We start from the raw sequence: 225,446 nt of genomic DNA, 5'->3' as shown, positions 1-225,446 counted from the left end.
GCTGCCGTGACACGGGCTCAGGCGGCACGTCCCGCGTCCGCGCTCTACCTGGGCGTGGACGCGGGCAACAGCAAGACCGCGGCCCTGGTGTCCACCGCCTCCGGCGAGGTGGTGGGCGCCGGGCGTTCGGGCTGTGGCGACATCTACGGGGCACCGACCCCCGAGCTCGCCGTGTCCGAGGTGCTGGCGGCGGTGCGGGCTGCCCTGGCCCAGGCCGGGGCGGAGATCCGGGACGTCGGGAGCGCGGCCTTCCGGCTGGCCGGGGTCGACTGGCCCGAGGACCAGGGCTACTGGGACACGGCCCTGACGCGCCATTGTCCCGGCGCGCTGAACGGGCGCAGCATCCTCAACGACGGCTATGCCGCCATCCGGTGCGGCGATGCCCGCGGCATCGGCATCTCGGTGACCGGCGGGACGTCGGGGGCGATCGCCGCCCGCGGCCCCGGCGGTGAGCTGTGGGACATGGGCTGGTGGGGCCAGTACGGAATGGGCGCCACCGGTCTGGCGAACGAGGCGTTCCGGGCGGTGTTCCTGGCCGAGTTGGGGCTCGGCCGGCCGACCGCCCTGACCGAGGCCCTGCTCACGCACTACGGCAAGTCCACCGTGACGGCGCTGAACCACTGGCTGACGCGCCGTGAGGGACGCGCCTCGGGCCGCGAGCGGAACAGCTGTGCGCGGGCGGTCGCGGCGGTGGCCGCGGCGGGTGATCCGGCGGCCGTGGAGATCGTCCGCGCCCAAGGACGCCATCTGGCCCAGTACGCCGGGGTGGCCGCACGGCGGACCGGGCTGGCGCGGGCGGGAGGGCCGGTGAGCGTCGTCCTGTCGGGCTCGGTGCTGATGGCGGAGGGCTCTCCCGTCGCCGACGCGCTGTTCGCGGAGCTGCCCGCGCACGTACCCGGAGCGGTGCTGCACCGCGGCTCCCTGCCACCGGTGGCCGGCGCGCTGCTGGACGCCCTGGCCGACGGCGGGGTGGCGTTGGCGGACCCGGTGGTGGCCGACGCCGTGCTGGAGAAGGTGACGGGGAGCCTGCCGCCCCGGGAATTCCTGGCCACGTGAGACGCGGCGCCCCGGCGTTCGTCGCCGGCGCGGCGTCAGCGTCAGGGGCGCACCGGGCGGAACAGGTCGGCCTGGAAGCGGTAGGCATCGCTGCGGTAGACCATCCGGCCGGTCAGCACCAGCGAGCCGTCGTCGGTGTAGGTCAGCTCCTCGCCGATCAGCACCGGGTCGCCCGGCTCGATGTCCAGCAGTTCGGCGGTGGCCTGGTCGGCCGCCGCCGCGTGGACCGTGTAGGAGCTGCGGGCGATCCGCAGCCCGCAGTCCTGCTCCAGGGTCTCGTACAGGGAACGGTCGGTGAGGTCGATCTCGGCCAATCGGGGTGCGAGAGCGAGGACCACCACGCTGGAGTCCACGCACACCGGCACACCGTCCATACGGCGCAGCCGACGCAGTTCGAGGACCTGGGAGGCGGGGGCGACGGAGAGTTGCTCGGCCTCTTCGAAGGTGGCCGGGCGGGTACGTCGGCGCAGCACCTCGGACTGCGGGCGCAGCCCGCGGGCGCGCGCCATCTCGGAGAAGCTCTGCAGGGTGCTCGGCGGTTCGCCGACGACGTTACGGCGGACGAACCAGCCGCGCTGCGAGGAGCGTTCCAGCTTGTTCTCCTCGGCGAGCCGGCCCAGCGCCAGGCGCAGGGTGGAGCGGCTGACTCCGAGGTCCGCGGCGAGGTCCCGCTCCCCCGGCAACCGGCTTCCCGCTGCATAGACCCCGCGGCGCAACGCCTCGCTGAGTCGGCGGTAGGTCTGCGCGACGGCGGCCCCCGCCTTGGTGTCCTCCACGCTCGTCATGCCCTTACGTTACCAAGACTGGTCTGCCGAGCGGAACAAACAAACCAGGTTCCCGCATCTGGACTAAGTGGTCTGCTGCGTTTTAGGCTCGCCCGCATCCGGGCTTTCGGGACATCCCATCGAGGACAGGAGACACCGTGGTCTCGCACCGCAGAACTCGACGGATCGCCGGCGTACTGGCGCCATTGGCGGCAGTCGGCCTGCTCGCCGGCTGTATGCCGGGCACCAATGGAAGCGGTGCGAACAACTCCGCCAGACCAGGCGCGGTCGCCACCGATCCGGCCGCGATGGGCAAGGTCACGTTGCACGTACTGGACTACTTCACCGGCGATCCTGACAACGCCTGGATGAAGGACGTCGTCAAGGCATTCGAGAAGAAGTACCCCAACATCACCATCCAGCGGAGCTCGCTGCCCTGGGGCGATGTGATGGCCGCCCTGCCGCTCAAGCTGAAGTCCGCCAACCCCCCGGACATCGTCCCGGCCAACAACGGCTGGCAGTCGCTGGGAACCCTCGTTCGCGGCGGGCTGGTGCTCAACCTGGACAACTACGCCAAAGCCTACGGATGGAAGCAGGCTTTCCCGCGGTCCATCCTGAGCGAGCACGAGTTCACCCCCGACGGCAAGCAGATGGGCACCGGCTCGCTGTTCGGCGCCCCGGTCGCCCGCGCCTCACTGCTCGAGGTCTACTACAACCGGGCCCTGCTCAAGAAGATCGGCGCCAAGGTCCCGCACAGCTACGCAGAATTCCAGGCCACTCTCGCCAAGGCCAAGGCGAGCGGCATCGCCCCCATCACACTGGGCAACGCGGACCGGAACGGGATCACCCAGCCGCTCTTCTCGCTGATGAACGCCCTGGGCGCGCGGAACAAGATCTCCGACTTCGTCTACTCGCACGGCAAGGTGGACGTCGCCCAGACCGGCCTCCCGCAGGCGGTCTCCACCTTCAAGCAGTGGTCCGACAAGGGCTACCTGGTCAAGAACTACGCCGGGACCCCCTCGGACCGTGCCGCCCAGTCCTTCGTCAATGGAAAGGGCCTGTTCCACTTCAACTACTCGGGCTCGTTGCCGTTCAAGCCAGGACAGTCCAAGGGCTTCGGTTCGTTCGTTCTGCCCCGTGCGGACGGCGGCAAGCCGGTAGCCACGGCCTCCTCCGCGACCAACTTCTCCATCGCCTCGAAGTCCAAGCACGCCGACGCGGCCGCGGCCTTCCTCCAGTTCGCGGCCAGTGAGCAGGCGGCCGAACTCGCCGTACGGCACGGGACGATGCCACTGCTGCACCCGGACGTGAAGGCCCCCGCCGGGGACCCGCTGTTCGCCGACGACGTGGCCATCGCCCGGCAGGTCACGACGGACGACAGGTCCGTGCCCTATCTGGACTGGACCACGCCGACGCTGTTCGACACCCTCAACACCGCCATGCAGAACACTCTGGCCGGAAAGTCCACACCGAAGGCGGCGGTCAGCGCCGTCGACGACGATGCCACCGCCTTTGTGAAGGGCCTGGCGAGGTAACCATGGCCACACTCGACGAAAGCCGCATCTCCGAGGCCGTGGCCGCGCACCCTGGCGCGGGCGCGGACACCGAAGCCGTCCGTCCCCCGCGGCGCCCGAGCCGCGCCCGGTGGTCCCCGCGCCGACGCCGCCGCTGGCTGGGGCTGGTGTACCTCGCCCCCGCGCTGCTGATCTACGCTTGCGTGGTGCTGGTGCCGGCCGGACAGGGGGTACGGCTGTCCTTCTACCACTGGGATGGCGTCACGGCAGCCACCTGGGCGGGGCTGGAGAACTACACCGGCTTCTTCTCCGACCCGACGCTGCGTCAGGCGGTCGGCCACACTCTGTTCTTCATCGTCTTCTTCTCCTTCCTGCCGGTCACCCTGGGAATGACGAGTGCGGCACTCACCGCACGCAAGGACATGCGCGGTGCCGGGGCCTACCGCTGGATCATCTTCCTTCCCCAGGTGCTCACCCCGGCCGTCGTCGCGGTGGTGTGGAAGCAGATCTACGCCCCGGACGGTCCCCTCAACTCCGTGCTCACCGCCTTCGGCCTGGGCGGGCTGACCCGTGGCTGGCTGGGCGACTTCACCTGGGCGCTGCCCGCCCTCGGCCTGGCCGGAACCTGGGGGGCGTTCGGCCTGTGCATGGTGCTGTTCGCCGCCGGAGCGCAGAACATCCCGAACGAGCTCTACGACGCCGCCCGCATGGACGGGGCGGGTCCGATACGGGAGTTCTTCACGGTGACCCTGCCGGGCCTGCGCGGACAGCTCGCCGTGGCGCTGACCCTCACACTGCTCGGCGCGATCAGGGTGTTCGACATCGTCTGGCTCACCACCAAGGGCGGCCCGGGAACATCCACCATCACCCCCAGCGTGGTGCTCTACAAGAGAGCCTTCAGCAATCCGGACGTCGGCGCGGCCTGTGCCATCGGCGTGGTGCTGGCGGTAGTCGCGCTGATCGTGTCGCTGACCGTGGTCAAGCTCTCCGAAAGTGACGACTGATGATCTCCACGCGGGAAAAGGTTTTCAACTACGCCTTTCTGACCCTGCTCGCCGCCGCGGTGCTCTTCCCCGTGGCCTGGACCCTGGGTGTCGCGGTGAGCCCCGAAATCTCCGGGACACTGGACCTCGGCCATATGCGGTGGTCCAATTTCACCGAAGCCTGGCAGCAGGCCGGCCTCACTCAATATCTGAAGTCCAGCCTGATCATCACCGGTACGGCGGTGGCCGTCTCGACCGTGCTGGCCATCCTCAGCGGCTACGCCTTCGGAGTGCTGGGGGTGGTGGGGGAAAAGCTGCTCTTTCCGCTGACGCTCTTCGGGATCATGATCCCCCTGGAGGCGATCGTCGTTCCGCTGTACTACGACTTCCAGTGGCAGGGACTGACCGACACCTACCAGGGCATCATCCTCGCCCATGTGGGCACGGGAGTGAGCTTCGGCGCGTTCTGGATGCGCGCGGCCTTCCGCACGGTGCCGTTCAGCATCGGCGAGTCGGCGCAGGTGGACGGCGCCGGCACCTGGAGCGCGCTGTGGCGGATCTACCTGCCGATCGCCCGGCCCGCGGTCGTCACCTTTGTGCTGCTCAACTTCATGTGGACCTGGAACGACTACTTCCTCTCCCTGATCCTGGTCTCCGATCCGGCTCACCAGCCGATGACGCTTGGCCTGGGTGCCTTCTCCGGCCGCTATCTGGTGCACATCAACCTGCTCGCCGCGGCGGCGGTGCTGATCTCCGTTCCGGTCGTGGGCCTGTACGTCTTCTGCCAGCGGCAATTCATCCGCGGCATGCTCTCCGGAGCGGTCAAGGGCTGAGACACCAGCCCGTTTTATGAAACACATGAAACGCAGAGGAATTCTCCTCTCTACCGCGAATGGTTGCTTGATGAACGGCTTTCAACGAGGAGGTGCCCTCGTGGCACAGGCGGAGCGGGCCCGCGAGGCGGTCGTCGAGGCGGCCCTCGCCAGGCTCGATCTGAGCGCGAAGGCCCGTCTCCTGGCCGGGCAGGACAGGTGGTCCCTGCCCGCGCTCCCCGAGATCGGTCTTACGTCCCTGGTCATGTCCGACGGCCCGATCGGTGTGCGCGGTGTGCGCTGGACCGCCGACGACCCGTCGATCGCCCTGCCGTCCCCGACCGCGCTCGCCGCGACCTGGGACCGGGACCTGGCCCACCGCGCGGGCACCCTGCTCGCCCAGGAGGCCCGCCGCAAGGGCGTGCACGTCCTGCTCGCCCCCACCGTCAACCTGCACCGCTCCCCGCTCGGCGGCCGTCACTTCGAGGCGTACAGCGAGGACCCGTACCTGACCGGTGTCATCGGCGCCGGCTATGTGAACGGCGTCCAGTCCGGTGGCGTGGGCACCACGGTCAAGCACTTCGTCGCCAACGACGCCGAGACCGACCGCTTCACCGTGAACAACCTGATCTCCGAACGCGCCCTGCGCGAACTCTACCTGGCTCCCTTCGAGTTCATCGTCGGGAACGCCCGCCCCTGGGGCGTCATGACCGCCTACAACGCGGTCAACGGCACGACCATGACCGAGCACCGCCACCTGGTGAACGAGGTCCTGCGCGCGGAGTGGGGCTTCGACGGCTTCAACGTCTCGGACTGGACGGCCGCCCGGTCGACGAAGGGCGCCATCGAGGGCGGCCTCGACGTGGCCATGCCCGGCCCGACGACGGTCTACGGCGACGCCCTCGCCCAGGCGGTGCTGGACGGCCGGGTCGAGGAGGCCACGGTCGACGACGCCGTACGCAATGTGCTGCGGCTGGCCGCCCGCGTCGGCATCCTGGAGGGCGCCGACCCCGTCGTCACCGACCTGCCGGACCGCATTGACGGCGAGGACCTGGCACGGGAGATCGCCCGCCGCTCCTTCGTCCTGCTCCGCAACGAGCGCGAAGCCCTGCCGCTGAAGCCCGGAACGGTGGCGCTGATCGGCGCCGCCGCCCGCGACGCCCGCGTCCTCGGCGGCGGCTCCGCCACCGTCTTCCCCTCCCGGGTCGTCTCCCCGCTCGACGGCCTCACCGCCGCTCTCCCCGAGGGCACCCTCGGCTACGCCGTCGGCGCCGACCCCAGTACCGAACTCGCCATCGCCCGCCGGGACTTCGAGCTCAGCGCCGTGTGCCGGGACCTCGACGGCACCGTCATCGGCACCTGCCGCGTCCCCGACGGGCAGATCCACTGGTCCGGTGTGGACCTCCCCGAGGGCGTCACCATCCAGCGCCTCCACACCATCGAGCTCACCGGCAGCTTCACCCCGCGCGAGACCGGTCGGCACACCTTCGGGATCAAGGGCATCGGCGCATACCGGCTCGGCATCGACGGCACGACGTACTACGACGACGTCCAGCGCCTCGACAACGGCGACCCCTTCGCGGGGATCTTCGACGCCCCGGTGGTCCGCGCCGAGGCCGAACTCACCGCCGGCGAACCCGTCGAGGTCTCCCTCGTCCACCACGTCACGGTGTCCGAGGACGAGGCCCTCATGAAGGACATCACCTTCGCCCTCGCCCACCAGGGGCCGCGGCGCGACCCCGATGAGCTGATCGCCGAGGCCGTCGAGGCCGCCCGCGCCGCCGACACCGCCGTGGTCGTCGTCGCCACCACCGAGCGGGTCGAGTCGGAGGGCTTCGACCGCACCGATCTGCGTCTCCCCGGCCGCCAGGACGACCTGGTCCGCGCCGTGGCCGCCGCCAACCCCCGCACCGTCGTGGTCGTCAACTCCGGCTCCCCCGTGGAGCTTCCGTGGCGGGAGGAGGTCGCCGCCGTGCTGCTGAGCTGGTTCCCCGGCCAGGAGGCCGGCGCGGCCCTCGCCGAGGTGCTCACCGGCGCCCGGGAACCCGGCGGCCGGCTCCCCACCACCTGGGGCTCCCTCGACGATGCCCCGGTCACCCAAGTGGCCCCGGAGGGCGGCGAACTCCCCTACTCCGAGGGCGTGTTCATCGGCTACCGCGCCTGGGAGAAGGAGGGCCGCAGCCCGGCCTACGCCTTCGGACACGGGCTCGGCTACACCGACTGGACCTACGAGTCCGTCACATCCGACGGCACCACGGCGACCGTCCGTCTCCGCAACTCCGGCGAGCGCGCGGGCCGCGAGGTCGTCCAGGTCTACCTCTCCCCCAGCGAGCCGGACGCCGAGCGCCCCGCCCGCTGGCTGGCCGGTTTCGCCGGTGTCGATGCCGGGCCCGGCGAGAGCGTCGAGGTCACCATCGGCCTCCCGCGGCGCGCCTTCGAAATATGGGACGAGAAGACCGGCACGTGGTCTCTGGTGCACGGTTCGTACGAGATCGAGGTGGGCCGCTCGATCGCGGACCGCCGCCTGGCGACGACGATCGACGTCTGACCCGGGACACCCCCCCCATACGTGCCCCGGTCCGGGACCTGACCCCCGGGCCGGGGCACCCGCACAGGACGGCGGGGGCCGCCGCACCGCGTCTGTCACCGACCGGCGGGGCCCGGGTCCAGATGCCCCCCGGCACAGCTCGATGAACCGGTCCACCGGTGCGTCCCCCGCCTGCGGCCGCCATGCCACCACCAGCGTGGTGGTCGGGACGGGCTCGACGAACCGTCGCACGCGCACCCCGCACCGGCCGGTGGCGCACCGCCGCCCGCTGCAGCCGGCGGGAACAGCCGTGGAACCTGCGCCCTTCCGTCGGCACCCCGCTTGTGCGACCAACTCACGCATCACATCCGAGGCTGTTCAGCGGACCTTCACTTGGTGGCGCGGGGGGACTCACCGGCGGTACTGAGGCTTGCGGCACGACCGGCGGTGTCCCGCCGCCCAGAAACCGTAAGGACCATCCTCATGTCACGCCCCCTGCGCCCTTCCGCGCTCGCCGCCGCCACCCTGCTGCCGCTGGTGCTGACCGCCTGCGGCAGCAGCGCCGCCGGTGACACCTCCTCCGGCAGAGCGAACCCCGACACGCTGACGATGGCGATCATTCCCTCCGAGGACGCGGGCTCGACGGCCCAGCACTACAAGCCACTCGTCAAGCTGATCGAAGACGAGACCGGCAAGAAGGTCGTGCTGCAGAAGGCGACGAACTACGCCGCCGTGATCGAGGCCCAGCGCGCGCACAAGGCCCAGATCGCGGTCTACGGCCCGCTGTCGTATGTGGTCGCCAAGAAGAGCGGTGTGGGTGTGGAGCCGATCGCCCGTCAGCTCCTCACCAAGGGCGGCACCCCCGGCTACTGGTCGTACGGCATCACCCGCGGCGGGAACAGGGACATCAAGAGTCTGTCCGACTTCAAGGGCCACAAGGTGTGCTTCGTCGACGAGAACTCCACGTCCGGCTATCTGTACCCGCGCGCGGGGCTGAAGAAGGCCGGGCTGAAGGACGGCTCGTACACCAAGGTGATGGCGGGCGGCCACGACGCCTCCGCGCTCTCGGTGGCCCACGGGGACTGCGACGCTGGCTTCGCGGACAACACGATGGTCGACCAGTTGCTGATCCAGAAGGGCAAGCTGAAGAAGGGCGACCTGAAGGTGGTGTGGAAGTCGCCGCTCATCCCCAGCTCCCCGGTCGGGGTCTCCACCGACCTCAGCGGCAAACTACGCAGGCAGCTCGCCGACGTCTTCACCAAGAAGGCCAACGCCGACTATCTGAAGTCCAAGGGCTACTGCGAGGGCGACGGCTGCTTCATCTACGGCTACTGGGGTTACGTCCCGGCCAAGGACTCCGACTACAGAAGCGTTCGCGATGTGTGCGCCACCACCGGGGACCCGCAGTGCGAGGCCGGCTCGTGACGGCCCTCGACACCCGGGCCGAGACCCCGGCCGGGGCGGACCATGTCCAGCCGGTGATCCGGCTCACCGGCCTCACCAAGCGGTTCGGCGGCGGCCCCGACGTCCGGACCGCCCTCGACCAGGTCTCCTTCGACGTCACGGGCGGCGAGGTGGTCGCGCTCCTGGGCCTGTCCGGCTCCGGGAAGTCCACCCTCCTCGCCCAGCTCAACGGGTTGCAGCGGCCCACCTCCGGCACCGGAACCGTGCTCGGCACCGACCTGGCCGGCACCGGGGACGCCGGACTGCGGGAGCTGCGCCGCCGTATCGGGTTCGTCTTCCAGCAGTTCCATCTGGTGGGCCGGCTCACGGTCCTGGAGAACGTCTGCACCGGGGCGCTCGGTTCGCTGCGCGGCCCCCGGCTCGGCCTGTTCACCTACCCGCGCGCCGTCCGCGAGCGGGCCCTGGACGGGCTGGAGCGGGTCGGCCTCGCCGAACACGCCTTCCAGCGGGCCGACACCCTCTCCGGCGGCCAGCAGCAGCGCGTCGCCGTGGCCAGATCCCTGATGCAGCGTCCCGAGCTGCTGCTCGCGGACGAGCCCGTGGCCTCGCTCGACCCCGAGTCCTCCGCCCAGATCATGCGGCTGCTCAGGGACGTCGCCGACCAGGGCCGCCTCACCGTCCTGTGCAGCCTGCACCAGGTGGATCTGGCCCTCTCCTGGGCCGACCGGGTCATCGGCCTGCGCCGGGGCCGGGTGGTGATGGACCTCACCACACGGGACATCGACCGCGCCGAAGTGATGCGGCTGTACACCGAAGTCGGCGCGGACCCGGCGGCTCTCCCCGCGACGGTCGCGCCACGCACGGGAACGGGGTGAGGCGTGTCCGCCGTTGACCAGCGCCCCCCGCTCACCCCCACCGCCGAGTCCGGCGCGACCACCGTGCGGCGGACCCTGGCCCGCCCGAGTGTCCCGGGAGTGGCGGCCGGGCTCGCTCTGCTGATCTGCCTGGCCGGTGGCGTCTGGGCCGTCACCGGTCTGCGCCTGAACATCGCCACCCTCGTCGACAGCGCGGGCAACGCCGTCGATTTCTCCAGCCGTATGCTGCCGCTGGACTTCCCACCCGCGCCGGAACTGCTCGGCCTGCTCTGGCAGACCCTGGCCGTCGTCATCGCGGGCACGGCCCTCTCGGTCGTGCTGAGCGTGCCGGTGGCTCTCCTCGCCGCCCGCAACACCACGCTCAACGCGCCCTGCCGGGTGGTGGCGCGCGCGGTCGTCGTGCTGTGCCGCGCCGTGCCCGACGTCGTCTTCGCCATCGCCGCCTTCCGGGTGTTCGGCCTGGGCGGCATGACCGGCGTCGTGGCCCTCGGCATGCACTCCGTCGGCATGGTCGGAAAGCTCACCGCGGACGCCGTCGAGCAGATCGACGAGGGCCCGCGCACCGCGCTCAGGGCGGCGGGCGCCGGCCGGCTCCAGCAGATCACCGGTGCCGTCCTCCCCCAGGTGCTGCCCTCGCTGGTGGCCACCGCCCTGCACCGCCTCGACATCAACCTGCGCGTTTCGGTGGTGCTCGGTTTCGTCGGCGTCGGCGGCATCGGCTACAGCCTCGCCACCGCCGTCAACCGGCTCGACTACCAGCGGGCCATGGCGCTCGCGCTGGTGGTGCTGCTGATGTGTTGCGCGTTCGAGTCGGTCTCCGGCGCCGTCCGGCGCACCCTGCTGCCGGAGGTGACCACCACCTCCCGCCGCCCGCGGTGGCGCGGCTCCACGGCGCGGAACACCGTGGTGAAGGCACCACCGGCGGCTGTGTCCCCCGCGCCCGGACACCCCCCGTCCCACACCACCGTCCCGGGCGGCGACGGCACGGCCGCCGTCCGCCCGCGGACCAGCCCACCGTGGAACGGGCCACGAGTGCGCCGTACGGTCTGGCTGGTCCTGGCCCTGGCACTCGTCGTGGCCTCCGCCGTGCGGTCCGGTGTCTCCTGGCAGGCCCTGTCCCGTGCCGCCGACTCCCTCCTGCCCACCCTCGGCGACTTCCTGCCGCCCGGCACCGGCGGAACCGGCGGCACCCTCCTGGACGATCTGTGGGTCACGTTGCGGATCTCACTCGCCGGCACGCTGATGGGCCTGGTGCCCGCGATACTGCTGGGCGTGCTGGCGGCGCGGAACGTGGTGGGGTCGCCGCGGGTGGCACGGTTCTTCAGGACCGTGATCCTGTGTGTGCGGGGCATTCCGGAACTCATCCTGGCCATCGTCCTCGTCGTGGTCACCGGCCTCGGCCCGGTGGCCGGGGCGCTGGCACTCGGCGTCGGGTCCATCGGGCTGCTCGGCAAGCTGGTGGCCGACTCCCTGGAGGAGGTGGAGCCGGGCCCCGTCCGGGCCCTGCTGGCCACCGGCGCCCGGCGGCGCCAGGTCTTCTTCGGCGCGATCCTGCCGCGTGCCTGGCCCGCCGTGCTCGGCCATGTGCTGTACCAGCTCGATGTCAACATCCGCTCGGCCACACTGCTCGGCATCGTGGGCGCGGGTGGCATCGGCTACGACCTGCTCAACGCCACCCGGGTCCTGGAGTTCGGTGTGGTGACCACCGTGGTGCTGATGGTCCTCGCTGTCGTGCTGCTGGTGGAGGGCCTCGCGGTGTGGGTGCGGAAGGTGTACGCCTGACGCGACGCGTGGAGGCCGGTGGAGGCACGTGCCGACCCGGACGGCCCGCTCTGTCCCGGACAGAGCGGGCCGTCGTCGTTCCCCGGCCCGCCTCCCCTCCCGGGCCGCGCCACCCACCCGGCGCCGCCGGAACGCGGCCGGAAAGGCGCAACAAGTGTTCCCTTTGTTCACTCGCGCGCCGGGGACCGATGAGGTGCGGACACTTGTACGGACAACTACGGGTTCCAGAGTCGAAGCCGTGGCCAAGAAGAACAGGTACGCAGAGATAGCCGAGGTACTCGCGGCCGAGATCGCCGACCAGCCGGCCGGCACCCGCGTCTCCAGCGAGCACGAGATCGCCGCACGTTTCGGCGTCAGCCGTGCCGCGGCCCGCGCCGCCCTCCAGGAGCTGGAGGGCCGCCTGCTGGTGCGGCGGGTCCGCGGCGCGGGCACGTTCGTCAACCGGCCCATCGACTACCTGCTGTCGCGGCGCCAGCCGCCGTCGGGAAGCCGAACCGTCGAGGAGGCGGGCGCCGTGCATCGCCGCGTGGTGCGGGATGTCCGCCGCGTCGGCCTCAGCTTGGACCACGCCGACCGGCTGCGGCGCGGCGAGGGCAGCCCCGCCCACCTGCTCGTCTCGCAGACCTACCTCAACGGCCTGGTCAGCAGTTGGACCCAGGCATGGATCCCGGTGGACCTGCTGCCCGATCTCGGCTCAGCGGTGCGAGCCGTGGAGTCCCTCGATGTGATTCTGCGGCAGATGTGCGGTGTTGTACCGGTACGCGCCTGGTGCCGGGTCAGCAGCGTGCTGCCCCCGCCCGAGGTGGCGGCAGGGCTGGAGGCCGAGCGCAACCGGCCGGTCTGGTTGCTGGAGAGCCTGAGCCGGGACTCCGGCACCAGAGCTCCCCTGATGTGCAGCGAGTCCTGGTCCCGCCCCGACGGCCTGCGCCTCGTGGTCGAACTCGACGACCTCGACTGACCGCCCGGGCTGGAGGCCGTCGGCCCCGCCACCCCTCTACGGCCGCCCACCGCGAGCGAAGCCTCGCACGCGCGGCAACCCCCGCAAGAACATAAGGAGAACACGCGTGTCTTCGACACCGACTCGTGAACGGCGCTGTGAACTGCTCGCGGCCGCCGCGCACGAGGAGATCGTCCCGCTCGCCGAACGGCTCCTGGCCGACGGCACCCTTCCCGAACCGACTGTCCTGAAGTCCCCGGAGACCGGCATGGTGGTCCTCCAGGTGCGCGAGCCCATCGAGGAGACCCGTTTCTACCTCGGTGAAGTGCTGGTCACCGAGTGTTCCGTCGATGTCGCCGGCGTGCCCGGCTGGTGCATGCGGCCGGGCGACGACCGGGTCGCCGCCCTCGCCGGGGCGCTCCTGGACGCCCTCGCCGCGGGCGGCGGCCCCGCCACCGCGGAGATCGACGCCCTGTGCGCGGCCGTGGCCGAGCGCCACGCCTCCCAGGACGCCGCGGAGTGGGCCGACGTCACCGCCACCACCGTCGTCTTCGAGGAGCTGACGTGATCGGCCGCCCGGCCGGCACCGCCCTGGCCCCCGCCCGCCGCGCGCCCTCCGGCGCCCCCGACGCGAAGCGCGTCCGCGCCCTGCGCCGCACGTCCCGGCAGTCCCAGCGCGACTTCACCGCGCTGCTCGACGTCCTGGCCCGGCCCGGCCGCATCCGCCGGCTCACCGTCCCCGACGCGGCGCCGACCGCCGCCGTCGCCGCCTGTGGACTGATCGACGTCGAGGTCCCGGTGCACGTTCTGACCGGTCCCGACCCGGACTCCGCGGCCTGGGCGGACGCGGTGTACGCCGCGACCGGCGCGCCGCGCGCGGAGCTGCCCGACGCCCGTACCGTGATCGCGCTGCGCCCGCTCACCCCCGAGGACATCGCCGGCCTGAACCGTGGCACCCCGCTCGACCCGGAGACCGGGGCCCGGGTCTTCGCCCAGGTGGACGCGGTCGGCGGAGAGGGCCCCCACCACACGGAACTCCTCCTGACGGGACCGGGTGTCGCGGACGGCACCGAGCGGCGCCTGGCGGTGCGCGGGCTGGCCACGGACACGGTGGCGGCGCTCGCGACGGCCAACGCGGAATTTCCCCGCGGCGTCGACCTCTTCCTCGCCGCCTCCGACGGCTCCGTGGCCGGGCTGCCCCGCACCACCCGGGTGCGGCGTCCGGAGGAGGGCTGACATGGGCTACGCCGGAGTACGCGGCGGCCAGGAGGCCATCGCCGCCGCCGAACGCCTCGTCCGCCGGGACCGGTTCGGCGGATCCAGCCGATGGCTGGAGCTGGGCCAGATCACCGGACGGCTGGGACCGGCCGTGGACCGGGTGATGGGCGAGGCGGGACTGTGGGCTCCGGAACGCGCGGCGCGCGCGATCCGGCAGTCACGCGGCGACCTGCTGGAGGCCGCGCAACTGCTGCGTGCCCACCGGTCCACCCTGCCCCGGCTGGCCTATGGCTCGCCCGTCCCCGCCGCCGCGCTGCGCCCGGTACGCCGGATCGCCCCGGCCCACCGCAATCCACCGGGCGGCCAGGTCCTCGGCGCCACCGACGACTACACGCCCCGCATCCTCGACCTCACCGACGAGGACACGGCCCGCGCCACGGCGCCGCCACCGCGCAGGCCCGCCACCGCCGGCGCACCCGTCACCGCACCGGGCCCGAACGTGCCGCCCGCCGGACTCCCGCCCGCCGGGCTGCTGACCGACCGCCGTGACCCCACCGACCCCGATCCCTTCGACATCACCCGGGCACCCGCCCGCCCCGGCACCCCGCGCTCGGCCCGGCTGACCTCGATGGCCCGTGCCGAGACCGGCTCGCTGACCCACCTGTGGTACACGGTCACCCGCGCCCCCGGCCACGAACAGCCGGAGATCCCCCTCGAACTGCGCCGCGGCCACCTGCCGCTGCGCGTCGTGCACCCCTTCACCGGCTCCCCGGTGACCGTCGCGGGTGTCCGGGTGACCGAGGCGCGCACGGTCCGTTCCGACGCCCGGTCCCGCCCGGACGGCAGCCGCTTCGACATCGGCTACGGGCTCTGCCTCGGCGACAACGAGGCCAAGGCGCTCGCCATGGCGGGACTGGACCTGCTGGTGCACCGCGACGGGATCACCGACCGACTGGAGCAGAAAGTGCTGATCGCCCTGGACGGCCCCGAGGCATCAGGCTTCCTCGAACACCTCAAACTCCCGCACTACGTGGACTTCCGCTCGACCCTCGACCGGATCCGCGCGGTACGTGCGGCGGCCGCGGGAGAGCGCCGGTGAACACGACCGCGTCCGCCGCCACCTCCGTACCCGACGTCGAGGGCCCGGCGTGGCTGGACCTGGACCAGCTCACCGAACGCCTCGACCTCGCCGTGGACCGGGCGATGGGCGAGGGCGGCCTGTGGGCTCCCGAACTCGCGGCCCGTGCCGTGCGTCAGGCGGAGGGCGACCCGGTGGAGGCCGCGCACCTGCTGCGGGCCCACCGCGCCGCGCTGCCGCGCCTGGCGGTGTCAGAACCGGTGCACACCTCCGAACTGAGGGTGGTGCGCCGGATCAGCTCCGCCTTCCGCAACCCGCCCGGCGGCCAGGTCCTCGGCCGCACCCTGGACTACGCCGGCCGCCTGCTCGACCTGCTCCCCGAGGACCAGGGCCGGGCCCGCACCGCCGACGAGTCCCCGGCTCCGGCCGGTGACGGCCACGCCCACCACGACCACGACCACGACGACGGCCACCGCCACGGCCACGGCCACCCGCACGACGCACCCGGCCCGGGGCGTGAGCCCGGCCCTGCCCTCTCCGGCCCCGCGACCCCGGAGCGCACTCCCGGCCACGTCCTCGGCGTCTTCCGTGAGATGGGCCTGGTCGCCCCGCTCCCCGAGAACCCCGGCGACCCCGACCCGTACGACATCACCCGGCGCCCGGTCCGGCCCGGCGCCCCGCGGTCGGCGTGGTTGCAGACCATGGCGCGCGCCGACACCGGTTCGCTGCTGCACCTGTGGTACGGCTCCGACTGGCGCCCGGAGGATCACGAGGTCCCCGGCGAACTGCGCCACGGTGCCCTGCCCGTCCGGGTGACACACCCGCACACCGGCCGCCCGGTCGCGGTCGCGGAGGTACGGGTCAGCGAGGTCCAGACCTTCCACAGCCTGCCCCGCGCCGGTGAACTGCCCGAGTACCTCGACGTCGGCTACGGCATGTGCTTCGGCCACAACGAACGCAAGGCCATCGCCATGGCCGGGTTCGACCTGCTGCTGACCCACCACGAGAGCGCCACCGACCTCCAGCACGACGTCCTGCTCACCCTCGACGGCCTGGACTCCACCGGCTATGTGCAGCACCTCAAACTGCCGCACCACGTGGAGTACCGCTCGGTGCTGGAACGCGCCGAGGCCGCCCGCCAGGACGCCAACCCATCCGGAGACACCGCATGACCACCCTGCCCCTGACTCCACCCCGCACCGGCGCCTCCCGCACCGGAGCCCTTGCCGGGCCCGACCCCCGCCCCGGCGTCTTCGACGAACTGTCCAGGCGCGAACTCCGCCGCGCCATCCTCAGCGGCATCGCCATCCCCGGCTACCAGGTCCCCTACGGTTCACGGGAGATGCCCGTCGCCCGCGGCTGGGGCTCCGGTGGCCTCCAGGCCACCCTCTCCCTGGTGGGCGAGGACTCCCGGCTGAAGGTCATCGACCAGGGCGAGGACGCCGGCGTCAACGCCTCCAACCTGCGCCGTCTGATCACCGAGCAGACGGGCTGCGCGGAGGAGACCGACACCCGCGCCGCCGACATCATCCAGTCGCGGCACCGCATCCCCGAACAGCCCCTCACCGACGGACAGGTGCTCGTCCTCCAGGTGCCCGGAGCGGAGCCGCTGGCCGGCATCGTGCGCGAGATGGACGAACAGCGCCGCATGCACGCCGAGGCCGACTACGCCAAGATGTGGGTCCGGCTCTATGAGGACATCGTCCACAACGGCCTGATCACGGCGGCGGCCGGCTACCCCGTGCTCGTCGAGGGCCGGTATGTGATGACGCCGAGTCCGATCCCGCGCTGGGACGTGCCCAAGATGCACCACTCCGAGGCGATCACCGTCCTCTCGGCCGGCCGTGAGAAGCGGTTGTTCGCCGTCCCCCCGCACACCCGGGTCGAACCCCTCACCTTCGACGACCGGCCCTACGAGGTCGAGTACACCCCCGGGGCCGCCTGCACGTTCTGCGGCTCCGACGACACCTACCTCGCCCAGGAACCGGGCGAGGACGGCAGGTTCAGCGCCTGGGTGTGCTCGGACACCGACTTCTGCCTCCGGCGCCGTACGGGCGACGCCCCCGCCGACGTCGCCGGGCGGCCGGCCGACCTGGCCCGCGCGGTACTGCGGGGCACCACCCGAGAACAGGAAAAGACCGCATGAGCACGCACACCCCACAGTCGCGCCCCTGGGCCCTGAAGGTGACCGGCCTCGGCCGCGTCTACGGCGACCCGTCACCCGCGTCTCTGACCGGCACCGGACCGGAGTACGGCACCGCCGTGTCGCCCGCCACCGGTGCGGTCGTGGCGGCCTGGGACGTCTCCTTCGAGGTGGCACCCGGCGAAGCCCTGGGCATCATCGGCGAGTCCGGCTCCGGCAAGTCCACCGTCATGCGCTGCGTCGCCGGCGACGAGACGGCCACCGCCGGCGCCATCGCCCTGCGCTCCGTCGCCGACGGCACCGTCAACCTGTGCGACCTTCTGCCGTCGGCCCGGCGCCGGCTCCGCCTGAAGGACATCGCCGCCGTCTACCAGGACCCGGCCGCCGGTCTCAACCTCGACGTGACGGCCGGCGGCAACATCGCCGACCCGCTCACCGCCACCGGCTGGCGCGCCTACGGCGACATCCGGCGGCGCGCGGCCGAACTCCTGGACCGGGTAGAGGTCCCGCTCAGCCGCATGGACGACCTGGTCCGCACCTTCTCCGGCGGCATGCGCCAGCGGGTGCAGATCGCCAAGGCGCTCGCCAACGACCCGCCGGTGCTGCTCCTGGACGAGCCGACCACCGGGCTCGACGCCTCCGTCGCCGCGGGCGTGCTCGACCTGCTGCGCGGGCTGCTGGAGGAGACCGGGGTGGCCGCCGTCGTGGTCTCCCACGACTTCGGTGTCATCGACATGCTCACCCGCAGGGTGCTGGTGATGAAGCACGGCCGGGTGGTCGAGTCCGGCCTCACCGATCAGCTCCTGGAAGACCCCCAGCACCCCTACAGCCAGCAACTCGTCGCGGCGGCCCGAGGATGACCACAGTGACCCAGCCCCAGACCCTTGAGGCCCCCGCGGCGGCGAACGTCCCCGGCGACACCGTCCTGTCGGTGCGCGGACTGCGCAAGGACTTCACCCTGCACACCATCGACGGCCGGACCGTCGACGCCCTGCACGGCGTCGACCTCGATGTCCGGCCCGGCGAGCACGTCGCCCTGGCCGGCACCTCGGGCGCCGGCAAGTCCACCCTGCTGCGCTGCGTGTACCGCACCTACCTGACCGGCTCCGGCCACATCTGGTTCCGTACCGCGGACGACACACTCCTCGACGTGGCCGCGTTGCCCGACGCCGAGGCCGCCGATCTGCGCGGCCAGGAGGTCGGGTACGTCTCGCAGTTCCTGCGCCCCCAGCCGCGCCGCCCGGTCCTCTCCATCGTCGCCTCGGCCGGTGTCGCACGCGGCATGGACCGGGCCGACGCCCAGGAGGCCGCCGCCGCCGCACTGCGCCAGGTGGCCATCGCCGAACACCTGTGGGACATGCACGCCACCGTCCTGTCCGGCGGCCAGAAGCAGCGCGTGAACATCGCCGCCGGCACCATCGCGCCGCCCCGGTTGCTGCTGCTCGACGAGCCCGTCTCCGCCCTCGACCCGGTCAACCGCGCCGCGGTCCTGGATCTCATCGCCCGCTTGGAGGAGACCGGTACCGCCGTCCTGTCCGTCTTCCACGACCTCGACGCCATCGAGCGCCTCGCCACCCGCGTGGTGGTGCTCGGCGGCGGCCGGGTGCTGGCCACCGGCGCCCCCGGGGACATCCTGCACGACCCGAACCTGCCGCTGGAGGTGGCCCGATGAGCCGCTGTGTGTTCGCTCACGCCCGGGCCGTACTCCCCGGCAGCACCCTCGACGACGCCCTCGTCGTGGTGGACGACGGCCGGATCACCGACGTCGCCCCCGTCATCCCGGGTGCGGTCCCGGCCGGAGCCATCGACCTCGGCGGCGCCCTGCTGCTGCCGGGCCTCATCGACACCCACAGCGACGCGCTGGAGAAGGAGCAACGCCCCCGACCCACCGTGGAGTTCGAGCCGGGCTTCGCCGTTCTGAGCTTCGAGGGACGGGTCCGGGCCGCAGGCGTCACCACGATGCACCACGCGGTCAGCTACCAGACCAACACCGAGAAGGACCGCACCATCGAGCGCTCACTGGCGCTCGCCACCGCCGTACGGGAACGGGCCGCGGCCGGCGTCGGCCTGGTCGACCACCGGCTGCTGCACCGCCTCGACGCCCGCGACGCCGACGCGCTGGACGCCCTCAAGGACGCCCTCGCCGGGCAGCCGCACACCGCCGGTGTGCCGCCGCTGGTCTCCTACGAGGACCACACCCCCGGCCAGGGCCAGTACCGGAACCTGGAGGCGTACCGGACGGTGATCCAGCAGCAGGAGCATCTGTCCGCCGAGGAGGCCGACCGGTTCATCCGCCACCGCATCGACGAGCGCGCCGATGGCCTCCCACAGCGCACCCGCACCCTCGCCCACCTCGGCCAGGAGGCGCGCTCGGGGCGGATCCGGCTGCTCGCCCACGACGTGGAGAGCGCGGAAGAGCTCGCCGGGGTACGGGCCGCGGGCGCCACCGTCGCCGAGTTCCCCACCACCCGCGGGGCGGCCCGCGCCGCACAGGACGCCGGGATGCCGGTCGTCGCCGGTGCCCCCAACGTGCTGCGCGGCGGGTCGCACAGCGGCAACGTCGGCGCCGAGGCCCTGATCACCGAAGGACTGGTGGACAACCTGTCCAGTGACTACATGCCCACCACCCTGCTGGCGGCCGCGCTGCGCCTGGCGGAGCGCGGGGTGGTGCCGCTGCACACCGCGGTGGCACTCATCACCTCGGGCGCCGCGCGCACCGCGGGGCTCGCCGACCGGGGAGCCCTCGTCCCGGGGCTGCGCGCCGACCTGGTCGTCGTCAGCGCCGAGGGCGGCCGGCCCACCGTACGGATGTCCCTGCTCGCCGAGGAGTCCAGGGACGGCGACGGCGCTCCGGTCTCCGTGGCCCGACTGCTGAAGCCCGCGGGACGGTGACCATGACCACGACCGAACCCAGCGCCCACCCGGCGCTGACCGTCGCCGCCCAAGCCGCGCTCGACGCCTACCGCGGCGCACGGGCCGCCCACGACCGGGCCGCGCTGGCCGAGACGGTGGCCACCGGCGCCGACGGCACCCCCACCATGCGCATCGACCGCCTCGTCGAGGACGCCGTGATCGACGCGCTGCGCCCGCACCGGGTCAACGTGCTCTCCGAGGAGAGCGGCTGGATCGACAACGGCAGTGCGGTGTCCCTGGTCATCGATCCCCTCGACGGCTCGGCCAACGGCGCCGCCGGCGTCCCGCTCACCGCGTTCGCCGCGACCGTGGCCATCGACGGGGAATTCACCGAGGCGTACACGGTCTGGCTCGACACCGGCCGAAGCTGGTGGGCCCACCGCGACCGGCCGGTGCCGTACCGCACCTCGGGACGTACCGCGCTGTCCGGCGCCGCGCTGTCCTTGCTGCGCCCGCATACCGGCGAGCCCGGTCCGGCCGCCGCGTGGTGGGCCGCCGCCTCCCGGGCCGCTCGGGTCCGCGTCCTGTCCACCACCTGTCTGGAGGCGGCCCTGGTCGCCGAGGGCGCCACCGATGCCTTCGCCGACGCCTGCTCCGACACCCACCGTCTCGTGGACCTCACCGCGGCGGCCGTCATGGTGCCGCGCGCCGGCGGAGCGGTGCTCGATGTCCGGGGACGCCCCCTCGTCCTCGACACCGACCTGACCCGCCGCTGGTCCGGTGTCGTCGCCGCCACCCCCGATCTGGCCGCCGAACTGGCCGAGGTGCTGGCCCAGTCGGCCGACGCGGCGACGTCCTCGCACTGAGGGCCATCGCGCCCCGCTCACCGGGCCGCGGGCATCCGGGGAGCGGGGCGCGCCGACGGCCTCCAGGCACCGAAGCGGGCCGGGACCGGCGTTCATCCCTCTTCCCGTACCCGGTGATCTCGGTCCGCGGGGGTTTCCGCCCGGACGGCGATCACGACGTTGCCGCCCCGGCGGAGGGTGTTGTAGATGGGGCAGCTATCGGTGAAGAGTCCGGCCAGGGTCTCGGCCTCCTCCTGGGTGACTCCGTTCAGACGCAGGTCGAGGCGGATGCAGGCGTACCGGGTGGGGTCCTGCGGGTCCCGTTCGTAAGCGACGTGGGCCTGCGCGCCGGTCAGGCCGGATGCGCGCTCCTGGGCGTGGTCTTGGATGTTGCTCAGGGAGCAGGAGGCCAGGGACGACAGCAGCAGTTCTCCGGCCTGGACGGCCTCGGCCGGTCCGGTCCGGGCGTCGGAGACGAAGTGGTTGCTTCTGGCGGTCACCAGGAAACGGCCCTGAGTGTCCGTGGCCCGGCCGATGATGCTCACGGTGTCGCCTGCGGTCGGCATCGCTCTTCTTCTCCTCGTGTTCCTTTTGGCCATCGGGGACGGACGGGCGGCACGACGGGGTCTCGCACCCGGGCCGGTGGATGCTCAGGCACCGTAGCGGCGGTCGCGCCATGCTCCGGCCCCGGGGCGTTCCAGTCCCAGGTTGTCGCGCAGCGTCCGGCCCTCGTACTCGGTGCGGAGCACGCCGCGCCGCTGGAGTTCGGGAACCACCTGACGGACGAAGTCCTCGAACGCACCCGGCGTGTGGACGGCGCCCACGGTGAATCCGTCGCAGGCGCCCTCGGCGTACCACCGCTCCATGCCATCGGCCACTTCGGCGGCCGTGCCGACGAAGGCTCCCTCGGTGCGGCCGCCGTACCGCTTGCCCAACTCGCGCAGGGTCAGTCCGTCGCGGCGGGTCATCTCCACGACCTCCTTGTAGTGGCCCTGGACACCGGGTACGTCCACGTCGGGCAGCGGCTCGTCGAGCGGGAGGCCGGAGAGGTCGACGTCCAGGTGGTAGGCGAGGGTGGACAGGCCGGCCAGCGGCGGCACCAGGTCGGCCAGGTGCCGCTCGGCCTCGTGTGCCGCCTCGGTGGTGGCGCCTATGACGGGATTGGCCATGGGGAGAATCTTGACGTCCTCAGCACGGCGGCCGTGCCGCACGGCGCGGCCCTTGATGTCCTGGTAGAACTCGCGGGCCGACTCGAGCGAGGCGTGGCTGCAGAAGATGACATCCGACCAACGGGCCGCGAAATCACGCCCCTTGGGGGAAGCGCCGGCCTGGATGATCACCGGATAGCCCTGAGGCGGCCGGGAGACGTTGAGAGGACCACGGACACTGAACCACTCGCCCTCGTGGTCGATACGATGTACCCGCTCGGGGTCGGCGAAGAGGGGGGCGGTCGGGTCCACCACGAGGGCGTCGTCCTCCCAGCTGTCCCAGAGCTTGCAGGCCACCTCGAGGAACTCGTCGGCCCGCTCGTAGCGCTTGTCGCGGTCGATGTGCCGGTCGTTGCCGAAGTTGCGGGCTTCGGAGTCCTGGAAGGAGGTGACCACGTTCCACGCCGCGCGGCCGTCGCTGAGGTGGTCGGTCGTGGCGAACGAACGCGCCACCGGGAAGGGCTCCAGATAGCTGGTGGAGACCGTGGCGGCCACACCGAGGTGGCGGGTGACGGCCGCGACCGAGGCGAGGATGGGCGTCGGATCCAGGCGGAGCGAGCCGAGCGAGCCGTAGCGCAGCTGGCTGTCCATGCTGTTGCCGAGGCGGTCGGGTACGGACAGGATGTCCGCGAAGAACATCAGGTCGAACCGGCCCTGTTCGAGCACCCGGCCGATGTGCTGGTAGTAGGAGGCGGACAGCCAATGCGGTTCGGAGCCCGGGTAGCGCCAACCGCCGGGTCGGCCGGGCCCCGCGGTCACGAAGGCGGCGAGGTGCATCTGGTTCCGGGAGGTGCTCATCGAAGGTCTTTCTGCCAGGGGATGTGGGCGCCGTGGGGTACCGGGTCACTTCGCGAGTTCGGCGGCGACCGTCTTTCTGATCGAGTCGAAGCGGGAGTCCCGGAGGAATCCGGCCACGTCGATCTTCGATGGGTAGACGCCCAGGGCATGGAAGTTGTCCGCGAGGTCCTGGGTGCTTTCGATCGCCTTGCTGTCCACGGCCGCCAGGTCGCCGGCGTTGGAGTCGGACAGCAGTTTCTTCCGGGTCAGCTCCAGATAGACCTCGCGCTCCAGGCCCGCGGAACCGAATCCGCCGACGCCGTCGAAGAATTCCACGCTCTTCTCCGGGGAGCCGTTGATGCGGCGTTGGGTGTCGCGGACGACGCGCACGGTCTTCGCCACGGCCTCGGGGTATTCCTTCGCGAACGACTCACTCGCCACGTAGAAGCTGTAGTCGTAGGTCTTGACGTTCGGCAGGCTGCGGGCCCGGTGCCGGGCCTTGGCCAGGCCGATGGCGGGCTGCCAGTTGATCCAGGCGTCCACCTTGCCATTGGCGAAGGCCGATTCCGCGTCGGCGGCGGGCAGGTTGACGTACTCGACGTCGTCCAGCCTCAGTCCGGCGGTCGCCAGGTACTTGATCAGGCTGTAGGTGCCGGTCGTGCCCTTCTGGTCGGCCACCCGCTTGCCCTCGAGATCCGCCGCACCGCGAATGGACGAACCCCGCGGCACGAGGATCTCGACCTCTGTGGCGGGCAGCGGGTAGGCAGCGAGGGGGACGATGGGGACATCACCGCCGACCGCGTAGGCCACGGCGGTGGCGGTGGCGAACGAGAAGTCGACGCTGCCCGCCTTGAACGCTTCCATGACGGGCAGGGAGGCGGTGAACCCCGACGGCCAGGCGACGGCCGTGCCGCCCAGTTCCTTGCCGATGTCCACGCCGTTCATCCGGTGGCGCAGCGCCGCGGGTATGCCGGTCTTCCCGTTTCCGATGACCGCGAAGCGGAGCTTTTCGGGCACCCCGTCGGCGAGCTGCCGGGTCTTCGGTGCGGAACTGCCACCACCGCAGGCGGCGAGGGCGGGCGCGAGTGCGGTGATGCCGCCGAGGGCGAGGAGACGACGGCGTGAGAATCCGGCGGGCGGAGAAGCGGAGGAGCCGGAAGGGATGGTGCGGTGTCTGGTCACGTTGAGTCCTTCGCGTTCCACGAGGGAAGCATGGGTACGGACGGTCAGATGGACGTCGGGCGGGTTCCGGCCTTCTCCCAGGCGGCGCCCACGGTGGCGGAAGCGGGTTCGAGCAGGTCCTGGAGGATGTCCTCCTTCCAGGCCACGAGACGGGGGTGACCGCGCCTGCCCCCGCGCGGAAGGTCGATCCGCAGATCGCGTCCGACCGAGCCGCCCGCCAGGACCAGAACACGATCGGAGAGCACGAGCGCCTCCTCCACGTCATGGGTGACCAGGAGCACGGTGCGGGGCTGATCCAGCCAGAGGCGTTCCACGAGTTGCTGCATGGCGATCCGGGTGATGGCGTCCAGGGCGCCGAACGGCTCGTCGAGCAACAGCAGTTCGGGCTGGTGCAGAAGGGCCCGGGCCAGGGCGACACGCTGTTTCTGCCCGCCGGACAATTCGGCCGGCCAGGCACCGCCGCGACCGGCCAGCCCCACGGCCTCCAGCAGGGCACGGGCTTCTTCCCTGCGGCCGCCCACGCCCAGCAGGACATTGTCCTCGACGCTGCGCCAGGGCAGCAGCCGGTCCTCCTGGAACATCATGCGCGCCGTGGCAGGCTCCGGTCCGGTTGCGCGGAGCTCGACGCTTCCCGCGCTCGGCCGCTCCAGCCCCGCGACGATCCGCAGCAGGGTGCTCTTGCCCGCGCCGCTGGTCCCGAGGAAGGAGACGAACGAGCCGGGCTCGACCTCGAGGTCGAGGTTCTCCAGGACCCACCGGTCGCCGTACCGCATGCCCACGGCGTCGAGGAGAAGCCGGGCACCGGCTGGGGAGCGCGTCACCGGGACGGACGACGGTAGTTGGGGTGCCATCGGAGGACCCTTCGTTCGATGAGCCTGGTGAGGAGGTCGGCGAGCAGACCGGCCAGCGCGTACAGCACGATGGCGAGCACGATCTGGTCGGTGCGCAGCATTTGACGGGCGTCCTGGGCGAGGTAGCCGATTCCGTCGTCGGCCGAGATGGTCTCGGCGATCACGAGGGTCATCCAGGCGACGCCCAGGGAGTAGCGGATGCCGGCCAGAATGGTGGGCATCGCGCCGGGAACGGCGATGTCACGTACCAGGGACCAGCGTCCCAGGCCGTAGGAACGGCCGAGTTGGAGCAGTTTGGGGTCCACCCCTCGAATGCCGGTGACGGTGTTCAGGTAAATGGGGAAGAAGGTGCCCAGTGCCACCAGCAGGATCTTGGGCTCCTCTCCGATGCCGAACCAGGCGATCATCAGCGGTACCAGGGCCAGGTGCGGGATGGTGCGGACCATCTGCAGGGAGCGGTCCAGGAGCAGCTCGGCCAGTTTCGACATCCCCACCACGAACCCGAGGACGAGTCCGGTGGCCGCACCGAGGGCGAAGCCCTGCGCGATGCGGCGCAGGCTGGTGAGGATGTACCGCTGCAGCTCGCCGGTGGCGGCGAGGTCGGCACCGGCCCGCAGGACCGCCTCCGGGGCGGGAAGGACCGACGGGGACAGCACCCCGGTCTGGGCGGTCACCTGCCACACCACCAGGGCCAGCAGCGGAATGGCCCACGGGGCGGCCGCCCGGCCGAGGGTCGGCAGCAGGCGGCCGATCCGGCGGGTGGCGGGTGGTCCGGTCGGGCGTGGAGCGGTGGCGCGGCCCGTCTCCTGGCCGGTGGCGTCGGTCGGCCAGGAGGGTGGTTCCCCGTCCTTGGTGAGCAGCGGCTGCTCGGGCATGGGTCTCCCTTTCAGGAGTGGTTGATCGGGCCTCACGACTGCCCGTGGCTGTGACCCGCGCACGGGCCGCGCCCTGTGCACGGCAGAGGAGAACCCCGCGGCGTGCTCGGAGCAACGGCGTCATGGACCGATTGCCGGGCCGGGCCGATTACCGGGTTGGGGCCGTGGGATGACGCGGCGCGAGGAGGAGGCGGTCACGCGCGGCCGTGCGGCCGGAGCGCGACGCTAGGAGGAGATGACGATCAGCGACAGCCCGCGCTGGAGACGCGCATGAGATCGATGTGCCGACGACACGTCAGCTCGCCCGCCCGCGGAAGCAGGGCCGCGACGGCCAGGCGGACCGAACCCCGCCTCGACTGCGCATCGCGGTACATGCGGAACTCCCCGTGGACGTGGGTCACCGGCCGATCGGCCGTGTGCTCTGACGCCGTGAGCGTCGAGGGAGACGATAGACCACGACTGAATCCAAGTGCAAGCAAGTGTATACAGATGAACTCAGTGGCAGACTGCGAGCAGGGCGGGCCACCGGGCACTCGCCTGCAGGGGCTGGAACACCCGCCCGCAGGCGCTGGAACGACCGTGGTCACGGGCGGACCGCCGTTCGGGGAGACCATTCGCCGCACGAGAGGACGAGGGAAGAGGACGTGGCCACTTCACAGGACGACGGGCACGCGGGCAGCCACTACACCCGCATCCGGCAGAGCATCGTCAGCGGGCAGGCAGGACCCGGAACCGTCCTGATCCCCACGACCCTCAGCACGCGGTACAACGTCTCGCGCACCCCCGTGCGGGAAGCTCTGATCAGGCTCGAACAGGACGGTCTGGTCGAGCGGGCGACCCGCGGCTACGTCGTCCGCACGCGCACGCCGGAGGAGATCCTGGAGATCTGCGAGGCGCGCATCGCCCTGGAGTCGTCGGCCGCGCAGTCCGCCGCCATCCGCCGGACCGAACTGGACCTCGCCCGGCTCGTCCACGTCCACGAGAGCACCGCGGCCACCAAGGACCCCGCCGAGCTACGGGAACTCAATCATCTGTGGCACGTGGCACTGCGTGAGGCCGGGCACAACACCACCATCGCCGAACTGATGGACCGCCTGGACGCCCAACTGAAGGTGTACGACGCGCACACCGCCCCGGCCACCGACCTCCCCGACAACCTCAGCCTGATCCTCGAGGAACACGCCGGAATCCTGGACGCGGTGCGGCGCCGTGACGCGGGCGCGGCCCGCGACCGCATGATCGCCCACCAGAGCCGCACTCGGGACCTGCGCATCGGCGCCTTGGCCCGGTCGGGGAGGACGGCACCCTAGCCCCTTGCCGCTTCTCCCCCACCCCCACACCGACCGCCTTCCTTATGGGGCTCGCGCATATGCCCTCCCCCGTCCCCCATGCCTAACGTGTGCACCTGGCCGAGCAGTCCACGGTACGGAGCAGAGCTGATGGAGACCATCGACGGCCGCCAGTTCGCCAACCGCCACGACCTCATGGAGCACACCGGCTACACCCGGAATCCACTGTCCAGGATGTGGCGGGATCGCGAGGAGAACGGCCACCCGACCCCGCGCCTGATCAACGGCGTCATGCACTGGGACCTGAGGGTATGGAGCGCGTGGTTCGCCGAGCACAACCGGCAGCGGCGCGACGACACCGCTCGCCGCCGGGCCGCCGGACGCCCGCGAAGTGAACCGTATCCGGGCGACGTTACGCGCGAACCAGACCCGGAATACCGAAGGATGAACTATCCAGGAAATCCATGAGCAGTGGGATGGATATTCCGGACCATGCTAGTGTCCTGTCCGCACCGACAGCCGAACTGGCGCCCCTCTCCGGACGACAACCCCGGCAAGCGCGACCCCGACCGTGCGAAGGACCCGCCCAAAGGCATGACCGCCGAACTCTCCCCGCCCCTGAACGAGGGTCGCTTCCCCTTCCAGGCCGTCCCGGGCTCGAAGTCCGTCACCGCCCGCGCGCTGTTCCTGGCGGCCGCGGCACGAGGCACCACGGTGCTGCACAGACCCCTGGTTTCGGATGACTCGATGGGGTTCGCCGAAGGACTCACCGCGCTCGGCTACCGGCTGGAGCGCGAGCCGGACCGGTGGACGGTCGAGGGCCGCGTGCGGGGACCGGCAGTTGAAGAGGCGTCGGTCTTCTGCCGCGACGGCGCCACCACCGCGCGGTTCCTTCCGGTGCTGGCCGCCGCCGGCCACGGCGTCTTCCACTTCGACGCGTCCGCCCAGATGCGCCGCCGCCCTCTCGGCCCGCTCGCCCGGGCCCTGCGCGACCTCGGCGTCACCCTCGTCCACCGGGAGCGGGAGGGCCACCACCCGTTGACCGTCCATGCCGACGGGATCAGGGGAGGGCACATCACCCTGGACGCCGGACTGTCCTCCCAGTTCCTCACCGCGCTGCTGCTGGTCGGTCCGCTCACCGAGCAAGGGCTCACCATCACCGTGAGCGACCTGGTCTCCGCACCGTACGTGGACATCACCATGGCGATGATGGAGCGCTTCGGGGTGCGTGCGCACCGCGACGGGGACACCTTCACGGTGCCCGCTCAGCCCTACCTGGCCACCGGCTGCACGATCGAGCCGGACGCCTCCACCGCCAGCTACTTCCTGGCGGCGGCCGCGCTCACCGGGCGCCGTGTCACCGTCCCCGGGCTCGGCTCGGGCAGCCTGCAGGGCGACCTGCGCTTCGCCCAGGTGCTCTCCCGGATGGGAGCACACGTCACGCTGGCCGAGGACCACGTGACCGTCGCCGGTGCCGACGGCGGACGGCTGACCGGCCTCACCGTGAACATGCGCGACATCTCCGACACCATGCCCACGCTGGCCGCCATCGCGCCGTTCGCCGACGGCCCGGTCCGCATCGAGGACGTCTACAACACCCGGATCAAGGAGTGCGACCGGCTCGATGCCTGTGCCGAGAACCTGCGCGCCCTCGGGGTCCCGGTCCTGGTCGGGCGGGACTGGATCGAGATCCACCCCTCGCGGCCCCGCCCGGCACACATCGCCTGCCGCGGCGACCACCGCATCGCCATGGCCTTCAGCATCACCGGCCTGCGCACTCCTGGCATCACGCTGGACGATCCCGGCTGCGTGAAGAAGACCTTTCCCGGCTTCCACCACGCGCTGAACGGCCTTCGCGCCGCCTGGCTGTCGTGAGGTCCGCGTCAACCGGGCAACACTTTCCACCTCCGCGTTTCCGCTTTCCACGCAGATGGAAACCAACCCTGCGCATCGCATGGTTGGTGCCCCGACGACACCGTCACACGCGACCGGCCGGACACCAACGCCAACAGCCATCACCTGACGGCCACGATATCCTCTGGCCCGATTGTCAGTGGCTGCCGCTAGCGTTCCGCACATCGTCGTACTCGGTCGGGATTCCTCCGGCTGAACTGTGCTTCCTACTGGCGGAATCGATGCGGAGGGCTGGGGATTCGTGGGTTGGGTGTCGGCGGGTGACGGGTATGAAGTCGCCCTTGTGGAGGGACGGGTGGCGGCGCGAGCCACTTCGGGCCGGGCGGCGGGGCGGCAGTTGAGCACGCTGCCGCGCGCGTTGAAGGACCACCCGGAGGTGGACCGGCTGCGGCGATTAGCGGAGTGGCTGGATCGGCACGCGGCGGCGTGCGTCGCGCAGGTGGATGCCTGGATGGTGTCGTCACTGCCCGTGCCCACCGGTCTGCTGGCGAAGGTGTGGCCGGACGAGGCGTGGCAGGTCGCGCTGCGCGACCTGGTGGTCGTCGGCGACGACCCGGACGAGGTGGGTTTCCTACGGGGCGCCACCGACCCCGGTGAGCTGCGGATCGTGAACCTGGACGGCGAGACGGTCCCCCTCTCCCCGCGCACGGTCACGCTGCCGCACCCGGTGCTGCTGCCGGATCTCGACGACATCCGGGAGTTCGCGGCGGAGCTGGGCATCGTCCAGCGCGTCGAGCAGTTGCACCGGGCGACCTGGCTCCGGCCGGACCAGCAGGACGCCAAGGCGGCCCAGGTACGGGACTTCTCCGGGGGCTCGTACAGCTCCCGTTCCGCCCTCGCCGCGCGCGCCGCGTCACTGGGCTACCGCGTCTCCGGCGGCTACGCCACGGCCCGCGTCCGGGACGGCGGGCGCACCGTCGAGGCCGCCGTGTGGCTCGGGGAGCCGCACTCGGACAAGAGGGTGGAGACCGGCAACCTCGGCTGGCAGGGCCAGGACGGCCGCACGCTGCCGTTGCGGGAGGTGGGCCCGGTGGCCTGGTCGGAGGGGATGCGGATGGCGGCGGGGCTGTACGCGGGGCGGGACACCGAGGAGGGCAAGGACGCATGAGCGGGGAGACTGAGGTGTCGTACGACGAGCTGCTGACGGCGGGCGGGGTGCTGCCGCCGGACACCGAGGGGGCCGGGGAGCGGGCGGTGCCGCTGACCGCGCGGACGTACCGTCACCCGGAGCTGGACGACCGGGTGGTGGTGCGGCTGATCTCCGGGGAGCCGGACGCGGCGGAGGATCTGGCCGCCGGGTTCCTCGGTCTGGAGCAGGACGGGGAGCCGGCGGTGGTGGGCCTCGGGCTGCACCGGTCGCCGGGGTTCCCCGAGTGGGAGCTGGTGCACCACGCACTGGGCGTCGTACCGGATCTGGAGCGGGCGGCCCAGCAGGCGACGTCCAAGCCGAGGGCGGCCATGGGCGTGTATCGGGAGGTGGGCGCGCGGCTGGCGGCGTCGGTGCCGTACCTCCTGCCGACGTTCTACGAGCAGGCCGGGCGGGTGTTCCTCGCGGTGGGGAACGCCACGTGCGCGGCTGAGTTGTTCACCCGCGCCCGGAACGCCGAGGCGGAGCACGGACTGACCGTCGACGAGGAGCGGCTCGACGAGGTGTCCCTGGAGTTCGCGCTGGCCGACGCGCTCCCGGTGAAGGAGCTGTCGGCGTACGCGAAGAAGCTGGCCGCGCGGGTGCCGGCCGAGGAGGCGCTGCGCCGCTTCACCAAGCTGTGTCTGCGCCGGACCGCGGGCGGGGTGCCGCCGTCGGAGCGGATGAGGGGCGACCTGCGGAAGCTGGCCCGGGCCGCCGGCCTGGACGCGAACCGGGTCGAGCAGGACTGTCTGGCCGAGCTGCTGGTCCTGCCGGCCACGCTGCGCGCGGCGGCCGGCTGGTGGAAGAGCCACCTGGGGGCCCTGGTGGCGCTGGCCGAGCGCGAGCCGGCGATGCGGGGCACCCTGCTGGACACGTTCCCCTCGCACCCCGACGAGGAATTGCCCGCGATGTGGCTGGGCATGCTGGAGGCATCCGGTGCCACGGCCGGGCTGTGGGACGCGTCCCTGCCCGAGGAGCAGCGGCCGCACGACGGTACGGCGGGCTGGCTGGAGCGGTTCCTGGAGTTCCGGTGGCGGGGGTGGAACGCTCATGACTCCAGGCGGATGCCCGAGCTGTACCCGCTGGTGGAGCGAGCCGCGGACGTGCTGCGGGCCGAACTCACCTCATCCGGACGTGAGTTCACGAGCTCGGCCGACCTCGACCTGACGGACCTGCTGCTGTCCCTGGACGTGCCGGTCGCCCCGGAGCAGTACGCCGCGCTGGGCGTGGAGTCGTGGACGGTGGGCGAGGGGCAGCGCGACCTGCTGTCGCTGGGCGCCGACGACCGTTTCTACCCGCCGTTCCGGCTGGCCGCGGGCCATCTCGGCAACAACGAGCCGGGGCGGCGGACGATCCGGGTGCTGTTGGCGTCGCCGGGCGGGCGTCCGATGCTGGCGCGGTGGGTGCGCGAGGTCATGCGGCAGTTCAGCACTGTCGGCCTGCCGGAACTGTCCGACATCCACCGCCAGTTGCTGGACCGGGTGGGGTGGCTGCCTGCCGAGGCGCTGGCCCTCGCCGAGGACGAGGTCCGCGCGGCCGGCGCCACGGACATCGCGACGGTGCTGTCGCGCACGCTGCGCGCCGGTCTCTTCGACGAACTGTGCTGGCCCGCCTGGGAGGACGCGATCGCCGCCCTCGGCGGCGACGTGATCGTCGCCGATGCCTGGCCGCATCTGATCGTGGCGGGCGCCGCCCAGGCCCGGGTGATCGGTGCCGAGGGCACCCTCCTCACCCACGACCTGCGCATCCCCGCGGACGACATCTCGGGCGACCCGGGCTTCCACTACGCGGACGGCGAGCTGCTCGTCTCCTGGCAGTCCCACACCGGCGGCCTGCGCGGCTACTGGCACACCCGTGCCGACCGCGTCGAGTCCGTGGCAAGCCCGGATTTCGTCCGGGGCGCCCGGATGCGATGGCACTTGGGCGGTTTCCCGACGGCCCCGCCCGCGCCGGAGCTCGTGGTGTTCCCGGGCGACGACCGGGCCCGTGGCCTTGTCCGCGACGGCCATTGGCTCAAGATCGTGGACACGGACGGCGTCGTCACCTCGGTGGGCGCGACGGGCGACAACCCCGGTGCGTTCGCCGAGGGCACGCGGATGCTGCCGCCTGAGCAGTACTGGGCGTGCATGACCGCCCGTGACCCGGAGGGCTCCGCGGCGCTGCGCCGGATCGGCCGGGACACCTCGGCGGCCCTGCTGGCGGCCGCCGCGCAGGATGATGAGAAGGCGCTGCCCGAGGCGATCGTTGAGCTCCTGCCGGTCAGGCACGACGCGCTCGTCGCGGGGATCGCCGGAGTGGTGCGGCACGCCGTCGGGCGGCAGGCCGACCTCGACGCGGCCGCCACCAGGCTCACCCGCGCGCTCGACGGCGTTCCGGCGGAGGTGGAGGGTCCCGTCGGACCGGCGGACCCCGTGCTGATCGACGCGATGAGCGGTCTCATCAGCATGAGGAGCTCTTGGCCGGACCGTCGCGGGGACGCCCACACCGTCTTCCGTACGCTGCGGATGATGGCCCGCGCCACCGGGGCCTTGGGTGACGCCGTACCGGAGGAGCCGGCCGCGCGTCTGCACCTCGACGGGCGGGAGCTGCCGAGCGGGGCACCGGATCTGGACACGCTGGTCGACCGGGTTCCGGCCCTGGCGTTCCGGGCGGCGGCCGGGACCACCTCCGAGGAGCACCGGGCGGCGCTCGGCGCGCTGCTCGCCGAGCTGGACGCGATGGGGCTGGTGCCGGGCGAAGGGTCCGAACGCTGGCGCTGGGTGGACTTCCTGGTGCCGGCCGCCCTGCTGCGCACCCCGACGGGCGACCAGCGCGAGGGCAGTTGGAAGGGGCTCCTGGCCCTGGGCGGCGGTGCGTTCGTCGCCCTCGGGATCGGCCACTCGCCGGAGGACGACCTCCACTCGTTCACCGGTTTCTTCCACGACCCGACGGGGCGGTTCGAGACGCCGGAGCCCTACACGCTCCGTTCGTCCTCGCCGGTGGGCGGGGAGGGTGCGGCGGGCCGGATCGGCGCGTTCCTCACGGAGCTGGCCGCGCGCGGTCCCGCGCCCTGGTTCCCGGAGGCCGCCGAGGAGTTCGCCCGCCTCACCGGCGTCACCGAGACGATGGCCCGGCTGATCGTGGCCGGTCTGCCGAACATCGGCCGGTACGAGCGGGCCTTCCTGTCGACGGAGACGCGCAGTGCCATTGGAGTGAAGGCAGCCCCGGCGGCCATCGCCAAGGGCCAGCTGCTCGACATCGACGTGACAGTCCGCGCGGCGGTGGTGGGCGCGCTGCTGCCCGCCGACCCGGCCCGGCTGTGGACCGAGGGACCGGACGTGGCCGCCGCGGCCGAGGTCTGGAACAGCGAGGTCGGCAAGGGGTTGGCCGTCCCCGAGGAGGTGCGCCGCGACGCGATCCGGCTTCTCGACAGCCCATGGCCGGTCGAGGAGGCCCTGCCCGCGGTGCTGAATCCCGCCGGTGAGCCCCGGCTCACCCGGGACCTGGAGTTCGCCGTCAGCGAGCACGAGATCCGGCCCGTCGGCGACGACTCGGCCGGGTTCGCCACGCCGACGCTGGTCGGCGCGATCGGGCTCACCGCCTGGCTCGCCCACCGGCTGCCTGCCGGCGACCCGCTGCGGGCCGCGCTCCCGGCCGCGCTGACCGCCGTACGCGAACGGCTGGCCCACCCCGGTCTGGTGCTCGACCTCGGGCACTTCAGGCTCGACGAATTCCGGACGAGGGTAGGCGCTCCGACCGAGGTCGGCCAGGGCTTCGAGCGGTACGGCGCCGTCATCCTGCCCACCCACTGGTACGACTACGCGGGGCCGGGTCTGAAGGTCGCGCTGCTCGACGCGGCGGGCCAGGACCCGTACCTGCCCCTGCTGCGCTGCCGCGAGCGTTCCGACGAGCCGGATGCGCAGGCGGCGCTGCGCCTGGCCCGCGACCCCGCGTACGCGGCCCTCCTCGCCGATCCGGGCGACCCCGTGGCGGGCGGGCGCGGGACGGACGGCACGTGGTGGCCGCAGGACCCGAGCCGTTCGGTGCCCGAGCTGGTGACCGAGGTGGTCCAAGCACACGGCATCGGTGAGGACGCGGCGACGCTGTATCTGATGCTGCTCGCCATGCCCGATCCGACGGACCGGATGACGGCCCGCTGGACGGGGTGGAAGTCGGCCCGGCTCAAAGCGGCCCGTGCCGAACTGGCCGCGAGGGAGCTGGTGTTCGAGGCCACCCGGACCCGGGCGGGGCGTTCGCTGTTCCTGCCGGGCGGCTGGGCCAAGACCAAGGCGCCGAGCGTCCCGCTGGAGCAGTGGAAGCTGCCGCTGTTCACCGACATGGTGCTGAAGCACTACATACTGCGGTTCGGTGTGATCGTGCCGACGGAACCGGCCGCCGAGCTCTACCGCAGGGCCTGGCAGCGGGTCCTGGACGGCGACGCGCCCCGGTTCGAAACGAGCTGAGGGTGCGGCGGGGCCGGCCTGTGAACGGGCGGGCTTCACCCCGCGCACGGGCGTCGCCACCGAGCGCACCTCGACCGCCGTTGCCATGGCCGCCACCGGGGTGGGCGGCCTCGGCGGCGGGGCCGGTCCGCCGCCTGCGAGGAGGTCCTGGTCCATATGGTCCGGGGCCGCGACGCGTCCCTGCTCGGCAGAACCTTCCCGGACAGCGTGCACCGATGGCGGTGCCTGCTCACGGGGTGGGTGCGGGGTGGGCCGTACGGGCGGCAGGCGTGACGAAGGACGCGGCCACCACGAGCAGCAGGACCAGGAACAGTGCGTTGCGGAGTCCGAACTGCTCGCCGAGATGGCCGAGTGAGGGCGGTCCCACGAGGAAGGCGACGTAGCCGAGAGTGGCGGCGAGGGAGACCCGTGCGGCGGAGTTGTCGCCGGAGTCGCCGGCCGCGGAGAGCGCGACGGGAAAGCCCAGGGACGCGCCGATGCCCCACAGGACGGCGGCTGCCGCCGCGACGGCCTGATTGTCGACCAGGATCACGAGTGCGATGCCGACGGCGCCGACGACCGCGCTGGCGCACAGGGCGGCCGCGCGTCCATAGCGGTCGACGAACCGGCCGCCCACGAAGCGGCCGACGGTCATCGATGCCGCGAAGACCGCGTACACGGCCGATCCGAGCGCGGGGTCGAAGCCATGGCCGTCGACCATGACCAGCGGCAGCCAGTCGTTCGCCGTTCCCTCCGCCATGGCAAGGGCGAGGATGATGCCACCGATGAGCAGCAGTCTCGGCTCCCTCCACACCGCGGGGCTCGCGGATGCCCGCGCGTGCGTGCCGTCGCCGTTGTCGGTCCGTCGGCCCACCCCGGCGGGAACGTATCGGGCCATCGGCACGAGTACGGCCACGACCACGACGGTGACGACGGCGAGATGCCACAGGACCGGGAACGAGACGGCGGTCAGAATCATGCCGCCGACCGCGCCGACCACCGTGCCGAAGCTGTAGAAGCCGTGCATCGCGGGGAGGGTGGAACGGCCGAGCAGCCGTTCCACCTCCGCCCCTTCGACGTTGAGGGCCACCTCGCCGCCGCCCATCCCCAGGCCGATGAGTCCGAGCCCGAGGGCCACGACCGCGTCCGCGCCCGCCGCCGCCCCCAGGCCGATGACGCCGGACCCCGCGGCGATCGTCAGCGTTCCGGCCGCGATGAGGGGCCGGGCGCCCCAGCGGGCCACCAGCGGCCCCGAGCACAGGATGCCCGCCATGGATCCGACCGAGAGCCCGAACAGGACCAGGCCCATGCGTCCGGTGGAGGCTCCGAGCAGGTCGCGCACGTCGGGGGTGCGCGTCACCCAGGACGCCATGGCCAGGCCGGGCAGGAAGAACAGCGCGAACAGGGCGGTCCGACGTCGGCCGAGGCTGACAGTCACAGGGCATGCCTCCAGGAGAGGACCGGGCACAGGAGTCTGTACGATCGTACACACTTGGCCGGAGTCGCCTTGTGACACATTGGGAGCGTGAGCGGCACACGGCGTGAGATCCCGAACGACCCCGGACGCAGGGACCGGATTCTCGATGCCGCCCTCGACGTCATCGCCGAAGGCGGCGTTCACCGGACGACCCATCGCAAGATCGCGTCACGGGCCGACGTCCCTCTGGGCTCGCTGACGTACTACTTCGACGGCTTGGACGATCTGCTGGCGCTGGCATTCGCCCGCCTCGCCGACACGATGTCCCAGCTCTACCGCCGCACCCTGCACGGCGCCGGGTCGCCGGCCGAGGCCGAGACAGCCGTGGTCGAGCTGATCTGCGGGCCGGCCTACGCCACTGACCGCGACATGACGCTCATCTTCGAGATGTACGCCTACGCCAACCACAACCCCGCGGTGGCCGCGACCACCCGCTCCTGGCTGATACGCAGCCGGGAGAGTCTCGCCCTGCACTTCGCTCCCGGAGTGGCGCGAGCCCTCGACGCCCTGATCGAGGGCTGGCCCATGCACCGCCGCTTCGACGCCGCCCCCCTCAACCGGCAGCTCGTCGCCGGAGTCGTGCACGCCGTCGTCAGCGCGGCGCCCGACCTCCCCGACGAACAGCTCTGATCTTCACAACACCGCGGCAAGCGAGTTCAGCGACGCGAGGTAGTCGGTGCCCACCGGGGTGAGGACGGCGCTGCTGACGCCCGCGTCGAACAGGTCCGTCAGTTGGGACCGTGCCTGTGGCGGCGTGCCCGCCACCGCGAGCTGACCTACCCACGCGTCCGGCAGGGACCGGGCGAACTCCTGCGGGCTGTCGCAGCGCGAGCGCAGCGAGACCAGTTCGTCGTGGAAGGGCAGCGGGGTGATGTGGGGGCGCCAGTCGGGTTCGCCGACCACGGCCAGGGCGGGGCGGACTGCCATCCGCGCGGCGGTGGGGTCGTCGTCGACTGACGCGATGTTGTAGGCGACCAGGCGGTGCGGCCGGCCGGGGGCGATATGTGTGAGGGCTTGCCGTACGTAGGCGGGTGTCACCGGTTCCGCGAGAAGGGTGCCGTCGGCCACGTCGCCGGACACGGCCAGGGACCGAGGACCCCGTACACCGGCCAGGACGGCGGGGACCCGCGTCGGGAGGGCGGCGGCGTGCAGTTGCAACCCGTCGATGCGGACGTACTGCCCGTCGTGGTGGACGAGTTGCCCACTCAGCAGACGTTTCAGGACGGTGATGTATTCGCCCAGGAGGGTAAGAGGGCTTGCGGGCCATGCGCCCACGCCGCGCATCCAGGGCGGCATGCCGTGGCCGACGGCGATGTCGATGCGGTCGGGGTGCAGCTGGGCGAGGGTGGCGATCTCCATGGCGGTGAAGGCCACGTTGCGGGCGGCGGCCGGCAGCAGCCCGACGCCGACGCGGATTCCGGTCGTGGCGGCGAGGACGGTGGCTGCCTGGGCCAGTCCTCCTCGGTAGCCGAGGTCTTCGACGACCCACAGTTCGTCAAAGCCGTGCGATTCCGCGCGTTGGGCGAAGGCGACGATGTCGCCCGCCGGGATGTCGCGGGGCATGAGGACGCCGATCGTGCCGTCCCGTGTCGTCATGGTGCTCCCTCGTCGGCGGGATTCACGTGACGTGACCGCCATAGATGTCGGTTGCGCCGGTCGGTCTCTCTGTCCTACGCCATCATGCCGTCCCGGCCACCTTCCACAACTCCCCGTCCCCACAGGCCCGCCGCACACCCGCTGCCCGGGGCAGGCGTACGGTCGGGTCATGAAGATGACCGCGGGTGAGGGGGCTGTGCTCGGCGTGGTGGGGACCGTCGTCTACCGGCCGGCGCGGCCCATGGACGACGAGGCCATCGCGGGGCTGGACGGGTCGTTCACGACGGATTCCGTGTTCGACGTGACCGTGACGCACGAGGGGTTCCGGGTCCGTGAGACACCGGTGGACCCGCCCATCCACAAAGCGTTCCCCGACGAGGAGGACGGGGGCGAAGACCGCGATCCCGAGCTGAGCCGGACGGTTGTCGCCTTCGACGGCGATGAGTTGTGTGGGTTCATCGACGCCTCCTTCGATCCGTGGAACGCGCGTCTGACCATCTGTGACCTCGAGGTCGCACCAGCATGGCGGGGCAAAGGGGTCGGGCGCACGCTCATGCGGTACGCCTTCGACTTCGCGCGGGAGCGCGGGGCGGGCCATGTGTGGCTCGAGGTCACCAACATCAACGCCCCCGCGATCCGTGCCTATCTCCGCATGGGATTCACCTTCTGCGGGCTGGACACCACGCTCTACGACGGCACTCCATCGCGTGGCGAGCAGGCGCTCTTCATGTCCAGGCGGGTGCACTGATCCAGTGAGCTGAAGCGGGACCAGCAGGCCCAGACACCGTCGGCACCACCCGCGGGCAGCGGAATCGTCGCCGTTGACCGGCGGTGATCGCCGGGCGTCCCCCGAGTGAGGCGTCAGGCGAGCCCGTTCCCGGCGACGCGTACAAGGAGCGTGTGCAGCGCCTCCCGCTCGGCGGGGGCGAGTGGGGTGAGCAGTTCGTCGGTCACCCGCAGGCCCGCCTGATCCGTGTCGCGGAGGAACGCGCGGCCGTCCTCGGTGAGGACGACGATGCGGCTGCGGCGGTCGTCGGGGGCGGGGCGGCGCTCGGCGAAGCCCAGCTTCTCCAGGTCGTCCACCAGGCCGACGATCGCGCTCGGGTCATAGCCGAGCCGGGCGCTGAGTTCTCGCTGCAACGCGCCCTCGCAGGTGGCGAGGTAGCGCAGCACGGCGTAGTGCCGCAGCCGCAGCCCCGACTCCTGGAGGAAGGTGTTGAACAGCTGACCGGAGCGCAAGCCCAGGCGGTACAGCAGATAGCCCGTGTCCGCGTGCAGCGCCCGCATCCACGGTTCGTCCGCGTCGATGGGGGGCGGGGTGTCGGTGTGCCGGCGGGCGATGGCGGGCTCCCTGGTCTCGGCCCCGGGGCGCCGGTCTCGGCTCCCCCGGAGGGGTGGGTCTCGTGTGCAGAGTCCAGCATGACGCACCCGAGGTCGACAACAACTGTTGACGACACCAATTATTGCGCTTAGCTTCGATCTCGCCGCCGCACTCCGCGCCGGACAGGCGCACCCATGCGAAGGGACCCGCTCGTGCCCACCATCGATCTGACCGGCAAAGCCGCCGTCGTCACCGGTAGCGGCCGGGGCCTCGGCCTCGCCTACGCACACGCCCTGGCCGCCCACGGCGCGTCCGTGGTCGTCAACGACATCGACGAAGCCGTGGCCGAACAGGCCGTCAAGTCCATCACCGAGGCCGGTGGCACCGCCGTGGCCGAGGTGGTCCCGGTCGGCTCCGCCGAGGCCGCCGACCGGCTGGTGAGCCGTGCCGTCGAGGAGTTCGGCCGGCTCGACGTCCTGGTCACCAATGCGGGCATCCTGCGCGACAAGGTGCTCTGGAAGATGACCGACGAGGACTTCGACGCGGTCATCACCACCCATCTGCGAGCCACCTTCACCTGCGCCCGCGCCGCCGCCGTGCGCATGCGCGAGCAGGGCGAAGGCGGCACGCTCGTCCTCGTCGGCTCACCGGCCGGGCAGCGCGGCAACTTCGGCCAGACCAACTACGCCGCCGCCAAGGCCGGAATCGCCGCCATGGCCCGCACCTGGTCCATGGAACTGTCCCGCGCGGACATCACCGTCAACGCGATCGTGCCGGTCGCCGCCACCGCGATGACCGAGACCATTCCCGCCTTCGCCCCGTACGTGGAGGCCCTGAGGACGGGGGAACCGCTGCCGGACTTCCTGCGCAAGGGGGAGGGATTCGGCACCCCGGAGGACTGCGCCGCCCTCGTCCCCTTCCTGGCCTCCGACGCCGCCCGCGGCATCACCGGCCAGTGCGTCGGCATCGGCGGCGACAAGGTGGCGCTCTGGTCGCATCCGCAGGAGATCCGGACCGCCTACGCCGACGGCGGCTGGACCTCCGAGGCCCTCGCCGACGCCTGGCCCACATCGGTCGGCGCCGAGCCGCAGACGGTGGGCATCCCCGCGCCGAGGATTCCGGGGGCGTGATGGACCTCCGGAACCTGGTCGCCATCGACGTCCACACCCATGCGGAGGTGTCCTCCAAGGGCCACTCCTCCCTGGACGACGATCTGCACGACGCCTCCTCCGCCTACTTCAAGGTCGAGGGCAAACGGAAACCCACCCTCGAGGAGACGGCCGCCTACTACCGCGAACGGCGGATGGCCGCCGTCATCTTCACGGTGGACGCCGAGTCCGCCACCGGCACCGAGCCCGTCCCGAACGAGGAGGTCGCCGAGGCCGCCGCCGCCAACGCGGACGTCCTCATCCCCTTCGCCTCCATCGACCCCTTCCGGGGGAAGGCGGGCGTGCGGCGGGCCCGGCGACTGGTCGAGGAGTACGGGGTGAAGGGCTTCAAGTTCCACCCCAGCATCCAGGGCTTCTTCCCCAACGACCGCTCGGTGGCGTACGGCCTGTACGAGGTGATCGAGGAGACCGGCACCATCGCTCTCTTCCACACCGGCCAGACCGGCATCGGCGCCGGTGTTCCCGGCGGGGGCGGCATCCGCCTGAAGTACTCCAATCCGCTCCACGTGGACGACGTGGCCGCCGACTTCCCGCATCTGAAGGTCATCCTGGCGCATCCGTCGTTCCCCTGGCAGGACGAGGCGCTGGCGGTGGCGACCCACAAGCCCGGCGTGCACATCGACCTGTCCGGCTGGTCGCCGAAGTACTTCCCGCCGCAGCTCGTGCAGTACGCCAACACGCTGCTGAAGGACAAGGTCCTGTTCGGTTCGGACTTCCCGGTGCTCACCCCGGACCGATGGCTGGCCGACTTCGACAAGCTCTCCATCAAGGACGCCGTCAAGCCGAAGATCCTCAAGGAGAACGCGGCCCGACTGCTCGGGCTGACCACACCGTAAGGGGTGTCAGATGCGCAACGAGGGACTGGGGTCATGGCCCGCACGCCGGGCCCGCAAGACCCCGCACCGCACGGCCCTGATCCACGGCGAGCGGTCGACCGACTACCGCACTCTGCACACCCGCACCACCCGCCTCGCCCACGCCCTGCGCGCCCGGGGCGTCAGGCGTGGCGACCGCATCGCCCATCTCGGCCCCAACCACCCCGCCTATCTGGAGACCCTGTTCGCCGCCGGCCTCCTCGGCGCCGTCTTCGTCCCCCTCAACACCCGGCTCACCGGCCCCGAGATCGCCTACCAGCTCGCCGACTCCGGCGCCAAGGCCCTCATCCACGGCGCCGCACACGCCGGGCTCGTCGCCGGACTGCCGGCCGGCACCAATGGACGGATCCATGTCGAGATCGGCGACGCATACGAACAGACCCTGGCAGCCGCGTCGGCCGAACCGATCGACGAACCGGTCTCCCCGGACGACGCCTGCCTCATCATGTACACCTCGGGCACGACCGGCCGTCCCAAGGGCGCGATGCTCACCCACGGCAACATCATCTGGAACGCCGTCAATGTGCTGGTCGACCACGATCTGTTCGCCGACGAGCGCGCCCTGGTGTCCGCCCCGCTGTTCCACACCGCCGGCCTGAACATGATCACCTTGCCGGTACTGCTCAAGGGCGGCACCTGCGTCCTGGTGGATGCCTTCGACCCGGGGACGACCCTCGACCTCATCGAACGGCATCGCATCACCTTCATGTTCGGAGTGCCGACGATGTTCGACCAGGTGGCCCGGCACCCCCGCTGGGCGAACGCCGATCTGTCCTCGCTCCGCATCCTCACCTGCGGCGGATCACCGGTGCCGACCCCGCTCATCGCCACCTACCAGGAGCGCGGGCTCACCTTCCTCCAGGGCTACGGCATGACCGAGGCCGCGCCCGGCACACTCTTCCTGGACGCCGAGCACGCCGCCGACAAGGCGGGCTCGGCAGGCGTACCACACTTCTTCAGCGACGTACGGGTCGTACGGCCCGACCTCACCCCGGTCGGCGTCGGCGAGACCGGCGAAGTGGTGGTGCGCGGACCACATGTGATGTCCGGCTACTGGGGGCTGCCCGAGGAGACGGAGGCCGCCTTCGCGGACGGCTGGTTCCGCAGCGGGGACGCGGCCCGGATCGACGAAGACGGCTATGTGTACATCGTCGACCGGATCAAGGACATGATCATCTCCGGCGGCGAGAACATCTATCCGGCCGAGATCGAGGACCTCCTCCTCGCCCACCCGGGCGTCGCCGAGTGCGCGGTGATCGGTGTCCCGGACGACACGTGGGGCGAGGTGCCCCGGGCGGTCGTCGTCCCGGCGGCGGGCACCGAACTCGACCCGGAGCAGGTGCTGGCATCCCTGTCCGGGCGGCTCGCCAAGTACAAGATCCCCAAGTCGGTGGTGGTCGCGGACGAACTTCCGCGCACCGCCTCAGGAAAGCTCCTCAAGTCCCGGGTGCGCGACCGCTACGGCACCCCCGCCCCCGAACAGGAAGCCGACTCATGAGCATCACCGTCAACGGCCTGGACGAACTGAAGAAGCTCGCCGGGAGCGACCTCGGCACCGGCGAGTGGATCGAGGTCACACAGGACCGCATCGACACCTTCGCCGATGCCACCGACGATCACCAGTGGATCCACACCGACCCGGAGCGAGCGGCCCAGGGCCCCTTCGGCGCGCCGATCGCGCACGGCTACCTCACGTTGTCCCTGTTCATCCCCCTCTTCACCCAACTGCTGGAGGTGCGGGGCGTGACCACCAAGGTCAACTACGGCCTGAACAAGGTGCGCTTCCCCGCACCGGTGAAGGCCGGATCCCGCATACGGCTCGCGGCCCGGCTCACCTCGGTCGAGGACGTGCCCGGCGGCGTCCAGGTCACCGTCGACGGCACGATCGAGGTGGACGGCGGCACGAAGCCCGCGGCCGTGGTGCAGAGTCTGTCCCGCTTCTACGTCTGACCCGCCGCACCGTGCGGACCGGCGAGTCCGGCAGCCGACCACCGCACTGCCGAACCCGCTTCCCGGAACCTCGGCTCAGGCGGCGAGCACCTGTGCCACCGCCACCGCGGGCAGGGGCGCCGTCGGGATGCGTACCGGCGCGACCGGGCCATGAGCGGGCCACACGCGGTATGTGGTCTTGGCCGGATCCACCAGGGGCTCACCGAGAGTGATCCGCCCCTGGGAGTACAGCCTGTCGCATACGGGGGTGGGCAGCGCGACGTAGCAGCCTCCCCTGTTCGTGACGGAGTCGTACGGCTGCCAGTAGCCGTACCGGCGTCGTCCGCTCGCGTGAACGGTGCAGAACACCGGAGTGCGGGAGTTGGACATGACGCGGAGAACACCGGCGTCGGCAGCCTCGAACGGGACCTCGGAGTGGGAGCGGGAGGGGTAGAGGACGGGGGACATCAGGGCTGCCTTTCCGAGGGGCCGGGACTCAAGATCAGCTACCCAATTAAAGCAGTGATTTGATCTCGATGGCACAACTCCCGTTCGAACGGCGGGGCTTGGGCATGTCGGCACGGATACCGGTAGCATTGCAAGACTACTTTCAATTCAAGACTACTACCGGGATCACCCGAGAGGAGAAGCCGTGCCCGACCGCGGGAACCACGTCACCTTCCAGCACGGCCAGGAGTTCCTGGCCGCGATCTCCGAGCGCTGGAACTACCAGATCCTGCGGGAGGTGTTCTTCGGTGTCGGCCGGTTCGGCGAGCTCAAGCGAGCCCTGGGCATCTCGGCGAACATCCTCACCGCGCGACTGAACAGCCTGACCGAACTGGGCCTGCTCACCAAGCGCGCCTACCGCCCGGACAAGCCGTGGTACGAGTACGAGCTCACCGACAGCGCCCGTGAACTCGTCGTCCCCGCCATCGCGGCCATCACGCGCTGGGCCGAGAGCCATGCGACCGACAGCGACCTCGCCCAGCACCCGCTGATGCACACGGTGTGCGGCAACCCGACCAATCCGTACCTCGCGTGCAGCAACTGCCATCAGCCGGTCGAGGCATCGACCCTGCGGCCGGTGCCCGCCGAGGAAGGTGGCGCCCGCTGATCACCTCAGACCTGAGGGCCCGAGGGCGACGCGCCCGAGGAGACTAGTAGCGAATTGAAACTAGTAGCGCTACGCTACTAGTCATGACAGACACTGCACACGCGACATCCGCACCCGACTGGGTCCTGAAGTTCATGGACGCCATCGACACCCTGGAGTTCGATGAGGGCTTCGCGCCGCTGACCGAGGACACCGAGATGTACTTCGGCACCGCGCACATCCACGGCGTCGAGGCCATCAAGGCGTTCTTCGTCAAGATCGACGAGCCGCTGAACATCACCCACGAGGTCCTGGAGTTCTGGACCGCGGGCGATGGCGTCCGCCTGCTGCGCGGCGAGGCGACCATGGCCAAGAAGAGCGCACCGGACCAGGTGGTGCGCGCCCCGTTCATGCACATCTTCTACCTCGATCAGGAAGAGCCGGTTCGCGTCCGGACACTCCGCATCACCGCGGGCCCGCTTCAGACCGACGCCGTGCTGTGACCCCACTCCGGGGGTCGGTCAACGATCCCCGGAGGCGCGCCCCTCGCGCCCCGCTCGCGCACATCCCCATCAAGAGTCCTCCAGGGTGTCAGCATGCTTGCTATCCACTACGCACGCTTATATTGTCTCAGCATGCTTACGGACGAGCGAATCCCCAGCTTCCGCACCGTGGAGGTCGGCTCATGACGGCTCTGTCCCTCCCGGACGCCCGCGCACTCGTCGCGGCCGCGATGACCGCCTGCGGGCATTCCGCCGGCGCCGCCGAGACCATCGCCGATCATCTGCTCGACTGCGAACTGCGCGGGCTGTCCTTCGGCGGGCTCGCCCGCGCGCTGTCCATAGCGGAGCGCATCCACACGACCGAGGCGCCGCCGCGGCCCATCCGGGTGGTCTCCGAGACGCCGGTGTCCGCCACCGTGGACGGCGGCGATCAGGTGGGCTACCTCGTCGGCATGCACGCGCTGCGGCTGGCCATGGCGAAGGCCCGCGCCCGGGGAGTCGCGGTCGTCGGCGCGCACAACACCTGGTACACCGGGATGTTCTCGTACTACCTGGAGAAGGCCGCGGCCGCCGGGCTCGCCGGGATGATCGCGGGCAGCGGTCCGGCGGTGGTGGCCCCGCACGGCGGCACCGAAGCCCGGTTCGGCACCAACCCGATCGCCTTCGGGTTCCCGGCCACCCCGACGCCGGTCATCTGGGACATCGGTACCTCCGCCGTGATGTACGGGGAGGTGCGGCTGAAGGCGCGGCTCGGAGAGAAGCTGGCGCCCGGCCAAGCCTACGACGCGGCCGGGGTCCCGACGCTCGACCCGGCCGCCGCGCTCGAGGGCGCGTTCGGCGTGTGGGGCGCGCACAAGGGCTCCGGGCTCGCCCTGGTCGTCCAGTTGCTCGGCATGATGACCGGGGCGGCCGCCGACCCGCCGGGCGTTTCGGACTGCGGCTTCTTCGTCGTGCTGGTCGATCCCGGCGTGCTCACCGACCCGGACGACTACCGACAGCGAGTCGCGGCCTTCGCGGATTCGGTCCGCGCCACCCGTCCCGTCGAGGACGGCAGCGCGGTGCGGATGCCGTTCGACCGCTCGGCGAGCCGCCGGAACGAGACGCTCCAACGCGGCGCCATCGACGTACCGGAAGCGGTGGTGGCGGCCCTGCGCAAGGAGGCCGGAGGTGCCGGAGGTGTCTGAGGACCCCGACGCCTTCACGATCGAGCCCTCCCCGTCGGGCCGGCTCCTGTGCGGCGGCTGCGCTCCGCTCGACGTCTGCCGCCTGGGCGTCGAGATCGCCGATGTGCGGGACGACGCGGTGCGTTTCGAGGTCGTCTGCCCACCGTTCTGGCACGGCGGGCCCGGCGTCGCGCACGGCGGCTGGACCGCCGCGGTGTTCGACGACGCGCTCAATGCCGTCGCGCTGCGGATCGAACCGCGGCTGGTCACGAAGTCGCTGGCGGTCCGCTACCTCCGTTCGGTCCCGGTCGGGCGGCCCGTGGACGTCCTGGCGCGGATCGAGCGGCACACCGGCAGACAGTGGGAGACCTCCGCCGAGATGACGCTCGCCGACACGGCGCTGGCCACCGCCCGGGCCGAGCTGCGGACGCGCCGACCGCACCACTTCGCCCGCCACGAGACCTGGCTCGCCCGCCGATCACCGTCCCCCAACGGACCCCCCGCAGAAAGCTGAGAACGCCATGGTCGAATTCCTCACCGGGCTGCAGCCCCTTCAGACCAGCGAAACCGACCCCGACCTCATGATCTCCAGGATCCAGGAACTGGACCGCTCGCAGGTCATCGACCGGGTCCTCCTCGGGTACTCCGCCACCTGGCCGCACAACCACGCCACCGCACCGTTCGCGCTGGCGATGTCGGAGAGGTTCTCGCCGATCGTCGCGCACCGTCCGGGCGTGATGGCGCCGGTGGCCGCCGCGCGCTACTTCGCCACCCTCGACGTACTCGCCCGGGGCAGGCTCGCCATCAACGTGGTCGTGGGCGGCTCCGACAAGGACCTGCGCCGCGAGTCGGACGACCTGCCCAAGGCCGACCGCTACCGGCGGGCGGTCGAGTACCTCGACATCATCCGCCGCGCCTGGTCCGAGACCGAGCCCTTCGACCACCACGGCGAGTACTACACGGCCGAGGCGGTGAAGCTGCGGACCAAGCCGGTGCGGGGCCAGGTGCCCATCTTCATGGGCGGCGAGAGCGCCGACGCCGTGGACTTCGGCGCCCGCCACGCCGACCTGTACATGCTGTGGGGGGAACCGCTCACCGGCACGAAGGAACGCATCGACCGGGTCACCGCGGCCGCCGAGCGCCACGGCCGTGCCATGCGGTTCTCGCTGAGCCTTCGTCTGTTCATCGGCGACACCGACGACGATGCCTGGGCCCGGGCCCGGGCCGTGGAGCGGCAGATCGCCGAGGCCGCCGGAACTCCGACCTTCCTGCGCTCGTCGTCGACCGACACCTCCGTCGGGCGGCAACGGGCTCTCGCGCTCACCGACCACGAGCTGCACGACGACTGCTTCTGGACCGGGCTGACCAAGCTCCTGGGCGGCTTCGCCAACTCCCAGGCGCTCGTCGGCACCGAGGAGCGCGTCCTGGACACCCTCGGCAGGTACCGGGAGCTCGGAGTCGACGCGTTTCTGGTGACGACCGGCGCCGAAGCGGCCTGGGACCCGTCGTTGGAGGGCTTCCTGGCCCGGGCGAAGAAGGAGCTGGCATGACGGTATCCATCGCCCGGGGCAACGGCGCCCCGGGCCTGGAGGGATTCTCCGACCTCGCCGACGGCACGGTCGGCGGGCTCATCGCCGCCCGCGCCGCACTGCACCCCGACAAGCCCGCGCTCGTCTTCGAAGACAGCGAACTGACCTACGGCGCGCTCGACGCCGCGGTCACCGACGTGGCACGCGGTCTGATGTCGGCGGGCGCCACCCCGGGCTGCTCAGTCGGGATCTTCCTGCCCAACCGGCCCGAATACCTGCTCGCCTGGCTGGGAGCGGCGCGCGCCGGGGCCGTCGAGGTCCCGATCAACATCGCCTACAAGGGCTCCTTCCTCGACCACGCGCTCCGCAGCACCGGCGTGCGGGTGCTGGTCACCGACGCGGCCCTGCTGGAACTCGTCGCCGACCTGCCGGACGTACCGCACACCCTCGAGACCGTCGTCCTGCTCGATGGCGACCGCCACCGCCGCACCCCGCCCGGGGTGACGGTACAGACCTGGAACGACCTGCTGACGGCCGGTGACCCGGCGGTGGAGCTCCCCCGCGTCGCGCCGCGGGACCCGGTCGCGATCATGCTCACGTCCGGAACGACCGGACGCAGCAAGGGAGTTGTCCACCCGCACCTGATGCCCCTGGTCGCCGCGCGCGAATGCGCGGCGCAGATGGCCACGACCGCCGATGAGCGGCTCTACACCTGTCTGCCGCTGTTCCACGGCGCCGCGCAGATCAACATATCCCTGCACGCCTTCTACGCGGGGGCGACCGTCGTCCTCGGGCGCCGGTTCAGCGCCAGCGGGTTCTGGGACGAGCTGCGCACCCACCGGGTCACCCAGTTCAACGCGCTCGGTTCCGTCCTGCCGATGCTTCTGGCGCAGCCCCCGTCCGACCGCGATCGCGACCACCGGGCGACGAAGGTGTTCGCAGCGCCCGCCCCGCCGCAAGTGCTCCATCCGTTCGAGGAGCGCTTCGGCGTCCACGTCGTCGAGGGCTACGGGCTCACCGAGATCAAGAACGTTCTCTACAACCCTCTTGGCGCCCGGAAGGTCGGCTCGCTGGGCCTGCCCACCGCATCGTCCGTTCTGGAGATCCACGACGAGTCCGGGCACCGTGCCGCGCCCGGCCGGGCCGGGGAGATCGTGTACCGGCCCCGCCTGCCGAACATCATGTTCTCCGGCTACCACCGCGATCCCGAAGCGACGCTCGCGACCATGCGGGATCTCTGGTGGCACACCGGCGACCTGGGTTACGCGGACGAGGACGGCTACTTCTACTTCATCGACCGCAAGAAGGACGCGTTGCGCCGCCGCGGTGAGAACATCTCCTCCCACGAGATCGAATCGGTGCTGCTCGCCTGTCCCGGCGTCATGGCCGCCGCCGCCATCGGCACACCGTCGGAGCTGGGCGAGGACGAGGTCCTCGTCGTCGTGCAACCCGAACCCGGCCACGAGCTGGATTTCACGAAGCTCTTCGCCCACTGCGACCGCTCGATGCCGCACTTCATGGTCCCCCGCTACTACCGCGTCGTGGACCGGCTTCCCGTCACCCCGAACGGCAAGGTGCGCAAACACCAGCTGCGTGACCAGGGCCGCGCCGGAGCCTGGGACGCACTGGCCGCCGGGCTCGCACCCACCCGCCACGCCTGAGGAACCACCATGTCCCTGACCGACGGAGTGCGCATCCGCGAGATCGCGCCCCGGTTGACCTTCCAGGACCACGCGGTCCCGACCGACGTCAAGATCGAACTCGTACGGCGCCTGATCGATGCCGGCGTCCGCGGGTTCGAGCTGTCCTCCTTCGTCCGGCCCGATCTCGTACCGGGCCTCGCCGACGCCGCGGAGGTGTTCGCCCGCGTGCCGCGGGTGCCAGGACTCAGCCTCGGCTGCTGTGTCGGCAATGCGCGCGGGCTCGCCCGCGCGGTCGACGCCGGGGCCGACACGGCGCATTTCCTGCTCTCCGCCGACGAGGATTTCGCCCGCGCCAACACCGGACGGTCCACGGCGGACTCGTTGCGCGAGCTGGAGCGCATGGCCACGTACGCCGCGAACGAAGACATCCTTCTCGGCACCTACGTCATCTTCGCCTGGGGTGGGCCGACCGGCCCCGCACGCACCGGCGAGGATCTCCAGCCGCTGGCCCGGCGGCTCCTCGACATCGGGGTCGAGCATTGGATCCTCGCGGATTCCTCCGGCTACGCGGCACCGCCCCAGATCCGCGAACTCGTCAGCGCCGCGCTCACGCACGTACCGCCCGGGAACCTGACCGTGCAGATCCACGACGGCCGCGGCATGGGCCTCGCCGCCCTGCTCCCGCTCCTCGAACTCGGCGTACGCGCCATCGACACCTCCCTCGCCGGCAGCGGCGGCCACCCGGCGATGCCCGGCGTCCAGGGCGGCGGTCTGTGCACCGAGGACGCCGTGCAGATGCTCGACCTGTGCGGTGTGGACACCGGTATCGATCTGCCCCGCCTCATCGAGACGGCGAACTGGCTCACCGGCGAGATCGGCGTGCCCGGCAAGGGGTTCGTCCGGCGCACCGGTCGTGTGCCGAGCACGGCCCGCCCCGGCGATCCGCTCGCCTTCACCTGGTGACGCCGGACGAGAGCTCGCGCCCGGTGCGCCACCGCCACGCCGACCCACGCACATCGATGTCAGCAGCACGAATCAAGGAGGACCAGTGACGCATACCCGTACGCCCACATCGTCGTCGCCGGCGCCGGGCTGACCGGCCTCTCCGCGGCGATTTCCGCCCGGGAGGCCGGCGCCCGCGTTGTGCTGCTGGAGAAGGGCGGCCGCGACCGAAGCCATGTCGGCACCTCATCCGGCCTGACGACCCGGCGCGGGCCGGGGACCTTCCCGCGGGGGCTCCTCCGCGGGTACTCCCCCGCGAGGGCTCCCCCGCGGCCACGGTCATCCGCGCGTCTACTCCTCCGGGCGGCCCATGTCCCGGAGTTCGTTCTCCACCACGAGCGCGGCCTGCCGCAGACGGCCGTCAGTGGCGACGATGTCGTCCCGCCCCAGCGTGGCGTTCAACGTGTCGCTGATCTTGAGAACCTCGTTGCTCATCTCCTCCAAGGCGGCCAAGCCTGCCTCGGTGACCTGGAGCGAGAGCGCCCGTTCGCTCTCCGGATGCGCGGCGCGGGCTACGAATCCGCGATTCTCCAGTTGTGTGACCATCCGCGTCATGGTCTGCGGCCGCGCATAGCAACGGCGTGACAGCTGAGCGAGGCTGAGATGGGGCTGATTGGCCAGGATGCGCAGGGCGGTGTAGCTGGACAGCGTCATCTTCCACGGACGCAGTCGCGTGTTCCCGATCCTGGTGACCGCCCGCTCGAACCGGAAGACCGCATCGATCATCGAGGACGCTTCGTCCATGCCGGCGGCGGCGCCGGTCGGCGAGCGACCGTCGTCGAACGGGTTGATGTAGGGGAGAGCACTGGACACCCGTACAGCATACGGCCCGCGGGCCGGAACATCAGCATGCTTGCATTAGTGCTAAGCATCCTTCTATTTTGTAAGCATGCTTACAAAGGCGAGCTCACAGCAACCGGGCCCCGACACCGCGCGTTTCCGGGCCGTCCTCGGCCATTTCCCCAGCGGCATCACCGCCATCACTTCGCGCGATGCGCGGGGCGGGCCGGTGGGCATGACCGTCGCGTCGTTCACCTCCGTCTCACTCACCCCTCCTCTCGTGGCGTTCCTGCCCGCCAAGACGTCGTCGACCTTCCCGCTCATCGCCGAGCGCGGCACCTTCTGCGTGAACGTCCTCGCCACCGGCCAGGAGCGGATCTGCCGCGCCCTGTCGGTGTCGGGAGGCGACAAGTTCGCCGAGGTGCCCTGGCGGCCCGGGCCCCACGGAGACCCGGTCATCGACGGCGTGGTCGCCTGGATCGACTGCGGGATCGAAGCCGTGCACGACGCCGGTGACCACTACATCGTCATCGGGCGGGTCAACGACCTCGACGCCGACAGCACGGCCTCACCCCTGCTGTTCTTCCGCAGCCGCTACAACCACCTCGTATCCGCGTGACCGGCGGGCGCCGCCGACAGCCTCGGGGCCCGCCCCGGTATCAAGCCCGGTGCCGAGGACGACGGAGCCGACTGCGCGGTGCCCGGTCCGGACGCCGGGACCACCGACTCCAAACTGCCCGACCCCTTCACCAGGCTGGACGGCACGCGCATCACCGCCAAGTCCGACTGGCGGTGCCGACGGGCAGAGATCAAGAAGCTGGCGGAGAGGTTGGGGGCGGACACGGTCACCATCAAAGCCTCCGGCGCCGCAGTCATCTCCTACGACCCCCTCGCCGTCGGCAGAGAGGGCACTCCACGGAACAACAAGCAAGGCGCGTTCTACAGCGTCTACGGCTCATCGAGCAGCACGGGACTGCTCATGGCCTGGGCCTGGGGTGCGAGCCGGATCATCGACGTCATCGAGCAGTCGGGCGGCGGCATTCTCAAGGTCTCGGGCAAGAAGGCGGGCAACCTGGCCGAATGGCGGAACTGGCAGACCCCGATCTTCACCGGTCAGCCCTGACGCCAGTGGCGTAGCCCGGCGGCCGGATCGGTACGCCCTCCGATCAGCGGTGCGGATGGGCGTCGTGGGTGAGGAGGGCGAGCTGGACGCGGTTGTCCAGGTCCAGTTTGGCCAGGGCGCTGGAGAGGTGGGCCTTGACCGTGCCGAGGGAGAGGTGCAGGCGGGTGCCGATGTCGGTGTTGGACAGACCTTCGGCGACCGCCTCGGCCACCTCGCGCTCGCGTTCGGTGAGCAACGCCAGCCGCTGCCGGGCGTGTTCGGCGCGGTCGCCCGGCCCGCCCGCCGCGTGCCGGATGAGGGCACGCGCGGCGGACGGCGACAGCGCGGGCTCGCCACGGGCGGCCCGCCGTACCGCTTCGACGATTTCCTCGGGCACGGCGTGTTTGACGAGGTACCCAGCGGCACCGGCGCGCATCGCCTCCAGCACCAGGCCGTGTTCGTCGAAGGTGGTCAGCACGATCACCTGGGGTGCCTGGGCACCGTGGCGGGTGAGCTCGCGGGTGGCCGCGAGGCCGTCCATGACCGGCATCCGGATGTCCATCAGGACCACGTCGGGCGCGTGTTCGCGGACGGCCGCGGCCACCTCGGCACCGTCCGCCGCCTCCCCCACGACCTCGATACCGTCCGCCCCGCGCAGCATCATCGTCAGCCCGGTCCGCACCAGGGGGTCGTCGTCGGCCAGCAGCACTCGGATCATGGCGTCACCTCGCGGGCCACGGTAGCCGGGCGCGCAGGGTGAAGGTGCCGTCGGCGGCGGTGTGGTCGAGAGTGCCGCCGTCGAGACGCACGCGTTCGGCGAGCCCGGTCAGACCCGCGCCGGTGCCCGGGACGACCCCGTCGGCGCGTGGCACGGCGGGCAGCCCGTTGCGGACCTCCACCGTGAGGCCGCCGCCGGGACCTCCGGCCAGAGTGACCCTGACGGGTGTGCCGGGCGCGTGCTTGCGGGCGTTGGTCAGGCCCTCCTGCGCCACGCGGTAGACGGTCCGGTGCATTTGCGACCGCAGGTCGCGGACGGCGTCGGCGGTCAGCTCGGTACGGAAGTCCACCGGCTGCCCCGTGGCACGGGCGTCCGCGACCAGACCGTCGATGTCCGCGATCCGTGGGAGCAGCGACACCGGGTCTCCGCCGCCCTCCGCCCGCAGCAGGTGCAGCACTTCCTGCAACTCCTCCACGGCCTGGTGCGCGGTCCCCCGGATCACCTCGGCACTCTCGGCGACCTCGGCACTGCTCAGCGCGGGACCGGCGCCGGCCTCCGCCTGCCGGGTGCGGTAGGCCAGCGCGCCCGCGTGCACCGAGAGCAGCGAGATGCGGTGCGCCAGCACGTCGTGCATCTCACGGGCGATGGCCTGGCGTTCGCCGCGGCGGGCGTCGGCGAGCCGGCGCTCGTGTTCGGCCCGGGCCCGCTCGGCGTCCGCGCGCAGCCGCTCGACGAGCAGCCTCCGGGAACGCAGGGCGTTGCCGGAGGCGAAGGCGGCCAGGAGGTAGGCCAGCGAGAAGGCGGCGTCGAACCACAGGTCGTCAGCCGCTCCCGACAGCAGCAGACCGGAGGGCACCATGCACACCACATACGCACCGAGCATCAGCAGCGCCTGCCGCCAGCGGAGGCGGAGCGCGAGGTTGGTGACGATCACCGCACCGGCAGGCAGAGCGCTGGTCGCCAGCGCCACCGCGGGCAGCCCGATCAGCGCCACGGCGAGCGGGAAACCGCGCCGCCACCACAGCGCACAGCAGGCCACGAGTCCCAGCAGCGGGTCCAGTTCCGCCGCCCATCCGGGCAGATCGCCCTGCTCCTTCACCACGCCGAGCACAACCATGCCGAGCAGGACGGCCGCGCAGAAGAGGACCGCGTCCACCGCCCGGTCGCGCCAGGTGCGCCCGGCCGGGAGGGCGGAGTCGAGGCCGTTGGTCATGCGGTGAGGGTATGCGGGCCGCGAAGGGCGGCACATCGGCCAACCGGCCAGATGTCCCCTGGCCATTGGTCTGACTCCCACCGCCTCCTCCTAGGCCATCGGCGAATGGTGCCGACCCCGATGACCCCCGCAGGCTGTTCCCATCCGGAAGACGGGAGAGAACGAGATGGGTGCAGCCCAGGTCAGCAGGGCGCGGTTGCTGCGGGTCGCGGGGGCCGTCGCCATCGGCGCGGCACTGCCCGCCGGGTACGCCGCCGCGACGGAGTGGCGCGACAGCACACGCGCCCCGGCCGATCGGAAGCGGGCGGGGGACGCCCGGCCGGGCGGGGTGCGCTATCGCGGGGTCGTCTACGAAGTGGGCGAGGGCGAGACGCCGGCGACGGCGTGGAGCGCGGCACGTACCCGGGCCGACCTGCGGACGATCCGCCGCGAGTTGCACGCCGACACGGTGAAGATCACCGGCGATGGCGTCGAACGGCTCACCCGCACCGCGGCCGAGGCGGCCGAGAACGGATTGCACGTCTGGCTGGAGCCGACCCTCGGCGATGTGCCCGCTTCGGACATCCTGGACCACCTCGCGGAGACCGGACGGTTCGCCGAACGACTGCGTCGGCAGGGCGTGCGGGTGCATCTGAACGTGGGCTGTGAGTTCCTGCTGTTCGTCCCCGGGATCGTGCCCGGCGCCACCGCGACCGAGCGGATCGAGAACCTGGTCAAGGGCGACTACGACCCGGTGAAGACCGCCCAGCGGTTGCGCCGCTTCACGGCACGGGCCGCCGCCGTCGGCCGCTCGGTCTTCCGCGGGCCCCTGTCGTACGGGGCCGCGCAGGACGAGGACGTGGACTGGGGCCTGTTCGACCTGGTGTGCATCGACTACTACGGCTGGTTCCCGAACCGCGCCGGGCACGTCAAGGAGCTGCGTACCTACCAGCGTCACGGCAAGCCGCTCGCGATCACCGAGTTCGGCTGCTGCACCTTCGAGGGCGCACCCCGACTGGGTGGCATGGCCTGGGATGTCGTCGACTACGCCAAGACGCCACCGCGGGTCAAGAAGGGGCTGGTGCGCAGCGAGCACACACAGGCGGCGTATCTGACCGATGTGCTCGACGTGTTCGAGTCGATGAATCTGTACGCGGCCATGGCCTACACCTTCGTCACGCCCGACGCCCCACATCGCCGCGAGCCGCGACTCGACTTGGACATGGCCGCCTACAGCCTGGTGAAAGTGATCCGGGACCGTCCGGCGGAGCCGGATTCTCCCTGGCGCTGGGAGCCCAAGGAATCCTTCCGGGCGCTGGCCGGCGAGTACGCCCGCCACCAGCGGCGTCCCTCACGACCGCGGCCACTGTGACACCCCGGGCGTCTCGTCGGGGCCGGTGCGGGCGGTCCCGGCAGGTGAGTGCGCACCTTCGGCACCGTACCGGCGCAGCAGCCACAGGCCGTACGCCAAGTGGAAGGCGTACACGCTCGCCTCCCACCAGTCCGGGGCCGAGCCGGGAGAGCGGATCTGGAAGAAGTCGTCGAGGCCATGGACGATCGCCATCGGCCAGATCGAGCCGATCGCGTAGCGCAGTGCGGCACAGGTGAAGCCGAAGAATCCGGCGGACAGCATCTGCCAGAGCGTGTCGTCGAGCGGGTCGCCGAAGAACAGGAAGTTCTGGATGTGGCCCGCTCCGAAGAGGACGGCGACGCCGACGGCCGCGCGGACCGGACCGAGTGGGCCGAGGGTCTGCTGGACCAGTCCCCGGCTGTACATCTCCTCGTTGATGCCGACCCACAGCAGCGACACCAGGCCGCTGATGACAACGGTCGTGCTGCCGTCGAGGCCGGCCACGGAGTACGAGCAGGCGATCAGCAGCATCGGCGCGGCCGGCCACCAGCGGCGCGGCCGGCCGAGCGTGGCCACCCCGGAGGCACGCAGCCGGCCCCACCGCCACAACACGAGCCACACCCCCGCGGCGCAGATGGCGTTGACCAGAGTGGCGCCGAGGTCCGGGTACCAGGAGGGCGCGAGTGGAGGCAGGATGACCTCGGCGAAGAGCAGCAGCACGGTGTGCCATGCGAACGTCAACTCCACCGCGCCCCACAGTGGATGACGGATGACGTGGTCTTTCCACGACTGCATCACGGGGACGAGCGTAGCCGCGGGCGCGGGAAAGAGAACGCGGAGCTTTCGGTGGTCGAGGTGATCCGGTCCTGCGCTGCTACTCCGGCTGGACTTTCGGCACTGGGTTTCCTACGCCGGGCGGGCCCGGCGGGCGCGGTAGGCACGTTGGCGGCAGGCGCCGGAGCAGTAGGTACGTGGGCGGCCGGTGGAAGCGGGGCGGGAGACGGGGTTGCCGCACTGCGGACAGGGAGTTTCGTAACGTCTCGAGGTTTCGTCGCGGCAATGGGGCTGGTTCCGGACGAACGTCTCGATGCTGTCCAGCACGAGCCGGAGGCCGAACTCGAAGCCACGGTCGCGGGGGTGATGGAGGGCACCTGCGGCGCGAAGGCTCGCCACCACCGGATAGCGCGCCGGGACGAAGACGGCGTCCCAGAAGTGGGCGCGGGCGGCCCACCACTGCTCGTCGGTCAGGCCGGAATGGCGCTCGACGGCGGCCGCGTCGAGGGCGTCGCGGGCGGCGCCACGCACATAGGCGTCGACCATGTCGAACACATTGACCAGGGCCTCCGGGGGCAGACCGGTCGCGGTGAGCACCCGCAGGACGGATTCGTACCAGGCGAAGCCGTGGGCGCCCAGGGCGGGACGCCCGACCGGAAGGCGCAGGATCCAGGGGTGACGCTGGTAGAGGCCCCAGTCGGCGCGGGCGGACAGCTCCAGCCGGGTCCGCCAGTCGCCCGGCGCGGCATCGGCCGGCGGGACTTCGCTCATCACGGCGTCCGTCATGAGGTCGAGCAGTTCGGCCTTGCCGGGCACGTACCGGTAGAGCGACATCGTGGTGCAGCCGAGCCGTTCGGCGATCCGGCGCATGGACACGGCGGCAAGTCCAGTTACGTCGGCGATCCCGATGGCGGTGCGCACGATCTGCTCGAGGGTGAAGGCCGGGCGCCGCCCTCGGTTCGGGCGCTCGCCCAGGCCCCAGAGCAGTTCCAGGCCGCGCACCGCGCTCGCTTCCTCGCTGTGGCCGGATCGCATCCGCCATCACCCCGCCAAACGTTGACCACCACTCAGCGTATGCGTACAGCATAAACAATGAAATCGAACCGAATGACTCGCTCGACCATGGTCCTCGCCTGTCTCGCCGCCACCCTCTCCGGGACCCTCGCCGCCGGACCTCAGGACCGGGCAGTGGCCCTGTCCCGGGAGCCGGTCGGCATGGACCCGGCCTGGCGACAGCAGGTGCTCCGCGTCCCCGGCACGTTCGTGCGGCCCACATCGGTGACCGTCGAGGGAGACGGTGGCACCGTCACCGGCGCCGACGGGGCGTTACGGGAGGACGGCGCGGCGGCGATCCTCACCACGACCGCGCCGCGGGGCGCGCGGCTGGTGATCGACCTCGGCGTACTGGCCGGAGGATACGTCGAGTTGGGGGTCCGGCGGGCGGCGGGCGCGCCGATCAGAGCGTCGTACGCGGAGGCGCGCCAGTACCTCGGCCCGGACGGGGACGCCGATCCCGACCCCGACGGCTTCTTCTACGGGGGCCGGTCCCTGGGCACCGACGACGATCCCGACGGACGTGCGGACGTCTACGCCCCGCCGCGCGGATCCACCGTGCTGCGCAGCCCCGGTCTGCGCGGTTCCCAGCGGTACGTCGCGATCACGCTGGACGGACCCGGCTCGCTCGCTCTGGACTTCGTACGGGTGCGGCAGACGACCTTCCCCGGCGCGTACGACGGGCACTTCCTCTCCAGCGACCCGGTGCTCAACCGGGCCTGGTACGCGAGCGCCTACGGCCTGGATCTGTCGACGGCCCGTGGACGACGTACCGCCGTGGGGCGGCCGTGGGTCGTCATGGACGGCCCCAAGCGGGACCGCACCGTGTACGCGGGCGACGTCCAGCTCGTGGCCCTGGCCGCGTACCAGCAGGGCGGCGCGTACCGCCGCGTATTGCGCGACACCATCAACCTGTTCGCCTGCCAGCAGCGGCCCGACGGCACGCTTCCGGCCACCAGCCTGATCGATGTGCCGTGCGAGCCCGGTGACCCCGGCCCGCCGGACGGGTCGCCGGCCGGGTTCGAACCGCCGGGCGCGGCCGGGAAGGTCCGGCTCGACAGCTTCACCCTCCTGTGGGTCGTCAGCGTGGCCGACTACCTGCGCTTCACCGGGGACAGGGCCTTTGTGCGGCCGCTCCTGCCCGTCGCACGCCGCGCCCTGCGGTTCTTCGGCGAACACGCCCCGAACGCCGACGGCGGGCTGTTCCGCACCGCCGATTACGACGGGCTGCCCGCCCAGAACTGGCACACCCCGGACCGGGCCGCCGGCGTCGACGCCACCACCAACGCCGCCTACTACGCGGCGCTGCGCTCACTGGCCCGGCTCGAACGGTCCGTGGCGGGCGACCGGGGCGCCGCGGCGGCGCTCGACCGCCGGGCGGACCGGGTCCGGGCCGCGCTCCTCACCAGGCTGTGGGATCCGGCGGCCGGGGCGATGACGCTCAACACCGACGACCCGCGCCGCGACCACACCGCCGATGCCAACGCCGCCGCCCTCGCCTTCGGGGTGCTCGACCGCCCGCGGGCCCGGCGCGCCATCGCGTACCTGGACACGCACCTCAGCGGTCCGTACGGCACGCTCACCACCCGGCACACCGACAACCCCTACATGACGCGGTACATCTCCCCGTACGTGATGGCCCAGGAGAGCCTGGGCCGGTTCCGCCACGGGGACGGCGCCGGAGCGCTCGGGCTGATCCGCACCGCATGGGACCACATGATCCGCAAGGGTCCCGGAACACCGTGGGAGGAGGCCGGTGCCGACGGGAAGCCGGCCGTGCCCCGGCCCGGCACATCACTGGCCTGGGGTGGACACGTCGGCATGGCCCACGCCTGGAGTACCGCGGTGCCCGCGCTGTCGATGAACGTGCTCGGCGTCCGACCGCTCGCCGACGGCTACCGCGGGTGGGCGGTGGAGCCCGATCCGGTCGACCTGGGCTGGGCACAGGGCGACGTCCCGGTGCCGGCGGGCACGTTGTCCGTGCGGTGGCGGCGCGGGGCGGGCGACGACTCGTTCGTCCTCACGGTCCGGGCACCGGAAGGCACGGCCGGCCGGGTCGCGGTTCCCCTCCTCCGCAAGGACCGCACCATCGCCGTGGACGGCCGGATCGCCTGGCACAACGGCCGCCCGTCGGGGGACGCGGGCCGGGGCGCCCACCGCGTGGGCGATACGGTCGTCTTCGAGGGGGTGCGTGGAACCGCCACCTTCGCCTGGGCGGGGTAGGTCACCGGTGTGCTCCGGTCACCCGCGTCCGGCCCTGATCGGGGGCGGCCGCGCTCGTCCGCGACGAGACGCGGGCCGCCCCGCCACTCATGCGGTGGCCGCTACCTCCCTCACATCCACGCGGTCGAGCCGTCGGGGCGTATCGGCACCTTTCGTCTCCAGGTGACCCAGTCGTCCGTCGTGAGGGCGGACTCGTCGATCTCGATGCCCCACCCCGGGCGGTCCGGGCGCAGGGCCAGGTGACCGTCGACCGGCAGATAGGGGTCGGGGCACCACGACACGTCGTCCGGCTTGTACTCCAGGATGCCGAAGTTGGTCGTCGCGGCCGCGAAGTGCACGTTTGCCGCGGTCGCGAGCGGCCCGAGCGGATTGTGCGGCGAGACCGGGACGTAGTGGGCGTCGGCGATGGTGGCGATCTTCACCATTTGGGTAAGGCCGCCGACAACGCAGACGTCCGGCTGCACGATGTCGGCTCCACCGACGCTCAGCAGGGCGAGGAACTCGTGGGGAGAGTACAAGGATTCTCCTGTGGCCAGCGGCACGGCGATCTCGGATCGGATCCGGGCCCAGGCGGGGATGTGCTCCGGCCGCACCGGTTCTTCGAGGAAGAGCGGCTGGTTGGGGGCGAGTACGGCGCCGAGGTCGACCGCCTGCCGCGGTTCCCACAGACAGGCGTGCGCGTCGAAGGCGAACTCCCACTCCGCGGGGTGACTGTCGCGGACTTCCCCGAAGTACTCGCCCAGTTCGCGGACCAGGAGCCCGAACCGGGTGCGGTGCAATTCCGCCCGGTAGGGGCTCAGTTTGAACGCCGTGAAGCCGAACCGGTCATGCAACGCCGCGGTGGTCTCGGTCAGTTCGCCGACGTCCGGCGCGGAGTACAGACCGGCGTAGACCCGCACCCGATCGCGTACGGCACCGCCGAGCAGTTGGTAGACGGGCACCCCCACGGCCTTGGCCGCGATGTCCCACAGCGCGTGGTCGATGGCGGCGATGGCGGCCAGGCCCAGCGCCCCCTGGGGGAAGCGGCCGGACTGCAGGAGGAACTGGTTGATCCGGCCCGGGGACCGGGCATCCATGCCCTTGATCTGCTCGAACAGATAGTCGAGCAGCGGCGGGTAGGCCAGGTCGGGGCCATGGTTGTACACCTCCGACCATCCGTCGATCCCCTCCTCGGTGGTGATCTTGACCAGGACTCGGGGCCGGTCGCCCACCCGTTGCCGGAAGGTCTGGAGAGACTCGATCCTCATGCCACACGCTCCCCGGCCGTCTCGGGCACCAGGGAGCGCCATCGCGCCATGGAGTCCGCGACCTCGCGGGCACGGGCCTCGGACAGCGGGTGGCTGGGGGGACGGACGTCCCGTCGGCACAGCCCCATCTGGTGCATGGCCTCCTTCACCACCGACACGTTGTCGGCCGAGGCGTCGCGGGCCCGCAGCTCCTCGAAGTGGCGGATCTGCCGCCAGATCCGACTGGCGGTGTCGTAGTCGTCGTCGCGGAGCGCGGCGAGCAACGTGAGGGAGACGGCAGGGGCGACGTTGACCAGGCCGGAGGTGAAGGCTCGTGCCCCCGCCTGCCAATAGGCCGGAGCGTATGACTCGGCCAGGCCCGCGATCCACAGCAGCCCCTCGGCGGCTTCCGCCCGTGTGGTGGCGAACGCGACCGGATCGGGGACGGAGTACTTCAGCCCGACGACATTCGGCGCCCGTTCCACCAGGCGGGTGATGTGTGCACCGGTGATCGCGCGCTTGGTGAGGTAGGGCAACACCGCGGTGTCGGGCACGGATTGGGCGATCCGTGCGTTGTACTCGACCCAGCCGTCCGCCGCCAGGTACGGCACGACGGGCTGATGGATCATGATCGCGTCCGCACCCGAGTCGCGGGCGAAGCGCGCGTCGGAGATGGCCGTCTCGATGTCGAGCCCCACTCCGGCGACGATCGTCGTGGCACCTGCTGAGGTGCTTGCCGCGGCGCCGTCGCGGGCCGTGAGGACGCACGCCAGCACCTGGCGGCGTTCGTCCGGGGAGAGGGCGTGGAACTCACCGGTATTCCCGTTCGGCGTGAGCACGGTGACCCCGTTGCGGATCAGGCGGGCTGCCAGCGAGACGGTCAGGTCGTGGTCGACCGCTCCCTCCTCGTCGTACGGGACGACGGGGATCCCGATGACGGTGCCGAGTCGCTCGATCAGTCGGGCGGTGTTGAACGAGGCGTTCACGAGGTGGTCCCTCCATGCTGCTCGGCGGCGTCCGCCGGGTGGTCCTGGCTCTCGGTGAGGGGCTTGACGCGTACCCAGAACAGGTAGATCGCCGCGCTGGCCAGACAACTCGCCGCCGCGCCGAGCAGCGGGCCCACATAGGACCCGTCGCTCGATGCCAGGAACAGTCCGATGGCGATGGGGCTGAGGAGGTTGCCCACCTGAGAGCCGAAGTTCTGGAAGCCGGCCACCGCGCCGACGCACTCCGATGATCGCGCCACTTCCGCCGGGAGGCTCAGGATCGCCGCGCCGGCGAAGGAGTGGGCGGCGCTGCTGACCGTCAGGACCACCATCAGCACCACATTGCTCTGGATGAACGGGGCAAAGCCGATGCAGGCGCTCAGGCCGAGCCCGGCGACGATGGGAACCTTCCGGGCCAGGTTCGGAGAGGCTCCGGACGCCAGCATCCGGTCGGACACGATGCCGCCGAGCACGGTGGAACCGATCGCGATGAGCGACGGGATCCACCCCACCATGCCGAAGTCCGCTTCGGAGAATCCACGGTCGTCGAGCAGATAGCTGGGATACCACGTGAGGAAGAACGCCCCGGCGAGCGAGCGGAACACATAGCCGACCGTCAACGCCCACACCTGGGAGTCGGTCAGCAACTCCCGCCACGGGACGGTGACACCGGCCGATTCCACGGGCGCCTCCCCGCGCCGGTCGGACCGGATGAGGGCCAATTCCGCCGCGGAAACGCGCGGATGCTCCTCGGGTTCGCGGTAGACGACGGCCCACCCCACGAGCCACAGGAGACCCGCCACACCGATCACGACGAAGGACAGACGCCAGCCGCCGAACAAGGTCAGCGCCGTCACCACCGGTATCGATAGCGTCGTACCGATCTGCTGGCCCATGTCGAACAGGCTGGACGCGAAGGCCCGCTCCCTGCGCGGAAACCACCGCGAGACGATCTTGATGTTGGCCGGCTGCACCGGCGCCTCGCCGATACCGAGGCCGAGGCGGAACACCATGACCGATCCGACCCCGCGCGCGAAGGCCATCAGCGCCGTCCAGATCGACCACCAGCCGACCGCGATGGGGTAGATGACCCTCGGACCGAAGCGATCCAGCAGCCAGCCGGAAGGAATCTGGAACAGGGCGTAGGTCCAGAAGAACGCCGAAAGCATCACCCCTTGCACGGCGGAGCTGATGTGGAAGTCTTCCGACATATGAGGCATCGCCACGCTCAGCGCGGCACGGTCGAGATAGGCGATCGTGAGGCCGAGCGCCGAGAAGCCGACGATCGTCCATCGCATGCGGCTGTGCTGCCGAGACGGTGACACCGGGGATCTCCCGGCCTTGGACAAGGGCACGCTGGATAGGGGCACCATCGCTCCCGAAGTTGGATAGGCTCCCCCATAGAGGGAGCATGGAGACTCTCTGTCGCGGCCCGGGATCTTGGCGGTGAACGGGCCGCATCTCACATCGTCAGTGGATGAGCGGCTGCTGTCTGTTCAGTCGGCCCGGCTGTCGGCCGAGCGGCCGGCGCGGCTGACGTACCCCCGTAACGTAATGGACATGGAGCCACCAATCCGGGCATTACAGCCTCTCGTATATGACGTACGATGCACGACGCGATGAAGGTAGAAGCGCTCAGGAATATTCGTCAACGCTTTTGACAAACTCCGTGGCCGGGGCCGACGGTGACGGCGTGCCAGTCCTGCTTCAGCCTTCCGCCCGCGGCTGCCCGGTCTTGCCGAGGGTGTTCCGGGTGCGGAAGTGGAAGGCGCACCTGGCTGTCGCCCGCCACGCATCGCGCGGTCCACGAGGCGCTCCGCGGCGACACCGTGCTGGATCACCGGGTCCACGAGGCGCTGACGGAGACCCTCGCGGAGGGCCCGCTGCTGCCCGACCGGCCGCCGGCCGAGCCGGGGGTGGGCACACTGGGCCGGTACGCCGCCCAACGGGAAACCGACCACATCCCCCGACGACGAACCTCGAGGCGGCTTGCCGAAACGGCAAGATTCCTCGCCACTTCGTGACACCTGTGCCGATACTGGCCCCGCCGACACCGAGGGCCGCCCGAACGAGCGCCACACGAGGAGTACGCCGTGCCCACCGCCTCCCGCCGCAAGGACACCCCTCCGCCCCGCACCGCGAACAGCGAAGCGGACGTCCTGCGCGGATTCCTCGACTATCTGCGTGTCTCGATCGCCGCGAAAGTCGACGGAGCCGCGGAACCCCAGGTCCGGACACCGGCAGTGCCCTCGGGCACGAGCCTGCTCGGCCTGCTCAACCATCTGATCGCCGTCGAGAGCGCGACATTTCTCGGCGAGAAGATCACTGATTGGCAGGCGACGCTCCGCCCCGCCCCTGAGGACAGCGTCTCCGACGTCGTCACGCGCTACCGGGCGACCGTCGAGCGCGCGAACAAGGTGCTCGACGCCTGCACGGATCTCGGCGCGCCACTGCCCCGGCCGGGGCGTCCGGGCCCGGCGCCGAGCGTTCGCTGGGCACTCACCCACATGATCGAGGAAACCGGCCGCCACGCCGGTCACGCGGACATCCTGCGCGAACTCATCGACGGCAGCACCGGGCGCTGAGCCTCCTTCCGCCTGGCGCTGTAGGCGGAGAATCCGGCGAAGGACATCCGGCCGCGCTGCTGCTCATCTGGACGATCGCACCGGAGCGCCGGGCCCTCATCGCGGGAAGCAGAGCCCTGACCAGGACGTCGACCCTGCCGTGACGGCTCACCACGTCCCGCACGGTGGCCTCGATCCCGCGGCCTCGGTGATCGCCTGGCCGAAGCCGCTGGAGCGCCAGCTCGGCGCGCCGCTGTTCGTACGGGACGGCAGGAGTGTCCGGCTCACACCGGTGGGCGCCGCGCTGCTGCCGCACGCCCAGCAGGTGCTCGCCGCGTGGGACGCCGCGCGGGACGCGGTCGAGCAGGCCAAGGCCGGGCAACGCACGACCCGCATCGTGGGATGAGCACCAGTCCGGGCCGCGGCGGTCTGCTGCCCGGGACGTGGTCGACTTCGCCGACCTGCTGGACGAGCCGTTCCTCGCGCTGCCGCCGAGCGACGGGGCGCTGCGGGACTACTGGCTCGCCACGGACGCCCGTGACGGCAGGCCACCGGTCGTCGGTGCCGAGATCGCCAGCACCGAGGAGACGTACGAGGCGCTGGTGGACGGGCGCGGGGTCTGCCTGCCGCCCGGCGGGAACGCACCGCTCATCACCCTGGGCGGCGTCGTGACCCGGCCGGTGCGCGGCATCTCGCCCAGTCAGCACGCACTCGCCCGGCGCGCCGACGACCGCCGTCCCCTGGAGCTGGACTACGTACGTGCGTGCAGGGAGGCGACCGGGCAGTCCTCAGCCGGAGCCTGACCTGGAGTCCGCCGCCTGGCCGGACCACACCCGTCAGGCGGCCCGTCCACGCGACGCATGGCATTCCCGGTCGCGGGGCGTCACGCCATGCCGACGACGAGCAGGACGAATGCCGCGATGATGACGCCGACGCGCAGGCAGTGGAACCGGTTAGGACGCGACAGCCACGGGCATACCGGGAGTGTCACGAAGGAGCTGCTAGCGTCCGGCACCGTGAGCGACAGCGTGTACGTGGGCAATGCGGGCAAGGATGCGGCACTGGACCGGGGGTGGCTCCTCGGACACTTCAAGGACGTCGGCGATCCGCGCCACAGCGAGGCCGTGGAGATCAAATGGGGCGTCCACCCTCGTGGCGACGAACGGGCGGAGTGGGTGAGGGGCGAGGAACGCACGGCTCTCCTGGTTCTCATCAGCGGCCGTTTCCGCGTGGAACTCCCCGGCCGCGACGTTCTTCTGGAAGAGCAGGGTGATTACGTCGTGTGGGGGCACGGAGTCGACCATTCATGGTTCGCGGAGGAAGAGTCGGTGGTGCTGACCGTCCGATGGCCGTCCGTGCCCGGTTACGCGGTGGCAGAGAACGGTGAAGCGCGGCCGCGGAGCTGAGTACGCCGGACACCATCCGCTCCTCGGCCACTGAAGACGGGGAGATCACCATGACACGCGATGCCGACGAGGGGCTCGTGGCCGCACACCTGGGCCTGCCCGAGGCCACAGGCAGCCGAAGGATGGACTGGGCGGCGATGCCGCGCGAGGTGACGGCTCGGATCGGGCGGCTGCTCGGCAGCCCGGTGGCCCATGCGATCAGCCAGCGGGGCGGGTTTTCCGAGGGGCTCGCCGCACGAGTGCGTCTGGAGAACGGCAAGCGTGCGTTCGTCAAGGCGGCCGGCTCACTGATGGCACCGGCGGTGGCGGACTTCCACCGCCGGGAGATCGCCGTGTCCGAGCGGCTTCCCAGGGAGGTGCCGGCGCCGCGGTTGCTCGATGCGTACGACGACGGCACCTGGGTCGTGCTGGCCTTCGAGGAGATCCTGGGACACCTGCCCGCCCAGCCGTGGCAGCGGGAGGAACTCGACAGAGTGCTCGCGGCAGTGACCGACATGGCGGAGGTCCTGACGCCATCGCCGGTGAATGAGGCGATCCTGGGCAAGCCGCGCTTGGGAGGATGGCGGGCGATGGCGGACGACGCCGCTGTCAGGGACAAGCTCGGGGAGCTGTCACCGTGGGCGGCCCACCATGTCGACCAACTCGCCGCCCTGGAGGAGAGCGCTTCGCTGGCCGGCGCCACTCTCCTGCACGGAGACTTGTACCCGTTCAACATCATGCTGACCGCGGACCGTGTCTTCGTCGTCGACTGGCCGCACGCCTGGATCGGCCCCCGTCACTGTGACGTGGTCACCCTGGTGTCGAGCGCCTCCCTCAGCGGCGTGGACCCGCGGCCGATCGCCGAGAACCACCCGCTGACCCGCGATCTCGACCCCGTCCAGATCAACGAGGTGCTCGCCCTGCACGCCGGTTTTCTCCTGCGGACCGCTGCCGCGGCCGGGTCGGCCGCCGATCCCAACATCGTGGCCATGATGAACGCATTGGGCCTTGCCTCACTGCGCTGGCTGCGCAGTGCTCAGCCGTAGGCATACCGGCGACCGGGCGGGGCGGGCCCGTCCGGTCGCCGGGGTGGTCAGCCTGTGGTGTCCCATTTCCAGGCGCCGCAGTCCGATCTCGAACAACGACAGGACGCCGACTTCCGTCACCGCGACGCGTGCGCGCCGTTCGTACGGTCGCGATGGTGCCCCCTGCCGCGAGAACGGTTCGTGGCGAGGGCACCATCGCGTGGGCTATCCGCCGGCCGCTGTGAACCGGGTCGCCCGGTAGGGGTCCAGCACGTCCACCCTGACGTCGTCCAGGACCTCCGTGGCCAGCAGTTGCGCGAGACAGGGGCCGAGGGTGATACCCGCGTTCGTGGTGACGCTGTGGACGTTGTGGTACTGGGGGCTGCGGCCGATGACGGGCAGGCCGTCGGCGGGAACGATGCGGCGCCCGACGGTGACCTTCTCGATCTCCGCCCGCCGCAGCGGCGGCAGCACCGCGGCCGCGTCGGCCAGGAGCCCCTCGCCGTCCAGCCCCGCCGGGTCGGAGACCGGCGTGCCGGTGTAGTGCCTGGCCAGCACCACCCGCCCGTCCGTGCGCTGGATGGCGTGGATGTCCGAGGAGAGCAGTACCCGCTCCAGGAAGGGCGGCAGCGGGGCGAGATGGACGATGGTGCCGGAGGAATCGGCCAGCGGCACGGTGACGCCCAGCGGGTCCAGCAGTGCGGGCGAGTCCGCACCACAGGCGACGACCACGTGGTCGCACTCGATCCGCCCGCTCGAGGTGACCACGGCGCGGGCGCGGTCCCCGGCGCCCTCGACAGCCGTGACGTCGGCGCCGTAGCGGAAGTCCACCCCGAGCCTCGTGCCGGCGTCCACCAGTGCGGCGACGGCTCCGGCGGGGTCCACGGACCCCTCGTCGGGTGTGAAGAAGCCGACGGCGTCGTCGGCGACGACGGCGCCGGGGAGCAGCTCCCTGGCCTCGGTGGCGGTGATGGCACGGGAGGGACTGCCCCAGGCCAGCCGACGGCGCAGGTCGTCGCGGAGAAGGTCGTGTTCCGCGCCGTGGCCGGGTGCGAGCTGCACCGTTCCGCCCCAGCGGACCGCCAGGGCCTCGCCGATCTCGTGGTGCAGCCGCCGCCAGGCGCCGAGCGCGAGACGGTGCAGTCCGAAGTAGTGCCGGGACGTGCCGTCCGACAGCGAGGTGCCGTTGCGGAAGTACGTCTGGTTGGTGAGCCAGGCGAAGGCGGCGGACGTGGCCCCGGCCGCGGGACCCTCGCGGTCCAGGACGGTCACACGGGCGCCACTCAGGGCGAGCTGCCGGGCCAGCGTCGTACCGACGATGCCGGCGCCGACGACCACCACGTGGGCGGGGGAAGGGAGGGGTGGCATGAGTCTCCTTGCTCGTTGTGGTCTGTCTGCGGTTTCGGGTGGACTGTCAGGTGGGCTACTGGGCCGGTTGGCCCGGCCGTGTGGTGTCGGCCGGCTGCCGCGGTCCGTGGCCCCGCTCCTCGGCCCCGCTCGCCTGGGCGAGGCTGAGCCGGCGGGTTTCCGGCGCCATGCGCCACGAGACGGCGAGCCCGATCATTCCGATGCCCGCCGCGATGTACAGGCCGGTGCCGGCGCCCCATCGGTCGGTGGTGAGGGGCAGGAGGAAGGTGCCCGTGGCCGATCCGATGCGGCTCACGGCAGTGGCCACGCCCATGCCCGTGCCGCGCAGATCGGTGGGGAAGAGCTCGTTGGGGTAGACGAACTGCAGCGCGGCGCCGGCCGCCTCCGCCAGGTTGAACACGATGAACAGCGTGATCACCAGCCCGCTGGTGGCCCATGGATTGACCCCGAGAACCAGCAGCGCCACGGTGAACACGGCCGTGGAGGCGAGCAGCAGCGTCCTGCGGCCGAGTGCGTTGATGACGAGCATGCCGAGGGCGGTGCCCACGATCGCGAATGACTGCACCAGCACGCTGGCCCCCAGCGCGTTGCCGACCCCGAGCGAGGTGAGCAGTTGCGGCTGGAAGGTCTTCACCGCGAACGAGGGCGCCACCTGGCAGACCCAGAAGATCGAGCAGAACGCCAGCATCGGCCCGTAGCCGCGGCGGAACAGCTCACCGATGCCGCTCAGCGCCAGACCCTTCCGCACGGGGGCGGCGCGTGTCTCGGCGGCCAGCGCGTCGAAGTCGGCCTGCGGCCCCAGGTGTTTGGTGACGACCTCGCGCGCTTCGTCGGCGCGGCCGACGCTCAGCAGCCAGCGCGGGGACTCGGGGGCGCCCAGCCGCAGCAGCAGGAAGACGAGCGAGGGTACGGCCGCACTGGCCAGCATCCAGCGCCAGGCTCCGTCACCGAGACCGGCCATCAGGTAGCCGACGGCGTAGCTCGCGGTGAAACCCACCCACAGGACCAGCACCAGCGAGGCCAGCACCGGCCCGCGCAGCCGCCGGGGCAGGAATTCGGTGGCCAGGGCCGTGGCGATGGGGTAGTCGGCGCCGAGCGCGACCCCCATGACGAAACGCATGAGGAACAGGGACACGGCGTCCACGGCGAAGAACTGGAGCGCGGAACACACCACGAACACCATGAGGTTCACGGTGTACATTCCGCTGCGTCCGAGCCGGTCGGTGAGCGGGCCGAAGATCAGGCCGCCGAGGAACATGCCCATCAGTGCCGAGGCACCGATGAGCCCTTCGCCCAGCGAGCCCATTCCCAGGTCCGTGGCGATCGTGGGCAGCGCCACCGCGATGATGCCGAGGAGATAGCCGTCGCAGAAGGGGCCGCCCGCGGCGACGAAGGCGACCTTGCGATGGAATCGGCAGGTGGGCAGGTCGTCCAGGGGAACTTTGCGCGTGTCCACGGTGTCTCATCTCCCCAGGGGAATCGGCAGTCGGATGTGACGTAGGTCTCCGGCCGGTGGACACACGTTAGGCCGGGCTTAAGATGCCTGTCACGCTGAAGTTTTCGACACCGAATATCGACGGGATCGATATGTTCGTCGTAGAGGAGGTCGAGACTTTCCTCGCGATCGCCCGCTCGGGAAGCCTCGCCCAAGCCGCCCGGATCGTGCACACCTCCCAGTCGACCGTGAGTTACCGGCTGGAACGGCTGGAAAAGCGCCTGGGGCGGCGTCTTGTCCTCCGGGCACGAGGAGCGAAGGGGATCGGGCTGACGGCCGCGGGTGAGCGCTACCGCGAGCTCGCCGAGCAGTGGGAGCGACTCGTCGGCGAGGCCGCCCGGATCCGCGAAGCGCCGGACGCGGCCCTGGCCATGGGTGGCGCCGACGCCATCAGCATCTATGTGTTCGACTCGCTCGTCGGAGAACTTCGCACGCGGCTCCCCCAGTTGCGACTCACCCTGGAGAGCGGGCGCAGCACAGCGCTGTGCGACCGCGTGGTCGCCGGCCATCTCGACGTCGCCTTCGTCTTCTACGAGCCGGTCCACACCGACCTCCGGGTGCGTCCACTCGCCCGGTATCCGATGCTCGCCGCCGTCAACTCACCATCGATGGACGACGAATACCGGGACATCACCGGGGCGCTGCCGCTCTCCGCGCTGTCCCGGTCGAACGAGATCTACCTGCCCTGGGGCCCCGACTACGACCTGTGGCGGGAGCGGAACCTGCTGCGGGAGCCCGTCCACACCGTCACCATGGTGCATACGCTGCCGCCCCTGATGCGCACCCCGGACTGCTGGACCGTCGCCCCCTCCTTCATGGCCGACGACCTGAAGGCGCGAACGGGATGCCGTGTCGTCCCACTGCGCGACGGGCCACCTGACCGGACCATCTACTGGGTGGAGCACAAGCGCCGCCGGGCCGACAACGCCACGGCGTTGCGAGCCCTGGAAGACCTGCTCGCCCGGCGTTGAAGCGGTGGTCCACGGCGTATCCCAGCGCTTCCGGTCCGGCCCGCGGTCCGCGCGGTGTGAGCTCAGCGGTGAAGAAGCATCAGCTCCGGCCACTCGAGGAAGCGGGCGATGTCCCGCAGGACGAGCGAACCGAGTTCACCGTCGACCAGACGGTGGTCGAACGACAGGGCGAGGGTCGTGGTGTCGCGCAGCCGTATGCGTCCCTTGTGTTCCCACGGCGTTCGCCGCACCTGACCGAAGCAGAGGATCGCCGCCTCACCGGGGTTGAGGATCGGTGTTCCGCCGTCGATGCCGAAGACACCGAAGTTGTTGATCGTGAACGTCCCGTTTCGCGCGCCGTCCGGGCGTGGGCCGGCCCATAGCCGACCAGGACGGGCTCGCGGGCGGGGGCGGACGGCTGCTCGTCCCGGGCACCGTCCGGGGCGGGTGGATCGGCGGGCGTTCGGAGTGTGGCGTCGGGTTCGGGCCCCGTCCGCGGGGCGGCGTCCTCCTCCACCTGGAACGCGATGATCGGCGCGCCGACGGCCACCGCCTCGCCGGCGGCACACAGGATCTCGGTGACGGTCCCGGCGTACGGGCTGGGCAGCTCCACCGCTGCCTTCGCCGTCTCGATCTCCACGATGATGTCGTTGACGCCGACCCGGTCGCCGGGTTCCACGCGCGCTCGAGGATCTCGGCTTCGGTGAGACCCTCGCCGACATCGCGGCGATTACCGCGCCCAGGCCGACGTTGACGGGCGCCTCGTGGACGACCACGACGCGTCCCGTCTTCGACGCCGAGCGGCACAGTTCGGTGGTGTCGAGCGGCGACAGGGAGCGGAGCCGGGGACGCACTTCATGCTCGCCATGCACCCACAGATCATCGGACGGCCGTCCCGGATGTGGGTCCTGGAGCAGACGATCCGGCATGTGCTGGCCTCCGGGCGCGCGGAGTTCCTGTCCTGCGTACGCCGAGCGCGTCCGTCCGGGGCTCCTCGCGGAGCGGGACGCCACATGAGCGCCGGCATCGCTCCGGGCGTCGCGATCGTCACGGGGGGCGCCAGTGGGATCGGTGCCGCCGTGGTCGCGCGGCTGCGGGCCGACGGCACCGCCGTGGTGGTGGCGGACCGGGCTCCGGCCGCGGGGGAAGAGCGGCGCCGCTACCTGATCGGCAGAGCGGGCGCGGCCGAGGAGATCGCCGAAGCGGTGGTGCTGGCCGGGGCCAACGGCTACCTCACCGGTTCCACCCTCGCCGTCGACGGCGGCCGATCGCCGCACTGAGGGACACGGCTCCCGCACCGGGCGGGAGGCAGCGGGGTTCTCAGCTCTCCTCGTCCTCCACGAGCGCGAGCAGCGGACCCCGCTCGTTCTCGGGGACGTAACCGGCGTAGTACTCGTAGAGCTTGCGCCGCGAGATGCGTGCCGCCGCCAGGCCGTCCCCCGCCCGGATCGCCTCGAGCACCTCCTGATGGTGGCGGAGCGACTCCCGCATGAGCGCCGCGCCGTTGTGCGCATGGGCGACCTTGTCCGAGATCAGCGCGAGGACGGCGCCCCTGACCACCTGGTTGCAGACCTCGATGAGGGAGTTGCGGCTGGCCACGGCCACCGCCTCGTGGAACGCGACGTCGGCCTTGCTGAACTCCTCGTACCCCGCCTCGATCGCATCCGACATGACGGCGAGGGTCCGTTCCATGGCGGACAGCTCCTCCTCGGACCGCAGCCAGGCCGCAAGAGAGCTCGCCGACCCGTCGAGGATCATGCGGAACGAGATCAGCTCGGCCATCGACACGTTGTCGAACTGGACGAGCCGGGTCATCTGCTTGGTCAGGCCGGCCGACGAGAAGGGCAGGATCTCCGGGCCGTTCGGGTCACCCGGGCGCGAGCGGACGAGGCCCTCGCTCTCCAGCACGCGCAACGCCTCGCGCACCGTGGGACGGCTGGCCCCGAACTGCGTCACCAACTCCCGCTCGCTCGGCAGGCGCTGACCGGGCTTGAGGTCACCGCGCACGATCGCCTGCTCGATCTGCTCGACGATGCGCTGGTAGAGCCGTACCGGCGAGACCTGCCGGAACTGTGCCCCGTCGCTCAAGGCTTCTCCCCTTCGGGCGTGGTCGATGTCGTCTTCTCCCCCGTGGGCGCCCCGAGGCCGCTGTCCGGCCAGCGCGGGACCGCCTCGGCAGGCCGGTTCCGTTCGTACCATGCCGCCGCCCTCAGAACGCCGAGATCGTCGAAACGGCGGCCCGCGATCTGCACCCCGATGGGCCGGCGGTCCGCGGTGAAGCCGCAGTTGACGGTCGCGGCCGGCTGGCCCGACATGTTGTACGGCGCGGTGAAGCCGATATGGGCCATGGTCTTCTCGTCCCCCGGGAAAGGCATCGGCTGCTCGGCGGGAAACGCCGCCACCGGCGCCACCGGCGAGAGCACCAGATCGTACGGGAGCGTCGCCGCCACGGTCCGCGCCTGGATGCCCATGATCTGCTGGTAGCACTGGAGAACCCTCGTGCCCGGCACATCGGCGCCCCCCTGACACCACCGGATGATGTGGGGGTGGACGCGCAGCCGGGCCTCGGGCTCCAGGGCGCGGAAGTCGTTCCAGGACCGCACCCGCCAGAACAGATCCAGGTCGTCCAGGAGCTCTTGGGTCATGAACGGCCCGACCGGCTCCACGACGGCTCCCGCCGCCTCGAAGAGCGCGGCGGTACGGTTCACCGCGGCGAGGATCTCGGCGTCGCACGGCTCCCCGCAGCCGGCGTCCAGGTGCACCCCCACCCGCAGTCCGCGTACCCCGCCGTCCAGCGCCGACCAGTCGATGTCCTGCGGCGGCAGGCTCGACCAGTCCCGGGGATCGGGTTGGCTCAGGACACGCATGAACAGGGCAGCGTCCGCCACGGTGCGGGCCATGGGTCCGGCGGCGCGCCCCAGGTACGGGGTGTCCAGCGGGATCCTCCCGTAGCTGGGCTTGAGCGTGGCGAGGCCCAGCCAGGTGCCCGGCAGCCGGATCGATCCCCCGATGTCGGTGCCGACGTGGAGCGGACCGTATCCCCCGGCGGCCGCGGCCCCCGCGCCGGAGCTGGAACCGCCCGTCGTCCACTCGGGGTTCCAGGGGCTGCGCGAAATGCCGTGCCGGCTGGAGACGCCCGAGGAGAGCATGCCCCAGTCCGGCATCACGGTCGACCCGAGTACCACCCCGCCGGATTCGAGGACGCGCGCGGTGATGGGCGCGTCCTCCTCGGGGACGACCGGTTCGGTCCCCGCGTTGCCCGAGGGCATCGGGACGCCCCTGCGGGCGACGTTCTCCTTCAGCGTCACGGGCACGCCGTCGATGAGCCCGAGCGGTTCCCCCGCCGCCCATCGGGCCTCGCTGGCCAGGGCCGCCTTGCGGGACTCGTCCGGATTCCGCACCCAGAACGCGTTGAGCACACTCTCGCGCGCCTCGATCACCGACTGGACGGCGTCGTGGACCTCGACCGGCGACACCGTGCGGTCGGCGAATCCGGCCACCATCTCGACGGCCGACATGGCGGCCAGGCCCTGTTCCGTGAGCACTCGCACTCTCCTTACTCCCCCAGCTACCGCTGGGCGGCGGCCCTCTCGCGATGCCTGAGGGCGTTCGGACCCTTGACAAGTACAGCTTCAATCGCCACGGTACCTGCCAAGTGAGCTTACTGGTCAGGCCAGTAATAACGGAAGGTGCCACCATGACGCGGGACACCAAGGTCGTACGGCTCGCCGTCATACCGGGCGACGGCATCGGCCCCGAGGTGGTCGCGGCGACCGTGCCTGTCCTCCGGGCCGCCCTGGAGGCCGACGGCCACCGGCTCGAGGTGACCGCATTCGACTGGGGAGGCGATCGGTACCTCCGGCGGGGCGCGGCGATGCCGGACGATGCGGCCGACCTCGTCAAGCAGACGGACGCCGTGCTGTTCGGCGCCGTCGGACGGCCCGATGTGCCGGAGCACGAACTGGTCTGGGGCCTGATCATCGGCCTGCGGCAGCAACTCGACCTCGCCGTGAACCTCCGCCCGGTGCGCGCGTTCCCCGGCGTTCCCACCAAGGTGCGCGACACCGATGGCGTGGACCTGGTGATCGTGCGCGAGAACACCGAGGGCGAGTACGTGGGTGCCGGCGGGGTGGCGCACGCCGGGAGCGGACACGATCTGGGCATCGAGGTCGCCGTGCACTCCCGTCGCGCCATCGAGCGGGCGGCGCACCATGCCTTCGACCTGGCCGCCCGGCGGTCGGGCCGCCTGTGCCTGGTGACCAAGTCCAACGCGATGCGGTACGGCTATCCGCTGTGGGACCGGGTGGTCCGTGAGGTCGGCGAGCAGTACCCGCACGTCGAGCTGGAAAACGTGCTGGTCGACGCCATGGCCGCCCGTATGGTCCAGGCTCCGCGCTCGCTCGACGTACTGCTCGCGAGCAACCTCTTCGGCGACATCCTGTCCGACCTCGCCGCGGTGCTCGCGGGCGGTATGGGCATGGCACCCAGCGCCAACGTCCTGCCGGGCGGGGACGTGCCGGGCATCTACGAACCCGTCCACGGCTCCGCGCCCGACATCGCCGGGAAGGGCGTGGCGAATCCGGTGGCCTGCATGCTCTCCGGTGCGATGCTGCTCGACGACCTCGGACACACCGGCGCGGCCCGCCACGTCCGCGACGCGGTGGCGGGCGCCTTGCGGGATACCGGACACCACACGGCCGACCTCGGCGGGAACGCCACCACGGCGGACGTGGCATCAGCCGTTCTGCACACGATGGAAGGCCAGGGGTAGAACGTATGAGACATCACAAGCGGCCGGCGCGAGGTACCGGGGCGGTCGCAGCCACGCTCGCATGCCTGCTGCTGGCATCCTGCTCGGCCGGTTCCACCGCGACCGGCGGCAGCGCGGGGAAGAACTCCCTGAACATCGGCCTCACCGCCGAGCCGGCCAACTTCGACTTCACCAAAACCGAAGGTGCCGCCATTCCGCAGGCACTGCTCTACAACGTCTACGAGAACCTGGTGAAGCTGGACCAGTCCGGGAAGATCCGGCCACAACTGGCCACGTCCTGGAGCCTGTCCAAGGACCGCAGGACGTACACGTTCCACCTGGTGAAGAACGCCACGTTCAGCAATGGCGCACGGTTCACGGCCGAGGACGCCAAGTTCTCCATCGAACGCGTCACAACCGACTGGACGCTGGTGCAGAAGACACAGATGGATGTCGTCGACACGGTGCGGGCCGTGTCGCCCACCGAACTCAAGGTCACCCTGAAGCGGCCGAGCAACGACTGGCTGTACCGGATGACCACCCGCGTCGGCGCGATGTTCAGCCGGACCGGGGTGAGCAAGCTGGCCACCGAGCCGGTGGGCACCGGCCCGTATGTGGTGAAGAACTGGAACCGCGGCGACTCGATCACGCTGGCCCGTCGTCCTGGCTACTGGGGACGCACACCACACTTCGCGTCGGTCACCCTCAAGTACTTCAAGGACCCGACGGCCATGAACAACGCGCTGCTCACGGGCACCATCAATGTGATCGGCCAGATGCAGTCCCCGGAGTCCTTGTACCGGTTCCAGAACAACTCGAAGTACAAGGTCATCGAGGGCACGACCAACGGCGAGGTGGTCCTCTCGCTCAACAACGGCTCGGGCCCGATGAAGAATCCGAAGGCCCGCCAGGCGGTCCGCTACGCCATCGACCACAAGGCCCTGATGGACACCTGCTGGGCAGGTCGCGGCAAGCTCATCGGCAGCATGGTCCCGCCGACCGACCCGTGGTACCAGAACCTCACCAACCTGTATCCGTACGACCGGGACAGGGCCAAGAAGCTCGTCAAGCAGTCCGGCGAAGCCGGGCGTACGCTGCGGCTGCGGATTCCGACGCTGCCGTATGCCACCGCGTGCGGCACCGTGGTCAAGAGCCAGCTCGAACAGGCCGGGTTCAAGGTCAAGCTGGACCAGCTGGAGTTCCCCGCCGCCTGGCTGACCACCGTGTTCAAGAACGCCGACTACGACATGTCCATCATCGGCCATGTGGAGCCCCGCGACATGCAGACGGTGTTCGGGAACGAGAAGTCCTACATCCGCTACGACAACCCCGAGTTCCGGGCGTTGCTGGCGAAGGCGGACCAGGGCACCCGGGAGCAGCAGATCACCGACATGCGGGCGGCTGCCCGGCTGGTGTCCAAGGACGCGGCGGCCGACTGGCTGTTCCTGCTGCCGAACCTGATGGTGGCGGACAAGGACATCACCGGCCTGCCCGTGAACTCCGTGTCCGAGTCACTGGACCTCACCGGCCTGGGCCGGTCCTGAAAGGCGGCGTGAACCAATGATCGTCCGTCTCGTACAGCGGATCGGGATCCTCCTGGCCAGCCTGGCCGTGAGCTCCGTATTGGTGTTCGCGTTCATGGCGGTGCTGCCGGGGGATCCGGCCCGTGTCGCCCTCGGAACCAGTGCGTCGGACTCGGCGGTGGCGCAACTGCGCGAGCAGTTCGGGCTCGACCGGCCACTCGTGGCCCAGTACCTCCACTGGGTACACGGGCTGCTGACCTTCGACCCGGGGGACTCCTACATCTCCCACGCGCCCATCGGCCCGCAGCTCGCCGACCGCCTCCAGGTCACCCTGTGGCTCGTCGGCACCGGAATGGTGATCGCCTGCGTCCTGGCCCTCCCCATGGGCACGCTCATGGCCGTGCGGCACCGCAAGCCGTCCGGGCTCCTTCTCTCGGCCCTGTCCCAAGTCGGCGTGGCCATCCCGGCCTTCCTCGCCGGTATCCTCCTGATCACCGTGTTCGCGGTGGGGCTCGGATGGCTGCCGGCGAACGGCTGGACACCTCCGGTGCAGGATCCGGTCCTGTTTCTCAAACAACTGGTGATGCCCGCGCTGTCGCTCGGCATCGTGCAGGCCGCGGTGCTCACCCGCTATGTCCGCAGCGCCGTGCTCGATGTCCTCCGGGAGGACTATCTGCGCACCGCTCGCGCCAAGGGACTCCGCCCGACGCGGGCACTGCTGCGGCACGGGCTGCGGAACGCGGCGGTGCCCGTGGTCACCGTCCTGGCCCTGCAGCTCGCCACGCTGCTGGTGGGCTCCGTCGTCATCGAACGGGTCTTCGTCATCCCCGGGCTCGGCAGCCTGCTGCTGGACAGCGTCGCCAACCGGGACCTCATCGTGGTGCAGGACGTGGTCATGATCATCGCAATGGCGGTGCTGCTCGTGAACTTCCTGGTGGACATGGTCTATCTGCTGATCGACCCGCGGCTCAGGGGAGGTGCGTCATGAGCGCTCCGGACATCGAAGCCACCGTCGCGTCCGCGGTGCCCACCGGCCGCCGCCGTCGCCGCCCGCTCACGGGCAGCCTCCTGGTGGGCGGGCTCATCGTCGCGGTCGTGATCGGCATGGCGCTGCTGTCCTTCATATGGACACCGCACGACCCGACCCTGGTGAATCCCTCGGTGCGGCTCCAGGAGCCGTCGCCGGACTACTGGTTCGGCACGGACAAATTCGGCCGCGATGTGTTCAGCCAGATCCTGATGGGCTCGCGCACCACGCTGTTCGTCGGCTTCGTGGCGGTAGGAGTCGCCGCCCTGGTCGGTGTGCCCCTCGGCATCGTCGCCGGAATGGCGCCCCGCTGGTTCGGCGAGCTGCTGATGCGCGGCAACGACCTGCTTCTCGCCTTCCCGGCACTCCTGCTGGCCATCATGTTCGCGGCCGTGTACGGCGCCGGCACGCTGGTCGCGATGATCGCCATCGGCATCGCGTCCATCCCCCACTTCGCCCGGCTGATCCGTGGCGGCACGTTGCAGGTCATGAAGACCGAGTACGTCATCGCCGCGCGCGCGGCGGGCCGTGGGCCGTTCGCGATCGCCGTGCGGCATGTCCTGCCCAACGTCAGCAGTCTCGTCATCGTGCAGGCGTCGGTCGGTTTCGCCATCGCCGTACTCGCCGAAGCCGCGCTGTCCTTCCTGGGCTTCGGGACCCCGCCCCCCACACCGTCCTGGGGCCGGATGCTCCAGGAGAGCCAGGAGCTGCTGTCGATCGCGCCCCGGCTCGCCGTGTTCCCGGGCGCCGCGATCGCGGTGGCGGTGCTCGGATTCAATCTGCTCGGTGACGGTCTGCGCGACCGTTTCGACCCCAAGCTGGAGGACCGCCGATGACCCCGGCACCCGACACGGCACCCGCCACCGCATCGGCCTCCGGGCGGGGCTCCGCCGACTGCCCCGATGACGTACTGACCGTGCGGAACCTCGGCGTCACGGTGGGCGGCCGCAAGCTCGTCGAAGACGTCGGCTTCACCATCCGGGCGGGCGAGCGGGTCGGCCTGATCGGAGAGTCGGGGTCGGGCAAGTCGCTGACCGCGCTGAGCGTCATGGGCCTGCTCCCCGAGGGGTTGCGGACCTCGGGTTCGGTACGGCTCGCCGGAGTGGGCCATGACCTGGTGGGTGCCGACGAGGCGCGGATGTCCCGGGTGCGGGGCAAGGAGATCGCCATGGTCTTCCAGGAGCCCATGACCGCGCTGAACCCCACGATGAGGGTCGGGCGGCAGATCGCCGAGGTGCTGCTGATCCACCGGACCAGGCCCGACCGCGCGTCCGCCCGGGCCGCCGCCGTGGAACTGCTCGCCCAGGTGGGGCTTCCCGATCCGGCGGCCGCCGCGCTGGCCTACCCGCACCAGTTCTCCGGGGGCCAGCGGCAGCGGGTGGTGCTGGCCATCGCCCTCGCGAACGACCCGGCGCTCCTGGTCTGCGACGAACCCACCACCGCGCTCGACGTCACGGTGCAGGCGCGGGTGCTCGACCTGATCGTGCGGGGCGTCCAGGACCGCAGGTCGGCCATGCTCTTCATCACCCATGACCTGGCCGTGGTGGCCACCGCCTGCGAGCGGGTCATGGTCATGTACGGAGGGCGGCTGGTCGAATCCGGCCCGGTCCGGGAGGTGTTCACCCGGCCCCGGCACCGCTATACCCAGGGCCTGATCGGCGCGTCGGATCTGACCGTGGTCGACGACCGCGGCCGGCTGGCCACGATCCCCGGGTCGGTTCCGGCGGCGGGACAGTTCCCCGCCGGATGCGTCTTCAGAAACAGATGCGCCCAGGCGACCGACGTGTGCGCCACCAGACCGGAATGGGTCCCGACCGGGCCGGACTCCGGCTACGCCTGCTTCCACCCGGTGCCCGGGAGCGGCACACACGGGACCGGCACCCCCACGAACCAGGAGGCCGGCCGTGGCTGAGCAGCCGACCAGCGCCCCCCTCGCGTCCGAGTCGCCCACCGGCCCCGTGGACGCCATCAGCGTCCGCGACGTCACCCGCGTCTACGGGCGGCCTCGTACCTCACTGCGCCGCCCCAGCCCGTCGGTGCGTGCCCTGCGCGGGGTCAGCTTCGACATCCCGCAGGGGGAGCGGTTCGGCATCGTGGGCGAGTCGGGGTGCGGGAAGTCGACACTGCTGCGGATCCTGGCCGGGCTCGACCGCCCCACCAGCGGCAGCGTCGCGATCGACGGCCGGGACATCACCGGGCTCCGGGAGAGACAGCTCACGTTCGTCCGCGAGCGGCTCCAGCTCGTGTTCCAGGATCCGATGAGTTCGCTGGACCCGCGCATGCGCGTGGGCGACATCGTGGCCGAGCCGCTCGTGGCGCAGGGGCACCAGAACCGCCGGGAGCGGGTGGCCGAGTTGCTCGAGGCCGTCGGCCTGCGAGCCGACGCGGCGGACCGGTATCCGCACCAGTTCTCCGGTGGCCAGCGGCAGCGCATCTCGATCGCGCGCGCCCTCGCCCCGCGTCCGAAGATCATCGTGGCCGATGAGCCGGTGAGCGCCCTGGACGTGTCCGTACGGGCCCAGGTGCTCAACCTCATCGCCGACCTCGTCGACGAGCTGTCCCTCACGCTGGTCTTCGTCTCCCACGACCTGTCCGTGGTCCGCCATGTGTGCGACCGGGTCGCGGTCATGCACGCGGGACAGATCGTGGAGAGCGGGTCCACGGAGCAGGTGTACGAGGACCCACAGCATTCCTACACACGCAGGCTGATCGCCGCCGTTCCGACCCTGGGCAAAGCACTGTCCGGGGTGTCGGCGGCCGACCTCAACCGGGAGTAGCGACCGTGACCACCCACGTCAAACCCGCCGCCGGCGAATCCCCCGTGGTGGGGGAGTTTCCCGAGGGTCTTCCCATCGGCGACCACTGGGTCGAGGCCCCCGCCACCGAGGACGTCCGCTTCCCCTACGACGGGACGCTCGTCGCCCGGGCCCCCGTCGGGGACACCGGTCTCGCACGCCAGGCGGTGGACGCCGCCCTCGCGGTGCGCGAGCGGGTCGGACGGCTCCCCTCGCACACCCGCAGGGCCGCGCTGCTCGCCACGCACGAGGCGATCGCCTCGCGACGCGCGGACTTCGAGCGGCTTCTGGTCCTGGAGACCGGAAAGCCGCTGGTCGACTGCCGTGTCGAGGTGGACCGCACCCTGCTGACCCTGCTGACGGCGGCCGAGGAGGTGGCCCGGCTGCACGGGGAGACGGTGCCGCTGGACCTGCTGCCGTCGGGCGAGGGCCTGTTCGGCTTCTGGACCCGCAAGCCGATCGGCGTGGTGGTGGGCATCGCGGGCTTCAACTACCCGCTGTTGCTCGCCGCGCACAAGGTCGCGCCATCCCTGGCCGCCGGCTGCCCGGTCATCGTCAAGCCCGCCCCGCAGACACCGCTGGCCACCCTGTGGCTGGTGCACCTCCTCCGCGAGGCCCTCGGCGCCGCCGACGCACCGCAAGCCGCGGTCCAGTTGGTGACCGGGGGCCCCGAGGTGGGTGTCGCGCTGACCACCGACCGCCGGATCGGTGCGGTGTCCTTCACCGGTTCCGCCGCCGTGGGCCATCGGATCGCCCGGGACGCGGCACCCACCAAGGTGCTGCTCGAACTCGGTTCCAACGCCGCCCTGGTGGTGGCCGCCGACGCCGACCTGGACGCCGCCGCCGACGCGGTGGTGCGCGGCGGGTACTACGCGTCGGGCCAGGCGTGCATCAGCGTGCAGCGGGTCATCGTGGTGGACGCCGTGCGCGAGGAGTTCATGGCCCGTCTGACGGAGCGCGTGGCCCAGGTGGCCGTGGGCGACCCCCGCGACCCGGCGACGCGCGTCTCGGCACTCATCGACGAGCGGTCGACCGAGCGGGTCCGCGCATGGCTGGACGAGGCGGTGGCGGCGGGGGCCTCGCTCGTCGCGGGGGGCGGTGTCACCGACGGGGTGATCGAGCCCACCGTGCTGCTCGACGTGGATCGCGCCCTCCCCGTGTGGAACGAGGAGGTCTTCGCCCCCGTGGTCGCGGTACGGTCCGTCCCCGATCTGGACACGGCCCTCGACCTGGTCAACGACTCGCGCTACGGACTGCACGCGAGCGTCTACACCAGCGCCCTGGAGACGGCGTTCACCGCTCTCGACCGCCTGGAGGTGGGCGGAGTGGTCGTCAACGAGGTTCCCGGCTTCCGGTCCGATGTCATGCCGTACGGCGGTGTGAAGGACTCCGGGGCCGGACGGGAAGGCCCGAGGTTCGCCATCGAAGAGCTCACCGTCACCCGTATGGCAGTGATCCGCCCGACGACACAGAAGCCGTGAGGACCACAGTGCGAGCACAGGACCACACCGACGCGGTGGACGCGTACTCCCGCCTGTTCAGGCTCGACGGCCGCAAGGCCGTCGTGGTGGGCGCGGGCAGTGGAATCGGCCGCGAGAGCGCCCTGGCGCTCGCGGCACACGGCGCCACGGTGGTGTGCGCCGACCGTGACCTGACGGCGGCCGAGGAGTCGGCGTCGATGGGCCCCGGCCTTGTCGCGTACGCCCTCGACGTGCTCGACGGCGAGGCGGTCGCGCGTGCCGCCGAGGAGCTCGGGCCCGTCGACGTGCTCGTCTTCACCGCCGCGACGAATGTGCGCAAGCCCCTGCTCGACTACACGGCGGAGGAATTCGAGCGGGTCGTGGCGCTCAATCTGCGCGCGTCCTTCGACCTGGTGCGGGCGTTCGGCCGTGGCATGGCCGAACGCGGCGGGGGAAGCATCATCGGCTTCAGCTCGATCCGCGCGGTGGCCGTCGAGCCGGGACAAGGGGTGTACGCGGCCACGAAGGCCGGCCTCGTCCAGTTGCTGCGGACCGCGGCGGCCGAGCTGGGCCCGTCGGGTGTGCGGGTGAACTCCATCGCCCCGGGCGTCGTGGCCACACCGCTGACCGCGCAGATCCGGGCCGTGCCGGAGTGGTCGGATGCCTACGCCAGCAAGAGCGCCCTGGGCCGCTGGTCCCGGCCCGACGAGCTGGCCGGCGCCGTCGTCTACCTCGCGTCGGACGCGTCTTCCTTCGTCACGGGGAGCCAGCTGTTCGTGGACGGAGGCTGGACGGCGATCGACGGACGGTATACGCCGCCCAGCTGACCGGAGGTCGCATGTGCTCCAGGCCCCTCTTCCGGGGCGGTTCGCCCCGGAAGAGGGGCCCGGAGCGTCAGGGGCCGGATCAGTCGACGCGCTCGAAGGGCTCGGTGCCCTCTTCGTCCGGGGCGACCGTGAACACGACCTTCTCGAACCCTCCGGTGAACGCGAATTCGCCCTCGTAGTTGGGCGAGGAGGGCGACAGGGTGTCCCGGCCGATGTCCATGCCCTGCCATCCCAGGAAGTGCGGGAGGACCCGCGGAATGGCCTCGGTGCCGACCGGTCTTCCCGACACGTACAGGTGTCCGGTGCCTCGCATGTCAGCGGTCTTGACGAATTCGAAGCTCAACTCGGCCGGGCCGGTGGGGAGTTCTTCCTCCGAGGTCACCGTGTACCGGGTGCCGAGGAAGTTGTACTCGTAGACCAGCCGGTTGTCCTTGACGTACAGGACGTATCCGCTGCTGATGTTGCCCAGGGACACCAGGACACCCTCGTCCGCCGCGGTGGCCCGGTCGACATGCGCGGTGATGCGGTGTGCGCGGTTCATCACCGGAGGCACCGCGGCGATGGGCAGATGGGCCATGCCGGGGTAGTAGGTGAAGGTGGTGCGCCTGCGCGGGGAGCCGGGACGTGGAATCTTCGCCCGGTAGGCGAATCCGTTGTCGTCCAGCGGCAGCACATCGTACTTCCCCGCCTCCACCCAGAAGCGGGCGATCATCTTCTGGAGTTGCTCGGGGTGGGTCTGCGCCAGGTCGTCGCACTCCGAGAAGTCGGTGTCATGGTGGTACAGCTCCCATTGGTCGTCGTCGAACGACGTTCCGCGCTGGTGGAAGGCGACAGCCTTCCAGCCGTCGTGCCAGATCGCGCGGTGCCCGAACATCTCGAAGTACTGGGCTTCCTTGCGCGTGGGCGCGGTCGGCGAGCCGAAGGTGTACGCCATGCTGACACCGTGGATCGGCAGTTGGGGGATGCCGTTGTACACCTCGGGAGCCTGCACGCCGAGCACGTCGAAGAGGGTCGGCATGATGTCGTTGACGTGGTGGAACTGCTGCCTGACCTCGCCGGTGCGCGGCAGCCCGCGGGGCCACCGCACGATGAGCGGGCAGCGGACGCCGCCTTCGTGGGTGTTCTGCTTGTAGCGCTTGAACGGTGTGTTGCCCGCCTGTGCCCAGCCCCAGGGGTAGTTGGCGTGAGCGCGTGTGGTGCCGATGTCATCGATCCGCGCGACCATCTCCTCGAGGTCCTCGGCGATGCCGTTCTGGAACGCGGTGGGGTTGAGCGAACCCTTCTGCCCGCCTTCCTGGCTGGCCCCGTTGTCCGAGAGCAGGATGGTGATGGTGTTCTCCATCTGGCCTATCCGCTCCAGGAACTCCATGAGCCGGCCGATGTGGTGGTCGGTGTGGTCGAGCATCGCCGCGTATGCCTCCTGGAGGCGTACGGACAGCTTCCTCTCGTCGTCCGACAGCTCATCGAACGGAACGACCCCGGGGTTGCGCGGCGCCAGTTCGGTGCCGGGTGGCAGGATGCCCCGTTCGAGCTGGCGGGCGTGGCGAGTGGCGCGCTCGGCGTCCCAGCCGTGGTCGAACCGGCCACGGTACTTCTCCAAGTACTCCTGAGGAGCCTGGTGCGGGGCGTGCGCCGCGCCGAATGCCAGGTAGAGGAAGAAAGGCTTCTCCGGAGTGACCGATGTCTGGTCGCGGACGAACTCGATCGCCCGGTCGACCAGGTCCTCGCTGAGGTGGTAGCCCTCTTCCGGGGTCTTCGGCGGGTCCACGGCGTGGTTGTCGTAGAACAGCTCCGGATGGAAGCTGTCCGTCTCGGCTTCCAGGAATCCGTAGTAGCGCTCGAACCCGCGCGACAGCGGCCACTGGGTGTACGGCCCGGACGGGGTGGTCTGCTCCATCGGCGCCAGATGCCACTTGCCGACGGCCATGGTGTTGAAGCCGTTGTCGCGCAGCACCTCGGGCAGGGTCGCGGCGGCCGTGGTGATCCGCCCCCGGCCGCTGGGGAATCCGGTGTCGAAGTTGGACAGCATGCGCATGCCGACGGAGTGGTGGTTCCGGCCGGTCAGCAGGGAGGCACGGGTCGGCGAACACAGCGTGGTGGTGTGGAAGTTCGCATAGCGAAGGCCGCCGCTGGCGAGGGCGTCCATGGCGGGGGTGTCGATGTCCGAGCCGAAGCAGCCGAGATCGGAGAAGCCGACGTCGTCGAGCACGATGACCACGACGTTGGGCGTGTCCTCGGGAAGCGTCTGCTGCTCGGGCCACCAGGGAGTCGACTCCTCGTAGGTGGTGCCGATCTTGCCTTGGAAAGTACCGCTCACGGACGGCGAATGAGGAGAGGCGTTGGTCATCCAGGACGCTCCTTGGCGTGGACATTTCGATCCGAGGACGCTCCAGTTAACTGGTCTTACCAGTAGGCGGTGTAAGTTTCACCTGCCCCCGAGGTGGTGTCAACCAAGGCGCCGTCAGCGGGCCGGGGGCGGATCCGCCGCGCAGCGAAACCCCATGTGGCCGGTGCTGCTGTCCGGTGTGTTGGACGTGCGCGCGGCGACGCGGTAGCGGTTGCAGTACGACGCGTGGCACAGATAGGAGCCGCCGCGGATCACCTTCGCCTCCCCGGTGGGAGGTCCGGCCGGGTCCCGGCGGGTCTCGGGCCGGTCGGCCACCTGCCATGTGGTGCTCCACCAGTCGGAGCACCATTCCCACACATTGCCGGACGTGTTGTACAGGCCGAAGTTGTTGGCTCGGTAGGATTTGACCGGCGCGGTTCCCAGATACCCGTCCTCACCGGTGTTGACCTGCGGGAACCGCCCCTGCCAAATGTTGCAGCGGTGCTGTCCCCGAGGCAGGAGCTCATCCCCCCACGGGTAGCGGGAGCGCTCCAGACCGCCACGCGCCGCCATCTCCCACTCCGCCTCCGTGGGCAGGCGCTTGCCCGCCCACGCCGCGTAGGCGGACGCGTCGCGCCAGGAGACGTGGACGACGGGGTGGTTCGACAGATCGGTCCATGACGACCCCGGCCCGTAGGGGGCCCGCCAGCACGCCCCGTCGACCGCGAGCCACCAGGGCGCCTCCGCCACCGTGCCCTCGCGCACCATGCGCCGGGCATCGGGGTGGACGAGTGCGTAGAACACGAAGGACCAGCCGTAGCGCTCGGCGTCGGTCCGGTAGCCGCTGCTGCGCGTGAACGCCGCAAACTGCCGGTTGGTGACGGTGGTCGCGTCGATGAGGAACGGTGACAGCCGCACCTCCCGGACCGGGCCCTCACCGTCCTCGGGAAACGCGTCGGCGTCGTCGCCCCCCATCCGAAACGTCCCTCCGGGGATGCGCAGCATGGCGCGCAGCCCCTGCGCCCGGTCCCGCTCCGGGGCCCGGACCCGCACGGCGGACGCTTCGGGAATCTCCTCGCCGCCCCCGGACATGGGGGCACAACATGCGCCTGACATCGCTCCTCCGACCGCGGGCCGCTGTTCCTCGCCCGGCTGACCACACATTCTCCGTCGGCTCGAGCGTACGGCCCACCACGCCCGCCCCGACCGGCGGCCGGGAGTCGGTCGCGTCCCTGAAGGTCCAGGGCGGCCTCACGGTTGAACCCCTTTGACAAAACGGAACACCGCTCCTTACATTAATCGGAACGACGATCCGTTTTCGCGGCTACCCGGAGACGGACACTCCTGACCGCCTCATCTGTTCCAGTCGAACGAGACCTGCGGCAGAGGCCATTGAAGGGATATGCGCACCTCATGAGTGAACCGACATACGCAGCCGACGCCTTCGGCTCGCCCACTCCCGTCCTCTCGGTCAGCCCGGTGGTGCTGCCGGCTCCCGGCCGAGCCGTGGACCTGGAAGTGCGCGTCTCCGCGCCCGTGACCGGGGGCGACCTGCCGGTCATCCTCCTCTCGCACGGTCAGGGCTACTCGAACCACCTCTCCTCGCTGAACGGATACGCCCCTCTCGCCAACTTCTGGGCCGCACACGGCTTCGTCGTGATCCAGCCCACCCATCTGAGCTCGCGGACGCTGAGCCTGGATCCCGACACCCCCGGCGCGCCGCTGTTCTGGCGATCGCGGGCCGAGGACATGATGCGCGTCCTCGACCGACTCGATGTGATCGAGGCCGCCGTTCCACAACTCCTCGGGCGCCTTGACCGGAGCAAGGTGGCCGTGGCCGGGCACTCGATGGGCGGGCACACCGCGAGCCTGCTGCTGGGCGCCCGGCTCACCGATCCGGACGACGGCACGGAGGTGAACCTGGCCGAACCCCGGATCACGGCGGGTGTGCTGCTTGCCGCGCCCGGCAGGGGCGGCGATGCCCTCACCGAGTCCACGGCCGAGAACTTCCCCTTCTTCCTGACCACGGACTTCTCCAAGATGACCACGCCCGCGCTCGTGGTCGCCGGTGACAAGGACGCCTCTCCCCACCTGACGGTTCGCGGCCCGGAATGGCACACCGACCCGTACTTCCTCTCCCCCGGCCCCAAGTCCCTGCTCACCCTGTTCGACGCGGAGCACGGACTCGGCGGGGTCTCCGGCTACGACGTCGCCGAGACCACCGACGAGAGCCCCGAGCGAGTGTCCGCGGTCCAGCGGCTCACCTCGGCCTACCTCCGCACGCGGCTCAACCCCGGGGATTCCGCGTGGCAGGCGGCGTGCGACGCGCTGGCGGCCGACCCCGCCCCGCTCGGACGAGTCGAATCGAAGTAGGCCGGGAAAGCGGCACCATCCCCGCGGCGGCCCGGGCGCCCCGCCGCCCCGGCGCAGAAGTCAACGGACCCAGACGGCCCGGCGGAAGGTCAGCGCGGCGCCGGGGGCGCGGTCGAGCATGGCCGCCTTCCACCACTCGCGCATGACGCCCGGAACGGTTTCCTCTTCGGCGGCCAGCACCTCGGCGTAGAACTGGGCCCGGTTCGCTCCGGTCAGCGCGTCACCGATGCCGTTGATCGTGTTCGGGATCGCCGGGATCCTGCGGTCGGTGGGGTGTTCGGGCTGTGCGCTCATCTCCGAGTTCCCTTTCCCGCATCGGGTGCGACGGTCGGCTGCCCCGGTCGGGACGCCTTCGCCCGGGTCATTCTCTCGCAGGACGCGTGCTTCGTGGGGCGTAGTGGGAGATCAGGGTAGCCGGTGGGCCGCTTCACCGTTGGGGTAGCCGGTGGCCCGCCCCCCCCGCTGGGCGGCTCGGCGGCGCCACCGTACGGCGCGGGCGGCCTCGGCCACCGTTCGCTCACAAGGAGACAGCGGCCCCGTACCACCGCGGCGGTACGGGGCCCCGCGGCGTCAGCGAGCGCTGCCCAGGTCTCGGTCGGCGTCGGCGCCCTCGAGCATGAGGGTGGTCTCCTCGATACGGCGGAAGCGCCCGTCAGGGGCGAACTCGGCGAAAAGGTAGACCTCCGTGCGCACGGCGGAGCCGTCGGTCTTGACGACGTCGATGACATGACGGTCCGCGTAGCGGTCGTCCTGCGCGAGTTCGTCGAGGACCTGGACCGATCCGTCGGCGACGATCGCGCGCAGATGGGCGATATGGGCCATGAACTCACCGCGGTCGTCCCAGCGGCCGTCGGTGCGCTGGCGGTAGTCGGGGGCGAAGTGCCGGTCGACGGCCTCGACCAGTTCGAGACCGGGCGTGAAGAGCAGGTCGGTGAGGGCGGTGGCGATGTCGGTACGGGAGGTGGGGGTGGAGGTGGCAGTGGCCATGACGGTGCCCTTCGGTTTCGGAGGCCGAAAACTGCGTGCGCCGAGCACGCACTTGAACCGTACCGCATATTGCGTGCGTCGCGCACGCTAGTCTTGGAGTCATGCCGACCGATGTGGGACACGAGATCGCCGACGCACTGGGAACGCTGCTCAGGCGCAGCACCCGAGAGCAGATCTACCGACGCCTGACCGAGGGCCTGGGCGAGGCCGTGGACGAGGTGACCTACCCCGTGCTCAGCGGACTCGCCCGCACCGGACCGCGCAGCGCCGCCGGTCTCGCCGACGAGATCGGCCTGGACCGCTCCGGCGTCACCCGCCGCGCGACCCGCCTGGAGGAAGCCGGCCTGCTGTGCCGTGAACCCGACCCTGCCGACCGGCGCGCCACTCTGCTCACCCTGACCGAAGCCGGACGAACGGCGGTCGAATCCACCCGACAGCGCCTCGCCGCGCACATCGAGGACTCCCTCGCCTCCTGGCCGCCCGCCGAAGCACAGACCTTCGCCCGCCAGTTGCACCGCTTCGTCGATCAGGGGCCCTTCACCGCATAGCTCGGCCGAAGGCCGGTCTGGGCCACTGCCGCCCGCATCAGGTCCGCCGTGCGCGGATCCGCCGGGAAGAACGTGCGGTGCCCGAACGATCGTGACGCCTGCGGCGGGCCGCTCCCCTGCCCACCCCTTCCCCGAAACCGGGGCTCCGCCCCAGACCCCGGGGTCCAGGGGGGTCTGGGGCGGAGCCCTGCCACGCGGCGGACACCCCGTAGCGGCACGCGGGTCAGGAGAGCCAGTCGGCGTAGCGGGTGGGGGCGAGGTCGGCGCCCGTGTCGGTGAGAACGTCACCCTTGACGGCGCCGAACATGCCGGCGGTGGGGTCGGTGACGACAGTGCGGTTGTCGCCCTTGTGGGCCAGGGTGATCCGGCCCAGCTCGTCCAGGGGGAAGACCTCGGGCCCTGCGACGTTTCGAATGCCGCGCAGCGGGGGACCCTGGGCCACATCCGCCACCGCGGCGGCCACGTCCTTGGCGGCGATCGGCTGGATCGGCGTGGCGGGCAGCCGGACGGTCTCGCTGTCGGCGGTCCAGGACAGGGTGGCGTCCATGAACTCCATGAACTGCGTCGCCCGGACGATCGAGTACGGGATCGGCCCGGCCGCGAGGATGTCCTCCTGGAGCGCCTTGGCCCGGTAGTAGTCCAGCTCCGGCACCTGGTCCACACCGACGATCGAGAGGATCACGAAGTGGCCGACGCCGGCCTTCTGGGCCGCGGCCAGAAGGTTGTTCATCGAAGTCTGGAAGAAGGCCGGGGAGGCTTCGTCGAACGTCGGGGAGTTCGTCAGGTTGACGACGACGCCGGCCCCCGCCACCGCCTCGTCCAGCCCCTGACCGCTGATGACGTCGACCCCCGTGGACTGCGAGTGCGGCACCGCCTCGTGCCCGGCGGCCTGCAGAATCTTGACGACTTGCGACCCGATGAGCCCGGTACCGCCGATGACCGCGAACTTCATGACAGACCTTTCGTCGAGGTATGTCCGTAAAGAGACAGATAACCCCGATACGGCATTCCATGCACCGAACTCGACCTCGGACACGTTCCGTCCAAGGCCGTCCACGAGCCGCGGAGGGGACGGCTCCCGGGGCGCCATTTCGCCTCGCTCAAAGATCGACGAGCGGGGCTGGGGGCTCTATGCACACGGTAGAGGTGGCGTCGCGGGACTCTCCCGGTCCGGGTACGCCGGGCGGCGCACGCACACACGCATGCAGACTCACATGGGGAAGAGGCATCATGGCCAAGAGCACCGTGCGGACTCCTGCCACTCCGGACGCCCTGATGGATCCACTCCTGAACCGTGGTGTGGCGTTCACGCGACCGGAGCGGGACGAGCTGGGCCTGACCGGGCGGCTGCCGTCCGGGGTGCTGACGCTGGAGCAGCAGGCGCAGCGCGCCCACCAGCAGTTGCGGGCTCAGGACAGTGACCTGGCCAAGAACGTGTACCTGGAGCAGCTGCACGACCGCAACGAGACCCTGTACTTCAAGGTGCTCACCGACCACCTCGTGGAGCTGCTGCCGATCGTGTACGACCCCACGGTGGGCGAGGCGATCGAGAGGTACTCCCATGAGTACCGCCGCCCCCGTGGCGTCTTCCTCTCCATCGATGCCCCGGAGGACATGGAGAATGCCTTCGCGACGCTCCGGCTCGGGCCCGAGGACGTGGACCTGATCGTGTGCACCGACGCCGAGGAGATCCTGGGCATCGGCGACTGGGGCGTGGGCGGGATCCAGATCTCGGTCGGCAAGCTGGCCGTCTACACCGCGGCGGCCGGTATCGATCCGCGCCGTGTCATCGCCGTGTCACTGGACGTGGGCACGGACCGTGAGTCGCTGCTGAAGGACCCGCTGTACCTCGGCAACCGGCATCCCAGGGTCCGCGGCGCCGACTACGACGCCTTCATCGAGAGGTATCTGCACACGGCCTCGTCGATGTTCCCGGGCGCACTGCTGCACTTCGAGGACTTCGGCCCGAGCAACGCCCGGCGGATCCTGGAGACGTACGGCCGCGACTACCGGATCTTCAACGACGACATGCAGGGCACCGGTGCGATCACCCTGGCCGCGGCCCTGTCGGCGGTCAAGGTCGGCGGGGTGCCGATGCGTGACCAGAAGCTCGTGGTCTTCGGCGCGGGTACGGCTGGGGTGGGCATCGCCGACCAACTCCGTGATGCCATGATCCGCGACGGCGCGAGCCCCGAGCAGGCCACCGCACAGGTCTGGCTGATCGACAAGCAGGGCCTGCTCACGCGGGACATGACCGACCTGCGTGACTTCCAGCAGCCCTACGCGCGCGACCGCTCGGAGGTCGCCGACTGGGCGGCCGACGGCGGCGCGATCCCACTGCTGGAGACCGTGCGCCGGGTCGAGCCGACGATCCTGCTGGGCACCTCCACCGTGCACGGGGCGTTCACCCGCGAGGTCGTCGAGGCCATGGCGGCGGGTACCGAGCGCCCGATCGTCTTTCCGCTCTCCAACCCGACCTCACGCATCGAGGCCATGCCGGACGACATCATCGCCTGGTCGAACGGCAAGGCCCTGATAGCGACCGGCATCCCCGTCCCACCCGTGGAACACGACGGTGTGACCTACCGGATCGCGCAGGCCAACAACGCGTTGCTGTACCCCGGGCTGGGCCTGGGCACGATCGTCTCCGGAGCGTCCACGGTGACCGCGGACATGCTGCTCGCGGCCGCTGAGGCGGTGGCCGACCAGGTCGACCTCGGGCAACCGGGCGCTTCCCTGCTGCCGCCGGTGGAGAACCTGCGCGAGTCCTCGGCGGCCACCGCGACGGCGGTGGTCAAGGCGGCGGGCGGCGAGGGTGTCGCCACCAGCGAGCCGGCCGATCCCGCCCAGGCCGTCCACCAGGCCATGTGGGAGCCGGTCTACGGCGACGGAGCGGCGTCATGACCGCGCGGCACCCCGCCTCGGGCGGCGACGGCGCCCCGGAGATCCGCGACCTGCCCATCGGCCTGCACGCGACCGGCACCCGCCGGGAGACCGACTCGATGGGCACCATCGACGTCCCGGCGGACCGGTACTGGGGCGCGCAGACACAGCGATCGCTGATCCACTTCTCCATCGGGGACGACCGGATGCCCAAGGCCGTCTACCACGCCTACGGCCACGTCAAGAAGGCCGCCGCGCTCGTCAACGGGCGGGCCGGGCGGCTGCCGGCCTGGAAGGCCGACCTGATCCAGCAGGTGGCCGACGAGGTCATCACGGGCAGGCTCGATGACCACTTCCCGTTGTACGTGTGGCAGACCGGATCCGGGACACAGTCCAACATGAACACCAACGAGGTGATCAGCAACCGCGCGATCCAGCTGGCCGGTGGCGAGTTGGGCAGCAAATCGCCCATCCACCCCAACGACCACGTCAACATGGGCCAGTCCTCGAACGACACTTTCCCCACCGCCATGCACGTGGCCGCGGTCAAGGCGGTCCACGAACGTCTGCTGCCCAGCGTGCGGGCGCTCCAGCGGGCGATCGAGGCCAAGGCGGACCAGTGGCGCGACGTGGTGAAGATCGGCCGCACCCATCTGGAGGACGCGGTGCCGCTCACGGTCGGACAGCAGTGGTCCGGCTACGCCCGTCAACTGGACCAGGCCGCGGACCGGGTCACCCGGTCCGCGGAAGGACTGTACGAACTCGCCGCGGGCGGTACGGCGGTCGGCACGGGGCTGAACGCGCCACCGGACTTCGGCGAGCGGATCGCCGCCGAGATCGCTGCGGCCACCGGCTACCCGTTCACCACCGCCGCCAACAAGTTCGCCGCGCAGGGCGGCCTGGACGCCATGGTCGGCGCCTCGGCCGGGTTGCGGGCCCTTGCCGTGCCGCTGATGAAAATCGCCAACGACATCCGGTGGCTGGCCTCCGGGCCCCGCTGCGGCCTCGGTGAACTGCACCTCCCGGCGAACGAGCCGGGGTCCTCGATCATGCCGGGCAAGGTCAACCCGACCCAGTGCGAGGCGATGGTCATGGTCTGCATCCAGGTGCTCTCCGAGGACTCGGCCATCGCCTTCGCCGGCTCACAGGGCAACTTCGAGCTCAACGCCATGCGCCCCGTCATCATCAACAACTTCCTGCACGCGGCCACCATCCTCACCGACGCCTGCGCCAAGCTGCGCGAGTACTGCATCGAGGGGGCCCGGCTCAACCGCGACCGGATCGACGATGACGTCAACCGGTCGCTCATGCTGGTCACCGCGCTCTCCCCCGTCATCGGCTACGACAAGGCATCGGCCATCGCGCACAAGGCCGACGACGAGGGCACCACCCTGCGCGAGGCCGCGCTGGCCTCCGGCGACGTCACCGCGGAGGACTTCGACCGCATCGCCGACCCGGCCGCCATGGTCGGCCCGGCCGAGCGGCGCGGGTGACGGGGCCGTAACGGCCGCCGTCGTGCGGGCCGCCGAGTTCCGGTTGTAGATATATGCGCCTCTCTCGCTCGGAACGTGCGCTTCCGTACCTATGTCGTGCCACACTGTGGGTGGCCCTCACCGCATCCCCCGTCGGTGAGGGCCACTTACGTCAGGAGGCGTCGGCCTCGCTCGCCTGTGACCTGGCCGAGCGGTACGGGCTGTCCGTGCCGGAGTTCGACCCCGAGCTGTCCTGATCACCGGATACTTCGGCGGCTACGGCGAGTACAGCGCCGCACTCGCCACCGCCGAGGTCGAGACCGCCGCTGAGATGGGCGAGCTGGTGCGCGACCGCTGCAAGCCGGTGGCCGTGCACACCATGTACCCCTACAGCGATGCCGCCGGGGTACTGCGTCGAGGCCATGGCGGATCCGCGCGACGGTGTCGAGCTGATCGTCGGCGTCCGGCGCGACCCCGGCTTCGGGCCGATCACCATGCTCGGCCTCGGCGCGGTCACCACCGAGGTGCTGCGCGACGTGGCCTTCGCCCTCGCCCCGCTCACCCCGGGCAGGCCCGTGAACTGCTGGACCGGCTGTGCTCCGCCGCCCTGCTGCACGGCGTACGCGGCCGACCCGCCGTCGGCCTCGACGCACTCGTCCACACCATCGCCGCCATCACTGACGTGGCGGCGGCCCACCCGGAGATCGCCGAGCTGGAGGTCAACCCGCTGCTCGCCACTCCGCGCGGATGCCAGGGCCTGGACGCCCGCATCGTCCTGGGCTGAGCCCATCGCACAAGAGCGCTTACCCGCGCCACATCAACAGGAGGAACACCGTGGAATTCGCCCTCAGCCCCGTCTGCTCGAACTCAAGCAGCGTGCCGCCGGCCTGACCGGCAAGATCATGCAGTTCGAGGACGAGTGCGAGGCCAACAACGGTCTGCCGCCCGAAGCCCACGCCGCCATCCGCGAGGAGGTGCTGGCCCATGGCCTGCAGGCCATCAACATGCCCGCCGAGTGGGGTGGCGCGGGCCTGACCGTTCTCGAACAGGTCGTCGTCCAGGACGAGTTGGGCAAGCTCACCAACGCCCTGTGGGACGCGGTGTGGCGTCCGGCCAACTGCCTCAGATCACCGAGGAGCGGCTGATGATCGCCGCGCGCACGATCGGCGCCGCCGAGCGCGCGCTGCGGGCGCCGTTCCCGAGGTCAGGACAGCGGCTGCTCGCACCAGATGAGCTTGCCGCCCGGTGTCTGCCTCGTGCCCCAGCGCTGAGTCAGCCGTGCCACGAGCATCAGGCCACGGCCACCTTCGTCGAACACGCGGGCCCTGCGCAGATGCGGCGCGGTGCTGCTGCCGTCGAATACTTCGCAGATCAGTGAGCGGTCGCGAATGAGCCGCAGCTCAATGGGCGCGCCACCGTGGCGAACGGCGTTCGTGACCAGCTCGCTGACCACCAGCTCGGTGATGTAGCCGGCGGTTTCCAAGCCCCACTCACTCATTTGACGGACGGCCTGCGCACGAGCGCCCGACACCGCCTCGGGCTCGGCCGGCACATCCCAGGTGGCGACCCGGTCCGCGTCGAGGCGCTGGACCCGGGCCAGCAGCAGCGCGGCGTCGTCGGCGGGGTGGTCGGGGAACAGCGCGCTGGAGACCCGGTCGCACAGGGCCTCGGGCGAGGCACTCTCACCGGTCAGCTCGCGCAGCAGCCGATTGACTCCCGTGGCCGCGTCGCGCTGCCGGGACTCGATGAGGCCGTCGGTGTAGAGCGCGAGGAGGCTGCCCGCCGGCAGCTCCACATCGATCGACTCAAACGGCAGGCCGCCCAGGCCCAGCGGAGGGCCACCGGGCAGTTCCAGCAAATCCGCCGTCCCGTCCGGCCACACCACCGCGGGGAGCGGATGCCCCGCGCGGGCGAGGCAGCAGTGGCCGCCCACCGGGTCGTATACGGCATACAGGCAGGTGGCGCCCGTGTCTCCAGGCGCGACCCCCTCCGCGCCCGTCTCGGACTCGGTGGCCAGCCGGATGACGAGGTCGTCGAGGCGGGTCAGCAATTCGGCCGGAGCCAGATCGACGTCCGCGAGAGTCCGCACGGCGGTGCGCAGCCGGCCCATGGTCGCGGATGCCTGGAGACCATGGCCGACGACGTCACCGACGACAAGCGCCACCCGCGCGCCGGACAACGGAATCACATCGAACCAGTCGCCGCCCACACCGAGTTCGGGAGCGCCCGGCAGATACCGGAACGCCGCATGGACCGCGGATTGTTCCGGCAGCCGCTGGGGCAGGAGGCTCCGCTGCAGTGTCAGGGCCGCCATGTGCTCGCGTGTGAAGCGCCGGGCGTTGTCCAGGCAGACGGCGGCCCGCGCGACCAGTTCCTCGGCGAGGGACAGATCCTCGGCCTCGAAGGGCTCACAACGTCGCGACCGGAGAAACATCGCCACCCCCAGCGTCGTGCCCCGGGCGCGCACGGGCACGATCATCCAGGAGTGGATCCCGTACTCGTTCACCTTGGCCAGGCGCGCGGGATCCTCCGCGATCCAGGAGATCGCCTCGCGCATGGTCCGGTACAGCGCGGACCGCCCCGTGGCCAGGCAGCGGGCCTGTGCCGAGTTCGCCGTGTACCAGTCCACCTCCCCCACCCTGACCACGGCCTCCGGCGTGCCCTCCCGGACGGACCGGTGCGCCACCCGGCGCAGCACCACCCCGTGAACCGGGCCCGGCGGCGGCTCCTCGCCGGTCAGCAGCGCTTCCACCAGGTCGACGCAGAGGAAGTCGGCGAGCCGGGGAACCACCAGGTCGGTCAGCTCCTGTCCAGTGTGCATCACATCGAGAGTGCTGCCGACGCGCGTGCTGGCCTCGTTCAGCAGGGCCAGCCGTTCCCGGGTTCTGTACTGCTCGGTCGAGTCGATCATCGTGGCGCAGACACCGACCACGTGGTCGGCCCGGTCGCGCAGCGGGGAGGCGGACACGGTGAAACGCCGGTCGTGATCGGGGTCGCGCACGGTTCTCCCGGAGAGGAGGAAACCCTCCTCGGCCCGCCCCGTGTCCAGCACCCGGCGCATCCGCGCCTCCCACTCCCTGACATCGGCTCCGGCCACGGCCGCGGACAGGCCCTGACCGATCCGCTCCTCGTCGGGTACGCCCGTCAGGCGGCGCATCGCTTCGTTCTGCCGTACGCAACGCATCCCGGTGTCGTAGACGGCCACGGCGACAGGAGAGCCGGTCAGGAGCCAGTCCGCCAGCGCCTCGTCCGTCGGGGCCCCCCGCGCCGCCCGGGACACCTTCCCCGGCTCCTGGACCAGCAGCCACAGCGGTCCCTCGTCGGCCCCTCCCACGAGGCAATACGCCCGGGCCGGCACCTGCCGGCGACGGCCTTCCGGGTGCCGGACCTCGAGTGTGCCGCGCCACTCGTCCGGGCCGGAGGTCCGCCAGTGGGGATGGGTTTCGAGCAGGCCGGCCACCGGGCGGCCGACGGCATCCCCGGCGCCGAGGCGGACCAACCGGGCCGCATCGGCGCTCCATGCCACGACACGGCCCAGCGCGTCCGTCACGGCCAGTGGTGTTCCCGTGGCTCCGAGCGGCGCAGGAGCCTCGTCGGACGGCATGACGCGGTCCTTCATGCACTCCAGAGTGCCCCCAGGGCCATGCGCAATCAACCAAAGGACCGGTCGGCCGCGGGGGCGCCCGCGGCGCCCCCGCGGTGCGATCAGCAGGTGGAGTTGGTCTGGGTGAGGAGGCCGAGGCGCCAGGGCAGCGTGTTGTAGTCACCGCTCGCGTTGGGGTTCATGCCCTGGTAGAGGTATTGGATCTTGCACGGGTTGATGGTGAGGGTCTGGTCGTTTCCGGCGCGGATCATCTCCCCGTGGCTGATGTCCTTGGTCCAGGCGCCCGAAGGGAAGCTGGTGGTGCTGGCCCGGGCGAACGGGTTGCCCTCGGAGGCGGCCAGCGGGGTCCAGGAGCCGGCGATGCTGCCCGAGGTCCAGGAGCGGAAGTAGCGCCGTCCGTCCGAGCCGATGGCTTCGACGATCAGCAGGTACTGGTTGCTGTCCTGCACCTTGTAGACGTTGCTCGCTTCGAACAGGGCGTATTTGTTGGAGTCCTGGGCGGCGATGACGGTGTTGGTGAACCCGTTCGGGAACTGGCTCAGGGAGGTCTGCGAGCGGTACAGGTGCCCGTTGTCGTCGGAGGAGAACAGGTAGCAGTTGGCACTGTCGCAGATGACCCACATGTCGACCCAGTAGCCGTTGCCGATGTTCTGCCGGATGATGTCCGGCATCGAGGAGTAGAAGTTGCGGGGGGCGCTCCACCCGTTCGGGTTGCTGATGTCGCTGTTGGTGGAGTACGAGGCGTTGCCGGTCTGGTAGACCAGGTACCACGTCTTCTGCGGTGCGAAGTAGAACACCTGGGGTGCGGCCCGGTATCCGGTGCCGATGCCGCTGCGGTCGAGGTAGTAGTGCGGTGCGGAGGCGGCCTGGGACCAGTCGGTGAAGTTCAGGTACACCAGGCTGTACCCGGAGGAGCTGGCGACGCTGGCGAACACGTGCCACTTGCCGTTGTGGTAGACCACGGTCGGGTCCTTGAGCCCGGCGATGTTGTGGGTGGTGTCCGGTTTCGGCGCGATCAGTGAACCGCTGGAGCTCCATCGGAAGCTGGACGGCAGCGAGGCGGCCGGGGAGGCGGACGAGGCGGGGGACGATACGGGGGACGCCGATGAGGCCGTGGCCCTGGCCGCGGGGGTGCCGCCCAGGGCGGTCAGGGTGGCGTTGTACGCGGCCTTCTTGTTGCCGCTGCCGTCGAAGAGCAGTGGTTTCTCCCCGGCGCGCCAGGAGTCGGTGTCGCGGATGCCCCATACGGTGATGCCGGTGCAGCGCGAGACGTTCATGCAGGCCCTGACCGTGTTGGCGTACGCGGTGGTGGGCGCCTGGGCGATGTCCAGCTCGGTGATCTGCACGTCCACCCCGAGGGCGGCGAAGCTGGACAGCGTGGTCTGGAAGGAGGCCGGCGGACCACCGGTGCCGAAGTGGGCCTGGAAGCCGACGCAGTCGATGGGGACACCGCGTGACGTGAAGTCGCGCACCATGCGGTAGACGCCCTGGGTCTTCGCGTCGGTCCAGTTCTCGATGTTGTAGTCGTTGTAACAGAGCTTGGCCGCCGGGTCCGCCGAGCGCGCGGTGCGGAATGCCTGCTCGATGAAGCCGTCGCCCAGCAGGTTCTGGAAGACCGAGGGACGGTGCTGGCCGCTGCCGCCGTCGGCGAACGCCTCGTTGACCACGTCCCAGGCGTAGACCTTGCCCTTGTAGTGGGCCATCTGGGTGGTGATGTGGTTGTTCATCACGCTGCGCAGGGTGTTCGCGTCGCCGATGGAGCTGACCCAGCTGGGCAGCTGGGAGTGCCAGACCAGGGTGTGGCCCCGTACGCGCTGTCCGTGCGAGGTGGCGTGGTTCACGATCTGGTCGGCGGGGCCGAAGTTGAACGAGCCGCGGGACCTCTCGGTGGTGTCCCACTTCATCTCGTTCTCGGGGGTGACCATGTTGAACTCACGGTTCAGGATGGAGGCGTACGTGCCGTCACCGAGCTTGCCCCCGGCCACGGCGGCTCCGAAATACCGCCCGGACTGGGCCGCCTGTGCGCCCAGGGTGGAAGCCCGGGCGGAGCTGGCTGCGTTGGTGGGTGCGGCGGTGGCGGTCCCTGCCACCGCCATGACACCGGCGGCGACGAGTCCTAACACCGAGACGCGGCGCCGGCCACCTCGGTCGGGTCGGTTGCGAAAGTTCATCTCTCTCCTCGAATGGGTGGGTTTCTATGGGAGCGCTCCCAAAATTGGCCGTACGAGTGCCTTCGCGTCCGTGTGCGGACAGTGGCCCGGAGCGGGCCGGTCAGGGGGTGGTGAGTTCGAACCGGGTGACGTTGACCGCGCCGCCGAGTGCCTGGGTGGCGTGGTTGAAGATGGCGTACCGGTAACCCATGAAGAACCGCCAGTCGTTGCCCATGGTGAACGAGGGCCCGAGGCGGGTGAAGCGGGTGCCGTCGGTGCTGTAGGAGAAGGTGCCCGGCCGTCCCGCGCCGGGGCGGATGTCGGCGGTGGCGCGCAGCCAGATGCGGCCGCCCTGGACAGCGGCGCTCGCGAGCTCCGTTCCGGTGCCGGTGGTGTTCCAGTTGCCGTCCATGGTCAGCCCGCTCACCATCGCCACCCGGGTCGCACCGCCGTCCCGTTTCACACCGATCCACGCGGACGAGTCGCGCAGCAGTGCCAGTCCGGCCCGGTCGCCGTCTCGCATCGCGGAGTAGTCGAGCTCGATGGTGGCGGTGGAGGTGGGCCCCTGGATCCGGTGGGTGAGGGTGTTGCGGGCCCCGTACAGGTCGTTCGTGACCGTCGCGGTGCGCAAGGTCAGGCCGTTGTTCACCGACCACTTGGTGTTGTCCGGGTTGTGGTTCCACTCCCACGTCGGCTTCAGGGACGTACCGTCGAAGGTGTCGACGCCGGTCAGCGGGGCGGCCTGGCGGGACGGGGCCGGGACGGCGGCCGGGCTCGGATACGACGTGCCCCAGGCGCCGTTGACCAGCTGCACCACCGGCCAGCCGTCGGAGGTCCAGGTGACCGGGGCCAGTACCGGGATCCGGCCGCCGGGGTAGGCGTCCACGAAGGCCATGTAGTACCAGGCGCCGCCGGGAGTCTGTACGAGCCCGCCCTGGTGCGGCACCCCGCCACCGGGGACCGGACCGCGCAGGTCGAGCAGGACCTGCCGCATCGTGTAGGGGCCGAACGGGCCACTGGTCGACTTCAGGATGTACTGACCGTTCGCCGGGCGGGTGAGGAAGATGTAGTAGTTGCCGTTGATCTTGTAGAAGCGGGAGCCCTCCAGGGTCCCGACGCTCGACGGGGCGGTGAACACCTGCTGCGCGCGGACCTGGTCGCGCCCGTCCGCGGAGAGCTGGGCCACGCTGATGGTGGTGTTCCCGTACGCCACGTACATGGTGTCGTCGCCGTCGATGAGCAGACCCGCGTCGTAGTAGGCGTTGTTGATGGTCGTGAGTCTGGTCCAGGGCCCTTCGACGGACGGGGCGGTGTAGATGTACGACTTGGAGAACTCGATGCAGCCGAGCCAGTAGAACGTCCGGTTGCTCGGGCGGTAGGCCAGCGACGACGCCCAGACGCCCTTGACGTAGGCGCGGGAGCCGCCCAGGTCGTACGCGGGGCCGAAGTCCAGCACCGGTACCGAGTGGCCGGCGAATTCCCAGTTGACCAGGTCGTACGAGCGGAGGATGGGCGCACCCGGCGAGTAGTGCATCGTGGAGGCCGAGTAGTAGTAGGCGTTGCCGACGCGGATGATGTCGATGTCGGCGAAGTCCTGCCAGATCACCGGATTCGTGTATTGCGCCGCGGTGGCCGAGGGGGCGGTGATCGCGACGGTGCCGCTGGAGGCGGCGGCGCGAGCCGCGAAGGCGGCGGGGGCCGTGGCCCCCGCGATCAGGCCGGTGGCCGTTGCCAGGGCAGCGCGGCGGCTGTGCTCGTGATGACGCCATGACATGGAGGATCACTCTCCTTCTGCATGAGCGGAGGAGTCACAGGGACGACGATGTACGTACGGCATCACATGCGCGCGGATGAGCCTCGTGCCACGGACATGCCCGCCCCACCCGATTGCTGTTCGGCCTGCCGAACAGCAATCGGAGGTTCGGACAAGCATGGATGATAGGCAGGCGGCGAGAGACGTCAACACCCCTCGCGCAACCGGTGCTTCCCGCCCGTGCCCGCCGGCGGGCGCGCGCGCCGTTTTCCTTCCGCTGGGCAGAAACCCGACTTCAGGGTGTCTCCGGCGCACCTTACGCTGCGCACGCGCTGCGCTTCCGGCAGCGCGCACCCGCGCCGTGTCCTGGAGGTCCATCGATGCGTCCAACCCGTCGTTCGTCCAGAAGGACTCCGCCGTTACGGTCCCGTGTCGTGGCCGTGCTGATCGTGCTGGCGACCACCCTCGCCTCCGCGCTGTTCGCCGTCTCGGTCACACCGGCCGCGGCCGCCGCGCGGCAGTCCCAGAGCAGGCCCGCGACCGGACCGTCCGCCGAGAACGCTGCCGTCCGCGCGGCGATCCCGAATCCGACCACCGCTTCACTCGAGGCCACGAACGGGCCGCTGACCACCGCCACCTACACCGTTCCCAGTCCGAGCGGGTACGGCTCCGGCACGATCACCTACCCGACGGCCGACGGCTCGTACCCGGGCGTCGTGCTGATGCCGGGCTATCAAGGCACCCAGCAGAACCTCCAGTGGCTCGCACCCCGCCTCGCTTCCTGGGGCTTCGTCGTCATCAACGTCGGCACCAATACGCCGGGCGACGATCCCGCGTCGCGCGGCCGCCAGATCAGCGCCGCCGGCACCCAGCTGATCTCGTTCGGCTCCACCGCCGGCAACCCGATCTACGGGAAGGTGAACGGCACGCTCGGTGCGGCCGGTCACTCGATGGGCGGCGGCGGTGTCATGGCGGCCCTCCGGGACGACTCCCGCTTCAGGGCGGGCGTCCCCCTGGCCCCGTACTACCCGAACCAGAACTTCTCCGGTGTCACCGACCCCACCTTCTTCATGACCTGTCAGAGCGACCCGGTCGCCCACGGCAACACCTACGCGCTGCCCTGGTACAACTCCATGTCCCAGGCCGAGAAGCTGTACATCGAGGTTCCCGGCGACCATCTCTGCCCGATGACCGGCTACGGCAACAAGGCCAAGCAGGGCAAGTGGGTCGTGTCGTTCTTCAGCCGCTGGCTGTACGGCGACACCCGCTTCAGCCCGTTCCTGTGCGGTGCCGCGCGGGAGGCGGACAAGAACAGCCCCTCCCTGGTCACGCGCTGGCAGGACACCTGCCCGTTCTGAGCGGGTCCTCGCAGGGCTCCTGCGCTACGTCGCAGGAGCCCTGCTCACGAGTCTGTTCTGCCCGCTCCATCCGCGTCCGCGCCCTGTGGAGGCGTCGGCTCACGCGCCGTTCCGCCGATGGCACAGCGCCCGGGAGATGGCCCGGCCGGTGGCCATGACGTCGGGCGCGAGCACGCTCCGTCCGGCGGCAGCGGCCCCCGGGACCACGGACACGGCGGCCACGACCTCGCCCGTCGCGTCCCGCACGGGAGCCGCGGTCGACACCGTGCCCACCGCACCGTGCCACCGGCCGATCACCGCGAAGCCCGTCCCCTCCACCTCGGTGAGCATGCGACGCAGGCCGGTCGGCGGGGCGTGGTGAGCCAGATAGCGTTCCTGGGTGGTCGCCCCGGCGTACGCGAGGAGCACCAGGCCGTCACCGGTGGCGTGCGCCGGGCGCCGACCGCCGACCGGTTCGCCCGCTCCGTCGGTGTCCGGGGTGCCGATCCGCTCGACGAGCACCGTCTCCATGCCGTCCAGTACCGTCAGCCGAACCTGCTGCCGCCCGGTCTTCCGGTGCAGGCCCCGGAGGAAGGGCATCGCCACGTCTCTCAGTTCCAGCCGCCGTGGGGCCATGGCCGCGACCGCCCACAGGTGCAGGCCGATCTCATAGCGGCCGTTCCGGTTGCGGTCGAGCGCACCCCAGGACACCAGCTCGCCGACGAGCCGGTGAGTGGTGGCCAGCGGCATCCCGGTCCGCCGGCTGATGTCCGAAAGCGTCAGCCGACGGCGTTCTCCGGCGAACGCGTCCAGCACGCTGAGAACCCGGCCCGTCACCGAGCGGGGGGCTGGTTCCTTCTCAGCGGGCGCGCCGCTGGGCGGAGGGGGAGGCGGCGCTGAACGCATCTGGCGGTCCCTTCGGCGGATAGGGCCGTGCGGCAATGTTGGCATGTATACAACAAGAGGTTCCGACGCGCGCGGTGGCACGGCCACCCCTCGCCCCCGGATATGAAGCTGTCGTTTACGCATAAGACAGTCGTGCTCACGGCGGAGCTGCCTTTCCCCGGCGCCCGGGGAGCACGAGCAGACGGCCGGATTGATGCACATGACGCATCGACAGATACCGGTCCGGATGCTGGACACCGTTCGGACACGGCTTGGAGACTCACCCTGGTACGGCGACGCCCCGCCACCTGCCTCGCCATCTGCCCCGCCCCCGGAACGACGCCGCCCCGCCGCGCGTCGGCGCTCACCACGCCGTACGGCTCTTCCTCGGTTCACCGCACCAGGCGAACGGCTCCACATCCGGCCCTCCTTCGGGCCGCCCGACACCTTACGGAGGACCCATGCGCGACATCACCAGACGTACGGCGCTCACCATCGCCGCGGGTACCGTCACCGCCTCGACGGTGAGCAACGCGGCCACCGCCGCGGCCGATGCCCCGGCGCCGCGCCGACCGGCGGCGTCCGGAGCCGGTCCCGCTCTGCGGACCGCCCTCGTCACACGGGTGACGCCCAGGAACAACTGGCGGGTGACCGCCGTCGCCATCCACTACGCGAGCCCCATCGTCCTGCGCGGCGGCGTCATCCCACCCTCCGCGTTCCAGGTCACCGCCGACCTCGGCAGGCAGAGCGCGGCCCGGACGGTCACCCGGGTCTACCCGAACACCGCGGCCAGGACGGACGACCACCACACCGCGGGACGGCCGGGCAGATACCTCATCATCGAGCTCGACCCGAACGACCCCAATGCACAGGCATCCGGCACCGATCCCCTTCCGCTCCAACGTGCCTACGCCATCAGGCAGGTGGCCGATGTGCGGACCCCGGACGGCGACCTGGTGCTCGCGGCCGGCCCGCTGGCGATCCGGAACGACGACGTGATCAACCCGGTGGTCGACGACTTCACGGCGGGATCGTTCACCGACTCCACGGGATTCGAGCTGGCCTTCCGGCTCTACCAGCCGGAAGGCTTCGTACTCAGGCCGGGGGCGACCACCCGGTATCCGCTCGTCGTCACCCTGCACGGCGGCGGCGAGGTGGCCGACAACAACATGACCCAGCTCACGGCCAATCGCGTCGCCGTCACCTTCGCCAAGCCGGAACGCCAGCGTCGGCACCCGGCGTTCGTGCTCGCCCCGCAAATCCCGCTCCCCCGCCCCATGGACGGACCCGACGGTACGGACTGGACGGACTCCAAGGTCCGAGCGGCGCTGGTCGAACTCATCGACACCTTCACCACACAGCGCCCCGTCGACGCGGACCGGATCTATCTCGTCGGCCTGTCATCGGGCGGGCGAGGCATCTTCGACCTGCTCCCGAGGCGTCCCCACACCTTCGCCGCGGCCCTGGCCACCGCCGGCTGGGGCGACCCGTCCACCATGGGCGGAATCACACACATCCCGATCTGGGCCGATCACTCCATCGACGACCCGGTGGTCCCCTACCGCGAGGGACGGTTCGGAAAGCCCGGCACCTGGACGCTGATGAACGCGCTGGAGAGCGCCGGTGCGCGGATCACCCGCAGGGAGTGGGCCAACGACCTGCCCAAAGCGCAGTTCGAAGCCCGGTCCAGGGCCCTGCTGAACCGGGCCCGCCGGGCCGGCAGCCATGTACTGTTCACCAGCTACACGCCCGGAACGACGCCGGTGAGCCCGCACTTCGCATGGGCACAGACCTATGAGAACGACGTCGTCATCGACTGGCTCTTCGATCAGTCTCGTTAGGCCCCTACACCCCTGACGGCCGACCAGGTCCAGCCCTGGTCGCCCCCGTCGCCGAGGTCCAGCCCATCGCCCCGGTCAACGTCACCCGGGCGCCGCGACGAGCAGGCGGCGGTACCGCACGCCCGGGCGCCCACCCACGGTGGCCTCTCCCACCCGGGTGAATCCATTGCGGCCGAGCACGGTCATGGAGGCCACGTTGTCGAGGCTGGTGTACGCCGTGAGGGTGGAGAGCCGGTACGCCGTGGCGGCGAGACGGCACACTTCGCCCACCGCGGCGGTCGCCATCCCCCGGCCCGCGGCGCGCTCGCCGATCCGGTAGCCGAGTTCGGCGTCCCCTTCCTCGACGTCCACGAGATTGACGCGGCCGACCAACTCTCCCTGGTCGTCCACGACGACATGGAAGTGACACACACCGGCGTCCTGCTCGGCGAGCCGGGCACGGTGCACGGATGCGAACTCCTCGAAGTAGGCGTCCCCCCGGTCCGAGATCGACCGAGCGAAGTACTCCCGGTTCTCGCGCTCGAAGGCCAGCAGGGCGGGCGCGTGATCGGCCCGGAGCCGTTCCAACCTCAACATGCCCAAAAGTATACGTAACGAAGGCCGTGTCCGCCCACGGCCCCGGCCCACCAAGCATTCGGTGCGGAATTCTCCGCAGCCCGCCGTATCCCCGGGAAAGAAATCCACAAGCTGCTCGCGCATCATGCCTATCCCCCAAGTATCCGGCCCGAGTAGCCTGTTCTTCCGCCGATACTGTCGTGCTTGGGAGGCTGAGAGCCAGTGATCGTACTCGGTTACAACGGATTCAGCAGAGGTGCGGAGCTTTTCGGGCGTCTCTACGGGGCGACTGGTGTCGGCCGTAATCTCTTGGTGGGTCATGACGCCGCGGCGGCTCTGGTGATCGACGGCGAGGTGGTGGCGGCGGTCGAGGAGGAGCGGCTGAGCCGGGTCAAGAAGACCTCCGATTTCCCGGCCCACGCAATCACCTGGTGTCTGAACTCCGCCGGCGTCGACCTCGACCAGGTCGACGTTTTCGCTTTTCCCTGGAGGTTTTCGCCTACGGTGGCCGAGGAGATGATTTCGGGGATATGCGACTCCGACCTGCCGGTCACGGCGAAGTTCGACGCCCTGCGCAGCACGGGTGAGCTCTACACCGGCATGCTCAGCCCCGACGCCGTGTACCACGACTTCGTCGAGCGCACCGGCCACGAGCTGGATCCCAACAAGCTCACCCTGGTGCCTCACCATCTGGCCCATCTCATGTGCGGCGCCTACCTGGCCGGCGGGGGCGATGCCGCCTTCCTGGTGAGCGACGGCCGGGCGGAGACCCTGTCCTCCGTCATGGGCGAGCTGCGGAACGGCGTGGTCCGCCTGTTCGACGAGAGCGCGGTCCCCATGACCAGCTCGCTCGGGGTGGCGTTCGGGCGGATCACCCGCTATCTCGGGTTCGTGCCGAACAACGACGAGTACAAGGTCATGGGCCTGGCCGCGTACGGCCCGCCGCCGCGGCACAACCCGCTGCTCGAGCGCGTTGTGCGACTGCACGAGAACGGCTCGTACACCATCTCCGTCCCCCGGGACATATCGGCCTACTACGCACTGTTCGACAGCCTGTTCGGCGGCGACAGCGAGAAGCGCGAGCAGTTCGACTTCCGCGTCAAGGTCGCCGGGCTGGCACAGCACATGGTCGAGGCCGTCACCGCTCATCAGGTGCGGGCGCTGACCGCGGCCTCCGGCCTGGACACCCTGCTCTTCGAGGGCGGGCTGGCGCTGAACTGCGTGGCCAACACGAAGATGCTGGAGAGGTCGCCGTTCACCGGCATGGAGGTCAGCTTCGGGGCCAGCGATCCCGGGGTCGCCATTGGCGCGGCCGTGTACGCCGCCGGTCTCAGGAATCGGCCCGCCGACGCGGTCACCACCCCCTACCTGGGGCCTTCGTACGACGAGCGGCAGGTCCAGGACACGCTGACGGAGTACGCGGACCGCGTCGAGTGGCAGGAGGAGCCCGACGCCGCCTCGATCGCCGACCGGACGGCGGAGCTGCTGGCCGGGAAGAACGTCGTGGGGTGGTTCCAGGGCCGGACCGAGTTCGGGCCGCGCGCCCTGGGCAACCGCAGCATCCTCGCCAACCCGGCCTTCCCCGACATCAAGGACATCATCAACCTCCGGGTGAAACACCGGGAGCCCTTCCGGCCGTTCGCGCCCGTCATCCTCGAGTCGGAGGCCCCGCGCGTCTTCTCGATGGGCAAGAAGACCTCGTCCCCGTATATGACCTTCGTCTTCCCGGTGCGGAAGGAGTACCAGGAGCGGATCCCCGGCGCCTGTCACGTGGACGGCACGGCGCGGGCCCAGACGGTGAACGAGGCGCAGAACCCCGCGCTCGCCCGGCTGTTGCGTGCCTTCACGGCCCGGACGGATGTGCCGTGTCTCCTCAACACGTCCTTCAACGTGGCCGGTGAGCCCATCGTCTGCTCGCCGCGGGACGCGTTGGAGTGCTTCCTCGCCACCGAGATCGACTATCTGGTCATCGACCGGTTCGTGATCACCAAGAAGGGGAGCTGAGCCGCCGGCCCGGGGGGCGTGTGCGCCCCGCGGGCCGGCACCGCTCAAGCCTTTGGGAGCTGAATGGGCTCGTTCGGCCCGCCCTTTGTCTCGATGGTCAGGAACGACAGAACGTCATCGCCGATGTTCTTCAGGTCATGAAGGTGGTATCGCCCCGCGGGGCAGCAGAAATGCTGGGACTGTCCCCGGGCATAAGAGATCTCGTGCGTGGTGCCATCGCTCGAGTGCTGGCGGGCCCGGCCATTTGTCAGGGCTATCCAGAAGTAGTCCAGCACATGCCGATGGACGGGAATTCGCTCTCCCGGCTGAAGATGGGTCTCCCAGATGCGCAGTGAATCGGTCTCTTTCACCAGCGTCTGACCGATCCACCCGTGATGGACGTTGGTGTCGAATTCCTTGTGCAGCGCCGGGCTCCAGCGAGCATAACCCTCGGCGACGACAGTGCTGGAGAGAGGGATATCGGAGCGAGAATCTTTACCCACGAGCGGGATCCTTTCGCTGAACGATACGGCTCACAGAGCGGAGGAGAGTGCTTCGAGCAGGGCGGTGTTCGCGCGCCGATCGCCGATGGTGATGCGGCAGGTATCCGTGATCACCCGCCCGGTGTCGGCGACGACGATTCCCGCGCCCCGGAGCTGGTCCATCACGCGCTCGTGCTTGTGCAGTCGGACGAAGAGGAAGTTGGTCTCCGAGGGGAACACCCGGGCCACCGCGGGATGCTCGGTCAGCGCCGAGGCCATCCGGTCACGCTCGGCACGGATGCGCTGGATCCCGGCGAGCACCCGCCGCACATTGGTCAGCCGGTCCCGCACGGCGTGCTGGGAGGCGTTGGTGAACCCGAAGGGCACCTGCACCCGGCGCAGTGCCTCGATGATGCCGGGCTCGGCCAGGGCGATCCCGCAGCGCGCGCCGGCGAGCCCCCACGCCTTGGAGAGTGTCCTGAGCACGATGAGGTTGTCGTGCTGTGCGATCAGCCGGGCGTACGAGGGCTTCTCGCTGAACTCGACATAGGCTTCGTCGATCACCACCAGCCCGCGGCCGCGAGCCACCAGGTCGTGGACCTGCTCCGGATCCAGTCTGGTCCCGACGGGGTTGTTGGGGTCGCACAGGATGGTCACCCGTGGATCGGCCGCCAGGATGCGGTCGGTGTCGAGCTGGGACAGGTCGTCGCCGTGCAGCGGCACGTCGACGACGGGCAGGCGCAGGAGGTGGGCGAAGTGGCCGTAGAGCGGGAAGGTGGGTGGCGTGACGCAGACGCGCTCGCCGGGCGAGGCCAGCGCCGCCAGGAGCAGCATGACGCCGTCCACCGAGCCGCTGCTGAACAGCAGGTGGTCCGCGCTCAGCGACTCCACGCCCTCGTGGCCGGGCAAGGTCGCGATCGTGGCCAGGTAGGTGCCGGCCAGCTCTGTCGTGTCGAGGTGGGGGTACTCGCCCGCGGCGCCCAGGAACGGGTTGGTGTTGCTGGACAGGTCGATCGTGTCGAACCGGGGCACCTGGCGGAAGCGGGCCGGGCCCGGGACCGGAACCCCCGTGACGGGGGGAGCCGCGTACTCCGACAGTGGGTGTTCCGCTCCCCCTTGCTCAGGGGACGCGAGGCCGGGGGCGCGCAGCCAGTGGTCGAGGGGCACGAACAGATCGGCTCCGAGGCGGCGCATGCGGGGGACGTCTCCCCGGCCGAGGTGGACCCACTCCAGGCCGGAGCGCCTGGCGTGGAGGTACAGCCGGTACACGGACGCGGCGAAGAGGTCGTCCCGTTTGGCGGGGTCGTCGTGGTCGATGGCCTGTGTGAGGGAGTAGATCCCCCGGCCGTTGTGGGACGTGGTGAGGAGCCCGACCTGGACCACGGCGTTCTGTTTGCGGCGCACGAGCATCTCGGTGCGTTTCGCCAACGGGCCGTGTGCCAGGGCGTCGAGGGCGTTGGCGTTGTACAGGTTGTCGTGGCCGCCGTGGCGTTCGGCATGACGCCGGTGAAGCTTGACGAAGGCGTCTCGCGTCCAAGGACTCCTGTCGAGCTCGCTCAGCCGGATCCGCTCCCAGGTCATTTCAAGGGAGACCTCGCGGTCGCGGCGGCGGAGGTCGTTGAGTTGTCCGTCGCCGATGCGGGTCCGCAGGACCTCGTCCACGTCCCCGGTCAGCCGGACCACACACTCGCTCTCGGTGGCGATCGGAACGAGCCTTGCCGACCGCAGCGCACTGGTGTCGTCACTGCGGCGCACGTTGGGCACCAGGACCTGGGGCACCCCCAGTGCCTCGGCGCGGCGGACGAGTTCATCGAGGGCGTGGCGGGTGGGGGCGGGGCTGGTCGGGTGGTACGGGGCCCCGCCGCCCACCAGGGTGGGGCGCTCGAGTACCGCGGTGTCCAGGGCGGCGAACGCGCCCGCGCCTTGGTCTAGTCGGGCCAAGGAGCACACCGGGTCCTGGGCCCCGAGGGCGGCGGACAGCACGTGCTGAAGCGCGTCGATATCTGCGGACCTGCGCATGCTCGTTCTCCACTCCTCGTGGTCACTGGGGTGTCCCGGCTCCGTGCGCGTCCAGGTACGCGTCGACGCGGTCGCGGTACTCCTCGAACAGGTCGGCCACGGTGCGGGCGATACCGGCCCGCCAGCCGATGGTGCAGTCGCCGATCAGGCCGCGGCGGACGTCATGGTCGAAGACGGCCGTTTCCCGGCTGTAGTCGCCGCGGTCCAGTCGCACCGGCACGCCGGTGAGCGCGGACAGGTACTCCAGCAGCTCGGTGATGCCGACCTCCTCGTCCCCGCCCCAGTTCACGACCCGCGCGGGCGCCCGCGCCACGTCCCACAGCAGCGGCACCTGGCGCACGACGTCATCGGTGTGCAGCAGATTGCAGTAGTTCTGGCCCTCGCGGGGCACCGCGCAGGGCTGCCCCTTGCGCATCTGGTTGAACAGGATCATGGGCACGCCGCCGTGGCCGTACGGGCCGTAGGCGATGTTGAGGCGGGCGATCACCGTCGGCAGCCCGAGTGTCTCGGCCAGACCGCGCGCCACCCCTTCGGCCGTGATCTTGGCGACGGGGTACGTCGGCAGCCACGGCGCGGCCCCGCCCAGCGGATCGCTCTCCCGGTAGCGATGTCTCCGATCGGCGCGGTTGTAGACCACCCCGGACGAGACGTACAGGAACGACTCGGCGGCGGAGCAGTGGGTCATCAGCCGTGCGGTGCCGACCGCGTTGACGCGCGCGGTGTCCTCGAAGTCCTTGCCGTCGCCCCGGTGCACCGCCGAGTGCAGCACATGGGTGAAGTCGCGCGGCAGGCCCTCCAGGTCATCGGTGGCCATGTCCCAGGTGGCGGTGTGGGCGCCCACTTCCTCCAGCGCCTCGCGCGCGTGGGGGTCGCCGAACCGGCCCAGGCACCACACCTCGTTGTCGATGGCGAGCGATTCGGCGACGGGCCTCGCGACCTGTCCGGTCCCCCCGGTGATGAGTATCTTCTTGCCTCGCATGATCGGCGGCTCCTGGTGGTGTCAGCGTTGCCTTTCCCGGTTCTCAGCCGAGCGCGCGGGCCAGTTCGTGCCGCAGGGTCGCCTGGAAGGTGTGCACATGCCGCGGGCTCATCAGGGTGTAGTGCTCCCCTTCGACCTCGATATAGGTGTTGGGGTCGCGGGTGAACTCGTCCCAGTGGCTGAGCTGGTGGTCGAGCCACTCCTCCTTGGTGCCGCGCAGCGGAGTGCAGTAGAAGACCTTCACCCGGCCGACCGAGCCCGACGGTTCGTAGGTGCGGCCCAGGTGCACCATGCTCTGTGCGAGGTGCACCCAGTCGGCGAACCGCTCGAGGGTGAGGTCGAGTTCGGTCAGCCGCCGCTTCGGGGCGTGGTCGATCAGATAGGCGAGCTGATCGGCCTCGGGCAGTGGCCGGAGGGTGGCGGTCAGCCGCTCGATGTCGGTGGCGTCGATGAGTTCGAGGAAGAGCGCCAGGTTGATCGCGCCGTCGGTGAAGGTGATCTCGTTCATACGGTCGGATATCCGCGGTGGCAGGTTGAAGACGCCCACGAAGTCGACCTTGTCGCCGTCGGCTTCCAGCCGTTTGGCGATCTCGAATGCCACCGCCCCGCCGTAGGAGTACCCCGCGACGGCGTAGGGGCCGCTGGGCTGCGCCCGCCGGATGGCCTCGACGTAGGTGGACACCATGTCGTCGAACGACCCGAAGTGGGTCTCCCCCTGCCCGAATCCACGGGCCCGCAGCGCGTAGAAGGGCCGCTCGCCGGTGAAGTACTTGGCGAGATTGACGAACACCAGCACCTCCCCGAGACCGGGGTGGACGCAGAAGAGCGGCGTCCCGTCCCCGGTGATCTGCAGTGGCACCAGCGGATCGTAGGTGGCGTCGCCGCCGGCGCCCTGCCCTGCCCTCAGGCGGCCGGCCAGGGCTCGTACGGTCGGGGCCTGGAGGAGCGTCGACATCGGCACGTCCTCGATGCCGAACGCGGCCTGGATCTCCAGCTTGAGCCGCAGCACGTCCAGCGAGGTACCGCCCAGGTCGAAGAAGCTGGCAGTGGCCGACACCGCCCCGGTGTCCAGGACGCGGGCGTAGACCTCGGCCAGTGCGGTCTCCACCTCGCCCTCCGGCGCCGCATGGCCGCCGAGGAACCGGGTGCTGATCTCGTCCGACCGGCGGGCCGCCTCGTCCAGGCTTCCGTTCTCGACGGCCGCGCGCAGCCGGGACCGCTGGATCTTGCCGAGGTTGCCACGGGGGATCTCGCCCTCGGCGACGGGGAGGATCAGCTGAGGGCGGAACCCCCAGTGCATCACCGTGGAACTGCGGATCGCCACGATGGCCCGGTACACCGCGGTCTCGTCGGCGGGGTCGCCCGCCGGGACGAACGCGATGGCGAGCTGTTCGGTGTCGGCCCCCTCGGGCCGTATCGGGAACGCGGCGACATGGCCGCGCTTCACCCCGTCCAGCTCGTCCAGGACCGCTTCCAGGTCGTGGCTGTAGTAGTTGACACCGCTGACGATGATGGAGTCCTTGGTGCGGCCGACCAGCGTCAACCGGCCGTCGGAGTCGAGGTGGCCCAGGTCTCCGGTGCGGAACCAGCCGTCGGCGGTGAACGCCTGCGCGGTGGCCCGCGCATCGCCGAAGTAGCCGCCCGAGACCATCGGGCCGTGCAGTTGCACCTCTCCCGGCTCGGCCGCGCCGGGCCGGTCGGTGGAGGACAGCACCGTGCCGTCGTCGTCGGTGACGCGAATCCGCAGGCCCCGCACCGGGCGGCCCAGCGGGGGGAACTCCGTCTCCAGGTCGCGGGTGGCGAAGTCGCGGTTGAACACACTGCCCGCGCAGGTCTCGGTCATCCCGAACGCGGGCACGATCACGTCTCCGCGCAACCCGTAGGGCGCGAGCGTGTCCAGGAACGCCCGTACGGTGGCGGTCACGGTGGCCTCACCGCCGGAGATGATGTGCCGCACCTGTGACAGGTCCACCTCCTGGCGCGACGGGGGCCGCCCGGCGAGTGCCTGGTTGATCTGCCCGAAGAGGAAGTTGGGGGTGAACGTCACTCTCACCCGATGGGCCGTGAGCAGCCTGAGGAACTCCACGGGGTCCGCCAGCACGGTGGCCGGCACCGTCATGACCTGGGCGGCGCCATTGAACATCGGCAGCAGATGCGCCTCTATCGCGGCGATGTGATCAACCGAGATCCAGTTCAGCGAGGTGTCGTCGGGCCCGAGTTCCAGCGCCCCCGCCTTACCGGCCTGCGCCGCCAGCAGATTGGCGTGGGTGAGCCTGACCGCCTTGCTCGATCCCGTGGATCCCGAGGTGAGCATCAGCAGGGTGAGATCGTCCGGCGCGGGCACATGGAGCTGATCGGGTTCGGCCGTCGTATGGCTCAGCTCCTCGACCGTCACGGACCGCAACCCGACCTCGGGCAGCTCTCCATGAGCCGTCTTGGACACGATCACCAACGGGTCGCCCAGGAGCGAGCGCAGATGCTCCAGCGGGGCACGCCACCGGGAAGGGTCGGCCGGCGGTGCGACCGGGCACGGCACGGCACCGGCGAGTACGCATCCCCAGAAGGCGCGGAAGAAGACCTCCGGATCACCGGCCGCGATGAGCACTCGGTCGCCCGGGGCGGTGCCGCGCCCGCGCAGCCCTTGCGCGATCCGGCAGGCGCACTCCCGCAACTCGGCGTAGGAGAGGAACGGGCCGCCGATGAACGCGATGCCTTGAGTCGTGTCGCGGGCCGCACGCTCGAGCAACTGCGGGAGTGTCGAAGCAGGACGTTGATCCGGCATGGGGGAAGTCCTCCGATCAGAAGGGACGGAAAACCATGACGAGCAGGGCTGGGGGCGCGACGCCGCACCGGAGAGGAGCACCGGGGCTTCGGGCTCTGACATCGCCATCGGCGGTGGTGCGAATTCGTGGGGCCGCGGCTGGGCGGGTGGAGCTTGGCGCCCGCGGCGGCACGTTTGATCGAGATGACGCGACCGTGCCGGCGCCGGGGTGTCCCAGGCCGGTGGCTCGGTCGGACCGGCCGTCAGATCAGGTGGATCCGACCTCGTTGAATCGCACGATGTCCTCGATCGTCTTCCGCAGATTCAGCTCATCCGGATCGGAGACGATGGCCTGTCCCACGCGGCCGTACGGCCCGACCGGCGCATCGGGCGATGAATCGTAGACGATCTCATCGAAAAGGAAGTGACGCTCAAAATCGCTCTGGGTCAAATTGCACCCGTTGGGGCGACGCAGAAGAATGTATCCATGGAAGCGCTCCGGCGTGCGCTGGTCGCCCAGGGCCCGAGTCGCTCCCTCCCCCAGTGCGAGACTGATTTCGACGTCAAAGAGATCGACGCCGTATGTCAGCCGATTGACCTGAGGGGACAGCGCCCCGGGAAGGCGGATGGCGCACTCGCCGAAGGTCAGCCCTTTTTCTGTCGCGAACGCCTCCATATGGAATACGCAATCAGGCGCGTTCAGACTGGTGAGCGCTTGCCCGGCGAGTGTCTCCATCTCATGGAACACGGCGGAATGCCGCCTCCGGTCCAGGACGTACGCGGACAGGACACCGCCCTGTACGGCCCTGAGCGGTGAGGTGTGGTAGCTGCTCATGGACGACCACCGAAGGTCTCCCTTTTCCCAGACGCCGTCGAGATAGACCTCCGGAGCGTCCATGAAGGACTCGGCGACGATCTCGACATCCGACTGGCCGGTGAAGAGGGTCAGGGCCTGTGCGTACTCCTCCGGAGTGCGGACGATGTTCGTACGGAGAGCGCCGGCCCCGGTCGCCGGCTTGACCACGAAGACCTCTCCCAGATCGTCGGCGAGCTCCGTGAACGACGTGCCCATGGGCACGTGACGGCAGCGCGCCCGCCTGATCCGGGGCGGCAGCATGCTCTTCTGGAGGTACTTGTCCCGGAAGTGGAGGGCCGTCCTGGAATCGGCGTTCCCGGGAAGGTTCAGCTGCTGCCGTAAGTAGGTCGCCCCGAATACGCCCATTTCATGGACGCTCAGTACCCCGGCCACATCGCCAATGTCCGCGGACAGCACTGCTCGGAAGATTTCCTGGGCGTTCTCCATGTCGGCGACCCAGGTGAATCTCCGACTCTTCGGCGGGCTCGCCGGCGCCTGGACAATATAGTAAGGATCAACGCCGCGGCGCCGCAGTGCCTGATCGAGATCGCCTCTGTATCCGATAACAATCATCGTCGGCATTCTCGCCTCCCCGTTACGGCTGGCCAAAACTTGAAGAAGTCATTTGCCGTACTGCCGCCCGATGTGGTTTCGGGCGGACCGGTGGATCGGTGATGTCTCGCGATGAGCTACTTCGAGGCCGGCACCGAGGCATCGTTTCACAGGGATACGAAAATTTGATCCATTGAGGATGAGCTTGTGACGCAAGTCACAAGCTGAGCAATGAGCGCGAATGGAATGAGAAATTCCATTCGTGCTCATGGAATCTATTCGCCATTCCGGTCATGCCCCGTATAGCACTACATGGAGAAAATGACGCGGGTCCCCGATCAGATCGCGGTGAAGCCGCCGTCCGCCGCGACCACGGCGCCCGTGATGAAGCTGGAGCGCGGCGAGACGAGGAAGCAGAGCACTTCGGCGATCTCCTCGGGCTGGGCCACCCGGCCGAGCGGCTGCGCGTCGGCGAAGGACGCCAGGTACGCACGGCTGTCGGGGCGGAACGTATCGAGGAAGTCCGTCTCGATGACACCCGCGGCCACGATGTTCGCCCGGATGCCCAGCGGCCCGCCTTCCACCGCGAGAACCTTCGTCAACTGGGCCAGGGCGCCTTTGGAGGCGCTGTACGCGGCGCCTTCCGGCAGCGCGACGGTGCACGTGTAGGAACCCGTGCTCACCATGGCCCCACCACCGCGCTCCTTCATGACGCGGAATGCCTCACGGGCGAAGAGGAAGGCCCCTCGGGCATTGACCGCCATCACGGTGTCCCAGTCCTCCGCCGTCGTCTCCGTGACCGGCTTGTTGAGGGTGCGCCCGGCGTTGTTGACCAGGATGTCCAGGCCGCCGAACGCATCGACGGCCTCCTGTACCGCGCGGTGGGCGGTCGCCTCATCCGTGATGTCGCCGACCAGGGGGCGTACGCCCGGGAAGTGCCCGGGCAGTTCCGTCACCTCGTGGCGCCGGTCGACGGCGACGATCCGCGCGCCGCGGCGGTGCAGCAGCCGGACGGTCTCCCTGCCGACGCCGCGTGCCGCCCCTGTGACCAGGGCGATCTTGCCCGTGAACTCCGCGGAGTCGGCGGAATGAGTGGATGCCGTCATGGTGCCGTCCTTCTTCGGTGCCGCCGTGGAAAGCGGCGGGGTCGTCCTTGCGCCACCGAGTCTGGGCAGTGCGCCACGGGTCGGCCAGGACGCCTTCTGCCTGGGTGCGACACACCCAGGCAGCCGGTCGCGGCGTTTCGTAGCCTGGCGGCATGGGTGACAACGACCTGGGAGAATTCCTGCGGAGCCGCAGGTCAGGACTTCGGCCTGAAGAGGTCGGGATGGCGAGCCACGGCACCCGGCGCGTTCCCGGGCTGCGCCGTGAGGAGGTCGCGGTGCTGGCCGGTGTCAACGCCGACTACTACACCCGACTGGAACAGGGCCGGGAGCGCCGCCCCTCCGCGCAGGTGCTCGACGCGCTCAGCCGCGCGCTGCGCCTCGACGGCGACGCCCGGGACCATCTGTTCCGGCTCGGCGGCACGGTGCCCGACGGCCCCGCCGCCCGCGTCTCCGACCAGGTCAGTCCCGGGTTGCGGCAGCTGATGGACGGCTATCCCCACACGCCTGCCTTTGTGCTCAACCGGACCCTGGACCTCCTCGCCACCAACGCGCTGGCCGACGCCCTCTACTCGCCGTTCCATCCGGCGGACAACCTGGCCCGCATGGCGTTCGCGGACCCCGCGGGCCGCACCTTCTACCAGGACTGGGACCGGGCGGCCCAGGCCACGGTCGCGAATCTGCGCCAGGCCGCGGGCTACGAGCCGGACAACCCGCGCCTGCGCCGGCTCGTGGACACCCTCACCGAGGACAGCGCGGACTTCGCGCGCCTGTGGGACAGCCACACCGTGCGTGGGAAGACTCAGGAGGCCAAGCGGTTCCTGCACCCCGACGTCGGTCCCCTCACTCTGAGCTACCAGGCGTTCGACGTACGGGAGGCCCCGGGCCAGCAACTCGTCATCTACCACGCGGAGCCCGGCAGCGGCAGCGCGGAGGCGCTGCATCTGCTCGGCTCCATCCACGCGACACGCACCCGGCCCTCCCCGCGCGGTGCGGACCGCACCTGAACGCGTGGCTCGGGCGCAACGCCTGCCAGCGGTGAAGGGCCGGTGGGTTCCGGCCCCTCACGGTCGGCCAGTCGGCGCGCTCAGTCGCGCGCGAGCAGTTCGAGCGTGTCGATGACGCGGTTCGAGAAGCCCCACTCGTTGTCGTACCAAGCCACCACCTTGATGTGCTTGCCGTCGACGCGGGTGAGGGCGGCGTCGAAGATGGACGACGCGGGTCGGCGGGTGATGTCGCTGGAGACCAGCGGCTCGTCGGCGTAGTCGAGGATGCCCTTGAGCTCGCCGTCGGCGGCGGCGCGGTAGGCCGCGAGCACGTCGTCGCGGCTGACCTCCCGGGAGACCGCGGTGTTCAGCTCCACGATCGAGCCCACCGGGACCGGTACGCGGATCGAGTCGCCCGACAGCTTGCCGTCGAGGTTCGGCAGCACCAGGCCGATGGCCTTGGCGGCCCCGGTGGTGGTGGGCACGATGTTCACCCCGGCGGCGCGGGCGCGGCGCAGGTCGCGGTGGGGGCCGTCCTGGAGGTTCTGCTCCTGGGTGTAGGCGTGCACCGTGGTCATGAAGCCGTGCTCGATACCGGCCAGGTCGTCCAGTACGGCTGCCAGCGGGGCCAGCGCGTTCGTGGTGCACGAGGCGTTCGAGACGATCACATGCCGGGCGGGGTCGTATGCCTCGGTGTTCACGCCGTAGGCGAGCGTCACATCGGCACCGGCGGAGGGGGCGCTCACCAGCACGCGCCGGGCACCGGCCCGGATGTGCGCGCGGGCGGCGTCCGCCGCGGTGAAACGGCCCGTGGACTCGAGCACGATGCCGACGCCGAGTTCGGCCCACGGCAGGTCGGCGGGCTCGCGCTCGGCGAGCACCTTGATGCGGCGGCCGTCGACGATGAGGTCGGTTCCGTCGACCTCGACGGAACGGCCGAGGGGGCCGAGCGCACTGTCGTACTTGAGCAGATGGGCGAGGGACTCGGGAGCGGTGAGGTCGTTGACGGCGACCACCTCGAGGTCGCTGTCGCGCTCGAGCAGGGCGCGGAGGGTGTTGCGTCCGATGCGGCCGAATCCATTGATGGCGATGCGGGTCATGAAGATTCCTTTCGTTTCCGTCCCCATCGTCGGCATCCTGATCTCCGGCCGACAGCGGCATGAACGCCACCACACGCAAGGATCTCGCCACGGCCATCGCACCCTTCACCCGAACGGCGCTCGGCAGGAGGCTTCAGGCCGAGAAGGTGTGGCGGTACTCCGTCGGGGAGGTGCCGAGAATGCGGTGGAAGTGCAGGCGCAGATTCGCGCCGGTGCCGAGCCCGACCCGGTCGGCGATCTGCTCCACGCTCAGATCGGTGCGTTCGAGCAGCTCACGCGCCAGGTCCACGCGCGCCCTGAGCACCCACTGCATCGGCGTGTAGCCGGTGTCCTCCACGAACCGCCGGGAGAAGGTGCGCGCCGACACCCGCGCGTTGCGGGCGAGCGCCTCGAGCGTCAGCGGTTCGGCGAGGTGCGCCAGGGCCCACTCCCGCGTGCTCGCGAACAGGTCGCCGAGCGGTTCGGGCACGCTCCGCGGCACGTACTGCGCCTGTCCCCCGCTGCGATAGGGCGCCGCCACCAGCCGTCTCGCCACATGGTTGGAGAGTCCGACGCCGTGGTCGCGCCGCACCAGGTGCAGGCACAGGTCGATACCGGATGCCGCACCCGCCGAGGTGAGCACGTCGCCCTCGTCCACGAACAGCACGTTCTCGTCCACCCGCACGAGGGGATGGCGCTCGGCGAGAGCCTTCGTGTAGTGCCAGTGGGTCGTCGCCCGCTTGCCGTCGAGCAGGCCCGTGGCCGCCAGCGCGAACGCCCCGGTGGAGATGGCCGCGAGCCGGGTGCCACGTTCGTGGGCGGCCATGAGCGCGCTGACGACCGCCGCCGGTGGTTCCGTGGTGGCCGGCTCCCGGTAGCCGGGGATGAAGATGGTGTCGGCGTGCTCGAACGCCTCGAGGCCCTCGGCCACGTGGTACGAGAGCCCTTCGCCACCGGTCACCGGTCCGGGCGCGGCGCCGCACACCCGCAGCTCGTACGGCATGCTCGGCCGGTGGGAGAACACCTGCGCGGGGATGCCGACGTCGAGTGGCTTCGCGCCGTCGAGCACGAGCACGACGACGTGGTGGTTCTTCCGGCTCATCGGGCTCCTTCGGCTTCCCGCGATCGAACGGGGCCCCGCGCGCACCCGTGACCTCGATGACGACTACCGCGAGCATCCTGCCACTGGCTGCCAGGCCGTCCGGCCACCCAGCACCCAGCTGAGGTCGTGTTCGGTGTGTTCCCGCGAGCGGGCCCTGAGCTGGTCGCCGATCCACATCTTGGTGGGACGCGGCACCCGAGGATGGGCGACAAGTGCTTCCAGGTCCCGGCGCGTTGTCGCGTACGAGCGGCGAATCGCGCAGCTCACCAGCCCCAGGGCGTACCGCTCCGGAAAGACCACGCGGTCGGCGTCGTCCTCCGGGCCGCGCTCCTTGAGGTGCTCCCACAGTCTCCGGTACACGGCCGGGGAGCCGTGGTCGAAGATGCTGTCCATCGCGCCGCGGAGGGACTTCGCGAGGTGGTTCTCCGCCGCGCGGCCCTGTCGCGAGGCCACGGCCGCGCCGATGACACGGATCAGCAGTTCGGCGGCGGGTGCCGCGCCGTGTGCGGCGCTGAGACGGCGCACCAGCTGTCCGAGCCCGCTGATCAGTCCGGCGTCGGTCGGTGGGGCGAAGGCCAGGTCGAGGGCCGTGGTGAGGGCCGTGGAAGTGAGCGGGCCGGACTCGCAGGCGGCGTGCAGCAGGGCCTTGCGGGCGGCGTTCCGGGTGGCGGCCGAGGCGTCGTCGAGGAGGGGGATGGTTCCCCCGGCGTCGAACACCAGCTCCGAAAGGAAGGTGTGTGCCGTGGTGTACTGGGCGGGCTCGCGCGCCGCGATGGTTCCCACCAGCCCGAGGAAGGCCGCCCGGGTCTTCTGGTCGGAGAAGGTGGCGTACCGGGGCAGGAGTTCGGTCAGGCCGGGCGCGGGGAGGACGCCGGCGGACACGGAGCATTCCCACAGCGTGAGTGCCTGGCGCTGCCGCTTTCCGCTGTTGCCCTCGGCGACCTCGTCCGCGATCAGCCCGGTGAGGGCCGGGGCCGATGCCCGGAGTGCGGCCAGCACCCGCTCATGGGCGAGGGGCGGCAGCGGACCCGTGCCCTTCTTGGCCCGGCCGGTGGTGATGGCCTCCAGGAGCACGGTGTCGGCGTCCATGAGTGCCAGGTTCACCAGCAGGCCGATGTGGCGCTCGGTGTGGAGCCCGGCGTCCGTGACCGCCCGGTGCAGGGATTGGCGGACGAGGCTCCGGGCGGCGGCCGGGGCGGTCGTCGCCTTCTCGATCCTGCTCACCGCGGTGGGGTGACCGCCGAGCGCGGCCGGCAGGAGGAGCGTGGCCAGGCCGTCCCGGGACAGCCACAGCTCGGAGTCGGCCTCCCAGCCGGAGTGTTCCAGGACCTGCCGGACGCGGTGCGGGGGTACGTCCCGGTGGGCGAGGACGCGGCGGGCCACCAGCGCGAGCCGTTGCGAGGGCGTGACCGGCTGGTTCTCGGGGCAGGGCAGCGCCTTGAGCATGGCAGCGAGCCGGTGGACGAGGCGTTCCGCGGCGGCGCAGTCGGTGCTGAGCAGCAGGGGGAAGACCATCCGGTGCTGCAGTGCGTGCGGCGCTCCCGGCCCGGTCATCGCCAGACAGCGGTCGAGGGTGGCCTCGATGGCCCAGTGGCCGTGCGGCAGAGTGGTCAGGACGGCTGTGGCGGCGATGAGTCCGGCGTTGCCCGCGGTGTCGTGGTCGTCCGCTTCGAGGAGCGCCACCGCGGTGTCGAGGCGGCGCAGCCAGGGGTGGGGTGCGGCGGCGGGGCCGCCGTCGGGGTTGTCGGGGGCGTCGGCGGGGAGTCCGTGGCCACCGGGGAGTCCCTGGTCGCCCGGGAGTCCGTGGTCGTGGGTCCACGAGGCGGCCACCACCCTGGCCAGGGCCGTTTGGAAGAGCTCGACGTCGTACGACTTCCGCGCGAGGCGCACACGCCGGAGACGCTCCTGGACGGCGGTGGCCCATTCCGCCGAGCCCAGTGTTTCCCAGTGTCGGGCCCACAGGGTCATCACGCCGGACGCCAGCTCCGCCAGCCCCCGGGTCAGGGCGAAGTCGAGCATGTCCATGAGGCCGGTCCGTGCTGACGCCACATCGACGTGTGACGTCAGCACGAGCAGCCGAGGCAGGACGTCGAGGCCCGCGCCGGCCGTACGGCGCCCGGTCAGCTCCCGTACGCAGCCCCAGTCGGCCAGTGCGGCGTGGACCGCGAGCGAGTTCTGGGCGGCCAGCCGTTCCAGCGCTTCGAGCACGGCCTCCTGCAGGCTGGGTTCCTGCCTCTCCCACAGCCCGCGGAGCTGTGGCAGCAGGGCGTCGACGTCCGTGTCGCGTACGGTCGGGGCCAGGACCGCGTACCGTCGGGCGACGCCGTGCGGCGCCGTCGCGAGCAGGGGCTCGACGGGCACGCCCACGGCCGGGTTCCTCGCCGCGACGGCCACCGCGACGGTGTGCAGGATCATGGCGTCGTCGTGCGCCGCCATGCGGATCAGCGTGTCCCGTACCGGGCCGCGATACCGTTCGGACCCCGCGGCGAGCATGAGGAGCTGTTCGAGGATCGCCCCGACGAAGAAGTCACGGGGGTGGGACCCGATCCACTCGCACAGCGACAGCAGCGCCCGCGCCCCGGTGAGGTGCAGCAGACCACGCGCGGCCGCGTACTCGAACATGGTCTGGTGGAAGAAGTGGATGCCGTCCGAGGCTCCCCTGCCCAGCACGCCCCGGTCGATCAGCAGGTCCAGGGACGACCGGACGCGGGCGGTTTCGTACGGCCACGCGGGGCGGGGGCCGCCGTGCGGCGAGGTGAGCCGCTCGACCAGGTCCTCGCGTGACAGCTCGGTACGGCCGGCCGACATCAGCACCACGGCGATCGCGCCGGTGATCGAGGAGAGGTCCTCCGGCCCCGTGGCGCTCTGGTTGCCGTGATGGCGCCGGTCGGTGACGACCCGGTGGTCCCAGTAGCGGCGGTAGAGGCCGGTGGCGTCGATCTCGGCGCTGGGGAACGCCCCGTCGTCCCGGGCGAGTTCGAACAGCAGCCGCAGTTGGAGGGGGCTTCGGCACACCTCGCGCACCGGCAGTCCGCGGGCCACGGGCTCCATCAGCCTCCGCACTCGTGCCCCGTCGTCCCGGGGGACGGCGTCAGGGCAGTAGAGAGCGGCGTGGCCACGGATGGCGTGCGGGATCTCGCCGTCGTCGTAGGGGCCCAGCGACATCCGGAGGAAGCCGGTGCGCAGCCGGTTCGCCTCCTCCGGCCGGGAGGTCAGCACCAGGCGGACACCGGCGGCGGCGAGGTCCTCGCACAGGTCGAGCAGCGTCATCTCGTGGTGGTCGTCGTGCAGCAGCAGATCGGCGGTGTCGAGGAGCACGACGGGTGTGCGCCCCCGCGTCCGGGCGTGAGCGGCCCCGGACACGACGGTCGCAGGAGTCAGCATGGGGGGTGCGGAGGCGCCGCCCAGGGGGCGCAGCAGCCAGGCGGCGTTCACCAGGAAGACCTCGGCGTCCTCCAGAACGGTCAGGTCCCGGGCGAGGCCCCACAGCAGGCTGCTCTTGCCGTTCCCGGCGTCCCCGGTCACCAGGACCGCCTTCGGATCATCGTCGTAGAGGGCCTCCACCACCCGGTCCTGGATGGCGCGCCGCACATACAGCCCGCCGCTGAGCTGCGGCGGGGAGCCGGTGTCACCGTCCGGCCGCGGGGAGTCCACGAGGTCGAGATCGTCCGAGAACCTCCGTGCCCAGCGGAGGAGTTGACGGTGTGCGGCCGGTCCGGTGTCCGGTGGGGTTCCCGCGTCCGGGGACGGGGGCGGAGGCGGAGCCGGGGCCGAGGGCGGGGCCGTCGGACTTTCCGGGGAGGGTGCCTCCGTCGGGCCCGTGGGAGTTGCCGGCCCGGGTGTGGCGGCCGGGCCGCCGCCGGGTGGCAGTTCACGGAGGACGGAGAAGGCGAAGGCGGCGGCGTGGCGCGCCGCGCGGGACTGCCAGCCCTCGGCGTCCGCGTCGTACTTCTTCCCATCGGCCCGGTCGCTGATCCCGCGGACGATCAGGGCGGGTAACGCGGCGTTGAGATGGGCGGCCTGCGCCACGCCCGCGCCCTCCATCTCGATGGCGGCCGCGTCCTGGTAGTTCCGGCGCAGTTGCCGTCTCAGGGGCGAGTCCGCGGAGTTGAGGACGACCTCACCGGCGGCCACGGGCTTGAGGTGGACGGCCGGGCGGGCGGCGCCGGGCGGGCGTTCCCGCAGCAGATCGGTCCACGCACCGGATCTGCGGGCCATGCGGGCCAGTTGGTCGAGTTCCTGGCGCACCGGCCAGACCCTCGGACGGGAGTGGAACGCGCCGTCCTCGTCCTTGCCACCGTGGTACGCGTACACATGCGTGGCCACAACGATATCCCCGAGCTGGATATCGCCCTTGAGGGCTCCCGCCACCCCGACGAATGCCACGGCGCGCGGGCCGAACATGGTGATCGCCCGCTCGGTCAGCACGGCCGCCCCCTGGTTGCCGTCGCCCAGCTCGGCGAGCGCCACCCGCCACGGCGTACCGTCGAGCCGGCCCACCTCGAACAGGGTGCCCGCCGGGTGGAGTTGCGGCCGAGGATCGACCAGGTGCGCCCGGACCGCCTCGTACTCCACGTCCAGCGCGGTCAGTACGACGAGTGAGTCGCTGTGATACCCGGTGCTCTCCACGTCTCCCCCCGGCCACGGTCGACCCTCGTGCGGCTCGCGGGCGAAATGCTACCGTCCGCGATCTCCCGCGGCTGGGACCCGGCGCACGTACCGAACCGCGACGGACGTACGAGCCGCCGCGGTTCGGTACCGCCGGGGCGGCGCCGGTGCTTGGATGCGCGGTATGGACCTCCCCCACACAAGCCGTCCTGCCCCGAGGCCGATGGCGGTGCCTCCGTTCGACCCCGAGCTGAGCGTCGCACTGGAGTCCTTGGGCAACGGGCCGAGAGAGCCGCTCACCCCGGGAAATCTCGCGGCCCGGCGGGAGCGGGACGCCGCGACCCGGCCCAGGCCGACGGCCGATGACCTCCGGGCCGATGGCCGTTTCGAGGTGGCGGAGCTGTCCGTACCGGGGCTGCGGGACGGGCCCGAGGTCACGCTGGTGAGCGTGCGGCCCGCCGGGCGCGAAGGGCCGCTGCCGCTGCTGTACTACATGCACGGCGGCGCGATGATCATGGGCAACGCGTGGTCGGTGCTTCCGCGGATCCTTCGCGAATGGGTCCACCCGCTGGACATGGCCGTCGTCTCGGTCGAGTACCGGCTGGCGCCGCGGACGCGGTACCCCGGACCGCTGGAGGACTGCTACGCGGGACTCCTCTGGGCCGCCGAACACGCGGCCGAACTGGGCGTCGACGGGGACCGCGTCATCGTCGGCGGGAAGAGCGCCGGCGGCGGCCTCGCCGCGGCGCTCGCCCTGCTGATCCGTGACCGCGGCGGCCCCGGCATCCTCGGGCAGCTCCTGCTGTGCCCGATGCTCGACGACCGCGGACACACCTTCTCCAGCCGCCAGATGTCCGGCCTCGGCCTGTGGGACCTCGTCTCCGGCGAGACCGCCTGGAAGGCGCTGCTGGGTGACCGCTACGGCGCGGCGGACGTGCCACCCTACGCGGCGCCCGCCCGCGCCACGGACCTCTCCGGTCTTCCCCCTGCGTTCATCGACGTCGGATCGGCGGAGATGTTCCGCGACGAGGACGTGGCGTACGCGAACGGGATCTGGCGGGCCGGGGGCCAGGCCGAACTGCACGTATGGCCCGGCGCGTACCACGGCTTCGACGGCATGGCACCGCGGGCGGCCATCAGCGAGGACGCACGCAACGCCCGCACCCACTGGCTCAGGCGCCTCCTCGCTCACTCCAGGAACACCGAGCCGAGGCCCGCGGAATGAGCCGGGCGGGCGGATTCCGGTCACCGGGCGGGACGGGTGACCACCTGCTCCTGGTTCCGGACGCACCCGGACCACCGCCGTCGTGAAGGCCCGCCACGCGTACCCCCAGCCACCGGCTTCACGCGGCGTCCGACCGCCGCTCGGACGGCGCGGTCGTCGGCCGGGAGCGCGATTCCCGCGCCCCGCCGGGAATCAAGCGCAGATGACGCCGCACACGTGCGTGCCGCGGGGCCGAGGGCGCCCCGGACAGCCAGTCCTCGACACGGTCCATGACCAGCAGCATCAAAACCAGCGTGGGCAGCACTGAGACCGCTACAACGATCACGACGAAGGCCCCTTCCTCAGCAGGCGACCCAGGCCGGGTGCCCGCCACACCTCACCGCGTCAACGGTGGTGTGTGGGAATCATGTGAAGGTCGAGCGCGGTGCCGGGCGCATGGGCGAACCCGGGCCCGGGGATCGGGGCCCGGGACCCGGGGCAAATTCAGTGGACATCGCGTACCCCGGCGGTGAAGGGTGACGGCATGAACCAGGAGGAGATCTGGGACGTCGATGCCGCGCAGCGCTACGACACGCCCGGCACGGGCATGTTCGCGCCCGAGATCCTGAGGCCGGCCGTGGACCGCCTGGCCGAGCTCGCAGGCGGCGGAGCGGCACTCGAATTCGCCATCGGCACCGGCCGGGTGGCCGTCCCGCTCGCCGAACGAGGAGTCCCCGTCACCGGCATCGAGCTGTCGCGTCCGATGGTCGAGCAACTGCGCACCAGGGCCGACGAAACGACGATCCCGGTGATCGTGGGCGACATGGCGACGTCCGTGGCTCCCGGGGACTTCACGCTCGTCTATCTCGTCTACAACACCATCTCCAACCTGCTCACCCAGGCCGAGCAGGTCGAGTGCTTCCGCAACGCCGCCCGCCACCTCGAGCCCGGTGGCAGGTTCGTGATCGAGCTCTGGGTTCCCGAGCTGCGCAAGCTCCCGCCGGGCCAGACGGCCACCGTCTGGCAAGCCGAGCCCGGGTACATCGGGTTGGACACCTACGACGTACTGCGCCAGCACGTCGTCTCGCACCACTTCCGGTTCGACGACACCCGGCAGGCCCGGCTGACCCGCAGCCCGCACCGTTACATCTAGCCGGCCGAACTCGATCTGATGGCGCGACTGGCGGGATTCGAGTTGGAGAGCAGGCACGCGGACTGGGCCGGCGCCGAATTCACCGCCGAGTCGCGTTCCCACGTCTCCGTCTACCGAATCCCGCCGAACCGTTAGCCAACCGCTCCCGTCGAGGCCCTCTGAGCGGGATTGGACACTGCCGGGTCTGGACATCGCCGGGGCCGGACGTTGCCGGGGCCGGGCGTTGCCGGGGTGGACATCCCCCGGGCACGTCCGAGCAGCACCCCGACCGGTGGCAGGGCGGCGACCCTCGCCGCATCGCCGGTCGGGACCCCTTCCACGGTCAGGCCCTGGGTCGAGCGCCGGGCAGCGAACCGGCGAGCCCGGCGATCACCAGAGAGTGGCCGCCCGGTTCGGCGAGCTGAACAGCCGGCCCAGGCGGAGAAGGGGCCCGCGATCAGAAAGCCGATGGTCAGCGGCAGCATGTAGATGTCCGCCCACAGCGGGGTCTCCTCGAAGCCGTAGCCGTGGCGGGGCAGCCAGATGCCCTGCAACCAGATGATCAGGATGAACATCAGGCCACCGCGCCCCAGCGCCGCCGGCAGACTGGCCACGTTCCCCGCGGTGAACGCGCGGATGCGGCCGCACGGCATCTGACCCGGCAGGCACGGGATCAGACGCGCAGGACCACGGGTCCCGTGCCATCCGCGGTACCCACTTATTTGTGGGTACTTGGCAGCGACGGGCGACCGCGCGAATCTGGTGGCGGGCGGTCGGAGGGCCGCCGGATCGGATGACACGGAGGTGGCGTTGCGTCAGGGTGCCGACTGGGCCTCGGCCAGCTTCTCCAGGCGACGGTGTCCCCAATCGGACAGGGGGGCCAGCGCCTCGGAGAGGTCGCGGCCGAACGTGGTGAGGGAGTACACGGTCTTCAGTGGCAGCACATCGTGGACTTCCCGGTGCACCAGCCCGTCCGTCTCCATCTCACGGAGCGCCTGAGTCAGAACCTTCTCGCTGAGGCCCGGCAACCGCCGGCGTAGCTCACCGGGGCGATGCGGACCGGACTCCAGTGCCCAGAGCAGGGCGGTCTTCCACTTGCCGTCGATCACGGCGATCGCGGCGGTCACTCCGCAGACATTGGTGTCCTGAGCACGGCTGCGTGTCATCTTCGCTCTATTTCCTTTGCGCTATGTACGCGTATATCCATATGGGGGTTGAGTCATGTCCATGTACTCCGAACAGTCTGCCGTCACCGTGCTCGGTCTGGGGCCGATGGGCCGCGCCCTGGCCGGTGCGTTCCTGGACGCCGGGCTGCGGATCACGGTCTGGAACCGGACACCGGGCAGGGATCGGGAGCTGATCGAGCGGGGCGCGGTTGCCGCGCCATCGGCGGAAGAGGCGGTCGCCGCAAGCGAGTTGACCGTCATCTGTGTGGTGAACTACGACGCGTCGGATGCGATCCTGCGGCGGGACGCGGTCAGCGCTGCGCTCAAGGGACGCACTGTGGTGAACCTGAGCGCGGACACTCCGGACCGGGCCCGGGACACCGCGGACTGGGCGGCCGGGCACGGCATCCGCTACCTCGACGGTGCGATCATGACGCCGACCACCACCATGGGAACGCCTGCCTCGGTGTTCCTCCACAGCGGCCCGGCGGAGCTCTACCAGGAGCACCGGCCCGTACTGGAGGCGCTGGGCGGAGCCCATACCCACCTCGGAGAGGAGATCGGCCGGGCGGCGGCGTACGACATCGTGCTGCTCGACATCTTCTGGACGGCGATGGCGGGCTACGCCCACGCTCTGGCGGTGGCGCGGGCGGAGGGGATCGGCGCCCGGGAGTTGGCGCCCTTCGCCAAGGGCATCGGCGCGATCCTTCCGCCGCTCTTCGAAGAGACCGCGGAGGAGATGGACCGCGGCACCTTCTCCGGGGAGGGCAACCCGATCACCTCGGGCGTATCGTCCATGGCCCATATCGTCCGCACCTCCGAGGGGCACGGCATCGACGCGGGCGTGATGCGCGCGGCCGAGGGCATGGCCCGCCGTGCCATCGGGCTGGGGCATGGCACGGACGGGTTCATTCGCGTCGCCGAGGTACTGGGCCGCCGCTGACACGTCAGGTGGGGAATCCTCCCCAAAGCTGTTCCCGCTGCCGGTAGTTGACACTGAAAGGGTCTGGTGCGGCTGCCGCGGTGTGCGAGATTCTGAGCCACTCAAGAGGGTCTTCAGCGAACGGAGGCTACGAGCATGGCGATATCAAGCGCCGCGGAGCTGTCCTTACCGGCAGCGGGCACCTACGAGATCGATCCGACGGCATCGACCGTTCGTTTCGACACCCGCGCCTTGGGGCTGCTCCGGGTCCGGGGGACGTTCACCATCACGCAGGGCCGGATCACCGTTGCCGAGACGTCGGAAGCGTCGTCGGTGGACGTCGAGATGGACGCGGCCAGCTTCGCGTCCGGCATTCCGCGGCGCGACAACCACGTCCGGTCGTCCGATTTCCTGGACGTGGAACGACATCCCACGATCCGCTTCCGGAGCCGGGGCCTGGAGCGGTCCGCCCAAAATGCCTCACTGCACGGCGAGTTGACCGTGTGCGGAGTGACTCAGCCGGTCGTCGTGACGATCGACAGCGTGGTCGGCGAAGGTCAGTGGATCACCGCCGGCGGCACCGCCTCGATCGACCGGTACGCCTTTGGTGTCAAGAAGGCCAGGGGCATGGCGGCTCGCCGCCTCAAAATCACGTTGGACATCGTCGCCAGCCGCTGAGTCACGTCGGTCGGCGATGTTCGTCCAGCGCACCTTCTCCGTACCCGGCCATCGGCCGCGGCCGTCCTCCGGCACGGGGCCGAGGCGGTGGAAGACCAGGTTGGCGAGCCATGCCGCTCCTCAGGTCCGTATCGGGCCTACAGTTCTTCCTGGGCGTCGAAGAGGCGGGCGGCGTACTGCGGCGGCAGCGCCTGGGTGATGTGGCGCGGCCGGGCGTCGTCGGTGGTGCCGGGGACGGCGGTGAAGCCGAAGCGGGCGCGAGTGCCGAGGACGATGCCGCCGGTGGTGGCGGCCTGCTTCTTGGCCCTGGCGCGCACCTGTGGCTGCCATCGCTTCCTCACCTCGCGTTCTATCCGGGTGGCGAGGGGCTTACGCGGCCGCTTGAGCCGGTCCTTGACGTATCGCTCGACGGTGCGCTGGGAGATGCCGAGCAGATCGGCCACCGGCCGGGTGCCCTTGAGCTGTCTGACCAGATAGCGCATCCGCGCGCCGGCCGACTTGGGGACGGGCCGGGTGCGCTGGTGGAAGCGCGGCAGGTGGGCCAGGAGCGGGTGGCCGTCCGGGGCTTCGGGCGGGGCGCACCGCACCGGCTGGGTGCCCAGCGAGCCGGGGTTGTGTTCGCTGTGCCGCCGGCCGCCGCTGTCCGGCTCACCGGCGCGGGTGGGCGGGTGCGGAGCGGTCATCAGCTCCAGGCCGATGACGGCGGTGGAGCCGCAGGGCGTCATGACGCGGTCGGCCCAGCGACTGCGCCAGATCGGCGGGCGGCAGCTGCGCGGCCTCGCCCCAGGAGCGCGCGTCGAGGGCGTCCCAGCCCAGGACGCACAGCTGGACGCAGGCGCGCCGCGCGCCCTCGGCGGGGCGGTAGATCCGCGCCCACGGGCCGAGTCCACGCCGGGTGAGCCGCCAGTCGGCCTTCTCCAGCTGCTTGAGGACCTTGTGGCCCTCGGACAGCCTCCCCGCCCGCCGCTCCTCGTCGGTCAGCCGGGCCGGGAGGCCGCAGCGCACCGCGGCGGCGTCGGTGAGCACCAGCACCGGGTCGGCGTCCCTGCCGTTGCGGTTCAGCCGTGGGGCGCCCAGGCGCGCCTCGGCCAGAGTCCACTCCACGAGGGCGGGGAGGGACTTGGCCGGGATGTCGAGGATCAGACCGCCGGGACAGTACGCCGTGAGCCGGCCCTCCATGAAGTCCACGACCGCCAGCGGGCCGTGGGCGAAGCGCGGGTCCACGGCGGGGGTGGCGGCGGTGGCCTTGGTGCCCGCTGTGGTTGGCGCTGTCGCGGGTTGCCGCGTGTCCGGGCGCCGCGGTGCGAACGGCCGGGGCGGGCGGGCCCACTGCTGTGCCGGGGCCGTGGCGGGTCGCCGGGTCGTGTCCGGTGCGGCGGTCGCCCCGGGCTGGTGATGACTCCGCCCGGCGGAATGGCCCTGGCCCTGGTGTGGGGGCGTGACGACGAACTCGTCGATGAAGACGAACTGCTTAATCGTCAACACACTTGGGGTACTTCGAGCCCCGATTGCAGTCGTGATAGTCGTACTTACTGACGCGGAACTTCTTCTCCTCGCCCCCCTTGGCCGGCTTGACGACCAAGTAGAACTTCTTCCCGTCCTTGACCTTGTCGGTCACCTGCCCGTCAGGGCCCCGGTCGAAATCCTGCGCGCAGCCGGCGAGCGAGGCAAAAGCGGTCATTACCAAAAGGGCGGCGGCAAGGCGACGCATATGGTGCTCCGATCAACTTGGGGACCGGCACAGTCTAAGAGAGACGCGTCATCGGCAGCACCGCCGGGGACGCCCACATCCCGCAACGACGGCCCATCCGGCGAAAGCGCCGGAGAAGGACCAGAAAACACCCCCATCACCTCCACCGAAACACCACAACGTTCGATATCTCTTCCACTGGCCGCTCGGTGGCCGTCAGGCCCTTTTCGGCTTGTGTTTCTTGCGCGAGCCCCCCGTTACCCGTTGGTGACAGTGGGGACAGAGCTGAAACGGTGCACGGGGACAACCCAAGGGCCGGGTGACGGGTCGTAGTGACCGGGAAATCCACCCACGGTACTTCAGCCGACAGCACCGACACCACACGAACGGGGACCCACCCATGACGCACATCAAGCGCGCCCTGGCCATCGCGGCAGTGACCGGCGCCGGCGCGGCCGCCCTCATGGTGGCCGCACCCACGGCCTCCGCGGCACCCTCGCACGCGGCGTACAACGGCGCCTGCGGCTCCGGCTACACGGTCGTCAACTCCACCGAGGTCGGGGACAAGGGCACGGCGTATCTCACCTACAGCTCCGCCACGGGCAAGAACTGCCTGGTCGCGATCCGGAACGTCGCCGGTGAGCCGGTTCCGATGACCATCTACCTGTCGCGGAGCGACACGGAGATCCACGACATCTACGACAGCGGCAACTACCGCTCCTACGCCGGGCCCATCTACACGAACGCACGGGGCACCTGCGTGGACTGGTGGGGCTGGATCGACGGTGTGCGCTTCGAGAAGGCCAACACCAACTGCGGCTGACGTCCGTCCCACTCGATGCCCCGCACGCCGTGGTGTGCGGGGCACCGCTGTCGAACGAGCCGTGACGTCGCCCGGCGGCATGAGCTACGCGATCACCTTGGCGAGGAACGCGGCGACGTTCGCCACGGTCCGCTCGATCTTCTCCTCCAGGGTGAGCGACTCCTGCGGGCGTGATCCGGCGCCCGCGTCCTTCTTGCCCCGTACATACAGCGAGCAGGCGAGATCGCTGCATATGTAGGCGCCCACCGAGTTGCCCTGCTGCCTGGCCTTCCCCGCCTTCGGCGCCACCATCAGGGACACGCCGCCCGTGTGGGCGGTCAGACACATCGAGCACATGCTGCGCCGTGCCTGCCAGGAGGCGGGGCCGGGGCAGCGGAGCGCGAGGGCGGTCGGGCGGCCGTCCAGCACGGTGACCAGATAGGCGCGGTCGGGGGCCTGCGGATCTCGCCAGCCGAGGTAGTCCAGGTCGCCCCAGGGCCGGTCGGCCAGGTCGCGCGGGACGGACAGGCGCTTCACCTCGCCCTTGGTGCAGTTCACGAAGGCGGCACGGATCTCTTGCTCAGTCATCGGCTTCATAAACCGCACGCTAATTTGCCTAATGGCTTTAGGCAAACGCATAATCCGTTCTGGCCGAGGAGAGGAAGGGTATGGCACGGGTAGGACTGACCGCGGAACGCCTGACCCGGGCGGGGGCGGAGCTGGCCGATGAGGTCGGCTTCGACCAGGTGACCGTCTCGGCGCTGGCCAGACGGTTCGACGTCAAGGTCGCGAGTCTCTACTCGCACCTGAAGAACTCCCAGGACCTCAAGACCAGGATCGCCCTGCTCGCCCTGGAGGAGCTCGCCGACCGGGCCGCCGACGCCCTGGCGGGCCGGGCGGGGAAGGACGCCCTGACCGCCTTCGCCAATGTCTACCGCGACTACGCCCGCGAGCACCCCGGCCGCTACGCCGCGGCCCGGCTCAGGCTCGACCCGGAGGCCGCGGCCGCCAGCGCCGGTGTCAGGCACGCACAGATGACACGGGCGATCCTGCGCGGCTACGACCTGGACGAACCGGACCAGACGCATGCGGTCCGGCTGCTGGGCAGCGTCTTCCACGGCTACGTCAGCCTCGAGATGGCGGGCGGGTTCAGCCACAGCGCCCCCGACAGCCAGGAGAGCTGGTCGCGGACGTTGGACGCCCTCGACTCCCTGCTGCGGCACTGGCCCGCGCCGTGACCGGACGCGTATCGCTCATCGCGCATCCGCGCGCCCGGGCACCCGCTCACCTCGACACCCGGGCATCTCACACCCGCGCATCGCCCCGCGCACCGCGCGTCGGCGAACCCGAATCATCCATCCGTACCCCCATGATCAACAGGCTGGAACGATGCACACCACCGAGCACCACTGGATCACCACGCCCATCACCGCCGACATCCTGCGGGGCGCCCTCGACCTTGAGCGCACCGCGCACGGGCTGCTCCCGCACCGGCTGCCCGCCTGGGCCCGCGCCCAGTACGCCGATGGACAGCTCGCCATGGCGGAGGCCCAGCCGTCCGGCGTACGGCTGGTCTTCCGGACCCGGGCCACCGTGGTCGAACTGGACACGCTGCCCACCAAACGGGTCTACGCGGGCGCCCCGCCCCGCCCGGACGGCGTCTACGACCTGCTGATCGACGGCCGCCTGACCGCCCAGTCCACGGTGACCGGCGGCAACACCCTGGCCATCGACCTGGCCACCGGGACCGCCGAGAGCCACCCCGGCCCGGCCGGCACCCTCCGCTTCGCCGACCTGCCCGACGGCGTCAAGGACGTCGAGATCTGGCTGCCGCACAACGAGACCACCGAACTCGTCGCCCTGCGCACCGACGCCCCCGTCGAGCGCGTACCGGACCGGGGCCGCAGGGTGTGGCTGCACCACGGCAGTTCGATCAGCCATGGCTCCGACGCGGCGAGCCCCACCGCCATCTGGCCCGCGCTCGCCGCCTCCCTCGGCGGCGTGGAACTGATCAACCTGGGCCTGGGCGGCAGCGCCCTGCTCGACCCGTTCACCGCACGGACGATGCGGGACACCCCCGCCGACCTGATCAGCGTCAAGATCGGCATCAATCTGGTCAACGCCGACCTGATGCGGCTGCGCGCCTTCACCCCGGCGGTGCACGGCTTCCTCGACACGATCCGCGAGGGGCATCCCACCACACCGCTGCTGGTCGTCTCCCCCATCCTGTGCCCCATCCACGAGGACACGCCCGGCCCCGCGTCCTTCGACTTCGGCGCGCTCAGCGTCGGAAGGCTGCGGTTCCTGGCCACCGGCGACCCAGCCGAGCGCGCCGCCGGGAAGCTGACGCTGGGCGTCATCCGGGATGAGCTGTCCCGGATCGTCGAGCAGCGGGCGGCCGACGACCCCCACCTCCACTACCTCGACGGCCGCGACCTCTACGGCGAGGCCGACGCCGCCGAGTCGCCGCTGCCCGACGAGCTCCACCCGGACGCCGCCACCCACCGCCGTATCGGGGAACGCTTCACCACGCTGGCCTTCGCCGCCGATGGTCCGTTCGCGGACCGCAGCGCCTGACGCCGGGCTCCGTCCGGTACAACGGGAAGGGACGAGAAGGAGCATCGGCGCCGGTACGAGGGAGGGCCGTGATGACGCCCGATGTGTGGGTGCGGGTCAACAGCGCGACGTTCGGCGGCCGCATGGTGCGCGCCGACACCATCGAGCAGGTCAGATGGGACAGGAAGACACCCCAGCACCTGATCCTGACCCTCCACAGCGGTGACGAGGTCCGTCAGGACGTACGGGCCGGCGCGCCGGTCGACGACATGGACGACACCGAGGGCCCCGACCTCGCCGAGCAGTTGGTGAGCGCGATCGCGCGGGCCTCGGACCGACCCGGTGGCCACATGCTGGAGCTGAAGCCCGATGAGAGCACCGGAGGCGTGGGGTGGTTCCGGACGCCGCTGGTGGACAAGCCGTGGGCGGGGTGAGCCGGGGTCTTCCCCGGGCGGCCCGCCCCCTGCGCCACCGCGCGGCCAGGCCCTACCCTGGTGGCCGTGCACATCTGCTTTGTCTGCGGCGGGAACATCTGCCGGTCGCCGTCCGCCGCGCTGGTCTTCGCCGAGCATCTGCGCCGGGCGGGACTCGACGGCGCGGTACGGGTCAGCAGCGCCGGTATCGGCCCCTGGCACGCCGGTGAGCCCATCGACGAACGGGCCGGCGAGCTGCTGGCACGGCACGGCTACCCGGTCGAGCATGTCGCGGCCCAGATCGGTGCCGAGCACCGGGACGCCGAGCTGTTCCTGGCGATGGACCGCGGCCACGAGAAGGCGCTGCGCCGACTGGTCGACGATCCGTCCCGGGTCAGGATGCTGCGGTCCTTCGACCCGGACGCCACCGGTGATCTGGACGTTCCCGACCCGTACTACGGCGGCCCGGAGGGGTTCGACGAGGTGCTGGCCATGATCGAAGCCTCGGTGCCCGGCCTGCTGGCCTGGGTGCGCGAGCGCCTCGGTTCATGAGCGCCCGTGCCGAGGCCGGGACGGGCGAGGACCCCGGCGCCGCGGCGGCCCGCCTCACCGGCCGTCCGGCGACCCGCCGACGGCCGCTGTCCGCCATGCTCACCGAGGTCACCCTCGACGGCGGGCGGACGGTGATGGTCAAACGGGGTGACGATCCCGGCGCGGTGGAGGCCGAGGCGGCGGGGCTGCGCTGGCTGGCCGACGCCGGTACGGTCCGTGTCCCGGCGGTGCACGGCCACGACCGGCACTGGCTGGTCACCGACCAGGTGCCGGCCGGCCGGCCGAGCGTCCGGGCGGCGGCCCGGTTCGGCCGCGATCTGGCCGCCCTGCACGCCGTCGGCGCGCCCGCGTTCGGCGCCCCGCCGCCCGACGGCCCCACGGACGCGTACATCGGCATGGCCCCGATGCGCAACGTCCCGGGCACCGACTGGCCGCGCTGGTACGCCGAACACCGGGTGCTGCCCTATCTGCGCCGTGCCGTCGACGACGGCACGGTGCGCCACGGCGAGGCCGAGGTGATCGAACGCGCATGTGAGCGGCTGCCCGAGCTGGCCGGACCCGCCGAGCCGCCCGCCCGGCTGCACGGCGACCTGTGGAACGGCAACGTCCTGTGGGGCGCCGACGGACAAGCGTGGCTGATCGACCCGGCCGCGCACGGTGGCCACCGGGAGACCGATCTGGCGATGCTCCACCTGTTCGGCTGCCCGCATCTCGACCAGGTGCTGGACGGCTACCAGGAGGTGGCGCCGCTCGCCGAGGGCTGGGCCGACCGCGTCGGACTGCACCAGCTCTTCCCGCTGCTGGTGCACACCGTGCTGTTCGGCCGCGGCTACGCCGGGCAGGCGGTCACGGTGGCCCGGACGGCCCTGGCGCGGTGACCTGCCGCAATTCCTCGTACAGCCCTTCCAGGGCGGTGTGGTCGTCGTCCGTGCCGGTGTGCGGGGCGGCGAACCAGCGCGCGTACTCGGCGATTTCGGAGAGGCGCCAGTCGAGGGCGAACAGCTCGACCATCGCCGGGTCGGGGCGCAGGCGGTCCCCCGCACCGGCCGCGAGCAGATCGGCGTAGTCCCGCTCGCGTGGCGCGAGGGCCAGCGACTCCCAGTCGACCAGCTTCAGCCCGCACGCGCCCACGACCTGGTTGTCGTTGTGCGGCTCGCCGTGGGTTGTCACCCATTGGTCCCGGCGGGAGTGCGCGAGGTCCGCGAGTTCGAGGTAGCGGTCCGTCCAGCGGGTGATCGCGGCATCGTGTGCGGCGATCGCGGCCCGCGCCTCCTCCGCCAGCGGGCCGGAGGTCCAGGGCCGCGCGGTCCGGGCCCGTAGCTCGCCCGCGAACTCGGGGCCGACCTGGGGAGTCCAGCGCCGCAGACCGGGTGGCGGTGTGGCGCGGTGCAGCGTGGCCAGCGCGGCTTCGACCTCGCGGACGTGCGAGGGTCGGCTCGCCTCCTCCTCGGTGGGGCTGCGCCCGTCCAGCCACGGCGTCACGCTCAGCGCGCCCGTCTCGACACCGACGGTGAACCGGCCGGAGGACCGGGCGGGCAGGGGCGCGCACACCACGTCCACACCGGCGGCGGCCAGTGCCGCCGCTCCCGCGTAGGCGGCCTCCAGCGTCGTCTCGGTGTGCCGTGGCTCCAGCTGGTCCAGCGTCACGAACAGAGTCGTGCCGCCACCGGCCACCCGCCAGTGGTGTGCGCCGAAACCCCAGGGCAGATGCGCGATTTCGGCGACGTCCGGCAGCCAATGCGCGGCGACGGCGTGCGCGATCGCTTCGTCACTGATGAAAGAGGGACGGGAGAGCACAAGACCCGATCCTAGGGAGGGGGCGGGCCACCGTCACCGGAATTTCCGGCGGCCCCGTGCCACCACTCCCGCGAACGGAAACCGATGCGCCTGGTGGCCCGTCTTGGGGGGTGGAATCACACGGATGGGAAGCCATGGTGGAGCAGGTGGACAGCGGTACGACGGCGCCGGGGCCGGCGGGGATGCCCCGGCGGGCCGGGCGCCGGCTGGTGCGGTGGGCCCGGTGGGGTGACGCGACGGGGCACGCGCGGGGCCGGTCGCCCTGGACGCGGGGGCGGGTGCTCGCCGTACTGGCGGTGCTGACGGCCGGGCTGCTGGCCTTCCACCGGGCGGTGCCCAACTCGGTGGGACATGTGGGCAGTTTGCTGGAGGCGTTCCTGCCGTGGCTCGGCGTGGCGGTCGTGGTGCTGCTCGGCCTGGCGCTGCTGCGCCGTTCGGCCCTCGCGCTGGTGGCGCTGCTGCTGCCGGTGGCGGCGTGGACGTACCTCTTCGGCGGGCTGTTCCTGCCCGGGGCCGAGCCCGGCCCGCGTGACCTGGTGGTGGTGCAGCACAACGTCAGCGATGAGAACGCCGATCCGGCGGGTACGGCCCGCGCCCTGGCCGACGCCGGGCCCGATCTCATCGCGCTGGAGGAGCTGGTGCCCAGCGCGCTGCCGGTCTACGAGAAGACCCTCGCCCCGGACTACCCGTACCACGCCGTCCGGGGCACCGTCGGGCTCTGGTCGAAGCATCCGCTCACCGATTCCCGGCCGTTGGACATCAAACCCCGGGGGATCGCGGAGGGGTGGAATCGCGGGCTGCGGACCGCCGTCCACACGCCGCACGGCGAGATCGCGGCGTATGTCGCACACCTGCCGTCGGTGCGCATCCGGGCGAGTGGCCTCGCGTCCTCCTGGCGTGATGAGAGCGCCGGTCTGCTGGGCGAGGCAATCGCCGCCGAGAAGCGCGATCGGGTGGTCCTGCTGGGCGATCTCAACGGCACGGTCGACGACCGTGGGCTGGCCCCGCTGACCTCGCGGATGAACGTGGCGGAGCGGGGCTTCGCCTTCAGCTTTCCCGCGGACTTCCCGCTGGCCCGGATCGACCAGGTCATGGCCCGCTCGGCAACCGTCGGCGACATCCGCACCCTGCCCGCCACCGGCAGCGACCACCTGCCGGTCGCCGCCCGGATCGCATGGGGGTGACCGGCCCGGCAAGGTCGGCACCGTTCGCACCCGGCAGCCGCCACCGCGTCGCGGGGTCTCCTCGGGAGCGGTCCCGGGACCCGCGGGTTAGAAATGCCGCGCACGCATTCCCGACCCAGGAGGTTCCACTGATGAGTACCGGTATGCGCTGGAGGACCGCGACGGCAGCGGTTACCACGACTCTGGCGGGCACGCTGGGCCTCGGCCTGATGTCGCCGGTGGCGCAGGCCGCCGCCCACGGGCCCTGCTACGACGGGCGGTGCACGGTCACCGTGTCGAGGCCCACGAGCATCAAGGTCGACAGCCACCGGTTCGGGTTCGGGAAGCTGCGGATCACCCACATCAGCTCCCGGTCCGTGAAGATGGCGGCCACCACTACGGGCGGCGCGCGCCTGAGCGGCAGCACCAGCCCGGGCGGCACCGTCAGGCTCAACAACCTGAGCATCGGTGTGCGGTCGGTCAGCGGCCACAAGGCCAAGCTGGTCCTGTCGTCCTGAGGTGGCGTCCTGACGCGTCATCAACTCCGCATGGCACCCCGGCGCATGTGTCTGCGCCGGGGTGCCATCCGTAGTACGGTTCCGTCGTCACGCGCCGCGAACCGGATTCCTGCTCGGACAGGACTCGCCTCGGCTGCCCATTCCGGCCCGATCATGACGAGGACCCAGAGCGATGCCACCGTCCCTCAGCAACTTCAACATGGACCTCCTGGTCCCGCTGCACGCCCTGCTGATGGAACGGAGCGTGACCAAGGCGGCGGAGCGCGTGGAGGTCACCCAGCCCTCGATGAGCACCTCGCTCGCCAAGCTCCGCCGCCACTTCAATGAGCCGCTGCTGGTCAGGGACGGCCGCCGCATGGTGCTGACTCCCTTCGCGGAGTCGCTGGTCCAGCCGGTCACGGAGATGCTGGAGGCGATCAGGGAGGTGGTGGGTGCCAACGCGGCCTTCGACCCGACCACCAACCGCCGGGTGTTCACCGTGACCGCCAGCGACTATGTGGCCATCGTTCTGCTGCGGCCGCTGCTGCGGGAGATCGACACCGCCTACCCCCATGTGCAGATCAAGGTCGCTCCGCTGAGCCACGGCATGGTCGACCAACTCCGCAGAGGCCAGTGTGATCTGGTCATCTGGCCACCCCTGATCCAGGACAAGGAGCTGGAGACGTTCTCCAGCTCCACGTTGTTCACCGATGAGTTCGTGGCCGTGGTGGACCAGGACCACCCCGAAGTCGGTGACGTCCTGACCTCCGACCAGCTCTGCACCCTGCCGTACGTCCAGATCGGGGGGCCGCAGCCCACGATCGCCGACACCGTGCTCGCTCAACTCGGCCTGCCCCTCCGGGCCGTCGCCGCCACCGACAACTTCACCAACGCGGCCTGTCTGCTCCCCGGCACCCGCATGGTCGCGGTGATACAGCGGCGCCTGTTCGACCAGCTCGGCCCGCGCATCGGTCTTCGGACCGTGGCGCTCGATGTGCCGCTGCCGCGGCTCGTCGAGTCGATGTACTGGCATCCCAGGAACACCATCGATCCCGCCCACCGATGGCTGCGCGAGCGGGTCCTGCGCCTGTGCGCCACCGACCTTCCGGACCGGCCGCACGGCGAGGCCGGTCCTTCGCGGGGCGCTCGGCCCGACGGATGATCAGTTCGCGGGCGCGGCGAGGGCGGGGGTTCGGGTGCTGCTCCGGTCCGGCGTCCGGTGGTCCGGTGTCCGGTCCCGTTCCACCGTCATGCTCAGGCCGATGCCGTTCATCTCCTCGAGGAAGCGCGGATAGGAGCCGCGGTAGGCGTTCGGGTAGGTGAGCCGGGTCTCACCGTCGGCCGCCGTGCCCGCGACGGCCAGCGACATCAGCACGCGGTGGTCGTTGAACGAGGACAGTTCGGCTCCGGTCAGCCGCTCGGCACCGTGGCAGAGCAGTCGCTGCCCGCGCTGCTCGATCCGCGCGCCCATCCTGGTGAGCTGCAGCATCGCCTCCACCCGGTCCGACTCCTTGAGCCTGACGTGGGCCACGTTGTCCAACACGGTGGTGCCGTCCGCCACCGCCCCGAGCACGGAGAGAGCGGGCAGCATGTCGGGCACCGCCCGGCAGTCGACCCGGGCGGGGCTCAGCCTGATCCCGTCGTGGCGGACGCGCACCATGCCGGTCGCCGGGTCGGCCGTCATCGGCAGGCCCATCCCGGCGACGATGTTCAGCAGGTCCGCCTCGGGGTGGTCCACCTGGTCCACGGGGAGCGCGGGCAGCCCCCGGAACAGCACATCGGCGGGGTGCAGCGCCGTCACGGCCAGGCCGAACGCCGCCGCGCCGACGTCGGGGGGCAGCACCACGGTTGCCGGAGTGGGGCATTGACCGGGCTCGATGTCGAACCGCCGCCCGCTCTCGGAGACATCGACCCGCAGCCCGAACCGCCGCATCATCCGGATCGTCAGATCCACATGGGAGCGTTCGTTGAACTCGCCCTCCACCGTGATGGTGCTCGGCCCGGTCGCGAACGGCGCCACCATGAGCAATCCGGAAATCCACTGCGAAAGGATGCCCTCGATACGCGCGTGGCCCCCTTTCGGGCGGCGCGGCCGCACGGAAATCGGCGGACCGCCCGTGGGCGAATCGAGGTCAATACCGAGGTCGGACAGGGCCTGCAGCAGCGGGCCTATCAGACGCCGGTGGAAAGACTTCTGCCCCACGATGGTCACCGGCGCGCTCGCGAGAGAGGCGAGCCCGGCGAGGAAATACAGCGCCGTATCCGAACTGCCCACCGAGACCTGCGATCGCAGCGGCCGGTACGGACCCCCGTGCACGAGGAAGTCGTCCCCGTCCACCTCGATCCGCGTACCGAGGCCGCGCAGCGCGGTGATGGTGTGCCGGATGTGCTGCGCGTTCGACAGCCCCACGATGCGGCTGGTCCCGGGGGCGAGCGACGCCAGCATCAAGGCGCGATGCGCGTGGTATTTCGAGGTCGGAACGGCGATCTGCCCTTTGACCTGATCGGATGACCGCTTCACGAGCAGCCGCATCCCATTCCCCCGATCCACCCGTTCACCTGAATTCACCCTTGGCGGCGTCGAGGTTCACGCTAGCGACCGCACCGCGCGCCGGAAATCCCGATGTGCTTATGCCTGGCATCTCCGTCCGGGATATAACCCATTCGCGTACAGAAGATGCTGAACCCGGCACATCGCCCCCGCGCTCACTTTTCGGTGATACGGGCGGTCACACGGGTCAGCAGGGGCACGCAGTCCCGCAGTTGCCGCTGCTCGTCGGGGCTGAGTGCGTCGCGGATGGCGGTGCCCAGCCAGCCGGCGCGCTGGGCGCGCTCCCGCTGGAGGCGGGCGCGGCCGGCGTCGGTGATGTGCAGCAGGAGTTTGCGGCCGTCGCTGGGGTGGGGCTCGGTGCGCACCAGGCCGTCGCCGAGCAGTTCCTTGACGGATTTGGCGGCCGACTGGTGGGTCACTCCGCGCCGGTGCGCGAGGTCGGCCGTGGTCTGCGGACCACCACGGTCGAGGTGGCCGAGGATGGCGGCTCCTCCGGAGGGCATGGTGTCGGCGGCCCGTACGGCGCGGACGAGTTCCCCGACCGCCTGCCGCAGGTCTTCAGCCAGTGCGTCGTCTTCCATGGTCCCACCCTACCCAGGTCATGAAGGGAGGTTGTACAACCATCTTGTACAGTTAATTTGCACAATTCAGTTGTACAGTTCTGCCAGGGATCGAGGAGACCCACGATGCAGCTCACCAAGTTCGGCCATGCCTGCGTCCGTATCGACAAGGACGACCGCCGCCTGGTCGTGGACCCGGGGGGCCTCACCGAACCGCACGCCCTGGATGGCGCGGACGCGGTCCTGGTGACCCATGAACACTTCGACCACTTCTCCGAGGAGGCGCTCCGCAAGGCCGCGGAGAACAACCCGGCCCTGCACATCTGGACCAACACCTCCGTCGCCAAGCAGTTGGACGGCCTCGGCACCCGGGTCACCACCGTCGGCGAGGGCGAGTCCTTCACCGCGGCCGGTTTCGAGGTGAAGGTCTACGGCACGTGGCACGCGCCCATCCACCCCGACATCCCGCCCGTCGGCAACGTCGGCTTCCTCATCGACGACACTCTCTTCCACCCCGGAGACGCGCTCACCGTCCCCGATGTCACCGTCGACACCCTGCTGCTGCCCGTGCACGGCCCCTGGTCCGCCACCGGGCAGCTGATCGACTACGTGCGGGAGGTGGCCCCACGGGACGCCTACGCCATCCACGACGGCGCCCTCAATGACGTCGGTCACGCGATGCTCGGCGGGTTCCTGGGCGACAACGGCCCCGGCACAGGCGCCCGCTACCACGGGCTGGCCGCGGGCACCTCCGTCGACATCGGCTGAGTTCCCATCCCCCCGGCGGCGCGCGCCGCGGTCATCGGCCACTCACGTCGGCTCTCGCGCCGACCGCGGTCGATGCCGCGGCGGTCAGGGCGGCAGGGAACACCGCCTCACCGTCCAATGTGATGGACGTCACAGTATGCGGGAACCTAGTCTTCAGGTCATCATATGACCCGATCGCCGCAGGCAGCCGGGGCCGACCGCGCCCCGGACACCACAGCGAGGACGGCGGCGCTCCCCCATACGCACAGCAAGGACGAGGAGGGGCATGAGCGACCAGGACAGGCCGGCGCGACCGCGCGTGGGCGTGGTGGGCCTCGGGGCCATGGGACTCGGCATGGCACGCAGCCTGCGGACGGCGGGCTACGACGTCGGGGTCCACGATCTGCGGCCGGAGGTGGCCGAGGACTTCGCCCGCGACGGCGGGACGGTGTACGCCTCCCCCGGCGACCTGGCGGCCGCGGTGGACGTCGTGGTCAGTGTCGTGGTCAACGCGGCGCAGGTGGAGTCGGTGCTGTTCGGCGCCGACGGGGCCGCCGACCGGCTCCACCCCGGGGCCGTCTTCGTGATGTGCTCCACGGTCGACCCGGGCTGGTCGGCGGAGCTCGGGGGACGCCTGGCCGAGCGGGGTGCGCTCTACCTGGACGCCCCCATCTCCGGTGGCGCCGCGCGTGCGGCGGCCGGTGAGCTGACCATGATGACGTCGGGCTCCGCCGCGGCGTACGCGGTCGCCGACCCGGTGCTGGAGGCCATGAGCAGCACGGTCTACCGCCTGGGCGAGCAGCCCGGCCTCGGTTCGAAGGTCAAGATCGTGAACCAGCTGCTCGCGGGGGTGCACATCGCCGCGGCGGCCGAGGCGATGGCCCTGGGCCTGAAGGCCGGTGTCCCGGCCGAGGCGCTCTATGAGGTCATCACGCACAGCGCGGGCACCTCGTGGATGTTCGAGAACCGGATGGCGCATGTGCTCGCCGGTGATTACACCCCCCTCTCCGCGGTCGACATCTTCGTCAAGGACCTGGGGCTCGTCCTCGATTCGGCACGGCCGGAGAGGTTCCCGCTCCCCCTGGCCGCCACCGCTCACCAGATGTTCCTCCAGGCGTCGGCGTCCGGCCTGGGCTCCGAGGACGACAGCGCGGTCATCAAGATCTTCCCCGGGATCGATCTGCCCCAGCCGGTGGGAGCCTGATATGGGCATCCGGCTCGGCTGCATCGCCGACGACTTCACCGGCGCCACGGACCTGGCCAACAACCTGGTGCGGGCGGGCATGCGCGTGGTCCAGCTGATCGACGTACCGCCGCCCGGCGCCGAGCGGCCGGTGGACGCGGACGCCGTGGTCATCGCGCTCAAGTCGCGGACCGTTCCGGCCCCCGACGCCGTCGACGCGTCGCTGCGGGCCCTCGCCTGGCTGCGGTCCGCGGGTGCCGAGCAGATCTACTTCAAGTACTGCTCCACCTTCGACTCGACGCCCGCCGGCAATATCGGGCCGGTCACCGAGGCCCTGATGGACGCGCTCGGCACCGACTTCACCATCGCCACGCCCGCGTTCCCCGACAACGGGCGCACGGTCTTCAAGGGCCATCTCTTCGTCGGCGATGTGCTGCTCAGCGAGAGCGGTATGCGCCATCACCCGCTCACCCCGATGACCGACCCCAATCTGATCTCGGTCCTCGGCGCGCAGACCACACGAGCGGTCGGCCTGATCGACCACACGGTGGTCGGCCGCGATGCCACGGCGGTCCGGGCCCGGATCGACGAACTGCGCGAGCAGGGTACCGGAATCGCCGTCGTCGACGCCGTCTCCAACGACGACCTGGTGCGCCTCGGCGCGGCGGTCCAGGGGATGCCCCTGGTGACCGCCGGTTCGGGCCTGGCCATCGGGCTGCCCGCGAACTGGGGGTTCGCACCGTCCCACGCCGCCGCCGCGCTGCCACCGCCCGGCGGCCACCGGGCCGTCATCTCGGGATCGGTCTCCGCCGCCACCAACCAGCAGGTCCAGGAGTTCCAGCGCACCGGCCGCCCCGCGTTCCGCGTGGATCCGCTGCGGGTCACGGCCGGTGAGGACGTGTCCGGCGAGGCGCTCGCCTTCGCCGAATCGCGTCTGGCCGACGGGCCCGTCCTCTTCTACTCCACCGAGGCGCCGGAGGCGGTCCGCACCGTCCAGACCCGGCTCGGCGCCGTCGAGGCCGGCGAGCTGGTGGAGCGGACCCTGGCCCGCGTGGCCGAGGGCCTGGTGGAGCGCGGTGTGCGCCAACTCGCCGTCGCGGGCGGCGAGACCTCCGGAGCGGTCGTCCGGGCGCTCGGCATCACCGGACTGCGCATCGGACCGCAGATCGACCCCGGTGTGCCCTGGTGCGCGGCGGCGCTGCCCGGCGGGGACACGCTCCACATCACGCTGAAGTCCGGCAACTTCGGTGGCCCCGCGTTCTTCACCGACTCCTTCGCCCTGCTCGACCGGGAGGTCTCATGACCGAGCTCCTCGACACCGCCGTGGACGAGGCACGTGACGAGATCGTCCGAGTGGGCACCAGCCTGTTCAACCGGGGCTATGTGCACGCCAGCGCCGGGAACATCAGCGCCCGGATCGGCGACGGCCATCTGATCACGCCCACCGACGCCGCCCTGGGCTTTCTCGAGCGCGACCGCCTCGCGCTGGTCGACGCCCGGGGTGAGCAGCGCGCGGGCGACCGCGCGAGCAAGACCCTGACGCTCCATCGGCGTATCTACGCGGCCGACCCCACGGCCCGGTTCATCATCCACACCCATTCCACCCACCTGGTCGCGCTCACCCTGGCCGGTGTGTGGAGCCAGGACGACGTACTCCCGCCCCTCACGCCGTACTTCGTGATGAAGGTGGGGCACGTTCCGCTCATCCCCTACCACCGGCCCGGCAACCCGCGCGTGGCCGACCTGGTGACCGCCCGGATCGCCGACCACCTGGCGAGCCACACGCCGATCAGGGCCGTCCTGCTCGACCGGCTCGGCCCCGTGGTCTGGGGCCCGAACGCGGCCGCCGCCCTCGCCGTCCTCGAAGAACTCGAGGAGACGGCACGTCTCTGGCTCCTGACCGACCGTCGACCGGGGCCTCTCACCACCGACGCGATCGACGAACTGAGGTCCACGTTCGGCGCCGCTTGGTGACCTGTCGCTCCCCCGTCCCCGTCCCCGTCGCAGAATCCCTGAGCCGCAAAAGGATTCCGTCATGCCCATGCCCGCAGTGGCGGCCGAGACGCCCGCGCTCGCCCGCGAGAACGCCGTCTACCGCAAGGTCGTACGCCGCATCGTCCCCTTCCTCGTCCTGGCTTACGTGGCCTCCTACCTGGACCGGGTCAACGTCGGCTTCGCGAAGCTCCAGATGTCCGACGACCTCGGGTTCAGCGAGGCCGCGTACGGACTGGGGGCGGGCCTGTTCTTCATCGGGTACTTCCTCCTGGAGGTGCCCTCGAACCTGATGCTGCAACGCGTCGGAGCCCGCACCTGGATCGCCCGCATCATGATCAGTTGGGGCCTGGTCTCGGCGGCGTTCATGTTCGTCACCAACGAGGCGACGTTCTATGTGCTGCGGTTTCTGCTCGGTGCCGCGGAGGCGGGGTTCTACCCCGGGGTGATCCTCTACTGCACCTACTGGTTCCCCTCGCACCGCCGGGCCCGGGTGATCGCGATGTTCATGTCGGCCATCCCGGTGGCGGGCATCTTCGGCAATCCGCTCTCCGGCTGGATCATGGACCGTTTCCAGGGCGTGAACGGCTGGCAGGGCTGGCAGTGGATGTTCCTGCTGGAGGCGGTCCCCGCGCTCCTCGTCGGTGTCATCACGCTCTTCTACCTGGACGACGGCGTGCAGGACGCGAAGTGGCTGACCGATGAGGAGAAGGCCGTCGTCGAGCGGGCGGTCGCCGACGACAGCGCGCACCGGACGGTGCACGGCCGGGTCCGGGACGCCTTCCGTGAGCCGAGGGTGTGGCTGATGTGCCTCATCTACTTCTGCTTCGTGATGGGCCAGTACGCCCTGACCTTCTGGATGCCCACGTTCGTCGAGTCCACCGGCATCGAGGGCAACGTGGCGATCGGCGTGCTCAGCGCCGTGCCGTTCGTGGCCGCGCTCGTCGCGATGAACCTGTTCGGCCGCTCGGCGGACAAGCGCCGCGAGCGCCGCTGGCACCTGGTCATCCCGAGCCTGATGGGCGCCGTCGGGTTCTCGCTGTCCGCCGTCTGGAACGGGTCGACCGTGCTGTCCCTGACCGCGCTGTCCGTCGCCGCGGCCGGGGTGCTGACCTGCGCTCCGCTGTTCTGGTCGCTCCCCACCGCGTTCCTGGGCGGCACCGCGGCGGCGGCCGGACTTGCCATCATCAACTCGGTGGGCAACCTCGCCGGTTTCGTCAGCCCCTACATGATCGGCGCGCTCAAGGACGCCACCGGCTCGGCGTCGATCCCGATGTACGTCCTGGCGTTCACCCTGGTCGTGGGCGCCGTCGCGGTGCTCACCACCAAGAAGCAGGTCGTCAACCGCTGACCGGGACGTCCCGGCCCGAACGCAGGAGCCAGCATGCCGAGGTTCGCCGCGAACCTGTCCCTGATGTACACCGAACACGACTTCCTCGACCGCTTCGCCGCGGCGTCGGCGGACGGCTTCGAGGCCGTCGAGTACCTCTTCCCCTACGGGTACGACGCCGCCGAGCTGCGGCGCAGGCTCGACGACCACGGACTGGGGCAGGTGCTCTTCAACGCGCCTCCCGGCGCCTGGGAGTCCGGGGAGCGCGGGATCGCGGCGCTGCCCGGACGCGAGGCGGAGGTGCGCTCCGGGATCGGCCGGGCCCTGGAGTACGCGGCGGAGCTCGGCTGCCCACGGGTGCACGTGATGGCCGGGCTGGTGGGGCCTTCACAGGAGCCGGCCAAGCACCGCGACACCTATCTGGCCAATCTCGCCTGGGCCGCGGAACGGGCCGCCGCGGCGGGCGTCGACATCCTGATCGAGCCCATCAACGGCCGCGACATGCCCGGCTACTTCCTGAACCGGCAGTCCGAAGCGCACACCGTGGTACGGGAGGTGGGAGCCCCGAACCTCAAGGTGCAGCTCGACCTCTACCACTGCCAGATCGTCGAGGGCGACCTCACCACGACCCTGCGCCGTGACCTGCCGACCGGCCGGGTCGGCCATCTGCAGATCGCGGGCGTACCCGATCGCCATGAGCCCGACCGGGGCGAGCTCGACATCCGCCATCTGTTCGGCGTCATCGACGACCTGGGCTTCGACGGGTGGATCGGCTGTGAGTACATCCCCCGCGCCGGTACGAGCGAGGGGCTCGGCTGGCGCCACGACTACCGAGGAGACAACGCATGAGGATCGTCATCACGGGTGGCTTCGGCTTCCTGGGCCGGCGGGTCGCCGCCGCGCTGCTCACGTCACGGACGTTCCGCGGTGCGCCGATCGACCGGCTGGTGCTCGCCGACCGCGTGGTGCCGCCCGGTTCGGCGGCGGACGACCCTCTCGTGGACATCGTCCAGGGCGATCTGGCCGACCGGCTGGACGAGGTGTTCGCGGAGCCGGTGGATGTGCTGATCCATCTCGCCTCCGCGGTCTCCGCCGAGTGCGAGGCCGACTTCGACCTCGGTATGAGCGCCAATGTGGACACCACACGCGCGGTGCTGGAGGCCGCGCGGGCCCAGTCGGCCGCCGGCGGGCCGGTGCCGCGAGTGGTGTTCTCCAGCAGCGTCGCCGTCTACGGTTCCGATCCCGCGCTGCCGCTGCCGCCGGTCGTCAGCGAGTCCACCCTGCCCACACCGCGGTCGAGCTACGGGATCCAGAAGCTCGTCTGCGAGCAGTTGATCGCGGACTACACCCGCCGCGGTTTCCTGGACGGGCGCGTCGCCCGTCTGATGACCGTGTCGGTACGGCCGGGCAAGCCGAACGCGGCCGCCTCCGGCTTCCTGTCCGGCATCATCCGCGAGCCGCTCGCGGGCCGCCCGGCCACCTGCCCGGTCCACCCCGAGCTGAAGGTGGCCCTGGCCTCGCCACGGCGCACCGTCGAGGGCATCCTCCGCGTCGCGGAGGCCGAGCGCGGCGCCGGGCCGGGCCGGATCGACGGCGGGGTGCCGGTCAACCTTCCCGCGCTCACGGTCTCGGTCGCCGACATGCTGAGCACGCTGCGGCAGGTGGCCGGCGACGCCGTCGCCGACCTGGTGACGATCGCGCCCGACCGCGACGTCGAGGCCATCGTCGGCTCATGGCCCGCCGTGTTCGACAACGCACGCGCCGCCGCGCTCGGGCTGGCCCCCGACCCGGATTTCGCCTCGGTGGTGCGCGCCTACCTCGAGGACCACGCCGACGCGGTCATGGACGGTGCACACCCATAGGGGTGTCCGACGGATCGTGACGCCTGCGGTGGGCTGCTCCCCTCCCCGCCCCTGCCCGGCACCTGACGATATGCGGCTCCGCCGCGTGGTCCGCCGGATACCCCGTAGCGGCCGGGGCGGCCGGGGCGGTGCCGATAAACTGAAGACCATGTTCTCCAAGGTGAGCGGTCCCGTGCGGCTCGCGGATCGGGTCGCGTCGATACTCTCGGAAGAGATCGAGTCCGGGCGGCTGGCCGAGGGCGACAAGCTCCCGACCGAAGTGGAGCTGGTCAAGCAGCTGGGCGTCAGCAGGACCGTCGTACGCGAGGCCGTGTCCCGGCTGCGTAACGCGGGCCTGGTCGAACCCCGGCAGGGGCTCGGCGTGTTCGTGATGCCGCGCCGCACCCGGCCGCTGGATCTGGAGGCCGAGACCGCCGAGGACACCAAGTCCAAGGTGCGGCAGATCGTGGAGGTGCGCCGCCCCATCGAGGGCGAGGCGGCGTACCTCGCGGCCACCCGGGCCACCCCGGCCGACCTCGCTCGAATGCGTCAGGCTCTGGAGGACATCGACACGGCGGTGGCGGCCGGTGGCGACGGCGTGGACGAGGATCTCGTCTTCCACCGCTCCATCGCCGAATCGACCGGAAACGCGGTGATGCTCTCGACGCTGCGCTACCTCGGCGAGGTGCTGCGCGGCGGAATCCGCGTCACGCGTGCGAACGAGGCGCGCCGCGGCGACTTCCTCGAAGCGGTCCGGCAGGAGCACCACGCCATCCTGGCCGCCATCGAGGCCCGCGACGCCGAGGCGGCCCGCGACGCCGCGCTGCTCCACCTGAGGCACGCGGCGTCCCGGCTGCAGGACGCGGACGAGGGGTTCTGGAGCGAGACCGAGAACCTCGAGGTGGACCTCGACGCCGCCCCCTGAGCCGCGATGTGCGGCGCGCGTCGCTCAGCGGTTCGGAGGTGGCGTAGTGGACCCACTGGGTGCCGCGGCCGCGGCGTCCGCGAAGCGGCGGGCCAGGTGCGCGAAGGCTTCCCTCAGCTCGGGCGGCCCGATGACCTCGATGTCGGCGTCGAACCTGCCGATGGTGGCGGCGAGTCCGGGCCATGACCACGCGCCCAGGACGAGTCGGCAGCGGTCCGGCCCGAGTTCCTCGACGACTCCGTCCCGGGTGTAGGTGGACACCACGGAGGCGGGCAGGTCGAGGACGACCTCGCCACGGCAGGGCCGGCCGCCCGAGCCGTCGGAGCCCTGGAACCTGCCGGCGACGAAGGCGGCCACGTCCCCTCCGGGCACGTCGCGCGGGGTGAAGCGGGGCCCGGTGGGGGTGCGCGGGGCGATCCGGTCGACGCGGAAGGTGCGCCAGTCGTCGCGGTCGAGGTCCCAGGCGACGAGATACCAGCGCCCGCCCCGGGTGACGAGATGGTGCGGCTCCGCCCGGCGCGGCGGAGCGGCGGCGGAGTCGGGGCGGGCGGCATCCGGTGCGGACACCGGGGTGTAGTCGAAGCGCAGTACTTCGCGGGCGCGGACGGCCGCGCTGAGGGTCATGAGCACATGCGGACCGACCTGCGGATTCGGTCGGGTCCCGGCACCTTCCACGGCGGTCACCTGGAGGGCGTCGACGCGATGCCGCAGCCGCGCGGGCATCACCTGCCGGACGGTGCTCAGCGCACGCGCGGCCGCTTCCTCGATCCCCGCCCCGGTGACGGTGGCGGTCTGCAGCGCCACGGCGAGTGCTACAGCCTGGTCGTCGTCGAACAGCAGCGGCGGCAGGTCCGAGCCGGCGCCGAGCCGATAGCCCCCGTCGGGGCCCTTGGCGGCCACGATGGGATAGCCGAGCTCGCGCAGGCGGTCGACATCGCGGCGCACGGTGCGCGGGCTGACGTCCAGCCGCTCGGCCAGCAGCTGCCCCGGCCAGTCCCGGCGCGCCTGGAGCAGGGAGAGCAGGGACAGCAGTCGCGCTGATGTCTTCGGCATGACACCGATTCTGCCCGGAGAAGCGGCCACACCCTGTCCGCTACCCCTGCGACGGTTGTCCTCGTCAGTCGACGAGAACGACCGAAGGACCCATTGTGACCACCGCCACCACCCCCGCCACCACTCTCGACGGCGAGCGGGCCGACCTGCTCGCCGAACTCGCCGCCGCGCGATCCGCCCTGACCACGACGGTGCGCGGGCTCGGCGACGAGCAGGCAGGCGAACGCCCGACGGTCAGCACGCTGTGCCTGGGCGGGCTGATCAAGCACGTCGCGGCCATCGAGGAAGGCTGGCTGCGCTTCGTCCTCGAAGGCCCGTCGGCGATGCGTTACGACCTGCCCGACGGTGTCACCTGGGCCGACCTCGCGGCCGGTACCGCACGGGAGATCCCACAGTGGGCGATCGACAACCAGAACGCCTTCCAGATGCTGCCCGGCGAGACGCTGGCCGGAACCCTCCGGCGCTACGAGGAGGTCGCCGCCCGGAGCGAGGAGATCATCACCGCCGTCCCCGACCTGTCGGCGACGCACCCGCTGCCCGAGGCGCCCTGGAACGAGCCGGGCGCGGCGCACAGCGTGCGCCGGGTGCTGATGCACGTCATCGCCGAGACCGCCCAGCACGCCGGGCACGCGGACATCATCCGCGAGTCGCTCGACGGGCGGAAATCCAGCTGACGCTGACGGATCTCATGGGAACGGTGCTGGTGACGGCCGTCACCAGCGCCGTTCCGGAACCCAAGGAACCCAAGGAATTCAAGGAACCCAACGGAAGGGCGCATTCGGGTATGACCGTTCTCGACCGCCGGGCGCTGGGCCGGGCGACGCTCGCCCGGCAGTTGCTGCTCGACCGGGCCGGCCTACCGGTGCGCGACGCCGTCGCGCATCTGTGTGGCATGCAGGCGCAGGAGCCGCAGGAGCCGTTCACCGGGCTGTGGTCGCGGCTGCGCGCGTTCGACCCGGCGGCCCTCTCGGGCCTGCTCACCGGGCGGAGGGTGGTACGGACCCACCTCATGCGCCGCACCGTCCACCTCGTCACCGCCGAGGACATCGTGGCCTGGCGAGCGCGTCACGACGCCATGCTGCGCCAGCGGGTGCTCGGGACCTACCGCCGCGAGCTGGAGGGGATAGACCTCGACGAACTCGCCGCCGCGGGCCGGGCGGTGATGGCCGACGGCGAGCCGCGTTCGATGGCCGAGCTGGTGCGGGCGCTGGCCGACCGCTGGCCCGCCCCGGCACCGCGGGCACTGGGCGAGATGCTGATCGCCGCCCTCGTCCCGGTGGCGCAGACGCCGCCGCGCGGGCTGTGGCGCTCCCGGGGAGGGGTGCGTAACGTCCTGCTCTCCTCCTGGCTGGGGCGGCAGGTGGACGCGCCCGCCCCCGACGGCACCGACCCGGTCGGGCAGGCGCTGGTACGGCGCTATCTCGCCGCCTTCGGCCCCGCCGCCTCGGCCGATCTGCGCGCCTGGTGCGGCCTCGCCGGGCTCCCGGCCGCGGTGGCCGCGATGCGGGAGGAGCTGGTCACCTTCCGCGACGAACGCGGCCGTGAGCTGTTCGACCTCCCCGACGCGCCACGTCCCGGCCCCGACACCCCCGCGCCGGTGCGGTTCCTGCCCGCGTTCGACAACGCGATCCTCGGTTACCACGACCGCGGCCGGATCATCGACGACGCCCACCGCGGCCTGTCGGTCGCCGGGGAACGCGTGGTGCTGGTGGACGGCCGTGTCGCCGCGACCTGGAGGGTCGACGCCGCCACCGTGGTCGTCACCCCGCTGGGCCGCCTCTCCGCAGCCGACCGCACGGCCGTCGGAGAGGAGGGCCGGGAACTGGCGTCGTTCCTCTCCGACGGCGAAAGCCACCGCGTGCGCGTCGCCACCTCGCCGGGCTGAGCGATGCGAGCGGGCCGTCCGAGTCATGGAGCGGGGTCCTGCTGGCGCAGAGGTGCGGTCCGGTCGCCGGGCGCGGGGCGCTCGGCCGGTACGGAACGGCCGCCGGGGCGGGCGAAGTGGCGCATCATCGGCATCTCGACACCGCGCCACAGCAGCAGCGACACCGCCACGCAGAACGCCGACACCACCACCGACAACAGCGCGGCGGTCGCCGTGTCGAACGTCCGCCGGTCCAGCAGCACCCGGATCTCGTACAGCAGCGGGAAGTGGACCATGTACAGCGCGAACGACGCCTCGCCCAGCAGCACCAGGCCACGGCCCCCCAGCCGGCTCTCCCGCCCTTCGATATCGCGGGTGGCGATGGCCGGGATGAGGGCGGCCATCGGCAGACAGGTCGCGGCCCCCCATAGGTACTCCTCCGGCAGCTCCGTCCGCGCCGCGAAGACTCCCGCCAGGGCGAGCAGCGGCCACCGCGGACGCAGCGTCGGCCAGCGGTCGAGCTGGACCGCCCGGGCGAGCACCAGTCCGAGGATGAACTCCAGCAGCCGCACCGGCGGGAAGAAGTAGATCAGCCACCAGCGCTCCGTCGAGAGCGGCGACCAACTCCCGGGAGCCGCCTCGTCGGTGACGGCCATCGCCACCAGCGGCATCGTCACCACCAGCGCCGCCACCAGGGCGATCACCGGCCAGAGCAGCCGTTCCGGGAGCGCGCGCACCGGCCGGATCAGCAGGGGGAAGAGGAGGTAGAAGAACGCCTCGCAGGAGATGGACCAGGTCACCGGGTTGACGCTGCTGAAATCGGCCATGTCCGGCACCCAGGCGTGCACCAGCAGCAGATTCCGGACCGCCTCCCCCAGCCCCGGGTCCGGCACCGGAAGCAGCGCGGCGGTGCCCGTCGCCATGAGCAGGCCCAGCATCAGCGTCCAGGTCACCACATGGTTGGGGAAGATCTTCACCAGCCGGCGGCGCCAGAACCGGACGGCGGTGTCGGCCGGAGAGGCGTTCCACGCCAGTACGAAACCGCTGAGCAGGAAGAACGAGGAGACCGCCGCCGCGCTCGCCATCGACGAGGCGTCGGCGGCCTCATAGACCCCCTGGTCCTCGAAGAATCTGCCCAGCGTCAGCACATGGCCCGCCAACACCACACCGGCCAGCAGAAAGCGCAGCCCCGTCAACGACGGCAGCCGATCGCCGCGTGGCAACACACCGGCCACAGAAAACCCCTCCCCATACGAAGCAGGCACAGCACCCACGAGCCTGCCCGTCGCACCGCCCCGGCCCCAATACCGCCCCTACGGGAACATCCGGGCGAACGCCACCACCTGCGGAGGGAAACGCGTCAGCGCACGGCCGGGGGCACGGGCGAGAGCCGGTAGGCGCCCTCGTGGGTGATCACATGACCGGCGGTCGGCGGCGGGAAGTGGGTGCCGAGCAGGAGGGTGCCCGTGTCGGCGAGGGCGCCGAAGAGCGTGTGGCGGGTGGCCTCGGACTGCTCGGGGGCGATGTCCACGCATGAGCCGATGGCGGGGTGGGCGAGCTGGACGGGGTGGTGCACGCAGTCGCCCGTGATCAGCGCCCGCTCGCCGCGGCTGTCGAGCTGGAGGGCGATATGGCCGGGGGTGTGCCCGGGCGTGGGAATCAGCCGCAGGCCGGGGACGACCTCGGTGCCCTCGTCCGGGACGTCGACCAGATCGAGCCGTCCCGCGTCCTCGACCGGAATCACGGAGTCGAGGAACATCTGGGTGCGCGGCTCGTCCATGTCGTAGGTCGCCCAGAACTCCCGCTCGGTGCGGGAGCTGAGGTAGCGCGCGTGGGGAAAGGTGGGCACCCATGCGCCGTCCACCTCATGGGTGTTCCAGCCGACGTGGTCGGTGTGCAGATGGGTGAGGATCACCAGGTCGACGGATTCCCGGGGGAACCCGGCGGCGGCCAGACGCTCCAGGTAGTCGGTCCGCAGATCGTGCCAGGCCGGGTTGGCCCGCGTCTTGCCGTTGCCGATGCCGGTGTCGACCAGGACCCGCGCCCCGCCCACCTCGAAGGCGAAGCTGTGGCTGGCGATGCGCAGGGTGCCGTCCTGGTCGGCGAAGTCGGGGCGCAGCCAGTCCTGGCGCGAGACCACGTCCGGGGTGGCGTCGGGCAGCAGCCACGGCCCGGTCTGCGGCGGCAGGAGCACCTCGTCGATGCGGTGGACGGCGATGTCGCCCACGGTCCAGAAGGGGATGTCGATGGCCCGGGGTGTGTGCATGATCCACTCCTTCTAAACGCAATCTGTTTGCTTTAAGTCACCGTAGGCCCTACAGTCGACTAACGCAAACAGTTAGCTTTTATCTCGATGAGGGAGACACCTTGTCCGCCGCCGAACTCAGCCCTCCGGAGGCGGCCCGCTGGGCCGCACGCGCCGGGCTCCCGCTGCCGGCCGAGCGCCACGCCGCCGCGGCGGCCACCGCCAACCACATCCACTCCGTCGTCGCCGTTCTGCGCGAGCTGGACTTCGGCGACACCCCGCCCGCCCCCGCCTACCGCGCGGGAGAGGAGCAGCACGATGCGGCCGTATGAACTGTCCCTCACCGCCGCCGCCGACGCGATCCGGACCGGCCGGCTGTCCCCCGTCGAGCTGGTGGACTCCGTCCTGGACCGCCTCGAGCGGCTGGAACCCCACCTGAACGCCTACGCCACGGTGACGGCGGAGCGGGCGCGCCGGGCGGCGCGCGAGGCCGCGGACGACGCCGCGGCCGGCCGCCTCCGCGGCCCGCTGCACGGCATCCCCATGGGCCTGAAGGACCTGATCGACGTCGCGGGCGTGGCCACCACCGCAAGCTCCCGGGTCCGCGCCGACCACCGCGCCCAGGCGGACAGCACGGTCGCCGCCCGCCTCAGCGCGTCCGGCGCGGTCCTGGTCGGCAAGACCCACACCCATGAGTTCGCCTACGGGCTGACCACTCCGCAGACCCACAACGCCTGGGACACCGGCCGAGTCGCGGGCGGCTCCAGCGGCGGCTCCGCCGTGGCCGTCGCCGCGGGCACCGCGGCCTTCGCCCTGGGCACCGACACCGGCGGATCCATCCGCGTCCCCGCCGCGCTCAACGGGGTCGTCGGCCTCAAGCCGACGTACGGCCTCGTCCCGCGCCACGGCGTCACCTCCCTGTCGTGGTCGCTGGACCACGTCGGCCCCCTCACCCGCACCGTCGAGGACCAGGCCCTGGTCCTCGCGGTCCTGGCCGGGCACGACCCCCGCGACCCCGCCTCCCTGGCCGTTCCGGCACGGGACTACCGGCCCGGCGCGGCCGAGGACCTGGCGGGACTGCGTATCGGCGTGCCGCGCAACTACTACTTCGAGCACGTCGACGCGGAGGTGGAGGCCGCGGTCCGGCGGGCCGTCGACCGGCTCGAGGCCCTCGGCGCCCGCCTCGTCGAGGTCGAGATCCCCATGACCCGCTACATCCAGGCCACTCAGTGGGGGCTGATGGTGCCGGAGGCCACCGCCTACCACGAGCGCACCCTGCGCACGGCACCGGAGCTGTACCAGGCGGACGTGCGCATCCTGCTGGAGGCGGGCGAACTGATGCCCGCCGGGGACTATCTGCGCGCCCAGCGCTCCCGGACGCTGATGCGGCGGGAGTGGGCGCGCATGCTGGAGGACGTCGATGTGATCGCCGCCCCCACGGTCCCGGCGACCGCGGTGAAGGCCGGCCAGGAGACGATCACCTGGCCGGACGGCACCGTCGAGGCCGTCTCCGACGCCTATGTGCGCCTCTCGGCCCCCGCCAACCTCACCGGGGTGCCGTCGCTGTCCGTCCCGGTCGGCCAGGACACGGCGGGCCTGCCGATCGGCATGCAACTGCTCGGGCGGCCGCTCGGGGAGAGCGTGCTCCTGCGGGTCGGTCACGCCTACGAGCGGACGCGGCCCGCCCGCGAGCTGGCATCGGCGGCCTGACGCGTCCACCGAGCGATCCCGGGGCGCACCGCTTCCCCAGAAGCAACAGATTTGCTTTAAGGTGGGATGAATGAGCAGGCAGATGGTGCGTCCCGGGGGGCGCAGCGCCAGGGTCCAGGCATCGGTGCACACCGCCGTGCGCGAACTCGAGGCGGAGGTGGGCCGCGACGGTCTCACGGTGCCGCTGATCGCCCAGCGCGCGGGCGTCACCCCCTCCACGATCTACCGCCGCTGGGGAGACCTCTCCCAACTGCTGTCGGACGTGGCGGTCGAGCGTCTGCGGCCCGACACCACACCCCAGGACCACGGCGGTCTGGCGTCCGATCTGACGGCCTGGGCCGAGCAGTTTCTCGACGAGATGGCCTCCCCGGCCGGCCGTGCCTACATCCGCGACGCCCTCCTCGGCGACCCGGACGGCAGCAACGCCGGCCAGTGCTCGGCCTACGCCGCCGACCAGGTCGATGTCATCCTGACCCGCGCGGCCGAACGCGGGGAGGACACCCCCGGCGTCGAGACGGTCATCGACCACGTCGTGGCGCCTCTGATGTACCGCATCCTCTTCCGCCCCGACGGGCTCGACGCCGCGCATGCCCGCGGACTCGTGGTGGGGCTCCTCGAAGGGAACGCCGCCGAGAAGTGAGACCGGCGGGTGAGCGCCGGGGGAGTCAGCCGCGCGGGGCCGGAGTGCGCAGGAAGTCCGAGAGCGCCTCCAGCAGCCGGTCCACGTCCTCGGTGCTGGTGTAGGGGGCCAGGCCGATGCGCAGCCCTCCGGTGTCGCCCAGGCCCAGCCTGCGGGATGCCTCCACCGCGTAGAACGAGCCGGAGGGGGCGTCGACGCCACGGCTCGCGAGGTAGCGGTAGGCGTCCGTGGTGTCGTGGCCGTCGATGGTCAGCAGCACGGTCGGGGTGCGGTCCGCGGCCCGGGAGTGGACGGTGATCGGGTCCAGGGCGGCCAGGCCCTCGTCGATGCGCCCGCGCAGGGTGGCCTCGTGCTCTTCGAGGGCCGCGAACGCCGACGCCAGCCGCTCCCTGCGGCTGCCTTCGGCGCCGGGGTCCAGGGTGGCGAGGAAGTCGACGGCGGCGCGGGTGCCGGCGAGGAATTCATAGGGCAGGGTGCCGAATTCGAAGCGCTCGGGGACGGCGTTGGTCGACGGGAGCAGCTTGTCCGGGGTCAGGGTCTCCAGGAGTTCGGGGCTGCCCGCCAGGACGCCGAGGTGGGGGCCGAGGAACTTGTAGGGGGAGCAGACGAAGAAGTCCGCTCCGAGCCGTCGGATGTCGACGTGGGCGTGGGCGGCGTAGTGCACGCCGTCGACGTGGAGCAGCGCCCCGGCCGCGTGCACCCGCCGGGAGATCTCCGGGATGTCTGGGCGGGTGCCGATCAGGTTCGAGGCGGCGGTCACCGCCACCAGCCGGGTGCGGTCGCCGAGCTGGGCGCTGATGTCATCGGGGGTCAGCTCGCCGGTGGCGGGGTCGAAGTCGGCCCAGCGCACGGTGGCCCCGGCGGCTTCGGCGGCCTGGATCCAGGGCCGGATGTTGGAGTCGTGGTCCAGCCGGGACACCACCACCTCGTCGCCCGGCGACCAGGTCTTGGCGAGGGTGCGGGAGAAGTCGTAGATGAGGGCGGTGGCGCTGCGCCCGAAGACGATCCCGGCCGGGTCGGCGCCGAGCAGATCGGCCATGGCCTGCCGGGCCGACTGGACGAGGGCCTCGGCGTTGCGCTCCCCCGCGGTGAGGTGGCCGCGGTTGGCCAGGGGGTTGGCCAGCGCGTCGGAGATGGCCTCGATGACGGGGAGCGGGGTCTGGGTGCCTCCCGGGCCGTCGAAGTGGGCCGACCCGGCCTTCAGCGCGGGGAACTGTGCACGGACGGCGGTGATGTCGTATGTCACGAGCGGCTCCTTGCAGAGGGCCTTGGCGAGGGGTGACCAGGGCGATCTTAGGCAGGCACGGATACGGAACGGCAGGGGGCGAGGACGGCCGCCGCGCCGGGGAGAGGACGGGCCGCCGCGCCGGGGGAGGTGTCCGGCGCCCGGACGGCCGCCCTGATTGAATCTGTGCGTATGGGGATGAATCACCACCCCCTTCCGCCGCGCGGGACCGGGACACAGAAGGCGGTGGCGCCGACGTGAGCAGCGACTCTCCTCCCCCGCCCGAACGACCGGGAGGGCGGGGCGTACGCCCTCGGCGTGGCGTGGCCGGCGGACCGGCGGGGCGGGCCTCGCGGGCGGCGGCGCGGGCCCGCCGCTCCGGCTCCGCGGCCCTGGCGGCGGCGGTGCGCCGGGCGGGGGACGAGAACGGACGCGTCCATCCCGGGCTGCGGCTGGCCGCCGCGTACGCATGGCGCCTGGTGGTCATCGGAGTGGCCGTCTATCTGGCGTTCACGGTGCTGGGGCGGTTCGAGCTCGTCGCGATCGCGGTGTTCCTGGCACTGGTGGGCACCGCCTTGCTGCGGCCGTTGGCCGATCTGCTGGCGCGGGCGCTCCCCAGGCCGCTGGCGGTGGCGCTGGCGGTGTTCGGCACGCTGTTCGCGGTGCTGGGGCTGCTCGCGCTGGTGGGGAACGCGGCGGCCGCGGAGGCGGGCCGGCTGGTGGGTGAGTTGCGCGGCGGGATCGGCCGGATCGAGCGATGGCTGGAGGGGCCGCCGTTCCACGTGCGGCACGGTGTGCTGTCGGGGGTCCACGACAAGATCACCGCCTTTGCGTCACGGCATCGCGCGGCGCTGATCAGCAGGGCGCTCAGCAGTGCGGGGCGGGTCGTGGAGGCGGGCACGGCGGTGTTCCTGGCCCTGTTCTGTTCGATCTTCTTCATCCACTCCGGCGACCGGATGTGGCAGTGGTTCCGGGGCCAGCTCCCCGAGCGCGCCCGGTCCCCGTGGGACCGGGCGGCGCGGGCGGCGTGGACCACCTTCGCCGGATACACCCGGGGCATCATCGTCGTGGCGGCCTCCAACGCGGCCCTGGTCGGCATCGCCCTGTTCCTGCTGCGGGTGCCACTGGCCCTGCCGCTGACGCTGCTGGTCTTCTTCGCGACGTTCATCCCGCTGATCGGTGCACCGATCGCGCTGGCGGTGGCGACGGTGGTGGCTCTGGCCGGGCGGGGTCCGGCCATCGCCGCCGTGGTGCTGTTGCTGATCGTGGCGGTCGGTCAGTTCGAGGGCCATGTCCTGCATCCGCTGGTGATGAGCTGGGCGGTGCGGCTGCATCCGGTGGTGGTGGCGATTTCGGTCATCGCCGGAAGCATCGTGGCGGGGGTGGTCGGGGCAGTGGTGGCCGTGCCCATGGTGTCCGTCGTCTGGTCGGTGACGCGAGCTCTGCGCGGGCGGCCGCCCGGCGAAGCCTGACCGGCACCCCGGAACACCCGTGCGCAAGCGGCCGGGACATCCACACGTAAGCGGCGGGAACACCCGTATGTCAGCGGCGGGAACACATCTCTATAAATTGCATCTCAGATTCGCATTAACGTAATCTGCCGCCATGCGGCTGACGAAGTCAACGGACCTGGCGCTCCGCACGATCATGCGGCTGGCGGTCACCGGCACCGAACCCTGCACCGCCCGGCAGATCGCCGGGGAGATGCAGGTGCCCTACAGCCATCTGGCCAAGGTGGCGGCCCGGCTCCAGCACCTGGGCCTGATCGAGACACGGCGCGGACGGGGCGGCGGGCTGACGCTCACCGCGACCGGGCGCACCGCCTCGGTCGGCCAGCTGGTCCGGGAGTTCGAGGGGGTCGGCGATGTCGTCGACTGCGAGGGGGACGTGCCGTGTCCGCTGCGGCAGGGCTGTCGGCTGCGGATGGCGCTGCGCCGGGCGCAGGAGGCGTTCCTCGCCTCGCTCGATCCCCTCACGGTCGACGATCTGGTGGCGTCCCCGACCGGTCCGGTGCTGCTGGGACTGGTCGGGCGCGCACCCGGACTGTCCCCATGAGGCCGCCGTCCGGGTTACGGAGCCCGGATCACGTCCCGCCGAGTCGTGATGACGCGGAGGTCACCATGCCCGGTTCACCCATGCCGCTGAATGCGAATCTGAGATACCAGTTAGGCCCACTCATGCTCTCCCAGAAGTCCGCCGAGACCGTCCGCGCCACGCTTCCCGCCGTCGGTGAGGCCATCGGCACCATCACCGAGCTGTTCTACCGGAAGCTCTTCACGGCCCACCCCGAACTGCTGCGGAACATGTTCAACCGGGCCAACCAGGCCGCGGGCACCCAACGGCAGGCCCTCGCGGGCGCCATCGCCGCGTTCGCCACCGCCCTGGTGGAGAAGCCGGGCACCCGCCCCGACGCCCTGCTGAGCCGGATCGCCCACAAGCACGCCTCGCTCGGGGTGAGCGCCGCGCAGTATCCGGTGGTGCACCGTCATCTGTCCGCCGCCATCGCGGAGGTGCTCGGCGACGCGGCCACCGAGGAGGTGGCCGCCGCCTGGGACGAGGTCTACTGGCTGATGGCCAACGCCCTGATCGAGATCGAGCGGCGGCTGTACGCGGAGCAGGGCGTGCTGGTCGGCGGGACCTGGCGGCAGTGGGAGGTGGTCGAGCGTGTTCAGGAAACGGCGGATGTGGTCACCTTCCGGATCCGGCCGGCGGACGGCCGTCCCGCCCCGGCGTTCACAGCGGGCCAGTACGTCTCGGTGCAGGTGGAACTGGCCGACGGGGCGCGGCAGATCCGCCAGTACAGCCTGACCAACGGCCCCGGCGCCACCGTGCACTCCTTCGCCGTCAAGCGCGAGGACGCGGGCGAGGGCCCGGCCGGTGAGGTCTCCGGCCATCTCCACGACCACCTCCACGAGGGCGATGAGCTCACCGTCTCCGCGCCCTACGGCGACGTCGTGCTCGACGCCACGGACACGCCGCTGCTGCTCGCCTCCGCCGGGATCGGCTGCACCCCGATGGTGGCCATGCTGGAGGAGCTGACGGCCAGAGGCCACCAGGCCCCGGTCATCGCCGTCCACGCCGACCGCTCCCCCGCCGACCACGCGCTGCGCGCCGACCAGGAGCGGCTGGTCACCAAGCTGGCGCGGGGCACCGCCCACATCTGGTACGAGCGGCCCGGGGGCGACTGGCCGGCCGAGCGCACCGGCCACGCCGACCTGTCCGGCATCGAGATCCCGGACGGCGTCCAGGCGTATCTGTGCGGGCCGCTGCCCTTCATGCGGTCGGTGCGGACCCAGTTGCTGGAGCGGGGTGTTCACCCCTCCGCGATCCACTACGAGGTCTTCGGCCCCGATCTGTGGCTGACGCGGGACGACGGCGAGGGCCACTGACGCTCACCGGCACTCGTCACCGCCCGATGTTGGCCGGATGAACTCGAATGGCCCAGAGGCCGGTCGCTTTTGTCGGGGGGAACGTGGGACCGTACGGACACGGGTTCTGCCCATTCCGTGCGCAACCGCACGGAATGGTCCGTCCGGTACCCCCACATCGACGAGGAACCATGGATCGCGAAAAGATCACTCTCAGCGGCGCTCAGGAGACCTTGCTCGCCACGCTGTACGGCAGGGCGGTGGACAGCCGTTCACCGGACTCCATCCTGCACGACCACGCGGCCCGGGAGGCCGTGGAGCGCGTGGCCTACGACTTCGGCAAAACGGGGATGACGGACACGACGGCGGTCGGCATCGCCCTGCGGGCGAAACAGCTCGACGACTGGGCCATGGAGTTCCTGGCCGAGCATCAGAAGGCGACCGTGCTCCACCTCGCGTGCGGTCTCGACACCCGGGTGCAGCGCCTCGACCCGCCGTCGTCGGTGCGCTGGCTCGACGTCGACTACCCCGAGGTGATCGAGCTGCGCCGGCGGCTGCTTCCCGAGCCGTCGGGGAACTACGAGATGGTCGGCGCCTCGGTGACCGATGAGGCATGGCTGCGCGAGGTGCCGGACGACCGGCCCACCGTGGTGGTCGCCGAGGGGCTGACGATGTATCTGCGCAAGGAGGAGGGCAAGCGGCTGATCCAGCGGATCACCGAGCGGTTCCCCAGCGGGCAGCTGCTCTTCGACGTCTACGGGCCGCTGGGCATCCGGCTCCAGAAAATGGTCCCCGCGGTGCGCAACGCGGGCGCCACCCTCCACTGGGGCCTGGACGACCCCCATGAGGTCGAGACCTGGCACCCGGGGCTGACCTGCCTCGACGCGGTGCGCAGCGTGGACATGCCGGGGGTGGAGAAGATGCCGGCCGCCGGCCGGATGAGCATGCGGGTGATGGCGCGTCTGCCCGGTTTCCGCGATGTGGGCCGGATCCTGCGCTACCGCTTCTAGCGGCTCCGGTCCGGCGCCGGGTGGTCCCGGCACCGGGCCGGGCCGCCGGGTGACCGCTGCCGGGTGACCGCTATTTGACGCCCACCAGCATGGAGTAACCGTCCGTCAGCGGTTCGACCCGGCTGCCGCTGAACCCCGTCTCCGCCAGCCAGGCGCGGCCGTCGGCGGCCGTGTACTCGAAGCCGGACCGGGTCTCGATGAGCATGTTCAGGCTGGCCAGCAGACCGAAGGTGTTCTCCTTGCGGTCGTCGTCGATGATGGCGTCGTAGACGAGGACCGCTCCCCCGTCGGGCAGCGCGTCGTACGCCTTCTTCAGCAGCAGCCGCTTCTCCTCCACGCCCCAGCCGTGCAGGATCTGGCCCAGCACGATCACATCGGCGCCGGGCAGGTCATCGGTGAAGAAGTCGCCGCCGTGGAAGGTGAGCCGGTCCTCCAGGCCGAAGGACGCCACGTACTTCTCGAAGACGGGCCGCACCCGGGGCAGCTCGAAGACACCGCCGCTCATATGGGGGTGGCGCTGGGCCACCGCCACCGGGACGCAGCCCACCGCTCCGCCGACGTCCAGCACCGTCCGGTAGTCGGCCCAGGGGAACCGCTCGGCTATCACCATGGCCTTGCCCATGCTGAGCCCGGTCATTCCGTGCAGGAATCGCTCGAGGCCCTCCTGGTCGTGGTAGATGGCCTCGAACACGTCGCCGCCGTGCTTGTGTTCGTTCTGCGGTTTCCCGGTTCGCAGCGCCTCGGTGAGCGACCCCCAGAAGGGATACAGCCGGCTGTTGGCCATCTCCAGGATGCCGCCCGCATAGGTGGCCTTCTTACGGTCGAGAAAGGTGTCGGCGGACGGGCTGTTGCGGTACGCGCCCTCGGATCGCTCCAGGAATCCGAGGGCCACCAGCGCGTCGAGGAAGTCGGCGGCGCCGCGCGGGTGCAGTCCGAGCGCCTCGGCCAGGTCACCGCCGGTGCGGGGGCCTTCGGCGAGCCGGGAGAAGAGATCCAGTTCCACCGCGGTGAGCAGCGCCTTCGACGCCATGAAGCCGAGCCCGACCTCAAGAATGGGCTCGGGGCTGATCTCGTGCCGCATAAGGTTCCCTCACTGTTCCCGGATGTGCGCTCTCGGCGCATCTGACCGTATGTGGACCTCCTTACGCTACCGTCCCGTTGCCCCCTACACGGGTCGCCGCCGGACGGCCGCGGCGGGAGCGAGGGCACCACCCGTCGACTCCCGCTCCGGGGACGATGGGGCGCCGAGCACCAGCGCCGCCAGTGCCTGGCGCAGCCTCGACCGCGTCGACCGGACCACCTTCCGGGCCGGGGGCCGGATCCTGCTGAAGGCCGTGGCGATGTCCACGATGTGACCGGCGAGGTCAACCGGATCGGCGGCGATGTCTCCGGCAACGCCCCGGGGGTGCGTTTCAAGACCGGATGGGACCGGTCGAAGCGCACCGGGGGCATCGTGTTCGACACGACCTACGGCGGTGCCCCGCTGCCCGTTCCCGCCACCGACCCCACCGCGGATATCGGCGCCCGCGAGGGGCCGCCGGACGGCCGCGCTTGACCTTGTCGCAGCGGCAGGGTTTCTACTGGCCACATGCGCATCGGAGAAATCGCCGCGCTCGTCGGAGTCACCTCCCGGACCGTGCGGCATTACCACCACATCGGTCTGCTGCCCGAGCCCCGGCGGCGCGCCAACGGATACCGGGTCTACACCCTCCGGGACGCCGTGCTGCTGGCCCGCATCCGCCGGCTGACCGAGCTCGGGCTCACCCTGGACGAGGTGCGGGACGTCCTCGCGGACGACGCCGGGCGTGAACTGGCCGAGGTGCTGGGCGAGCTGGACGCCGATCTCGCCCGTCAGGAACACGAGATCCAGCAGCGCCGCACGGTGCTGGCGGCCCTTCTGGACGGCCCGCTCACACCGGACGCGCCGCTCTCCCCCGCGCTCGTCGAGCTCCTGAAGGTGGCGCCCGCCACCTCCTCGCCGACCGCCGTCAAGGACCGCGAGCACCTGATGCTGCTCGAGGGGATGATCGGCGGGGACGCGGTGTACGCGGCGCTGCGGCCGCTGGCCGAGGACCCCGCCGTGCTCCCGCTGTACGAGCGGCTGGACGAACTGGAGGGGGCCGCGGCGGACGATCCCCGGATCGCGCCGCTGGCCGAGGAGCTGTCCGCCGCCGTACCGGACGAGGTGCTGGCGGCCATCCCGGACGGCGGCCCGACGGCGACCGGATTCGAGCAGGCGCTGCTCGACGACTACTCGCCCGCGCAGGCCGAGGTGGTGCGCCGGGTGATGGAGGAACTGACCGGCCGAATGGTGAGGAGGGCGTCATGAGCCGGCCGTTCGCACGGGCGGCGGTGTGGGCGAAAGGCGTGACGGAGACCCTGATCCCGCTGGTCGCGCGCCGACTCGTGCTGCACGAGGCCAGGGCCCTGCACAGCCTCGGGCTGTGGGTGCTGCGCCGCCGCCACCAGGTCCCCGAGGGGGCGCTGGCCGTCGCCTACACCGGACCCCAGACGGCCATGATGTACGGGATGATCTTCGTGTCGGTCATCGAGACCGTGGCGCTGGCCCTCGTGATCCCCTGGCCGGTGGTGCACGCGGTCCTGCTCGTCGTCGATGTGTACGGGGTGGTGCTGATCCTCGCCCTGCACGCGGCCTGTGTGGTCCGGCCGCATGTCGTGGGTTCCGACGGCTCGCTGCGCGTCCGCTACGGCGCCCTGTTCGACCTGCGGGTTCCGGCCGCCACCATCGCCGCCGCCCGGGTCGACCGGCGCTATCCGGACGGACGGCTGGTGCGGCTGGGCCCGGACGGGGTGCTCGACCTCGCGGTGGGCAGCCAGACCACGGTGACGGTGGAGCTGACGGAGCCGGTGACGTTCGTACGGCCCCTCGGGCGCCGGGGCGTCGCCCGTACGCTCCGGTTCCACGCGGACGACCCACGGGAAGCGGTCGCCGCGCTCACACGGGTACGGCAAGATACGGCGCCGGAGCCGTCAGCGGCGCCGCAGTGACGGGTCGAGCAGCGCGGGCGGAGTGTCGTGCTTCTCGTGCGCGGCGAGGTCGGTGCCGGGGGCCACGATCGCGTCGATCGCGTCGAGCACATCGGCGGAGAGCACGGTGTCGGCGGCGGCGAGCTGTGCGTGCAGATGGTCCAGTGTGCGGGGGCCGATGAGCGCGCTGGTCACGGCCGGGTGCGCGGTCACGAATCCGAGCGCGAGCTGGATCATGGTCAGACCGGCCTCGTCGGCGACCTCGGCCAACCGCTCGACGGCGTCGAGCCTGGCCCGGTTGGCGGGGATGGTGACGTCGAAGCGCTCCGGCATCAACGTCGAGCGGCTGGTGGTGAGCTCCCGGCCCTCGCGGATGGCGCCCGACAGCCAGCCCGAGGCCAGCGGGCTCCACACCAGCACGCCGAGCCCGTACTCCTCGGTGACGGGCAGTACGTCGCGCTCGATTCCGCGCTGCAGGATCGAGTAGCTTGGCTGCTCGGTGACATAACGGCTCAGGTGGTGCTCGCGGGCGGTCCACTGGGCCTGTACGACGCGGTAGGCGGGGAAGGTCGAGGAGCCGAAGGAGCGAATCTTCCCCGCGCGCTGGAGGTCGGTGAGCGCCGAAAGCGTCTCCTCGTCGCTGGTGGCCGGGTCCCACCGGTGGATCTGGTAGAGGTCGACGTGATCGACGCCGAGCCGTCGCAGGCTGTTGTCCAGCTCGGTGACCAGCCAGCGGCGTGAGCTGCCCCGGTGGTTGGGCTCGTCGCCCAGGGGCAGGCCCGCCTTCGTGGCCAGCACGATGTCGTCGCGGCGACCGGCGATGGCCTTGCCGACCATCTCCTCCGACTCGCCGGCGCTGTACACGTCGGCGGTGTCGATGAGGTTGATCCCGGCCTCGAGAGCGGCATCGACGAGGGCGGTGGCCTCGTCCTGGGTGGTACGCCCGATCCTGCCGAAGTTCATCGCGCCGAGCGCGAGGGAGCTGACCTGCACACCGGTGCGGCCCAAGGTGCGGTACTGCATGACCGTGTTCCTCCACTGCGGGGAAGCGTGGTGGCATTGCGGCGTGGCAATGCGAGGGTTTGGTTGCCGGGCCCCGCTCTGGCATCATATGCAAACGGAACCCGGCTCCGGTAAAGATACGGAACGCTGTTCCGCTTGGCAAGTCCGGCAGTGGAGGGAGCGGCGCGGTGAACGACGGCGACAAGGGCGCGGGGCCCTCGGCCCGGTCCAAGCGGGCGGACGCCCGGCGCAATCAGGAGACCCTGCTCGACGCGGCCGCCTCGGTCTTCGTCGCCTCGGGCGTGGAAGCGCCGGTGCGCGACATCGCGGCCAAGGCCGGCGTCGGGGTGGGCACGATCTACCGCCACTTCCCGACGCGGGCGGACCTGATCATCGCCGTCTACCGGCACCAGGTCGAGGCATGCGCCGAGGCCGGTCCGGCCCTGCTGGCGAGCAGCGCGACACCGCATGCCGCACTGGGGCAGTGGATCAATCTCTTCGTCGACTTCCTGGTCACCAAGCACGGCCTCGCGGGCGTGCTGCGGTCCGACAACGCGGGCTTCGACACGCTGCACTCGTACTTCATCGACCGCCTCCTGCCCGTGTGCACCCAGTTGCTCGACGCGGCGGCCGACGCCGGTGAGATCCAACCCGGCCTGAAGGCGTACGAGCTCATGCGCGGCGTCGGGAACCTCTGCATCGGCGCCGAACACGACCCCAACTATGACGCTCGCCGGCTGGTCGCACTCCTCATCGCGGGCCTGCGCCAACCGCACTGACGGCGCCCGATTTCTGAGTACGCACCTGAGTATCCGGACGGATGCGGAGCCGACCGCATCCGCCCATTCTTGTCCGCATGAGTGAGACACCGGTCAAGCAGCAGAGCACGGCCGCGTTCTACGGTCAGGCGATAGCCTCCTTCGCCGTCGCCATGGCCGCCACCGCCATCGGCATCTTCCGGCTGAGCGCCGACGCCTGGGTGCGCGGCTTCCTCGCCATCTCCGTGCTCTACCTGGTGACCTCCGCCTTCACCCTGGCCAAGGTGATCCGGGACCGGCAGGAGGCCGGGCAGATCGTCAGCCGGGTCGATCAGGCGCGGGTGGATAAGCTGCTCGCGAACCACGATCCCTTCGAAAAGCTGTAGACCCGGCGCGCGCCGCCCGCCGCTGCGGCGGTCGGTGTCTCAGGCCGGACCTCGACCGGCAGTTTTTCTCGGCCGGCCGGCCCGCCTCGCGTTCACCCGCCCGGGGGCGGTCCGCTGGTGCCCCGTACCGTCAGCTTCGGGTCCAGCACCGCCTCCCTCGGCTCCGCCACCGTGTTCTCCAGCCGCTCCACGGCGAACCGCACCGCGTACTCGGCCATGAGCACCGCGTCCTGACGGACCGTGGTCAGGCCGATCGGCATGAGATGGGAGAGGTGGCTGTCGTCGTAGCCCACGACGGACAGATCGCGCGGAACCTCGACACCTGCCTGCGCCAGGGTCATCAACAGCCCCATCGCACAATGGTCGTTGCCCGCGAGGACCGCCGTCGGCAGGGGCCGGCCGTGGTCGCGCTCGTCCAGCAGCAGCCGCCCCGCGTCGATGCCCGACTGCTCGGTGTGCTCACCCGGGATCACCCGTAGCTCCGCCTCCAGACCATGGCGGCGCATCGCGGCCCGGTAGGCGCGGCGGCGCTCGGCCGAGCCCGGTCCGCGGCCGCCGTCGATGTGCACGATCCCGCGGTGGCCCAGTCCGACGAGGTGCTCCATGGCCTGCCGTACGCCCTTGCCCTCGGCCGTGTGCACGCTGTCGACGCGGGCGTGGGGCACCCGGCGGCCGACGGACACGGCGACCGTGCGGTGTCCCAGTGCGTCGATGTCCGCGGGCTGCGCGTCGGGGCCGAGCAGGATCACCGCCTCACAGCGGTGGCCGAGCAGCGCCTCGACGGCCTTGGCCTCGCCACGCCCCTGAGCGGTCGCGGAGAGCAGGACGTCATAGCCGAGCCGCTCGGCCTCGCGGTAGATGCCCTCGACGAGATCGGCGTGGAAGGGCTGATGCACGGTGAACATCACGCCGAGCGTGCGGCTGCGGCCACGGGCCAGCAGCCGGGCCGCGCTGTCCGGCCGGTAGCCGATCTCGTCGGCGACGCGCAGCACCCGGTCGCGGGTCTGCGGGCTCGCCCCCGGCTGATCGCGGAAGACGATCGAGACCAGTGCCCGGGACACGCCCGCCCGCTCAGCGACGTCCGCCATGGTGGGCCGCTGCTTGCCCGATGTTTCCACCTGTGACCACCCTCCGACGCAGCCCAACCTTACGGGCAGTCCTGAAATCCCCCGGCAACAACTATTGACATGACATTCGGACAGCGGTCATCGTACTCGCCTAGAGCGCGCTAGTAGAGCGCGCTAGGCACCCGTTCTGCCCTGAGATCCCAGGTCCCCGGAGCGAAGGAACAACAGCGTGACCCGCGGGAGCGCCCCCGGCGCCCCCATGACGTCGAGCGAGAGGTGTGAAGGACGTGCTGTCCGACTCGGTGAACCGGATCGTAGACGCCCGGGTCAACGACCCCGGCGCCATCGCGGCGGCGGCCGCACGACGTGTCCGGGCCACTTCGCTCTCGGCGAGCACGGCAAGGCGGCGACTCCCCGATCCACGGCCCCGAGGGCGACACGGCCGTCCACGAGATCGACGTACTGCGCTGGCTGCTCGACGACGAGATCAGCTCCGTCCAGATGATCACCCCGCGCGCCACCGGCAAACGGTTCAGCCATCTCAAGGACCCCCAGATCATGCTCTTCGAGACGAGAGGCGGTGTCCGCATCGACCTGGAGGTCTTCGTCAACTGCCAGTACGGCTACGACATCCAGTGCGCGACCGTGGGCGAGGACGGCCTGGTCAGGCTGCCGGACCCGGCGGCCGTCGGCATCCGCGCCGCCGGCCGGCACGGCACCGCCGTACTCCAGGACTGGAAGGGCCGGTTCGGCGATGCCTTCGACACCGAGTTCCGCGAGTGGATCGCCTCGGTCGCGGCGGGCGCGGAACCCACCGGCCCGTCGTCCTGGGACGGCTACGCCGCCACCGTCATCACCGACGCCGCCGTCCAGTCCCTGGAGTCGGGCGGCCGGATCGTCACCGTCGACATGAAGCCCCGACCCGCGTTCTACGGAGCCACCTCGTGAAGATCGCACTCGACCCCTATATGCTCCGCGCGCTGCCGCTCGACGAGATGGTGCGCACGGTCGCCGAACTCGGCTACGAATACATCGAGTTGTCCCCGCGCGACGACTTCATGCCGTTCTTCCTCCACCCGAGGGCGGACGACGAGCGCGTCGCGGAGCTGAAGCGGGCGCTGCGCACGCACGGTGTCCAGCTCTCCTCCGTGCTCCCGCTGTACAAGTGGTCCTCGCCCGACGAGACCGAGCGGCAGTCCGCCGTCCGCTATTGGAAGCGGATGATCGAGATCACCGCCGACCTCGAATGCCCGCTGATGAATTCGGAGTTCAACGGCCGCCCCGAGCGCGCCGCCGAGAGCGAGGCCGCCTTCTGGCGTTCGCTCGAGGAGTTGCTGCCGCTCTTCGAACGCGAGGGCATCGCCCTCAACCTCGAGGCCCACCCGGACGACTTCTGCGAGGAGAACACCCCCGCGGTCGACCTCGTCCGCGCCATCAACAAGCCGTGGGTGAACTACCTCTACTGCGCTCCGCACACCTTCCACCTCTCCGGTGCCGAGCCGACGGCGGACATCGCGGCGATGATGACTTACGCGGGCGACAAGCTCCAGCATGTGCACATCGCGGACTCCTTCAACCACAAGGGCTCCTCCGGGCTGCGTTACATCCTCAACCCGCCCGGCACCCCCGCCCGCATCCACCAGCACCTGGACATCGGCCAGGGCGAGGTCGACTGGGACACCTTCTTCGGCACCCTCCGCGAGCTGAACTTCGACGGTGTCGCCACCTCCTGCGTCTTCGCCTGGGAGGAACGGGCGCGGGAGTCCTCCGCGTTCATGCTGAACCGCATCCGCGAGGAGCTCGCGGCGTGAGACCCGGCGGCCGGGCCCAAGAGTCCCGTCGAAGGACAGGCGGGCTGGTCAGCCGCGCAGGGCCCGCAGATGGGCGCTGCGGACGTCGGCGGTCTGGCCCTGCACCACCAGGAACAGGCCCTCCCGGGCCAGCCGCTGGGCGGGGCTGCCGAGGCCGAAGGCCCGGCCGCCGCCCGCCACGATCGCCGCGGTGGTAGCGGCGCGCAGCACGTCGTAGGCCCGGGTCTTCACCGCGAGCCGGTCCGCCAGGCGCTCGCCCGCCGGCACCTCGTCCACCAGCGCGTACGCCTCCCGGCGCACCTCGCGCAGCCGCTCGCCCAGCACCTGCGCCGTCTCCTTCGCCTCCGCGTCCCCGGCGGCCTCCAGCAGGTCCAGGGCGGCGCCGGCCACGCCGAACACGGCCGGGTTGGGGTTGGTGTTCTTCGGCCGGTCCGCGACCGCCCACTCCTCGTAGGGGCGGCTCCAGACCACCGCCTCCTCGGGCACCACCAGGCCGTCCAGCTCCAGGCCGACCGTACGGGTGCCGGTCAGCGCGGCGAGCTGGAGTTGTGGCGTGGGCCGCAGACCGGGCTGCTCGCGGGCGTCCGCGAAGGCGAACAGCGCCTCGCCGTCGTCGGTGACCCCGGCGAGCAGCATCACGTCGTTCAGGCCCCAGCCGGTGTACCACGGCACCCGGCCGTCGAAGCGCCTGCCACCCGGGACCCGGGTGACCCGCACCGGTGTCCGGGGGAAGGCCCGCAGATGGGAGAAGGCGATACCGGACAGCAGCGTGCCGTCGCACAGCGGCCGCAGCAGCCGCTCACGCGCCGGGGAGTCGGAGGCGGCGAGCATCCTGACCGGGCTGTGGTGCTGGGCCTGGACGAAGGAGGTGGAGCAGCACGCCCCGGCCAGGATTTCGGCGATCTCGCGCGCCACCGCGTCCGGCGCCTCCGCCCCGCCGTACGCCGCCGGGCCACTCACCCCGAGCACCCCGGACCTCTTGACCTCGGCGATCGCGGCCGGGGAGACGCCCTCGCGGTCGGCGGCCTCGGCGCCCGGCGCCAGCACCTCGCGGGCGAGGCGCCGGGCCGCCTCGATCAGCGTGGGGGCCGCGGCGGTCATGAGCGCTCCTGAGCGTCGGGGGACGCCAGACCGGCCAGCAGCAGGCGCATGCCGCGGCGGAAGTGGGAGTCCCAGTCGTCCTCCTCCAGGAGCGGGACGTGGCCGGCCAGGGTGGGGTATTCGTCGATGTGGGCGCGGATGTGGGCGTCCACGGCCGAGCGGGTCGCCGCCTCGTCGGAGCGCTGCTGCCACACCGCTTCGGAGGACGCGGAGCCGATCACATAGTGGGTGATGGTGGCCGCGGCGGACGACAGGTGGACCCCTTCGAAGCCGCCGGTGGTGAGCGCGGTGTAGGCGAACTCCGAGCAGCGCAGGGCGTTGGGCCCCATGAGGGGGCGGGAGTTGGCCAGGGCGCCGGCCCACGGGTGGCGCAGCAGGACCGAGCGCAGGCCGGTCATGAACGCCTCGATGTCCTCCTGCCATGCGGCGCTGTGCTGCTCGGGGAGGTCGAGTTCGGCGAAGACCGCGTCGAGAGCGAGGTCCAGGACGTCGTCCTTGGTGGCCACGTGCCAGTAGAGGCTGGTCGCGTGGGCGCCGAGCCGTTCGGCGAGCCGGCGCATGCTCAGCTTCCGCACACCGTCGCGGTCCAGCAGCTCGACGGCGGTGGCGATGATTCGCTCATGGGAGAGCTGAGGCCGTGGGCGGGAGGTCTTCTCGGCGCGGAACCACACCGCTCCCGGCGCGTTGTCCAGCACCTTCTTCCCCTGGTCCGCGTCCGTTCCCTTGTTCCCGTCCGGCTTCGCGCTCACGAGCCCGCAGCCTACCTCTTTGCGGTCACCGCTCCACCGCTCCTACAGTGTTGGAGGCCAATCAAACAGTGTAGGAGAAGGAGGGAGAGTCATGAGCGACGAGGAAGGCCATCCGCGCCGGTGGGCGATCCTGATGGCCCTGTGCGCCGCCCTGCTCGTGATCGTCATCGACAACACCGTCCTGCATGTCGCGGTGCCCGCCATCGGCGATGCCTTCGACGCCTCGACGGACCAGCTCCAGGCGGTGATCGACGCCTATGTCGTGGTCTTCGCCGGGCTCCTCATCACCGCGGGGGTGCTCTCCGACCGTTACGGCAGGCGGCGCACCCTCGTCGTGGGGCTGCTGGTCTTCGGGGCGGCGTCGGCGCTGGCCGCGGCGGCCCCGTCGGTGTGGTGGCTGATCGCGACGCGGGCGCTCATGGGGGTGGGCGCGGCGCTGGTGATGCCCGCGACGCTCGCGGTGCTCGTCGTGGTCTTCCCCGAGCGAGAGCGCCCGCGGGCCTTCGCGGTGTGGAGCGCGGTCGCCTCCGTGGGCATGGCGGCGGGGCCCCTGCTCGGGGGTGCCCTGGTGGACGCGTGGAGTTGGGCGGGGGTCTTCCTGATCAACGTCCCCGTGGCGGCGGTGGCCCTGTTCGGGGTCGTGCGGCTGGTGCCCGAGACCCGGGCGCCCGACGGCCGGGGGCTGGATCCGTACGGCACCGTCCTGGTCACGGCGGGCATGACCGGCCTGGTGTGGGCCCTGATCGAGGCCCCGGCACACGGGTACACCGCGCCCGCGGTGGTGGCCGGGGCGGCGGTGGCGGTGTCGGCGCTGGTCGGCTTCGGTGTGCGGCAGCGCCGTTCCGCGACGCCGATGGTCGATCTGCGGCTCTACCGCGACCGGCGGTTCGCCGGGGCGGGTTTCGCGGTGGCGGTGATGACGATCGCCACGGGGAGCACCCTCTTCGTGCTGAGCCAGTATCTGCAACTGGTGCTCGGCTACAGCGCGTTCGAGACCGGGCTCGCCGCGGTGCCACTCGCGGCGGGGGTCGTCGCGGGGTCGGCCGTGGGCGGCCGGGCCCCGGCCGGCTTCGGGGCGCGGGCCTGCATCGTCGCCGGATTCACCGTCACCGCGGCCGGATTCGCGGTGCTGGCCTCGCTCTCCGAGAGCAGCGGCTCCACGGCGGTGTCCATCGGGCTGGGGCTCGCGGGCCTCGGATCCGGTATCGCCGGTCCCTCGGCGACCAGCACGGTGCTGGGGGCGGTACCGCCCGAGCGGGCCGGTATGGGCTCCGCGCTCAACGACACCCACCAGCAACTCGGCATCGCCCTGGGCGTGGCCGGGCTGGGCAGCCTGCTCGCCACCGTCTACCGGGGCAAGCTGCCGGACGGTCTGCCCGAGGACGCGATGTCCTCGCTCGGGGCCACCCTGTCGCACGCCCGGGACCAGTCGGACGGCGGGGCGCTGGCCGATGCGGCCCGCTCGGCCTTCACCGACGCCCAGTCCGTCACGATGAGCGTCGGCGTGGCGGCCGCACTGGTCGGCGCGGCCGTGGCACTGCTCGCCCTGCCGGGCCGCACCACCCGGGCGGTGGCCCCCGAGCCGGAGTCCGAGGAGGCGGGGCCGCCGGGATCACAGCGGGACGCGGAGTGAGGACCGGCCCTTCCGCCAGGTGTCCAGGACCTCCTCGGCGAAGCGGTCCTCCAGGAACACGGTGGCATCGACGCCGAACGCCACGTCCGCGGCGAGCCCCGGTTCGCGCTTCAGGAGGTCGTCGATCACGCCATGGCGTACGACCTGCTCGTGCACGGCGTCGGCCTCGACGTGCTCGGTGTAGAAGAACACCGCCGCCTCGCCCGCGCCCAGCCGTCGCAGCGCCTGGGCCAGCCGGTCGGAGGCGGGCGAGGAGGTGATCTCGACCGTGGCGAAGTGGCCCACCAGGGCGCCGCGCAGCGCCCTGTGCAGGCCCAGCAGCGACATCATGTTGACCACCGCCAGCATCCGCGCCGACGTGGCGTCCAGATAGTGGTTGTACGCCGGGTCCAGACCCAGATCGGCCATCAGATCGGCGAACAGCTCCGCGTGCACCCGGTCCCCGTGCCCGGCCCCGAACTCGTCGTACTCCACGGCCGCCATCGCCGCCTTGGCCCGGCCCCGCAGCCGTGGAAGGACCCACACATGCGGGTCGGCCTCCTTGAGCTGGTAGAGCGACCGATGCGCGATGTACTCACGCATCTGCCACGGCTCGCCCTCGTCCCGGAGGAAGTGCGACACGCCCGTCCCGTCGGCGGGCTCCACCAGCAGCCCGGACACGGCGGCGTCCGGGTCGTCGTGCGTGGTGGCGTCGGAGCGCAGCGCGTCCAGGAAGCGCCGCTCCAGCGCCTGCCGCATCCGGAGCAGCTCGGGATCCCACTCCCATGCGTCGTCCACACCGGGGAAGCCCTGGTAGTGGAGTTCGTAGCACGCATACAGCGCGAGCTGCAGATCGTCGCCGTACGGATCGGCCTCCCGGAGCGACCGGCCGCCGGGCAGCGTCGCCCCGCCGGGCTCGCGCATGAGGGCGTCGACGAGCGCGCCGGACACCTCTCCCCGCGCCGTGGGCAAGGGCACCGGCCGGGTCGTCGTCGCGGGATGCGTATCGCTCACAGTTCCTTCCGCTCCGTCCGCCGCTGTCGTGGTGGGCCGTCTCCGGTGGGCCTTGGCTTCGCGGGCCGGGTTCCCCTCACCACCTGCCGCAATCGCGGCGCGGGCAACGCCACCGGACCATGCCGACGCCAACCTCCGGCGCGCCCCGGCCGAGGAGACCACGCTGGGCGTCAGTCGGCTCCGGTTCCTTCCACCAGGACGCGGATGGTGTCCAGCCCGGGGTCGGCCGCGTCGGGGAGGTTCATCCCGGCCTTCACGCCGGACCGCAGATAGTCCAGGACCGGCTGCTTCAGCACCTCGCCGGGCAGCACGGCCGGTATGCCCGGCGGGTAGGGGGTGACCATCTCGGCCGCCACCCGCCCTGCCGCACGGGCCACGGGCAGGTCCTCCGTGGCGCCGAAGTAGGCGTCCCGCGGCAGGCGGGACTGCTCCATCCGCAACTCGTCCGGTGTCGGCACGGCCACCTCGGGGGCGGGCCGCAGATCCTCCGCGTGGTCGGCCAGCTCGCGCAGCGCCGTCAGCAGCGCGCCGGTCGTCGAGGGGTCGTCGGCGTGGGTGAGCTGGGTGCTGATCCGCCGGTGGTCGGCCAGATGGGCGTTGACGTCGTGCTGTTCCCGGAGCCAGTCGGCCGCGCGGTAGCCGTTGACCCCGAGACCGGTCAGGTCGATGACGACCGGAAACGGATCGAAGTCACTGCCCAGGCCGGGGCCCACGTAGTCCGCGGGCCCGTCCACGTGCAGTCCGTCGATGGCCGCGATCTCGTCGCGCACCCCATGCGCCCGGCGCAGGGCCGCGCCGAGCAGTTCCTCGCCGTGCAGCATCATCTGCCGACGCCACCCGTCCATTCCCGCGTAGAGGAGGACGGACGGACTCGTGGTGCCGAGCAGCTCGGCGCAGGACTTCAGGACGGCCGGCTCGATCAGGTCGCCCTGGAGATGGAACACCGAGCCCTGCTCCAGACCGCTGCCCATCTTGTGGATGCTGGTCACGCAGACGTCGGCACCCGCGTCCATGGCCCAGCTCGGCAGCCCGGAGCAGAACGGCAGATGCGCTCCCCACGCCTCGTCGACGATCAGCGGGCGGCCCCGCCGATGGCAGACCTCGGCGATCCCCTCCAGGTCGGCACAGGATCCGTACGGAGTGGGGCTGGTCACCAGGGCGCCCCTGGCCTCCGGGTGCTCATCGAATGCCCGCTCGAAGGCCGTGGCCGACGGCGGATGCGCGATATGGCGGGCACCGTCCCATTGGGGGTCCACCCAGATCGGCCGGACACCGGAGATGATCAGGCCGGAGGCCACCGATTTGTGCGCGTCCCGGCCCACCAGCAGAGTCTCGTGGGGGCCGGCCACCGCCAGCATCGCCGCCTTGACGGAGAGCGAGCTGCCGCAGGTCGAGAAGAAGGTGTGCTCGGCGTGCACCGCGTCCGCCATCAGCTCCTCCGCGCGCTCCAGCACACGGCCCGACCCCAGCCGGTCGTCAAGGCCACCGAAGGCCAGGAGGTCGGTGCGGAACACCTCCTCGCCCAGGACCTTGACGACCTCCGGGTCAGCGCCCCTGCCCTGCTTGTGCCCGGGCGGGGTGAACGGGAGAGACCCCCGCTCGTGGTAGCGGGCCAGGGCTTCCAGAATCGGAGCCTCCATGTGATCCATGGCGGACGAGTGCCCCTCCACCTGCGAAGAAAACCGTGCGAGGCCAGGCGGGACGTGCCGGGCGGTGCGGCCCTCCAGCGGCTTAACGGCCTTCCAACCGCCTTCCAGCGGCTTCCAGCGGCCCTCAGCGCTCCTTGCGCGAGCGGTGGAAAAGCCACGCCGCGGGTACGAACCAGCAGATCACGAACCAGAGCAGGGCCGCGACCGCCAGCCAGAACGCGGTGGCATCGGCCACGACGACACGCAGGATCAGCAGCAGCGCCGACGCCACCGTGCACAGCAACAGCACCAGCCCGGCCACGGTGAAGCGGGAGGCCCAGTCCACCGTCTCCGGCTTCAGTCGGCGTCCGGTGACGATCCGGTGCAAGGAGACCGGTGCGATCAACGCGCCGGTGGCCGCCGCCCCCAGAAGGACGGTCACGACGTAGATGTCCCGGTCCACCTGGCCCAGGTCGTGGAAGCGCGGGGTGAAGGCGACCGTGAGCAGGAACGCGAACAGGATCTGCACGCCCGTCTGCGTCACCCTCACCTCCTGGAGCAACTCGGCCCACTTGCGGTCGGCCCGCTCCTCACGGGTCTCCTCACGGCCGGACCGAGCCTCACGGCCGCCGTTCCTCGGCGCTTCGTGGTCGTCGTGCATCAGCGTGGCCTCCTTCGCGTCCACCCCCGTGTTCCCAGCCAGTCCGAAAGGCGAACATCACCTGCGATCAGCGGCGCGAGCACGGCCGATCCATGCATCACCCAGGCCGTCAGGGGCACTCGGCCCTCAGTCAGTGGAAAGGAGAGAGACACCATGACCCACACCGCCGAAACCGGCGAGGCCACCGGCACGAAGGACAAGGACTACAACCTCGTCTGGTACGTCGAGGCATGTCTGAGCAACGCGCTGCGCATGGAGACCTACATCCAGGACGCGGAACGGGACAAGGACACCGAGGTCGCGGAGCTGTTCCGCAAGGCCCAGGCGGACAGCCGCAAGGGAGCGGAGCTGGGCAAGCAGCTCCTGAAGGCCCGCTTCGGCAGCTGATCCGCTGACGGAAAGATCTCCGACGGCCCCCGAGGGCTTGGCCCTCGGGGGCCGTGGCATGTCGCGACGGGGGCCACCGCTCGCGTGCACCCCGGCTCGCCTCAGGTCACCCCAGCACGGCGACCGCGAACGCGATGCAGAAGGTCACGAACAGCGCCACAAAGAGCCAAATGACGATCGTGGGGCCCTTCGACCAGCCCTTCGTGGGGTTGTACGTCTCGCGGGGGCCCGCTTCCGAGAGGCTGCCCTCGCCCGGTGGGGTCTCGCCCGGGGGCACTCCCACGCTCGGCCGAAGTCCGGGAGATCCGGGAGATCCGGGAGATCCGGGAGTCGCCGGGCTTCCGGGAGGCCCGGGAGTCGCAGGATTTTCGGGAGACCCAGGGCTTCCGGGAGGCCCGGCAGGCCCGGGAGTGCGGTCAGGGTGCGGGTTCTGCTGGTCCATGTCCGATGCGCTCCTTTCCGCCTGCGGCGCGCCGGCTCCCCCGGTCCGCCACCCTGTTCGAGGCGCCGTCCCCGGTGGACTCTTCCCACCATACGGCGGAAGAGAGGCCGGGCACGGCCGGACGTTCGCGGCACACCGTGAGCGTCACTGTCGCTCGGCGTTCGAGGCGGTGTCGGTGTGGAACACCAGCTGTCCGTCCGCGACCTCCACCCGGGCCCGGTCGCCGGATGAGATCTCGCCGTCCAGCAGCAGTCGCGACAGACGGTTGTCCACCTCCCGCTGGATGGTGCGGCGCAGCGGCCGGGCACCGTACGCGGGTTCGTGGCCGCGCCGAGCGATCCAGTCGACGGCCTCCGGGGCGAACTCCACGGTGACGTCCTGGGCGTGCAGCCGACGGCGGGTCTCCTCCAGCAGCAGATCGGTGATCTGGCGCAGATGCTCGTCCGTGAGCTGCCGGAAGACCACGATCTCATCGATGCGGTTGAGGAACTCGGGGCGGAAGTGCTCGCGCAGCGGCCGCAGGACGCGCTCGCGCCGGGCCTGCTCGTCCGTCTCGGCGTCCGCGGTTCCGAAGCCGAGGGCGCCACGCCCGCCGATGGCCTCGGAGCCGAGGTTGCTGGTCATCACGACGACCGTGTTGCGGAAGTCCACCGTGCGGCCGTGGGCGTCGGTGAGCCGGCCGTCGTCGAGCACCTGGAGCAGCGTGTTGAACACGTCCGGATGCGCCTTCTCGATCTCGTCGAACAGGAGCAGCGCGTAGGGGCGGCGACGCACCGCCTCGGTGAGCTGCCCGGCCTCCTCATGGCCGACGTATCCGGGTGGGGCGCCGACCAGCCGGCTGACGGTGTGCCGCTCCTGGTACTCGCTCATGTCCAGACGGACCATCAGGTCCTCGCTGCCGAACAGCGCCTCGGCCAGCGCCCGCGCGAGTTCGGTCTTGCCGACGCCGGTCGGGCCGAGGAAAAGGAAGCTGCCGATGGGGCGGCCGGGGTCGGCAAGACCGGCGCGGGAGCGCAGCACCGCCTCGGCGACGGCGCCGACGGCCTCGTCCTGCCCGACGACCCGCTCGGACAGGTGTTCCTCCAGGCCGAGCAGGCGCTGCTTCTCCTCCTGGGTGAGGCTGCTGACCGGAATCCCGGTCTGGCGGGAGACCACCTCGGCGATGTCCTCGGCGGTGACCTCCAGGCTCTGCCCGTCGTCGGGCTCGGTGCCGCCGTCGGGCTCGATCCGGCGGTTCAACTCGCCGATGCGGTCGCGCAGTTCGGTGGCCCGCTCGTACTCCTCCGCGGCCACCGCCTGGTCCTTGTCCCGGGTCAGCTGCTCGACCTCGCGCTCCAGGGTGCGGGTGTCGGTGCCCTTGGTACGCGAGCGCAGCCGCACCCGGGCGCCTGCCTGGTCCACCAGGTCGATGGCCTTGTCGGGCAGGAACCGGTCGGTGAGGTAGCGGTCGGACAGCTCCACGGCGGCGAGCAGCGCCTCATCGGTGAAGCGGACCTGGTGATGGGCCTCGTAGCGGTCGCGCAGACCGCGCAGGATCTCCACCGCGTCGGCGGCGGAGGGCTCCGGGACCAGAACGGGCTGGAAGCGCCGGGCCAGCGCCGCGTCCTTCTCGATGTGGCGGCGGTACTCCTCCAGTGTGGTGGCGCCGATGACATGCAGCTCGCCACGGGCCAGGGCGGGCTTGAGCATGTTGCCCGCGTCCATGGAACCGCCCTCGGCGCCGCTCCCGCCGGCGCCGACCACGGTGTGCAGCTCGTCGATGAAGACGATCAGCTCCTCGGAGTGGGTGCGGATCTCGTCGATGATGCCGCTCAGCCGCTCCTCGAAGTCGCCGCGGTAGCGGGTGCCGGCGACGACCGCGGACATGTCCAGGGCGACCACCCGGCGGCCCAGCAGGATGTCGGGGACGTCTGCCTCGGCGACGCGCTGGGCGAGCCCTTCGACGATGGCGGTCTTGCCGACACCGGCGTCGCCGATCAGCACGGGGTTGTTCTTGCCCCGGCGGGACAGCACCTCGACGGTCTGCTCGATCTCCTGCTCGCGGCCGATGACCGGGTCGATCCGCCCCGCGTGGGCGAGGTCGGTCAGATCGCGGCTGAACTTGTCGAGGGTGGGCGTGTTCTGCCGTCGGCCGGACTGCTGCCCGGCCGCCCTGCTGACCGGCGGCCGGCCCGGTGCGCTCTGCGGTCCGCCCTGGCCCGCCGCGGGGTCGAAGGGCAGGGAGTTGAGGATGCGGCCGGCCGTGGAGTCGTGGTTGGCGGCCAGCGCTCCGAGCACATGCTCGGGGCCGATGTAGGAGGCGCCGCTCGCACGGGCCAGTTCGTGTGCGTCCAGCAGGGCGCGCTTGACCGCGGGGGTGACGGACAGCTGGGTGCGCCGCGGCCCCTCGCCGCTCATCCGGTCGATCTCCGCGGCCAGCGCGTCGGTGTCGGCGCCCGCCCCCGCCAGCAGCCCCCGGGTCGGCTCGGTGGCCAGCGCCGCGCGCAGCAGATGCTTGGTGTCCAGATCGGCACTGCCGTGCTGGGCGGCGTAGGTGGCCGCGTCGGCGACGAGTTGCCGGGCAGGGTCGCTCATCAGGCGGCCGATGTCGATGTGGCGGAGGCCGGGGCGCGGTCCGCCGCCGAGGAATCGCGCCATGAATTCCTCGAACGGGTCTGGACCGAAGTCCCCCGGACCCATGAAACCGCTGCTCATGGCCTTCCGTTCCGCGGTCCCGGCCAGGTGTCCGGACCGGGCCCGCTCTCTTGACAGGCGTGATCCTTTCCGGGCGCGGGTGCCCGAGAGGCGCCCGTATTACACCTGCGGACGCCGTGGCACGGATGACCACGGCACACGAAGAAACACAGTCGGTCATCAACAGGCGGCACACCGTCACCGACGTCCTCGCGGTGCGACGTCCACCTTCTTGCGAGAGCCTGGAGACGGGGAGCGTGCCCGGCAGTCGCGCCGCACATCCGGGGTGACACCTGCACCTGCACCTGCACCTGCACCTGCACCTAGCGAGGAAGGCGGGCCGTGATGAGCGCTTCGGATACGCACGCCATGAGGCGGGGCCAGGGCGAGACGGCCCCGCCCTCGGCGATCAAGCTGAACATCAACGATCAGGTGCGGCAGCTCGAGGTGGATCCGCGGACCTCGCTGCTCGACGCGTTGCGCGAACATCTGCGCCTGAGCGGGACCAAGAAGGGGTGTGATCACGGGCAGTGCGGCGCCTGCACGGTGCTGATCAACGGCCGACGCGTCCTCTCCTGCCTGACACTCGCCGTGATGCACGAGGACGACGAGATCATGACGATCGAGGGCTTGGGCGATCCCGACCACCTGCACCCCATGCAACGGGCCTTCGTCGAGTGCGACGGCTTCCAGTGTGGCTACTGCACCCCCGGCCAGATCTGTTCGGCCGTCGGCATGCTCGCCGAGGTGAAGGCGGGCTGGCCCAGCCACGTCACCGCCGACGTGTCCTCGTCCCGGGTCGCGTTGACCGATGACGAGATCCGCGAGCGGATGAGTGGCAACATCTGCCGGTGCGCCGCCTATCCGAACATCGTCGCGGCCATCCGCGGCAGCGCGGAGGGAGGCACCGCATGAGGTCCTTCACCTACGAGCGGGCGACGGACACACGCGCCGCCGTCGCCGCGGTGGCCCAGCCGGGCGCGAAGTTCATCAGCGGCGGCACCAATCTGCTCGACCTGATGAAGCTCGACATCGAGTACCCCAGCCATCTGGTGGACATCAGCCGGCTTCCGCTGCGGGACATCGAGGAACCGCCGGACGGTGGACTGCGCATCGGCGCCCAGGCGCGGAACTCCGATGTGGCGGCCGATCCCCGCGTGCGTACCCGCTATCCGGCGCTGTCGGAGGCGCTGGTGTCGGGCGCGTCGGGCCAACTGCGCAACAAGGCGTCCACCGGGGGAAATCTGGTGCAGCGCACGCGCTGTCCCTACTTCTACGACACGGCCGCGGGCTGCAACAAGCGCAACCCCGGATCGGGATGCTCGGCGATCGGCGGGTTCAACCGGATCCACGCGATCCTCGGCGCGAGCGAGTCCTGCATCGCCACCCACCCCTCGGACATGGCCGTCGCGATGACCGCGCTCGACGCGGAGATCGAGCTGCTCCGGGCCGATGGGTCGGTGCGCCGCGTCGCCATCACGGACTTCTACCGGCTGCCGGGCGATACGCCGCACATCGAGACCGTGCTGGGTGACGACGAGATGATCACGGGCGTGCTCCTGCCCCCGCCCCTGCCGGGCCGCCAGATCTACCGCAAGGTGCGGGACCGGGCGTCGTACGAGTTCGCACTGGTCTCGGTGGCGGCCGTGGTCTCGGCCGACCAGGGAACGATCCGCGAGGCGCGGGTGGCGTTCGGCGGTGTGGCGCACAAGCCGTGGCGGTCCGTCGAGGCGGAGGACGCGCTGACCGACCGTCCGGCCACGATGGACACCTATCGCGCCGCCGCCGAGGCGGCGCTGCGCGGCGCGATAGGGCGGGGTGACAACGACTTCAAGATCGAGCTGGCCAAGCGCACGCTGTGCCGCACGCTGGCGCAGGCGGCCGGGGCGAGCTGAGGAGGCGAGATGATCGGGCAAGCTGTGAACCGCGTCGACGGCCCGCTGAAGGCCACCGGCCGCGCCGCCTACGCCTACGAGCACTGGGAGGCCGGTCAGCCGCTCTACGGCTTCATCGTCGGCGCGACGATCGGCAAGGGCCGCATCACCCGGATCGACACCGAGGACGCGGAAGGCGCGCCCGGAGTGCACCTGGTCATGACCTACCTCAACGCCCCGGCGCAAGGCCCCCGCGACGAGTCCATTCCCTTCGAATACTGGCGCGCCCAGCCGACGTTGACCGGCCCGGACATCCACTTCTACGGCGAGCCGGTGGCACTGGTCGTCGCCGAGACCTTCGAGCAGGCCCGGGACGCGGCCGACCTGGTCGAGGTCGAATACCGCGTCGGGCGGGGCCGTTTCGACTTCGGCGAGTTCGAGGACGACACCTACATCCCGAAGACGGTCAACGCCGGGCTCCCCACCGACACCGCGGTCGGCGATTTCGACGCCGGGTTCGCCGGTGCGGAGGTCAAGGTCGACCAGCAGTACACGACGCCGTACGAGTTCTCGATGCCGATCGAACCGAACGCGTCCATGGCGGAACCGCGCGGCGAGGACCTGGTCGTCTACGTCAGCTGCCAGATCACCGACGCGGCGCGGGACTCGGTCGCCAGCACGCTGATGATGGACCCGGAGCGGGTGCACATCGTCACCCCCTTCGTCGGCGGCGGATTCGGCTCCAAACTGGGCATCCATTCCGAGACGATCCTGGCGGCGCTCGCCGCCCGCACGCTGGGCCGGCCGGTCAAGGTCACACTGACCCGGCAGCAGGTCTTCCAGCTCGTGGGCATGCGCCCCACCTCGAGCCAGCGGGTCCGGCTGGGCGCGGGGCGCGACGGACGGCTGGCCGCGATCGCCCACGACGTCACCATGCACACCAACCCCGACGTGGAATACGCCGAGCAGACCGCCGCCACCGTCCGCAGCCTCTACGCCGCGCCCCACCGGCTGACCAGCCACCGGCTGACGGCGCTCGACCTGCCGCGCGGGTCGGACGTCCGCGCGCCGGGCGAGGCGCCGGGCATGCTCTCGGTCGAGTCGGCGATGGACGAGCTGGCCGATGCGCTCGGCATGGATCCGGTCGAACTGCGGATCCGCAACGAGCCCACCGTCGATCCCGAGCGGAACGTGCCGTACAGCGACCGGCACCTGGTGGAGTGCCTGCGCGAAGGCGCGCGCCGGTTCGGCTGGGAGAACCGCCCGGCCACGCCCGCGAGTGTGCGCGAGGGCCGGTGGCTGATCGGCTACGGCATGTCGGCCGCCATCCGGGGACACTTCCAGGGGCCGACGACCGTGCGGGTGCGGTTGGAGCCGGACGGCACCGCCGTCATCCAGACCGACATGACCGACATCGGCACGGGCACCTACACCATCCTGACCCAGGTCGGTGCCGAGGGACTCGGACTCCCGCTGGACCGGGTGCGGATCGACCTCGGCCGTTCGGATCACCCCTCCAGTTGGGGGTCCGGTGGCTCGTGGGGCGCCACCAATTCGTCCACCGCGGCGCACCGGGCGTGCGCGGCCCTGCGCACGAAGCTGCTGGACGCGGCCTGCGGCGACACACACTCCCCGCTGCACGGCCGGGACCCGGCGGACGCCGTGTTCTCCGACGGCGACGTGGCCATCGGTGGCGCGTCCGAGACACTGCGCGAGATCGTCGCGCGCCACCATCCCGACGGTGTGGAGGCGGAGGGCCAGACCCGCTTCATGGGCGACGATCCCAACTACTCGGACTACTCGATCAACACCTACGGGGCCCATTTCGCCGAAGTGGGCGTCGACGCGGACACCGCCGAGATCCGTCTGCGGCGGATGCTCAGCGTGTTCTCCGTGGGCCGTGTGTTCAACCCGAAGACGGCCCGCTCGCAGCTGATCGGCGGCATGATCTGGGGCGTCGGCGCGGCCCTCGAGGAAGAGGCCGTCGTCGATCCGCGATCCGGCGCCTTCGTCAACCGGGACTTCGCGGGGTATCTGGTGCCGGTCCACGGCGACATCCCCGCCGACATCGAGGCCGTCGTCCTCGAGGGGTACGACGACAAGGCCAATGTCCTCGGCGCGAAGGGCATCGGTGAGGTGGGCATCTGCGGATCCGGTGCCGCGGTGGCCAACGCGGTGTTCAACGCCACCGGAGTGCGTGTGCGGGACTTCCCCATCACGCTCGAGAAGCTGTTGCCCGGATTGCCGGCCATGGTCGCCTGACCCTCTGGGCACAGCGTGCCGATCGCACAGTGGCGGGGCGTAGCGTCGTCCCATGACGATCACCGACGAGACCCTCATACGGGTGCGGAGCGCGGCGGCCGCGGGCGACGCCCAAGCCGCGCTTCGGCTGGGGCGGTTGCTGTGCCTGACGGCAGCGGACCCGATCGAGCCCGGGGACGGCGAACCGACCTGGCCGGAAGAGCGGTGGTTGCGCGCCGCCGTGGAGGCACACCCCGATGATGTCGAGGCCCTGGCCCTGCTGACCGGGCGGCTTGCCCAGCAGATCTCCTACTGGGAGGCGTGTCTGGACATGAACCCCGACGTCATGACGTGGTACGGGGAGGACGAGAGCACCGTCGAACGGCGGCGCGTCGAGGCGGAGAAGCTGTACGCCCGGATACGGGCGGCCGGTCCCATCCGCCACGCGGGGGCCGGGCTGGACGAGTTGGCCGTGCTCCTCGGTGTCAGTGACAAGCCCGCGGCGGAGGACGCGTACAGCTTCTATGTGATGGAGGACGAGGCATGGAGCGGCTCCGTGCGGCATAGCGCGACCATCGTCGCGTCCGACGCCGATGAGATCCGCTGGGCCTGCGACAAGTGGTTCACCCTGTCCGGGGGCGGCATCGGTGGCGAACCCACCCTGACCGCCTATGTGGACGGCGCGGAAGTGGGCTCGGTCGGCCTCGGCCGGCACCTCGTGGACGGCGGCGTGGACTGGGACGCCGTCGCCGTACCCGGGCTTTCCGGTTTCCGGCTGCCCGCGGGGCTGCCGGTCCCGGGCCGCGGGCTTCATTACGGCTTCTCCGGGGGAGCCGAGTAGTAGGTCGGCGAGGCGGGTGGGAGAGAGATCTGATGGACCAAGGACTCGCGGCGTTCTTCGCCGGCATGACGGCCCTTGTCGGCGCCCTCATCGGTGGCGGCTTCTCGGCGCGGGCGGCGCGTATCGGCGGTGAGAAGACCGTGGAGGCAGCGCGTCAGCAGGTGAGGGACCAGGCGCGGGCGGAGTCGAAGCGATGGCTCCTCCAGGCCCGGCATGACGCCTATCAGGTGATCTTGGGGGCCATCGACGCCTACGTGGACGCCCTCATCCTGCCCACGGCGGAAGCAGCGGCCACAGAGGCGGCGAAGCAGCGGTTCCGCTCGGCCGAATTGCGGGTCAAAGTGGTGGGCCCGGAGGCGGTCCGCAACGCGGCCCACGAGTTGTCACTCACCTTCATCGGCGTGCAACGCGTCCTCGACGACGGTGAGCCGATCGAGTCGTGGATGGCGCGAAGGATCGAGGAACGGCACAGCGCCTTCGTCGAGGCCGTCACCGCCGTGTACGCGTGGGAGCCCGACGCCGCGGGCGACGTCCCGTAACGGCCCACCGTGAACGCCTCGATCAGCCCGTGGGTGGAGACCAGCAGCCCGCCCAGCAGCGGGCCCGCCGAGGCCGCGATCCCCGCGATGGAGCTCCACACCCCGAAGGCCCGCGAGCGGGCGGCCGGAGCCGGCGTCGGTGATCCATCGGATGCCGGTGAGCGAAGCCGACAGCGATACTGGGGACGTGGCCCATACGCGCGAGGACCCGCGGTCCCTCCCCACCCAACCGCGGCCCTATCTGGAAGAACTCGTCCGGCGCACCCGCACGGTGTGCGGGCCCCATCTGGTGAGTGTCCTCGCGGTCGGTTCCCTCGCGCTCGGGGACTACCGGCATGGGCGCAGCGACGTCGATGTGACGGTCGTCGTGGAGCCGTCACTGCCCGGTTCGGCCCTGCACGACCTGGCCGGGGCCCTCGCCCACTCCCGTCTGCCCTGCCCGGCGGCGGGGCTGGAACTGGTGGTCTACGGAACGGATTTCGTCCGCCGCCCCTCCGGCGCGGCCGGATACCTTCTGGACCTCAACACCGGCCCGCTGCTGCCGAACCGGGCCAGCTTCGACGCGGGGCGGTCCCCGGCGTTCTGGTACGCCATCGACCGCTCCGTGGCCCACCAGACCGGGCTGACGCTGTTCGGCCGCCCGGCCCGGGAGGTGATCGCCGCACCGGACCGCCCGGATCTGCTCGCCGCTATCCGCGTCTCCGTCCGTGAGCACAGCGACGGCGAAGGTCACCTCTCGGACAACCGCGTGCTCAACGGCTGCCGCTCGGTGGTGTTCTGCCGTACGGGCCGCTGGATGGCCAAGCGTACGGCGGCGCGGGAAGTCGCCCTGGCCGAGGAGGAGTTCCGGCCGCTCATCGAGGCCGCGGTGCGCAGCTTCGAGCGCCCCCGCGCCTCCGCGATCCCGCTGCCGACCGCCGAGGTGCGGGCCTTCCTGTCCTGGGTACGCGCACGGGTCGAGCAAACCGCCCGCGCGGCCGGGGCCTGAGCGGAGTCTCGGCTTGAGCCTCGTGCTCAGGGCCGCAGCAGGATGCGGATCGGGTTGCCCTCCCGCTCGCGCAGCCGGCGGATGCCCTCGTTCACGTCCTCCAGGGGAAGGATCGCGCTGACCGATCCGGAGATGTCCAGACGGCCCCGGGCGGTGAGTTCGACCAGGTCCTCCAGATGCTCCATGCGATACCCGATGTGTCCGATCACGGTGTGGCGGCTGCGCACGAAGTGGAGCTCCGGGCCCACGGCCAGAGGGTCGGGCGAGATCCCGACGAGCACCAGGCGGCCCCGGTGTCCGAGGGCGCGCTCCGCCTGAGTGAAGGAGGGCGTACGGCCGACGCAGTCGAAGGCGACGTCCAGACCCTTGCCGCCCGTGATCTCCTTCAGCCGGACCTTGGTGTCACCGTCCGTCGGGTCGAGCGCGAAGTCGGCGCCCAGGGCGAGGGCGCGCTCGCGGGCGGCGGGCAGGGGGTCGAGGGCGACGATCGGGGAGGCTCCGCAGATGCGGGTGAGCTGCACGAGGTGGGTGCCCAGACCGCCCAGCCCCCAGATGCCCACGGATTCGGCGGACCGCAGCTGGGCGGTGTCGATGGCGCCGTACGGGGTGGAGACGGCGTCGGCGAGCACGGCGGCGTGTTCCAGGGGTACCGAGTCGGGCACGGCGATGAGTGTGGTGGCATCGGTCAGGACGTACTCGGCCCAGGCCCCGTCGTAGTGGAAGGCCATCACCTGGAGGTCCTCACAGGTGTTCGTGCCACCGCCGAACCGGCAGGCGGGACACGTCCCGCACGCCTTCCCCGCGCCCAGGACCACCCGGTCGCCCGCCTTCCAGTGCCCGGTGCCGTCGCCGACCGCCGCCACCACACCCGACGCCTCGTGCCCCGGGGTGACCACCGGCAGCCGGGGCGGGATATGGCCGTCGAGCTGGCTCAGGTCCGACTGGCAGATGCCACACGCGGCCACCTTGACCACGACCTCGCCCGCTCCCGGCCGGGGCACCGGCACATCCTCGACCTTCAACGTGCCCGCTGCCGTGTCGAACCGCGCCGCGCGCATCGTGGCCGGGAGAGCGTCCACCACCGCGCCTGCCGGTGAGTCCGCGCCAGTGTGTATCGGTCGTGCGTCCAAGGTCATCCGTGGTTCCTTTCACGTGCTTGGCCGGTTGGCGGCGGGCCGATCACCATGCCGGTCCGGGACGGCGGGTGATCATGATGCCGCACGCAGTCTGCCGTATGCACCCGCAGGGTGTATTCATCGCGTGTGCGGGGCCGTTGAGGGCCGCGAGCGACCGACGTGGGCGGCACGGATCGCAAGGACAAGGCGGAGGACGAGGGTCGCGGCACCGGCGGCCGCCGCGACACATAGGGAGACGAAGATGTCGGGCACCCAGTTGATGAGCTGTTCCGGGCTCATCCGGCCCACGGCCCAGGCCAGGGCGGCGCACGGCAGCCCGCCCGCCACGCACCACACGACGGTCAGGATGGTGCGGCGCGGCCAGGAGCCGGGCGTGGCGGGGCGGCGTAGGAGCAGGGCCGAGCGGACAGCCGTCAGGATCAGGGCCATGGCGCACGCGGTGGCGCCGAAAACCGTCCAGTAGTACGGGGACGCGAAGGTGGTGCTCGTGGGTGCCCGGCCGCCCGCGAGGATCCGTGCGGCACCGAAGCCGACCTGCATGACCGCCTCGTCATGGAGGAGCCCGTAGAGGTTCTGCTGAAGGACGATGGCGATGTCGCGCTTCGGCAAGAGGAACAGCATGGCCGAGTAGCCAGGAGTGGCGCCCGTGTGCCAAATGGCGCCGTCGAGTGGCGCGTCCAGCCCGCCGACCCGCCAGCCCAATCCGTAGCCCGTCGAGGTGCCGGTGGGCCAGACCCTGCCTGCCTCACGCATCAGCCTTACGGATTCGGGGGTGAGGACGGTCTCACCGTCGGCGGTCTTCCCGCCGCGGAGCTGCAACGCGGCGAAGGCGGCCAGGTCGTGCAGGTCCCCGCCCAGGTAGCCGTAGCCCGCGCCGTGGTCGTCCACGCCGTCAGCGATCGCGGTCGGCACACCCCACAGGAGCTGGTGTCCCGGGGGCAGGCTCTGGTTGCGAGCCGACGCCTGGTCGGCGATGGCATCGTCCATGCCCGCCGGGGCGAACACGGACCGCCTGAGGTGGTCTGCGAAGGAGCGCCCCGTCACGGCCTCGACCACGGCGGTCAGGACGAGGTAATTGGCGCTGCTGTAGGCGTATGTGGCGCCGGGCGGGCCGACCGGTCGCACGCTGTCGAGGGCGCGTATGCGCTCCGCCGGGCGGGGGCAGCCGGCGTCGAAGCAGTCGGTGACTTCGAGGGTGGCCGACTCGGGTATGCCGGAGGTCTGGTTGAGGAGGTGGCGGACCGTGACCTTGGACGCGCGCGCGGCGCCTCCGAACCGGAAGTCCGGAAGGCGGTCGACGACCCGGTCGTCGAGGCGGAGCCGTCCGTTCTGCACGAGGACCATCACACTGGTGGCGGCGATCGGCTTGGCGACCGAGCCCCACAGGAAAGGCGTTTCGGCCGTGACGCGCCGTCCGCGCCCGTCGGTTCCCCAGGATCGCCGATGGACCGGCCCCTCGGGGCCGACCACCGCGTATGAGATCCCTGGTGCGTGGGTGGCTTCCATCCGGTCTCGGATGTAGTCGTCGATGGCGGCGTAACGGCCGGGCCGGTCCGAGGCCGTGTGGACGGAAGCCGTGGCGGCAGGGGCAGCGGGCATGGACAGCAGCAGCCCGAGCACCAGGACCACAGTGCTCGCGGCCGCGCGCCGTAAGCGGAGGCGCATGGGGTTCCTCACCGTTTCCTCCAGAGGCGGGGCGAATAACCGTACGGTGATACGGTTATTACCGTACGGTGATACGGTTATCAAGTGCCGAGGACCGCCGACCATGACGAGCGCCGACAACAGATCGCCCGCAGCGTCTGTGGGCTCATCTCGGAACAAGGGCTCGACGCCGTCACCATCGCCCGTACCGCCGCCGCGGCCGGGATGTCAGTCGGGCTGGTGCAGCACTACTTCCGCAGCAAGGACGAGATGCTGCTGCACGCCTTCCACGAGGTCAGCGCCGCCATCCGGAGCCGGGCCGACGAGCGGATCCGGGCCGGGGCCGAGCACCAGCAGCCCATCTCACACGTACTGGCCGAGGCGATGGCCGAGTTCATCCCCCTGGACGAGACGCGCCGCGCCGAATTCCGGGTCACCAGGGCGTTCGCCGGCCGCGCCCTGGACGCCCCCGCCCTCGCCGACGTCGACATCGAGACGGGCCGGCGGTTGCGCAAGGACATCGCCCAGGCCGTCCGCAACGGCAAGGAGTGCGGCGAGGTCGCGACGGACCTGGATCCGTGGCCCGTGGCCGTTCGCCTCGCCGCGGTGACGGAAGGGCTCGCGCTGCAGGTTTACCGCGATCCCGCCGGGGTGGACGGGGTGTCCGCGGCTGAGTTGTCGGCGTCGGTGATCGCCTCCGAGTTGGCCACCGTCTTCACTGGGGAGTGCCGCCAGTACGCGCAGAGGGCCAGAGCGTGATCGCGCTCGGCCCGGAGGCGCGTTGTCGCAACGCCACGTCTGGCTGACAGGGCGTCAGAAGGCGGTCGGCGAGTGGCCACAGGCCCGGCTCGGCCACGGGATCAGTCTCCACGTGGCATTCACGCGGATGTACCATCCAGCACCAACGTGCAATGTGCCCAGATGAGGGAGCTCGCAGTGGACACTCCTGTCGATAGTGCCAGCTTGAAGTCCCAGTACGCGGCTCAGGTCGCGACCGATCTGGAACGCAACTCCGCCGAGCACGAACGCCTCAGCTCCGAAATCGCGGCACTGCGAGAGCAGTTGGCTGTACTGGAAGACAACCGGGCGCTTCTGCTCAGCATGCGGCAGACCCTTGGTGGCGACGCCGCCGGTGACGCGACGACGGAGAACGGTGGCGTCAGTGACTCCGGGGATGGTTCGTCCGCGCAACGAGAGGTCGCGACGCTGTCCGCCACGCGCAAGGCGAGGAAGAAGGCCGACGCGGCCGGTGGCAAGCGGAAGCGGACGGAGTCGGGCGGGCGCCGTCCGCGTCGTCAGCGGGTGCGGGAATCGGGGGTGCCCACGCTCCGGGAGCTGGTGCGTGATGACCTCGCCCAGCACGGCGAGCCCCGTTCGGCGGCCGAGGTCACCGCCGCGCTGAGTCAGGCGCTTCCGGAGCGCGAGATCAAGCCCACGGTCGTGCGCAGCACTCTCGAATCGCTTGTCGCCAAGGGGCAAGCGCACCGCACCAAGCAACAGAAGTCCGTCTTCTATTCGGCTGTCACCACGGACGCGGCCAGCGCGGACGCGGCCGCCGACGCGGGCGAGCCCAGCGAGGCACGGGCTTCCTGAGATGCCGCGGACGGCGAGGTGTGCTGTTCCTTTCACCGGCTCGGTGGCCTCGCGCGTGTGTGGTCTTCAGCGCAGGTGACGGGCGGCGCGGGCGACACCGTGAGCGTCGAGCGTCTCCCGGGGTGTCGGTGTGGTGTCGGCCCTGAAGCGTGCCTTCATGTGATCTTGCGTGGTGCCGCGGGTGCCAAGCGTGCCACCGGCGGTAGCGGTGCGTGCTGCGGTGAGGCTTGGAATGCCTGGATCACGAGCGCGGCGAAGCGCCGGGAAGCCGCCACTCGGGCGGCTTCCGATGTGGTGTGGATACCCCTGTTGGCCATCAGCATGAGAACCAGGTCGTCCAGGACGAAGTCGGGGCGCAGATGGCCGGCGTCCTTGGCGCGGTGAGCCAGTTCGGCGATCGACCTCAGCGCGTATTCGCGCTCCGCGACGAAGTCCATCGCATCGGGGAAGGTCGCCATGAAGGCTTCGGTGAAGCCCCGGCTGCGGGCGTGCAGCTCACAGGTCCTCTCGATCACGAGGCAGAAGCCGCGCCACGGATCCGGCTCCGCATGCCCCTCGTCGACGATGGCGCGGCATGCGCGCATCTCGTCCGTGAAGGCTTCGGTGGCCAGCATCTGCTTGGTCGGGAAATGGCGGTACAGCGTGGCGGGGCCGACCCCGGCGTGCCGGGCGATCTCCCGCATCGGCACCTTCAGCCCTTCGGTGGCGAACAGCGCGCGGGCCGCTTCGAGGACGCGTTCCCGGTTGTCCGAGGCGTCGGAGCGCAGGGTGTGAGGCAAACGGTCGGTCACGGCTCTCACTTTAGCCAAGTGGACGGGGGCGTCCGTTAGCGTCCCTCGGGCCGGTTCCGATCGATCCCGTCGATCTCACCGATCCTGCCGATCCCACCGACCCCATCGAATCCAGAGCAAGGAGACGACCTTGAAGGCAGTCGCGATCCAGGCGTTCGGACCTCCCGAAGGTCTGGCAGTGATCGACCTCCCCGTCCCGACTCCCGCCGCCGGACAGGTGCTGATCGCCAATGAGGCGATCGGCGTCGGCGGCTCCGACGCCGTGATCCGCCGCGGGACCCTCGCCGGCTACGGCTTCAAGGAAGGCCATATCCCCGGCAGCGAGGTGGCGGGCACCGTGACCGCGGTCGGCGACGGCGTCGATACGTCATGGGTCGGTCAGCGCGTGTGGGCGTTCACCGGCGTCAACGGCGGCTACGTCGAACAGGCGATCGCCGCGGTCGAGGAGGTCCTTCCCCTCCCCGCGGGCCTCTCCGCCGTCGACGCGGTGACGCTGGGGAGCTCCGGGATTGTGGCCCACTTCGGCCTGTCCCATGCCCACTTCGCTCCCGGCGAGTCGGTGCTGGTGCGGGGCGCGGCGGGCAGCCTCGGGATCATGACGGTCCAGCTCGCGGCGCGTGGCGGTGCCGGGGCGGTGGCGGTCACGACGTCGTCGGCCGAGCGTGGCGACCGGCTGCGCAAGCTCGGCGCCACCCATGTGCTGGACCGCTCCGGCGAGGGAGGCGACGACGCCCCCTCCGGCTACGACGTCATCATCGACATCATCGCCGGTGCGGACATGCCGTCCTTCTTCGCCAGGCTCAACCCGAACGGTCGCATGGTGGCCGTCGGCGCGGTCGGAGGCATGCCACCGGCGGACTTCGGTATGGCGATGATGGCGGCGTTCCAGAAGTCGATGTCGTTCGCCGCCTTCAGCGCCGCCACCGTGGCCGAGCCCGATCGACGTGCCGTGCGGACCGAGCAGTTCGACGCCGCGAGCCGCGGCGAACTGCATGCGGTGGTGCATGAGGTGCTGCCATTGGAGCAAGCCGTACTGGCGCACCGGAAGATGGACACCGGCGAGGTGTTCGGCAGGATCGTGCTGACACCGTAATCCGCGATGCGATACCGGCGACCGTGGGACACGTGGCATCGTACCTACCCCGGGGGAGCTACCCGGCCAGGTGTAGGGAGAGTGCGTGGAGTCGGTGAGCGGGCAGGGCGACGGCGGCACGTGGCCCACGGGGCTGGCCGAGGCGATACGCGCCACCGCGGCCGATATCGCCGCCACGCTGCGCGGCGCATCCGACACCGGGGCTCCGGTGCCCGGGTCGCGGTGGACGGTCGGGGAGGCGGCGGCCCATCTGGCCCAGGCCAATGAGCTGATGGCGCACCTCGCGGACGGGAAAGAACGCGGCTACGGGGACGGCACACCGCAGGGGCTGGCGGAGGCGAACCGGCGCGCGCTCGCCGCGTTCGCCGAGCGCCGGGCCGAGCCGCTGGCCGCCATGATCGTGGAGCAGGCCGACGCCTTCCTCCAGTCGGCGGCCCGGCCCGTGTCGCATGCGTCACACGGCGAACTGGTCACGCCGATGGGCCCGATGAGCCTGGACGTACTGGGCTCGTATCTGCTGACCCATATGCTCGGCCACGGCTATGACCTCGCCCGTGCGCTGGGCCGCCCGCACATGCTCAACCGGGCCCGGGTCGAGCTGACCCTGCCCTTCCTGATCACGGCCATGCCACGGGTGCTCGACACCACGGCCGCCGCCGGGTTCACCGCCCGCTACGCCATCCACCTGAGGGGTGGCGCCTGCTTCGGCGCCACCTTCGCCGACGGCGCGGTGACCGTCACACCGGGCCCGCCGAGCCGCGCGGACTGCACCATCCTCACCGAGCCCGTGGCCTTCCTCCTGATGGCGCTGGGCCGCCTCGGACCGTGGAGCGCCGTCGCCAGGGGCCGCGTCCTCACATGGGGCCGCAAGCCCTGGCTCGCACCCCGCTTCCCCACGCTCTTCACTCCGCCCTGATCCACCCCGTGGCTCAGGTGGCGCAGGACGGGTGACCCCAGCCGTCGGGGTTCTTGCTGATGCTCTCGCCCTTGGCGTAGGGCGTACCGCAGCGGCACCGGCCGGGGAACTTCGCCTTGATGGACCCCTTCGAGCCGGTGCTCCGCTGTGCGCTGGTGCCCCTCCCCCGCCCTTGCGCCGCCGCCGTACGCGGGCGTGCCGCGCCACCGCGACCGGCCGAGCGTGTCGCCGTCCGGGCCTCGGGCGGTGGCAGGGCGGAGCCGAGCGAGGTGCCCGCGGGCTGCTGGGTACGGGCCGTGTGGCTGGCCGCCCGGTCGGCGGCCGCGTTGAACGGGTCGCCGTCGATCTGGTGGGCCGGAACGTAGACGAACTCCACCGTACGGCCGTCCAGCAGCTCGTCGATGCGCATCACCAGCTCGCGGTTGGCCACCGGCGACCCCGAGGCGGTCTTCCACCCCTTCCTGCGCCACCCGGGCAGCCATGTGGTGACCGCCTTCATCGCGTACTGGGAGTCCATGCGCACCTCCAGCGGCATGCCCGCGTCGGTGGACTCCAGCAGCTCTCGCAGCGCGGTCAGCTCGGCGACGTTGTTGGTCGCGGTGCCCAGCGGCCCGGCCTCCCAGCGCTCCACCGCACCGTCCGTGCCCGCGATGACCCATGCCCAGGCCGCGGGCCCGGGGTTTCCCTTCGATGCCCCGTCACACGCGGCGATGATCTGTTCAGCCATACACCGATACTGCCAGCTCCGCCGATCCGGCCCGACGGCAGACCCGTCGGTCGGCCCTCTCCGCACCCCCGGGGCGTTCACCGGATTCACTCTGAACGGGCACATCGCGTACACACGTTCGGGCGTCACACATGCGAGTCTCCGAGAGCTTGTGCCTTGAACGTCCGTACTCGCGGCGCCAGTTGGCGGTCCGGGTACTCGTCTCGGAGAGGACACCCCCCACATCATGTCCACTCATCGCCCGCGCCGGTCACGGCGCCTTCCCCTGCTGGCCGTCGTGGCCGCGGCCGGTGTGGCCGCCCCTTCGGTCGCCGCCGCCGACACACCGGCCACGGCGGACACCACCCGGCCCACGGCCACGGCCGTACAGGCGCCCGACGACTACTACCAGGACGCGACCGGCAAGAGCGGCCCGGAGCTGAAGGCGGCGCTGCACACGATCATCAGCGAGCAGACCAAGCTGTCCTACGACGAGGTGTGGGACGCGCTGAAGTCCACGGACGAGGACCCGGACAACCCGTCGAACGTCATCCTCCTCTACTCCGGCCGCTCCCAGGCCAAGGACGCGAACGGCAGCAACCCCGACGACTGGAACCGCGAGCACGTCTGGGCGAAGTCGCACGGCGACTTCGGCACGGCCACCGGGCCCGGCACCGATCTGCACCACCTGCGCCCGGCCAATGTGAAGGTGAACAGCACCCGCGGCAACAAGGACTTCGACAACGGCGGCGAGGAGGTGCCCGACGCCCCGGGCAACCGCACCGACGACGACTCCTTCGAACCGCGTGACCAGGTCAAGGGCGATATCGCCCGGATGATCCTCTACATGGCCGTCCGCTATGACGGAGACGACGGCTTCCCCGACCTCGAGCCCAACGACGAAGTCGACAACGGCTCCGCGCCCCACATCGGCCGTCTCTCCGTACTGAAGAAGTGGAGCGCCGAGGACCCGCCCGACGACTTCGAGAAGAACCGCAACGAGGTCATCTACGACAGCTTCCAGCACAACCGGAACCCGTTCATCGACCACCCGGAGTGGGTCGACTCCATCTGGAAGTGATCCAGCTCCCGGCCCCGCCCCCCCCTGCCCCGGCTCGAAGTCGCGCCGGGGCAGGGGCGCCGGTCCTGTGGCAGGCAGTCCTCGTGCGTATCCTTCTGCCGCTGCCCGACCGGGACTTCGACGTCACCGAGGTGGCCGTGCCCTGGAAGCTGCTGACCGACCTCGGCCATGAGGTGGTGTTCGCCACCGAACACGGTGACGGCCCACCCGCCGCCGATCCGCTGCTGCTCACCGGAGTGCTCTTCGGGCAACTCGGCGCGGAGCCCGAGCCCAAGAAGTTCTACGAGCAGCTGACCGGCGACGCCGCCTTCCGCCACCCCGTGGCGTTGGGGGGACCTCCGGCCCGAGGCGTATGACGGGCTGCTCCTGCCCGGTGGCCACGCGCCCGGGATGCGCCAGTACCTCGGCTCCGACCTCCTGCGCGAGAAGATCGCGGAATTCTGGCGGCTGGACCGCCGACGGCGACTACCTCTGTGCTCGTCGTCGTACGCGCCGATCTCGGCGAGGTCCATCAGCGACCGCCACAGTCGGTGGCCATTGACGGTGATCGTGTCGGGGGTGGGGCCGGTCATGTGCTGTCTCCCGAGAAGGGTCGGACGGGCCCGAGGGTGGTCGGGTGCGGAGGGGTTTTCATTTTGTCGGCCTCGGTGGTGGCGGCGGGGTTGGCGGCGCTGCCCTCCGTGCTCAGCAGCACCACGGTGGAGGCAGGGCGGAGGCCCAGTGCGGCGCGGCGCTCGTCGGCGTCGTCGCCGGTGAGCGCCGCGCGCAGCCCGGCGAGCGAGGCGGCGCCGCAGGGGCCGCTGGAGATGCCGAGCCGGGCGAGGTCACCCGCCGCGCGGGCGCTCGCGGCGTCGGGGACGGCGATGGCCGCGTCGAGCCCGTCGCGCAGATGGGGCCAGGCGATGCTGGAGGGGGTGCCGCAGTTCAGCCCGGCCATGATGGTCTCGCCGGTGGTGACGCTGACCGGTTCGCCACGTGTGAGGCTCTCGATGACGCACGGGGCGGCCGTGGGTTCCACCGACAGCAGCGCCGTGGGCGGCCCGGCCGGGCGGCTGCGGTAGTGGGTGACGACGGCGTGGGCCAGCGACCCCACGCCCACTGGGATGGCGATGAGGTCGGGTGTCCCGGCTCCGGCGGCCGCGAGTTGTTCGTCGATTTCGGCGCAGAGGGTGGAGTAACCCTCGACGATCCAGCCCGGTATCCGTTCATAGCCGGGCCAGGCGGTGTCCTGGACCAGGAGCGCGTCCGGCGCGGCGGCCGCCTCGGCCGCCTGGCGCACGGCCTCGTCGTACGCGCCGGTGACCCGGGAGACCTCCGCCTCCTCCGCGGCGATGGCCGCCACGGCCTCAGGATGGACACCGCGCGGCACGAAGATCCGGGCACGGTGGCCGAGCAGGCGTGCCGTCCGGGCCACGGCCCGGCCATGGTTGCCGTCGGTGGCACTCACCAGGGTGACGGGCACGGTGGCATCGCCGCGTGCGGCCCGCGCGGCGAGCGCGCGGTGCACGGCCCAGGACGCGCCCAGGGCCTTGAAGGCGGGCAGGCCCAGACGGCATGACTCGTCCTTGACGAAGACCCGCGCGATCCCCATTTCAGTGGCCAGCGGCGGGAGTTCGGTGAGCGGGGTGGGGGCGTACCCGGACAGGGAGGCATGGAAATCGCGTACCCCGGTGGGGGCGGGCGGACAGGTCCAGGCGCGGGCGGCGGGCCGGGCGAACCACGGCGGCTCGGCGGTGGAGGAAGCGTATGCAGGCACGTAGCCAGCGTGCGGCCCGCACCTCTCGTCGGTCCAGCGAACGCCACTTCCCTGACCGATCCGACCGGCACCCTGCGCATCGCCTCGTTCCAGACGGCCACGCCCGCCCTGGTGCCCGGCGTGCTGAGCCTGCTGCGCGACCTCCACCGCGGCCTTCGGGCGCACGTCACGCAGATGCCACCGGAAACGGCCCTCCCCGCGCTTCAGGCCCGCGATTTCGGCCTGGTCGTCGCCGAGGAGTACCCGGACCGCCGCCGCCCTGCTCCCCAGCCTCGTATGGAACGGAGCGCCCCCGACCGTCCCGGTGCGACAACTCCCCCGCGGCCAACGCACCCGCCGTGTCTTCACCGCGGTACGCCGGGGCCGCAGCCGGCACCCAGCGATCGCGGTCTGCCGCCACGCGCTGCGGCAGGCGGCCACGAACGTGGCCACCTCGGCCGAGGTGTGAAACGAAACATCGTCGGCCCCGACCGCGGACGGTCGGGGCCGACGGTCAGGGCCGACGATGAGTGGGTTCGGGCTCAATTACCCTTAGTCGTCAACGCACTTGGGGTACTTCGAGCCACGGTTGCAGTCGTGGTAGTCGTACTTGCTGACCCGGAACTTCTTCTCCTCGCCGCCCTTGGCCGGATCGACGACCAGGTAGAACTTCTTCCCGTCCTTGACCTTGTCGGTGACTGTCCCATCAGGGCCCCGGTCAAAGTCCTGCGCGCACCCGGCGAGTGTGAGGGCTGAACATGCCAGGAGGGCAAGGGCAAGGCGACGCATGTCGTGCTCCGATCAACGTGAGGATTGGGAGACAGTGTAGGGGGCATCGGATCATGGTCCGGCCAGGGGTGGCATTCGCTCATACGCGGGGAAACGCCTGATGGATGGCGGCGGTGCTGGTGGGCGAGGATCCCGCCTCGGCCACGTATGTCCGTATGAAGCGCGCCCGTTGCGCCAAGGAGGGGCGATGTGCTTCGTAACAGCGGGACTCCCCGTGGCTGAACCGCTCGGCCGCCGCGTTGGGCTCCGGGCCGGAACGGTCGCCCCACAGGATCCTGGAGCGGCGGTGGCGCACGATGGCGTCGACCACCGGCCACGCTCCGAACGTGGCCAGTACGATGCCCACCGCCCCGAGCATTGGGCCGGGCAGCGCGGGGGCGTTGCCGCCACCCCGCGCCCAAAGGAGCAGACTCGCGCCCACCGCCGTCGAGCAGCCCACGAGCAGCAGATGGCCTGTGAGCCGACCACAGGGGGCGCCCTTTCGGACGCCCCCTGTGGTTGGTGGCCCCCGTGGCCAGGGCCGGTGACTAGGGCCGGATATAAGGCCGGGTGATGATCTCCATGTTGTGGCCGCCGGGATCGTCGAAGTACGCGCCACGGCCGCCGAAGAGCCGGTTGATCCGGCCGGGGTCGGTGTGGTTGGGGTCGGCGTAGTAGGTGACGCCGACCGCTTCCAGGCGGGCGATCATCGCGTCGAACTGCTCGTCGGGCACGAGGAACGCGTAGTGCTGGGGCTGTATGGGCTCGTCGCGCTTCTCGTAGTAGTCGAGCGTCACGCCATTGCCGAGATCGACGGGCAGAAACGGGCCGAACGGGGCTCCGACCTCCACCCCCAGAATCGCGGCGATGAACTCGGCGGACAACTGCCGGTCGTGGGCGTAGACGGCGGTGTGATTCAGCTGGACGGCGGTAGCCGGGGGCTCGGAGTCGTGCTGGGGCCGGGTGTGGTGTGGCATCTGTGGTGGTGTCTCCGCATCGTGGAATCCGCTGGAACAGGCGCCACATACGGGCGCCAGGAGGAAGGACACGGAGGAAGGGGCGGGCCTCGGGCCCGCCTCGGGCTCACGCCGAGGCCGGGCGCCTCACTCGTGCGTGGCCCATGGCCGACCCGGCAGTCACCTTGCCGAACTTACCATCGACGGTCCGACTCCGTGCGCCGTCCTCGCGTGCGCTGGAGCTGGACCCGGCCGCGTCCGCCCGGCCGGGGATCGACGGCGGCGACATCGACACCAGCGCGCGCACACCGCTGGAGGCGATACGCGTGCTGATCGAACGCCACTGGCGCGACCTCGCCGACGACGACGGGGGCGCGGACCACATGGCCGCCCGGCGTCACGGAGACCGCGCCGGAGCGGCCCGTGCACCGCGCGCCCGGTGGCTTCCGGTTCGCCCAGGCCCTGTACCGCTTGCTCGACGACCCGACGGGTTCGGCCAGGCTCGCGGAGGGCGCCCGGCGGCGCCTCGCGCACGGAGACCCGGCCGAGGCGCTCGCGCTGGGCCGCGATCTGCACTGGGCGTCGGCCGGCGACCCCATCAGGGAGGCACTGGCGAACGAGCTGCTGGTCGGCGCCTACCAGGCGCTGGGCCGATCCTCCCTCGCGGGGATCGCCCAGGCTCATCACGACCACCGCCACCTGCCCAACGTCATCGTCCTCGACTCTCGCCAGGGGGTGCCCGACGCATCGTGACGCCGGTGGGCTGCTCCCCTCCTCGCCCCTTCCCCTCGCCCGGGGCTCCGCCCCAGACCCCGGGGGCCAGGGGCGAAGCCCCTGCCACGCGGCCGCGGCGGAGCCGCATATCGACCCGGCGGGAAGGGGCGGGAGGGGAAAGCATCAATATGCGGCTCCGCCGCGTGGTCCGCCGGACATCCCGTAACACTGGACCGCGCACGCCCCTCCCCCGCGCCACGGAGCCGCGAGCGCCATGTCCGATTTCCGCCAGCACACCTCCCCTCCCAGGGCGCACAGTGGAGGTGTGATGAGCGACGACAGCAGGTACGAGGCGGTGTGCAGCCGCGACGCGCGGTTCGACGGCGAGTTCTTCTTCGGTGTCGCCACGACCGGGATCTACTGCCGGCCGAGCTGCCCCGCCACCACGCCCCGGCGCAAGAACGTCCGGTTCTTCCCCACCTCCGCCGCCGCGCAGGGCGCGGGGTTCCGGGCCTGCCGCCGCTGCCGGCCGGACGCCGTGCCCGGCTCCGCCGACTGGAACGCGCGGGCGGACGCCGTCGGCCGCGCCATGCGGATGATCGGGGACGGGGTGGTGGACCGGGAGGGGGTGTCCGGACTCGCCTCGCGGCTCGGGTACAGCGCCCGGCAGGTGCAGCGGCAGCTGACCGCCGAGCTCGGTGCCGGGCCGGTGGCGCTCGCCCGCGCCCAGCGCGCCCACACCGCGCGGATCCTGCTGCAGACCACCGCGCTGCGGGCCTCGGAGATCGCGTTCGCTGCCGGGTTCTCCAGCGTCCGGCAGTTCAACGACACCCTGCGCGAGATCTACGCCGCCACCCCCACCGAACTGCGCGCCGCCCGGCCTGAGAAGTCCTCCCGGTCCGGGCCCGCGGGGGCGCCCGGCGGGGTGCTGGGAACCAACGGTGGGACCAATTGCGGGACCAACGGCGGAACGGCCGGGGTGCCGCTGCGGCTCGCCTACCGCGGTCCGTACGACACCACGCAGGTCTTCGACTACCTCGCCCGGCGTGCCCTCCCCGGCCTGGAGGAGATGGTGGGCGCGCCGGGCGCCCGGACCTACCGCCGCACGCTGCGGCTGCCGCACGCCTGCGCCATCGTCGAGGTCGACGAACGGCCCGGCGACGGCTGGCTGGAGTGCCGGCTGCGCCTGACCGAGCTGCGCGATCTGACCACCGCCATCCAGCGGATCCGGCGCCTGTTCGACCTGGACGCCGATCCGTACGCGGTCGCCGAGCGCCTCGGCGCCGATGCCGCGCTCGCGCCCCTGGTGGCCGCGCGGCCGGGGCTGCGTTCGCCGGGCACCGCCGAACCGCATGAGCTCGCCCTTCGCGCCGTGCTCGGCCAGCAGGTCTCGGTGGCCGCCGGGCGGGTGCTGGGCGATGGGCTGGTCGCCGCGTACGGCAAGCCCCTGGAGCGGCCCGACGGCGGCCTCACCCATCTCTTCCCGCGCGCGGAGGACCTGGCCGAGGCGCCGCTCGCCGAGCTCGGTATGCCGGAGAGCCGACGCGCCACGCTGCGTACGCTCGCCGCCGCGCTCGCGGACGGCACGGTGCGGCTGGACGCGGGCGCCGACCGCGACCGGACCGAGAAGGAGTTGCTGGGGCTGCGCGGCATCGGCCCCTGGACATCCGGGTACATCCGGATGCGGGCGCTGAGCGACCCCGATGTGCTGCTGGAGTCGGATGTCGCCGTACGGGCCGGGGCCCGCGGCGCCGGGGCGCATCTGGAGGACTCCGAGGGCTGGCGGCCCTGGCGCTCGTACGCCATGCACCACCTCTGGAACGCCCCGCGGCCCCGGTCCGCGTGATCTCGCCGGGAAACACCCGCAGGGAAACACCCGCCGAGCGGCACCGCGCCCGCGCCCGCCAACTCATCGCCGCGAACGTACCGATGACAGCGCGGTGAGGTCGATGACCCCGGCGTGAAGAACGACGACCCATTCTGAAACCCTGGTCCGCCGCCGCTTTACGGCCCCTTTATGCCGCTGAGAGCGTGCGCAGCGAGCACTCTCGACGAGCGCGAGACGAGCGCGAACTGGGGGAGATCGTCAATGGGACACAGGAGAGGCCGCGTTGCCCAAGGGATCCTCGGTGTCGGGGCCCTGCTGGGCGCGCTGCTCGGGATTCCGCAACAGGCCCACGCCGATCCGGCGCCGCCTCAGCCGACCGTCTGCAAACCGTGGGTGGTCATCTCCGCCTATGGCGCGGACGCCTCGGCCGGGCCGGGTGCTCCCTGGGGCAGCCCGGTCAACAGCGAGTACATCGGCGGGATCACCAAGGCCCTGAAGGCGAAGGGCATCGGCACCGCCGCTCGTGATCCGGACGGCAATCCGCGGGCGGACGACGCCGTGGACATCCGCAATCTCTCCTACCCCGCGAACGCGTTGCAGTACTGGCCCTGGGAGCCGGGTTACAACGAGTCGCTGAGGCTGGGGAAGGAGAAGCTCGCCCAGGAGGTGAGCTGGTACAACACCACCTGCGGCAAGGGCACCAACCTCATTCTGCTCGGATACTCCATGGGCGCCCACCTGATGAAGCAGGCGATGCAGGATCCGCTGCTCCAGGCCAATCAGGAGGCCGTGGCCGCCGTGGTGAACGTCGCCGATCCCAGCCGGAGCAACGGCCAGGCCGGAATGGCGCAGAGCGGCCAGACGCGGACCGTGACACCGGACTTCACCCCGGCCGAGGCCCAGGCGGCCGACGGCGGGCTGCTGCAGCGGGCCACCGTGCCGGAGACCTTCTCCGGCTTCCTCGGCGACGGCCGGTACCACGACATCTGCCGCACGGACGACCAGTTCTGCAACCGCCCCGGTCAGACCCTGCCCGGGGACTGGGTCGACATCGCCAAACGGGCCGCAGACAGCGAGGGGCCGCACGGCGACTACGCACGCGGCGCCGACTCCACCGGCGCCCAGGCGGTGGAATCCGCGCTGACGCACCAGGCCGAACGGAACACCGTGCCCCCGGGGCCGCCACCGGCCCCCGGGACCGGGGGCACCAACCCGCCGGACACTCCACCGCCCCCGCAGGGGCGGCCGGACGACCCTCCGGCGCCGCCGAACGACCCGAACGACACGTCCTGCGCACCGCACGGCGACACCGACGCGACGGGCGCCGCGGCCATCAAGGAGGCGTGCGCGGTGGTCGGGGCCGACACCTGGTACACCTGGGGCGGCGGCCACGGGGTGAATCCGCCGGGGGCCACCTTCGGCCATGTGGACTCCTCGGACCCGGAGCGGAGCGGAGACGACCCGAACCGCAGGGGCTTCGACTGCTCGGGGTTCGTCCGCTACGCGTTCTACAAGGCCACCGGCTATGACGTGCTGGGCGACCGCACGGCGGAGCAGATGTACAACGCCTCGTGGCCGGTACGGATGACAGCGGGACAGGGCGAGGGCGCGCTGCGCCCCGGCGATCTGGTGTTCTTCGGCACCGCGGGCAATATCCACCACACCGCGATCTATCTGGGCAACGGGCAGATCGCCGAGGCGCCGCAGTCCGATGAGAAGATCCGGGTGGCCCCGCTGCGCAGCCATGACGACTACACCGGTGCCGTGCGGATCAGTGGCGCGGGTGGTGGCGGCGGCGGTGACGCGCCCCATTCCACCTGGGGCACCAATGTCCGCACCCACGCCCAGCCGTCCGTCGGCTCGGCGGTGCACTCCACCTTCCCCGGGCCGACGGGGATCCGCGTCGACTGCCAGCGGCGTGCCGAGCGGGTCACCTCCGAGGGCTACACCAGCGATGTGTGGTCGCGTCTGCCGGACGACGGCGGCAGTTGGGTCAGCAACATCTATGTGAAGGGGCCGGAGTGGCTTCCGGGTGTCCCGGAGTGTGAGGGGGATCCGGGCCAGGGCGGTCCGCCCGGTGACGGCGCCGGATCGCAGCGCCAGACATGGGGCACCGATGTCACCCTGCGCAGCGGACCGTCCTCGAAGGCCCAGGCGACGGACGCGCTGGCGAAGCCGACGACGGTGCGCGTGGACTGCCAGGCGCGGGGCGGGGAGGTCACCGCGGACGGTGTCACCAACAACGCGTGGGCCCATCTGCCGGACCGCAACGCGTGGGTGTCCAACATCTACATACGGGGCGGCGCCTGGCTGGAGGGCATTCCCGAATGCGACACCGACCGGGGCGGGGGCTACGGCGACAACGTCGACTTCCGCAACACCTGGGGCGATGACGTACGGGTCCACCAGGACCCCGCACAGGGCTCACCGGCCGTGACCACGCTTCAGGGCCCCAGCCAGGTGCGGGTCCAATGCCAGGTCCACGCGGAGCAGGTGACGGCCGAGGGCTACACCAACGACGCCTGGAGCTATCTCTCCGACCGCCAGGGATGGATCAGCAACATCTATCTCAAGGGCGGTGCGTGGCAGGACGGTGTGCCGCTCTGTGCGCCGGGCAATCCACCGCCGGGGAGGTGAACGGGGTCAGCCGACCACCGCCAGGGAGGTGAGCGAGGTCAGCCGGCCGCCAGGTCGCGCACCGTGCGCAGCCCGGCGGTGACATCGGCGATGGTCGCGCAGTCGTCCACCGCCGCCCCCGCGGGCAGGACGAGGTCCGTCGGGGGCCGGCGGGTGGCGACAGCGTCGGCCAGATCGGACAGCGCGGCCCGCAGCCGGGCGGCGAGGGCCGGTTCGGGCTGTGGGGCGCCCTGGTCGAGCCGTACGCCGCAGGCCGTGACCGCGTCCACGATCTTCTCCAGGGCCAGTACCACCGGCGCCCAGGCCGCCAGGTCCCGGCCGAACGGCGGGTGTTCGGCCCCGGCCACCTCCACCGCGCGGCGCGCGTCGGCGAGTGCGCGGTATGCCTCGCGGCGCAGCCGCAGCCGGGTGGCGTACGGCGCCTCGGCGGTGAGCACCCGGTCGAGGTGGTCGCGGGTGGCGCGGACCGCGAGCGACAGCCGCACCGACACCTGGGCGCGCGGGCCGCCGAGCCCGGGCAGCGCCCCGGCGGCCAGCACCACACCGCAGGCAAGGAGTGTGTCGGTGAGCCGGGTGAATCCGGGGTCGGTGTCGCCGCCGAGGTAGACCAGGGAGAGCAGCAGCGGGGTGAGCACGGCGGTCTGCAGGGCGAAGTGGCGTACGGAGACGGGGATCAGCGCGGAGCAGACCGCCGCGACGGCCACCGGCCAGATGCCGGGGTCGCCCGCGCCGGGGGCGAGCAGCGTGGCGAGGGCGCCGAAGACGGCCACGCCCACGGCGGTGCCGAGGGCGCGGGAGAGGGCCCGGGAGACCAGTGGGCCCATATCGGGCTTGACCAGGAAGGCGGCCGTGGCGGGGAGCCAGTACCAGTGCGCGCCCGGCAGTTGCTGGGCGAGGGCGGTGCTGACGCCCACGCACAGGGCCACCCGGGCGGCGTACTCCCGGCCCGCCGGGCCGAGCGCGCGGCGCAGCCGCTGCCGGTGGCCGGGGACCACCGCGCCGACGGGCGGCGCCGGTTCGCCGTCGAAGACCCGCGCGGCGAGCAGCACGGCCCGGTGCATGGCCACATTCCCCGCGGTGTCGGGCACCGGGGCGGGCAGCCGGCCCGGTGGCAGTCCGGTCCGTACCGAGCGGGCCAGTTGGGCGGGGGTGCGCGCGATGCGGCCAGGTACGGGTTCGTCCTCCCACAGGAGGGTCAGGATGCCCTCGCTGAGTGCTCCGGCCACCGCCAGCCGGTCGCGCAGCCGCCGCTCCTCCTCGTCGACGCGGTGCAGCGGGAGCCGATGGGCGTAGAGGGCTTCGTACGCCGCGTCGTAGGCGGCGGTGAGCCTGCGCCGGGCGGCCTGGCCGCCGTCGGTGCCGACCGCGGTCATCAGGTCGGCCAGGGCGTCGTACACGGCGGCCACCGCCTCCCGTTCTCCGGAGGGCGCGGCCTGGCGCGAGGGGATGACGCGTGGCAGCAGCGCGGCCATGGCGATCACCCATGCGGCGCCGATGAGCAGCAGACCCGCCCGGGCCGGCGGGGCCACCGGGAGGGGCATGCCCGCGCCGACCACGGCGAGCACCATCAACTGCACCCCGGCGGCGGAGCAGACCGGGCCGATGGCGCTGATCGCGCCGGAGACCAGTCCGACGGGGGCGAGGGCGAGCGCGATCCAGATCCCGAGGCCCAGCGTGCCCAGCCAGGCCCCGGTCAGCAGCCCGACGGCCCCGGCGAGGGCGGGCAGGCCGATGCGCACGACGCGGGTGGCGCGGGTGGCGGGGCGGTCGTTGATATGCGCGAACATCGCCCCCAGCCCGGCGAGCATCCCGAACGGGGTGTGTCCCGACGCCACGCCGACGGCCACCACCGGTCCCACGCCGAGGGCCCCGCGGACCACCGCCGCCCAGGGCACGGGACCCCGCAGCGCCCGCACCCCGCGCAGGGGGTGCGTCAGCCAGTCGGGGGGTGTGGGGAGCGTGCGCAAGGATCCTCCGTGAGGTGGAAATCATGGGGCTCTTCGAACCGTACGTGAGCAATGCGGAACTTTCGTAACCTGCGTATTTCCGCCATGTGAGCTGCTGATGCCCCACCCCGCGCACAAGCGGCCCCCGGCTCGCGGACCCGGGTGTGACCTGGTGTTTTGTACAGTCTTCGCGGACCAGCCGGTCGGCTTGTTCGGGGCGCACATGCCAGGCTCATATGTCTCGCTCCGTGGCCAGCTTCTTGCGGAGCGTGTTGTGCTGGATACGCGGGGGAACTAGCCTCCCTTCCGCCCGTTACCGAACATTCGTCTGGTAACCGCCTTCCGTTGATCCCCAGTGTCGGAGAACGCCATGCAGGTGACCTTGCATCAGGACAAATGCGTCGCCTCGGGGCAATGCGTCCTCGCCGCCCAGGACGTGTTCGACCAGCGGGACGAGGACGGTATCGCCGTACTCCTCGACGACCGCCCGCCGGCGGAGCTGCACGACGGCGTCCGTCACGCGGCCGCCGTCTGCCCCGCCCTGGCGATCGCACTGGCCGACTCGTGAGCACACCGCGGAACGTCGTGATCGTGGGTGCCTCGGTCGCGGGGCTCACCTCGGCCGTCACACTGCGCGGCGAGGGGTACGACGGAAGGCTCACCCTCATCGGCGACGAGCCCCACACTCCCTACAACCGGCCGCCGTTGTCCAAGCAGATCCTGGCGGGCACCTGGGAGCCGGACCGGATCAAGCTGCGCACCGACGAGGAGCTGTCCGCCCTCGACGCGCGGCTGCTCTTCGGCAGGTCCGCCACCGGTCTGGACACCACCGCCCGCCGGGTGGTGCTGGACGGCGGCGACAGCGTCTCCTACGACGCCCTGGTCATCGCCACCGGTGTCACCCCCAACAGCCTGCCCGGCGCCCACCATCTGGCCGGGGTGCATCTGCTGCGCACCCTCGACGACGCCCTCGCCCTGCGCGCCGATCTGCGCCGCGAGCCCGATGCGAAGGTGGCGGTGGTCGGCGCGGGCTTCCTCGGCTCGGAGGCCGCGGTGGCGGCCCGCAGGATGCGGCTGGACGTCACCATGATCGACCCACGGCCGGTGCCGATGCGGCGGCAGTTCGGCGACCGGATAGCCGCCCTGGTCGGGCAGTTGCACAAGAAGAACGGGGTGTCCATGCGCTGTGGCACCGGGGTGCGGCGGTTCTTCGAGTCCGGCGGCCGGGTGACCGGTCTCGAACTCACCGACGGCACACTGCTGGACGCCGATGTCGTGGTGGTCGCCATCGGCGCCGCCCCGGCGATCGGCTGGCTGGCCGGATCCGGCCTTGAGCTGGGCAACGGTGTCGAATGCGATCCCACCTGCCGCGCGGCGCCCGGCGTCTACGCGGCCGGTGATGTCGCCTCGTGGCACAACAACCACTTCGGCTGCCGGATGCGGCTGGAACACCGGCTGAACGCCACGGAACAGGCGCGGGCCGTCGCCCACAATGTGCTCGGCGAGAACCAGCCGTTCGCCCCCGTGCCGTACTTCTGGACCGATCAGTACGACGCCCATATCCAGGCGTACGGCATCTTCCCCGCCGATGCCGAACTCGCCGTGCTCCACGGCGAGCTCGAGGGCGGCCACTTCGTCGTCGCCTATGGACACCGGGGCCGGGTGGTCGGGGTGCTCGGCTGGAACAGCCCGTGCGAGCTGCGCAAACTGCGCCAACTCGTGGTCGACCGGGCACCGTGGGCATCGATCCTGCCCGCTCCCCAGGCGGTGTGGCCCGGCCGACACCTCTCGGCCAGTCTCCGGTGACCGCGACGTCAATTTCCGGCCATGCGCTCTCGCGACGCTGGCGGGGTGCTGGTCCGTCGTCTTCTCCCGCAACGTGTCGCCGTCGCTCCTGGTCACTGCCGGCTCCTCGGGCTCGCCGGGTCGGTGGCCCTGGCAGCGGGCGGAGCATCGGCCGGAGCGCTACCGGTGGGGGACGCCCTCACCCCTGACTCCGGGAGAGAGGCGCTCGGGCTGATCAGCACCTATTTCGGGCTGGTGCTGCTGATCGCGGCGTGGTGGCTGCTGGGGCGCGAGGTGCGCGGGCCGAAACCGCCCGGCCCCCGCTCCCTGCTGATCACGCTCGCCACCTGGGCGGCTCCCCTGCTCCCCGGGCCGCCGCTGTTCAGCCGGGATGTGTACAGCTACCTCGCCCAGGGCGCGATGGTGCACGCCCGCATCGACGTCTACACCCACGGCCCCATCCGTCTCGGCGGACCGCTGGCGGACGAGGTGGCGCCGGTGTGGCAGCACACCCCGACGCCGTACGGCCCGGTCTCGCTGGCCTTCGAATCCGCCATCGCCCATGCCTCGCGCGCCGAGCCGTCACTCGGGGTGATCGGGCTGCGGCTGATCGCACTGCTCGGGGTGGCGCTGATGGTGCTCGCGCTGCCCGTTCTGGCCCGCCGCTGTGGCACCGACCCGAGCGCCGCCCTGTGGCTGGGCGGGCTCAACCCGCTCCTGCTGCTGCATCTGGTGGGTGGGGCGCACAATGATGCCGTGATGCTCGGGCTGCTCGGGGCCGGGCTGGTGGCCGCGACGGGCCGATGGCCGGCCTGTGGCGCGGTGCTGGTCACGCTCGCCGCCCTGGTCAAGGCCCCGGCGGCGCTGGGGCTGCTGGCGGTCGCCACGCTGTGGGCGCGCCGGGTGGCGGGCCGCAGGCGCCGCGTCGGCGCCGTGGCGGCCACCGCCGCGCTGTCCCTGGCCACCACGGGGGTGGCGACGGCCGTGACCGGCACCGGCTACGGCTGGATCTCCGCGCTCACCACCCCGGCCTCACCGGACAACTGGGCGCTGACCAGCACGCTCGGCCGCGCCACCGGCGCCCTGCTGGAGGCCGTCGGCAGCGGTCTGGCGCCGCTGGCCGCGCCCGCGTGGCACGGGCTGGGGCTGCTGGCCACCGCCGTGGCCATCGGGGCCGCCTGGCTGCGCCCGCCCCGCCCCCGGCCGGTGTACGCGCTGGGGCTGAGCCTGATCGCGGTGGCCGTGCTGGGCCCGGCGATCCGGCCCTGGTACGTGCTGTGGGGGCTGTTCGTGATCGCCGCGGCCGGTCCTGGCGGAACGGTGCGTAAGGCGGTGGTGGCCGGGAGCGGGGTGCTCGCGCTGGCCGTGCTGCCCAATGGGTTCGCGCCGGATTCGCGGCAGCTGACGTACGCCGTGTGCGGGGGCGCGCTGGCGGTGTGCGCGCTGTGGTGCGTACGGCACGCGCCGGGGTTCGCCACCGGCAACGCGCTGCCCGCCGTCCCCGGCGGCCACCGATCGGAGCGTTCGGCATGACGGGGCCCACCACCTCACGCGGCCGGCTGGTCCTGGCGCTCGCCCTGACCGTGGCGGTGGGGCTGTTCCTGGCCTTCGTCCCGCTGCACCGGAACTGGTTCGACCTCAACGTCTACTACGACGCCGTGGGCCACTGGCTGCGGGACGGCCGTATCTACGACTTCACCATCCCCGGCGCGGACGGGGCGGACTACGGCTTCACCTATCCGCCCTTCGCCGCGCTGTGCATGCTGCCGATGGCCCTGTTCACCTGGCCGGCCGCGATCACCCTGAGCATGGTGCTCAACGTGGCCGCCTCGGCCACCCTGCTCACCTGGCTGATCGGGCCGATCGTCCAGCGGCACGGCTGGAACAAGTGGTTCGCCTTCGTGGTGGCGGCCTGTCTGTTCGTCCTGCTGGAGCCGGTGCGGGACACCTTCAGCTTCGGGCAGGTCAATCTGCTGCTGCTGGTACTGGTGTTCTTCGACGCCTGGCTGCTGTCCACGGGGCGTGGCCGGTTCGCCGGCTGCGGTATCGGGCTCGCCGCCGCCATCAAGCTCACCCCGGCGATCTTCATCGGCTATCTGCTGATCACCCGGCGGTGGCGCGCCGCCGCGACCGCCACGGGCACCGCAGCGGCCGCCACCCTGCTGGCCCTGGCGGTGGCGCCGGGAGCCTCGCGGGTCTACTGGACCGAGGCGCTGTGGGACACCGACCGGATCGGGGTGCTCTCCTACGTCTCCAACCAGTCGTGGGAAGGGGTGCTGGCCCGGCTGGTCGATCCGGTGCCGCCGAGCGGGGTGGTGTGGGCGCTCGGGGTGCTCGCGGTGCTGGCCGTCTGGGCGCACCGGGTGCGCTCCGCGGTGGCGGTCGGGGACGAGCGGGCCGGGTTCGCGCTGACCGGGGTGGCCGCCTGTCTGATCAGCCCGATCACCTGGGTGCACCATCTGGTGTGGCTGATTCCGGCCCTGGCGGTCCTGGTCGACAGCGGGCTGCGGCCGGACGCGCCACCGGCCCGGCGCAGGCTGCTGCTCCGGGCCGGTGCGCTGGTGTACGTGCTGCTGTGCAGCAGCGTGGTGTGGCTGTGGCGGTTCGACTCCACCGGGGTGGACGGCTTCCTCGGCAGCAACACCTATGTGTGGATCTGCCTCGGCTTGCTGATCGCGCTCCCGCTGCGCGGTGCGCGTTCCGCGACGATGCTGGGCCAAGAGCCGTATCCGGCACGTATCCCATGACCGACAGGAGGGTCCGGGCCGATGACTGAAGCGATGCCGCGCCCCGCGGAGCAGCCCCTGGACCGGCCCGCGGAGCGGGCGGGGCGCCGGCCCCTGTACCGGCGGCTGCCGCTGCGCCAGATCCTGTGTCTGCTGCCGCTGCTGGTCGTGGGTGTCTGGGTGGTCCAGCACCGGTCGCTGATCGGCTCCGGCGCCCGTCAGATGTTCACCGCGAATCCGTACTGGCTGCTGACGGCGGTGGCGACGACCGGGCTCGGCTGGGTGGCGGTGTCGTTCGCCCGGCAGGGCACGGTGCTGGAGCGGCTGCCGGCCAGGCGGTTGTTCGCCACCCAGTTCGCCGCGGGGGCGGCCAACCATCTGCTGCCGTCGGGGATCGGCGCCGGCGCGGTCAACATCCGGTTCATGACGGGCTGCGGGCTGCCGCCCGCTCGCTCCTCGGCGGCGCTCGCCCTGTACTTCCTGGCGGAGGCCACGGCCCGGGTGGGGTTGCTGCTGGTGCTGCTCGTGGCGTTTCCCGAGGCGCTGCGGCTGGGCCCGCTGCTCCCGGAGTCGGTGAGCGGGACGGTGGTGGCCGGGGTGGTGGCGGCGGCCGGGGTGCTGGTGGCCGGGGCGGCGCTGATCCGTCCGGTGCGCCGGCTCGTGGTGACGTTCCTGCGCACCGCGCTGGCCGACGCCCGGTCGCTGCACATGCGGCCGTCCAGGGCGCTGGCGCTGTGGGGTGGTTCGCTGGCGTTTCCGCTGCTCCAGGCGACGGGGCTGGTGGCGGTCGCGCTGGCGCTGGAACTTGAGGTGCGGCCGGCGCATGTGATGCTCGCGTATCTGGCCGCCACGGCGGTGGCCGCCGTCGTCCCCGCCCCCGGTGGTATCGGCTCGGTCGACGCGGCGCTGGTCATCGCGCTGGTGGCGGCGGGGGCGCCGGTCGAGTCGGCCACGTCCACGGTGCTGGCGTACCGCTTCATCACGGTGTGGCTGCCGCTGATCCCCGGGGCGCTGGTGCTGGGCGGGCTGGTGCGAGCGAAGATCGTCTGAGTCGGCGGGGTCAGGGCCGGCGCAGGGTGAGGACGTCGTCGGGCCGGACGTCGATGTGCGAGCCGAGGAAGGCCCCGACCCGGTCGAGGGTTCCGCCCAGCCAAACGGCGTCGTCGTGGCCGGTGCGCTCCAGCCGCATCCGCCGTGACCGCAGGGGCACCATGCGCAGGGTCACCAGGCGGCCGGTGTCCGGGTCCAGCTCGGGGAAGTAGAGCAGCCGCAGATCGTCGCGGTACCGCTCGTAGCCGCCGATGCCCTCGTAGTCGTCGACCATGTCGCCGCAGCCGTAGAGGACCAGCTTGCCGCGGTACACCTCGAGGGGGCGGGGGTGGTGGGAGGAGTGGCCGTGGACGAGGTCCACACCGCCGTCGATCAGGGCGTGGGCGAAGTGGATCTGGTCCGGGGAGACGCCGTACCCCCAGTTGCCGCCCCAGTGGACCGAGGCGACGGCGATGTCGCCGGGGCGCTTGAGCTGCCGTACGCGGTCGGTGATCCCGGTCGCACGGGCGTCCGACAGCTCGGGCAGGAAGTCGACCCCGGACCGGTTCTCGGCCGCGGCCCACCGGCCCGGAATGCCGCTGGAGGCCGCGCCGAACGAGAACACCAGCACCCGGCGGTGGTCCCCGGCGGGGACGACGGCGGGCCGCCGCGCGGCGGCCGCGTCACGGCCCGCTCCGGCCACCCGGAGCCCGGCGGCGGCCAGGGAGTCGAGCGTCTCCTCTAGCCCGCGCCGGCCGCCGTCGAGCACATGGTTGTTGGCCAGGACGCAGACATCGGGCCGGACCGCGGTCAGACAGGGGAGGTTGTCCGGGCTCATCCGGTAGTGGACGTCCTTCCCCGGGGCGAACTCATCACTGCGGGTGACGCTCGTCTCCAGGTTGAGCACCCGCGCCTCGGGCGCTTCCTCGTCCAGCACCGCCAGGGCGTCGCCCCAGGGCCAGGAGAAGTCCACCGGGCGCGGGATCGGGCCGTTCGCCTCCTCGGCCAGCTCCACATAGGCCCGGGAGTCGCGGATGTAGGGCTCGTGGAGCTCCGGATCGCCCGGATGCGGCAGGATCTGGTCGACACCGCGGGCGAGCATCACATCGCCGCAGAGGAACAGCGTCACCGCCGTGTCGTGCATACCTCAACGATAGGCGTGCGTCGCCATGAGTGAGCGTGGCCGGGGTGGGGACCCGCGGGGGGTGAACGCACAGGGAGGTGCGGCGGATGAACAGGGCGGAGACGAGTGAGAGCCCGCTGCGGCCCGGGGACCTGGAGGAGGCCGCGGCCCGGCTGTCCGAGCAGGCGGACCGGCTGTGGTCGCAGCTCGCCCGGAACGAGGAGACCGCGTCGGCGTTGCGCGCGGACTGCGATCTCGATGCCGCGGACACGGGTGCCAAGGCCGCGACGCTCAGGGAGCTGCACTCACGCGCGGAGACGGACGCGGCCCTGCTGGAGCGGACCGTCGCGGCGCTCGACCGGCTGCGCGACGGATCCTTCGGGATCTGCACGCGGTGCGGCCGGCCTCAGGGCCGGGAGCGGGCGCTGGCCCTGCCCCACGCGGAGCTGTGCGTGGTGTGCGCCGCGGAGCGGGAGGCGGGGCCGGGCGGCTGATCGGGCGGCTGATGAGGCGCGCCCCGCTCACGGCGTCCGGGCGCGCGGCCGTGACCGCCGGGGGCGTGGGCGTTACGCGGGCCGCCGCCGGCGCGGGCGTCACGCGGCACGGGCGCCGACCTCCTGCCCCAGGCGGGCACAGGTGCGGTTGATGAGCCGGGAGACATGCATCTGGGAGATGCCGAGCCGATCGGCGATCCGGCTCTGGGTCTCGTCGCAGAAGAACCGCAGGTAGAGGATCTCCCGCTCGCGCGCGGGAAGCCTGCGCAGGCACGGCTTGAGGGATTCGCGCTGGACGACCCGCTCGTAGGAGGACTCGGTGGAGCCGAGGGTGTCCACCAGTGCGTAGTTGTCGTCCGCGCCGCGCAGTGCGGCGTCCAGCGACAGCGTGCGGAAGCTGTCGAGCGCCTCCATGCCGACGAGGACGTCCTCCTCGGTCATGCCGGTGTGCTGGGCGATGTCCTTGACGCTGGGCGAGCGGTCGTCCGGTGAGCGGGTCAGCTCCTGGACCGCGGTGCGGACCCGGTTGCGCAGCTCCTGGACCCGGCGCGGGACGTGCAGGCCCCACATGTGGTCGCGGAAGTGCCGCTTGACCTCCCCGACCACGGTCGGGACGGCGTAGCTCTCGAAGGCCGAACCCCGGTCCGGCTCATAGCGCTTGACCGCCTTGACCAGGCCGACCATGGCCACCTGTCGCAGGTCCTCCTGGCTTTCACCGCGGTTGCGGAACTGTGAGGCGATGCGCTCGGCCATCGGCATCCAGGCCCGGACGACTTCCTGCCGCAGGGTCTCCTTCTCCTGACCGTCCGGCAGATCGGCGATCCGGCGGAAGTCGGCGGAGGTGTCGGGGGCGTCGTCGTGTGCGTGCTTGGGGTGGGTTCGGGGGTGTGCTCGTGCGGACGTCATGGGCTGGTCTCCCTTGGGCTGTCGTCGGTGTCACCACAGGTTCTGGCAATCCGGACAACTCGGGCGACCGTGAACACGCCTTCCGCAGCCGGGCTGCTCCCGTGGCGTGCCTCCGGTCCGAAGCACACTGTGCGCGTGCCCGTCCTCGGCACAGCGAAACGGAGTTCATCTCAAGGGATGCCGGTCCATCCGGTGCGTCGTGCGTCACACCGGTCCGGTGCGTGGCCCGCATGGGCTTTGCGGGAGAGCCCGCGACGAGGATTCGGCCCACGACCAAGATTTACGGAGGCTTTCCCGCCGTTTCGCCCGTGCGCCGTTGTCCGTACCGTCTTGGCGGAAGAGACTGCACCGATTCCCCCCCGCATCCCTTCGAACGCCACAGGAGACCGGAGCGTCATGACCTCCATAGACCGTCGAAGATTCATGCAACTTGCCGGCACCGGCACGGCCATGTCCCTCCTCTCCGCCAGCATCGCGCGCGCCGCGGAGATTCCGGCGAACCGCCGGACCGGAAGCCTGCGGGACATCGAGCACATCGTCGTGCTGATGCAGGAGAACCGCTCCTTCGACCACTACTTCGGCACCCTGCGCGGGGTCCGGGGATTCGGCGATCCGCAGCCGGTGCGGCTGCCGGGCGGCAAGCCGGTGTGGCATCAGTCCGACGGCTCCAAGGAGGTCCTGCCGTTCCGCCCCGAGGTGAACGACCTCGGGCTGCGGTTCCTCCAGGACCTGCCGCACGGCTGGGGCGACGGCCATGTGGCGTTCAACGACGGCAAGTACGACAAGTGGGTGCCCTCGAAGTCGGCCACCACCATGGCGTATCTGACCCGCGAGGACATCCCGTTCCACTACGCGCTGGCCGACGCCTTCACCATCTGCGACGCCTACCACTGCTCGTTCATCGGCTCCACGGACCCCAACCGCTACTACCTGTGGTCCGGTTACACCGGCAACGACGGCAAGGGCGGCGGCCCGGTGCTGGACAACGCGGAGGCCGGCTACGGCTGGACCACCTACCCCGAGCGCCTGGAGAAGGCCGGGATCTCCTGGAAGATCTACCAGGACATCGGCGACGGGCTCGACGCCAAGGGCGGCTGGGGCTGGATCGAGGACGCCTACCGCGGCAACTACGGCGACAACTCGCTGCTGTACTTCAACCAGTACCGCGACGCCAAGCCCGGCGACCCGCTGTACGACAAGGCCCGCACCGGCACCGACGCCAGAAACGGCGACGGCTTCTTCGACGTGCTGCGGGCCGATGTGAAGGCCGGGAAGCTGCCGCAGATCTCCTGGATCGCGGCGCCCGAAGCCTTCACCGAGCACCCCAACTGGCCCGCCAACTACGGCGCCTGGTACATCGCCCAGGTGCTGGACGCGCTCACCTCCAACCCCGAGGTGTGGAGCAGGACCGCGCTGCTCATCACCTACGACGAGAACGACGGCTTCTTCGACCACGTGGTGCCGCCGTACGCGCCCGCCGCCAAGCGGGGCGCCTCGACCGTGGACACCACCGGGGAGCTGTACGCCGGCTCCGCCTCGCAGCCCGCGGGCCCGTACGGGCTGGGGCAGCGGGTGCCGATGCTGGTGGTGTCGCCGTGGAGCAAGGGCGGCTGGGTGTGCTCCCAGACGCTGGACCACACCTCGGTGATCCGGCTCATGGAAGAGCGCTTCGGCGTCGAGGAGCCGAACATCTCGCCGTGGCGGCGGGCGGTGTGCGGTGACCTGACCGCGGCCTTCGACTTCTCCCGGACCGATGTGAAGGTCCCGGCCCTGCCGGACACCAGCGGCTACCGGCCCAAGGACAACGAGCGTCACCCGGACTATGTGCCGGCGCTCCCGGCACACCCCTCGCTGCCCCGGCAGGAGTCCGGGCTGCGCCGCGCCAGGCCGCTGCCGTACGACCTGTCGGCCGATGCCACGACCGGCGCCGACGGCGGTCTGCGGGTCGACTTCGTCCACCACGGCAAGGGCACCGCCGCGCACTTCCACGTGACCTCCGCGAGCCATGAGGGCGGGCCGTGGGGCTACACCGTCGAGGCGGGCAAGCGGCTGTCCGGCACCTGGCAGCGCTCCTCGGCGGACAACGGCGCCTATGACCTCCAGGTGCACGGTCCGGCCGGTTTCCTGCGCCACTTCACCGGCCATGCCACCGGCGAGGGCCCCGAGGTGAGCGCCCGTCACGACCGCGCGACCGGGGAGGTCGAGCTGACCCTCGTCAACCGGGGCGACGCGACGGTGCGGCTCACCGTCACGGACGGCTACCACAAGGAGAAGCCGGTGACCCACCGGCTCCGGCCCGGCGCGCGGGTGGTGCACACCGCCCGCACCGGGCGCAGCCACCAGTGGTACGACCTGTCGGTGGTCTCCGACCACGACAGCGGCTATCTGCGCCGGCTGGCCGGGCATGTGGAGACCGGCCGTGCGGGGATGAGCGACCCCGCGCTCTCGGCGGACTGAGCCACCGCCGCCGGCCCCTCGCCGCGCGCCCGTCCGGCTCCCCGCCGGGCGGGCGCGCGGCGCGTCTCCCCCTCACCCGTGACGCTCGGGCCGTCAGCGCCGGGCGCCCGAGGCGCGGATGCGGAACCCGGCCGGGGTCTCGCCCGAGCGCCGCCGGAAGAACTTGGTGAAGACGGTGGCGTCCGGGAAGCCCAGCCGCTCGCCGATGGCCGTGGCGGACAGATCGGTGTGCACCAGCAGCCGCTTGGCCTCGAGCAGCACCCGGTCGTCGATGAACCGCTTGGCGCCGCATCCCACGGTGGCGCGGGTGGCCCGGGTCAGGGTGCGGACGCTGTAGCCCAGCCGGTCCGCGTAGTCCTCGACCCGGTGGGTGCGGGTGTAGTCGCGCTCCACGGCCTGCTGGAAGCGGCGGAACGCCTCACTGCCCGCCGTGTCCCCGCTCTGGGCGCCGGGCAGATGGGCCAGCCGCAGCACGAGGACGGCGACGAGGTGGCGCACCACCTCGACATGCGCCTCCAGCGGCCCGGCCACCGTCCGGTACTCGCTCTCCAGCAGGTCCAGGACGCCACGGACGGCCTCGGCGTCGGCGCCCTCGGGCACCACCAGCGGGGACCGGGACGCGGGCCGGTCCAGCCGGGCGACCGCGGCGGTGGCGGCGCCGAGATAGCCGGGCGGGAAGAGCACGGCGGCGCCGTCCGCCGCGCCGAGGGCGGACCGGAACTGGTGGATCTGCCCGGGGCGCACCCACATCCAGCCGCCCTCGGTCAGCTCGTACTCCGTGAAGTCCACCGAGCAGCGCAGTGTCCCGGAGCGCACGGTGATGAGCTGGTGGAAGGCGAGCCGCATCGGGGCGTGGACATCGAGGCCATGGCTCCGGGCGCGGGCGGCGAGTCCGGGGAAGTCCAGGACGGCCGCTCCCGGCGGGGCTCCCACGGAGGGCCGGAAGGGAACCTCGGTGACATCACGATGTCCGTTTCTGTCCATAGCGCGTCTTCAGTGTACGGCCGGTGTGCCCTGGTCCGCATCTAGCGTGGAGTGCGTTGGGGTGAACGGGTGACCGAAAGAGTCCCCGTGGTCACCGCTTCCCCTTCCACCGAGAGCATTCCGCCGAGAGCAGCCGAGGGAGCGCGCCGCCGTGCGATTGATCGTGGGCATGACAGGAGCAACGGGTGCCGTGTTCGGCGTCCGGCTGCTGGAGACGCTGGCCGAGCTGCCCGAGGTGGAGACCCATCTGGTGCTCAGCCGCTGGGCGCGCACCACGATCGAGCTGGAGACCGGCCGGTCCGCCCGCGAGGTGGCCGGGCTGGCCGATGTGACCCACTCCCCCGAGGACCAGGGCGCCGCCATCTCCTCCGGCTCGTTCCGCACCGACGGCATGATCATCGCGCCGTGCTCGATGAAGACCCTCGCCGGGATCCGCGCCGGGTACGCCGACGGTCTGGTGGGCCGCGCCGCGGACGTGGTCCTCAAGGAGCGGCGCCGGCTCGTCCTCGTACCGAGGGAGACCCCGCTCAGCGAGATCCACCTCGAGAACATGCTGGCGCTCTCCCGGATGGGCGTGCGGATGGTCCCGCCCATGCCCGCCTTCTACAACCACCCCCGGTCGGTGGACGACATCGTCGACCACATCACGGCCCGCCTCCTCGACCAGTTCGACCTGCCCGCGCCCGCCGCCAAGCGGTGGGAGGGCATGCGCGCCGCCCGCGGCCCGAAGCCCACCGCCGCCTGATTCCCCCGCCTGTCCCCCACTTGGAGTTCCCATGGCCTACGACGACTTCCGTGACTTCCTCGACACCCTCCGGAAGGAGGGTCAGCTGCTGCACATCGACGACGAGGTGATGCCGGAGCCGGACATCGCCGCCGCCGCGAACGCCGCCCCGCGCCTGGGCGGCCACGCCCCCGCCCTGTACTTCGACCGCGTCAAGGGCTTCACCGACGCGCGGATCGCGCTCAATGTGCACGGCTCCTGGGCCAATCACGCGCTCGCGCTCGGCCTGCCCAAGGAGACCGGCACCAAGGAGCAGGTGGAGGAGTTCATCCGCCGCTGGGACACCTTCCCGGTCGCGCCCGAGTGGCGCGAGAACCCGGTGTGGGCCGAGAACACCCTGGAGGGCGAGGACGCCGACATCTTCCGGGTGCTTCCGCTGATCCGGCTCAACGACGGCGACGGCGGCTTCTACATCGACAAGGCGGCCGTGATCTCCAAGGACCCCGCCGACCCCGAGCACAGCGGCAAGCAGAACGTCGGCATCTACCGCATCGAGGTCAAGGGCAGGCGCACACTCGCCATCCAGCCGGTGCCGATGCATGACATCGCCCAGCACCTGCACACCGCCGAGGAGCGGGGCGAGGACCTGCCCGTGGCCATCACCCTCGGCAACGAGCCGGTGATCTCCATCGTGGCCTCCACTCCCATGGAGTACGAGCAGAACGAGTACGAGCTGGCCGGCGCCCTGCGCGGCGCCCCCGCCCCGATCTCCCGGGCCCCGCTCACCGGGCTTCCGGTGCCGTGGGGCAGCGAGGTGGTCATCGAGGGCGTCATCGAGGGCCGCAAGCGCGAGATCGAGGGGCCGTTCGGCGAGTTCACCGGCCACTACTCCGGCGGCCGGAACATGCCCGTCATCCGCATCGACCGGATCTCCTACCGCACGAACCCCATCTTCGAGCATCTCTACCTCGGCATGCCGTGGACCGAGGTGGACTATCTGATCGCCGCCAATACCTGTGTGCCGCTGTACAAGCAGCTGCGCCGCGACTTCCCCGAGGTCCAGGCGGTCAACGCGATGTTCACCCACGGACTGGTGGTCATCGTGTCCACCAAGAAGCGCTACGGCGGCTTCGCCAAGGCCGTCGGCATGCGGGTGCTGACCACTCCGCACGGCCTCGGCTACGCCGCCACCGTGATCGTGGTGGACGAGGACGTCGACCCGTTCGACCTTCCCCAGGTGATGTGGGCGCTGTCCACGAAGATGAACCCGGCGGGCGATCTGGTGCGGATCCCCCATCTGTCGGTGCTGGAACTGGCCCCGCAGGCCATCACGCCCGGTATCACCGACAAGCTCATCATCGACGCCACCACCCCCGTCGCCCCCGACAACCGCGGCAACTACGGCACCCAGGTGCGCGATCTGCCCGAGACCGCCGAGTGGCTGGCCCGGCTGCAACGGCTCGCCGCCACCCGCTGACCACACCACCGACACCCCATGGAAGGACTTCGGATGTCCGACACCACTCCCCCGCGCCCGGCCGCCCCGTGCCCGCGCTGCGCCCACGAGACGATCGAGCACATCACCGGCTCCCCCGTCCCCGGCGTCTGGGAGGTGCTCCAGTGCGCGCGGTGCCTGTACATGTGGCGCACCAGCGAGCCCGCACGGCGCACCCGGCGCGACGCCTACCCCGAGGAGTTCATGCTGACGCCCGAGGACATCGGTGCCGCGCCGGAGGTCCCGGCCGTTCCGCCGCTGCGCGGACCCGAAGCCGGAACGGCTACCAGGTGACGGGGAGTTCGTACACTCCGTAGATCACCGCGTCGTACTTGAACGGGATGTCCGCCAGGTCCGCCGCCATCCGCAGAGTGGGAACGCGGCGGAACAGGGCGGGGTAGACCACCTGGAGCTCCATCCGGGCCAGCGGCTGGCCGAGGCAGTGATGGGTGCCCGCGCCGAACGCCTGGTGGTGGCGGGCGTCCCGGCCGATGTCCAGCCGGTCCGGGTCCGGGAAGACGGCCGGGTCCCGGTTGGCCAGTTCACCGAGGAGGATCACCCCCTCACCGGCCCGGATGGTCCGGCCGGCGATCTCGATGTCCTCCAGCGCCGTCCGGCGGCGTCCCAGGTGGACGACGCTGAGGTAGCGCAGGAGTTCCTCCACCGCGGAGACGATCACCTTGGGGTCGTCGGCCTCGCGCACGCGGGCGAGTTGTCCGGGGTGCTGGAGCAGTAGCAGCGTCCCCATGGTGATCATGTTGGCCGTGGTCTCGTGGCCGCCGAGGAGCAGCAGCACCCCCATCGCGGCGGCCTCACGGCGGGTCAGCTCGCCCGCCGTGATCCGCCGGCCGAGCCCGGAGAGCAGATCGTCACCGGGCCGGGCGAGCTTCTCCCCCACCAACTGGTCCAGATAGCCGTACAGATTGGTGTGCGCGGCGGTCCGCTCCTCGGGCGTGGCCACGGCGGACACGAGAACCTTGCTGTTGGTCTGGAAGAACGCGTGGTCCTCGTACGGAACGCCCAGCAGCTCGGAGATCACCAGCGACGGAAGCGGCAGCGCGAGCGCCTGGACCAGGTCGGCCGGTTTGGGCCCGGCCAGCATCCGGGTGATGAAGTCGTCCACCATCTCCTGCACGACGGGGCGCATCGCCTCGACCCGCTTGATGGTGAAGGCGCCGCTGACCATGCGGCGCAGCCGGGCGTGCTCCGGATCGTCCATGCCGACGAAGCTCAGGTCGGTGGATGGCCGTTCGCCGCCCGTGTGGGGGACGGGACTCGGGAAGCCGGGATGGGAGAAGTCGGCGCTGAGCCGGGGGTCGGAGAGCAGGGTCTTCTGCTCGGCGTGGCCGGTCACCACCCACGGGGTGCTGTCGTTCCAGGACCGGACCCGGGTCAGCGGGCCCCGGCTCGCCAGGCCGCGCAGCTCCGGGGACGGGTCGAAGGGGCAGACCGCGGCGCGCGGCTGGGGGAAGGCGGGGATCTCGGCCGACGCGTCGTCGGCCACGGGCGAGGTGGTCATGGTCTTCCTCCGAGGGTCGGTCGGGAGTGGGCCCCCGCGGTGGAGGCACCGGCCGCCACCACGCCCGGCGGCGTGGTCATGTGGACTCGCTCAGCTGGATCGCGGCGGCCGGGCAGACGCTCGCGGCCTCCCGGACGGCGGTGTGACGGGGGCGAGGAGCAGACCGGTGATGGCGTCGGTGAGCGCGCCGGCCGTGTCGTTCCAGGACGGCTGGCGCGTACTGGTCCCCTCGGCGAGGGCGCGCTCCCGTTCGGCACAGGTGTGGGTGATCAACTGGCGGGCCATGTCGCCGCGTTCGGCCCGCACCTCGGCGGGCAGGGCGTCCAGGCAGCCGCCCAGGCCGTGGAGGGTCTGCCGCAGCGGCTCCCGGGTGAGGGCCTCGTCGGTGACGATCGCCCGCAGCACGGGGTCGGTCATCACCTGGACGGCGAACCGGGCGTACCAGGAGGGGACGCCCAGGGTGGCCAGGTGCTCGGTGGCGGGGCACACCAGGCAGGCGACCCAGTCCCGGACCTCCTCGCTGCCGCGGGTCTCGTCCACCATCCGCTGCCGGATCTCCTCGATCGCCTCGGAGTGCGTGCGCATGATGGCGCGCACCAGATCCGCCCTGGTGCCGAAGTGATAGCCGACCGCGGCGACATTGCCCTGCCCGGCCGCCTCGCTGATCTGCCGGTTCGACACCGCGACCAGGCCGTGCTCGGCGTAGAGCCGCTCCGCCGCGGCCATGATGGCCTCGCGGGTCCCGGCGGAGCGGACGGTGCGCGCGTCGGTCACCGTGGCCTCCCGTCTCCGTGGTTCCTGTGACCTGCTGCGGCCACTCTAAAACGCATGAATTAAATAAAGCAACTGATTGAGATTGGAGCAGAGAGACATCGGATCTGTGATCGGACCCTTCGCGGGGATAGCGGTCACTACGCCGGAAACATCCCCTAGTGCTTCGGGCATACCTCCAGCCATTCCCTCCCCAGCCGTTGACCCCATCCGATGTTTCTCCTACGTTGCGGTCGAACCTCAACCCGGGAGGCTGTAGATGAGACCCGCGCTCAGGCGCATATCCGTGATCGCCGCGGCAGCGGCGGTCCTGACCGCGCTGCCGGGCGCCGCATCGGCCGAAGGACGGCACCAGGGGCGTACGTATCACGTCGCCACCTGGGGCGCCGACCGCGACAGCGGCAGCTCGCTCCATCCGTTCCGCACCATCGGCCGCTGCACCGAACAGGTGCGGCCCGGGGACACCTGTCTGATCCACCGCGGCCGCTACCAGGAGCGGGTCGTCCCGCCCTCGGGCACCGAGGACGCGCCGATCACGCTCGCCGCGTACGGCGACGGCACGGTCACGGTGGACGGCACGAGGACCGTCACCGGCTGGCGGGACGCGGGCGGCGGTCTGGTGGCCGCCGATGTGGACCTCCCGCTCGACCGCAGCGAGAACGCGCTGTTCCTGGACGGCGAGCGCGCCATGGAGGGCCGCTGGCCCAACTCCGGCCCCGATCCGCTCAATCCGTCCTGGGCGGTGGCCGAGCGCTCCTCCACCGATCAGCACATCGACGACCCGGATCTGCCGGACGGCGACTTCACCGGCGCCACCGTCCATCTGTGGGCCGGTTCCAACCCGTGGAGCCAGCAGACCGGCACGGTGACCGCCACGTCGGACGGCGCCCTCGATTTCAAGGGCGGCAACTACCGCTGCACCCCGCTGTGCATGGGCGACCAGAACTACCGCAACTACTACCTGGTCGGCGCCAGGGCCACGCTCGACCAGCCCGGTGAGTGGTACTACGACAAGGACGCGCGCCGCCTCTATCTGGTCCCGCCCAAGGGCGGTGTCACGGGCCACACCGTGACCGCGAAGTACGAGAGCTGGGGCGTGGACCTCTCGCGCAGCTCCCATGTCACCGTCCGCGGCCTCGATCTGTGGGGCACCTCGCTGCGCACCGGCGCCGACAGCACCGGTGTGCTGGTCGAAGGGCTCCGGGCCCGCTACATCTCGGAGTTCTCCACGCTCCCCATGCCACGCGACGACGAACTGGCCATCCCGCCGGGCGAGGGCCACATCGTCGCCTCGCGGGTGCTGAACTCAGGTGTCCAGATCCTCGGCCAGGGCAACACCCTGCGCGACAGCGACATCGGCTACTCCGCGGGCACGGGTGTGCTGCTGCGCGGCAGCGGCAACACCGTCACCGGCAACTACATCCACGACGTGGGCTGGATGGGCAGCTACACCCCCGGTATCGAGATCAACGGCAGCGGCCAGACCGTCACCCACAACACCATCCGCCGCACCGGCCGGGCGAGCATCGACACCGCCTGGCAGCTGAACGGTGTGCCCTTCCACGACAACCGGATCGCCTACAACGACCTCTCCGAGGCGATGCGCACCTCACGCGACGGCAGCCCGTTCTATGTGTGCTGCAACCTGGACGCCAAGGGCACCAGCGTGGACCACAACACCGTGCATGACGCGGACGGCCAGGTGGGCTACTACATCGACAACTCATCGAGCAACTTCCTGCTGCACCACAACGTGGCGTACAACACCGGCACCCGCGGCACCTTCTTCAACGGCCACAGCGGTGTCAGCCTCGGCAACCGCGACCACAACTCCTCGTACGGCACGGGGATTTCCACCGCCGCCGTCCGGCTGAGCGGCGCCACCGACGCCACGGGAACGTATGTCAGCAACGACGTGGCGCTCACGCCGATGGAGATCTCCGGCCCCGGCGACCCCGCCCCCGTCGTACGGAACAACCTGCTGCCGCCCACCGATCCGCGCTACACCGACGCGCGCAACGGTGAACTCTGGCCGCGCGCGGACTCCCCCGCCATCGACGCGGGAGAGAAGGTCGACGGGGTGACCGGCGAGGTCCGGGGCGACGGGCCGGACCAGGGCGCGTACGAGTACGGCGAGCCCATCTGGTCGTCCGGCTGCCGGCTGGCGGGCTGTGAGACCCGGGTCCGCAACGACGGCTGGAAGGCGACCGCCTCCGGTGGCGCCGATGCCTCGGCCGCCGTGGACGGGGTGCAGACCACCCAGTGGAAGGGGGACGCTCCCCAGGCCGCCGGTCAGTCCCTCACCGTGGATCTCGGCACCGCGAAGACCTTCGGCCGGCTGGCTGTCGACGCGGGTCTTGACGCCACCGGACACCCCTATGGCTTCACCGTCTCGGTCAGCCGCGACGGTGAGCACTGGGGGACGCCAGTGGCCCGGGTCAGCGGGCGCTCCTTCACCCAGGACGCGGTCTTCGAACAGCGCACCGCCCGCTATCTGCGGATCGAGCTGACGCAGCCGGGCGAGAACCCCTGGGCGGTGGACGAGATCCGGCTCTACGCCGACGGCCCCGACGCGGCCGCCACCCTGCAGGCGGAGCGCGCCGAGGTGGTCCGGGGCGTCGAGCGCGGCGAGGCGGCCACCTCGGTCCTCGGGACGGGGGACGCGATCGGCTTCCGCGGGGTGAGGTTCGGCGCGGGCGCGGACACGCTGACGGTGCGGCTGGCGTCCGGCGGCTGCGGGGACTGCTCCCTGCGGCTGCGCCTGGACTCCCCGGGC

The 225,446-nt window shown here is 71.2% G+C and carries 203 protein-coding genes and 12 pseudogenes (2 of these 215 only partly in view); 132 read left to right on the top strand and 83 right to left on the bottom strand.

Features of this window, described 5'->3' with window-relative positions; all coding sequences use genetic code 11:
* Together ACZ6TD_RS45220 and ACZ6TD_RS45215 are read left to right on the top strand one after the other, a co-directional pair.
* A protein-coding gene (locus ACZ6TD_RS45220; protein WP_471347690.1) for a family 4 glycosyl hydrolase crosses the window boundary here: on the top strand, positions 1–10 show its end. The gene continues 1,292 nt to the left of window position 1, outside the view; 10 of the gene's 1,302 nt are visible here — the last part of the coding sequence; its start codon lies off the left edge, out of view; the stop codon is at positions 8–10.
* Positions 7–1,056 (top strand): BadF/BadG/BcrA/BcrD ATPase family protein, encoded by a 1,050-nt coding sequence (locus ACZ6TD_RS45215; RefSeq protein WP_471347688.1) that lies wholly within the window; start codon positions 7–9, stop codon positions 1,054–1,056. The genes ACZ6TD_RS45220 and ACZ6TD_RS45215 overlap by 4 nt, the downstream gene beginning before the upstream one ends.
* Before the next feature lie 41 nt (positions 1,057–1,097).
* Here the strand turns inward: ACZ6TD_RS45215 and ACZ6TD_RS45210 are convergent, their stop codons facing one another.
* Complete coding sequence (locus ACZ6TD_RS45210; protein ID WP_471347685.1) at positions 1,098–1,841, bottom strand: GntR family transcriptional regulator; 744 nt, start codon at positions 1,839–1,841, stop codon at positions 1,098–1,100.
* A gap of 185 nt (positions 1,842–2,026) precedes the next feature.
* Between ACZ6TD_RS45210 and ACZ6TD_RS45205 the strand changes: the two genes are divergently transcribed.
* From ACZ6TD_RS45205 to ACZ6TD_RS45125, 17 genes are all read left to right on the top strand, one after another.
* Positions 2,027–3,355 (top strand): ABC transporter substrate-binding protein, encoded by a 1,329-nt coding sequence (locus ACZ6TD_RS45205; protein ID WP_471347683.1) that lies wholly within the window; start codon positions 2,027–2,029, stop codon positions 3,353–3,355.
* Positions 3,356–3,357: 2 nt separating this feature from the next.
* Positions 3,358–4,338 (top strand): carbohydrate ABC transporter permease, encoded by a 981-nt coding sequence (locus tag ACZ6TD_RS45200; RefSeq protein ID WP_471347681.1) that lies wholly within the window; start codon positions 3,358–3,360, stop codon positions 4,336–4,338.
* Positions 4,338–5,150, top strand: a complete 813-nt coding sequence (locus ACZ6TD_RS45195) for a carbohydrate ABC transporter permease (RefSeq protein ID WP_471347679.1) — start codon at positions 4,338–4,340, stop codon at positions 5,148–5,150. Before ACZ6TD_RS45200 ends, ACZ6TD_RS45195 begins: the two co-directional genes overlap by 1 nt.
* A 100-nt stretch (positions 5,151–5,250) precedes the next feature.
* Positions 5,251–7,677 (top strand): beta-glucosidase H, encoded by a 2,427-nt coding sequence (locus ACZ6TD_RS45190; RefSeq protein WP_471347677.1) that lies wholly within the window; start codon positions 5,251–5,253, stop codon positions 7,675–7,677.
* A gap of 462 nt (positions 7,678–8,139) precedes the next feature.
* Positions 8,140–9,081, top strand: coding sequence for a phosphate/phosphite/phosphonate ABC transporter substrate-binding protein (locus ACZ6TD_RS45185; protein ID WP_471347675.1), 942 nt, complete (start codon positions 8,140–8,142; stop codon positions 9,079–9,081).
* The gene (gene phnC / locus ACZ6TD_RS45180) at positions 9,078–9,935 is read left to right on the top strand and encodes a phosphonate ABC transporter ATP-binding protein (protein ID WP_471347673.1); all 858 of its coding nucleotides are present in this window, start codon (positions 9,078–9,080) and stop codon (positions 9,933–9,935) included. Before ACZ6TD_RS45185 ends, phnC begins: the two co-directional genes overlap by 4 nt.
* A gap of 3 nt (positions 9,936–9,938) precedes the next feature.
* Positions 9,939–11,717 carry a phosphonate ABC transporter, permease protein PhnE gene (phnE, locus tag ACZ6TD_RS45175; RefSeq protein WP_471347671.1) on the top strand — a complete coding sequence of 593 codons (1,779 nt, stop codon included), beginning with the start codon at positions 9,939–9,941 and terminating at the stop codon, positions 11,715–11,717.
* A gap of 238 nt (positions 11,718–11,955) precedes the next feature.
* Positions 11,956–12,675 carry a GntR family transcriptional regulator gene (locus tag ACZ6TD_RS45170; protein WP_471347669.1) on the top strand — a complete coding sequence of 240 codons (720 nt, stop codon included), beginning with the start codon at positions 11,956–11,958 and terminating at the stop codon, positions 12,673–12,675.
* Between the two features lie 106 nt (positions 12,676–12,781).
* Positions 12,782–13,222, top strand: a complete 441-nt coding sequence (gene phnG / locus ACZ6TD_RS45165) for a phosphonate C-P lyase system protein PhnG (protein WP_471347668.1) — start codon at positions 12,782–12,784, stop codon at positions 13,220–13,222.
* Positions 13,219–13,890 (top strand): phosphonate C-P lyase system protein PhnH, encoded by a 672-nt coding sequence (phnH, locus tag ACZ6TD_RS45160; protein ID WP_471347666.1) that lies wholly within the window; start codon positions 13,219–13,221, stop codon positions 13,888–13,890. The genes phnG and phnH overlap by 4 nt, the downstream gene beginning before the upstream one ends.
* A gap of 1 nt (position 13,891) precedes the next feature.
* Entirely contained in the window at positions 13,892–14,971 is a 1,080-nt protein-coding gene (locus ACZ6TD_RS45155; protein WP_471347664.1) for a carbon-phosphorus lyase complex subunit PhnI, read from the top strand.
* On the top strand, positions 14,968–16,122 hold the full coding sequence (locus tag ACZ6TD_RS45150) for a carbon-phosphorus lyase complex subunit PhnI (RefSeq protein WP_471347662.1): 1,155 nt from the start codon (positions 14,968–14,970) through the stop codon (positions 16,120–16,122). The genes ACZ6TD_RS45155 and ACZ6TD_RS45150 overlap by 4 nt, the downstream gene beginning before the upstream one ends.
* Positions 16,119–17,096 carry an alpha-D-ribose 1-methylphosphonate 5-phosphate C-P-lyase PhnJ gene (locus ACZ6TD_RS45145; protein WP_471347660.1) on the top strand — a complete coding sequence of 326 codons (978 nt, stop codon included), beginning with the start codon at positions 16,119–16,121 and terminating at the stop codon, positions 17,094–17,096. The genes ACZ6TD_RS45150 and ACZ6TD_RS45145 overlap by 4 nt, the downstream gene beginning before the upstream one ends.
* Positions 17,093–17,953, top strand: a complete 861-nt coding sequence (locus ACZ6TD_RS45140; protein WP_471347659.1) for an ATP-binding cassette domain-containing protein — start codon at positions 17,093–17,095, stop codon at positions 17,951–17,953. Before ACZ6TD_RS45145 ends, ACZ6TD_RS45140 begins: the two co-directional genes overlap by 4 nt.
* Before the next feature lie 5 nt (positions 17,954–17,958).
* A complete protein-coding gene (locus ACZ6TD_RS45135) occupies positions 17,959–18,765 on the top strand; it encodes an ATP-binding cassette domain-containing protein (protein WP_471347657.1) in 807 nt (268 codons plus the stop codon).
* Positions 18,762–19,985: an alpha-D-ribose 1-methylphosphonate 5-triphosphate diphosphatase gene (locus tag ACZ6TD_RS45130; protein ID WP_471347656.1), complete on the top strand. Its 1,224-nt coding sequence runs from the start codon at positions 18,762–18,764 to the stop codon at positions 19,983–19,985. Before ACZ6TD_RS45135 ends, ACZ6TD_RS45130 begins: the two co-directional genes overlap by 4 nt.
* Positions 19,986–19,987: 2 nt before the next feature.
* Entirely contained in the window at positions 19,988–20,812 is an 825-nt protein-coding gene (locus tag ACZ6TD_RS45125; protein ID WP_471347654.1) for an inositol monophosphatase family protein, read from the top strand.
* 92 nt (positions 20,813–20,904) lie between these two features.
* On the opposite strand, the gene ACZ6TD_RS45120 is transcribed toward ACZ6TD_RS45125, so the two are convergent.
* From ACZ6TD_RS45120 to ACZ6TD_RS45100, 5 genes are all read right to left on the bottom strand, one after another.
* On the bottom strand, positions 20,905–21,357 hold the full coding sequence (locus ACZ6TD_RS45120) for an OsmC family protein (RefSeq protein WP_471347652.1): 453 nt from the start codon (positions 21,355–21,357) through the stop codon (positions 20,905–20,907).
* Between the two features lie 84 nt (positions 21,358–21,441).
* Complete coding sequence (locus tag ACZ6TD_RS45115) at positions 21,442–22,797, bottom strand: LLM class flavin-dependent oxidoreductase (protein WP_471347650.1); 1,356 nt, start codon at positions 22,795–22,797, stop codon at positions 21,442–21,444.
* A gap of 45 nt (positions 22,798–22,842) precedes the next feature.
* Positions 22,843–23,958, bottom strand: a complete 1,116-nt coding sequence (locus tag ACZ6TD_RS45110) for an NrtA/SsuA/CpmA family ABC transporter substrate-binding protein (protein ID WP_471347648.1) — start codon at positions 23,956–23,958, stop codon at positions 22,843–22,845.
* Positions 23,959–24,002: 44 nt separating this feature from the next.
* A complete protein-coding gene (locus ACZ6TD_RS45105) occupies positions 24,003–24,779 on the bottom strand; it encodes an ABC transporter ATP-binding protein (RefSeq protein WP_471347646.1) in 777 nt (258 codons plus the stop codon).
* On the bottom strand, positions 24,776–25,684 hold the full coding sequence (locus tag ACZ6TD_RS45100; RefSeq protein WP_471347644.1) for an ABC transporter permease subunit: 909 nt from the start codon (positions 25,682–25,684) through the stop codon (positions 24,776–24,778). Before ACZ6TD_RS45100 ends, ACZ6TD_RS45105 begins: the two co-directional genes overlap by 4 nt.
* Before the next feature lie 644 nt (positions 25,685–26,328).
* On the opposite strand from ACZ6TD_RS45100, the gene ACZ6TD_RS45095 reads away from it, so the two are divergent.
* From ACZ6TD_RS45095 to ACZ6TD_RS45075, 5 genes are all read left to right on the top strand, one after another.
* The gene (locus ACZ6TD_RS45095) at positions 26,329–26,994 is read left to right on the top strand and encodes a GntR family transcriptional regulator (RefSeq protein ID WP_471347642.1); all 666 of its coding nucleotides are present in this window, start codon (positions 26,329–26,331) and stop codon (positions 26,992–26,994) included.
* A gap of 129 nt (positions 26,995–27,123) precedes the next feature.
* A complete protein-coding gene (locus ACZ6TD_RS45090) occupies positions 27,124–27,441 on the top strand; it encodes a hypothetical protein (protein ID WP_471347640.1) in 318 nt (105 codons plus the stop codon).
* A gap of 126 nt (positions 27,442–27,567) precedes the next feature.
* The gene (gene aroA / locus ACZ6TD_RS45085) at positions 27,568–28,848 is read left to right on the top strand and encodes a 3-phosphoshikimate 1-carboxyvinyltransferase (RefSeq protein WP_471358621.1); all 1,281 of its coding nucleotides are present in this window, start codon (positions 27,568–27,570) and stop codon (positions 28,846–28,848) included.
* 280 nt (positions 28,849–29,128) lie between these two features.
* A complete protein-coding gene (locus tag ACZ6TD_RS45080) occupies positions 29,129–29,995 on the top strand; it encodes a DUF4132 domain-containing protein (protein WP_471347638.1) in 867 nt (288 codons plus the stop codon).
* Complete coding sequence (locus tag ACZ6TD_RS45075) at positions 29,992–34,458, top strand: DNA-binding protein (RefSeq protein WP_471347636.1); 4,467 nt, start codon at positions 29,992–29,994, stop codon at positions 34,456–34,458. Before ACZ6TD_RS45080 ends, ACZ6TD_RS45075 begins: the two co-directional genes overlap by 4 nt.
* Positions 34,459–34,687: 229 nt before the next feature.
* Here the strand turns inward: ACZ6TD_RS45075 and ACZ6TD_RS45070 are convergent, their stop codons facing one another.
* Positions 34,688–35,875, bottom strand: coding sequence for an MFS transporter (locus tag ACZ6TD_RS45070; protein ID WP_471347634.1), 1,188 nt, complete (start codon positions 35,873–35,875; stop codon positions 34,688–34,690).
* Between the two features lie 87 nt (positions 35,876–35,962).
* On the opposite strand from ACZ6TD_RS45070, the gene ACZ6TD_RS45065 reads away from it, so the two are divergent.
* Positions 35,963–36,544 (top strand): TetR/AcrR family transcriptional regulator, encoded by a 582-nt coding sequence (locus ACZ6TD_RS45065; RefSeq protein ID WP_471347632.1) that lies wholly within the window; start codon positions 35,963–35,965, stop codon positions 36,542–36,544.
* A gap of 3 nt (positions 36,545–36,547) precedes the next feature.
* Here the strand turns inward: ACZ6TD_RS45065 and ACZ6TD_RS45060 are convergent, their stop codons facing one another.
* Positions 36,548–37,510: an LLM class flavin-dependent oxidoreductase gene (locus ACZ6TD_RS45060; protein ID WP_471347630.1), complete on the bottom strand. Its 963-nt coding sequence runs from the start codon at positions 37,508–37,510 to the stop codon at positions 36,548–36,550.
* 169 nt (positions 37,511–37,679) lie between these two features.
* Between ACZ6TD_RS45060 and ACZ6TD_RS45055 the strand changes: the two genes are divergently transcribed.
* Positions 37,680–38,258 carry a GNAT family N-acetyltransferase gene (locus ACZ6TD_RS45055; RefSeq protein ID WP_471347628.1) on the top strand — a complete coding sequence of 193 codons (579 nt, stop codon included), beginning with the start codon at positions 37,680–37,682 and terminating at the stop codon, positions 38,256–38,258.
* 113 nt (positions 38,259–38,371) lie between these two features.
* Here ACZ6TD_RS45055 and ACZ6TD_RS45050 read toward each other — a convergent pair whose 3' ends face one another.
* Positions 38,372–38,797 (bottom strand): MarR family winged helix-turn-helix transcriptional regulator, encoded by a 426-nt coding sequence (locus ACZ6TD_RS45050; RefSeq protein WP_471347626.1) that lies wholly within the window; start codon positions 38,795–38,797, stop codon positions 38,372–38,374.
* Between the two features lie 246 nt (positions 38,798–39,043).
* Between ACZ6TD_RS45050 and ACZ6TD_RS45045 the strand changes: the two genes are divergently transcribed.
* The 4 genes from ACZ6TD_RS45045 to ACZ6TD_RS45030 are packed head-to-tail and all read left to right on the top strand — an operon-like array spanning position 39,044 to position 42,825.
* Positions 39,044–39,961: an SDR family NAD(P)-dependent oxidoreductase gene (locus ACZ6TD_RS45045; RefSeq protein WP_471347625.1), complete on the top strand. Its 918-nt coding sequence runs from the start codon at positions 39,044–39,046 to the stop codon at positions 39,959–39,961.
* The gene (locus ACZ6TD_RS45040; RefSeq protein WP_471358618.1) at positions 39,961–40,836 is read left to right on the top strand and encodes an amidohydrolase family protein; all 876 of its coding nucleotides are present in this window, start codon (positions 39,961–39,963) and stop codon (positions 40,834–40,836) included. The genes ACZ6TD_RS45045 and ACZ6TD_RS45040 overlap by 1 nt, the downstream gene beginning before the upstream one ends.
* A gap of 10 nt (positions 40,837–40,846) precedes the next feature.
* On the top strand, positions 40,847–42,373 hold the full coding sequence (gene menE, locus ACZ6TD_RS45035) for an o-succinylbenzoate--CoA ligase (RefSeq protein ID WP_471347623.1): 1,527 nt from the start codon (positions 40,847–40,849) through the stop codon (positions 42,371–42,373).
* Positions 42,370–42,825 carry a MaoC family dehydratase gene (locus tag ACZ6TD_RS45030; RefSeq protein WP_471347622.1) on the top strand — a complete coding sequence of 152 codons (456 nt, stop codon included), beginning with the start codon at positions 42,370–42,372 and terminating at the stop codon, positions 42,823–42,825. Before menE ends, ACZ6TD_RS45030 begins: the two co-directional genes overlap by 4 nt.
* 75 nt (positions 42,826–42,900) lie before the next feature.
* Here ACZ6TD_RS45030 and ACZ6TD_RS45025 read toward each other — a convergent pair whose 3' ends face one another.
* Positions 42,901–43,272 (bottom strand): hypothetical protein, encoded by a 372-nt coding sequence (locus ACZ6TD_RS45025; RefSeq protein ID WP_471347621.1) that lies wholly within the window; start codon positions 43,270–43,272, stop codon positions 42,901–42,903.
* Positions 43,273–43,456: 184 nt separating this feature from the next.
* Between ACZ6TD_RS45025 and ACZ6TD_RS45020 the strand changes: the two genes are divergently transcribed.
* From ACZ6TD_RS45020 to ACZ6TD_RS44985, 8 genes and pseudogenes are all read left to right on the top strand, one after another.
* Complete coding sequence (locus ACZ6TD_RS45020; RefSeq protein WP_471347620.1) at positions 43,457–43,918, top strand: winged helix-turn-helix transcriptional regulator; 462 nt, start codon at positions 43,457–43,459, stop codon at positions 43,916–43,918.
* Positions 43,919–44,001: 83 nt separating this feature from the next.
* Positions 44,002–44,400 (top strand): nuclear transport factor 2-like protein, encoded by a 399-nt coding sequence (locus tag ACZ6TD_RS45015; RefSeq protein WP_471347618.1) that lies wholly within the window; start codon positions 44,002–44,004, stop codon positions 44,398–44,400.
* A gap of 182 nt (positions 44,401–44,582) precedes the next feature.
* On the top strand, positions 44,583–45,584 hold the full coding sequence (locus ACZ6TD_RS45010) for an Ldh family oxidoreductase (RefSeq protein WP_471347616.1): 1,002 nt from the start codon (positions 44,583–44,585) through the stop codon (positions 45,582–45,584).
* Positions 45,568–46,077 (top strand): PaaI family thioesterase, encoded by a 510-nt coding sequence (locus ACZ6TD_RS45005; RefSeq protein ID WP_471347614.1) that lies wholly within the window; start codon positions 45,568–45,570, stop codon positions 46,075–46,077. The genes ACZ6TD_RS45010 and ACZ6TD_RS45005 overlap by 17 nt, the downstream gene beginning before the upstream one ends.
* Before the next feature lie 7 nt (positions 46,078–46,084).
* Complete coding sequence (locus ACZ6TD_RS45000; protein ID WP_471347612.1) at positions 46,085–47,113, top strand: LLM class flavin-dependent oxidoreductase; 1,029 nt, start codon at positions 46,085–46,087, stop codon at positions 47,111–47,113.
* Positions 47,110–48,753 carry an AMP-binding protein gene (locus ACZ6TD_RS44995; RefSeq protein ID WP_471347610.1) on the top strand — a complete coding sequence of 548 codons (1,644 nt, stop codon included), beginning with the start codon at positions 47,110–47,112 and terminating at the stop codon, positions 48,751–48,753. Before ACZ6TD_RS45000 ends, ACZ6TD_RS44995 begins: the two co-directional genes overlap by 4 nt.
* A 9-nt stretch (positions 48,754–48,762) precedes the next feature.
* Positions 48,763–49,698 (top strand): beta/alpha barrel domain-containing protein, encoded by a 936-nt coding sequence (locus ACZ6TD_RS44990; protein WP_471347608.1) that lies wholly within the window; start codon positions 48,763–48,765, stop codon positions 49,696–49,698.
* Between the two features lie 108 nt (positions 49,699–49,806).
* Positions 49,807–49,983: pseudogene (locus ACZ6TD_RS44985) on the top strand (FAD-binding protein); the annotation flags it as partial.
* Between the two features lie 45 nt (positions 49,984–50,028).
* On the opposite strand, the gene ACZ6TD_RS44980 reads toward ACZ6TD_RS44985, so the two are convergent.
* Positions 50,029–50,550: a MarR family winged helix-turn-helix transcriptional regulator gene (locus ACZ6TD_RS44980; protein WP_471347606.1), complete on the bottom strand. Its 522-nt coding sequence runs from the start codon at positions 50,548–50,550 to the stop codon at positions 50,029–50,031.
* A gap of 76 nt (positions 50,551–50,626) precedes the next feature.
* Here ACZ6TD_RS44980 and ACZ6TD_RS44975 point away from each other — a divergent pair, with 76 nt between their 5' ends.
* The gene (locus ACZ6TD_RS44975; protein WP_471347604.1) at positions 50,627–51,136 is read left to right on the top strand and encodes a flavin reductase family protein; all 510 of its coding nucleotides are present in this window, start codon (positions 50,627–50,629) and stop codon (positions 51,134–51,136) included.
* Positions 51,137–51,214: 78 nt separating this feature from the next.
* Positions 51,215–51,640 (top strand): glucuronyl esterase domain-containing protein, encoded by a 426-nt coding sequence (locus tag ACZ6TD_RS44970; protein WP_471347603.1) that lies wholly within the window; start codon positions 51,215–51,217, stop codon positions 51,638–51,640.
* Positions 51,641–51,683: 43 nt separating this feature from the next.
* On the opposite strand, the gene ACZ6TD_RS44965 is transcribed toward ACZ6TD_RS44970, so the two are convergent.
* Positions 51,684–52,337 (bottom strand): response regulator transcription factor, encoded by a 654-nt coding sequence (locus ACZ6TD_RS44965; protein WP_471347601.1) that lies wholly within the window; start codon positions 52,335–52,337, stop codon positions 51,684–51,686.
* A gap of 4 nt (positions 52,338–52,341) precedes the next feature.
* Positions 52,342–53,550 (bottom strand): sensor histidine kinase, encoded by a 1,209-nt coding sequence (locus tag ACZ6TD_RS44960; protein WP_471347599.1) that lies wholly within the window; start codon positions 53,548–53,550, stop codon positions 52,342–52,344.
* A 166-nt stretch (positions 53,551–53,716) separates the two neighbouring features.
* Here ACZ6TD_RS44960 and ACZ6TD_RS44955 point away from each other — a divergent pair, with 166 nt between their 5' ends.
* Positions 53,717–54,901 carry an abortive phage infection protein gene (locus ACZ6TD_RS44955; RefSeq protein ID WP_471347597.1) on the top strand — a complete coding sequence of 395 codons (1,185 nt, stop codon included), beginning with the start codon at positions 53,717–53,719 and terminating at the stop codon, positions 54,899–54,901.
* Here the strand turns inward: ACZ6TD_RS44955 and ACZ6TD_RS44950 are convergent.
* Entirely contained in the window at positions 54,881–55,675 is a 795-nt protein-coding gene (locus ACZ6TD_RS44950; RefSeq protein ID WP_471347596.1) for a lysostaphin resistance A-like protein, read from the bottom strand. The genes ACZ6TD_RS44955 and ACZ6TD_RS44950 overlap by 21 nt on opposite strands.
* A gap of 111 nt (positions 55,676–55,786) precedes the next feature.
* Positions 55,787–56,689 (bottom strand): TetR/AcrR family transcriptional regulator, encoded by a 903-nt coding sequence (locus tag ACZ6TD_RS44945; RefSeq protein WP_471347595.1) that lies wholly within the window; start codon positions 56,687–56,689, stop codon positions 55,787–55,789.
* Between the two features lie 72 nt (positions 56,690–56,761).
* Here ACZ6TD_RS44945 and ACZ6TD_RS44940 point away from each other — a divergent pair, with 72 nt between their 5' ends.
* Complete coding sequence (locus ACZ6TD_RS44940; protein WP_471347593.1) at positions 56,762–58,930, top strand: alpha-L-rhamnosidase C-terminal domain-containing protein; 2,169 nt, start codon at positions 56,762–56,764, stop codon at positions 58,928–58,930.
* Positions 58,931–59,040: 110 nt separating this feature from the next.
* Here ACZ6TD_RS44940 and ACZ6TD_RS44935 read toward each other — a convergent pair whose 3' ends face one another.
* Genes ACZ6TD_RS44935 through ACZ6TD_RS44925 form a run of 3 tightly spaced genes read right to left on the bottom strand, consistent with a single transcriptional unit; the run spans position 59,041 to position 62,491 of the window.
* On the bottom strand, positions 59,041–60,177 hold the full coding sequence (locus tag ACZ6TD_RS44935) for a mandelate racemase/muconate lactonizing enzyme family protein (RefSeq protein WP_471347590.1): 1,137 nt from the start codon (positions 60,175–60,177) through the stop codon (positions 59,041–59,043).
* Positions 60,174–61,142 carry a dihydrodipicolinate synthase family protein gene (locus ACZ6TD_RS44930; protein WP_471347589.1) on the bottom strand — a complete coding sequence of 323 codons (969 nt, stop codon included), beginning with the start codon at positions 61,140–61,142 and terminating at the stop codon, positions 60,174–60,176. Before ACZ6TD_RS44930 ends, ACZ6TD_RS44935 begins: the two co-directional genes overlap by 4 nt.
* Positions 61,139–62,491 carry an MFS transporter gene (locus tag ACZ6TD_RS44925; RefSeq protein ID WP_471347587.1) on the bottom strand — a complete coding sequence of 451 codons (1,353 nt, stop codon included), beginning with the start codon at positions 62,489–62,491 and terminating at the stop codon, positions 61,139–61,141. Before ACZ6TD_RS44925 ends, ACZ6TD_RS44930 begins: the two co-directional genes overlap by 4 nt.
* A 744-nt stretch (positions 62,492–63,235) precedes the next feature.
* Here ACZ6TD_RS44925 and ACZ6TD_RS44920 point away from each other — a divergent pair.
* The 4 genes and pseudogenes from ACZ6TD_RS44920 to ACZ6TD_RS44905 all read left to right on the top strand — a co-directional run bounded on the left by ACZ6TD_RS44920 (position 63,236) and on the right by ACZ6TD_RS44905 (position 66,137).
* Positions 63,236–63,727, top strand: coding sequence for a DinB family protein (locus ACZ6TD_RS44920; RefSeq protein WP_471347584.1), 492 nt, complete (start codon positions 63,236–63,238; stop codon positions 63,725–63,727).
* A 208-nt stretch (positions 63,728–63,935) separates the two neighbouring features.
* Positions 63,936–64,509, top strand: a pseudogene (locus ACZ6TD_RS44915) (LysR substrate-binding domain-containing protein); the annotation flags it as partial.
* Positions 64,510–64,722: 213 nt separating this feature from the next.
* A complete protein-coding gene (locus ACZ6TD_RS44910; RefSeq protein ID WP_471347583.1) occupies positions 64,723–65,112 on the top strand; it encodes a cupin domain-containing protein in 390 nt (129 codons plus the stop codon).
* A gap of 50 nt (positions 65,113–65,162) precedes the next feature.
* Complete coding sequence (locus ACZ6TD_RS44905; RefSeq protein ID WP_471347581.1) at positions 65,163–66,137, top strand: aminoglycoside phosphotransferase family protein; 975 nt, start codon at positions 65,163–65,165, stop codon at positions 66,135–66,137.
* Positions 66,138–66,341: 204 nt separating this feature from the next.
* On the opposite strand, the gene ACZ6TD_RS44900 is transcribed toward ACZ6TD_RS44905, so the two are convergent.
* Positions 66,342–67,484: an NAD(P)/FAD-dependent oxidoreductase gene (locus ACZ6TD_RS44900; protein ID WP_471347579.1), complete on the bottom strand. Its 1,143-nt coding sequence runs from the start codon at positions 67,482–67,484 to the stop codon at positions 66,342–66,344.
* Between the two features lie 55 nt (positions 67,485–67,539).
* A complete protein-coding gene (locus ACZ6TD_RS44895) occupies positions 67,540–68,940 on the bottom strand; it encodes an MFS transporter (protein ID WP_471347578.1) in 1,401 nt (466 codons plus the stop codon).
* A 131-nt stretch (positions 68,941–69,071) separates the two neighbouring features.
* On the opposite strand from ACZ6TD_RS44895, the gene ACZ6TD_RS44890 reads away from it, so the two are divergent.
* Entirely contained in the window at positions 69,072–69,950 is an 879-nt protein-coding gene (locus tag ACZ6TD_RS44890) for a LysR family transcriptional regulator (protein WP_471347577.1), read from the top strand.
* Positions 69,951–70,012: 62 nt separating this feature from the next.
* Here ACZ6TD_RS44890 and ACZ6TD_RS44885 read toward each other — a convergent pair.
* The 3 pseudogenes from ACZ6TD_RS44885 to ACZ6TD_RS44875 form a co-directional block, all read right to left on the bottom strand.
* Positions 70,013–70,327 (bottom strand): annotated as a pseudogene (locus tag ACZ6TD_RS44885) (2-oxo acid dehydrogenase subunit E2); the annotation flags it as partial.
* Between the two features lie 185 nt (positions 70,328–70,512).
* Positions 70,513–70,569 (bottom strand): annotated as a pseudogene (locus ACZ6TD_RS44880) (hypothetical protein); the annotation flags it as partial.
* Positions 70,570–70,699: 130 nt separating this feature from the next.
* Positions 70,700–70,858 (bottom strand): annotated as a pseudogene (locus ACZ6TD_RS44875) (hypothetical protein); the annotation flags it as partial.
* On the opposite strand from ACZ6TD_RS44875, the gene ACZ6TD_RS44870 reads away from it, so the two are divergent.
* Complete coding sequence (locus ACZ6TD_RS44870) at positions 70,796–71,209, top strand: hypothetical protein (RefSeq protein WP_471347575.1); 414 nt, start codon at positions 70,796–70,798, stop codon at positions 71,207–71,209. The pseudogene ACZ6TD_RS44875 and the gene ACZ6TD_RS44870 sit on opposite strands and share 63 nt — an antisense overlap.
* 40 nt (positions 71,210–71,249) lie before the next feature.
* Here ACZ6TD_RS44870 and ACZ6TD_RS44865 read toward each other — a convergent pair whose 3' ends face one another.
* Positions 71,250–72,017 (bottom strand): FadR/GntR family transcriptional regulator, encoded by a 768-nt coding sequence (locus ACZ6TD_RS44865; RefSeq protein ID WP_471347573.1) that lies wholly within the window; start codon positions 72,015–72,017, stop codon positions 71,250–71,252.
* The gene (locus ACZ6TD_RS44860) at positions 72,014–73,474 is read right to left on the bottom strand and encodes an amidase (RefSeq protein WP_471347571.1); all 1,461 of its coding nucleotides are present in this window, start codon (positions 73,472–73,474) and stop codon (positions 72,014–72,016) included. Before ACZ6TD_RS44860 ends, ACZ6TD_RS44865 begins: the two co-directional genes overlap by 4 nt.
* A 152-nt stretch (positions 73,475–73,626) precedes the next feature.
* Here ACZ6TD_RS44860 and ACZ6TD_RS44855 point away from each other — a divergent pair, with 152 nt between their 5' ends.
* The 8 genes from ACZ6TD_RS44855 to ACZ6TD_RS44820 are packed head-to-tail and all read left to right on the top strand — an operon-like array spanning position 73,627 to position 82,311.
* On the top strand, positions 73,627–74,700 hold the full coding sequence (locus tag ACZ6TD_RS44855; RefSeq protein ID WP_471347569.1) for an isocitrate/isopropylmalate dehydrogenase family protein: 1,074 nt from the start codon (positions 73,627–73,629) through the stop codon (positions 74,698–74,700).
* A 5-nt stretch (positions 74,701–74,705) separates the two neighbouring features.
* Positions 74,706–76,223: an ABC transporter substrate-binding protein gene (locus tag ACZ6TD_RS44850; protein WP_471347568.1), complete on the top strand. Its 1,518-nt coding sequence runs from the start codon at positions 74,706–74,708 to the stop codon at positions 76,221–76,223.
* Between the two features lie 16 nt (positions 76,224–76,239).
* Complete coding sequence (locus tag ACZ6TD_RS44845) at positions 76,240–77,190, top strand: ABC transporter permease (protein ID WP_471347566.1); 951 nt, start codon at positions 76,240–76,242, stop codon at positions 77,188–77,190.
* A complete protein-coding gene (locus ACZ6TD_RS44840) occupies positions 77,187–78,065 on the top strand; it encodes an ABC transporter permease (protein WP_471347564.1) in 879 nt (292 codons plus the stop codon). The genes ACZ6TD_RS44845 and ACZ6TD_RS44840 overlap by 4 nt, the downstream gene beginning before the upstream one ends.
* Positions 78,062–79,141, top strand: coding sequence for an ABC transporter ATP-binding protein (locus ACZ6TD_RS44835; RefSeq protein ID WP_471347563.1), 1,080 nt, complete (start codon positions 78,062–78,064; stop codon positions 79,139–79,141). The genes ACZ6TD_RS44840 and ACZ6TD_RS44835 overlap by 4 nt, the downstream gene beginning before the upstream one ends.
* Positions 79,134–80,006 (top strand): ATP-binding cassette domain-containing protein, encoded by an 873-nt coding sequence (locus tag ACZ6TD_RS44830; protein WP_471347561.1) that lies wholly within the window; start codon positions 79,134–79,136, stop codon positions 80,004–80,006. Before ACZ6TD_RS44835 ends, ACZ6TD_RS44830 begins: the two co-directional genes overlap by 8 nt.
* A gap of 5 nt (positions 80,007–80,011) precedes the next feature.
* Positions 80,012–81,505 carry an aldehyde dehydrogenase family protein gene (locus ACZ6TD_RS44825; RefSeq protein ID WP_471347560.1) on the top strand — a complete coding sequence of 498 codons (1,494 nt, stop codon included), beginning with the start codon at positions 80,012–80,014 and terminating at the stop codon, positions 81,503–81,505.
* A gap of 8 nt (positions 81,506–81,513) precedes the next feature.
* Positions 81,514–82,311: an SDR family NAD(P)-dependent oxidoreductase gene (locus ACZ6TD_RS44820; protein ID WP_471358615.1), complete on the top strand. Its 798-nt coding sequence runs from the start codon at positions 81,514–81,516 to the stop codon at positions 82,309–82,311.
* 79 nt (positions 82,312–82,390) lie between these two features.
* Here the strand turns inward: ACZ6TD_RS44820 and ACZ6TD_RS44815 are convergent, their stop codons facing one another.
* Both ACZ6TD_RS44815 and ACZ6TD_RS44810 read right to left on the bottom strand, forming a co-directional pair.
* On the bottom strand, positions 82,391–84,658 hold the full coding sequence (locus tag ACZ6TD_RS44815; protein WP_471347558.1) for an arylsulfatase: 2,268 nt from the start codon (positions 84,656–84,658) through the stop codon (positions 82,391–82,393).
* 114 nt (positions 84,659–84,772) lie between these two features.
* Positions 84,773–85,753 carry a formylglycine-generating enzyme family protein gene (locus tag ACZ6TD_RS44810; protein WP_471347556.1) on the bottom strand — a complete coding sequence of 327 codons (981 nt, stop codon included), beginning with the start codon at positions 85,751–85,753 and terminating at the stop codon, positions 84,773–84,775.
* Positions 85,754–86,050: 297 nt separating this feature from the next.
* On the opposite strand from ACZ6TD_RS44810, the gene ACZ6TD_RS44805 reads away from it, so the two are divergent.
* Entirely contained in the window at positions 86,051–87,010 is a 960-nt protein-coding gene (locus ACZ6TD_RS44805) for an alpha/beta hydrolase family protein (protein WP_471347555.1), read from the top strand.
* 60 nt (positions 87,011–87,070) lie between these two features.
* On the opposite strand, the gene ACZ6TD_RS44800 is transcribed toward ACZ6TD_RS44805, so the two are convergent.
* Entirely contained in the window at positions 87,071–87,304 is a 234-nt protein-coding gene (locus ACZ6TD_RS44800) for a hypothetical protein (protein ID WP_471347553.1), read from the bottom strand.
* A gap of 276 nt (positions 87,305–87,580) precedes the next feature.
* A complete protein-coding gene (locus ACZ6TD_RS44795) occupies positions 87,581–87,997 on the bottom strand; it encodes a nuclear transport factor 2 family protein (RefSeq protein WP_471347551.1) in 417 nt (138 codons plus the stop codon).
* 101 nt (positions 87,998–88,098) lie between these two features.
* Between ACZ6TD_RS44795 and ACZ6TD_RS44790 the strand changes: the two genes are divergently transcribed.
* Positions 88,099–88,545 (top strand): MarR family winged helix-turn-helix transcriptional regulator, encoded by a 447-nt coding sequence (locus tag ACZ6TD_RS44790; protein ID WP_471347550.1) that lies wholly within the window; start codon positions 88,099–88,101, stop codon positions 88,543–88,545.
* A gap of 223 nt (positions 88,546–88,768) precedes the next feature.
* Here ACZ6TD_RS44790 and ACZ6TD_RS44785 read toward each other — a convergent pair whose 3' ends face one another.
* Positions 88,769–89,497 (bottom strand): SDR family oxidoreductase, encoded by a 729-nt coding sequence (locus tag ACZ6TD_RS44785; RefSeq protein WP_471347548.1) that lies wholly within the window; start codon positions 89,495–89,497, stop codon positions 88,769–88,771.
* Between the two features lie 278 nt (positions 89,498–89,775).
* Between ACZ6TD_RS44785 and ACZ6TD_RS44780 the strand changes: the two genes are divergently transcribed.
* Both ACZ6TD_RS44780 and fumC read left to right on the top strand, forming a co-directional pair.
* Positions 89,776–91,449, top strand: a complete 1,674-nt coding sequence (locus ACZ6TD_RS44780) for an NAD-dependent malic enzyme (protein WP_471347546.1) — start codon at positions 89,776–89,778, stop codon at positions 91,447–91,449.
* The gene (fumC, locus tag ACZ6TD_RS44775; protein ID WP_471347544.1) at positions 91,446–92,921 is read left to right on the top strand and encodes a class II fumarate hydratase; all 1,476 of its coding nucleotides are present in this window, start codon (positions 91,446–91,448) and stop codon (positions 92,919–92,921) included. Before ACZ6TD_RS44780 ends, fumC begins: the two co-directional genes overlap by 4 nt.
* 151 nt (positions 92,922–93,072) lie before the next feature.
* On the opposite strand, the gene ACZ6TD_RS44770 is transcribed toward fumC, so the two are convergent.
* Positions 93,073–93,276 carry a hypothetical protein gene (locus ACZ6TD_RS44770; RefSeq protein WP_471347543.1) on the bottom strand — a complete coding sequence of 68 codons (204 nt, stop codon included), beginning with the start codon at positions 93,274–93,276 and terminating at the stop codon, positions 93,073–93,075.
* Positions 93,277–93,295: 19 nt separating this feature from the next.
* Here ACZ6TD_RS44770 and ACZ6TD_RS44765 point away from each other — a divergent pair.
* Positions 93,296–93,684, top strand: a pseudogene (locus ACZ6TD_RS44765) (acetate--CoA ligase family protein).
* 118 nt (positions 93,685–93,802) lie between these two features.
* The gene (locus ACZ6TD_RS44760; RefSeq protein WP_471347541.1) at positions 93,803–94,045 is read left to right on the top strand and encodes an acyl-CoA dehydrogenase family protein; all 243 of its coding nucleotides are present in this window, start codon (positions 93,803–93,805) and stop codon (positions 94,043–94,045) included.
* A 59-nt stretch (positions 94,046–94,104) separates the two neighbouring features.
* Here the strand turns inward: ACZ6TD_RS44760 and ACZ6TD_RS44755 are convergent, their stop codons facing one another.
* The 3 genes from ACZ6TD_RS44755 to ACZ6TD_RS44745 form a co-directional block, all read right to left on the bottom strand.
* Entirely contained in the window at positions 94,105–96,519 is a 2,415-nt protein-coding gene (locus ACZ6TD_RS44755; RefSeq protein WP_471347539.1) for an ATP-binding SpoIIE family protein phosphatase, read from the bottom strand.
* Positions 96,520–96,605: 86 nt separating this feature from the next.
* Complete coding sequence (locus tag ACZ6TD_RS44750; protein ID WP_471347537.1) at positions 96,606–98,675, bottom strand: glycoside hydrolase; 2,070 nt, start codon at positions 98,673–98,675, stop codon at positions 96,606–96,608.
* Between the two features lie 100 nt (positions 98,676–98,775).
* Positions 98,776–100,428: a glycoside hydrolase family 43 protein gene (locus ACZ6TD_RS44745; protein ID WP_471347535.1), complete on the bottom strand. Its 1,653-nt coding sequence runs from the start codon at positions 100,426–100,428 to the stop codon at positions 98,776–98,778.
* A 413-nt stretch (positions 100,429–100,841) separates the two neighbouring features.
* Here ACZ6TD_RS44745 and ACZ6TD_RS44740 point away from each other — a divergent pair, with 413 nt between their 5' ends.
* On the top strand, positions 100,842–101,765 hold the full coding sequence (locus tag ACZ6TD_RS44740) for a poly(ethylene terephthalate) hydrolase family protein (RefSeq protein WP_471347533.1): 924 nt from the start codon (positions 100,842–100,844) through the stop codon (positions 101,763–101,765).
* A 99-nt stretch (positions 101,766–101,864) separates the two neighbouring features.
* On the opposite strand, the gene ACZ6TD_RS44735 is transcribed toward ACZ6TD_RS44740, so the two are convergent.
* The gene (locus ACZ6TD_RS44735) at positions 101,865–102,581 is read right to left on the bottom strand and encodes an IclR family transcriptional regulator (RefSeq protein WP_471347531.1); all 717 of its coding nucleotides are present in this window, start codon (positions 102,579–102,581) and stop codon (positions 101,865–101,867) included.
* A 509-nt stretch (positions 102,582–103,090) separates the two neighbouring features.
* On the opposite strand from ACZ6TD_RS44735, the gene ACZ6TD_RS44730 reads away from it, so the two are divergent.
* Positions 103,091–104,470 carry a PHB depolymerase family esterase gene (locus tag ACZ6TD_RS44730; RefSeq protein WP_471347529.1) on the top strand — a complete coding sequence of 460 codons (1,380 nt, stop codon included), beginning with the start codon at positions 103,091–103,093 and terminating at the stop codon, positions 104,468–104,470.
* Positions 104,471–104,551: 81 nt separating this feature from the next.
* Here ACZ6TD_RS44730 and ACZ6TD_RS44725 read toward each other — a convergent pair whose 3' ends face one another.
* Positions 104,552–105,046 (bottom strand): GNAT family N-acetyltransferase, encoded by a 495-nt coding sequence (locus ACZ6TD_RS44725; RefSeq protein WP_471347528.1) that lies wholly within the window; start codon positions 105,044–105,046, stop codon positions 104,552–104,554.
* A gap of 201 nt (positions 105,047–105,247) precedes the next feature.
* Here ACZ6TD_RS44725 and ACZ6TD_RS44720 point away from each other — a divergent pair, with 201 nt between their 5' ends.
* Positions 105,248–107,029: a carbamoyltransferase family protein gene (locus ACZ6TD_RS44720; protein ID WP_471347527.1), complete on the top strand. Its 1,782-nt coding sequence runs from the start codon at positions 105,248–105,250 to the stop codon at positions 107,027–107,029.
* A gap of 44 nt (positions 107,030–107,073) precedes the next feature.
* On the opposite strand, the gene ACZ6TD_RS44715 is transcribed toward ACZ6TD_RS44720, so the two are convergent.
* The 6 genes from ACZ6TD_RS44715 to ACZ6TD_RS44690 form a co-directional block, all read right to left on the bottom strand.
* Positions 107,074–107,511 carry a cupin domain-containing protein gene (locus ACZ6TD_RS44715; protein ID WP_471347526.1) on the bottom strand — a complete coding sequence of 146 codons (438 nt, stop codon included), beginning with the start codon at positions 107,509–107,511 and terminating at the stop codon, positions 107,074–107,076.
* 30 nt (positions 107,512–107,541) lie between these two features.
* Positions 107,542–109,509: a pyridoxal phosphate-dependent aminotransferase gene (locus ACZ6TD_RS44710; protein WP_471347525.1), complete on the bottom strand. Its 1,968-nt coding sequence runs from the start codon at positions 109,507–109,509 to the stop codon at positions 107,542–107,544.
* Positions 109,510–109,531: 22 nt separating this feature from the next.
* Entirely contained in the window at positions 109,532–110,488 is a 957-nt protein-coding gene (locus tag ACZ6TD_RS44705; protein WP_471347524.1) for an NAD-dependent epimerase/dehydratase family protein, read from the bottom strand.
* Positions 110,489–110,531: 43 nt separating this feature from the next.
* Complete coding sequence (locus tag ACZ6TD_RS44700; RefSeq protein WP_471347522.1) at positions 110,532–113,270, bottom strand: alpha/beta fold hydrolase; 2,739 nt, start codon at positions 113,268–113,270, stop codon at positions 110,532–110,534.
* 247 nt (positions 113,271–113,517) lie between these two features.
* Positions 113,518–114,687 carry an ATP-grasp domain-containing protein gene (locus ACZ6TD_RS44695; protein WP_471347520.1) on the bottom strand — a complete coding sequence of 390 codons (1,170 nt, stop codon included), beginning with the start codon at positions 114,685–114,687 and terminating at the stop codon, positions 113,518–113,520.
* Positions 114,688–114,995: 308 nt separating this feature from the next.
* On the bottom strand, positions 114,996–115,763 hold the full coding sequence (locus ACZ6TD_RS44690; protein WP_471347518.1) for an SDR family NAD(P)-dependent oxidoreductase: 768 nt from the start codon (positions 115,761–115,763) through the stop codon (positions 114,996–114,998).
* Positions 115,764–115,915: 152 nt separating this feature from the next.
* Between ACZ6TD_RS44690 and ACZ6TD_RS44685 the strand changes: the two genes are divergently transcribed.
* Positions 115,916–116,767, top strand: a complete 852-nt coding sequence (locus tag ACZ6TD_RS44685; RefSeq protein ID WP_471347517.1) for a helix-turn-helix transcriptional regulator — start codon at positions 115,916–115,918, stop codon at positions 116,765–116,767.
* An 80-nt stretch (positions 116,768–116,847) separates the two neighbouring features.
* Here the strand turns inward: ACZ6TD_RS44685 and gap are convergent, their stop codons facing one another.
* The 3 genes from gap to ACZ6TD_RS44670 form a co-directional block, all read right to left on the bottom strand.
* The gene (gene gap / locus ACZ6TD_RS44680) at positions 116,848–117,846 is read right to left on the bottom strand and encodes a type I glyceraldehyde-3-phosphate dehydrogenase (protein ID WP_471347515.1); all 999 of its coding nucleotides are present in this window, start codon (positions 117,844–117,846) and stop codon (positions 116,848–116,850) included.
* A 133-nt stretch (positions 117,847–117,979) separates the two neighbouring features.
* A complete protein-coding gene (locus tag ACZ6TD_RS44675) occupies positions 117,980–118,927 on the bottom strand; it encodes a GlxA family transcriptional regulator (protein ID WP_471347513.1) in 948 nt (315 codons plus the stop codon).
* A gap of 63 nt (positions 118,928–118,990) precedes the next feature.
* Entirely contained in the window at positions 118,991–123,556 is a 4,566-nt protein-coding gene (locus tag ACZ6TD_RS44670; protein ID WP_471347511.1) for a phosphorylase family protein, read from the bottom strand.
* Positions 123,557–123,758: 202 nt separating this feature from the next.
* Here ACZ6TD_RS44670 and ACZ6TD_RS44665 point away from each other — a divergent pair, with 202 nt between their 5' ends.
* Positions 123,759–124,760: an alpha/beta hydrolase gene (locus tag ACZ6TD_RS44665; RefSeq protein ID WP_471347509.1), complete on the top strand. Its 1,002-nt coding sequence runs from the start codon at positions 123,759–123,761 to the stop codon at positions 124,758–124,760.
* A gap of 118 nt (positions 124,761–124,878) precedes the next feature.
* Here ACZ6TD_RS44665 and ACZ6TD_RS44660 read toward each other — a convergent pair whose 3' ends face one another.
* Positions 124,879–125,085, bottom strand: coding sequence for a hypothetical protein (locus ACZ6TD_RS44660; protein ID WP_471347507.1), 207 nt, complete (start codon positions 125,083–125,085; stop codon positions 124,879–124,881).
* A 198-nt stretch (positions 125,086–125,283) separates the two neighbouring features.
* On the opposite strand from ACZ6TD_RS44660, the pseudogene ACZ6TD_RS44655 reads away from it, so the two are divergent.
* Positions 125,284–126,027 (top strand): annotated as a pseudogene (locus ACZ6TD_RS44655) (class I SAM-dependent methyltransferase).
* Between the two features lie 278 nt (positions 126,028–126,305).
* Here ACZ6TD_RS44655 and ACZ6TD_RS44650 read toward each other — a convergent pair.
* Both ACZ6TD_RS44650 and ACZ6TD_RS44645 read right to left on the bottom strand, forming a co-directional pair.
* A pseudogene (locus tag ACZ6TD_RS44650) lies at positions 126,306–126,512 on the bottom strand (MFS transporter); the annotation flags it as partial.
* Between the two features lie 174 nt (positions 126,513–126,686).
* Complete coding sequence (locus tag ACZ6TD_RS44645) at positions 126,687–127,037, bottom strand: winged helix-turn-helix transcriptional regulator (protein WP_471347506.1); 351 nt, start codon at positions 127,035–127,037, stop codon at positions 126,687–126,689.
* A 55-nt stretch (positions 127,038–127,092) separates the two neighbouring features.
* Between ACZ6TD_RS44645 and ACZ6TD_RS44640 the strand changes: the two genes are divergently transcribed.
* Together ACZ6TD_RS44640 and ACZ6TD_RS44635 are read left to right on the top strand one after the other, a co-directional pair.
* Complete coding sequence (locus tag ACZ6TD_RS44640) at positions 127,093–127,980, top strand: NAD(P)-dependent oxidoreductase (protein ID WP_471347504.1); 888 nt, start codon at positions 127,093–127,095, stop codon at positions 127,978–127,980.
* 135 nt (positions 127,981–128,115) lie between these two features.
* Complete coding sequence (locus ACZ6TD_RS44635; RefSeq protein WP_471347502.1) at positions 128,116–128,637, top strand: YceI family protein; 522 nt, start codon at positions 128,116–128,118, stop codon at positions 128,635–128,637.
* A gap of 146 nt (positions 128,638–128,783) precedes the next feature.
* On the opposite strand, the pseudogene tpg reads toward ACZ6TD_RS44635, so the two are convergent.
* From tpg to ACZ6TD_RS44620, 3 genes and pseudogenes are all read right to left on the bottom strand, one after another.
* Positions 128,784–129,173: pseudogene (gene tpg / locus ACZ6TD_RS44630) on the bottom strand (telomere-protecting terminal protein Tpg); the annotation flags it as partial.
* A pseudogene (locus tag ACZ6TD_RS44625) lies at positions 129,153–130,026 on the bottom strand (telomere-associated protein Tap); the annotation flags it as partial. The pseudogenes tpg and ACZ6TD_RS44625, both read right to left, overlap by 21 nt.
* Positions 130,027–130,108: 82 nt before the next feature.
* Entirely contained in the window at positions 130,109–130,348 is a 240-nt protein-coding gene (locus ACZ6TD_RS44620) for a hypothetical protein (RefSeq protein ID WP_137976178.1), read from the bottom strand.
* A gap of 388 nt (positions 130,349–130,736) precedes the next feature.
* On the opposite strand from ACZ6TD_RS44620, the gene ACZ6TD_RS44615 reads away from it, so the two are divergent.
* A complete protein-coding gene (locus ACZ6TD_RS44615) occupies positions 130,737–131,150 on the top strand; it encodes a spore-associated protein A (protein ID WP_471358611.1) in 414 nt (137 codons plus the stop codon).
* Between the two features lie 84 nt (positions 131,151–131,234).
* Here ACZ6TD_RS44615 and ACZ6TD_RS44610 read toward each other — a convergent pair whose 3' ends face one another.
* Positions 131,235–131,726 carry an FBP domain-containing protein gene (locus ACZ6TD_RS44610; protein WP_471347500.1) on the bottom strand — a complete coding sequence of 164 codons (492 nt, stop codon included), beginning with the start codon at positions 131,724–131,726 and terminating at the stop codon, positions 131,235–131,237.
* 71 nt (positions 131,727–131,797) lie between these two features.
* Here ACZ6TD_RS44610 and ACZ6TD_RS44605 point away from each other — a divergent pair, with 71 nt between their 5' ends.
* The 5 genes from ACZ6TD_RS44605 (at position 131,798) to ACZ6TD_RS44585 (ending at position 135,528) form a co-directional block, all read left to right on the top strand.
* Positions 131,798–132,367, top strand: a complete 570-nt coding sequence (locus tag ACZ6TD_RS44605; protein ID WP_471347498.1) for a TetR/AcrR family transcriptional regulator — start codon at positions 131,798–131,800, stop codon at positions 132,365–132,367.
* 151 nt (positions 132,368–132,518) lie between these two features.
* A complete protein-coding gene (locus ACZ6TD_RS44600; RefSeq protein WP_471347496.1) occupies positions 132,519–133,706 on the top strand; it encodes a GDSL-type esterase/lipase family protein in 1,188 nt (395 codons plus the stop codon).
* A gap of 71 nt (positions 133,707–133,777) precedes the next feature.
* Complete coding sequence (locus tag ACZ6TD_RS44595) at positions 133,778–134,119, top strand: hypothetical protein (RefSeq protein WP_471347494.1); 342 nt, start codon at positions 133,778–133,780, stop codon at positions 134,117–134,119.
* Between the two features lie 66 nt (positions 134,120–134,185).
* Positions 134,186–134,650, top strand: a complete 465-nt coding sequence (locus tag ACZ6TD_RS44590) for a low molecular weight protein-tyrosine-phosphatase (protein WP_471347492.1) — start codon at positions 134,186–134,188, stop codon at positions 134,648–134,650.
* Entirely contained in the window at positions 134,647–135,528 is an 882-nt protein-coding gene (locus ACZ6TD_RS44585; RefSeq protein ID WP_471347490.1) for a fructosamine kinase family protein, read from the top strand. The genes ACZ6TD_RS44590 and ACZ6TD_RS44585 overlap by 4 nt, the downstream gene beginning before the upstream one ends.
* Here ACZ6TD_RS44585 and ACZ6TD_RS44580 read toward each other — a convergent pair.
* Positions 135,497–136,447 carry an aminoglycoside phosphotransferase gene (locus ACZ6TD_RS44580; RefSeq protein WP_471347488.1) on the bottom strand — a complete coding sequence of 317 codons (951 nt, stop codon included), beginning with the start codon at positions 136,445–136,447 and terminating at the stop codon, positions 135,497–135,499. The two genes, ACZ6TD_RS44585 and ACZ6TD_RS44580, sit on opposite strands and share 32 nt — an antisense overlap.
* Positions 136,448–136,725: 278 nt before the next feature.
* Here ACZ6TD_RS44580 and ACZ6TD_RS44575 point away from each other — a divergent pair, with 278 nt between their 5' ends.
* From ACZ6TD_RS44575 to ACZ6TD_RS44565, 3 genes are all read left to right on the top strand, one after another.
* A complete protein-coding gene (locus ACZ6TD_RS44575) occupies positions 136,726–137,631 on the top strand; it encodes an endonuclease/exonuclease/phosphatase family protein (protein WP_471358608.1) in 906 nt (301 codons plus the stop codon).
* Between the two features lie 131 nt (positions 137,632–137,762).
* Positions 137,763–138,128: a hypothetical protein gene (locus tag ACZ6TD_RS44570; protein ID WP_471347486.1), complete on the top strand. Its 366-nt coding sequence runs from the start codon at positions 137,763–137,765 to the stop codon at positions 138,126–138,128.
* Positions 138,129–138,300: 172 nt separating this feature from the next.
* A complete protein-coding gene (locus ACZ6TD_RS44565) occupies positions 138,301–139,269 on the top strand; it encodes a LysR family transcriptional regulator (RefSeq protein WP_471347484.1) in 969 nt (322 codons plus the stop codon).
* Here the strand turns inward: ACZ6TD_RS44565 and aroA (ACZ6TD_RS44560) are convergent, their stop codons facing one another.
* Together aroA (ACZ6TD_RS44560) and ACZ6TD_RS44555 are read right to left on the bottom strand one after the other, a co-directional pair.
* Entirely contained in the window at positions 139,270–140,640 is a 1,371-nt protein-coding gene (gene aroA / locus ACZ6TD_RS44560; RefSeq protein WP_471347482.1) for a 3-phosphoshikimate 1-carboxyvinyltransferase, read from the bottom strand.
* Positions 140,641–140,813: 173 nt separating this feature from the next.
* Positions 140,814–141,239 carry a MarR family winged helix-turn-helix transcriptional regulator gene (locus tag ACZ6TD_RS44555; protein WP_471347480.1) on the bottom strand — a complete coding sequence of 142 codons (426 nt, stop codon included), beginning with the start codon at positions 141,237–141,239 and terminating at the stop codon, positions 140,814–140,816.
* A 105-nt stretch (positions 141,240–141,344) separates the two neighbouring features.
* Here ACZ6TD_RS44555 and ACZ6TD_RS44550 point away from each other — a divergent pair, with 105 nt between their 5' ends.
* The 8 genes from ACZ6TD_RS44550 (at position 141,345) to ACZ6TD_RS44515 (ending at position 149,236) form a co-directional block, all read left to right on the top strand.
* Complete coding sequence (locus tag ACZ6TD_RS44550) at positions 141,345–141,986, top strand: MBL fold metallo-hydrolase (RefSeq protein WP_471347478.1); 642 nt, start codon at positions 141,345–141,347, stop codon at positions 141,984–141,986.
* A 265-nt stretch (positions 141,987–142,251) separates the two neighbouring features.
* Positions 142,252–143,169, top strand: coding sequence for an L-threonate dehydrogenase (gene ltnD / locus ACZ6TD_RS44545; protein WP_471347476.1), 918 nt, complete (start codon positions 142,252–142,254; stop codon positions 143,167–143,169).
* Between the two features lies 1 nt (position 143,170).
* The gene (otnK, locus tag ACZ6TD_RS44540; protein WP_471347474.1) at positions 143,171–144,451 is read left to right on the top strand and encodes a 3-oxo-tetronate kinase; all 1,281 of its coding nucleotides are present in this window, start codon (positions 143,171–143,173) and stop codon (positions 144,449–144,451) included.
* The gene (locus tag ACZ6TD_RS44535; protein ID WP_471347472.1) at positions 144,448–145,122 is read left to right on the top strand and encodes a class II aldolase/adducin family protein; all 675 of its coding nucleotides are present in this window, start codon (positions 144,448–144,450) and stop codon (positions 145,120–145,122) included. Before otnK ends, ACZ6TD_RS44535 begins: the two co-directional genes overlap by 4 nt.
* Before the next feature lie 61 nt (positions 145,123–145,183).
* Positions 145,184–146,491, top strand: a complete 1,308-nt coding sequence (locus ACZ6TD_RS44530; RefSeq protein ID WP_471347471.1) for an MFS transporter — start codon at positions 145,184–145,186, stop codon at positions 146,489–146,491.
* Between the two features lie 33 nt (positions 146,492–146,524).
* Positions 146,525–147,319 carry a 2-oxo-tetronate isomerase gene (gene otnI / locus ACZ6TD_RS44525; RefSeq protein ID WP_471347469.1) on the top strand — a complete coding sequence of 265 codons (795 nt, stop codon included), beginning with the start codon at positions 146,525–146,527 and terminating at the stop codon, positions 147,317–147,319.
* Positions 147,316–148,332 carry a D-erythronate dehydrogenase gene (denD, locus tag ACZ6TD_RS44520; protein ID WP_471347467.1) on the top strand — a complete coding sequence of 339 codons (1,017 nt, stop codon included), beginning with the start codon at positions 147,316–147,318 and terminating at the stop codon, positions 148,330–148,332. Before otnI ends, denD begins: the two co-directional genes overlap by 4 nt.
* A gap of 148 nt (positions 148,333–148,480) precedes the next feature.
* Entirely contained in the window at positions 148,481–149,236 is a 756-nt protein-coding gene (locus ACZ6TD_RS44515) for a FadR/GntR family transcriptional regulator (RefSeq protein WP_471347465.1), read from the top strand.
* Between the two features lie 24 nt (positions 149,237–149,260).
* On the opposite strand, the gene ACZ6TD_RS44510 is transcribed toward ACZ6TD_RS44515, so the two are convergent.
* The gene (locus tag ACZ6TD_RS44510; RefSeq protein ID WP_471347463.1) at positions 149,261–150,289 is read right to left on the bottom strand and encodes a helix-turn-helix transcriptional regulator; all 1,029 of its coding nucleotides are present in this window, start codon (positions 150,287–150,289) and stop codon (positions 149,261–149,263) included.
* Positions 150,290–150,384: 95 nt separating this feature from the next.
* Here ACZ6TD_RS44510 and ACZ6TD_RS44505 point away from each other — a divergent pair, with 95 nt between their 5' ends.
* Positions 150,385–150,963: a DinB family protein gene (locus ACZ6TD_RS44505; protein WP_471347461.1), complete on the top strand. Its 579-nt coding sequence runs from the start codon at positions 150,385–150,387 to the stop codon at positions 150,961–150,963.
* Between the two features lie 110 nt (positions 150,964–151,073).
* Positions 151,074–152,174 (top strand): winged helix DNA-binding domain-containing protein, encoded by a 1,101-nt coding sequence (locus ACZ6TD_RS44500; RefSeq protein ID WP_471347459.1) that lies wholly within the window; start codon positions 151,074–151,076, stop codon positions 152,172–152,174.
* 23 nt (positions 152,175–152,197) lie between these two features.
* Here the strand turns inward: ACZ6TD_RS44500 and ACZ6TD_RS44495 are convergent, their stop codons facing one another.
* Positions 152,198–153,388, bottom strand: coding sequence for an acyltransferase family protein (locus ACZ6TD_RS44495; protein ID WP_471347457.1), 1,191 nt, complete (start codon positions 153,386–153,388; stop codon positions 152,198–152,200).
* A gap of 125 nt (positions 153,389–153,513) precedes the next feature.
* On the bottom strand, positions 153,514–154,419 hold the full coding sequence (locus ACZ6TD_RS44490) for an MBL fold metallo-hydrolase (protein ID WP_471347455.1): 906 nt from the start codon (positions 154,417–154,419) through the stop codon (positions 153,514–153,516).
* Between the two features lie 101 nt (positions 154,420–154,520).
* Here ACZ6TD_RS44490 and ACZ6TD_RS44485 point away from each other — a divergent pair, with 101 nt between their 5' ends.
* The 3 genes from ACZ6TD_RS44485 to ACZ6TD_RS44475 all read left to right on the top strand — a co-directional run bounded on the left by ACZ6TD_RS44485 (position 154,521) and on the right by ACZ6TD_RS44475 (position 156,748).
* Positions 154,521–154,730, top strand: a complete 210-nt coding sequence (locus tag ACZ6TD_RS44485; protein WP_471347454.1) for a hypothetical protein — start codon at positions 154,521–154,523, stop codon at positions 154,728–154,730.
* The gene (locus tag ACZ6TD_RS44480) at positions 154,717–156,108 is read left to right on the top strand and encodes an amidase (protein WP_471347452.1); all 1,392 of its coding nucleotides are present in this window, start codon (positions 154,717–154,719) and stop codon (positions 156,106–156,108) included. Before ACZ6TD_RS44485 ends, ACZ6TD_RS44480 begins: the two co-directional genes overlap by 14 nt.
* Before the next feature lie 70 nt (positions 156,109–156,178).
* A complete protein-coding gene (locus ACZ6TD_RS44475; protein ID WP_471347450.1) occupies positions 156,179–156,748 on the top strand; it encodes a TetR/AcrR family transcriptional regulator in 570 nt (189 codons plus the stop codon).
* Between the two features lie 25 nt (positions 156,749–156,773).
* Here ACZ6TD_RS44475 and ACZ6TD_RS44470 read toward each other — a convergent pair whose 3' ends face one another.
* Positions 156,774–157,994: a cysteine desulfurase-like protein gene (locus tag ACZ6TD_RS44470; RefSeq protein ID WP_471347448.1), complete on the bottom strand. Its 1,221-nt coding sequence runs from the start codon at positions 157,992–157,994 to the stop codon at positions 156,774–156,776.
* 302 nt (positions 157,995–158,296) lie between these two features.
* Here ACZ6TD_RS44470 and ACZ6TD_RS44465 point away from each other — a divergent pair, with 302 nt between their 5' ends.
* From ACZ6TD_RS44465 to ACZ6TD_RS44450, 4 genes are all read left to right on the top strand, one after another.
* Positions 158,297–159,445 (top strand): AI-2E family transporter, encoded by a 1,149-nt coding sequence (locus ACZ6TD_RS44465; RefSeq protein ID WP_471347447.1) that lies wholly within the window; start codon positions 158,297–158,299, stop codon positions 159,443–159,445.
* Positions 159,446–159,578: 133 nt separating this feature from the next.
* Entirely contained in the window at positions 159,579–160,028 is a 450-nt protein-coding gene (locus tag ACZ6TD_RS44460) for an RrF2 family transcriptional regulator (protein WP_471347445.1), read from the top strand.
* 122 nt (positions 160,029–160,150) lie between these two features.
* Entirely contained in the window at positions 160,151–161,362 is a 1,212-nt protein-coding gene (locus ACZ6TD_RS44455) for a globin domain-containing protein (RefSeq protein ID WP_471347443.1), read from the top strand.
* A 170-nt stretch (positions 161,363–161,532) separates the two neighbouring features.
* Positions 161,533–162,351 carry a class I SAM-dependent methyltransferase gene (locus tag ACZ6TD_RS44450; RefSeq protein WP_471347441.1) on the top strand — a complete coding sequence of 273 codons (819 nt, stop codon included), beginning with the start codon at positions 161,533–161,535 and terminating at the stop codon, positions 162,349–162,351.
* 70 nt (positions 162,352–162,421) lie between these two features.
* Here ACZ6TD_RS44450 and ACZ6TD_RS44445 read toward each other — a convergent pair whose 3' ends face one another.
* Positions 162,422–163,432, bottom strand: coding sequence for a methyltransferase (locus tag ACZ6TD_RS44445; protein ID WP_471347440.1), 1,011 nt, complete (start codon positions 163,430–163,432; stop codon positions 162,422–162,424).
* A 270-nt stretch (positions 163,433–163,702) separates the two neighbouring features.
* Between ACZ6TD_RS44445 and ACZ6TD_RS44440 the strand changes: the two genes are divergently transcribed.
* From ACZ6TD_RS44440 to ACZ6TD_RS44430, 3 genes are read left to right on the top strand one after another with little or no spacing between them, the layout of a single operon-like run.
* Positions 163,703–163,906, top strand: coding sequence for a hypothetical protein (locus ACZ6TD_RS44440; protein WP_471347438.1), 204 nt, complete (start codon positions 163,703–163,705; stop codon positions 163,904–163,906).
* A gap of 33 nt (positions 163,907–163,939) precedes the next feature.
* Positions 163,940–164,680: a MerR family transcriptional regulator gene (locus tag ACZ6TD_RS44435; RefSeq protein ID WP_471347436.1), complete on the top strand. Its 741-nt coding sequence runs from the start codon at positions 163,940–163,942 to the stop codon at positions 164,678–164,680.
* Positions 164,677–165,360, top strand: coding sequence for a hypothetical protein (locus tag ACZ6TD_RS44430; protein ID WP_471347434.1), 684 nt, complete (start codon positions 164,677–164,679; stop codon positions 165,358–165,360). The genes ACZ6TD_RS44435 and ACZ6TD_RS44430 overlap by 4 nt, the downstream gene beginning before the upstream one ends.
* On the opposite strand, the gene ACZ6TD_RS44425 is transcribed toward ACZ6TD_RS44430, so the two are convergent.
* On the bottom strand, positions 165,343–166,362 hold the full coding sequence (locus ACZ6TD_RS44425; protein WP_471347432.1) for an aldo/keto reductase: 1,020 nt from the start codon (positions 166,360–166,362) through the stop codon (positions 165,343–165,345). The two genes, ACZ6TD_RS44430 and ACZ6TD_RS44425, sit on opposite strands and share 18 nt — an antisense overlap.
* Positions 166,363–166,529: 167 nt before the next feature.
* Between ACZ6TD_RS44425 and ACZ6TD_RS44420 the strand changes: the two genes are divergently transcribed.
* Both ACZ6TD_RS44420 and ACZ6TD_RS44415 read left to right on the top strand, forming a co-directional pair.
* On the top strand, positions 166,530–167,120 hold the full coding sequence (locus tag ACZ6TD_RS44420) for a TetR/AcrR family transcriptional regulator (RefSeq protein ID WP_471347430.1): 591 nt from the start codon (positions 166,530–166,532) through the stop codon (positions 167,118–167,120).
* A gap of 77 nt (positions 167,121–167,197) precedes the next feature.
* Positions 167,198–167,485, top strand: coding sequence for a YiaA/YiaB family inner membrane protein (locus tag ACZ6TD_RS44415; protein WP_201852163.1), 288 nt, complete (start codon positions 167,198–167,200; stop codon positions 167,483–167,485).
* 92 nt (positions 167,486–167,577) lie between these two features.
* On the opposite strand, the gene ACZ6TD_RS44410 is transcribed toward ACZ6TD_RS44415, so the two are convergent.
* On the bottom strand, positions 167,578–168,573 hold the full coding sequence (locus ACZ6TD_RS44410; RefSeq protein ID WP_471347428.1) for a LacI family DNA-binding transcriptional regulator: 996 nt from the start codon (positions 168,571–168,573) through the stop codon (positions 167,578–167,580).
* A gap of 414 nt (positions 168,574–168,987) precedes the next feature.
* Here ACZ6TD_RS44410 and ACZ6TD_RS44405 point away from each other — a divergent pair.
* Positions 168,988–169,500 (top strand): annotated as a pseudogene (locus tag ACZ6TD_RS44405) (Gfo/Idh/MocA family oxidoreductase); the annotation flags it as partial.
* Positions 169,497–170,363, top strand: coding sequence for a sugar phosphate isomerase/epimerase family protein (locus ACZ6TD_RS44400; RefSeq protein ID WP_471347426.1), 867 nt, complete (start codon positions 169,497–169,499; stop codon positions 170,361–170,363). The pseudogene ACZ6TD_RS44405 and the gene ACZ6TD_RS44400, both read left to right, overlap by 4 nt.
* Positions 170,364–170,411: 48 nt before the next feature.
* Here ACZ6TD_RS44400 and ACZ6TD_RS44395 read toward each other — a convergent pair whose 3' ends face one another.
* Both ACZ6TD_RS44395 and ACZ6TD_RS44390 read right to left on the bottom strand, forming a co-directional pair.
* A complete protein-coding gene (locus tag ACZ6TD_RS44395; protein ID WP_471347425.1) occupies positions 170,412–171,464 on the bottom strand; it encodes an acyl-CoA dehydrogenase family protein in 1,053 nt (350 codons plus the stop codon).
* Positions 171,461–172,213, bottom strand: coding sequence for a TetR/AcrR family transcriptional regulator (locus ACZ6TD_RS44390; RefSeq protein ID WP_471347423.1), 753 nt, complete (start codon positions 172,211–172,213; stop codon positions 171,461–171,463). Before ACZ6TD_RS44390 ends, ACZ6TD_RS44395 begins: the two co-directional genes overlap by 4 nt.
* Positions 172,214–172,304: 91 nt before the next feature.
* Here ACZ6TD_RS44390 and ACZ6TD_RS44385 point away from each other — a divergent pair, with 91 nt between their 5' ends.
* Positions 172,305–173,846 (top strand): MFS transporter, encoded by a 1,542-nt coding sequence (locus ACZ6TD_RS44385; RefSeq protein ID WP_471347421.1) that lies wholly within the window; start codon positions 172,305–172,307, stop codon positions 173,844–173,846.
* Here the strand turns inward: ACZ6TD_RS44385 and ACZ6TD_RS44380 are convergent.
* The 3 genes from ACZ6TD_RS44380 to ACZ6TD_RS44370 all read right to left on the bottom strand — a co-directional run bounded on the left by ACZ6TD_RS44380 (position 173,826) and on the right by ACZ6TD_RS44370 (position 177,128).
* On the bottom strand, positions 173,826–174,749 hold the full coding sequence (locus ACZ6TD_RS44380; protein WP_471358605.1) for an iron-containing redox enzyme family protein: 924 nt from the start codon (positions 174,747–174,749) through the stop codon (positions 173,826–173,828). The genes ACZ6TD_RS44385 and ACZ6TD_RS44380 overlap by 21 nt on opposite strands.
* Positions 174,750–175,009: 260 nt before the next feature.
* Positions 175,010–176,488: an aminotransferase class I/II-fold pyridoxal phosphate-dependent enzyme gene (locus tag ACZ6TD_RS44375; RefSeq protein WP_471347419.1), complete on the bottom strand. Its 1,479-nt coding sequence runs from the start codon at positions 176,486–176,488 to the stop codon at positions 175,010–175,012.
* Positions 176,489–176,612: 124 nt separating this feature from the next.
* The gene (locus tag ACZ6TD_RS44370) at positions 176,613–177,128 is read right to left on the bottom strand and encodes a DUF6328 family protein (RefSeq protein ID WP_471347417.1); all 516 of its coding nucleotides are present in this window, start codon (positions 177,126–177,128) and stop codon (positions 176,613–176,615) included.
* Between the two features lie 153 nt (positions 177,129–177,281).
* Here ACZ6TD_RS44370 and ACZ6TD_RS44365 point away from each other — a divergent pair, with 153 nt between their 5' ends.
* Complete coding sequence (locus tag ACZ6TD_RS44365) at positions 177,282–177,515, top strand: hypothetical protein (RefSeq protein ID WP_344315895.1); 234 nt, start codon at positions 177,282–177,284, stop codon at positions 177,513–177,515.
* A 106-nt stretch (positions 177,516–177,621) separates the two neighbouring features.
* Here the strand turns inward: ACZ6TD_RS44365 and ACZ6TD_RS44360 are convergent, their stop codons facing one another.
* Positions 177,622–177,798 (bottom strand): DUF6480 family protein, encoded by a 177-nt coding sequence (locus tag ACZ6TD_RS44360; RefSeq protein ID WP_470014693.1) that lies wholly within the window; start codon positions 177,796–177,798, stop codon positions 177,622–177,624.
* Between the two features lie 303 nt (positions 177,799–178,101).
* Positions 178,102–180,651: an ATP-dependent Clp protease ATP-binding subunit gene (locus ACZ6TD_RS44355; protein ID WP_471347414.1), complete on the bottom strand. Its 2,550-nt coding sequence runs from the start codon at positions 180,649–180,651 to the stop codon at positions 178,102–178,104.
* A 324-nt stretch (positions 180,652–180,975) separates the two neighbouring features.
* Here ACZ6TD_RS44355 and ACZ6TD_RS44350 point away from each other — a divergent pair, with 324 nt between their 5' ends.
* The 6 genes from ACZ6TD_RS44350 to ACZ6TD_RS44325 all read left to right on the top strand — a co-directional run bounded on the left by ACZ6TD_RS44350 (position 180,976) and on the right by ACZ6TD_RS44325 (position 187,113).
* Positions 180,976–181,545, top strand: coding sequence for a 2Fe-2S iron-sulfur cluster-binding protein (locus tag ACZ6TD_RS44350; RefSeq protein WP_471347412.1), 570 nt, complete (start codon positions 180,976–180,978; stop codon positions 181,543–181,545).
* Positions 181,542–182,525, top strand: a complete 984-nt coding sequence (locus ACZ6TD_RS44345) for an FAD binding domain-containing protein (protein WP_471347410.1) — start codon at positions 181,542–181,544, stop codon at positions 182,523–182,525. The genes ACZ6TD_RS44350 and ACZ6TD_RS44345 overlap by 4 nt, the downstream gene beginning before the upstream one ends.
* 9 nt (positions 182,526–182,534) lie before the next feature.
* Positions 182,535–184,766 (top strand): molybdopterin cofactor-binding domain-containing protein, encoded by a 2,232-nt coding sequence (locus ACZ6TD_RS44340; RefSeq protein ID WP_471347408.1) that lies wholly within the window; start codon positions 182,535–182,537, stop codon positions 184,764–184,766.
* A gap of 52 nt (positions 184,767–184,818) precedes the next feature.
* A complete protein-coding gene (locus ACZ6TD_RS44335; protein ID WP_471347407.1) occupies positions 184,819–185,586 on the top strand; it encodes a hypothetical protein in 768 nt (255 codons plus the stop codon).
* A 32-nt stretch (positions 185,587–185,618) separates the two neighbouring features.
* Positions 185,619–186,125, top strand: coding sequence for a hypothetical protein (locus ACZ6TD_RS44330; RefSeq protein WP_471347405.1), 507 nt, complete (start codon positions 185,619–185,621; stop codon positions 186,123–186,125).
* A gap of 187 nt (positions 186,126–186,312) precedes the next feature.
* Entirely contained in the window at positions 186,313–187,113 is an 801-nt protein-coding gene (locus ACZ6TD_RS44325) for an aminoglycoside adenylyltransferase domain-containing protein (RefSeq protein WP_471347403.1), read from the top strand.
* Positions 187,114–187,139: 26 nt separating this feature from the next.
* Here ACZ6TD_RS44325 and ACZ6TD_RS44320 read toward each other — a convergent pair whose 3' ends face one another.
* The gene (locus ACZ6TD_RS44320) at positions 187,140–188,192 is read right to left on the bottom strand and encodes a zinc-binding dehydrogenase (RefSeq protein WP_471347401.1); all 1,053 of its coding nucleotides are present in this window, start codon (positions 188,190–188,192) and stop codon (positions 187,140–187,142) included.
* Positions 188,193–188,366: 174 nt separating this feature from the next.
* Positions 188,367–189,914, bottom strand: coding sequence for a serine hydrolase domain-containing protein (locus tag ACZ6TD_RS44315; protein ID WP_471347399.1), 1,548 nt, complete (start codon positions 189,912–189,914; stop codon positions 188,367–188,369).
* Between the two features lie 84 nt (positions 189,915–189,998).
* Here ACZ6TD_RS44315 and ACZ6TD_RS44310 point away from each other — a divergent pair, with 84 nt between their 5' ends.
* Entirely contained in the window at positions 189,999–190,652 is a 654-nt protein-coding gene (locus ACZ6TD_RS44310; protein ID WP_471347398.1) for a TetR/AcrR family transcriptional regulator, read from the top strand.
* A gap of 177 nt (positions 190,653–190,829) precedes the next feature.
* Positions 190,830–191,486: a hypothetical protein gene (locus tag ACZ6TD_RS44305; RefSeq protein WP_471347396.1), complete on the top strand. Its 657-nt coding sequence runs from the start codon at positions 190,830–190,832 to the stop codon at positions 191,484–191,486.
* Between the two features lie 155 nt (positions 191,487–191,641).
* Here ACZ6TD_RS44305 and ACZ6TD_RS44300 read toward each other — a convergent pair whose 3' ends face one another.
* Positions 191,642–192,277, bottom strand: a complete 636-nt coding sequence (locus tag ACZ6TD_RS44300; protein WP_471347394.1) for a TetR/AcrR family transcriptional regulator — start codon at positions 192,275–192,277, stop codon at positions 191,642–191,644.
* A gap of 130 nt (positions 192,278–192,407) precedes the next feature.
* Between ACZ6TD_RS44300 and ACZ6TD_RS44295 the strand changes: the two genes are divergently transcribed.
* Together ACZ6TD_RS44295 and ACZ6TD_RS44290 are read left to right on the top strand one after the other, a co-directional pair.
* Positions 192,408–193,370, top strand: coding sequence for a zinc-dependent alcohol dehydrogenase family protein (locus tag ACZ6TD_RS44295; protein WP_471347392.1), 963 nt, complete (start codon positions 192,408–192,410; stop codon positions 193,368–193,370).
* An 85-nt stretch (positions 193,371–193,455) separates the two neighbouring features.
* Positions 193,456–194,286 (top strand): maleylpyruvate isomerase family mycothiol-dependent enzyme, encoded by an 831-nt coding sequence (locus ACZ6TD_RS44290; protein ID WP_471347390.1) that lies wholly within the window; start codon positions 193,456–193,458, stop codon positions 194,284–194,286.
* A 13-nt stretch (positions 194,287–194,299) separates the two neighbouring features.
* Here the strand turns inward: ACZ6TD_RS44290 and ACZ6TD_RS44285 are convergent, their stop codons facing one another.
* The gene (locus ACZ6TD_RS44285; RefSeq protein WP_471347388.1) at positions 194,300–195,013 is read right to left on the bottom strand and encodes a ribonuclease H family protein; all 714 of its coding nucleotides are present in this window, start codon (positions 195,011–195,013) and stop codon (positions 194,300–194,302) included.
* Positions 195,014–195,239: 226 nt separating this feature from the next.
* Between ACZ6TD_RS44285 and ACZ6TD_RS44280 the strand changes: the two genes are divergently transcribed.
* Positions 195,240–196,073: an endonuclease I family protein gene (locus ACZ6TD_RS44280; protein WP_471347386.1), complete on the top strand. Its 834-nt coding sequence runs from the start codon at positions 195,240–195,242 to the stop codon at positions 196,071–196,073.
* 83 nt (positions 196,074–196,156) lie between these two features.
* Positions 196,157–196,429, top strand: coding sequence for a type 1 glutamine amidotransferase domain-containing protein (locus ACZ6TD_RS44275; protein ID WP_471347385.1), 273 nt, complete (start codon positions 196,157–196,159; stop codon positions 196,427–196,429).
* Positions 196,430–196,641: 212 nt separating this feature from the next.
* On the opposite strand, the gene ACZ6TD_RS44270 is transcribed toward ACZ6TD_RS44275, so the two are convergent.
* Positions 196,642–197,829, bottom strand: coding sequence for a diaminopropionate ammonia-lyase (locus tag ACZ6TD_RS44270; RefSeq protein ID WP_471347383.1), 1,188 nt, complete (start codon positions 197,827–197,829; stop codon positions 196,642–196,644).
* A 42-nt stretch (positions 197,830–197,871) separates the two neighbouring features.
* Between ACZ6TD_RS44270 and ACZ6TD_RS44265 the strand changes: the two are divergent.
* Positions 197,872–198,277 (top strand): annotated as a pseudogene (locus ACZ6TD_RS44265) (LysR substrate-binding domain-containing protein); the annotation flags it as partial.
* Between the two features lie 83 nt (positions 198,278–198,360).
* On the opposite strand, the gene ACZ6TD_RS44260 reads toward ACZ6TD_RS44265, so the two are convergent.
* The 3 genes from ACZ6TD_RS44260 to ACZ6TD_RS44250 all read right to left on the bottom strand — a co-directional run bounded on the left by ACZ6TD_RS44260 (position 198,361) and on the right by ACZ6TD_RS44250 (position 199,553).
* A complete protein-coding gene (locus ACZ6TD_RS44260) occupies positions 198,361–198,597 on the bottom strand; it encodes a hypothetical protein (protein WP_086885525.1) in 237 nt (78 codons plus the stop codon).
* Positions 198,598–198,676: 79 nt separating this feature from the next.
* Complete coding sequence (locus ACZ6TD_RS44255) at positions 198,677–198,943, bottom strand: hypothetical protein (protein ID WP_471358873.1); 267 nt, start codon at positions 198,941–198,943, stop codon at positions 198,677–198,679.
* Positions 198,944–199,124: 181 nt separating this feature from the next.
* Positions 199,125–199,553, bottom strand: a complete 429-nt coding sequence (locus tag ACZ6TD_RS44250) for a VOC family protein (protein WP_471347381.1) — start codon at positions 199,551–199,553, stop codon at positions 199,125–199,127.
* A 402-nt stretch (positions 199,554–199,955) separates the two neighbouring features.
* Between ACZ6TD_RS44250 and ACZ6TD_RS44245 the strand changes: the two genes are divergently transcribed.
* From ACZ6TD_RS44245 to ACZ6TD_RS44235, 3 genes are all read left to right on the top strand, one after another.
* Positions 199,956–200,285, top strand: coding sequence for a hypothetical protein (locus ACZ6TD_RS44245; RefSeq protein ID WP_471347379.1), 330 nt, complete (start codon positions 199,956–199,958; stop codon positions 200,283–200,285).
* Between the two features lie 289 nt (positions 200,286–200,574).
* A complete protein-coding gene (locus ACZ6TD_RS44240; RefSeq protein WP_471347377.1) occupies positions 200,575–202,092 on the top strand; it encodes an AlkA N-terminal domain-containing protein in 1,518 nt (505 codons plus the stop codon).
* Between the two features lie 243 nt (positions 202,093–202,335).
* Entirely contained in the window at positions 202,336–204,711 is a 2,376-nt protein-coding gene (locus tag ACZ6TD_RS44235; protein WP_471347375.1) for an NlpC/P60 family protein, read from the top strand.
* 38 nt (positions 204,712–204,749) lie between these two features.
* On the opposite strand, the gene ACZ6TD_RS44230 is transcribed toward ACZ6TD_RS44235, so the two are convergent.
* Positions 204,750–206,678 carry an FUSC family protein gene (locus tag ACZ6TD_RS44230; RefSeq protein ID WP_471347373.1) on the bottom strand — a complete coding sequence of 643 codons (1,929 nt, stop codon included), beginning with the start codon at positions 206,676–206,678 and terminating at the stop codon, positions 204,750–204,752.
* A 349-nt stretch (positions 206,679–207,027) separates the two neighbouring features.
* On the opposite strand from ACZ6TD_RS44230, the gene ACZ6TD_RS44225 reads away from it, so the two are divergent.
* From ACZ6TD_RS44225 to ACZ6TD_RS44205, 5 genes are read left to right on the top strand one after another with little or no spacing between them, the layout of a single operon-like run.
* Positions 207,028–207,225, top strand: a complete 198-nt coding sequence (locus ACZ6TD_RS44225) for a ferredoxin (protein ID WP_471347371.1) — start codon at positions 207,028–207,030, stop codon at positions 207,223–207,225.
* Positions 207,222–208,463: an NAD(P)/FAD-dependent oxidoreductase gene (locus tag ACZ6TD_RS44220; protein WP_471347369.1), complete on the top strand. Its 1,242-nt coding sequence runs from the start codon at positions 207,222–207,224 to the stop codon at positions 208,461–208,463. The genes ACZ6TD_RS44225 and ACZ6TD_RS44220 overlap by 4 nt, the downstream gene beginning before the upstream one ends.
* 21 nt (positions 208,464–208,484) lie before the next feature.
* A complete protein-coding gene (gene mptB / locus ACZ6TD_RS44215; RefSeq protein WP_471347367.1) occupies positions 208,485–209,975 on the top strand; it encodes a polyprenol phosphomannose-dependent alpha 1,6 mannosyltransferase MptB in 1,491 nt (496 codons plus the stop codon).
* Positions 209,972–211,189, top strand: a complete 1,218-nt coding sequence (locus ACZ6TD_RS44210) for a glycosyltransferase 87 family protein (protein ID WP_471347365.1) — start codon at positions 209,972–209,974, stop codon at positions 211,187–211,189. Before mptB ends, ACZ6TD_RS44210 begins: the two co-directional genes overlap by 4 nt.
* Before the next feature lie 21 nt (positions 211,190–211,210).
* Complete coding sequence (locus tag ACZ6TD_RS44205) at positions 211,211–212,218, top strand: lysylphosphatidylglycerol synthase transmembrane domain-containing protein (protein ID WP_471347363.1); 1,008 nt, start codon at positions 211,211–211,213, stop codon at positions 212,216–212,218.
* 10 nt (positions 212,219–212,228) lie between these two features.
* Here the strand turns inward: ACZ6TD_RS44205 and ACZ6TD_RS44200 are convergent, their stop codons facing one another.
* Positions 212,229–213,341, bottom strand: a complete 1,113-nt coding sequence (locus tag ACZ6TD_RS44200; protein WP_471347361.1) for a CapA family protein — start codon at positions 213,339–213,341, stop codon at positions 212,229–212,231.
* Positions 213,342–213,427: 86 nt separating this feature from the next.
* Between ACZ6TD_RS44200 and ACZ6TD_RS44195 the strand changes: the two genes are divergently transcribed.
* Positions 213,428–213,814 carry a TraR/DksA family transcriptional regulator gene (locus ACZ6TD_RS44195; protein WP_471347360.1) on the top strand — a complete coding sequence of 129 codons (387 nt, stop codon included), beginning with the start codon at positions 213,428–213,430 and terminating at the stop codon, positions 213,812–213,814.
* Between the two features lie 99 nt (positions 213,815–213,913).
* On the opposite strand, the gene ACZ6TD_RS44190 is transcribed toward ACZ6TD_RS44195, so the two are convergent.
* Positions 213,914–214,720, bottom strand: coding sequence for a SigB/SigF/SigG family RNA polymerase sigma factor (locus tag ACZ6TD_RS44190; RefSeq protein ID WP_471347358.1), 807 nt, complete (start codon positions 214,718–214,720; stop codon positions 213,914–213,916).
* Positions 214,721–215,116: 396 nt separating this feature from the next.
* Here ACZ6TD_RS44190 and ACZ6TD_RS44185 point away from each other — a divergent pair, with 396 nt between their 5' ends.
* On the top strand, positions 215,117–217,177 hold the full coding sequence (locus ACZ6TD_RS44185) for a phosphocholine-specific phospholipase C (RefSeq protein WP_471347357.1): 2,061 nt from the start codon (positions 215,117–215,119) through the stop codon (positions 217,175–217,177).
* A 93-nt stretch (positions 217,178–217,270) separates the two neighbouring features.
* Here the strand turns inward: ACZ6TD_RS44185 and ACZ6TD_RS44180 are convergent, their stop codons facing one another.
* Positions 217,271–218,161, bottom strand: coding sequence for a helix-turn-helix transcriptional regulator (locus tag ACZ6TD_RS44180; protein ID WP_471347355.1), 891 nt, complete (start codon positions 218,159–218,161; stop codon positions 217,271–217,273).
* 151 nt (positions 218,162–218,312) lie between these two features.
* On the opposite strand from ACZ6TD_RS44180, the gene ACZ6TD_RS44175 reads away from it, so the two are divergent.
* The 3 genes from ACZ6TD_RS44175 to ACZ6TD_RS44165 are packed head-to-tail and all read left to right on the top strand — an operon-like array spanning position 218,313 to position 220,674.
* Complete coding sequence (locus ACZ6TD_RS44175; RefSeq protein ID WP_471347353.1) at positions 218,313–218,906, top strand: non-oxidative hydroxyarylic acid decarboxylases subunit B; 594 nt, start codon at positions 218,313–218,315, stop codon at positions 218,904–218,906.
* A 31-nt stretch (positions 218,907–218,937) separates the two neighbouring features.
* Complete coding sequence (locus ACZ6TD_RS44170; RefSeq protein ID WP_471347351.1) at positions 218,938–220,362, top strand: non-oxidative hydroxyarylic acid decarboxylases subunit C; 1,425 nt, start codon at positions 218,938–218,940, stop codon at positions 220,360–220,362.
* Between the two features lie 33 nt (positions 220,363–220,395).
* Positions 220,396–220,674 (top strand): non-oxidative hydroxyarylic acid decarboxylases subunit D, encoded by a 279-nt coding sequence (locus tag ACZ6TD_RS44165; RefSeq protein ID WP_471347349.1) that lies wholly within the window; start codon positions 220,396–220,398, stop codon positions 220,672–220,674.
* On the opposite strand, the gene ACZ6TD_RS44160 is transcribed toward ACZ6TD_RS44165, so the two are convergent.
* Positions 220,664–221,899: a cytochrome P450 gene (locus tag ACZ6TD_RS44160; protein WP_471347347.1), complete on the bottom strand. Its 1,236-nt coding sequence runs from the start codon at positions 221,897–221,899 to the stop codon at positions 220,664–220,666. The two genes, ACZ6TD_RS44165 and ACZ6TD_RS44160, sit on opposite strands and share 11 nt — an antisense overlap.
* A 90-nt stretch (positions 221,900–221,989) precedes the next feature.
* Entirely contained in the window at positions 221,990–222,625 is a 636-nt protein-coding gene (locus ACZ6TD_RS44155) for a TetR/AcrR family transcriptional regulator (RefSeq protein ID WP_471358602.1), read from the bottom strand.
* Positions 222,626–222,929: 304 nt separating this feature from the next.
* Here ACZ6TD_RS44155 and ACZ6TD_RS44150 point away from each other — a divergent pair, with 304 nt between their 5' ends.
* A protein-coding gene (locus ACZ6TD_RS44150; protein ID WP_471347345.1) for a carbohydrate-binding protein crosses the window boundary here: on the top strand, positions 222,930–225,446 show its 5' portion. It continues 165 nt past the right edge of the window; only the first 2,517 of its 2,682 coding nucleotides appear in the window; it begins with the start codon at positions 222,930–222,932; its stop codon lies off the right edge, out of view.

The sequence above is a fragment of the Streptomyces yongxingensis genome (assembly GCF_055597465.1).
Note: the sequence above shows the minus strand (reverse complement) of the source record. Positions and strands in the feature narration are given on the sequence as shown.

Coding starts and splice junctions, on each gene's coding strand:
- ACZ6TD_RS44380 (WP_471358605.1), bottom strand. CDS start 174,749: ATGCGCGAGCCCGGCGGGGCGACGCTGCCCGGCGGCCGGTCGCTCCGG.
- ACZ6TD_RS44955 (WP_471347597.1), top strand. CDS start 53,717: ATGGGTGCAGCCCAGGTCAGCAGGGCGCGGTTGCTGCGGGTCGCGGGG.
- ACZ6TD_RS44595 (WP_471347494.1), top strand. CDS start 133,778: ATGACGCCCGATGTGTGGGTGCGGGTCAACAGCGCGACGTTCGGCGGC.
- ACZ6TD_RS44410 (WP_471347428.1), bottom strand. CDS start 168,573: ATGGCGGACGTCGCTGAGCGGGCGGGCGTGTCCCGGGCACTGGTCTCG.
- ACZ6TD_RS44665 (WP_471347509.1), top strand. CDS start 123,759: ATGGCGGTGCCTCCGTTCGACCCCGAGCTGAGCGTCGCACTGGAGTCC.
- ACZ6TD_RS44375 (WP_471347419.1), bottom strand. CDS start 176,488: ATGGATCACATGGAGGCTCCGATTCTGGAAGCCCTGGCCCGCTACCAC.
- ACZ6TD_RS44315 (WP_471347399.1), bottom strand. CDS start 189,914: ATGCGCCTCCGCTTACGGCGCGCGGCCGCGAGCACTGTGGTCCTGGTG.
- ACZ6TD_RS44190 (WP_471347358.1), bottom strand. CDS start 214,720: ATGACGTCCGCACGAGCACACCCCCGAACCCACCCCAAGCACGCACAC.
- ACZ6TD_RS45100 (WP_471347644.1), bottom strand. CDS start 25,684: ATGCCCGAGCAGCCGCTGCTCACCAAGGACGGGGAACCACCCTCCTGG.
- ACZ6TD_RS44205 (WP_471347363.1), top strand. CDS start 211,211: ATGACTGAAGCGATGCCGCGCCCCGCGGAGCAGCCCCTGGACCGGCCC.
- ACZ6TD_RS44905 (WP_471347581.1), top strand. CDS start 65,163: ATGACACGCGATGCCGACGAGGGGCTCGTGGCCGCACACCTGGGCCTG.
- ACZ6TD_RS45030 (WP_471347622.1), top strand. CDS start 42,370: ATGAGCATCACCGTCAACGGCCTGGACGAACTGAAGAAGCTCGCCGGG.
- ACZ6TD_RS44510 (WP_471347463.1), bottom strand. CDS start 150,289: ATGCCGAAGACATCAGCGCGACTGCTGTCCCTGCTCTCCCTGCTCCAG.
- fumC (WP_471347544.1), top strand. CDS start 91,446: ATGACCGCGCGGCACCCCGCCTCGGGCGGCGACGGCGCCCCGGAGATC.
- ACZ6TD_RS45000 (WP_471347612.1), top strand. CDS start 46,085: ATGGTCGAATTCCTCACCGGGCTGCAGCCCCTTCAGACCAGCGAAACC.
- mptB (WP_471347367.1), top strand. CDS start 208,485: ATGCGCTCTCGCGACGCTGGCGGGGTGCTGGTCCGTCGTCTTCTCCCG.
- ACZ6TD_RS45060 (WP_471347630.1), bottom strand. CDS start 37,510: ATGACGACACGGGACGGCACGATCGGCGTCCTCATGCCCCGCGACATC.
- ACZ6TD_RS44515 (WP_471347465.1), top strand. CDS start 148,481: ATGTTCTCCAAGGTGAGCGGTCCCGTGCGGCTCGCGGATCGGGTCGCG.
- ACZ6TD_RS44445 (WP_471347440.1), bottom strand. CDS start 163,432: ATGCGGCACGAGATCAGCCCCGAGCCCATTCTTGAGGTCGGGCTCGGC.
- ACZ6TD_RS44330 (WP_471347405.1), top strand. CDS start 185,619: ATGGACCAAGGACTCGCGGCGTTCTTCGCCGGCATGACGGCCCTTGTC.
- ACZ6TD_RS44710 (WP_471347525.1), bottom strand. CDS start 109,509: ATGCGCAGGTCCGCAGATATCGACGCGCTTCAGCACGTGCTGTCCGCC.
- ltnD (WP_471347476.1), top strand. CDS start 142,252: ATGAGCGACCAGGACAGGCCGGCGCGACCGCGCGTGGGCGTGGTGGGC.
- ACZ6TD_RS44780 (WP_471347546.1), top strand. CDS start 89,776: ATGGCCAAGAGCACCGTGCGGACTCCTGCCACTCCGGACGCCCTGATG.
- ACZ6TD_RS44435 (WP_471347436.1), top strand. CDS start 163,940: ATGCGCATCGGAGAAATCGCCGCGCTCGTCGGAGTCACCTCCCGGACC.
- ACZ6TD_RS44180 (WP_471347355.1), bottom strand. CDS start 218,161: ATGGACAGAAACGGACATCGTGATGTCACCGAGGTTCCCTTCCGGCCC.
- ACZ6TD_RS44755 (WP_471347539.1), bottom strand. CDS start 96,519: ATGAAGGACCGCGTCATGCCGTCCGACGAGGCTCCTGCGCCGCTCGGA.
- ACZ6TD_RS44455 (WP_471347443.1), top strand. CDS start 160,151: ATGCTCTCCCAGAAGTCCGCCGAGACCGTCCGCGCCACGCTTCCCGCC.
- ACZ6TD_RS45090 (WP_471347640.1), top strand. CDS start 27,124: ATGGAGACCATCGACGGCCGCCAGTTCGCCAACCGCCACGACCTCATG.
- ACZ6TD_RS44790 (WP_471347550.1), top strand. CDS start 88,099: ATGCCGACCGATGTGGGACACGAGATCGCCGACGCACTGGGAACGCTG.
- ACZ6TD_RS44185 (WP_471347357.1), top strand. CDS start 215,117: ATGACCTCCATAGACCGTCGAAGATTCATGCAACTTGCCGGCACCGGC.
- ACZ6TD_RS45015 (WP_471347618.1), top strand. CDS start 44,002: ATGACAGACACTGCACACGCGACATCCGCACCCGACTGGGTCCTGAAG.
- ACZ6TD_RS44835 (WP_471347563.1), top strand. CDS start 78,062: ATGACCCCGGCACCCGACACGGCACCCGCCACCGCATCGGCCTCCGGG.
- denD (WP_471347467.1), top strand. CDS start 147,316: ATGAGGATCGTCATCACGGGTGGCTTCGGCTTCCTGGGCCGGCGGGTC.
- ACZ6TD_RS44890 (WP_471347577.1), top strand. CDS start 69,072: ATGTTCGTCGTAGAGGAGGTCGAGACTTTCCTCGCGATCGCCCGCTCG.
- ACZ6TD_RS45120 (WP_471347652.1), bottom strand. CDS start 21,357: ATGCCGACCGCAGGCGACACCGTGAGCATCATCGGCCGGGCCACGGAC.
- aroA (WP_471358621.1), top strand. CDS start 27,568: ATGACCGCCGAACTCTCCCCGCCCCTGAACGAGGGTCGCTTCCCCTTC.
- ACZ6TD_RS44585 (WP_471347490.1), top strand. CDS start 134,647: ATGAGCGCCCGTGCCGAGGCCGGGACGGGCGAGGACCCCGGCGCCGCG.
- ACZ6TD_RS45055 (WP_471347628.1), top strand. CDS start 37,680: ATGAAGATGACCGCGGGTGAGGGGGCTGTGCTCGGCGTGGTGGGGACC.
- ACZ6TD_RS44350 (WP_471347412.1), top strand. CDS start 180,976: ATGAGCGCTTCGGATACGCACGCCATGAGGCGGGGCCAGGGCGAGACG.
- ACZ6TD_RS44965 (WP_471347601.1), bottom strand. CDS start 52,337: ATGATCCGAGTGCTGCTGGCCGACGACGACCCCCTGGTGCGGACCGGG.
- ACZ6TD_RS45125 (WP_471347654.1), top strand. CDS start 19,988: ATGACCACGACCGAACCCAGCGCCCACCCGGCGCTGACCGTCGCCGCC.
- ACZ6TD_RS45210 (WP_471347685.1), bottom strand. CDS start 1,841: ATGACGAGCGTGGAGGACACCAAGGCGGGGGCCGCCGTCGCGCAGACC.
- ACZ6TD_RS44280 (WP_471347386.1), top strand. CDS start 195,240: ATGTCCACTCATCGCCCGCGCCGGTCACGGCGCCTTCCCCTGCTGGCC.
- ACZ6TD_RS45130 (WP_471347656.1), top strand. CDS start 18,762: ATGAGCCGCTGTGTGTTCGCTCACGCCCGGGCCGTACTCCCCGGCAGC.
- ACZ6TD_RS44570 (WP_471347486.1), top strand. CDS start 137,763: ATGAGTACCGGTATGCGCTGGAGGACCGCGACGGCAGCGGTTACCACG.
- gap (WP_471347515.1), bottom strand. CDS start 117,846: ATGACCCGCATCGCCATCAATGGATTCGGCCGCATCGGACGCAACACC.
- ACZ6TD_RS44840 (WP_471347564.1), top strand. CDS start 77,187: ATGAGCGCTCCGGACATCGAAGCCACCGTCGCGTCCGCGGTGCCCACC.
- ACZ6TD_RS44750 (WP_471347537.1), bottom strand. CDS start 98,675: ATGAACTTTCGCAACCGACCCGACCGAGGTGGCCGGCGCCGCGTCTCG.
- ACZ6TD_RS44725 (WP_471347528.1), bottom strand. CDS start 105,046: ATGTTGAGGTTGGAACGGCTCCGGGCCGATCACGCGCCCGCCCTGCTG.
- ACZ6TD_RS44365 (WP_344315895.1), top strand. CDS start 177,282: ATGACCCACACCGCCGAAACCGGCGAGGCCACCGGCACGAAGGACAAG.
- ACZ6TD_RS44745 (WP_471347535.1), bottom strand. CDS start 100,428: ATGTCATGGCGTCATCACGAGCACAGCCGCCGCGCTGCCCTGGCAACG.
- ACZ6TD_RS45155 (WP_471347664.1), top strand. CDS start 13,892: ATGGGCTACGCCGGAGTACGCGGCGGCCAGGAGGCCATCGCCGCCGCC.
- ACZ6TD_RS44960 (WP_471347599.1), bottom strand. CDS start 53,550: ATGACCAACGGCCTCGACTCCGCCCTCCCGGCCGGGCGCACCTGGCGC.
- ACZ6TD_RS44285 (WP_471347388.1), bottom strand. CDS start 195,013: ATGGCTGAACAGATCATCGCCGCGTGTGACGGGGCATCGAAGGGAAAC.
- ACZ6TD_RS44690 (WP_471347518.1), bottom strand. CDS start 115,763: ATGACGGCATCCACTCATTCCGCCGACTCCGCGGAGTTCACGGGCAAG.
- ACZ6TD_RS44675 (WP_471347513.1), bottom strand. CDS start 118,927: ATGAGCCGGAAGAACCACCACGTCGTCGTGCTCGTGCTCGACGGCGCG.
- ACZ6TD_RS45025 (WP_471347621.1), bottom strand. CDS start 43,272: ATGTCCCCCGTCCTCTACCCCTCCCGCTCCCACTCCGAGGTCCCGTTC.
- ACZ6TD_RS44950 (WP_471347596.1), bottom strand. CDS start 55,675: ATGCAGTCGTGGAAAGACCACGTCATCCGTCATCCACTGTGGGGCGCG.
- ACZ6TD_RS44550 (WP_471347478.1), top strand. CDS start 141,345: ATGCAGCTCACCAAGTTCGGCCATGCCTGCGTCCGTATCGACAAGGAC.
- ACZ6TD_RS44565 (WP_471347484.1), top strand. CDS start 138,301: ATGCCACCGTCCCTCAGCAACTTCAACATGGACCTCCTGGTCCCGCTG.
- ACZ6TD_RS45200 (WP_471347681.1), top strand. CDS start 3,358: ATGGCCACACTCGACGAAAGCCGCATCTCCGAGGCCGTGGCCGCGCAC.
- ACZ6TD_RS44415 (WP_201852163.1), top strand. CDS start 167,198: ATGAGTGAGACACCGGTCAAGCAGCAGAGCACGGCCGCGTTCTACGGT.
- ACZ6TD_RS44645 (WP_471347506.1), bottom strand. CDS start 127,037: ATGACACGCAGCCGTGCTCAGGACACCAATGTCTGCGGAGTGACCGCC.
- ACZ6TD_RS44555 (WP_471347480.1), bottom strand. CDS start 141,239: ATGGAAGACGACGCACTGGCTGAAGACCTGCGGCAGGCGGTCGGGGAA.
- ACZ6TD_RS44850 (WP_471347568.1), top strand. CDS start 74,706: ATGAGACATCACAAGCGGCCGGCGCGAGGTACCGGGGCGGTCGCAGCC.
- ACZ6TD_RS44900 (WP_471347579.1), bottom strand. CDS start 67,484: ATGCCACCCCTCCCTTCCCCCGCCCACGTGGTGGTCGTCGGCGCCGGC.
- ACZ6TD_RS44450 (WP_471347441.1), top strand. CDS start 161,533: ATGGATCGCGAAAAGATCACTCTCAGCGGCGCTCAGGAGACCTTGCTC.
- ACZ6TD_RS44425 (WP_471347432.1), bottom strand. CDS start 166,362: ATGCAGTACCGCACCTTGGGCCGCACCGGTGTGCAGGTCAGCTCCCTC.
- ACZ6TD_RS44805 (WP_471347555.1), top strand. CDS start 86,051: ATGAGTGAACCGACATACGCAGCCGACGCCTTCGGCTCGCCCACTCCC.
- ACZ6TD_RS44620 (WP_137976178.1), bottom strand. CDS start 130,348: ATGCGTCGCCTTGCCGCCGCCCTTTTGGTAATGACCGCTTTTGCCTCG.
- ACZ6TD_RS44800 (WP_471347553.1), bottom strand. CDS start 87,304: ATGAGCGCACAGCCCGAACACCCCACCGACCGCAGGATCCCGGCGATC.
- ACZ6TD_RS44760 (WP_471347541.1), top strand. CDS start 93,803: ATGCAGTTCGAGGACGAGTGCGAGGCCAACAACGGTCTGCCGCCCGAA.
- ACZ6TD_RS44695 (WP_471347520.1), bottom strand. CDS start 114,687: ATGCCGACGATGATTGTTATCGGATACAGAGGCGATCTCGATCAGGCA.
- ACZ6TD_RS45140 (WP_471347659.1), top strand. CDS start 17,093: ATGAGCACGCACACCCCACAGTCGCGCCCCTGGGCCCTGAAGGTGACC.
- ACZ6TD_RS44385 (WP_471347421.1), top strand. CDS start 172,305: ATGAGCGACGAGGAAGGCCATCCGCGCCGGTGGGCGATCCTGATGGCC.
- ACZ6TD_RS44195 (WP_471347360.1), top strand. CDS start 213,428: ATGAACAGGGCGGAGACGAGTGAGAGCCCGCTGCGGCCCGGGGACCTG.
- ACZ6TD_RS44460 (WP_471347445.1), top strand. CDS start 159,579: ATGCGGCTGACGAAGTCAACGGACCTGGCGCTCCGCACGATCATGCGG.
- ACZ6TD_RS44795 (WP_471347551.1), bottom strand. CDS start 87,997: ATGGCCACTGCCACCTCCACCCCCACCTCCCGTACCGACATCGCCACC.
- ACZ6TD_RS44845 (WP_471347566.1), top strand. CDS start 76,240: ATGATCGTCCGTCTCGTACAGCGGATCGGGATCCTCCTGGCCAGCCTG.
- ACZ6TD_RS44225 (WP_471347371.1), top strand. CDS start 207,028: ATGCAGGTGACCTTGCATCAGGACAAATGCGTCGCCTCGGGGCAATGC.
- ACZ6TD_RS44685 (WP_471347517.1), top strand. CDS start 115,916: ATGGGTGACAACGACCTGGGAGAATTCCTGCGGAGCCGCAGGTCAGGA.
- ACZ6TD_RS44345 (WP_471347410.1), top strand. CDS start 181,542: ATGAGGTCCTTCACCTACGAGCGGGCGACGGACACACGCGCCGCCGTC.
- ACZ6TD_RS44605 (WP_471347498.1), top strand. CDS start 131,798: ATGGCACGGGTAGGACTGACCGCGGAACGCCTGACCCGGGCGGGGGCG.
- ACZ6TD_RS44395 (WP_471347425.1), bottom strand. CDS start 171,464: ATGACCGCCGCGGCCCCCACGCTGATCGAGGCGGCCCGGCGCCTCGCC.
- ACZ6TD_RS44990 (WP_471347608.1), top strand. CDS start 48,763: ATGTCCCTGACCGACGGAGTGCGCATCCGCGAGATCGCGCCCCGGTTG.
- ACZ6TD_RS45195 (WP_471347679.1), top strand. CDS start 4,338: ATGATCTCCACGCGGGAAAAGGTTTTCAACTACGCCTTTCTGACCCTG.
- ACZ6TD_RS44870 (WP_471347575.1), top strand. CDS start 70,796: ATGCACCCACAGATCATCGGACGGCCGTCCCGGATGTGGGTCCTGGAG.
- ACZ6TD_RS44475 (WP_471347450.1), top strand. CDS start 156,179: ATGAGCAGGCAGATGGTGCGTCCCGGGGGGCGCAGCGCCAGGGTCCAG.
- ACZ6TD_RS45115 (WP_471347650.1), bottom strand. CDS start 22,797: ATGAGCACCTCCCGGAACCAGATGCACCTCGCCGCCTTCGTGACCGCG.
- ACZ6TD_RS45040 (WP_471358618.1), top strand. CDS start 39,961: ATGGACCTCCGGAACCTGGTCGCCATCGACGTCCACACCCATGCGGAG.
- ACZ6TD_RS44855 (WP_471347569.1), top strand. CDS start 73,627: ATGACGCGGGACACCAAGGTCGTACGGCTCGCCGTCATACCGGGCGAC.
- ACZ6TD_RS44335 (WP_471347407.1), top strand. CDS start 184,819: ATGACGATCACCGACGAGACCCTCATACGGGTGCGGAGCGCGGCGGCC.
- ACZ6TD_RS44355 (WP_471347414.1), bottom strand. CDS start 180,651: ATGAGCAGCGGTTTCATGGGTCCGGGGGACTTCGGTCCAGACCCGTTC.
- ACZ6TD_RS44785 (WP_471347548.1), bottom strand. CDS start 89,497: ATGAAGTTCGCGGTCATCGGCGGTACCGGGCTCATCGGGTCGCAAGTC.
- ACZ6TD_RS44600 (WP_471347496.1), top strand. CDS start 132,519: ATGCACACCACCGAGCACCACTGGATCACCACGCCCATCACCGCCGAC.
- ACZ6TD_RS44160 (WP_471347347.1), bottom strand. CDS start 221,899: ATGACCACCTCGCCCGTGGCCGACGACGCGTCGGCCGAGATCCCCGCC.
- aroA (WP_471347482.1), bottom strand. CDS start 140,640: ATGCGGCTGCTCGTGAAGCGGTCATCCGATCAGGTCAAAGGGCAGATC.
- ACZ6TD_RS44535 (WP_471347472.1), top strand. CDS start 144,448: ATGACCGAGCTCCTCGACACCGCCGTGGACGAGGCACGTGACGAGATC.
- ACZ6TD_RS44250 (WP_471347381.1), bottom strand. CDS start 199,553: ATGCCACACCACACCCGGCCCCAGCACGACTCCGAGCCCCCGGCTACC.
- ACZ6TD_RS44500 (WP_471347459.1), top strand. CDS start 151,074: ATGACCGTTCTCGACCGCCGGGCGCTGGGCCGGGCGACGCTCGCCCGG.
- ACZ6TD_RS45010 (WP_471347616.1), top strand. CDS start 44,583: ATGACGGCTCTGTCCCTCCCGGACGCCCGCGCACTCGTCGCGGCCGCG.
- ACZ6TD_RS44945 (WP_471347595.1), bottom strand. CDS start 56,689: ATGCGATCCGGCCACAGCGAGGAAGCGAGCGCGGTGCGCGGCCTGGAA.
- ACZ6TD_RS44705 (WP_471347524.1), bottom strand. CDS start 110,488: ATGCGAGGCAAGAAGATACTCATCACCGGGGGGACCGGACAGGTCGCG.
- ACZ6TD_RS44635 (WP_471347502.1), top strand. CDS start 128,116: ATGGCGATATCAAGCGCCGCGGAGCTGTCCTTACCGGCAGCGGGCACC.
- ACZ6TD_RS44370 (WP_471347417.1), bottom strand. CDS start 177,128: ATGCACGACGACCACGAAGCGCCGAGGAACGGCGGCCGTGAGGCTCGG.
- ACZ6TD_RS44940 (WP_471347593.1), top strand. CDS start 56,762: ATGACTCGCTCGACCATGGTCCTCGCCTGTCTCGCCGCCACCCTCTCC.
- ACZ6TD_RS44975 (WP_471347604.1), top strand. CDS start 50,627: ATGCTTACAAAGGCGAGCTCACAGCAACCGGGCCCCGACACCGCGCGT.
- menE (WP_471347623.1), top strand. CDS start 40,847: ATGCGCAACGAGGGACTGGGGTCATGGCCCGCACGCCGGGCCCGCAAG.
- ACZ6TD_RS44260 (WP_086885525.1), bottom strand. CDS start 198,597: ATGCGTCGCCTTGCCCTTGCCCTCCTGGCATGTTCAGCCCTCACACTC.
- ACZ6TD_RS44155 (WP_471358602.1), bottom strand. CDS start 222,625: ATGGCCGCGGCGGAGCGGCTCTACGCCGAGCACGGCCTGGTCGCGGTG.
- ACZ6TD_RS44430 (WP_471347434.1), top strand. CDS start 164,677: ATGAGCCGGCCGTTCGCACGGGCGGCGGTGTGGGCGAAAGGCGTGACG.
- ACZ6TD_RS44530 (WP_471347471.1), top strand. CDS start 145,184: ATGCCCATGCCCGCAGTGGCGGCCGAGACGCCCGCGCTCGCCCGCGAG.
- ACZ6TD_RS44995 (WP_471347610.1), top strand. CDS start 47,110: ATGACGGTATCCATCGCCCGGGGCAACGGCGCCCCGGGCCTGGAGGGA.
- ACZ6TD_RS44490 (WP_471347455.1), bottom strand. CDS start 154,419: ATGCACACACCCCGGGCCATCGACATCCCCTTCTGGACCGTGGGCGAC.
- ACZ6TD_RS44235 (WP_471347375.1), top strand. CDS start 202,336: ATGGGACACAGGAGAGGCCGCGTTGCCCAAGGGATCCTCGGTGTCGGG.
- ACZ6TD_RS44815 (WP_471347558.1), bottom strand. CDS start 84,658: ATGACCAACGCCTCTCCTCATTCGCCGTCCGTGAGCGGTACTTTCCAA.
- ACZ6TD_RS44210 (WP_471347365.1), top strand. CDS start 209,972: ATGACGGGGCCCACCACCTCACGCGGCCGGCTGGTCCTGGCGCTCGCC.
- ACZ6TD_RS44165 (WP_471347349.1), top strand. CDS start 220,396: ATGTCCGACACCACTCCCCCGCGCCCGGCCGCCCCGTGCCCGCGCTGC.
- ACZ6TD_RS45145 (WP_471347660.1), top strand. CDS start 16,119: ATGACCACCCTGCCCCTGACTCCACCCCGCACCGGCGCCTCCCGCACC.
- ACZ6TD_RS44610 (WP_471347500.1), bottom strand. CDS start 131,726: ATGAAGCCGATGACTGAGCAAGAGATCCGTGCCGCCTTCGTGAACTGC.
- ACZ6TD_RS44340 (WP_471347408.1), top strand. CDS start 182,535: ATGATCGGGCAAGCTGTGAACCGCGTCGACGGCCCGCTGAAGGCCACC.
- ACZ6TD_RS44810 (WP_471347556.1), bottom strand. CDS start 85,753: ATGTCAGGCGCATGTTGTGCCCCCATGTCCGGGGGCGGCGAGGAGATT.
- ACZ6TD_RS44200 (WP_471347361.1), bottom strand. CDS start 213,341: ATGCACGACACGGCGGTGACGCTGTTCCTCTGCGGCGATGTGATGCTC.
- ACZ6TD_RS44240 (WP_471347377.1), top strand. CDS start 200,575: ATGAGCGACGACAGCAGGTACGAGGCGGTGTGCAGCCGCGACGCGCGG.
- ACZ6TD_RS44700 (WP_471347522.1), bottom strand. CDS start 113,270: ATGCCGGATCAACGTCCTGCTTCGACACTCCCGCAGTTGCTCGAGCGT.
- ACZ6TD_RS44935 (WP_471347590.1), bottom strand. CDS start 60,177: ATGAGGATCGAGTCTCTCCAGACCTTCCGGCAACGGGTGGGCGACCGG.
- ACZ6TD_RS44170 (WP_471347351.1), top strand. CDS start 218,938: ATGGCCTACGACGACTTCCGTGACTTCCTCGACACCCTCCGGAAGGAG.
- ACZ6TD_RS44730 (WP_471347529.1), top strand. CDS start 103,091: ATGCGCGACATCACCAGACGTACGGCGCTCACCATCGCCGCGGGTACC.
- ACZ6TD_RS45185 (WP_471347675.1), top strand. CDS start 8,140: ATGTCACGCCCCCTGCGCCCTTCCGCGCTCGCCGCCGCCACCCTGCTG.
- ACZ6TD_RS44480 (WP_471347452.1), top strand. CDS start 154,717: ATGCGGCCGTATGAACTGTCCCTCACCGCCGCCGCCGACGCGATCCGG.
- ACZ6TD_RS44640 (WP_471347504.1), top strand. CDS start 127,093: ATGTCCATGTACTCCGAACAGTCTGCCGTCACCGTGCTCGGTCTGGGG.
- ACZ6TD_RS45075 (WP_471347636.1), top strand. CDS start 29,992: ATGAGCGGGGAGACTGAGGTGTCGTACGACGAGCTGCTGACGGCGGGC.
- otnI (WP_471347469.1), top strand. CDS start 146,525: ATGCCGAGGTTCGCCGCGAACCTGTCCCTGATGTACACCGAACACGAC.
- ACZ6TD_RS45050 (WP_471347626.1), bottom strand. CDS start 38,797: ATGCGGGCGCTGCACGCGGACACGGGCTATCTGCTGTACCGCCTGGGC.
- otnK (WP_471347474.1), top strand. CDS start 143,171: ATGGGCATCCGGCTCGGCTGCATCGCCGACGACTTCACCGGCGCCACG.